This is a genomic window from Streptomyces sp. NPDC008125, from assembly GCF_042957125.1.
Classification (GTDB): domain Bacteria; phylum Actinomycetota; class Actinomycetes; order Streptomycetales; family Streptomycetaceae; genus Streptomyces.
Window position 1 is genome coordinate 23,581 of record NZ_JBIBHR010000007.1, and the last position, 230,686, is coordinate 254,266.

180 protein-coding genes, 1 tRNA gene and 1 riboswitch are annotated in these 230,686 nt (G+C 71.9%); of the genes, 73 read left to right on the plus strand and 108 right to left on the minus strand.

Annotated features, from left to right (window positions below):
* Positions 1 to 106: 106 nt before the first annotated feature.
* The 4 genes from ACFZAX_RS13865 to ACFZAX_RS13880 form a co-directional block, all read right to left on the minus strand.
* Positions 107 to 739 carry an LUD domain-containing protein gene (locus tag ACFZAX_RS13865; RefSeq protein ID WP_390961569.1) on the minus strand — a complete coding sequence of 211 codons (633 nt, stop codon included), beginning with the start codon at positions 737 to 739 and terminating at the stop codon, positions 107 to 109.
* A complete protein-coding gene (locus tag ACFZAX_RS13870) occupies positions 736 to 2,310 on the minus strand; it encodes an LUD domain-containing protein (RefSeq protein ID WP_390961570.1) in 1,575 nt (524 codons plus the stop codon). The genes ACFZAX_RS13865 and ACFZAX_RS13870 overlap by 4 nt, the downstream gene beginning before the upstream one ends.
* On the minus strand, positions 2,307 to 3,077 hold the full coding sequence (locus ACFZAX_RS13875) for a heterodisulfide reductase-related iron-sulfur binding cluster (protein ID WP_390961571.1): 771 nt from the start codon (positions 3,075 to 3,077) through the stop codon (positions 2,307 to 2,309). Before ACFZAX_RS13875 ends, ACFZAX_RS13870 begins: the two co-directional genes overlap by 4 nt.
* 112 nt (positions 3,078 to 3,189) lie before the next feature.
* The gene (locus tag ACFZAX_RS13880; protein WP_390961572.1) at positions 3,190 to 3,927 is read right to left on the minus strand and encodes an FCD domain-containing protein; all 738 of its coding nucleotides are present in this window, start codon (positions 3,925 to 3,927) and stop codon (positions 3,190 to 3,192) included.
* 254 nt (positions 3,928 to 4,181) lie between these two features.
* On the opposite strand from ACFZAX_RS13880, the gene ACFZAX_RS13885 reads away from it, so the two are divergent.
* The 3 genes from ACFZAX_RS13885 to ACFZAX_RS13895 all read left to right on the plus strand — a co-directional run bounded on the left by ACFZAX_RS13885 (position 4,182) and on the right by ACFZAX_RS13895 (position 7,216).
* Entirely contained in the window at positions 4,182 to 5,102 is a 921-nt protein-coding gene (locus ACFZAX_RS13885; RefSeq protein ID WP_390961573.1) for an AEC family transporter, read from the plus strand.
* A gap of 109 nt (positions 5,103 to 5,211) precedes the next feature.
* The gene (locus ACFZAX_RS13890) at positions 5,212 to 6,204 is read left to right on the plus strand and encodes a DUF2510 domain-containing protein (RefSeq protein WP_390961574.1); all 993 of its coding nucleotides are present in this window, start codon (positions 5,212 to 5,214) and stop codon (positions 6,202 to 6,204) included.
* Between the two features lie 175 nt (positions 6,205 to 6,379).
* Entirely contained in the window at positions 6,380 to 7,216 is an 837-nt protein-coding gene (locus ACFZAX_RS13895) for an HAD-IIB family hydrolase (RefSeq protein WP_390961575.1), read from the plus strand.
* Positions 7,217 to 8,122: 906 nt separating this feature from the next.
* On the opposite strand, the gene ACFZAX_RS13900 is transcribed toward ACFZAX_RS13895, so the two are convergent.
* Together ACFZAX_RS13900 and ACFZAX_RS13905 are read right to left on the minus strand one after the other, a co-directional pair.
* Positions 8,123 to 9,673, minus strand: coding sequence for an LLM class flavin-dependent oxidoreductase (locus ACFZAX_RS13900; protein WP_390961577.1), 1,551 nt, complete (start codon positions 9,671 to 9,673; stop codon positions 8,123 to 8,125).
* 21 nt (positions 9,674 to 9,694) lie between these two features.
* Positions 9,695 to 11,227: an MFS transporter gene (locus ACFZAX_RS13905; RefSeq protein ID WP_390961578.1), complete on the minus strand. Its 1,533-nt coding sequence runs from the start codon at positions 11,225 to 11,227 to the stop codon at positions 9,695 to 9,697.
* Positions 11,228 to 11,303: 76 nt separating this feature from the next.
* On the opposite strand from ACFZAX_RS13905, the gene ACFZAX_RS13910 reads away from it, so the two are divergent.
* On the plus strand, positions 11,304 to 11,825 hold the full coding sequence (locus ACFZAX_RS13910) for a MarR family transcriptional regulator (RefSeq protein WP_390961580.1): 522 nt from the start codon (positions 11,304 to 11,306) through the stop codon (positions 11,823 to 11,825).
* Between the two features lie 509 nt (positions 11,826 to 12,334).
* On the opposite strand, the gene ACFZAX_RS13915 is transcribed toward ACFZAX_RS13910, so the two are convergent.
* Together ACFZAX_RS13915 and ACFZAX_RS13920 are read right to left on the minus strand one after the other, a co-directional pair.
* Positions 12,335 to 15,034 (minus strand): right-handed parallel beta-helix repeat-containing protein, encoded by a 2,700-nt coding sequence (locus ACFZAX_RS13915; RefSeq protein ID WP_390961581.1) that lies wholly within the window; start codon positions 15,032 to 15,034, stop codon positions 12,335 to 12,337.
* Positions 15,031 to 23,676: a hypothetical protein gene (locus ACFZAX_RS13920; RefSeq protein ID WP_390961582.1), complete on the minus strand. Its 8,646-nt coding sequence runs from the start codon at positions 23,674 to 23,676 to the stop codon at positions 15,031 to 15,033. The genes ACFZAX_RS13915 and ACFZAX_RS13920 overlap by 4 nt, the downstream gene beginning before the upstream one ends.
* A 162-nt stretch (positions 23,677 to 23,838) precedes the next feature.
* Here ACFZAX_RS13920 and ACFZAX_RS13925 point away from each other — a divergent pair, with 162 nt between their 5' ends.
* The 3 genes from ACFZAX_RS13925 to ACFZAX_RS13935 all read left to right on the plus strand — a co-directional run bounded on the left by ACFZAX_RS13925 (position 23,839) and on the right by ACFZAX_RS13935 (position 25,741).
* Positions 23,839 to 24,801 (plus strand): serine/arginine repetitive matrix protein 2, encoded by a 963-nt coding sequence (locus ACFZAX_RS13925; protein ID WP_390961583.1) that lies wholly within the window; start codon positions 23,839 to 23,841, stop codon positions 24,799 to 24,801.
* A gap of 75 nt (positions 24,802 to 24,876) precedes the next feature.
* Positions 24,877 to 25,188: a hypothetical protein gene (locus ACFZAX_RS13930; protein WP_266712148.1), complete on the plus strand. Its 312-nt coding sequence runs from the start codon at positions 24,877 to 24,879 to the stop codon at positions 25,186 to 25,188.
* Positions 25,189 to 25,405: 217 nt separating this feature from the next.
* Positions 25,406 to 25,741 carry a hypothetical protein gene (locus ACFZAX_RS13935; RefSeq protein ID WP_390961585.1) on the plus strand — a complete coding sequence of 112 codons (336 nt, stop codon included), beginning with the start codon at positions 25,406 to 25,408 and terminating at the stop codon, positions 25,739 to 25,741.
* 71 nt (positions 25,742 to 25,812) lie between these two features.
* On the opposite strand, the gene ACFZAX_RS13940 is transcribed toward ACFZAX_RS13935, so the two are convergent.
* Genes ACFZAX_RS13940 through ACFZAX_RS13950 form a run of 3 tightly spaced genes read right to left on the minus strand, consistent with a single transcriptional unit; the run spans position 25,813 to position 32,551 of the window.
* A complete protein-coding gene (locus tag ACFZAX_RS13940; RefSeq protein WP_390961586.1) occupies positions 25,813 to 30,405 on the minus strand; it encodes an FtsK/SpoIIIE domain-containing protein in 4,593 nt (1,530 codons plus the stop codon).
* A 20-nt stretch (positions 30,406 to 30,425) separates the two neighbouring features.
* Positions 30,426 to 32,024, minus strand: a complete 1,599-nt coding sequence (locus ACFZAX_RS13945) for a hypothetical protein (protein WP_390961587.1) — start codon at positions 32,022 to 32,024, stop codon at positions 30,426 to 30,428.
* The gene (locus tag ACFZAX_RS13950) at positions 32,021 to 32,551 is read right to left on the minus strand and encodes a sigma-70 family RNA polymerase sigma factor (protein WP_390961589.1); all 531 of its coding nucleotides are present in this window, start codon (positions 32,549 to 32,551) and stop codon (positions 32,021 to 32,023) included. The genes ACFZAX_RS13945 and ACFZAX_RS13950 overlap by 4 nt, the downstream gene beginning before the upstream one ends.
* Before the next feature lie 264 nt (positions 32,552 to 32,815).
* Between ACFZAX_RS13950 and ACFZAX_RS13955 the strand changes: the two genes are divergently transcribed.
* The gene (locus tag ACFZAX_RS13955; RefSeq protein WP_390961591.1) at positions 32,816 to 33,796 is read left to right on the plus strand and encodes a hypothetical protein; all 981 of its coding nucleotides are present in this window, start codon (positions 32,816 to 32,818) and stop codon (positions 33,794 to 33,796) included.
* 700 nt (positions 33,797 to 34,496) lie between these two features.
* On the opposite strand, the gene ACFZAX_RS13960 is transcribed toward ACFZAX_RS13955, so the two are convergent.
* Positions 34,497 to 34,883 (minus strand): hypothetical protein, encoded by a 387-nt coding sequence (locus ACFZAX_RS13960; protein WP_390961593.1) that lies wholly within the window; start codon positions 34,881 to 34,883, stop codon positions 34,497 to 34,499.
* 295 nt (positions 34,884 to 35,178) lie between these two features.
* Between ACFZAX_RS13960 and ACFZAX_RS13965 the strand changes: the two genes are divergently transcribed.
* The gene (locus ACFZAX_RS13965) at positions 35,179 to 35,331 is read left to right on the plus strand and encodes a hypothetical protein (RefSeq protein WP_390961595.1); all 153 of its coding nucleotides are present in this window, start codon (positions 35,179 to 35,181) and stop codon (positions 35,329 to 35,331) included.
* A 457-nt stretch (positions 35,332 to 35,788) separates the two neighbouring features.
* Here ACFZAX_RS13965 and ACFZAX_RS13970 read toward each other — a convergent pair.
* Positions 35,789 to 35,862 (minus strand) — tRNA-Pro (locus tag ACFZAX_RS13970).
* Positions 35,863 to 35,986: 124 nt separating this feature from the next.
* Between ACFZAX_RS13970 and ACFZAX_RS13975 the strand changes: the two genes are divergently transcribed.
* Both ACFZAX_RS13975 and ACFZAX_RS13980 read left to right on the plus strand, forming a co-directional pair.
* On the plus strand, positions 35,987 to 36,694 hold the full coding sequence (locus ACFZAX_RS13975; RefSeq protein WP_390961596.1) for a transketolase: 708 nt from the start codon (positions 35,987 to 35,989) through the stop codon (positions 36,692 to 36,694).
* Positions 36,695 to 36,833: 139 nt separating this feature from the next.
* The gene (locus ACFZAX_RS13980; protein WP_390961913.1) at positions 36,834 to 37,724 is read left to right on the plus strand and encodes a transketolase family protein; all 891 of its coding nucleotides are present in this window, start codon (positions 36,834 to 36,836) and stop codon (positions 37,722 to 37,724) included.
* Positions 37,725 to 37,746: 22 nt separating this feature from the next.
* On the opposite strand, the gene ACFZAX_RS13985 is transcribed toward ACFZAX_RS13980, so the two are convergent.
* From ACFZAX_RS13985 to ACFZAX_RS14005, 5 genes are read right to left on the minus strand one after another with little or no spacing between them, the layout of a single operon-like run.
* The gene (locus tag ACFZAX_RS13985) at positions 37,747 to 38,316 is read right to left on the minus strand and encodes a GAF domain-containing protein (RefSeq protein ID WP_390961597.1); all 570 of its coding nucleotides are present in this window, start codon (positions 38,314 to 38,316) and stop codon (positions 37,747 to 37,749) included.
* Positions 38,313 to 38,936 carry an ATP/GTP-binding protein gene (locus ACFZAX_RS13990; protein WP_390961599.1) on the minus strand — a complete coding sequence of 208 codons (624 nt, stop codon included), beginning with the start codon at positions 38,934 to 38,936 and terminating at the stop codon, positions 38,313 to 38,315. The genes ACFZAX_RS13985 and ACFZAX_RS13990 overlap by 4 nt, the downstream gene beginning before the upstream one ends.
* On the minus strand, positions 38,914 to 39,288 hold the full coding sequence (locus tag ACFZAX_RS13995; RefSeq protein ID WP_327179223.1) for a DUF742 domain-containing protein: 375 nt from the start codon (positions 39,286 to 39,288) through the stop codon (positions 38,914 to 38,916). Before ACFZAX_RS13995 ends, ACFZAX_RS13990 begins: the two co-directional genes overlap by 23 nt.
* Positions 39,285 to 39,719, minus strand: coding sequence for a roadblock/LC7 domain-containing protein (locus ACFZAX_RS14000; RefSeq protein ID WP_266712128.1), 435 nt, complete (start codon positions 39,717 to 39,719; stop codon positions 39,285 to 39,287). Before ACFZAX_RS14000 ends, ACFZAX_RS13995 begins: the two co-directional genes overlap by 4 nt.
* 7 nt (positions 39,720 to 39,726) lie before the next feature.
* A complete protein-coding gene (locus tag ACFZAX_RS14005) occupies positions 39,727 to 41,898 on the minus strand; it encodes an ATP-binding protein (RefSeq protein ID WP_390961601.1) in 2,172 nt (723 codons plus the stop codon).
* A 604-nt stretch (positions 41,899 to 42,502) separates the two neighbouring features.
* Between ACFZAX_RS14005 and ACFZAX_RS14010 the strand changes: the two genes are divergently transcribed.
* The 10 genes from ACFZAX_RS14010 to ACFZAX_RS14055 all read left to right on the plus strand — a co-directional run bounded on the left by ACFZAX_RS14010 (position 42,503) and on the right by ACFZAX_RS14055 (position 60,292).
* Positions 42,503 to 43,786 carry a family 16 glycosylhydrolase gene (locus tag ACFZAX_RS14010; RefSeq protein ID WP_390961914.1) on the plus strand — a complete coding sequence of 428 codons (1,284 nt, stop codon included), beginning with the start codon at positions 42,503 to 42,505 and terminating at the stop codon, positions 43,784 to 43,786.
* Between the two features lie 38 nt (positions 43,787 to 43,824).
* The gene (locus ACFZAX_RS14015) at positions 43,825 to 45,180 is read left to right on the plus strand and encodes a ricin-type beta-trefoil lectin domain protein (RefSeq protein WP_390961915.1); all 1,356 of its coding nucleotides are present in this window, start codon (positions 43,825 to 43,827) and stop codon (positions 45,178 to 45,180) included.
* Between the two features lie 175 nt (positions 45,181 to 45,355).
* Positions 45,356 to 46,570, plus strand: a complete 1,215-nt coding sequence (gene manD, locus ACFZAX_RS14020; protein ID WP_390961603.1) for a D-mannonate dehydratase ManD — start codon at positions 45,356 to 45,358, stop codon at positions 46,568 to 46,570.
* A gap of 393 nt (positions 46,571 to 46,963) precedes the next feature.
* Positions 46,964 to 51,250, plus strand: a complete 4,287-nt coding sequence (locus tag ACFZAX_RS14025) for a discoidin domain-containing protein (protein ID WP_390961605.1) — start codon at positions 46,964 to 46,966, stop codon at positions 51,248 to 51,250.
* Positions 51,251 to 51,370: 120 nt separating this feature from the next.
* The gene (locus ACFZAX_RS14030; protein WP_390961607.1) at positions 51,371 to 52,378 is read left to right on the plus strand and encodes a substrate-binding domain-containing protein; all 1,008 of its coding nucleotides are present in this window, start codon (positions 51,371 to 51,373) and stop codon (positions 52,376 to 52,378) included.
* Positions 52,379 to 52,643: 265 nt separating this feature from the next.
* Entirely contained in the window at positions 52,644 to 54,065 is a 1,422-nt protein-coding gene (locus ACFZAX_RS14035; protein ID WP_390961608.1) for an extracellular solute-binding protein, read from the plus strand.
* A gap of 99 nt (positions 54,066 to 54,164) precedes the next feature.
* Entirely contained in the window at positions 54,165 to 55,121 is a 957-nt protein-coding gene (locus ACFZAX_RS14040; RefSeq protein ID WP_390961610.1) for an ABC transporter permease subunit, read from the plus strand.
* A 19-nt stretch (positions 55,122 to 55,140) separates the two neighbouring features.
* Positions 55,141 to 56,016: an ABC transporter permease subunit gene (locus ACFZAX_RS14045; protein ID WP_390961611.1), complete on the plus strand. Its 876-nt coding sequence runs from the start codon at positions 55,141 to 55,143 to the stop codon at positions 56,014 to 56,016.
* 209 nt (positions 56,017 to 56,225) lie between these two features.
* A complete protein-coding gene (locus ACFZAX_RS14050) occupies positions 56,226 to 57,830 on the plus strand; it encodes an alpha-amylase family glycosyl hydrolase (protein ID WP_390961612.1) in 1,605 nt (534 codons plus the stop codon).
* Between the two features lie 50 nt (positions 57,831 to 57,880).
* Positions 57,881 to 60,292, plus strand: a complete 2,412-nt coding sequence (locus ACFZAX_RS14055) for a discoidin domain-containing protein (RefSeq protein WP_390961613.1) — start codon at positions 57,881 to 57,883, stop codon at positions 60,290 to 60,292.
* Between the two features lie 68 nt (positions 60,293 to 60,360).
* On the opposite strand, the gene ACFZAX_RS14060 is transcribed toward ACFZAX_RS14055, so the two are convergent.
* The 7 genes from ACFZAX_RS14060 to ACFZAX_RS14090 form a co-directional block, all read right to left on the minus strand.
* Positions 60,361 to 61,608: a TIGR02679 family protein gene (locus ACFZAX_RS14060; protein ID WP_390961614.1), complete on the minus strand. Its 1,248-nt coding sequence runs from the start codon at positions 61,606 to 61,608 to the stop codon at positions 60,361 to 60,363.
* A gap of 47 nt (positions 61,609 to 61,655) precedes the next feature.
* On the minus strand, positions 61,656 to 65,741 hold the full coding sequence (locus ACFZAX_RS14065; protein WP_390961615.1) for a TIGR02680 family protein: 4,086 nt from the start codon (positions 65,739 to 65,741) through the stop codon (positions 61,656 to 61,658).
* The gene (locus ACFZAX_RS14070; RefSeq protein ID WP_390961616.1) at positions 65,738 to 67,111 is read right to left on the minus strand and encodes a TIGR02678 family protein; all 1,374 of its coding nucleotides are present in this window, start codon (positions 67,109 to 67,111) and stop codon (positions 65,738 to 65,740) included. Before ACFZAX_RS14070 ends, ACFZAX_RS14065 begins: the two co-directional genes overlap by 4 nt.
* Positions 67,108 to 68,643 (minus strand): TIGR02677 family protein, encoded by a 1,536-nt coding sequence (locus tag ACFZAX_RS14075; RefSeq protein WP_390961916.1) that lies wholly within the window; start codon positions 68,641 to 68,643, stop codon positions 67,108 to 67,110. Before ACFZAX_RS14075 ends, ACFZAX_RS14070 begins: the two co-directional genes overlap by 4 nt.
* 213 nt (positions 68,644 to 68,856) lie before the next feature.
* Positions 68,857 to 69,429 carry a YbhB/YbcL family Raf kinase inhibitor-like protein gene (locus ACFZAX_RS14080; protein ID WP_390961617.1) on the minus strand — a complete coding sequence of 191 codons (573 nt, stop codon included), beginning with the start codon at positions 69,427 to 69,429 and terminating at the stop codon, positions 68,857 to 68,859.
* On the minus strand, positions 69,426 to 69,989 hold the full coding sequence (locus ACFZAX_RS14085) for an isochorismatase family protein (RefSeq protein WP_390961618.1): 564 nt from the start codon (positions 69,987 to 69,989) through the stop codon (positions 69,426 to 69,428). The genes ACFZAX_RS14080 and ACFZAX_RS14085 overlap by 4 nt, the downstream gene beginning before the upstream one ends.
* A 147-nt stretch (positions 69,990 to 70,136) precedes the next feature.
* Positions 70,137 to 70,577, minus strand: a complete 441-nt coding sequence (locus ACFZAX_RS14090; RefSeq protein ID WP_390961619.1) for a MarR family transcriptional regulator — start codon at positions 70,575 to 70,577, stop codon at positions 70,137 to 70,139.
* 354 nt (positions 70,578 to 70,931) lie between these two features.
* Between ACFZAX_RS14090 and ACFZAX_RS14095 the strand changes: the two genes are divergently transcribed.
* Complete coding sequence (locus tag ACFZAX_RS14095) at positions 70,932 to 73,715, plus strand: glycosyl hydrolase (RefSeq protein ID WP_390961620.1); 2,784 nt, start codon at positions 70,932 to 70,934, stop codon at positions 73,713 to 73,715.
* A gap of 151 nt (positions 73,716 to 73,866) precedes the next feature.
* Here ACFZAX_RS14095 and ACFZAX_RS14100 read toward each other — a convergent pair whose 3' ends face one another.
* Positions 73,867 to 74,079, minus strand: coding sequence for a hypothetical protein (locus ACFZAX_RS14100; protein ID WP_390961622.1), 213 nt, complete (start codon positions 74,077 to 74,079; stop codon positions 73,867 to 73,869).
* A gap of 109 nt (positions 74,080 to 74,188) precedes the next feature.
* Positions 74,189 to 75,229: a substrate-binding domain-containing protein gene (locus ACFZAX_RS14105; RefSeq protein ID WP_390961624.1), complete on the minus strand. Its 1,041-nt coding sequence runs from the start codon at positions 75,227 to 75,229 to the stop codon at positions 74,189 to 74,191.
* A gap of 251 nt (positions 75,230 to 75,480) precedes the next feature.
* Here ACFZAX_RS14105 and ACFZAX_RS14110 point away from each other — a divergent pair, with 251 nt between their 5' ends.
* Complete coding sequence (locus ACFZAX_RS14110; RefSeq protein ID WP_390961626.1) at positions 75,481 to 77,148, plus strand: beta-1,3-glucanase family protein; 1,668 nt, start codon at positions 75,481 to 75,483, stop codon at positions 77,146 to 77,148.
* A 70-nt stretch (positions 77,149 to 77,218) separates the two neighbouring features.
* Here the strand turns inward: ACFZAX_RS14110 and ACFZAX_RS14115 are convergent, their stop codons facing one another.
* From ACFZAX_RS14115 to ACFZAX_RS14130, 4 genes are all read right to left on the minus strand, one after another.
* Positions 77,219 to 78,409 carry an MBL fold metallo-hydrolase gene (locus ACFZAX_RS14115; protein ID WP_390961627.1) on the minus strand — a complete coding sequence of 397 codons (1,191 nt, stop codon included), beginning with the start codon at positions 78,407 to 78,409 and terminating at the stop codon, positions 77,219 to 77,221.
* A 106-nt stretch (positions 78,410 to 78,515) separates the two neighbouring features.
* Entirely contained in the window at positions 78,516 to 78,956 is a 441-nt protein-coding gene (locus ACFZAX_RS14120) for a TIGR03618 family F420-dependent PPOX class oxidoreductase (RefSeq protein WP_390961628.1), read from the minus strand.
* 88 nt (positions 78,957 to 79,044) lie between these two features.
* Entirely contained in the window at positions 79,045 to 80,064 is a 1,020-nt protein-coding gene (locus tag ACFZAX_RS14125) for a DUF6745 domain-containing protein (protein ID WP_390961630.1), read from the minus strand.
* A 93-nt stretch (positions 80,065 to 80,157) separates the two neighbouring features.
* Positions 80,158 to 80,484, minus strand: coding sequence for a hypothetical protein (locus ACFZAX_RS14130; protein WP_390961631.1), 327 nt, complete (start codon positions 80,482 to 80,484; stop codon positions 80,158 to 80,160).
* A 323-nt stretch (positions 80,485 to 80,807) separates the two neighbouring features.
* Here ACFZAX_RS14130 and ACFZAX_RS14135 point away from each other — a divergent pair, with 323 nt between their 5' ends.
* The 6 genes from ACFZAX_RS14135 (at position 80,808) to ACFZAX_RS14160 (ending at position 87,218) form a co-directional block, all read left to right on the plus strand.
* Entirely contained in the window at positions 80,808 to 81,764 is a 957-nt protein-coding gene (locus ACFZAX_RS14135; RefSeq protein ID WP_390961633.1) for an STM4015 family protein, read from the plus strand.
* A complete protein-coding gene (locus ACFZAX_RS14140; protein WP_390961634.1) occupies positions 81,761 to 82,759 on the plus strand; it encodes an STM4015 family protein in 999 nt (332 codons plus the stop codon). The genes ACFZAX_RS14135 and ACFZAX_RS14140 overlap by 4 nt, the downstream gene beginning before the upstream one ends.
* The gene (locus ACFZAX_RS14145) at positions 82,740 to 83,948 is read left to right on the plus strand and encodes an STM4014 family protein (protein WP_390961918.1); all 1,209 of its coding nucleotides are present in this window, start codon (positions 82,740 to 82,742) and stop codon (positions 83,946 to 83,948) included. Before ACFZAX_RS14140 ends, ACFZAX_RS14145 begins: the two co-directional genes overlap by 20 nt.
* A gap of 151 nt (positions 83,949 to 84,099) precedes the next feature.
* Positions 84,100 to 84,906: an STM4013/SEN3800 family hydrolase gene (locus ACFZAX_RS14150; protein ID WP_390961920.1), complete on the plus strand. Its 807-nt coding sequence runs from the start codon at positions 84,100 to 84,102 to the stop codon at positions 84,904 to 84,906.
* Positions 84,907 to 84,913: 7 nt separating this feature from the next.
* The gene (locus tag ACFZAX_RS14155; protein WP_390961635.1) at positions 84,914 to 86,317 is read left to right on the plus strand and encodes an STM4012 family radical SAM protein; all 1,404 of its coding nucleotides are present in this window, start codon (positions 84,914 to 84,916) and stop codon (positions 86,315 to 86,317) included.
* A gap of 7 nt (positions 86,318 to 86,324) precedes the next feature.
* Entirely contained in the window at positions 86,325 to 87,218 is an 894-nt protein-coding gene (locus ACFZAX_RS14160) for an STM4011 family radical SAM protein (protein ID WP_390961636.1), read from the plus strand.
* A 33-nt stretch (positions 87,219 to 87,251) separates the two neighbouring features.
* On the opposite strand, the gene ACFZAX_RS14165 is transcribed toward ACFZAX_RS14160, so the two are convergent.
* Both ACFZAX_RS14165 and ACFZAX_RS14170 read right to left on the minus strand, forming a co-directional pair.
* Positions 87,252 to 88,076, minus strand: a complete 825-nt coding sequence (locus ACFZAX_RS14165) for a GDSL-type esterase/lipase family protein (RefSeq protein ID WP_390961638.1) — start codon at positions 88,074 to 88,076, stop codon at positions 87,252 to 87,254.
* Between the two features lie 180 nt (positions 88,077 to 88,256).
* Positions 88,257 to 89,141: a peptidoglycan DD-metalloendopeptidase family protein gene (locus ACFZAX_RS14170; RefSeq protein ID WP_390961639.1), complete on the minus strand. Its 885-nt coding sequence runs from the start codon at positions 89,139 to 89,141 to the stop codon at positions 88,257 to 88,259.
* 5 nt (positions 89,142 to 89,146) lie between these two features.
* A riboswitch (cyclic di-AMP (ydaO/yuaA leader) is annotated at positions 89,147 to 89,301 on the minus strand.
* 425 nt (positions 89,302 to 89,726) lie between these two features.
* Between ACFZAX_RS14170 and ACFZAX_RS14175 the strand changes: the two genes are divergently transcribed.
* Complete coding sequence (locus ACFZAX_RS14175) at positions 89,727 to 90,536, plus strand: tyrosine-protein phosphatase (RefSeq protein WP_390961641.1); 810 nt, start codon at positions 89,727 to 89,729, stop codon at positions 90,534 to 90,536.
* A 49-nt stretch (positions 90,537 to 90,585) separates the two neighbouring features.
* Here the strand turns inward: ACFZAX_RS14175 and ACFZAX_RS14180 are convergent, their stop codons facing one another.
* From ACFZAX_RS14180 to ACFZAX_RS14265, 18 genes are all read right to left on the minus strand, one after another.
* A complete protein-coding gene (locus tag ACFZAX_RS14180; RefSeq protein ID WP_390961642.1) occupies positions 90,586 to 90,765 on the minus strand; it encodes a DUF6126 family protein in 180 nt (59 codons plus the stop codon).
* A 73-nt stretch (positions 90,766 to 90,838) separates the two neighbouring features.
* Positions 90,839 to 91,447: a cupin domain-containing protein gene (locus tag ACFZAX_RS14185; RefSeq protein WP_390961643.1), complete on the minus strand. Its 609-nt coding sequence runs from the start codon at positions 91,445 to 91,447 to the stop codon at positions 90,839 to 90,841.
* A 71-nt stretch (positions 91,448 to 91,518) separates the two neighbouring features.
* Positions 91,519 to 92,967, minus strand: a complete 1,449-nt coding sequence (locus ACFZAX_RS14190; RefSeq protein WP_390961644.1) for an aminotransferase class III-fold pyridoxal phosphate-dependent enzyme — start codon at positions 92,965 to 92,967, stop codon at positions 91,519 to 91,521.
* Positions 92,964 to 94,976, minus strand: coding sequence for a 1-deoxy-D-xylulose-5-phosphate synthase (dxs, locus tag ACFZAX_RS14195; RefSeq protein WP_390961645.1), 2,013 nt, complete (start codon positions 94,974 to 94,976; stop codon positions 92,964 to 92,966). Before dxs ends, ACFZAX_RS14190 begins: the two co-directional genes overlap by 4 nt.
* Before the next feature lie 79 nt (positions 94,977 to 95,055).
* Positions 95,056 to 96,075: an adenosyl-hopene transferase HpnH gene (gene hpnH / locus ACFZAX_RS14200; protein WP_390961646.1), complete on the minus strand. Its 1,020-nt coding sequence runs from the start codon at positions 96,073 to 96,075 to the stop codon at positions 95,056 to 95,058.
* Between the two features lie 5 nt (positions 96,076 to 96,080).
* Entirely contained in the window at positions 96,081 to 96,728 is a 648-nt protein-coding gene (locus ACFZAX_RS14205; RefSeq protein ID WP_390961648.1) for a 1-hydroxy-2-methyl-2-butenyl 4-diphosphate reductase, read from the minus strand.
* Positions 96,728 to 98,725 (minus strand): squalene--hopene cyclase, encoded by a 1,998-nt coding sequence (gene shc / locus ACFZAX_RS14210; RefSeq protein WP_390961649.1) that lies wholly within the window; start codon positions 98,723 to 98,725, stop codon positions 96,728 to 96,730. The genes ACFZAX_RS14205 and shc overlap by 1 nt, the downstream gene beginning before the upstream one ends.
* Before the next feature lie 104 nt (positions 98,726 to 98,829).
* The gene (locus tag ACFZAX_RS14215; protein WP_390961650.1) at positions 98,830 to 99,933 is read right to left on the minus strand and encodes a polyprenyl synthetase family protein; all 1,104 of its coding nucleotides are present in this window, start codon (positions 99,931 to 99,933) and stop codon (positions 98,830 to 98,832) included.
* Positions 99,930 to 101,318 carry a hydroxysqualene dehydroxylase HpnE gene (hpnE, locus tag ACFZAX_RS14220; protein ID WP_390961652.1) on the minus strand — a complete coding sequence of 463 codons (1,389 nt, stop codon included), beginning with the start codon at positions 101,316 to 101,318 and terminating at the stop codon, positions 99,930 to 99,932. The genes ACFZAX_RS14215 and hpnE overlap by 4 nt, the downstream gene beginning before the upstream one ends.
* A 100-nt stretch (positions 101,319 to 101,418) precedes the next feature.
* On the minus strand, positions 101,419 to 102,372 hold the full coding sequence (gene hpnD, locus ACFZAX_RS14225) for a presqualene diphosphate synthase HpnD (RefSeq protein ID WP_390961653.1): 954 nt from the start codon (positions 102,370 to 102,372) through the stop codon (positions 101,419 to 101,421).
* Complete coding sequence (gene hpnC, locus ACFZAX_RS14230) at positions 102,369 to 103,277, minus strand: squalene synthase HpnC (RefSeq protein ID WP_390961654.1); 909 nt, start codon at positions 103,275 to 103,277, stop codon at positions 102,369 to 102,371. Before hpnC ends, hpnD begins: the two co-directional genes overlap by 4 nt.
* Before the next feature lie 436 nt (positions 103,278 to 103,713).
* Positions 103,714 to 104,499, minus strand: a complete 786-nt coding sequence (locus tag ACFZAX_RS14235; RefSeq protein ID WP_390961655.1) for an ATP-binding cassette domain-containing protein — start codon at positions 104,497 to 104,499, stop codon at positions 103,714 to 103,716.
* Complete coding sequence (locus ACFZAX_RS14240) at positions 104,492 to 105,421, minus strand: ABC transporter permease (RefSeq protein WP_390961656.1); 930 nt, start codon at positions 105,419 to 105,421, stop codon at positions 104,492 to 104,494. The genes ACFZAX_RS14235 and ACFZAX_RS14240 overlap by 8 nt, the downstream gene beginning before the upstream one ends.
* 111 nt (positions 105,422 to 105,532) lie before the next feature.
* A complete protein-coding gene (locus ACFZAX_RS14245; RefSeq protein WP_390961658.1) occupies positions 105,533 to 106,405 on the minus strand; it encodes a glycosyltransferase in 873 nt (290 codons plus the stop codon).
* Between the two features lie 7 nt (positions 106,406 to 106,412).
* Positions 106,413 to 107,192, minus strand: a complete 780-nt coding sequence (locus ACFZAX_RS14250) for a CDP-alcohol phosphatidyltransferase family protein (RefSeq protein WP_390961659.1) — start codon at positions 107,190 to 107,192, stop codon at positions 106,413 to 106,415.
* Positions 107,170 to 108,231: an iron-containing alcohol dehydrogenase gene (locus tag ACFZAX_RS14255; protein WP_390961660.1), complete on the minus strand. Its 1,062-nt coding sequence runs from the start codon at positions 108,229 to 108,231 to the stop codon at positions 107,170 to 107,172. The genes ACFZAX_RS14250 and ACFZAX_RS14255 overlap by 23 nt, the downstream gene beginning before the upstream one ends.
* Entirely contained in the window at positions 108,219 to 108,953 is a 735-nt protein-coding gene (locus ACFZAX_RS14260) for a sugar phosphate nucleotidyltransferase (RefSeq protein ID WP_390961661.1), read from the minus strand. The genes ACFZAX_RS14255 and ACFZAX_RS14260 overlap by 13 nt, the downstream gene beginning before the upstream one ends.
* A complete protein-coding gene (locus ACFZAX_RS14265; protein WP_390961662.1) occupies positions 108,950 to 110,764 on the minus strand; it encodes a DUF5941 domain-containing protein in 1,815 nt (604 codons plus the stop codon). The genes ACFZAX_RS14260 and ACFZAX_RS14265 overlap by 4 nt, the downstream gene beginning before the upstream one ends.
* Positions 110,765 to 111,117: 353 nt before the next feature.
* On the opposite strand from ACFZAX_RS14265, the gene galE reads away from it, so the two are divergent.
* The 3 genes from galE to idi all read left to right on the plus strand — a co-directional run bounded on the left by galE (position 111,118) and on the right by idi (position 113,916).
* Positions 111,118 to 112,101: a UDP-glucose 4-epimerase GalE gene (galE, locus tag ACFZAX_RS14270; RefSeq protein WP_390961663.1), complete on the plus strand. Its 984-nt coding sequence runs from the start codon at positions 111,118 to 111,120 to the stop codon at positions 112,099 to 112,101.
* Positions 112,102 to 112,241: 140 nt separating this feature from the next.
* Positions 112,242 to 113,174: a cation diffusion facilitator family transporter gene (locus ACFZAX_RS14275; RefSeq protein WP_390961921.1), complete on the plus strand. Its 933-nt coding sequence runs from the start codon at positions 112,242 to 112,244 to the stop codon at positions 113,172 to 113,174.
* 148 nt (positions 113,175 to 113,322) lie between these two features.
* Entirely contained in the window at positions 113,323 to 113,916 is a 594-nt protein-coding gene (gene idi / locus ACFZAX_RS14280) for an isopentenyl-diphosphate Delta-isomerase (protein WP_390961664.1), read from the plus strand.
* A 150-nt stretch (positions 113,917 to 114,066) separates the two neighbouring features.
* Here the strand turns inward: idi and ACFZAX_RS14285 are convergent, their stop codons facing one another.
* A complete protein-coding gene (locus ACFZAX_RS14285) occupies positions 114,067 to 114,522 on the minus strand; it encodes an ATP-binding protein (protein ID WP_390961665.1) in 456 nt (151 codons plus the stop codon).
* Positions 114,523 to 114,675: 153 nt separating this feature from the next.
* Positions 114,676 to 115,302, minus strand: coding sequence for a DUF308 domain-containing protein (locus ACFZAX_RS14290; protein ID WP_390961666.1), 627 nt, complete (start codon positions 115,300 to 115,302; stop codon positions 114,676 to 114,678).
* Between the two features lie 103 nt (positions 115,303 to 115,405).
* Between ACFZAX_RS14290 and ACFZAX_RS14295 the strand changes: the two genes are divergently transcribed.
* The 3 genes from ACFZAX_RS14295 (at position 115,406) to ACFZAX_RS14305 (ending at position 119,717) form a co-directional block, all read left to right on the plus strand.
* Positions 115,406 to 116,158 carry an enoyl-CoA hydratase-related protein gene (locus ACFZAX_RS14295; protein ID WP_390961667.1) on the plus strand — a complete coding sequence of 251 codons (753 nt, stop codon included), beginning with the start codon at positions 115,406 to 115,408 and terminating at the stop codon, positions 116,156 to 116,158.
* 77 nt (positions 116,159 to 116,235) lie between these two features.
* Entirely contained in the window at positions 116,236 to 117,099 is an 864-nt protein-coding gene (locus ACFZAX_RS14300; protein WP_390961668.1) for a hypothetical protein, read from the plus strand.
* 203 nt (positions 117,100 to 117,302) lie between these two features.
* Positions 117,303 to 119,717: a helix-hairpin-helix domain-containing protein gene (locus tag ACFZAX_RS14305; RefSeq protein WP_390961670.1), complete on the plus strand. Its 2,415-nt coding sequence runs from the start codon at positions 117,303 to 117,305 to the stop codon at positions 119,715 to 119,717.
* Positions 119,718 to 119,820: 103 nt separating this feature from the next.
* Here ACFZAX_RS14305 and ACFZAX_RS14310 read toward each other — a convergent pair whose 3' ends face one another.
* Positions 119,821 to 121,458 (minus strand): ATP-binding cassette domain-containing protein, encoded by a 1,638-nt coding sequence (locus ACFZAX_RS14310; RefSeq protein ID WP_390961672.1) that lies wholly within the window; start codon positions 121,456 to 121,458, stop codon positions 119,821 to 119,823.
* 198 nt (positions 121,459 to 121,656) lie between these two features.
* Here ACFZAX_RS14310 and ACFZAX_RS14315 point away from each other — a divergent pair, with 198 nt between their 5' ends.
* Positions 121,657 to 122,217, plus strand: coding sequence for a hypothetical protein (locus tag ACFZAX_RS14315; RefSeq protein WP_390961673.1), 561 nt, complete (start codon positions 121,657 to 121,659; stop codon positions 122,215 to 122,217).
* A 145-nt stretch (positions 122,218 to 122,362) separates the two neighbouring features.
* Positions 122,363 to 123,286 carry an FAD-dependent oxidoreductase gene (locus tag ACFZAX_RS14320; RefSeq protein ID WP_390961674.1) on the plus strand — a complete coding sequence of 308 codons (924 nt, stop codon included), beginning with the start codon at positions 122,363 to 122,365 and terminating at the stop codon, positions 123,284 to 123,286.
* 170 nt (positions 123,287 to 123,456) lie between these two features.
* On the opposite strand, the gene ACFZAX_RS14325 is transcribed toward ACFZAX_RS14320, so the two are convergent.
* Both ACFZAX_RS14325 and ACFZAX_RS14330 read right to left on the minus strand, forming a co-directional pair.
* Entirely contained in the window at positions 123,457 to 125,202 is a 1,746-nt protein-coding gene (locus tag ACFZAX_RS14325) for a BCCT family transporter (protein ID WP_390961922.1), read from the minus strand.
* Positions 125,203 to 125,329: 127 nt separating this feature from the next.
* Positions 125,330 to 126,211, minus strand: a complete 882-nt coding sequence (locus ACFZAX_RS14330; RefSeq protein WP_390961676.1) for an oxygenase MpaB family protein — start codon at positions 126,209 to 126,211, stop codon at positions 125,330 to 125,332.
* A gap of 297 nt (positions 126,212 to 126,508) precedes the next feature.
* Between ACFZAX_RS14330 and ACFZAX_RS14335 the strand changes: the two genes are divergently transcribed.
* Positions 126,509 to 127,447 (plus strand): oxygenase MpaB family protein, encoded by a 939-nt coding sequence (locus tag ACFZAX_RS14335; RefSeq protein WP_390961677.1) that lies wholly within the window; start codon positions 126,509 to 126,511, stop codon positions 127,445 to 127,447.
* On the opposite strand, the gene ACFZAX_RS14340 is transcribed toward ACFZAX_RS14335, so the two are convergent.
* The 3 genes from ACFZAX_RS14340 to ACFZAX_RS14350 all read right to left on the minus strand — a co-directional run bounded on the left by ACFZAX_RS14340 (position 127,434) and on the right by ACFZAX_RS14350 (position 129,627).
* Complete coding sequence (locus ACFZAX_RS14340) at positions 127,434 to 128,066, minus strand: TetR family transcriptional regulator (RefSeq protein WP_390961679.1); 633 nt, start codon at positions 128,064 to 128,066, stop codon at positions 127,434 to 127,436. The two genes, ACFZAX_RS14335 and ACFZAX_RS14340, sit on opposite strands and share 14 nt — an antisense overlap.
* A gap of 146 nt (positions 128,067 to 128,212) precedes the next feature.
* Complete coding sequence (locus ACFZAX_RS14345) at positions 128,213 to 128,689, minus strand: macro domain-containing protein (RefSeq protein ID WP_390961680.1); 477 nt, start codon at positions 128,687 to 128,689, stop codon at positions 128,213 to 128,215.
* A 53-nt stretch (positions 128,690 to 128,742) separates the two neighbouring features.
* On the minus strand, positions 128,743 to 129,627 hold the full coding sequence (locus tag ACFZAX_RS14350; protein ID WP_390961681.1) for a helix-turn-helix domain-containing protein: 885 nt from the start codon (positions 129,625 to 129,627) through the stop codon (positions 128,743 to 128,745).
* Positions 129,628 to 129,728: 101 nt separating this feature from the next.
* Between ACFZAX_RS14350 and ACFZAX_RS14355 the strand changes: the two genes are divergently transcribed.
* Positions 129,729 to 130,496 (plus strand): SDR family NAD(P)-dependent oxidoreductase, encoded by a 768-nt coding sequence (locus ACFZAX_RS14355; protein WP_390961682.1) that lies wholly within the window; start codon positions 129,729 to 129,731, stop codon positions 130,494 to 130,496.
* On the opposite strand, the gene ACFZAX_RS14360 is transcribed toward ACFZAX_RS14355, so the two are convergent.
* Positions 130,465 to 131,076 (minus strand): alpha/beta fold hydrolase, encoded by a 612-nt coding sequence (locus tag ACFZAX_RS14360; RefSeq protein WP_390961683.1) that lies wholly within the window; start codon positions 131,074 to 131,076, stop codon positions 130,465 to 130,467. The genes ACFZAX_RS14355 and ACFZAX_RS14360 overlap by 32 nt on opposite strands.
* Positions 131,077 to 131,483: 407 nt before the next feature.
* On the opposite strand from ACFZAX_RS14360, the gene ACFZAX_RS14365 reads away from it, so the two are divergent.
* The gene (locus ACFZAX_RS14365) at positions 131,484 to 132,230 is read left to right on the plus strand and encodes a MerR family transcriptional regulator (protein ID WP_390961684.1); all 747 of its coding nucleotides are present in this window, start codon (positions 131,484 to 131,486) and stop codon (positions 132,228 to 132,230) included.
* A 105-nt stretch (positions 132,231 to 132,335) separates the two neighbouring features.
* Here the strand turns inward: ACFZAX_RS14365 and ACFZAX_RS14370 are convergent, their stop codons facing one another.
* From ACFZAX_RS14370 to ACFZAX_RS14385, 4 genes are all read right to left on the minus strand, one after another.
* A complete protein-coding gene (locus ACFZAX_RS14370; protein ID WP_390961685.1) occupies positions 132,336 to 134,507 on the minus strand; it encodes a 3-hydroxyacyl-CoA dehydrogenase NAD-binding domain-containing protein in 2,172 nt (723 codons plus the stop codon).
* 46 nt (positions 134,508 to 134,553) lie between these two features.
* Positions 134,554 to 135,768, minus strand: coding sequence for an acetyl-CoA C-acetyltransferase (locus ACFZAX_RS14375; RefSeq protein ID WP_390961686.1), 1,215 nt, complete (start codon positions 135,766 to 135,768; stop codon positions 134,554 to 134,556).
* A 123-nt stretch (positions 135,769 to 135,891) separates the two neighbouring features.
* Positions 135,892 to 137,034 carry an acyl-CoA dehydrogenase family protein gene (locus ACFZAX_RS14380; RefSeq protein ID WP_390961687.1) on the minus strand — a complete coding sequence of 381 codons (1,143 nt, stop codon included), beginning with the start codon at positions 137,032 to 137,034 and terminating at the stop codon, positions 135,892 to 135,894.
* Positions 137,035 to 137,080: 46 nt separating this feature from the next.
* Positions 137,081 to 138,304, minus strand: a complete 1,224-nt coding sequence (locus tag ACFZAX_RS14385; protein WP_390961688.1) for a CoA transferase — start codon at positions 138,302 to 138,304, stop codon at positions 137,081 to 137,083.
* Positions 138,305 to 138,561: 257 nt separating this feature from the next.
* Here ACFZAX_RS14385 and ACFZAX_RS14390 point away from each other — a divergent pair, with 257 nt between their 5' ends.
* Positions 138,562 to 139,743 carry a saccharopine dehydrogenase NADP-binding domain-containing protein gene (locus ACFZAX_RS14390; protein WP_390961690.1) on the plus strand — a complete coding sequence of 394 codons (1,182 nt, stop codon included), beginning with the start codon at positions 138,562 to 138,564 and terminating at the stop codon, positions 139,741 to 139,743.
* Positions 139,744 to 139,784: 41 nt separating this feature from the next.
* On the opposite strand, the gene ACFZAX_RS14395 is transcribed toward ACFZAX_RS14390, so the two are convergent.
* Positions 139,785 to 140,462, minus strand: coding sequence for an endonuclease V (locus ACFZAX_RS14395; RefSeq protein ID WP_390961691.1), 678 nt, complete (start codon positions 140,460 to 140,462; stop codon positions 139,785 to 139,787).
* A gap of 157 nt (positions 140,463 to 140,619) precedes the next feature.
* Between ACFZAX_RS14395 and ACFZAX_RS14400 the strand changes: the two genes are divergently transcribed.
* The 3 genes from ACFZAX_RS14400 (at position 140,620) to ACFZAX_RS14410 (ending at position 144,349) form a co-directional block, all read left to right on the plus strand.
* A complete protein-coding gene (locus ACFZAX_RS14400) occupies positions 140,620 to 142,323 on the plus strand; it encodes a RecQ family ATP-dependent DNA helicase (protein WP_390961692.1) in 1,704 nt (567 codons plus the stop codon).
* Positions 142,324 to 142,770: 447 nt separating this feature from the next.
* Entirely contained in the window at positions 142,771 to 143,187 is a 417-nt protein-coding gene (locus ACFZAX_RS14405; RefSeq protein WP_390961694.1) for an SsgA family sporulation/cell division regulator, read from the plus strand.
* 190 nt (positions 143,188 to 143,377) lie between these two features.
* Positions 143,378 to 144,349 (plus strand): acyl-ACP desaturase, encoded by a 972-nt coding sequence (locus tag ACFZAX_RS14410; RefSeq protein ID WP_390961695.1) that lies wholly within the window; start codon positions 143,378 to 143,380, stop codon positions 144,347 to 144,349.
* 75 nt (positions 144,350 to 144,424) lie between these two features.
* On the opposite strand, the gene ACFZAX_RS14415 is transcribed toward ACFZAX_RS14410, so the two are convergent.
* Positions 144,425 to 147,826: a hypothetical protein gene (locus ACFZAX_RS14415; protein WP_390961696.1), complete on the minus strand. Its 3,402-nt coding sequence runs from the start codon at positions 147,824 to 147,826 to the stop codon at positions 144,425 to 144,427.
* A gap of 356 nt (positions 147,827 to 148,182) precedes the next feature.
* Here ACFZAX_RS14415 and ACFZAX_RS14420 point away from each other — a divergent pair, with 356 nt between their 5' ends.
* From ACFZAX_RS14420 to ACFZAX_RS14440, 5 genes are all read left to right on the plus strand, one after another.
* On the plus strand, positions 148,183 to 149,166 hold the full coding sequence (locus ACFZAX_RS14420; RefSeq protein ID WP_390961697.1) for an ABC transporter permease subunit: 984 nt from the start codon (positions 148,183 to 148,185) through the stop codon (positions 149,164 to 149,166).
* 1 nt (position 149,167) lies between these two features.
* Positions 149,168 to 150,103, plus strand: a complete 936-nt coding sequence (locus ACFZAX_RS14425; RefSeq protein ID WP_390961698.1) for an ABC transporter permease subunit — start codon at positions 149,168 to 149,170, stop codon at positions 150,101 to 150,103.
* On the plus strand, positions 150,100 to 152,190 hold the full coding sequence (locus ACFZAX_RS14430) for a dipeptide ABC transporter ATP-binding protein (protein ID WP_390961699.1): 2,091 nt from the start codon (positions 150,100 to 150,102) through the stop codon (positions 152,188 to 152,190). The genes ACFZAX_RS14425 and ACFZAX_RS14430 overlap by 4 nt, the downstream gene beginning before the upstream one ends.
* Before the next feature lie 104 nt (positions 152,191 to 152,294).
* On the plus strand, positions 152,295 to 153,974 hold the full coding sequence (locus tag ACFZAX_RS14435) for an ABC transporter substrate-binding protein (protein ID WP_390961700.1): 1,680 nt from the start codon (positions 152,295 to 152,297) through the stop codon (positions 153,972 to 153,974).
* 155 nt (positions 153,975 to 154,129) lie between these two features.
* Positions 154,130 to 155,026 carry a chitosanase gene (locus tag ACFZAX_RS14440; RefSeq protein WP_390961701.1) on the plus strand — a complete coding sequence of 299 codons (897 nt, stop codon included), beginning with the start codon at positions 154,130 to 154,132 and terminating at the stop codon, positions 155,024 to 155,026.
* A 53-nt stretch (positions 155,027 to 155,079) separates the two neighbouring features.
* Here ACFZAX_RS14440 and ACFZAX_RS14445 read toward each other — a convergent pair whose 3' ends face one another.
* Positions 155,080 to 155,334, minus strand: a complete 255-nt coding sequence (locus tag ACFZAX_RS14445; RefSeq protein WP_390961702.1) for a WhiB family transcriptional regulator — start codon at positions 155,332 to 155,334, stop codon at positions 155,080 to 155,082.
* Between the two features lie 103 nt (positions 155,335 to 155,437).
* Positions 155,438 to 156,235 carry a VOC family protein gene (locus ACFZAX_RS14450; RefSeq protein WP_390961704.1) on the minus strand — a complete coding sequence of 266 codons (798 nt, stop codon included), beginning with the start codon at positions 156,233 to 156,235 and terminating at the stop codon, positions 155,438 to 155,440.
* Positions 156,236 to 156,532: 297 nt separating this feature from the next.
* On the opposite strand from ACFZAX_RS14450, the gene ACFZAX_RS14455 reads away from it, so the two are divergent.
* Positions 156,533 to 158,725: an SNF2-related protein gene (locus tag ACFZAX_RS14455; protein WP_390961705.1), complete on the plus strand. Its 2,193-nt coding sequence runs from the start codon at positions 156,533 to 156,535 to the stop codon at positions 158,723 to 158,725.
* A 12-nt stretch (positions 158,726 to 158,737) separates the two neighbouring features.
* Here the strand turns inward: ACFZAX_RS14455 and ACFZAX_RS14460 are convergent, their stop codons facing one another.
* The gene (locus ACFZAX_RS14460; RefSeq protein WP_390961706.1) at positions 158,738 to 159,973 is read right to left on the minus strand and encodes an ABC transporter permease; all 1,236 of its coding nucleotides are present in this window, start codon (positions 159,971 to 159,973) and stop codon (positions 158,738 to 158,740) included.
* Positions 159,970 to 161,013 (minus strand): non-homologous end-joining DNA ligase, encoded by a 1,044-nt coding sequence (gene ligD / locus ACFZAX_RS14465; RefSeq protein ID WP_390961924.1) that lies wholly within the window; start codon positions 161,011 to 161,013, stop codon positions 159,970 to 159,972. The genes ACFZAX_RS14460 and ligD overlap by 4 nt, the downstream gene beginning before the upstream one ends.
* 89 nt (positions 161,014 to 161,102) lie before the next feature.
* Between ligD and ACFZAX_RS14470 the strand changes: the two genes are divergently transcribed.
* Complete coding sequence (locus ACFZAX_RS14470) at positions 161,103 to 162,167, plus strand: ATP-dependent DNA ligase (RefSeq protein WP_390961707.1); 1,065 nt, start codon at positions 161,103 to 161,105, stop codon at positions 162,165 to 162,167.
* On the opposite strand, the gene ACFZAX_RS14475 is transcribed toward ACFZAX_RS14470, so the two are convergent.
* The 15 genes from ACFZAX_RS14475 to ACFZAX_RS14545 form a co-directional block, all read right to left on the minus strand.
* Entirely contained in the window at positions 162,064 to 162,375 is a 312-nt protein-coding gene (locus tag ACFZAX_RS14475; RefSeq protein WP_390961708.1) for a DUF1330 domain-containing protein, read from the minus strand. The two genes, ACFZAX_RS14470 and ACFZAX_RS14475, sit on opposite strands and share 104 nt — an antisense overlap.
* Before the next feature lie 81 nt (positions 162,376 to 162,456).
* On the minus strand, positions 162,457 to 163,761 hold the full coding sequence (locus tag ACFZAX_RS14480) for a hypothetical protein (RefSeq protein WP_390961709.1): 1,305 nt from the start codon (positions 163,759 to 163,761) through the stop codon (positions 162,457 to 162,459).
* 19 nt (positions 163,762 to 163,780) lie between these two features.
* Positions 163,781 to 164,551, minus strand: a complete 771-nt coding sequence (locus ACFZAX_RS14485; protein ID WP_390961710.1) for a hypothetical protein — start codon at positions 164,549 to 164,551, stop codon at positions 163,781 to 163,783.
* Between the two features lie 47 nt (positions 164,552 to 164,598).
* Entirely contained in the window at positions 164,599 to 165,129 is a 531-nt protein-coding gene (locus ACFZAX_RS14490; RefSeq protein ID WP_390961711.1) for a hypothetical protein, read from the minus strand.
* Positions 165,130 to 165,185: 56 nt separating this feature from the next.
* On the minus strand, positions 165,186 to 165,830 hold the full coding sequence (locus ACFZAX_RS14495; RefSeq protein ID WP_390961926.1) for a hypothetical protein: 645 nt from the start codon (positions 165,828 to 165,830) through the stop codon (positions 165,186 to 165,188).
* A 143-nt stretch (positions 165,831 to 165,973) separates the two neighbouring features.
* The gene (locus ACFZAX_RS14500; RefSeq protein WP_390961712.1) at positions 165,974 to 166,495 is read right to left on the minus strand and encodes a hypothetical protein; all 522 of its coding nucleotides are present in this window, start codon (positions 166,493 to 166,495) and stop codon (positions 165,974 to 165,976) included.
* Positions 166,492 to 167,760, minus strand: a complete 1,269-nt coding sequence (locus tag ACFZAX_RS14505; protein WP_390961713.1) for an MCE family protein — start codon at positions 167,758 to 167,760, stop codon at positions 166,492 to 166,494. The genes ACFZAX_RS14500 and ACFZAX_RS14505 overlap by 4 nt, the downstream gene beginning before the upstream one ends.
* Positions 167,757 to 168,914 carry an MCE family protein gene (locus ACFZAX_RS14510; protein WP_390961714.1) on the minus strand — a complete coding sequence of 386 codons (1,158 nt, stop codon included), beginning with the start codon at positions 168,912 to 168,914 and terminating at the stop codon, positions 167,757 to 167,759. The genes ACFZAX_RS14505 and ACFZAX_RS14510 overlap by 4 nt, the downstream gene beginning before the upstream one ends.
* A complete protein-coding gene (locus ACFZAX_RS14515; protein WP_390961715.1) occupies positions 168,911 to 170,113 on the minus strand; it encodes an MCE family protein in 1,203 nt (400 codons plus the stop codon). Before ACFZAX_RS14515 ends, ACFZAX_RS14510 begins: the two co-directional genes overlap by 4 nt.
* Before the next feature lie 2 nt (positions 170,114 to 170,115).
* Positions 170,116 to 171,135, minus strand: a complete 1,020-nt coding sequence (locus tag ACFZAX_RS14520) for an MCE family protein (RefSeq protein ID WP_390961716.1) — start codon at positions 171,133 to 171,135, stop codon at positions 170,116 to 170,118.
* Positions 171,132 to 172,163, minus strand: coding sequence for an MCE family protein (locus ACFZAX_RS14525; protein ID WP_390961717.1), 1,032 nt, complete (start codon positions 172,161 to 172,163; stop codon positions 171,132 to 171,134). Before ACFZAX_RS14525 ends, ACFZAX_RS14520 begins: the two co-directional genes overlap by 4 nt.
* Complete coding sequence (locus ACFZAX_RS14530; protein WP_390961719.1) at positions 172,160 to 173,467, minus strand: MCE family protein; 1,308 nt, start codon at positions 173,465 to 173,467, stop codon at positions 172,160 to 172,162. Before ACFZAX_RS14530 ends, ACFZAX_RS14525 begins: the two co-directional genes overlap by 4 nt.
* Complete coding sequence (locus ACFZAX_RS14535) at positions 173,467 to 174,270, minus strand: ABC transporter permease (protein WP_327179132.1); 804 nt, start codon at positions 174,268 to 174,270, stop codon at positions 173,467 to 173,469. Before ACFZAX_RS14535 ends, ACFZAX_RS14530 begins: the two co-directional genes overlap by 1 nt.
* Positions 174,271 to 174,273: 3 nt before the next feature.
* Complete coding sequence (locus ACFZAX_RS14540) at positions 174,274 to 175,134, minus strand: ABC transporter permease (protein WP_390961720.1); 861 nt, start codon at positions 175,132 to 175,134, stop codon at positions 174,274 to 174,276.
* Entirely contained in the window at positions 175,131 to 176,126 is a 996-nt protein-coding gene (locus ACFZAX_RS14545; protein ID WP_390961721.1) for an ATP-binding cassette domain-containing protein, read from the minus strand. Before ACFZAX_RS14545 ends, ACFZAX_RS14540 begins: the two co-directional genes overlap by 4 nt.
* Before the next feature lie 942 nt (positions 176,127 to 177,068).
* On the opposite strand from ACFZAX_RS14545, the gene ACFZAX_RS14550 reads away from it, so the two are divergent.
* Positions 177,069 to 178,001, plus strand: coding sequence for a hypothetical protein (locus ACFZAX_RS14550; protein WP_390961722.1), 933 nt, complete (start codon positions 177,069 to 177,071; stop codon positions 177,999 to 178,001).
* Positions 178,002 to 178,312: 311 nt separating this feature from the next.
* Here ACFZAX_RS14550 and ACFZAX_RS14555 read toward each other — a convergent pair whose 3' ends face one another.
* The gene (locus ACFZAX_RS14555) at positions 178,313 to 179,842 is read right to left on the minus strand and encodes a DUF6801 domain-containing protein (protein ID WP_390961724.1); all 1,530 of its coding nucleotides are present in this window, start codon (positions 179,840 to 179,842) and stop codon (positions 178,313 to 178,315) included.
* Between the two features lie 149 nt (positions 179,843 to 179,991).
* A complete protein-coding gene (locus ACFZAX_RS14560; RefSeq protein ID WP_266711952.1) occupies positions 179,992 to 180,567 on the minus strand; it encodes a hypothetical protein in 576 nt (191 codons plus the stop codon).
* A gap of 813 nt (positions 180,568 to 181,380) precedes the next feature.
* Between ACFZAX_RS14560 and ACFZAX_RS14565 the strand changes: the two genes are divergently transcribed.
* From ACFZAX_RS14565 to ACFZAX_RS14580, 4 genes are all read left to right on the plus strand, one after another.
* Positions 181,381 to 182,601, plus strand: coding sequence for a helix-turn-helix domain-containing protein (locus tag ACFZAX_RS14565; RefSeq protein ID WP_390961725.1), 1,221 nt, complete (start codon positions 181,381 to 181,383; stop codon positions 182,599 to 182,601).
* Between the two features lie 197 nt (positions 182,602 to 182,798).
* Positions 182,799 to 183,062 (plus strand): hypothetical protein, encoded by a 264-nt coding sequence (locus tag ACFZAX_RS14570; RefSeq protein ID WP_327179126.1) that lies wholly within the window; start codon positions 182,799 to 182,801, stop codon positions 183,060 to 183,062.
* A 114-nt stretch (positions 183,063 to 183,176) separates the two neighbouring features.
* Positions 183,177 to 183,650, plus strand: coding sequence for an SCP2 sterol-binding domain-containing protein (locus tag ACFZAX_RS14575; RefSeq protein WP_390961727.1), 474 nt, complete (start codon positions 183,177 to 183,179; stop codon positions 183,648 to 183,650).
* Positions 183,651 to 183,654: 4 nt separating this feature from the next.
* Complete coding sequence (locus ACFZAX_RS14580; protein WP_390961728.1) at positions 183,655 to 184,884, plus strand: acyl-CoA dehydrogenase family protein; 1,230 nt, start codon at positions 183,655 to 183,657, stop codon at positions 184,882 to 184,884.
* 59 nt (positions 184,885 to 184,943) lie between these two features.
* Here ACFZAX_RS14580 and ACFZAX_RS14585 read toward each other — a convergent pair whose 3' ends face one another.
* Positions 184,944 to 186,194 (minus strand): cytochrome P450, encoded by a 1,251-nt coding sequence (locus tag ACFZAX_RS14585; protein WP_390961730.1) that lies wholly within the window; start codon positions 186,192 to 186,194, stop codon positions 184,944 to 184,946.
* A gap of 80 nt (positions 186,195 to 186,274) precedes the next feature.
* On the opposite strand from ACFZAX_RS14585, the gene ACFZAX_RS14590 reads away from it, so the two are divergent.
* Together ACFZAX_RS14590 and ACFZAX_RS14595 are read left to right on the plus strand one after the other, a co-directional pair.
* Positions 186,275 to 187,111, plus strand: a complete 837-nt coding sequence (locus tag ACFZAX_RS14590) for a hypothetical protein (RefSeq protein WP_390961732.1) — start codon at positions 186,275 to 186,277, stop codon at positions 187,109 to 187,111.
* Between the two features lie 55 nt (positions 187,112 to 187,166).
* On the plus strand, positions 187,167 to 189,260 hold the full coding sequence (locus ACFZAX_RS14595) for a DHA2 family efflux MFS transporter permease subunit (protein WP_390961734.1): 2,094 nt from the start codon (positions 187,167 to 187,169) through the stop codon (positions 189,258 to 189,260).
* A 46-nt stretch (positions 189,261 to 189,306) separates the two neighbouring features.
* On the opposite strand, the gene ACFZAX_RS14600 is transcribed toward ACFZAX_RS14595, so the two are convergent.
* Both ACFZAX_RS14600 and ACFZAX_RS14605 read right to left on the minus strand, forming a co-directional pair.
* Positions 189,307 to 189,753 (minus strand): YchJ family metal-binding protein, encoded by a 447-nt coding sequence (locus ACFZAX_RS14600; protein WP_390961735.1) that lies wholly within the window; start codon positions 189,751 to 189,753, stop codon positions 189,307 to 189,309.
* Between the two features lie 49 nt (positions 189,754 to 189,802).
* Positions 189,803 to 190,012, minus strand: a complete 210-nt coding sequence (locus ACFZAX_RS14605; RefSeq protein WP_390961736.1) for a hypothetical protein — start codon at positions 190,010 to 190,012, stop codon at positions 189,803 to 189,805.
* A gap of 256 nt (positions 190,013 to 190,268) precedes the next feature.
* Here ACFZAX_RS14605 and ACFZAX_RS14610 point away from each other — a divergent pair, with 256 nt between their 5' ends.
* Positions 190,269 to 191,198: a Scr1 family TA system antitoxin-like transcriptional regulator gene (locus tag ACFZAX_RS14610; protein ID WP_390961737.1), complete on the plus strand. Its 930-nt coding sequence runs from the start codon at positions 190,269 to 190,271 to the stop codon at positions 191,196 to 191,198.
* On the opposite strand, the gene ACFZAX_RS14615 is transcribed toward ACFZAX_RS14610, so the two are convergent.
* Together ACFZAX_RS14615 and ACFZAX_RS14620 are read right to left on the minus strand one after the other, a co-directional pair.
* Positions 191,192 to 191,572: a ferrous iron transport protein A gene (locus ACFZAX_RS14615; RefSeq protein WP_390961738.1), complete on the minus strand. Its 381-nt coding sequence runs from the start codon at positions 191,570 to 191,572 to the stop codon at positions 191,192 to 191,194. The two genes, ACFZAX_RS14610 and ACFZAX_RS14615, sit on opposite strands and share 7 nt — an antisense overlap.
* Positions 191,573 to 191,630: 58 nt before the next feature.
* Positions 191,631 to 193,976: a helix-turn-helix domain-containing protein gene (locus ACFZAX_RS14620; RefSeq protein ID WP_390961739.1), complete on the minus strand. Its 2,346-nt coding sequence runs from the start codon at positions 193,974 to 193,976 to the stop codon at positions 191,631 to 191,633.
* A 455-nt stretch (positions 193,977 to 194,431) separates the two neighbouring features.
* On the opposite strand from ACFZAX_RS14620, the gene ACFZAX_RS14625 reads away from it, so the two are divergent.
* A complete protein-coding gene (locus ACFZAX_RS14625; RefSeq protein WP_390961740.1) occupies positions 194,432 to 195,580 on the plus strand; it encodes a glycosyltransferase 87 family protein in 1,149 nt (382 codons plus the stop codon).
* Positions 195,581 to 195,870: 290 nt separating this feature from the next.
* Here the strand turns inward: ACFZAX_RS14625 and ACFZAX_RS14630 are convergent, their stop codons facing one another.
* Positions 195,871 to 196,107, minus strand: a complete 237-nt coding sequence (locus ACFZAX_RS14630) for a DUF397 domain-containing protein (RefSeq protein WP_390961741.1) — start codon at positions 196,105 to 196,107, stop codon at positions 195,871 to 195,873.
* On the minus strand, positions 196,107 to 196,967 hold the full coding sequence (locus tag ACFZAX_RS14635; RefSeq protein WP_390961742.1) for a Scr1 family TA system antitoxin-like transcriptional regulator: 861 nt from the start codon (positions 196,965 to 196,967) through the stop codon (positions 196,107 to 196,109). The genes ACFZAX_RS14630 and ACFZAX_RS14635 overlap by 1 nt, the downstream gene beginning before the upstream one ends.
* 210 nt (positions 196,968 to 197,177) lie before the next feature.
* On the opposite strand from ACFZAX_RS14635, the gene ACFZAX_RS14640 reads away from it, so the two are divergent.
* The 3 genes from ACFZAX_RS14640 (at position 197,178) to ACFZAX_RS14650 (ending at position 201,947) form a co-directional block, all read left to right on the plus strand.
* Positions 197,178 to 197,636 carry an ATP-binding protein gene (locus ACFZAX_RS14640; RefSeq protein WP_390961744.1) on the plus strand — a complete coding sequence of 153 codons (459 nt, stop codon included), beginning with the start codon at positions 197,178 to 197,180 and terminating at the stop codon, positions 197,634 to 197,636.
* On the plus strand, positions 197,630 to 198,109 hold the full coding sequence (locus ACFZAX_RS14645) for a hypothetical protein (RefSeq protein WP_390961745.1): 480 nt from the start codon (positions 197,630 to 197,632) through the stop codon (positions 198,107 to 198,109). Before ACFZAX_RS14640 ends, ACFZAX_RS14645 begins: the two co-directional genes overlap by 7 nt.
* 151 nt (positions 198,110 to 198,260) lie before the next feature.
* On the plus strand, positions 198,261 to 201,947 hold the full coding sequence (locus ACFZAX_RS14650) for a DUF4132 domain-containing protein (protein ID WP_390961746.1): 3,687 nt from the start codon (positions 198,261 to 198,263) through the stop codon (positions 201,945 to 201,947).
* Positions 201,948 to 202,013: 66 nt separating this feature from the next.
* Here the strand turns inward: ACFZAX_RS14650 and ACFZAX_RS14655 are convergent, their stop codons facing one another.
* The 6 genes from ACFZAX_RS14655 to ACFZAX_RS14680 form a co-directional block, all read right to left on the minus strand.
* Positions 202,014 to 203,360, minus strand: coding sequence for a 6-phospho-beta-glucosidase (locus tag ACFZAX_RS14655; protein ID WP_390961748.1), 1,347 nt, complete (start codon positions 203,358 to 203,360; stop codon positions 202,014 to 202,016).
* Positions 203,361 to 203,498: 138 nt separating this feature from the next.
* Entirely contained in the window at positions 203,499 to 205,007 is a 1,509-nt protein-coding gene (locus ACFZAX_RS14660; protein ID WP_390961750.1) for a cytochrome P450, read from the minus strand.
* 424 nt (positions 205,008 to 205,431) lie between these two features.
* Complete coding sequence (locus tag ACFZAX_RS14665; protein WP_327179109.1) at positions 205,432 to 206,046, minus strand: ATP/GTP-binding protein; 615 nt, start codon at positions 206,044 to 206,046, stop codon at positions 205,432 to 205,434.
* The gene (locus ACFZAX_RS14670) at positions 206,027 to 206,398 is read right to left on the minus strand and encodes a DUF742 domain-containing protein (protein ID WP_266711909.1); all 372 of its coding nucleotides are present in this window, start codon (positions 206,396 to 206,398) and stop codon (positions 206,027 to 206,029) included. Before ACFZAX_RS14670 ends, ACFZAX_RS14665 begins: the two co-directional genes overlap by 20 nt.
* Positions 206,395 to 206,802 (minus strand): roadblock/LC7 domain-containing protein, encoded by a 408-nt coding sequence (locus ACFZAX_RS14675; protein ID WP_275491019.1) that lies wholly within the window; start codon positions 206,800 to 206,802, stop codon positions 206,395 to 206,397. Before ACFZAX_RS14675 ends, ACFZAX_RS14670 begins: the two co-directional genes overlap by 4 nt.
* Positions 206,799 to 208,430: an ATP-binding protein gene (locus ACFZAX_RS14680; protein WP_390961752.1), complete on the minus strand. Its 1,632-nt coding sequence runs from the start codon at positions 208,428 to 208,430 to the stop codon at positions 206,799 to 206,801. The genes ACFZAX_RS14675 and ACFZAX_RS14680 overlap by 4 nt, the downstream gene beginning before the upstream one ends.
* 577 nt (positions 208,431 to 209,007) lie before the next feature.
* Here ACFZAX_RS14680 and ACFZAX_RS14685 point away from each other — a divergent pair.
* On the plus strand, positions 209,008 to 209,772 hold the full coding sequence (locus tag ACFZAX_RS14685; protein WP_390961753.1) for an IclR family transcriptional regulator C-terminal domain-containing protein: 765 nt from the start codon (positions 209,008 to 209,010) through the stop codon (positions 209,770 to 209,772).
* Positions 209,773 to 209,794: 22 nt separating this feature from the next.
* Here the strand turns inward: ACFZAX_RS14685 and ACFZAX_RS14690 are convergent, their stop codons facing one another.
* The 3 genes from ACFZAX_RS14690 to ACFZAX_RS14700 all read right to left on the minus strand — a co-directional run bounded on the left by ACFZAX_RS14690 (position 209,795) and on the right by ACFZAX_RS14700 (position 213,168).
* The gene (locus ACFZAX_RS14690; protein WP_390961754.1) at positions 209,795 to 210,301 is read right to left on the minus strand and encodes a MarR family transcriptional regulator; all 507 of its coding nucleotides are present in this window, start codon (positions 210,299 to 210,301) and stop codon (positions 209,795 to 209,797) included.
* Entirely contained in the window at positions 210,298 to 211,992 is a 1,695-nt protein-coding gene (locus ACFZAX_RS14695; protein ID WP_390961756.1) for an FUSC family protein, read from the minus strand. The genes ACFZAX_RS14690 and ACFZAX_RS14695 overlap by 4 nt, the downstream gene beginning before the upstream one ends.
* A gap of 333 nt (positions 211,993 to 212,325) precedes the next feature.
* Positions 212,326 to 213,168, minus strand: a complete 843-nt coding sequence (locus ACFZAX_RS14700; protein ID WP_390961757.1) for a phospholipid scramblase-related protein — start codon at positions 213,166 to 213,168, stop codon at positions 212,326 to 212,328.
* Positions 213,169 to 213,572: 404 nt separating this feature from the next.
* Between ACFZAX_RS14700 and ACFZAX_RS14705 the strand changes: the two genes are divergently transcribed.
* From ACFZAX_RS14705 to ACFZAX_RS14715, 3 genes are all read left to right on the plus strand, one after another.
* Positions 213,573 to 214,223: a DUF3105 domain-containing protein gene (locus ACFZAX_RS14705; protein WP_390961759.1), complete on the plus strand. Its 651-nt coding sequence runs from the start codon at positions 213,573 to 213,575 to the stop codon at positions 214,221 to 214,223.
* An 86-nt stretch (positions 214,224 to 214,309) separates the two neighbouring features.
* Positions 214,310 to 214,879: a DUF305 domain-containing protein gene (locus tag ACFZAX_RS14710; protein ID WP_390961928.1), complete on the plus strand. Its 570-nt coding sequence runs from the start codon at positions 214,310 to 214,312 to the stop codon at positions 214,877 to 214,879.
* A 179-nt stretch (positions 214,880 to 215,058) separates the two neighbouring features.
* Positions 215,059 to 216,303, plus strand: a complete 1,245-nt coding sequence (locus ACFZAX_RS14715) for an ROK family protein (protein WP_390961929.1) — start codon at positions 215,059 to 215,061, stop codon at positions 216,301 to 216,303.
* A 139-nt stretch (positions 216,304 to 216,442) separates the two neighbouring features.
* Here ACFZAX_RS14715 and xylA read toward each other — a convergent pair whose 3' ends face one another.
* Positions 216,443 to 217,612 (minus strand): xylose isomerase, encoded by a 1,170-nt coding sequence (gene xylA / locus ACFZAX_RS14720; protein WP_327179100.1) that lies wholly within the window; start codon positions 217,610 to 217,612, stop codon positions 216,443 to 216,445.
* Between the two features lie 201 nt (positions 217,613 to 217,813).
* Between xylA and xylB the strand changes: the two genes are divergently transcribed.
* The 5 genes from xylB (at position 217,814) to ACFZAX_RS14745 (ending at position 223,998) form a co-directional block, all read left to right on the plus strand.
* A complete protein-coding gene (gene xylB, locus ACFZAX_RS14725) occupies positions 217,814 to 219,304 on the plus strand; it encodes a xylulokinase (RefSeq protein WP_390961760.1) in 1,491 nt (496 codons plus the stop codon).
* A 101-nt stretch (positions 219,305 to 219,405) separates the two neighbouring features.
* Positions 219,406 to 220,677 (plus strand): VWA domain-containing protein, encoded by a 1,272-nt coding sequence (locus ACFZAX_RS14730; RefSeq protein WP_390961762.1) that lies wholly within the window; start codon positions 219,406 to 219,408, stop codon positions 220,675 to 220,677.
* Positions 220,677 to 221,570, plus strand: a complete 894-nt coding sequence (locus tag ACFZAX_RS14735; protein WP_390961763.1) for a hypothetical protein — start codon at positions 220,677 to 220,679, stop codon at positions 221,568 to 221,570. Before ACFZAX_RS14730 ends, ACFZAX_RS14735 begins: the two co-directional genes overlap by 1 nt.
* A gap of 285 nt (positions 221,571 to 221,855) precedes the next feature.
* Positions 221,856 to 223,466 (plus strand): TrkA C-terminal domain-containing protein, encoded by a 1,611-nt coding sequence (locus tag ACFZAX_RS14740; protein ID WP_390961764.1) that lies wholly within the window; start codon positions 221,856 to 221,858, stop codon positions 223,464 to 223,466.
* 145 nt (positions 223,467 to 223,611) lie between these two features.
* Positions 223,612 to 223,998, plus strand: a complete 387-nt coding sequence (locus tag ACFZAX_RS14745; RefSeq protein WP_390961765.1) for a hypothetical protein — start codon at positions 223,612 to 223,614, stop codon at positions 223,996 to 223,998.
* Here ACFZAX_RS14745 and ACFZAX_RS14750 read toward each other — a convergent pair.
* The 4 genes from ACFZAX_RS14750 to ACFZAX_RS14765 form a co-directional block, all read right to left on the minus strand.
* On the minus strand, positions 223,956 to 224,531 hold the full coding sequence (locus ACFZAX_RS14750; protein ID WP_390961767.1) for a GNAT family N-acetyltransferase: 576 nt from the start codon (positions 224,529 to 224,531) through the stop codon (positions 223,956 to 223,958). The two genes, ACFZAX_RS14745 and ACFZAX_RS14750, sit on opposite strands and share 43 nt — an antisense overlap.
* 173 nt (positions 224,532 to 224,704) lie before the next feature.
* Positions 224,705 to 224,899: a DUF2795 domain-containing protein gene (locus tag ACFZAX_RS14755; RefSeq protein ID WP_390961769.1), complete on the minus strand. Its 195-nt coding sequence runs from the start codon at positions 224,897 to 224,899 to the stop codon at positions 224,705 to 224,707.
* Positions 224,900 to 225,348: 449 nt separating this feature from the next.
* Positions 225,349 to 227,637 (minus strand): alpha-xylosidase, encoded by a 2,289-nt coding sequence (gene yicI / locus ACFZAX_RS14760; protein ID WP_390961770.1) that lies wholly within the window; start codon positions 227,635 to 227,637, stop codon positions 225,349 to 225,351.
* A 64-nt stretch (positions 227,638 to 227,701) separates the two neighbouring features.
* Positions 227,702 to 230,629 (minus strand): glycoside hydrolase family 3 C-terminal domain-containing protein, encoded by a 2,928-nt coding sequence (locus ACFZAX_RS14765; RefSeq protein WP_390961771.1) that lies wholly within the window; start codon positions 230,627 to 230,629, stop codon positions 227,702 to 227,704.
* Positions 230,630 to 230,686 lie beyond the last annotated feature (57 nt).

Sequence of the window (230,686 nt, forward strand, 5' to 3'; positions counted from 1 at the left end):
GGTGGGTGGGGGTGTGGGTGGCGCCGGCCCCGCCGCGCGCGGTGCGGGGGGGGGGGGCGGGGGCCGCCCCGCCGCCCCCCCCCCCCCGGCCGCCTCCGTGCGGGTGTCAGACGTCGGTGCGGATGACCACGACCAGCGTCCGGGGGCCGTGCACCCCTTCGACCCGCTCCAGTTCGATGTCCGAGGTGGCCGAGGGCCCGCTGATCAGGGTCGTCGGCCGCTCGGGCACCAGTCGCGCGACCGCCTCCGGGACCCCGGCCTCCACCGTGGAGAGGTCGACGACGCACACGTGCAGGTCGGGGACGAGGGAGAGCGCGCGGCGCCCCTGGTCCTCGGAGCCGTCCAGGAAGATCGTGCCGGTCTCCGCGCAGCTGACGGCGGACGCCGTGACGACGCCGTCGAGCTCGCCGAGCGTGGGCGCCGGGATGTCGGCGGAGTCCCGCTGAACCTCCCCGTCCCAGGCCGCCAGCCACCCCGCGTCGAGCCCGGCCGGTACGCCGATCCGGCGGGCGCCGCGCTCCCGCAGCACCTGGGCGATCACCTCGGCGGTCCGGTCCGCGGTGCAGGGGTGGACCTGCGCCTTGTAGTCGACCAGCCGGTGGGTGAGGAGGTCGAGCCGTTCGGCGTCGGGGAGGGTGCGTCCGGTGCGGTAGTCGCGCGGGACGGTGACCGGGCGTGCCGGGGCGAGGGCCAGGGCGTCGCGCACCCGGCCGAGGACGGTGTCGCGTGCGGTCGTCACTTCTCGTCCTTCGTGGAGTGGGTCGGGCGGTCCGCGGCGGCGTCGGTGACACCGCCGGTGGCGACGCCCTCCTCGGCCGCGGCCTTCATCGTGGCGGCGCCCTCCGCCGAGGCCAGCCAGGAGCGGAACGTCTGCTTCGGCGGTGCCGGGGTGTCCCGGCTGTCGCTCCAGCCGCCGAAGGGCGCGGGGGCCCGTCCGATGGTGCCGTCCTTGCCGGCGACCACCCTGCCGAGTCCGGCTGCCTTCTGAGCCGCCGTGAACAGCTTCGGGCTCTTCATCACCGTGGCGGCGGCCTTCATGGCGAGCTTCTCCGCCGTCGTACCGGACTGCTCGGTGTTCTGGTGCCGGAGTTCGACCAGCAGCGACGGGATGTCGATCTTGACCGGACAGGCGTCGAAGCAGGCGCCGCAGAGGCTGGAGGCGTACGGCAGCGAGCTGTTCGGGTCGTCCTTCGCGGCGTGCATCCCGGCGAGCTGCGGGGTGAGGACCGCGCCGATCGGGCCGGGGTAGGTCGAGCCGTAGGCGTGGCCGCCGGCGCGTTCGTAGACCGGGCAGACGTTGAGGCAGGCGGAGCAGCGGATGCAGTTCAGGGCCTCGCGTCCGACCTTGTCGGCGAGCGCGGCGGTCCGGCCGTTGTCGAGCAGCACCAGGTGGAAGACCTGCGGACCGTCTCCGGGGGTCACCCCGGTCCACATCGAGGTGTAGGGGTTCATCCGCTCGCCGGTGGAGGAGCGCGGCAGGAGCTGGAGGAAGACTTCGAGGTCGGCGTAGCGCGGCAGCACCTTCTCGATGCCCATCACCGTGATCAGGGTGTCGGGCAGGGTGAGGCACATCCGGCCGTTGCCCTCGGACTCCACGACGGAGAGGGTGCCGGTCTCGGCGATGCCGAAGTTGGCGCCGGAGACGGCCACCTTGGTCGTCATGAACTTCTCGCGCAGATAGGCGCGCGCGGCGGCGGCGAGGTGCGCGGGCACGTTGTCCAGGCCGGGGTCGACGCCGGGGATCTCCTTGAGGAAGATCTCCCGGATCTCGTCGCGGTTGCGGTGGATCGCGGGGACCAGGATGTGCGAGGGCTTGTCGTGGGCGAGCTGCACGATGAGTTCGGCGAGGTCGGTCTCGTACGGCGTGATGCCGACCGATTCGAGGTGCTCGTTGAGGCCGATCTCCTGCGTGGCCATCGACTTGATCTTGATGACGTCGCTGCTGCCGGTCGCCCTGATCAGCCGGGTGACGATCTCGTTGGCCTCGGCGCCGTCGCGCGCCCAGTGGACGGTGCCGCCGTGTTCGGTGACCTTCGCCTCCAGCTGCTCCAGGAGTTCGGGCAGCCGGTTCATGGTGTCGGTCTTGATCGCCGCTCCGGCGTCGCGCAGCCGCTCCCAGTCGGGGAGTTCGCCGGTGACGTCGAGGCGCTTGGCGCGGATGGTGCGGGTGGCCTTGCCGAGGTTGCGGCGGAGCTGGTCGTTGCGCAGCTCGTCGTGGGCGGCGGCGGAGAACTTCCGTTCGCCGCGCAGGTTGCCCGTTCCGTACGGGGAGCGGGGCGGTGCGGCGGGCATGCCGAGGAAGGTGCTCATACGGCGGCGGCCTCCGTCATGGCGTAGGGCGCGGTACGGGTCGAGGCGAGGATCTGCGCGAGGTGCAGGGTGCGGGTGCCGGACTTGATGCGGTGCAGCCCGCCGCCGATGTGCATCAGGCAGGAGGAGTCGCCGGCGGTGCAGACGTCGGCGCCGGTGGAGCCGATGGTGCGCATCTTGTCCTGGAGCATCGCGGAGGAGGTCTCCGCGTTCTTCACCGCGAAGGTGCCGCCGAAGCCGCAGCAGGAGTCGGCCTCGGGCAGCTCCACGAGGTCGATGGAGTCGACGGCGCGCAGCAGCCGCAGTGGCTTCTCGCCGACGCGGAGCATCCGCAGCGAGTGGCAGGTGGGGTGGTACGTGACGCGGTGCGGGAAGTACGCGCCGACCGCGGTCACGTCGAGGACGTCCACGAGGAACTCGGACAGTTCGTACGTCTTGGCCTTGACCGTGGCGACCCCGGCGCGCAGCGCGGCGTCGCCGTACCGCTCGGCGACGATTTCGTGCTGGTGGCGCACCGAGCCCGCGCAGGAGCCGGACGGCATGACGACCGCCTCGATCGAGGCGTCGCCGAACTGCTCGGCGAAGTTGCGGACCAGCGGTACGGGCTCGCGCTGGTAGCCGGTGTTGACGTGCATCTGTCCGCAGCAGGTCTGTCCCGGCGGAAACACCACCTCGTGGCCCAGGCGGGCGAGCAGCACCGCGGTGGATTTCACCGCCTCGGGAAACAGGGTGTCTCCCAGACAGGTGGCGAAGAGCCCGACGCGCATGGAGCCTCCTCGATCGTTTTCTACGGCCTTTGTATGGTCGGACCATACTCCTCGTGGTTCTCCGCGTGAAGCGGGCGGACCGCGGGCCTGCCCCGCCGCCCCCGGGAGCGCCCTATCCTCTGCCGTCTTCCTTGTCGTCGACGAGCGTGCCGTGCAGGCTGCGGATGTGGCGCTCGGCCAGGTCTGCCGCTTCCGCGCCCCGTCCGGCGCGTACCAGCCGGAGCAGTTCGACGTGTTCGGCGTTGAGCGCGGCGGCGGTGGCCGGCCAGTCCTCGGCCTCCTCCAGCGCCCGCAGGATCAGCGGCCGTACGGATTCGCGTACGGCGGAGGTGAGTGTGGAGGTCAGGGCGTTGCCCGAGCAGCGGGCGATCCGGACGTGGAAGCGGGTGTCCAGGTCGTTGAAGGCGGTGACGCCGACGCCCGGCGCCGCCATCCCGGCGACCAGGGACTCGGCCTCGTCGAGGTCCTCGTCGCGGGCGTGGGTGACGGCGGCCTCGAAGCCGGACCGCTCCAGGACGACCCGCGCCTCCATGACGTCCTCCAGGCTGTAGCTGCCCAGCGCGAAGTGCAGCCGGAGCAGCCGTCCGAGCGCGTCGTCCGGGTTGCGCACGATCCGGGCCCCCGAGTCGGGTCCCCGGCCGGGCTGGGCCACCAGGACACCGATGGTCTCCAGCACCCGCAGCGCCTCGCGCAGGGCGGACCTGCTGACGCCGAGCACCGGGGCGAGCTCGCGCTCCGGCGGCAGGCGGTCGCCCGCCTTGAGCTCCCCGGCGAACACCCGCTCCTCGATGCTCCGCAGGACGAGTTCGTGAGTACGGGACTGCCGTACGGGCTCCCATTCGACGGGCATCCGACACTCCCTGCTCCGGGCCGGTCGCACCGGCGGTCCGCGTCCGCCCCGGGCCGGCCGTCACCGTCCGGGCCCCCGGATCACGTGCCCGACTATGTCACACACGCCCTGTGGTCGGACCAAAGAGCGGGGTGATCGGTCACGCCTTGTGCGGCAGGGCCTACGCTCCATAACGTTGCGTGCGTGCCACACCGAAAAAAGCCGGCCCGTGCCGCTCTCCGCCCCGCTCCCCTCCACTCCGCCGACGGCCGCCGATGACCGGCGTTCTGGAGGGTTTCGGTGTCATCGCGTGCATCATCGCCGTCGGCTATCTGATCGGACGGTCGGGCCTGCTGGGTGAGCACGGGCAGCCCGTACTCACCCGGCTCTCCTTCCACGTGGCCTCGCCCGCTCTGCTGTTCACCACGATGGCCAGGGCCGACCTGTCGGTCATGGTGTCGCTGCCCCTGCTGGTGACCGCGCTCTCCACCCTGCTGGTGGCGGGCGCCTTCGTCGCCGTCGGAGCCGTACGCGGCTGGAGCGTGGGCCGTACGACGATAGGCGCCCTCTGCTCCTGTTACGTCAACGCCGGAAACCTCGGCATCCCCATCGCCGTGTACGTACTGGGTGACGCCACCCTCATCGCGCCGATCCTGCTCTTCCAGCAGCTGGTCGTCTCCCCCGTGGCCCTCACCGTCATCGAGACCTCGCGTCCCGGCGAGCGGGACTCGCCGCTCCGGCTGCTGACCACGCCGTTCCGCAACCCGATCGTCCTGGCCTCGCTCGCCGGGGTCCTGGTGAGCGTCCTGGGATGGCGCGTCCCCGGGCCCGTACTGGAACCGGTGACACTGATCGCCGGCATCGCGGTGCCGGGTGTGCTGCTCGCCTTCGGCATCTCGCTGCGCGGCAGCGAGATGCCCGGTCGCGGCAAGGACCGGGGGCCGGTGCTGCTCTCGGTGGCGCTGAAGAGCTTCGCCCAGCCGCTCACCGCCTGGGCACTCGCCGCCGGGGTGTTCGGACTGGAGGGCGCGCCCCTGTTCGCGGTGGTGGTGACCAGCGGCCTTCCGGCCGCCCAGAACCTCTTCACCTACGCCTCGCACTACGGGACGGGCGTACGGCTGGCCCGGGAGTCGATCCTGCTCTCGACGGTGCTCGCGGCGCCGGTCACGGTCACCACGGCCGCCCTGCTGGGCTGAGCGGGCGGCGGCCGGCCGGGACGCGCCGAATGGCGCCGCCGAATGGCGCCCAGAGAAAGAACACCAGCCATTTCATGTGATTCTCACTCAGTCGGCATACGGTACGCGTGTGAACCAGACGAGCCCGCCCGGCTGGCATCCAGACCCCGGGTATTCAGGAATAGGCCCCGCGCAGGAGCGCTGGTGGGACGGCACCCAGTGGACCGACCAGCTCCGCAAGGCACCCGCCGCCGTCCGTAGCCGCCGTATCCGCATCGGCGTCGGCATCACCGTCGGCGTGGTGGTTCTCGCCGCCGTCGGCGGTGGCGCGTACGCGCTGGGGCACGGCGACGGAAAGCAGTCCGCCTCGTCGGTCGCGCGGTCGGACGGCCCGCCGTCCGGCAGCAACGGCCGCCAGGGCGCGCCGGGCGAATCCGGCGGCAGCGGCGAGAGCGGCGGCTCGGGCGGTGGCTTCGGCGGCGGCCAGAGCGGCGGAAGCGACGGCGGAAGCGGCCAGAGCAGCGGCGGGAGCGACGGCAGCGGCGGCCAGGACCAGGCGCCCGAGTCGCCGCAGATCCCGACCGAGGACGGCTACGCGACCGACGTCGCCAGCGGCATCAGCCTGCCGGTGCCGGACGGCTGGACCGGCGAGTCCGGCACGGTCGGCGCGAACCTGACGACCGGCGAGTACGCCTGCCCCGGCGACACCAGCCAGAGTTGCGTGCGTGGAGGCGTGTTCTCGGCCCCCGCGGCCGCCCTGAAGAACACGGAGAAGACCGCCGAGGCGGCCGCGAAGAAGGACATCTCGGTCAACGCCGAGGAGTCCTACGGAACGGACATCTACGAGGGCATCACCTCCCACCAGCAGCTCAAGTCCGAGGCCGTCACCGTGGCGGGCCAGAAGGGCTATCTGGTGCGCTGGAAGGTGGTCACGAAGAAGGGCGACGACGGGTACGTCGAATCGCTCGCCTTCCCCTCCCCCAACAGCAAGGACCTGATGGTGGTCGTCCGGTCCGGGTTCGACATCAACGCCCAGGCACCGAAGCTCTCCGTGCTGGACACCATCACCAAGGGCATCAAGGCCGCATCGGTGAGCGGCTCGGGGGCCGGGCAGACCGCGTAGGCCAGGTCCGGCGTTTCGCACCGGATGGCGGTGTCCGGCGGACCGGGATCGAGGGCGGTACGCCCGGCCCGGCCCGCCGGACACCCGCCCGGGGCGTACCGCGCCCCCGCCACGGCCGCCGGACGGCGTGCGGGTTACGGTGCGGACGCCCCACCCGTCGAACTCCAGGATCACCATGAGCACCCGCCACGACACGCGTCCGCCCGCCGTCCCCGACATCCGGCTCATCGTCACGGACATGGACGGCACTCTGCTGGACGTGGACGGCAACGTACCGGCGGGCCTGTGGCCACTGCTGGAGGAACTGGGCCGTCGCGGCATCGTCTTCAGCCCGGCCAGTGGCCGCCAGTACGCCACGCTGGCCCACCTGTTCGAGGGCGCGGACGAGGGCATGGTCTACATCGCGGAGAACGGCGCCCTCGTCGTCCGCGACGGTGTCGAGCTGTCGTCCGACCCGGTCGACCCCGCGGTCTCGGCCCGGCTGGTCTCCTGCGTCCGGCAGTTGGCGGCGGAGGGCCGGAACGTCGGCGTGGTGGTCTGCGGGAAGCGCGCGGCGTACACCGAACGCGGCGACGAGGCGTTCCTGGCCGAGGTCGCCAGGTACTACCGGGCGCACCGTGTCGTGGACGACGCGACCGCCGTGGACGACGAGATCATCAAGATCGCCGTCCTCGACTTCGACGGGGCCGAACACGGCTCCGCCCGCGCACTGGAGGCGTTCTCCGACACCCACCAGGTGGTCGTCTCGGGCGAGCTCTGGACCGACGTCATGAACCGCACCGCCGACAAGGGCGCGGCCGTGCGCCGCCTCCAGCAGCACCTGGGCATCGGACCGGAGCAGACCATGGTGTTCGGGGACTACCTCAACGACCTTCAGATGCTCGACACCGCCGACTGGTCGTTCGCCATGGCCAACGCCCACCCGGACATCCTCCGCCGCGCGCGCCACACGGCCCCGGCCCACACCGACGAGGGTGTGCTGCGCACCATCAAGGACGTGCTCGGGATCTGAAACGTCCCGCAGGGGGGCGGACGCCGGTGCCCGACAAGCTCGGGGTCGGGGAGGCGCTGGATGTGTGCCGCTCCCCCTACCGCCGGCCGGCCGGCTTGCGGGAGCCGGCCGAGATCCACCGCCTCACCGGCAATCTCGGCACGCGGTTGCGGCGGCTGTCCGAGGCGTCCTACCGCGTCGGCCCGGGCAACTACACCTTCGCCGCCGGACAACCACTGCGGGGAACGGCGAACGGGCGTGCGTCGAGGGGCTCTCCACCACCGGATGCGCCAACAGCATCACCACCGGTGGGGCCCCTCGGCACGGGCAGGGAACCAGCCCCGCCGACACCGCCCAGGCACGGCGCGGTCCCCGCGCGTCGGACGGGTCGCGTCCGTCGGACGTCCTGGTCCGCTCCCAGGGCGTACGGGTCGAGGCCGTCCGCCCGGATGTCGAGCTCGCGAGTGATCCCGGCCGTCCGCCCTCCTGTGAAGCCGTCCGACCCGACTATCCCGGCCCCGCCGTGGGCCTGCCCGCGGCGTGAGGACGGGTCGAGTCGGACGCCGCCGCGACGCTCGGCGGACTGAGTCTCGCCTCACGGCTGCCCTCCGACCCGCGCGAGCAGCCGTCCGCGATCGGTGCCGCGTGACCGCCGGGGAACGGGACAAGCCCTGGGTGGAGGTGGTGGAGTACACCGCCCCCGTGTGCCCGTGGCTATTCGGAGCCGGTCTTCCGGCGGCTGCGGACGGCGCCGGCAGGCAGGGTCCGCCGACGGCGGGCGTACGCCGTGCTCTTCGACGACGAGGTGGACGACCCGGCGCCGGATCCGTCGGCGGAGGCGGCCTGGTACGCGCGTCACGTCGAGGAGATCAGCGCGCACACCGGTGCACCCCGGGCGGCCGTCGCGCCCGGGCGGACCCGGGCGGATCACCAGCCGGTGCCGAACCGTGCCATCGGCTCGATCAGCTCCGCCTCCTCGTACGCGAGGTGGGACAGCAGCACGTCGGTGAGCAGGTCGACCGCCGCGGCCAGCCCGTCCCGGCCGCCTTCGCCCTCGACGAAGGCGACCAGCTCCCGGTCGATCCGGTCGACCACCCCCTGTATGGCGTGGTGTTCCTCGGTGAGCCGGTCGAGGACCGGGGCGAGGCCCGGTTCGGAGCGACGCAGGTGCGGGAAGAGGTCCTGGTCCTCGCGCGTGTGGTGCAGGGCGGTCACCCGGCAGTACGACGCGCAGTGGGCGCCCAGCGTCCAGTTGCTCTGACGCAGGCTCAGCTTCTGGATCTCCGAGCGGGCCGCGCCGGGCTCCAGGGTCTCCGCCAGCACCTCCCGGGCCATCTCGCGGAGGCGGCCCAGGTCGGCCCGGAGGGTGTCGTGCGCGGCCACGAGGTTGCGCGCGGGCGCCGGGTCGCGCCGCCGCTCCGAGCGGACGGGCGGTGCGGCGGGCCGGGTCGACTCGTCCCACAACCGCTCGGTGGAGAAGCGCTCGGCGGGCGGCGGCGTGGCCCGCACCGCGAGGCGGTCCCCGGCGCCGGAGGGCCCCGCCGGGCGGCCGGCCGGGGGCACGGGGGCGACGGCGCGCACCGGCTCCTGCCCCGGACCACCGCCGCCCTCCCGCGCCCGTTCCACCAGCTCGCGGGTGGCCGGAGCCACTTCCTCGCCGAACACCCGCAGCAGATCCGGGTGGTGGGCCGGCAGCAGCAACGCGCTGGTGCCGTGCTCCAGGGTCAGTGCGGCCAGTTGCTCCGGCCACGCGGCGGGAGGCCCCTCGGGGAAGCCGCCCGGCCCCGGCGAGAGGTTGTACAGCCGCCGTACGTCCGCCGGCGCGCGACCCGCCCGTTCGGCGGCCTCGTCGACGATCCGGTGGCCGTTCCCGAGGCGTGCCGGGGGCACGTGCGGCACGCTGGGCAGCCAGCCGTCGCCCGCCGATCCGGCCAGGTCCAGCATCCGGGGACCGACCGCCCCGACCCACAGGGAGACGGGGTGGGCCGGGGCGGGTCCGGAGGCGGCCCCGTGGAGCCCGTAGTGCTTGCCGTCGAGGCGGACCCGCCGCCCCGGGATCCAGAGCGTCCGGATGACCTCGATGGCCTCCCCGATCGCCCGGACCGCCTCGCCGGGGGTCCTGCGCGGTCCGCCGTCCGCGGCGATCGAGTCCCAGTAGGCCCCCGCGCCGAGGCCCAGCTCGACGCGTCCGCCGGTCAGCAGGTCCAGGCTCGCCACCGTGCGGGCCAGCACGGCGGGTGGACGCAGCGGCAGGTTCGCCACGTTGGGGAAGACCCGCACCCGGGAGGTGGACGCGGCGATGACCGCGAGCACCGCCCAGGCGTCGAGCATGCCCGGCTGATAGGGGTGGTCCGGGACGCTCACCAGGTCCAGTCCGGCCCGGTCGGCCGTGCGGGCGAGGGCGACAGCCAAGTCGCCGTCCCCTGTCGAAGGCACCAGGACGGTGCCGAAGAGGAGATCGTGTCCGTAGTCGGGCATGGCTGTGGACTCCTGGGGTCGTCAGGCGGCGCTGGGGCCGCTGCTCGGGGCGGGTGCGGGGACCGCTGCCTTGCGCCGCAGGGATCCTGGCCCCGCCAGGGCGGCCAGGGCGGCTACGCCGAGGGCGATCGCGGACATCACGAACGCCGTGGTGTAGCCGGACTCGACAGGGATCGGCGTGCCCGGGATCGTCTCCGCCGCGACCAGCGACGCCGCGATCTGCGCGCCCAGCGAGCCCCCGATGGTCCGCATGATGGTGTTGATGCCGGTCGCCTGGCCGGTCTGGCTGCGGTCGACGGCGCTGACCACGAGGTTGGCGAGGGCCGCGAAGGCGAACCCGACACCGATGCCGAGGACGGCGGAACCCGCGTACATGGCCCACTCACTGTCGTGCGCCGCCGCGTAGTCGACGAACCCGACCACGCCGGTCAGGCAGGCCAGCACCAGCGGGAGTTTCCATCCGAAGGCCGCGCCGAGCCGGCCGGCGAGCGGACTCGCGAACAGCATGGTCACCGCCATCGGCACCATGAACAGCCCCGACTCGGTGACCGAGGCGTCGAATCCGTACCCGGCCCGGGAGGGGGTCTGCGCGAGCAGCGGGACGAGGGTGAAGGCCCCGTACATGCCGAAACCGATGATGAGGGCGGCGATGTGGCTGGTCAGTACGGCGGGGCGGCGCAGCAGTCCGATGTCGATGAGCGGCTCGCGCACCCTGGTCTCCACGTACCGGAACACCGCCAGCAGGACGAGCGCGGCGACGAACAGGCCGATGACCTCCACCGAGTCCCAGCCCCACGACTTGCCCTGGCTGATGGCGAGCAGCAGCGCCACGATGCCCGCGCTGAGCAGGAGGACGCCGGGCCAGTCGATGCGGCCGGGAGAACGGACCGAGGACTCCTGGATGAAAGCGGCCACGGCGACGATGCCCAGCACGATCACGATCAGTCCGAGCCAGAAGATCCAGTGCCAGTCCAGCGCGTCCACGATCGGACCCGGGATCACCAGGCCCACCCCGAAGCCGATGCCGAAGGTGGAGGAGATCAGGCCGATGGCCACCGGGACCCGCTCACGCGGGAACTGGTCGCGCACGATGCCGAAGGCCAGCGGGAAGGCGGCCGAGCCGACGCCCTGGACGGTGCGGGCCGCGATCAGCGGACCGAGGGAGTCGGACAGAGCCGCGAGCAGGGTGCCGAGGGCGAAGACGCCGAGGCACGCGATCAGCACCCGCTTCCTGCCGAACATGTCACCGACCCGGCCCAGCAGCGCGGTGGCGACGGAGGCGGACAGGAGGAAGGAGCTGATCACCCAGGAGACGCCGGTCGTCGAAGCGCCGAACTCCTCCCGGAGATGGGGCAGAGCGGGCACGACCATCGTCTGCATCAGCGAGAACGACAGCACCGCGAGCAGCAGGGCGGCGAACGGCCCGGCGATGGAGCGCGCGGCCGGGGCGAGGGCCTGCCCCTCGGCGGGGGTGGGAGGCGTGGTGGGCGTGTCGGTCATCGAGCGGCCCTCCGGGACGTGGGTGCCGCCGTACGCGGAGCGGGGCGGAAGCACCAGATTAATATCATGACGGAATCATTCCACGACGTTTCCATTACGTCCAGGCACTGCGTTCACGTACGATTCCGGTATGAGCGACACCGAGCAGCGCGGACCCGGCGACACTCCCTCGGAGAGCGCCGGCGAGAAGGAGGATTTGCCCCCGCAGGCGCTCCGTCCGCCCAGCCTGCTGGCCCTGCCCTCGTACCTCGCCGGCCATGTGGCCCGTCTCGGACACGAGGCCCTGGTCGACGCGGTGGGCCGGTCGGGGCTCCGGCTGCCGCACTTCGCCACGCTCACCGCGCTCGCCGACTTCGGCCCGCTGCCCCAGCACGTCATGGCGGAACGGCTCGGATTCCAGCGCAGCCACCTGGGCGGGTACCTCGACACCGTCGAGGAGCGGGGTCTGGTGCGGCGCACACGGGACCGGGCGGACCGGCGGCGCCAGTTGGTGGAACTCACGGACGAAGGCACCGCGGAGCAGCGCCGTCTCGGCGAGGCCGTAAGGGCGTCCCAAGACGCCTTCCTGTCCTGCCTGGACCCGGACGAGCGCAGGATGCTCACCCTGCTGCTGCGGCGCGTCCTCGACGCGGACGACCGCGCGGACGGCTGACGGGGCGCCGAACCGGACCACGACGCTCAGCCCGGACCAGCCCGCGTGCTGAGCGACGGGCAGCGGTCGCTGCCGCGTCTCGCCGTGGCGGCGGCAGCCATCGACGTCGAGGCCGCGGTCCACACAGGCCGGCATGACGACGCACACCGACCACAGGTGGAAGCTGCTCCGGCAGGAGTGCGCCTACGCGACCCCGCGGCAGCGCCGACATCGGCTCGGGCCGGCGGGCGGCTGCGGCACGTTGCGCTCGTTCACCTGGAGAGTGCGTGCTTTCTCTCAGCCGACAGACCCTGGGCAAGTCCCACGCCCAGGCTCTCGCCGGGCTCGTACGTCAGGCCGTGAAAACGGGGCGCACCGGGCCGGGCTCGGACCCCTGCGGCCGTGCGCTCCCCTCCGTACAACGTACTGCGCCGCTCCCCACCGGGGGCAGCCACACCCGCCCACCCCTCCGGGCCGCACCCCGGCCCGGACGGCGGTGCGGCATCCCCCACTTCGCCCGCGCCCCGCTCTCAGGAGGCCGGTGGAACCGGCGGGACCAGTTCCGGCATGTCCTGTTCGTCGAGGACCACCAGCTGGGCCTCGACCGGGGAGGTCAGCTCGGTGATCCGCATGGCCTGCCGCTCGGTCATGGCCTGGAAGACCTGGCGGGCGGTGCGGCCGTTGCCGAAGCGGGCGTCGCGCGGCACGGCGTCGAAGTACCGCCCGAGCGCTCCGCGGACACCGTCGCTCAGCTCGTAGCGGTGGCGTTGCGCGTGGTGCTCGACGATGCGGACCAGCTCGGTGGAGCTGTAGTCGGCGAAGACCAGGCTGCGGGTGAAGCGGGAGGCGAGCCCCGGGTTGGAGGAGACGAAGCGCTCCATGTCGCCGGGGTACCCGGCGGCGATGACGACGACCTCGTCGCGGTGGTCCTCCATCAGCTTCACCAGGGTGGCCACCGCCTCCAGGCCGAAGTCGTTGGAGACCCCGGCCGGGACCAGCGCGTACGCCTCGTCGATGAAGAGGACCCCGCCGCGGGCCCGGTTGAAGGACTCGGTGGTCTTCGGGCCGGTGTGACCGACGTACTCGCCGACCAGGGCGCTGCGGTCGACCTCCACCAGGTGCCCGCGCTCCAGCAGGCCGAGGGCCTTCAGCAGCCTGCCGTAGAGGCGGGCCACGGTGGTCTTGCCGGTGCCGGGGTTACCCGCGAAGACCAGGTGGCGGCTGAGCGGCGGCGCGGGGAGTCCGGCCTGCTGGCGCAGCCGTACGGTCTGCATCAGCTTCACCATGCCGCCGACGTTCTGTTTGACCCCGTCGAGCCCGACCAGCTCGTCCAGTTCGGCGAGCAGCTCCTCCAAGGTCTCCGGCTCCGGTTCGGGCTCGCCGAGTTCGGAGAGGTCGGACAGGGAGGCGAAGCCGCCGCCGGCCGTCGCGGTGCCCCCCGGGGCGGTACGGGCGCCGCCGGCGGGGCCCGTACCGTCCGCGGGCCCGTCCGGTGCGGCGGGCTTCCTGGGTGGGGCGCCGCCGGGCGCGGGCCCGGCGGCGGTGACCCCCGGCAGGAACGGGTTCTTGACCCGGATCGAGACGCAGTCCTCGAAGACGGGGGCGGCCTCGTCGGCCAGGGCGACGTCCTGACCGCAGTCGAGGACCCGGCAGCCGGAGAACCGGGGGGCGGCGTTCGCGCCGATGTGCAGAGCGGGGAAGTTTCCGCCGGTCAGGTCGCAGTACGCGAACGTGCCGCCCGCACCGGGACCGAACAGGATGCCGTTCTTCGCGGCCCGGTCGATCCGCAGGCCGCTCACCGCGGGCTCGGCGCCGGTCGAGACGACCATCCCGCTGCCGCCGGGGGCTTCGATGGTGCACCCCTCCATGGCCAGCTGGGCCCCGGTGCCGAGGACCACGCCGGCACTGCCGGTCGATCCGATCCGTACGCCCTCCAGGGTGGTACGGGCACGCGGTCCGAGTTCCACGCCCGCCTTGCTCGGGCCGCTCACGGTTGTGCCTCGTACCGACGCCTCGGCGGTGGAACGCAGCCGCAACCCGGTCTCGCCCCGCTCGATGCGGCCGCCGGTCAGCTCCAGGCGGGCCCGGCCGTCGGTGTGCACCCCGGCCACGACCGCGTCCGAGAGCGTGGTGTCGGCCAGTTCGGCGCGGGCGGCGTCGGTGACGGTCAGCCCGTGCTCCCCGCTGACGCCGATCCGGCAGCCGCTCAGGGAGGCCCGGGCCAGCTCGGAGACGCGTACGGCGGACGCTCCGCTGCGCGCGATCAGGAGGTCCACGGCCAGGGCCACGGCCTCGCCGGTCACCAGGATGCCGTGGCCGGCCGAGTCCAGGAGCCAGCAGCCGTGGACGGTGAGCTGGGCCGCCCCCTCCACGGCCAGCGCGTCGGTCCCGGCCCCGGAGAGACGGCAGTCGGCCAGGCCCACGGTGGCCGAGCCACCGGCCTGGACGGCGGCCCGGGCGGGGCCGATGATCCGGCAGTCCTCCAGGAGGCCCTCGGCCTCGTCCTCGATGAGCAGGCCGTGGCGGCCGGGGCCGCTGAGGCGGGTGTCGCGCAGCAGCACCCGGGAGGAGCCGCGGGCGCGCAGCGAGGAGCCGGCGGTAGCGCTGACGCGCAGCCGCTCGGCGAGCAGCACGGCGCTGCCGCCGAGGGCCACTCCGAGCCCGTCGACGGTGTCGATGGCGGTGTCCACCAGCCGGGCCCGGGCGTCGCCTTCGAGGTGGACGGCAGCGTGCCGGGCGTCGTGCAGCCGGCAGCCGCGCACCAGCAGCACTCCGCCGCCGACCGGGTCGCGCAGCGCCCGGGCCAGGGTGTCGGCGAAGGTGAGGGCGGAGTTCGCGGCGGCCCCGGTGTCGTCCCGGGAGCCGAGCACGTCGATCCGGCCTCTGCCGAGGTCGCACTCGGCGAGGGTCAGCCCGGCGGCGTCGGCGACCCGCACGACGGGTTCGGCGGGATCGCTGCCGCGCAGTTCGAGCCCGTACACCTCGCAACCGGGGGCGGTGACGTCGAGCACGGGCCCGCCGGGGGAGCGCAGGTGGACGGTCCCGGAGCCGTACTCCGGCTCCAGCAGCACCCGCCGCTCCAGGCGCAGGGACTCGGTGTAGACGCCGGGGGCGATGGTGATCACGGCCCCGGCGGGGGCGGCGGCGAGGGCGGAGGCGATGGTGCGGTGACCGCCCCACCCCTTGGCCGCCACGCGCAGCGGTGGGGTGCCGGCGGTGGTGGTCGTCATGGGGTGCCTGCTCCTTGCGGGAGGTTGTCGACGTTGGGGTGACCGCCCTGCGCGCCGCCGTCCGTGTACCAGCTCGGGTGGAACCAGTCGCGGACGGCGCTGCCCATGAAGAAGGCGGAGAAGGACTTGTCGATGAGCTTTCCGAGGGCCGGCGCCACATAGATGTCGACCATGCCGGCGCGGTGGTACCAGCGGCCGGCCAGGTTGAGGTGGATCATGCTGCGGGCCGCGCCGACGGTGAGCCCGCCGAGGGTGCCGCCGACCGAGCTCATCAGACCGGCGATGGCGGCGTCCGCCTTGGACAGGTGGATCAGCTCACCGCTCGCGGTCTTCACCCCGAAGACCGAGGCGGAGGCGGCTCCGGAGGCGAATCCGCCGAGGACGCCGGTGGCGATACCGACGCCGAAGTCGTAGGTGCCACCGCGCCAGCGGGTGACCTTGTCGTGTCCCGCCCATTCGCCGCCCCAGTCGTCATCGCTGGGGTGGCGCTGATAGGCGTAGCCGTAGTCGACGTGGCCCCAGCCGTTCTTCCACGGCGTGCCGCGGCCGGCCGCGTGGTGCAGACCGGAGACGAAGCTCTTGACGACGGAGCTCATCATGGCGCCGAAGGCCGCCTTGGCGAGGTCGGTCGCGGTGAACTTCGCTCCGGTGACCAGGGCGGCGATGCCGAGGACGGTGAGGCTGAGGGCGAAGTCGACGATGAACTCGTGTCCCGCGTCGAGGGCGATCTGCTGCATCGCCTTGGTGAGGTAGGGCCGGTAGACGGACTCGCCGCCGACGCTGGCGCCGAACTCCCAGCGGTTGGCGTCCTTCCACATGCGGTTGTAGCCGCGGTACTGGTTGGCCCAGTCGATGAAGTTGGTCTCCCGGCCGACCAGTTTCAGCTGGCCGAAGGCGTTGGTCTCGTAGATCCATCCGGAGATGGACCGTTCGGCGAGGAGGTTGGTGCCGCCCGGCCCGTAGAGGCGCCAGTGTTTCTGCCAGCTCTCGCTCTCCAGGAAGTTCCCGTCGAGCAGCTCCTTCTTCTGGCGGACGACCGTGCCGCCGTCGAACTCCTTCCACGTGTGGGCGTTGAAGGTGTCGCCCGGGTTCGCGACGTACTCGCGGACGCGGAAGGGGGCGTCGCCGAAGGTGTTCTGGAAGGCACCGGCGCTGGGCCTGGCGGGGATCTCCTGGATCTTCGTGTTGCCGAGGCTGGTGACGTGTTCGGACCAGCGGGCGCCCTCCGCCCAGCCGGGGAGGGCGTTGCCCTGTCCGTCGAACCAGTGGCGGACCTGGTCGCCGGCGCCGGTGCCGAAGACCTGGACGTTGCCGTGTGCGTCGATCTTGTTCCAGTGCCAGACCTCGTTGCCGGCGGCGTCGCGGCTGACGCGCCAGGAGTCGACGGTGGTGCCGTCGGCGAGGAGGCGGTGGTCGCGGATCATGCGTCCGTCGGCGCCGAGGTCCTGGTACGACTCGCGGTCCCAGCCGTAGCGGTTGATGTCCCGGCCGTGGGCGGTGAGGCGGACGCCGCCGATGTGGGGGTTGCCGGCGTCGACCCAGGTCATGGTGGAGGTGGCGGGGCCGTGGGCGGTGATCCGCAGGTCGGGGCTGCCCTGGACGCCGGGCCAGGTGTCGGAGCGGGCCACGACGAAGCCGTGGTGGTCGTAGCGCGTCCAGTCGCCGTGGTTCATGTGGAAGTTCTGCCGGAAGGTGGCGCCGCCGTCGCCCGCCGCAGCGCCGGCGCGGACCGCCGGCATCGGCCGGCACTCGATCACCGTGCCGTCGTTCAGGCCGGTGCGCGCGATCCGCCACTGCTTGGCGGCGTTGGGGCTGAACCAGTCGCCGTCGCCCAGGTCGGTGGTGAACCGGTCGTGCCAGATGACCTGGTTGACGTTCACACCCGTCCCGGGCGGGGCCTGGAAGTCGGCGTTATTGAAGGTGCGGTGCCCCTGCAGCTTGCCCACCCCCTCCGACCAGGGCAGGTACTGGGCGGGGACGTGCACCGCAGCACCCGTGGGGCCGTCGGGCACCTTGACGTTGCCGACGGTCAGGTCGTTGCCGTGGAACAGCTTGCGCGTCTCGCGTACGAGTTGCCCGGTGCTGGAGATGTCGGTGATGGCGGCGTTCTGGGTGAGCAGCCGGATGCCGTGGTCGCCGACGGCCCCGCCGGGCGTGGGCCGGACCCGCCATTCGTTGAGCTGCGGCAGGTTGTCGGCCTTCAGCCAGGGGAACGGGCTCAGGTCCGTCGTGCGGTACTCGCTGCTGATGAGGTAGCGGAACCAGTTCGGCGGGCGCTGCTCGGCCACCCTCCGGACCTCCAGGAGGCCGCCGTTGTTCTCCAGCTGCCTGAGACTGTCGATCTCCTTGCCCGGGGCGGAGAGCGACACCGAGGTGGTCTTGGGCACCCCGTCGGTGCCCATCTCCCGCTGGAACAGCCTGCGTACGTCGTGGGGGTCGGTCTGGAAGCGGCCGAACTTCTCGTGGACGACGAGGCTCTCGCCGGTGAGCGGGTGGTCCATCGTGTCGGTGAAGCCGCGGCCGAGGCCCGGCCCGTAGGCGCGGGTCCCCTGGGCGATCAGCTTGAAGTCGGCGTCGAAGCGGAACCAGGTGCCGCTGCCCGCGCTCTGGGTGAATGCGCTGCGGCTGTCGAGGGTGCCCAGGACGTGGCCGCCGTCGGGGAGTTGCTGGAAGTGCAGGACCCGGTCGACCCCGTTGGTGCCGGTGGAGTCCCACCAGCTGCGGCCGCTCTCGCCCCAGTGCCGGTCGCCGTTGCGCACGAGCGTGCCCTGGGGGTCGATCTCGTGCCATTCGCCGCGCTGGTTGCCCAACGAGAAGGTGGAGACCTCGGCGCTGGCGCTGGACTGGAAGGAGTGGAGGGTGTTGCCGCCGGGCAGCGGCCGCGACTCGAAGACGGTGACTCCGGAGTGGGTGGTGAGGTGGACCCGGCCTTGCGGAATGCCCGTGGCGGTGATCAGGCCGTGTCCGAACCACCTGCCGCCCGCACCGGGGAGCGGAACGCCCGCGCCGTCGGTACGGATCAGCTTCCAGGTGCCGGCCGGGTTCCCGCCGGCGCCGCCGGTGGCGACGTGGTAGAGCTCCAGGTGGTTGTTGGCCTTGATCTGCCCCTTGGTGACGATGTTGATCCGCTGGAGGGTGGGCGTGCCGTCGGCGGCGTACTCCGTGAACTCCCGGAGCCGGAGGTTGCCCGGCGGGTCGACGCGCCAGCCGCCGGCTGCCGTGGGGGCGACCGTGTGGCCCGGCACGACGGTGAGGTGGCCGTCGAGGACCCGCGGACCGCCCGGGGTGATGTCGACGAACCGGGACAGGCTCGCGTCGGTGAGCTTCACGGCGTCGCCGAGCGGGACGACGGTGAAGGCGGTGCCGCCCGTCGGGGTGACGGTGAGGGCGTTCGGGGCGCCGCCCGCGGCCGGGACGGCCCGGAAGTCCAGCCGCCCGCCCGCGTTGTACAGGTCGAACTCGCCGGTCGCTTTCTCGACCCGGAACCCGCCGCCCGGCCGGACGGTGACCATGGACCCGTCGACCACGTTCTCGTGCCGGTCCAGGAAGCGGATGCCGCCCGCTCCGTACACCCGTACGGTCTCCGGCAGGTGGGCGCCTGCCGCGTCGACGAGGCGGAAGAGGCTGAACCGGAAGGCCCCGTCGGTGGCGTCGTGGACGCGGATCGTCCCGGCGCCGGTGACCTGGAGGCCGCCGTCCGGGCGGACGGTGACGGTGTCCGGCAGGTCGGCGCCGGTACCGTCCTTGACCTGTGGGTGCGGGCCCGCGCCGGCGCCCGCCGCGGGGTGGAAGACGTACTGCCCGGTCCCGCCCGCGGCGCCCGGGGCCCGGAGCTCGACGGCGGTGTGGGTGTGGGCGCCCCGGGGGTCGACCACCAGATGCGCGCTGCCCCGGTCGAGGCGGAAGCCGCCGCCCGGCGTGCCCGGCTGCGGGGTGGCCCGCAGGCTGGGGGCGGCGCTGAGGTCGGCGCGTACGACGGTGACGGTCCCGGCCGCGTCGGTCCGGACGAAGTGGCCGTCGAGTGCCGTGCCGCCGCTGACGGGGACGTCGGTGCGGAGGTGGGCGCCGGTCGCGGGGTCGAACACGTTCACGGTGCCGTGGCCGTCGGTGAGGCGGAACTCGCCGCCGGTCCGCTGGACGGTGACGGTGGTGTCGACGGCCCCGTTGCCGGCCCGCGGGTGCGCGACGGGCACGTTCGGGGTGGCGACCGGAGTGAAGACGTACTGGCCGGCCCCCGGGCCCTGGAGGGTGACGGTGTCGTGGGTGTGGGCACCGGTGGGGCTGACGGTGATGTGCTGGTTGTTGTGGGTGATGCGGAAGTCTCCGCCCACCTGTGGGTGGACCTGGGCGCCGGGGACGGGTGTGCCGTCGCCCCGCGTCAGCAGGGAGCCGCCCGGGTTGGCCGGGTCGGCCCGCAGGAAGGTGCCGCCGGGCGGGGAGACCGTCAGCCCGCCCACGGCGAGGGCCTGGTGCGCGTAGACGCCGTTCGGGGTGTGGACGGAGAACTGGTTGCCGCCCAGGGCCACGTGGTAGGTGCCGTCCACCCACGCCACCGGGGCGCCGGGGGCACCGCTCCGGTCGTGCAGCCGCGCGAGGGGCATGTGGGGGGTGCCGGGAGGGCTGAACACGAACTGGCCGGCGGCCGGGACGCCCGGACCCTGGAGGGCGACCACGCTGTGGGTGTGCACACCGGCCGGGCTGACGACGAGGTGCTGTCCGTTCTGGTCGATCCGGAAGCCCAGCGAGCCGTTGACCCCCTGCGGGTGCACGGTGGCCCCGGCGACGCCCGTACCGTCCGGGTGGACGAGCGAGGGCAGCCCACCGGCGCTGTCCGGGAGGCGGACGAAGGCCGGGCCCGCTCCCCCGGCCAGGGTGACGGCCGGGACCGGCAGGGCGTGGTGCGTGAAGGTGCCGTCGGCCCGGTGGACGCTGAGGTGCGGGACGGCAGCGGCGCCGGGGGCCGGTGCGGGCCGTACGTGGAACACGCCGCCCCCGTGGGCGGGGACGGTGACCGTGCCGAGCTGGGTCGCCCCGTCGGCGCCCGTGAGTTGGAGCGGCGGTACGGCCCCGCCGCCGGGCGGGGTGTGCGGGGTGAGCACGTGCAGGGGGGTGGGGGCGCCGTGGGCGTCGACCAGGGTGAGACCGGTGTGGGTCTGCAGGCCGGTGGTGGGGTCGTAGAGGTGGAAGCCGTTGGCGGAGGGGATGTTGAGGGAGGTCGGGCTGATCCGGATGGGCCGCCCGCCGGTGGTCCGCAGGGCGCCGGTGCTGTCCAGGTGGCGGACGGTGGGGATGCCGGCCGCGAGGTCGACGCTGATGACGCCGCCGCCCAGGGCGCCGTCGTTGAGCGGGAAGAGGCGCTCGTCGGCGACGAGCCGGTTACCGGTGTGGTCGGCGGTGAAGTCCCAGCGGCGGATCTCGGCGCCCGCGGTGACGGTCTGCTCGACGCGGACGACGTCGACGCCGCCGGGGCCGCTCCCGGCGAGGTGCTGGACGGTGACCGGCGCGCCCCCGGCCACCGGACGGGCGTGCGTGATCTGGCCGGTGGCATCGGTCCGGATGGTGACGTTGGTGCCCGTCAGGCCCGGTACCGGCACCACGTGCACGACGGGGGTGGGCAGCGGCGCGACGATGCCGCCGCCGCTCCCGGCCCCGGCACTCCCGGCCCCCGAGGAGCCGGCGACGGTGTCCGGCCGGAAGGTCTCCATCTCGATGCCGTCGCCGGTTACGTGGGCGGGGACGATGGTCCGGCTGTCGAGCAGCTGGTGGTCGTTGGCGGCGCTCAACTCGAAGTCGAGGCGCTGGATCGTCCCGTCCAGCTGGGTGCGCTCGACGCGCAGCACGTCCTGCCCGTTCACGGGGACGTGGGTGGCGGTCACCGACCCCGGTGTGCCGGCCGGGGTCGTCACGTGGACGTCCACCAGCTGCCCGGCCGTGCCGGGGGTGACCTGGACCTGGATGCCGGCGGGCATCTGGGGGAGGTGGGTGAAGGTGTGCTGGAAGTCGTAGGTGACGTGCGGGGCCATGAAGACGGTGAGGGGCTCGCGGTTCATCGCCGCGATCAGACCGGCGAAGAACTGGCTGCTCGGCGGGGTCAGTGCCGAGCTGTTGAGCAGGGGGGCGGTGTTCGGCGTGGTGATCAGCGAGCCGTTGCCGGGCAGTACGGTCGGGATGTCCACGAGCCTGCCGTTGATGCCCGGGGCGGAGAGGGCGCCGGGAGCCAGGTGCGCGGTGGGCGGCGGTACGGAGAGCGCCAGGTCGTTCCGGCCGAGCCCCGGCAGCTGTACGGCGCCGGTGTGGCTGGTGGGCAGGTCCGTGTCGATCAGGCCGGTGTGCGCGTCCGGGGTGTCCACGTGTCCCGTGGCCAGGTTCACGTTCGGCAGGTCGGTGTGGCCCAGGACCGTGCCGGTGCCGGGCAGCTCGATCTGGCCGAGGTGGGTGTCGGCGTGCGGGGCGGCGGCGTCGCCGAGGGCGGGGCTCAGGTTCGGGGAGGCGAAGTCGCCGCCCAGCGCGGTGTCGATCTGCGTGGCGGAGAAGTGGGGCGTGCTCAGGCCGAGCGACGCCACGTTCACGCTGCCGAGCTGGACCTGCCCCAGCGGGCCGCCGGTGCTGCCCACCGACGGGAGGTCCACGATCTGCGCGTGGACCGACGGCATGTCGGTGCGGATGAGGCCGAGGTGGCCCGCACCGGCCGTGCCCAGGGAGGGCACGTTGATGTGTCCGAGCGCGGGCAGCGAGGGGGCGTTCACGGTGACCTGGCCGAGCCCGGCGAGGTTGCCGTCGACGGACGGGGTGCCCAGCGTCATCGACGGCAGAGGGGAGGACGAGGAGCCGAGGTGCGGGATGTCGACCTGGCCGAGGGCCGGCATCGTCTGCGGGAGGCTTTCGAGGCTGGGCAGGCCCGCGAGGTTGCCGTTGACGGACGGCGTGTCGAGCGTCATCGACGGCAGGTGGGTCGGCGAGAAGCCGAGGTGCGGGATGTCGACCTGGCCGAGGGCGGGCATGGTCTGCGGGAGGTTCTCGAGGCTGGGGAGGCCCGCGAGTCCGCCGGGCAGGTCGATCCGGGTGACGGCGCCGAGGGTGGGCAGCGCCTGGTCGCCGGTCATTCCGAGGGAGGGCAGATCGGCGAGACGGGCGTCGATGGAGGGCAGGTTGATCTGCCCGAGGTTGGCGAAGCCGCCCTGTTCGCCGAGGTGGACCGAGAGATCGGTCGGCATCGTCAGGGAGATGCCGGGGGGCGGTGCGGCGAACCGGCCGGGCGGTACGAGGCCGCCGGGGGCGGAGAGCCCGCCGGGGCCGCCGATGTTGCCGAAGGTTCCGGGGGCGAAGTGGAAGTCACCCACCTTGACCAGGCCCGTGCCGGCGCCGTTGCCGGCGTCGAAGAAGTTGGAGACGCCGGCTCCGACCCCGGAGGCCTTGCTGCCCGCGCCGATGAAGGAACCGTTGACGAACGCCCCGTACTTGTACATGCCGAAGACGCCGCGGTCGATGAAGCCGATCTTGAAGGCCAGGAAGAGCCCTTGGCCCATCTCGTCGGCGGCCACGGGCAGGAAGAGCCGCAGTCCCTTGACACCGGAGAGGCCGTTGGCGATCGCCCCGGCGCCCATCTTGATGCCGTTCAGGCCGACGATCACGCTGTGCAGCCCGAAGAAGCCCTTGGCGCCGATGGTGTTGATGACCCCGAGCTGCACGCCGAGCGGGAAGAACTGGAAACCCTTGCCGGAGCCGCCGCCCAGGAGGGTGACGCCCTCCAGTCCCTTGATCTTGTTGAACTTGATCGCGTCGCCCAGACCGCCCTTGAGCCAGGAGCTCGTCGCACTGAACGTGTCGTCGATGCCCAGGCCCAGCCGCCCGAAGAGACCGAAGGAGTTCGGGCCGCCCAGGACCAGGTTCTTGGTGCCCTTGAGGCCCTGTGCGCCGAATCCCTTGATGGATTTCCACGCCTGGCCGATGTTCAGGCCCTTGGTGGTCGGCGCGAGCACTCCCACGATCGACAGCAGCAGTTCGGTCAGGCCGGCGTCGCCGCGGGAGAAGTCGATCGCCGTCTTGATCATGATGGCGAGGTTCAGGCCGAACGCCAGCAGGGCGATCGGGCCGCCGACGATGATCGCTGGAATGATCAGGATGATCGCGATCCAGGTCAGGGCCTTCCACAGGTCCTCGCACTCGTCCACCGGCGAGGAGATCGACTCCGCGGCTGTCGCGATCGCGGTGGCCGCGGTGTCGGCCGCGGTCTCCATGGTGTCCCCGGCGGACTTCGCCGTCGCCTTGTGGGCTTCGCGGCCCTCGGTGTCGTCCTCCGGCAGGGCCGCCGCCGCGGTCAGCGCGTCGTCGGCGATCCGCTGTTGGGCGCGCATCACTCCGACGTAGGTGAGCAGGGCGGTGCGAACGTCTTCGTGGGCGGTCTTGAAGGTGGTGACGAAGCCCCGGATCCGGCCGTCGATCTTGCCGCGCAGGGCGTCGGCGGTCTTCCCCTTGAACGCCTCGGACGCCTTGTTGGAGACCTCCGCCAGCCCGCTGTCGATGGTCCGTGCCAGCTCGATCAGCGTGTACTGCGAGACGATGACCCGGTCGAGCTCGTCGGGATCACCCGGAGTCGGGTCTTCGGACAGTCCCAGCGCACTCCAGTCAGCGGGACGGGCCATGCCCGGCCACCCCCTCCGTCGTCAGGCGTCGTGTCCTCATCCCGACCACGCACGGGCCACCCGTCAGGTTCAAGGCTGCCGCCGTCCAATCCGCGGCCCGGTTGAACCGAAGTGGGGTCCGGAGCGTGGTCGAAGCAAGGTACGAGCAGGAAGGAGGTGGCCGTGGCCGACATCACCTCGGACTTCGCCATCGACTACGGGTTGCTCCACGAGGTCCAGTCGAAGCTCCGTGATCTGGCGTCCCAGGCGGGAGCGGGCGCCGGCGAGGGCTCCTACCAGAGCCTGGGCGACGCGAAATCCAGTGAGCGCCGCAGGATCCTCGGGAACGCGAATCTCTCGGCGGAGTTCAACTACTTCTACTCCTTCTCGAAGAGGCGCCAGGGAAAGGCCAAGGACGGCCTGAACGAACTGGCCGAACTCTTCAAGAGCGTCTCCGACGTGTTCTTCGACGCCGACTCCCAGATCAGCGGCAGCGCCGGAGTCATGGGCAAGTCGATCGGGCTGGAGGACTGGAAGAACAAGAAGGAGGCCTACGACGACTGGGTGCAGGACAAAAAGGAGTGGGACGACTTCCTGAAGAGCATCGGTGCCTCCGACTACTTCGAGAAGAACCCGGACGCGAGCATCCGCATGGTCTGCAACGCCGATGACGCACCCGGCTGGTGCCAGGCGTGGCGCGATGCGGACGACCCGCCGCTGAAGCCCGGCGACGCGCCGTCCAAGCCGCCGGACACTCCGCCGACCCATTACCACTCCGAGACGACGACCGGTTCCGTCGACGTCGATCTGGTCCTCGACAAGGACAACAACGTCATCACGGAGACGTCCACCGTCAAGACCAACGGGCAGACGTTCACCACGTCCACCACCTACGAGCAGGGCGCGCCGAAGATGGTCGACCCGCCCGGCGACGGCAAGCCGTACGACACCCGCGACTACACGGTGACCACCACCGGCGGCGACGGCAAGACCAGCACCTCGACGGTGGTGATCAACGACGACGGCTCCGGGACGATGAAGGTCGTCCAGGACGACGAGACCACCCAGTACACGCGCTCGGGCCCCACCGCCGAGTGGGAGGAGGTCGTCGAGGAGGAGGACGACTACTCGTACACCTACGCCTGACGCGCACCGCGGCTCCGCCCGCGGTTTCGCCCGCAGCACCTACCGAAGCTTCGACCGACAGAGGGAGAACCACTCGTGGTGGCCAACATCCGCCTTTCCTACTCCGAGATCGACCGGGTCGCCGGCATGCTCAACACCAGCGTCGACGTCACCCTGGTGCCCCGGATGACGGAGGCCAAGAAGGAGGTGGACAGTCTGCTGTCCACCTTCCTCGTCCTGGAGAAGAGCAGCCCCGCCCTCCAGCAGCAGTACGAGAAGTTCAACACCGCCCTGACGCAGGCGACGGAGTCCATCAAGGGCTACGCCAAGCAGTTCCAGGCGATCAAGGAGTCGGTCCAGGGCATGGACGCCGACCTGGCCGAGAAGGTCAACAGCAGCGGCAACTGATCGGCCCGGGGCCGTGTCCGACCATTCACGTCGGATCAGCGGGCGGTGTCCGGCGCGGTGCATCGCAAGGCGGAGGATTGCCCGTGTACTGGAGTACTCGGGCAATCCGACAACGCCGCGAGATGCCGTGCCGGGCGCCGCCCGCCCGGTGGGAATGGTCGGACACGGCCTGGCGCCTCGTACGACGCAGGGACACTCAACAGAAGGGGCTGCCAGGATGCCTGTCGGCAATGACGACGTCGTATTCGACTACGACGAGATCTCCAACGGCTGTACCACCATGGGCAACAAGCTCACGGACATATCGAACGAGCTGACCTCGCTGGAGGGCACCGTCAGCGGTCTGCTCCAGAACGGCCTGGTCTTCGAGAAGGCGAGCCCCGTCATGCGGGACGCCTACAACGAGTTCAGCAAGCAGATGAAGACCTCCGCGGCCAACATCGCCTCGTACGCGGACAACTTCAAGAAGATCGCCGAGTCGATGGGACAGTCCGACTCGCAGATCGTCGAGGAGATCAAGAAAGCGCAGGCCGAGGCCGCCGCGCAGAAGTGACGCTCCCCGGGTGAGATGTACGGCGAAGGGCCGGGCCAGGCGGCCCGGCCCTTCGTGCGCCGACGCGGTCCTCAGGCGTCCAGGACCGTCAGCGGCACCTGCACGGCGATGGCGCTGCCGTTCTCGCCCGCCGTCCAGCCGCGTCCCGCCCCCAGCTGTGTACGGATCTGGTCGCCGGAGATGCGGGACCCGATGAGGTCGCCCTCGCCGGGGCTCTTGGGGCCGAGGAGCAGCCCGCGCCGGGCCCGGCGGGCCGTGCCCACCCAGCCCAGCGAGTGCATCGACTCCGGCAGGCCGGCCAGCAGCAGGCCCTGCAGGTGGTCCCGCCCGGACGTGGCCACCTGCCGCAGGGTGCGGTCGGCGTCCGCCGCCAGCAGCAGGTCCGCGTCGTCCACGACCACGACCACCGGCTGTCCCGCCACGGCGTTCAGGGCTTCGGTGAGCGCCTCGTTGGAGGGGTCCGGCTCGCGGAACACATGGGCCAGGTCGTGCGCGGCGAGCCGGCGCAGCTGTGACTCGCGTGGGGTGATCACGATCAGCCGGGTGCCGCCGAGCAGCAGGGAGACGGACATCGCGGCGAGCGCGGTGCTGCGGCCGGTCCGGGGCGGTCCCGCGACGACGAAGGAGCCGCCGCCCTCCTGGAAGTCGTAGCCGATCGGGCCGACCGCGTCGCCGCCGACTCCCATCAGAGCCCAGAGCGGGCGCAGTTGGGCCTTGGGGACCTGGTCGACCGCCTCCTGGAAGCCGATCAGGGTGGGCATCTCGCCGATCTTGAACGGCCGCTTCTGTGAGGGCACCTCGCTCTCCCGCGCCCAGGCCTGCTTGCCGATGGCGCGCAGCGCGTCACCCTGGTCGGGCCTCTCCGGCGAGATGGTCGGCAGCAGCGCGATCTGCGCCTCGACCCCGCCCGGGGCGTGCCAGCCCCGGCCCGGTGCCACGTGGGAGGGGACCCGGTCCCGGCCCATGCCGACGACGTTGTAGTCGCTGGGGTCGGTCTGCCGGAGCACGAGGCGCTTGTCGTTGTGTGCGGCCAGACGGCCTCCGAGCAGGACGCGTTCGGAGGTGGCGATGACGTGGACGCCGGCCGCGACGCCCTCGCGGAGCAACCGCACCACGTCGGAGTAGACCCGGCCGCCGTCGTAGTCGTCGAGGAGCTGGCTCAACGCGTCCCAGCCGTCGATGAAGAGGACCAGATGGGCGGGACGCCGGGCCGCGGACAGTTTGGCTCGCAGTTCGTTGATGCCCGCGCAGTCGTGCTGGGACAGCAGGCGCTGACGGATCGTCAATTCCGCGACCAGGCGATTGATCAGCCGCTCCATCCGCTCGGTGTCGTGGCGGGAGACCACGCCCCCGCAGTGCGGCAGGGCCTCCAGTGCCGCGAGGCCGCCGCCGGCCGCGTCGATCGCGTACATGTGCAGGTCGCTGCTGTCGATGCACAGGGCGGTGGATCCGGCGATGGTGCGCAGCACCTGGGTGCGGCCGGAGCGCGGGGCGCCGATGACGTAGAGGTGCCCGAAGGCCGACCACTGGATGGCGCCGAGGCGCCGCTGCTGGAGCGAGGGGATGTCGAGGAGCGCGTACGGGACCGCCGGGAGTTCGCCCTCCGCGGGCTCCGGGGGCGCGGGCAGCTCCTCCAGGGCGATCTGCTCGTCCAGGGGCGGCAGCCAGGGCCTGGGCTGCTGGGTGAAGTCCTCCAACCGCCCGGTGGCCTCGATCAGGGTGTCGACGAGGGCCTTCAGGTCGGTGGGGAGCTCCTCCGGGGCGGGTCCGGGCATCGCCTCGGGATCGTCGTCGGAGTGTTCGGGCAGGGCGGGGGGCCGGCCCAGGCGCTGCCAGGTCAGTTCGGAGCTCCGGACCGGCCGGAGTGGACGGTCGGGGACGGCCGCCGGGTCGGGTGCGGCGGCTCCGCGCTCGGCGCCCACGTAGGCCGTCTGGAAGGGCACCGGGGCGGCCGAACCGCGCCGGACCAGGGCCCGGCCTGGATGGTTCGCCGAGATACCGGCGGCGTCCGGGGCGTCGATGATGTCCTGGCTCTCGGAGCGGTCGGTGACCCGCAAAGAGATCCGCAGGTTGGTGTTGGCACGGATCTCGTTGCTCACCGATCCGCCGGGCCGCTGGGTGGCGAGGACCAGGTGCAGGCCCAGCGAACGGCCACGTTGGGCGAGGCTGATCAAGCCGGGTACGAACTCGGGGAGTTCGCGCACCACGGTGGCGAACTCGTCGATGATGATGAGCAGTCGGGGCAGTGCGGGGAGCCTCGGGTCACGGGACCGCTTGGCCCGGTACTCGGTGTGGTCCTTGGCCTCCACCTCGTTGAGAAGGATCTCCCGGCGCCGCAGCTCGGCGTCGAGCGAGGCCAGGGCGCGGCGGACCAGGTGCCCGTCCAGGTCGGTGATCATGCCGAGGGTGTGCGGCAGCCGGTCGCATTCGCGGAAGGCGCTGCCGCCCTTGTAGTCGACCAGGACGAAGGCGAGTTCGTCGGGCCGGTTGCCTGCGGCCAGCGAGGCGATCATGGTCTGGAGCAGCTCGGACTTGCCGGAGCCGGTGGTGCCCCCGATCAGGCCGTGCGGCCCGTCGCGGACCAGGTCGATGGTGAGCGGGCCGTCGTATCCGGAGCCCATGACGAAGGAGCTGGTGGCGGGCCGGCGGGCCCACTCCCGGACGAAGGCGGCCGGGTCCGGCGGTTCGTGGCCGATCAGCGGCAGCAGCTGGACGTCCTCCGGCAGTCCGGAGTCGCTGTCGACGGTGACGTCGCGCAGCGGGGCGAGGGCCCGCCCGACCTCCTCGCACCACTGAGCGTCGACCTGGTCGGCCCGGACGTCCTCCACGGCCGGCACGCCGGAGGTACGGACGGTCAGCCGGTTGCCGGTGGTGGTGACGACGGCCGTGCACTCCTCGGGCAGCAGCCGCTCGCGCTCGTCGACGCAGAGGCTGAACACCCGGGCGGCGGGCCCGGCGGTGAGCAGGTGGACCACGCCCGGGACGTCGCGGAGCCTGCGTGCACCGTCCAGGACGACCATGATGTCGGGTTCCCGCTGGAGCGAGCGGCTCAGGGCGGAGGTGTTGCTGTCCGAGCGGTTCTGGATCTCGCCGAGCAGCTCGTTCACCCGGTGCGCGGTGCTCTCCGGGTCGTTGCCGAGGCTGACGACGGCCGCGCCGGGGCGGGTGGAGCGCAGGTGCGGCAGCCAGCGCACCCAGTTCCAGGCCTCCGCGTGCTCGCGGTCGGTGAGGACGACGATCCGCAGGTCGCGGGGGCTGTGCAGGACGGCCGCCTGGGCGACGGCCCAGGCGGCCAGGGCGCGCGGGGCGGCGCCGGGACCGCTGATGCCGACGACCCCGTGCTCGGCGAGTTCGATGCCGAAGGGGGCGTCGGCGATCCGCCAGTGCACCTGGCGGTGGTTGGCGTCGCGGGCGCCGTCGTCGATGCGTTTGAGCGAGGGCCGGGTCAGGGTGCCGACGCGCAGGGTGAGGTGGTCGGGGTCGCGGCGCCGCCGCTGCCACAGCCCCTTGCCGGGCCCGGAGGCGGTCAGCAGCACCGAGGCCGGGTCGGGGAAGGTGTCGGCCCGCAGCTTCCTCTCGTCGATGGTCGCCTGACGCATCTCCAGCTCCGTCCAGGAGCGGCGGACCAGGTAGATCCGGAGGTTCTCCTCGTACTGCTTGCGCCCTGTGCGCCGGCCGGAGACCCAGTTGCCGGCGGCCATCAGCGGCGTCAGCAGGATGAAGACGACGAAGTACAGGCTGCGGAAGAGGAACATCATGACCAGGCCCATGATCAGTGGCGAGATCATCATCAGGAACGGGAAGGGCCGCTTGGTGTTGTCGGCGGGCGGGCCCTGCATGGTCATCGACTCGGTGTCCAGGTGCGGGACGATCCGCGGCGGCCGGTTGTACTCGATGCCCACGCCGTCGGCGGCGCGGTTCACGGCCGCGTCCGCCTCGAAGGGCCGGCTCAGGCGCAGCAGGTGGTCGCCGAGGGACAGGTCGGCGTACGCGGGCCACTCGACGGAGCCGTCGTCCGGCACCGGCAGCTTCCCGACGGGCGGCAGCGGCGGCAGGACGGGGTGGCCGTCGGGGCCCGGCGGGGCGGGCTCCGGCGTGTGACCGCCGGGGCCGCCGTCCTGCGGGCCGGCGGGTTCCTCGGCGGTGAGCGGGGTGCCGGTGGTCGGGTCGACCGGCGGGGGCGGGGTGAGACTGCGCAGCCCGCACTCGGCGTCCGCGTCGGGGGCGAGCCGCAGGGTCACCCGCCCGTCGGTGCCCACCGTGATCCAGGTGCCCCGCGCGGGTGCCCCGCCGCCGTCGAGGCACAGGACGCAGCCGCGGTCGGTACCGGCCTCATGGTCACCGGGGCCGAGCCGCCAGACCCGGCCCGCGCCCGGTCCGCCGACGTGCCGGATCTCGACGAGGGCGGGGTCGGAGGCGGGCGGTCGCCACGCCTCGGACGCCCCGGCCGGGGAGGGCACGGGGACGCCCAGGCCCACCACCGAGCCCTCGCGCAGTCCGCTGCCCCGCACGGGGAGGTCGGGGTGGAGCGGACTGCTCCCGAGATACAGCTCGGCGGATCCCAACGCCTCGCCGAGGGCGGCGAGATCGGCGCCCTCGGGGAGGTCCAGCAGGTGGTCCGCGCGGTGGCCCCGGGCGTCGACGGTGGAGAGGGTGAGTCTCACGGCACTCCTTGCGGTGGCTTTCAGCGGTGTCGTGGGGGCGGGGCGGAGGGCACACCGGCATCCGGATCGGGCTCCTCGCCCTGCTCCCCGCCCGGCCCGTGGGGTCCGGGGCCGCCCGGCCCGTGGGGTCCGTGGGGTCTGTGGGGTCCGGGACCGCCCGGCCCGTCGGGCCCGTCGGGTCCGTGGAGTCCGTGGGGTCCGCCGAAGTCGGCGACCAGCCCGGACCAGGCTCCCGGGTCGGGGTCGGAGCCGGCCCAGATGACGGGTGGTTCCGGGCCGTCGGTACCGGGCTCCGGCGGGCGCCCCGGCCCGCCGTGTACGGGCGCCGGCGCGCGAGGGTGCGCGCGATCCGAGTCCTGGCCGGCCGGGGTCCCGGCCGGGTATGTCTCCGGGCCGGCAGCGGCCCGCGCCCTCGGCCGCGGGGTGGGCAGCGGGACGCCGGCCGGAACGGGGGTGGGCCCGGCCGACGCCTCGCTGGTCTTCGGTGCCGTGCGCCGCGTCTCCCGGGCGGCGGGGGCCGCGGCCGGCACGCCCTCGTCCGGGTCGGCCTCGCCCAGCCCTGCGGGGACGGCCTCGTCCTCTTCCTCGAAGAGCGGCCGTGTCCCGTCCACCGAGGGGGCGGGCGGATGCACCGGCGGGATTTGCTTCAAGGTGCGGGACACCGCGCGCGGCAGGGCGTGCGACAGCAGCAGCAGCGGCGTGCCGGGGAGCGCGAGCTGCCCGTACCGGTCGGCGTGCAGCCGCCGTACGTATCCGCGTCCGGAGCCGAGGACCAGCACCCGCAGCGCCGGCACCGCCGCCGGGGGCCCCGCCATCTCGGGCGGGAGCGGGTCCGGCAGCTCGCGCGCCGCCAGGAACGGGGGGGTACCCAGCCGGGCCGGAGTCTCCTTGGCCCTCCGGTACGCCTCCCGCACCGGCTCGCCCGGGTACCCCCGCAGCACGCCCTCGGCCACGACCGTCTGCCCGGGCGGCAGCCGCTGCCCCAACTGCGCGGCGAGGGTGGGCAACAGTGCCGCGCGGGCCCGCTCGTCCCCGTCCAGTGCCAGGGTCGGCGGCCCCGTCGCCAGATCCAGGAAGGCGCACCGGCCGGCGGGCGCGACCTCGGCGCCGATCGCGACCACGACCGGCCGGTTCAGCCCCGCCTCCGGCACCACGGCGGGAAGCTCCGACCGCAGGACCGTCCAGCGCGGCGGATGGTCGAGGTCGGCCTCCGCGACCCAGGGTCCGGGGGCCGGGGGGACGTGCCGACCGGCCAGCAGGACGGTGACCGTGCGGTCGTCGACGAGGACTCCGTACGGCACGGCGGGCGCGGCCGCGAGCCGCGCCGCGGCCAAGGCCCGTTCGGCGTCGCGCCAGCTCTCGGGCGAGCGGAGCCGCCGCACCAGGATCCGCAGCACCCGGCGGTAGCGCAGCCAGGCCCGCGCCGGGGAGGCGAACGCCGCACCGGTCAGGGCGGTCTCCCGCACCGCGCGCCGACCGGCCGCCTTCCAGCCGCCCAGCTTCATGGCGAAGTGCCGGACCAGCAGGAAGAGCAGGAAGGCCACGCACACCACGAGGGTCCACCGGATGATGCCGTCCCGGTGGTCGGAGATCCAGCGGATCGGGTCGACGCCGTTCACGCGGCCAACTCCCTGCGCAGGGCCCGCAGGGCGTAGTGCGTACGGGACTTGACCGTTCCCGGGGATATCCCTATCTCCCGGGCGGTCTCGTCCCTCGGGCGGTCGCAGAGGTGGACCCGTACGACCACCTCCCGGTGCTCCTGCGACAGCCGGGCCAGCGCCTTGCGCACCACGTGCCGGTCGACCACCTGCTCCGCCAGGTCGCTCTCCCCGCTGCGGCTCAGCAGCTGCTGCGGCAACGCGCCCACGGGCACCGCACGGTCGCGGCGGTGCATGTCGATGGCCAGGTTGCGGGCGACCGTGTACAGCCAGGCGAGCAGCCGCTCGTCGTCGTCGACCGGCACGGCGGCCGGCGGCCGCTTCCAGGCGCGCAGGAGGGTCTCCTGGACGATGTCCTCAGCCCGGTACGGGTCCCCGGTGAGCCGGTTCGCGAACCTCATGAGCAACGCCCGGTGGCGCTCGGCCGTGGCGGGTCGAGAGGACGAATCTGATGTGCCGTGAGCATCGATCACTGTTTCGCTCCACATCGCCCGAGGGGGCGGAGAATCAAGGGCACGGGGGAATGCCCTCTCATGTTCTATCTGTTCACGGTGACGTTCAGTCAACGTAGATCACCAGAAGCTTGTTGATGCTCAGTAAAAGCTCAGAACATTGCAGATCTCGAAACCCGCGGCAACAAACCCGCGTTAGGGTGGCGCACCGGGCCGACCCCCGGCCGGCGGACATCCCGACAGCGGGGACCCGATCCGCTCCTGCCCGCTCCGCGACCGTCGACTGGAGCCACGCACCCCATGAACTCGCAGTCCGAGCACCCGAAGCAGCCCCTGGAACCCCGGTCGTTCCCGGACCCGACGACCCCGGACCGGCCGTCCCCGGCCGGGCCGGACTTCGCCGACGCCTTCCGCCGCCGCCGCGTCCGCGGGCCCCGGGGAATGGCCCCCGGACGCCGCGTCTGGACCACGCTGGGCTGGACGGCCGCGGCGGTGGCCGCGCCCCTCGCGCTCACCGCCGCACTGGCGGGCGACGGCGCCGGTGACCTCGGTGACAGCCAGGAAGCGGCGGCCGCCCGTGTCCTCCCGCCGCCCCCGGCCGTCGTCGTCTCCCCCACCCCGGCCGCCTCGGCGTCGCCCACCCCGAAGGCCTCCCCCACCCCGACGGCCTCCCCCACCCCGGTGGCGGCGCCGCTGCCCGCCTCTCCCGCACAGGCCTACCAGCCCCCGCTCCCCGCCGCGCCCGCCCCGCAGAAGACGGTGCCCGCCACCCCGAAGCCGTCGGCGGCCGCTCCCAAGGCCGCCGCCGCAGCCGTACCGGAGACCGCGGCCCTGACCGTGTCGCGCCTCGCGGCCCGGCAGCCGGGGCGGCACATCTGCTACCGCGCCTACGTCGAGGGCAAAGGCTGGCAGAGCGTGGTGTGCGACGGCGGCACGACCGGCATCACGGGCAAGAAGATCAAGGCCCTCAACATCGCGGTGTCCGGCACGAAGGGCACCGCCGGCAATGCTTTCGTACACAATGACGAGTGGAAGACCCCCTGGAGCGGTGTGGCCGACGGGGTCGACAACTACATCGGCAGCACGGCCAAGAGCTATCCCTACATGCTCGGCTTCGTCATCAACGTCGGTGACGGCGCGGTCTGCCAGAGCGCCCGGGTGCGCTCCGGCTGGGGCGGCCTCGCCTGTGACAAGCCGATCGGCCAGGCCTCCGGGAACTACATATTCGGCGGCACCTTGAACAACAGCTCCTGGCTGGAAGCCGTACGTTTCACGGTGTGAGCGCGGGTCCGCCGGTGCGAACACGGCGGCCCGAGTCCCCGTCAGCGCCCCGGGCCGCCCGTACCACCGCTCCCCCAGGCGCGTGTTCTCGGGTGCCTCGCCACCAGGGGAGGCGTACCGGCGGCGGGTGCACCCGTACACGATGCCGAGTTCCGGGGCGGCGAACACCTGTGAGCCGGCCGCGCCGGAGTGGCCGAACGCGCTCCCGCTTAGCACGGGGTGCTGGCCCGACGTCCGCCGGAGAACCAGCCCGAGCGCGTCCTGTACGCCCACCACGGTCCGGCCGCGCAGACGTACGGAGAGCGGGGAGCCCGGCTCGGTGGTGTCCTCGGCGAGGACCGCCCCGATGGTGTCGCGTACCTCTCGAAGCCGGGCGCGACGGTCCCGTGCACGGTGATGCCGTACGTCATGCGGTGCCCCCTGAGGTCGGCCGCCCGGTCGTGGCGGGCCGCGTTCCCCCCTCTCCCAGGTGCCGTGCGAGGTAGCGGACTCTGTCCGGCCCTCCCTGGGCCGTTCCCCACTCCAGCCCTTCCGGGACAACGATCACCGATCGCCTTCGAAAACGCCTCCACCTCACACCGACTACGCCGGCACGAGCCGCATGGCCGGTGTTCAGGATCCGGGGTCAGGGCCCCTCAGCTCCAGGCCGTCATCGCCGACCGCCTCCAGGAGCGCCCCTCCGAGGACGGCGGCGGACCGGTCAACGCTTGATACGTGTGTGCAGGGCAAGCGCGCCGGCAAGCGCGAGTGTGCCCGATCCCAGCAGTGCGAGCGCGCCTCGCGAGCTGATCACGCGGTAGGGGCCGACGGCCATCACAGAGCGCCGCGCCTGGATGGACAGCGCACTTGCGGTGCTCTGAATGGACCCCAGCGAAACGAGGGACATGATGGAGCCGATCGAGCCGGCGGACACGGCGGAGCCGATCGAGCCGGCGGACACGGAAGAGCCGATGGACCCGATGGACAGCGCGCTGCCAACCGAACCGATGGACAGCACGGACCCGACGGAGCCGATGGACAGGAACGAGTCCTTCGACCAGAGGGAGAGCGAGGAACCCCCGACGCCGCGGGAGGAAATATGCGCCATGGGGTCATCATGCCGCGTGAGGGGGCCGGCATGCCCAGCGACGACAACCTCGCCGGTCTCCCGCTGGTGACCGGCAGAGCACTGATCCGAGGACAACACGCTTGCCTCGCCTCCGCGGAACCGCGGGTCAACGTCGTCCTCGGTGACACCTGTCGAGCTTCGGCACGGGTGTGGCTGAGTGGCTGTTGCCTTCCCGCGCTCAGGGGCTGCGTCTGCGCTGGTCAGGCTTGGGGGGCGGCGGCCTCGGGGAGTGAAGAGCGTTCTGTCCTGGCCAGGGCGTTTGACAACGGGCGCGATGTCGGCCGCTGAGGTCATCGACCACGGCGCCTCCCTCACAAGATCGACCTGGGCGGGAGTGATGATGGTCGCGCTCCACCGAGAGCCGTCCGGGGTCGACGAAGACGTCGACGTTGCCCACGGACTCCGGGTCCTCACCGGCATTCGGTAGGAACGCGGCCTCGAAACGTTCTGTACGGACACGACAGAAGGGGCCGTCCCAGGCTCCCGGCCGTCTCCTCTGATGCATCAGGCGAGCTTGCCGGGTCGATCGGCCCCTCTCGACCGGGACTCCTGCCACGCTGCCGGGCGTGAAAGGCGATCTTGTACCCGAAGACCTGGGGACACGCAGGGCTCCGGTGCTGCCGTTCCCCCACGGACGTGGCATCGGTATGCAGGACGACACCGGACACGCCACGGCATCACAAGATCACGGCGGCCGGAGCAGCACCGTCAGCCCACTTCAGCGCGCTGCGCGGACCGCGCTCGCTGCCGAGCTCCCTCGTCATGACCCGCTGACGCGGTCGAGGACGCCCAGACCCCGGCTGGTCCCCGAGTGGTCCCCAAAAACAATCAAGGGCCGGATTCGGATGACTCCGAATCCGACCCTGATCTGCGACTGTCTCCAGTCGGGACGACAGGATTTGAACCTGCGACCCCTTGACCCCCAGTCAAGTGCGCTACCAAGCTGCGCCACGTCCCGGCACCGTCTGACCTGGGCATTCGCCCTGGCCGAACCTGCAAGAGAACAATACCAAACCCGAGCCGGTGGTCACGAACACCTTCCTCTTGACCTCAACCTTGGTTGAGGTCACACCATGATCAGCATGACGAACTCCACCGGAGCCGAGCTCCGCACCCACGCATACGCGGACCTGAACCGCCTGATGGGCCTCATGACCGGCGACGAGAAGCACGGGCCGGCCGCCACCTCCACCCTGGACGTCCTCTGGGTGCTCTACGACCGGGTGCTCCGGGTCGGCCCCGCGACCGTGGACGATCCGGAGCGGGACAGGTTCCTGCTCTCCAAGGGCCACGGGCCCATGGCCTACTACGCGGTACTCGCCGCCCACGGCTTCTTCACGGAGGAGCTGCTCACCGGTTTCGGCACCTTCGACTCGCCGCTGGGCCAGCACCCCGACCGGCTGCTGGTGCCGGGGGCCGAGATCGGCAGCGGTTCGCTGGGGCACGGCCTGCCCCTGGCGGTGGGCACCGTCCTGGGGTTGCGGGCGCAGGGGCGCACCGACCCCCGCGTCTGGGTTCTCGTGGGGGACGCCGAACTGGACGAGGGCAGCAATCACGAGGCGCTCGCCTTCGCCGGGCCCTCGGGGCTGGAGCAGCTGCACACCGTGGTGATCGACAACGCCTCGGCGACCTACGGCCGGCCCGGCGGGATCGCGGCACGCTTCGAGACCGCCGGATGGTCGGTGGCGAGCGTGGACGGCGGGGACCACGAGGCGCTGTACGCGGCCTTCACCGCCCCGCATCCCGGCCGGCCGCACGCCGTGGTCGCCCGGACGGCGCCGAAGCGCTGACCGGCCCCGCCCCCACTCGCGAGCAGCCACGTCACCCGCAACAGCAGCAGCGGCACCAGAAGCAGCAACGGAAGGACAATCCCCCGTGAACAACGTGAACGACGTGAACAACGCCAACGCCGTCAATACCGCGGACACCATGCGCGAACGCTTCATCGCCACCACCACCGAACTCCTGGACCATGATCCGCGTCTCGCCCTCGTGCTGGCGGAGATCAGCCGCGACGGCTTCGAGAAGGCCTCGCGGAGCCATCCCGACCGGGTGGTCAACGTCGGCATCCGCGAGCAGCTGCTGATCGGCGCGGGCGCCGGGATGGCCCTGACCGGGATGCGGCCGATCGTCCACACCTTCGCGAGCTTCCTGGTCGAGCGCCCCTTCGAGCAGGTGAAGCTCGACTTCGGGCACCAGGGGGTGGCCGGGGTGCTGGTGAGCTCCGGGGCATCCTACGACTTTCCCGCCGCCGGCTTCACCCACATGTCGCCCGGTGACGTGGCGCTGATGGACACACTCGACGGCTGGAGCGTGCACGTCCCGGGCCACCCGGACGAGGCGGAGGCCCTGCTGCGTCGGGCCGCCGCCGGGAACGACAGGGTCTACCTGCGGTTGTCGCTGCAGTCGAACCGCCGGGCCGTACCGCTGGAGGGCGACGCCTTCCGCACCGTGCGCGAGGGCTCCCGGGGTGTCGTCGTCGCGGTGGGTCCGACGCTGGACGACGTGCTGGCGGCGACGGAGGGGCTGGACACGACGGTGCTGTACGCCGCCACCGTGCGGCCCTTCGACTCCGCCGGGCTGCGCAGGGCGGCGGCGGGCGCGGGTACCGCCGACGTGGTGCTCGTGGAGCCGTACCTCGCCGGGACCTCCTCGGCGGTGGCCGGCGAAGCCCTGCTCGATCTGCCGCACCGTGTGCTGGGCCTGGGTGTGGGCCGCGCCGAACTCCGCCGCTACGGACAGGTGGACGAGCACGTCGCGGCGCACGGGCTCGACGCCGCGGGCCTCCGGCGCCGCATCACCCGTTTCCTGCACGGCTGACGGAACACACGGCGGAACGGTCTCAGCGGCGGGGCAGCTCCCGGCGGTCGATGTGGCCCATCAGCTCCTGGGCGAGCGCCTTGATGGTGACGAGCCCCGCACGCCCCCACGGCCGGGGGACGGTGTCGACGGCGCAGACGGTGCCGAGGGCGACGCCCGTACCGTCGATGAGCGGGGCTCCGAGATAGGAGCGAATCCCTATGCCGTCGACGACCGGGTTCCCGGCGAAACGCGGGTAGTCGCAGACGTCGTCCAGCACCAGGGCCTTGCGGCGGACCAGGACGTGCGGGCAGTAGCCGTGATCACGGGCGAGGTAGCGGTCACTGCGGTTGTTGTGCGCGGCGGCGGTTCCGAGGTCGCCGCCGCCCTGGATGCCCGCTGGGGTGTGCAGACCGGCGAAGAACTGACGGTTCTCGTCGATGAAGTTGACCATGGAGAAGGGGGCGGCGGTCACGGCGGCGACCCGGTCCGCGAAGTCGTCGAAGCTGTCGAACGTCGTGTCCGGCCGCTCCCCCAGGCCGAGCCGGCGCAACCGGGCGGCCCGGGTGGAGCCGTCGCGGTCGGCCGGAGTGAGCAGCTGCCTGCCGGTCACGGGTGTGCTCCGTACGTCTGGAGCGGGGCCGGGGCCGCGGTGGCGTTGATGAGGTGCTGGAGGAGGGTCACCAGCGCGCCCGTACCGGAACTCGCGATCCGTGCGTCGCACAGGACGACCGGGACGCCAGGCGGGAGGTCCAGCGCGGCCCGCACCTCGTCGGGGGCGTACCGGTAGGCGCCGTCGAACTCGTTGACCGCGACGATGAAGCCGATGCCGCGGCGTTCGAAGAAGTCGACGGCGGCGAAGCACTCTTCGAGGCGCCGGGTGTCGGCCAGCACCACCGCGCCGAGGGCGCCCTGCGACAGCTCGTCCCACATGAACCAGAAACGTTCCTGGCCGGGGGTGCCGAAGAGGTAGAGGACGTGCTCGTCGGAGAGGGTGAGTCGGCCGAAGTCCATGGCCACCGTGGTGGCGCGTTTGGACTCGATCCCCTCCAGGTTGTCCGTACCCACGCCGACCTGGGTCAGCAGCTCCTCCGTGCTCAGCGGGGCGATCTCGCTGACGGCGCCCACGAACGTCGTCTTGCCGACCCCGAACCCGCCCGCGACCAGGACCTTGAGGGCCACGGGGAAGGGCGCGGGGCGGGCGGTGCTGTCAGAGTTGTCGTCGTAGACCATCGAGCACTGCCTCCAGCAGGGTTCGGTCGGTGGGCATGTCCTGGAAGGCGGGGGCGTGCGCGGTGACGGCCCCGCAGTCGACCAGGTCGGAGACGAGGACCTTGGCGACCGTCGCGGGCAGCCGCAGATGCGCGGCCACCTCGGCGACGGACGTGGGGCCCTCGCACAGCCCGAGCGTCACGGTGTGTTCGTGGCCCAGGTGGGCCTGCGGTTGCCTGCCGGTCGCCATGATCAGCGAGAGCAGGTCGAGCTCGGTCGTCGGCCGGGTCCGGCCGCTGCTGACGGTGTACGGACGAACGAGCCGGCCGGCTTCGGCGTCGAGCAGCGGCCCTTCCTGAGCCCGCACCCTCACAGCCCCGGGGTGAACGGTGTCCCCGCCATGTGCCGTGCCGGGGTGGCCAGATACGGTCGCACGCTCTTGACCAGCATGGTCATCTCGTAGCCGAGGACCGCCGCGTCGGCCTCGCGGCCCGCGAGGACCGCGAGGCAGGTGCCGGAGCCGGCGGTGGAGACGAAGAGCAGGGTCGAGTCGAGTTCGACCACGACCTGGCGCACGTCGCCGTTGTCCCCGAACCTGGCCCCGGCGCTGCGACCCAGCGAGTAGAGCCCCGCCGCCAGCGCGGCCATGTGGTCCGCGCTGTCGGAGTCCATGCCGTGGACCGACTTCACCAGTCCGTCCGCGGACAGCAGGACGGCGCTGCGGGTGTACGGAACGCGCTGGACGAGTCCGCTCAGCAGCCAGTCCAGGTCGGCGACCTGACCGGACGTCATTTCGCTCGGCATGGTGCATCTACTCCTTGTACGTGTTCTCGTGGCGGGGTTCGGGGTTCTCGTGGCGGGGGCCGGGTCGGCCCGCGATTCCCTTGTCGGACGGTGCGGCCGGCGGGCGGACGGGCAGCGGGGTGACCCGCCGGGCCGGCTGCGTGGCCGGAGGGGCGTACGGGGCGAACCCCGGCGCGACGGACGCCGTTGTTCCCTGCGGGAGGCCCTGGCCCGGCTCTCGGGGGGACGGGCCTGGACCGGTGGCGGGCGGCTGGGCGTCGCCGGCCGGGGCCAGGGGTTCCGTGTCCTGCGCCGACCGGGCCTCCGCCAGGTCGATGCCGCGCCGGAACGCGGCGACGAGGCCGGGGTCGTGCACCGCGTGCTCGTCCGGGACGCGCCGCGCGGGTGGCTGGCGGAGCTGCGGCACCAGGTTCTCCTGGTTGGTGCGCCGGGGCAGTTCGGGGCGTGCCGGGGCCCCGGGTTCCGGTTCGGGGTACGCGGCGGGCGCGGGGTATCCCGAGGGTGCGGGGTGGGAGCCGGTCGCCGTCGACCGCTCCGAGGTGCGCTGCGGCAGCGGCGGCCCCTGGGCCTCGCGGCGGATCTGGCGCGGGGGCTGCGGGGTGCCCGGGGCGCCGGGCCCGGAACCGGGAGCAGGTGCGCCCGGCATCGGACCGGGTGCGCCGGGCCCTGGGCCGGGTACGCCCGGCAGGGAACTGTGTACGCCGGGTGCCGCGCCGAGGGGTCCGCCCCGTCCCGGTACGGACCGGAGCCGGTCCTGCGCGGGCGGCAGCTGGTCCTGGCCGGGCCGACGGGTACGGTCCTGGCCGCCGGGGAGGACGGGTGCGGGCTGGGGCCCGGCGTACCCCGGTGCGAGGTGGGCCTGGGGTGCGGAGTCCTGGGCCGGTGGCCGGTGCACGGCGCCGGGCGGGGGCACCGGGACGCCTTCCGGTGGGGTGGTGGTGTCGCCCTCGGTCCCGAGCAGTACCTGTGGGAGAACCAGGACCGCCTGCGTGCCGCCGTAGATGTTGCTCTCCAGCCGTACCGCGATGCCGTGCCGGCGGGCCAGTGCGGAGACGACGAACAGCCCGATGCGGCCGTCCTGGAGCAGGTGGGCGACGTTGACCTGGTCGGGGTCTGCGAGCAGGGCGTTCATCCGGCTCTGCTCCTGGCCCGGCATGCCGAGCCCCCGGTCCTCCACCTCCAGCGCGAAGCCCGCCGTGACGGGCTGGACGCGCAGCAGGACCTGGGTGTGCGGGGCGGAGAACACGGTGGCGTTCTCGACGAGTTCGGCCACCAGATGGATCACGTCGGCGACGGCGTGCCCGCGCAGGGTTCCCTCGATCGGCGGGACCAGCTTGACCCGCGGGTACTGCTCCACCTCCGCGATGGCGGAACGCAGCACCTCGGTGAGGGTCACGGGGTTGGACCACTGCCGACGGGAGACCGCCCCGCCGAGCACGGCGAGGTTCTCGGCGTGGCGGCGGATGCGGGTCGCCAGGTGGTCGACGTGGAAAAGACCCTTGAGGAGGTCGGGGTCCTCCACCTCGTGTTCGAGTTCGTCGAGAATCTGGATCTCGCGGTGCACCAGGGATTGCAGACGGCGCGCGAGGTTGACGAAGACCTCCACCTTCTGTTCGTTGCCCGCGTTGCTGAAGAGCTGGGAGGCCTGCGCCACGGCGGCGACGGCGGCCTCCTGGGAGCGCGTGATCTCCTGTCCGAGCAGGTCGAACGCGTCTGCGCCGGGGGCGGTTTGCTGTGGGGGCCGGCGGGCGGGCAGCACCTCCCCGGCGCGGAGCTGCTCCAGCGCCCGCTGGAGGTCGGCCTGGCCGCGGGCGTTGGCCCGGCGGAGGGCCTGGGCCCGGTCGAGCAGCGCGGCCGAGACCCGGTGGGCGCCGATGCACGCCGCCGCGACGGCCGTCACGGCGAGCGCGCCCGAGCCGCCGAGCGCGGCCAGCAGACTGCCGGAGGGGCGTACGCCGGAAGCCCGCACGGTGAAGATGACCGCGGCGGCGCCGCTCAGCAGGGCGGCCACGGTCGGCAGCAGTGCCGCACGCGTCATCTGGCCGCGCATCCGCACCTCCGGGGTCGGCTGCGCCGCACGCGGCTTTGCGGCGGCGGACGGGGAACGGCCCGCCGGGCGGCCGTGCCGCCCGCTCTCCCGGCGATCCGGTCGCGCTTCTGGTGCGCGAAGTTGAGACATCAGCGTCCTCGGTACGTGGGGCACCCGGAATCGTTCATGCGGTGGCACCAAAGGGGGTCGGTCAGGCTCCGGATCAACCGGGCGAGCAAGAACATGAGCTCATCGTTGATCACTGAGCACACACCGTAGTCGCCGACGCGGCGGGCGTGAGCGCCAGTTGTCGAACTTGCCCGCCATCCGTCCCGCTCTGGTATGACGGCCCGCACTCACGACCGAATTTGAGCGCCCCGCTCGAACCCTCTCGCCACCGCGGACCGATGGACGGTCACCACGCCCCACCCGGCTCTCCCCACCCCTCCCCACGGGAACGGCACGATCCGCACGGGACGGCGCGATCGGCGCCCGGGGCCCGGGGCACCGCTCGTTCAAGACGTGAACGGGCCACCCGCCCCTCTCTCCCCCCGGGTCAACAGAAGGTCTGTACCAGTACCTTGACGCCCCCTCTCCCCCTCACTTAAATCAAGTAGTGAATTAACAACCGGCATCGCCCCCTCGGGTGCCGGTTCGCGCTGCAACCTGTCATGCCCATGATCAATGGGACATGACCGAGTCCCCTGTCCGAAAGATTTCCGGCAGGGCAACCCCCACACGAAGTGAAGTGATGATGGTGCGAACCTCCAGAAGGCGCCGACTGGCGCTCTGCGTCGCGTCCCTCCTGTGCTGTTCCGGCGCGCTCACCGCCGTTTCCGCCAACGCGGCACCCGTGACCGCCCAGAGCGCCGCCACCGCGGCGGCCGCGACCACGACCTTCTCCGACGACTTCAACGGCGCGGCCGGCTCCGCACCCGACGCGGGCAAGTGGCAGACGGAGACCGGCGACAACGTCAGCAACCACGAGCGGCAGTACTACACGTCGGGCGCGAACAACGCCCAGCTGGACGGCCAGGGCAACCTGGTCATCACCGCCCGGAAGGAGAACCCGGCCAACTATCAGTGCTGGTACGGCACGTGCCAGTACACGTCGGCCCGGCTGAACACCTCCGGCAAGTTCACCTCGACGTACGGACACGTCGAGACCCGGATGAAGATCCCGCGCGGCCAGGGCATGTGGCCGGCGTTCTGGATGCTCGGCGCGGACCTGGGCAGCGTCGGCTGGCCCAACAGCGGTGAGATCGACATCATGGAGAACGTCGGCTACGAGCCGGGCGCGGTGCACGGCACCATCCACGGCCCCGGGTACTCCGGCTCCGCGGGCATCGGCGCGGGCTACACCCTGCCGAACGGCCAGGCCTTCGCCGACGCGTTCCACACCTTCGCGGTCGACTGGGCCCCCAACTCGATCACCTGGTCGGTCGACGGGAACGTCTACCAGACGCGCACCCCAGCCGACCTGGGCGGCAACAGCTGGGTGTTCAACAAGCCCTTCTTCATCATCCTGAACCTCGCGGTCGGCGGCTACTGGCCCGGCGACCCCGACGGGTCGACGCCCTTCCCCGGCCGGCTCGTCGTCGACTACGTGCACGTCACCACCGGTGACGGCGGCACGACTCCTCCCCCGGCCACCGGTGGTTCGATCACGGGCATCGGCGGCAAGTGCGTCGACGTGGCGAGCGCCGCGACCGCGAACGGCACCGCCGTGCAGCTGTACGACTGCAACGGTTCCGCCGCCCAGAAGTGGTCCGTCAACTCCGACGGCACCATCCGCGCCCTCGGCAAGTGCCTCGACGCCAAGGACGCCGGTACCGCGGACGGCACCTTGCTCCAGCTCTGGGACTGCAACGGAAGCGCCGCGCAGAAATGGGCGACCCCCGCGGCCAAGGACATCGTCGGTATCCAGTCGAACAAGTGCGTGGATGCCACCGGCAACTCCTCGGCGAACGGCACCCGGCTCCAGCTCTGGACCTGCTCCGGCACGGCCAACCAGAAGTGGACGGTGAACGCCGCGTGAGCGCGCTCGCAGGCGCCCGCCGCCGCTGGAGCCGGTCCCTGGCGCTGCCCTCGGCGCTCCTCCTCGCGGCGGGGGCGTCCCTCGTCTCGCTGCCGGCCACCGCGCAGGCGGCGGTGACCGCGACCGGCGCGATCACCGGCATCGGCGGCAAGTGCGTCGACGTCGCCGGTGCCGCGACGGCCAACGGCACCGCCGTCCAGTTGTACGACTGCAACGGCTCCGCCGCCCAGCAGTGGAGCGTCAACAGTGACGGCACCATCCGCGCGCTGGGCAAGTGCCTCGACGTCAAGGACAACGGCACCGCCGACGGTTCCCAGCTCCAGCTCTGGGACTGCGCGGGCAGCACCAACCAGAAGTGGTCCGTCTCCGCGGCACGCGACATCGTGAACCCGCAGGCGGACAAGTGCGTGGACGCCACGGGCAACTCCTCCGCGAACGGCACCCGGCTCCAGCTCTGGACGTGCTCCGGCACGGCCAACCAGAAGTGGACGGCCCCCTCGGGCGGCGGCACGCCGGCACCGGGCGGGACCATGGCGGTGGCCCCGTACCTCTACAACGGGTGGGGCAGTCCGCCGAGTCCGACGACCGTGATGAACGCGACCGGGGTGAAGTGGTTCACCCTGGCGTTCGTCCTGAGCAACGGCTACTGCAACCCGCAGTGGGACGGTTCGCGGGCCCTGACCGGCGGGGTCGACCAGCAGACGGTCAACACCGTGCGCGCGGCGGGCGGCGACGTCGTCCCGTCGTTCGGCGGCTGGAGCGGCAACAAGCTGGAGAGCTCCTGCTCCAGCGCGGGTGAGCTGGCCGCCGCGTACCAGAAGGTCATCAACGCGTACGGCCTCAAGGCGATCGACATCGACATCGAGGCGGACGCCTACAGCAACGCCACCGTGCAGCAGCGCACGGTGGACGCGCTGAAGACCGTCAAGGCCAACAACCCGGGCATCAAGGTGTACGTCACCTTCGGCACCGGCCAGAGCGGTCCGGACAGTTCGCTGATCAACCGGGCCGCCTCCTCGGGGCTGACCGTCGACAGCTGGACTATCATGCCGTTCGACTTCGGCGGCGCCGGCCAGAACATGGGCAACCTCACCAAGCAGGCCGCCGAGGGCCTGAAGAACGCGGTGAAGAGCGCCTACGGCTACACCGACGACCAGACGTACCGGTCGATCGGCATCTCGTCCATGAACGGCCTCACCGACGACAACGAGACCGTGACGGTGGACGACTTCCGCACCATCCTCGCGTACGCCCAGCAGCACCATCTGGCACGGCTGACCTTCTGGTCGGTCAACCGTGACCGGCCGTGCACCGGGGGCGGCGCGGACACCTGCTCGGACGTCAGCCAGCAGGCGTGGGACTACACCCGCGTGTTCGCGCAGTACACGGGCTGAACCACGGCGTGGTGGCCGGTCCGTGACGGGCCCGGCCACCACGCACGCGTACGGGAGGGAGGCCCGGGCGGAGCGCCGGCGACAGGACTGATGGAATACCGGGCAGGGCGGGGCGTCACCGACGGCCCCGGCCCGGTATCGCACAGCCCTGCCCCGCACCGGAAAGAGCACGCGCATGAAGATCGTCGACGCGAAGTTGACCGTCACGAGTCCCGGACGCAACTTCGTCACGCTGAAGCTGACGACCGACGAAGGGCTCACCGGGCTCGGCGACGCCACCCTCAACGGCAGGGAGCTCGCCGTCGTCGGCTACCTCCAGGACCATGTGCTGCCGCTGCTCGTCGGGCTCGACCCGCACCGCGTCGAGGACACCTGGCAGTACCTGTACCGGGGCGCCTACTGGCGGCGCGGGCCGGTCACCATGGCCGCGATAGCCGCCGTGGACGTGGCGCTCTGGGACATCAAGGCCAAGGCCGCCGGGCTCCCGCTCTACCAGCTCCTCGGCGGCGCGAGCCGTGACCGGGTCCGCACCTACGGCCACGCCAACGGCGCCGGCATCCCCGAGCTGCTCGACTCCGTCCGCGCCCGCCTCGCCGAGGGGTACCGGGCCGTCCGCATCCAGACCGGCGTGCCGGGGCTGAAGGCGGTGTACGGCGTGCACACCACGGACGACAGCGGTGCCGCCGTGCTCCACCAGCAGGCCAGGCCGCTGGTGGAGGACTGGGACACCGACGCCTATCTGCGGCACGTCCCGGCGGTCTTCGAGGCGGTACGGGCAGAGTTCGGCGCCGAACTGCCGCTGCTCCACGACGCCCACCACCGCCTCACCCCGATCCAGGCGGCGCGGCTGGGCAAGGACCTGGAGCCGTACCGTCCGTTCTGGCTGGAGGACTGCACGCCCGCGGAGAACCAGGACGCGTTCCGCCTGATCCGCCACCACACCACCACGCCGCTCGCGGTGGGCGAGGTCTTCAACACCGTCCACGACTACCAGGCGCTGATCACCGAGCGGCTGATCGACTACGCGCGGTCGGCGGTCACCCACTTCGGCGGGGTCACCCCGCTGCGGAAGCTCTTCGACTTCGCCGCGCAGTACCAGGTCAAGGCCGCGACGCACGGGCCCGAGGACATCTCCCCGGTGGGCCTGGCCGCGGCGGTCCACCTGGACCTCGCCGTCCACAACTTCGGCATCCAGGAGTACTCCGGGCACTCCGCGCTCACCGAAGAGGTGTTCCGGCACGCCTACACCTTCACCGACGGGCACCTGCACCCGGGCGAGGCCCCCGGCATCGGTGTGGAGCTCGACGAGGAACTGGCCGCCGCCCACCCGTACGAGCCCGCCTACCTGCCGGTCAACCGCCTCCAGGACGGCACCGTCCACGACTGGTGACGCCGGGGGCGCCCGCTCCCTCTCTCCGTACCCGCCCGGCCCGATGCCCCGGGCCACCGCGCTCCCCACGCGCGGTGGTCCGGGGCATCGGCGTGTCCGCCGCCCGCGCCGCCTTGCGCAAAAACGCAACCGGCTTCCATCCCTTGCGGCGAACTTGCATTTCCCGACAGCTCTCACGAAAGCTCCTGCTTGGACCGGGTGCCAGCCCGACTCGCCCTTCCGGTGCGGCAATTGGTACCTACGAGACCGGTAGACGGGCCTCCAGATATCTGCAACCCTCTGACCGCTCCTCGCAAAAGATGTAGTGCATGACGCATAAATCTAATCCTCCCTGCACATCGACTGAGCCGCGCCTCGCCGCCGTCAGGGGCGAGGCCGAAGGATCGGGGATCCATGAGAGCGAAACGCTGGAGAGCGCGCGGACTGTCCGCAGTGGTCGTCACCAGCCTGCTGACCGTCGGATGGCCCGCGCTGACCGCCGCGGCGGCAGCGGGGCCGAACGCGGCCTCGGGCCTGCCGGCCAGGGCGAGCAGCGCACGGGCCGGGAACACCGCGGCCGGCATCACCGACGGCGACCAGGACAGCTACTGGCAGAGCGCCAAGGGCGATCAGTCCCAGTGGGTGCAGACCGACCTGGGATCCACCGTCCGGACCGATGGGGTCGTGCTGAAACTCCCGGCCGGGTGGGCGAGCCGCACGCAGACCCTCGCCGTACAGGGCAGCACCGACGGCACCGCCTTCACCACGCTGAAGAGTTCGGCGACCTACACCTTCAGTCCGGGATCGGCCAACGCCGTCACCGTGAACTACCCGGCCACCAAGGCCCGTTACGTACGGGTCGCCGTCACGGACAACTCCGTGGCCGACGCCGCCCAGCTCTCCGAGCTGGAGGTGAAGGCAGCCGCCGCGTCCTCGGTGAACCTGGCGAGCGGGCGCGTCCTGACGGAGAGCAGCCACACCGACGTCTATCCGGCGTCCAACGCCAACGACGGCAACAAGTCGACGTACTGGGAGAGCGCCAACAACGCCTTCCCGCAGTGGATCCAGGCGGATCTCGCCTCCGCCGTGCGGGTCGACCGGGTGGTCCTGAAGCTGCCGGACAGCTGGGGGCCGCGCAGCCAGACGCTGAAGATCCAGGGCAGCACGAACGGTTCGGCCTTCACCGACCTGACCGCCTCGCAGGCGTACACCTTCGACAGCGCGGGGGGTCAGACGGTCACGATCTCCTTCGACGCCACCACCACTCGTTACGTCAGGGCCCTGTTCACCGCGAACAGTGTGCAATCGGCCGGGCAGGTGTCCGAGTTCGAGGTCTACGGCCCCGAGACCGGTGACACCCAGGCGCCGTCGGCGCCGACCGGTCTCGCCTTCACCGAGCCCGCGAGCGGCCAGATCAGGCTGGCCTGGAACGCCTCCACCGACAACACCGGCGTCACCGGCTACGACGTCTACGCCAACAACACCCTGCTGACCAGTGTCGCGGGCGGGGTGACGACCTTCACCGACAGCCGTCCCGCGAACCAGACGGTCTCGTACTACGTCCGGGCCAAGGACGCGGCCGGGAACCAGTCCGGGAACAGCAACACCGTCACCCGGCAGGCGAGCAGCGGGGACACCACGGCGCCGACGGCCCCCTCCGGGCTGACGCTCACCGAGCCGTCGAGCGGCCAGATCAAGCTGGCCTGGAACGCCTCCACCGACAACACCGGCGTCACCGGCTACGACGTCTACGCCAACAACACTCTGCGGGGCAGTGTCGGCGGTTCGGTGACCACGTACACCGACACGCAGCCCGCCTCGGCCACGGTCACCTACGTGGTCAAGGCGAAGGACGCGGCGGGCAACCAGTCCACCGCGAGCAACTCGGTGACCCGCAACGGGTCCGGCACCACCGGCTCCAACCTCGCGGTGTCCAAGCCGATCAGCGCCTCGTCGTACGTGCACACCTACGTCGCGACGAACGCCAACGACAACAGCGTGACGACCTACTGGGAAGGCGCCGGGGGCAGTTACCCCAACACCCTGACCGTGCAGCTCGGTTCCAACGCCGACCTCGGCTCACTGGTGCTCAAGCTCAACCCGGACAGCGCGTGGTCGTCGCGCACCCAGACCATCGAGGTGCTCGGGCGGGAGCAGAGCGCGAGCTCCTTCACCAGCCTGGTCGCGGCGAAGAGCTACTCCTTCGACCCGGCGAGCGGGAACAGCGTCACCGTCCCCGTCTCCGGCCGCGTCGCCGACGTACAGCTGAAGTTCACGGCCAACTCAGGGTCCTCGGCGGGGCAGGTGGCCGAGTTCCAGGTGATCGGGGTTCCGGCTCCCAACCCCGATCTCGAAGTCACCGGCGTGACGGCCTCGCCCTCCGCGCCGGTCGAGTCGGACACCATCACCCTCGGCGCCACCGTCCGCAACAGCGGCGCGTCCGCGTCGGCCGCCACCAAGGTGGACCTGCTGCTGGGCGGTTCCAAGGTCGCCACCGCCTCGGTGGGCGCGCTGGCGGCGGGGGCCCAGACCACGGTCGGCGCCTCCATCGGGACCCGGGAGGCGGGGAGTTACCCGCTGGGCGCGGTCGTGGACCCGGCGGGCGAGGTGATCGAGCAGAACGAGTCCAACAACACCTACAACCGCGCCGATCCCCTCGTGGTGAAGCCGGTCTCCAGCTCCGACCTGGTCGCCTCGGTGAACACCTCGCCGTCGAGCCCCTCGGCCGGTGACGCGGTGACCTTCGACGTGGCGATCAAGAACCAGGGTTCGATCGCCTCTGCGAGCGGCAGCCACGGAGTGACCGTCGCGGTGGTCGACTCCACCAACGCGACCGTGAAGACCCTGACGGGCGCGTTCACCGGGACCATCGCGGCCGGAGCGACGGCGACTTCGGTGAAGCTCGGACCGTGGACGGCGGCCGACGGCTCGTACACCGTGAAGGTGACGCTCGCCGACGACGCCAACGAGCTGCCGGTGAAGCGGACGAACAACGTCTCCACCCAGTCGCTGTTCGTCGGCCGCGGCGCCGACATGCCGTACGACACCTACGAGGCCGAGGACGCCACCACCGGCGGCGGCGCCCAAGTGGTCGGCCCCAACCGCACGGTGGGCGACATCGCGGGTGAGGCGTCCGGCCGCAAGGCCGTGAACCTGGACGCGACCGGCGAGTACGTCGAGTTCACCACCCGCGCGGCCACCAACACGCTGGTGACCCGGTTCTCCCTCCCGGACGCGCCGGGCGGCGGAGGCATCGACTCCACGATCGACGTCTACGTGAACGGGGTCCTGAAGAAGGCGCTTCCGCTGACCTCCCGGTACGCCTGGCTCTACGGCGCCGAGGCGGGCCCCGGCAACTCCCCCTCGGCGGGCGGGCCCCGGCACATCTACGACGAGGCGCACCTCCTGCTCGGTGAGACGGTGCCAGCGGGAGCCAAGATCCGGCTGCAGAAGGACGCCGCGAACACCTCCACGTACGCGATCGACTTCGTCAGCCTGGAGCAGGCCACGGCCGTCGCCAACCCCGACCCGGCGGCGTACGCGGTGCCGGCCGGGTTCACCCACCAGGACGTCCAGAACGCCCTGGACCGGGTGCGGATGGACACCACCGGCAAGCTGGTGGGCGTCTACCTGCCGACGGGCGACTACCAGACCTCGTCCAAGTTCCAGGTGTACGGGAAGGCCGTGAAGGTGGTCGGCGCGGGGCCCTGGTTCACCAGGTTCCAGGGACCGGCGGGGCAGGAGAACACCGACATCGGGTTCCGCGCGGACGCGACGGCGAACCGCTCGTCGTTCTCGGGCTTCGCCTACTTCGGCAACTACACCTCTCGGATCGACGGTCCGGGGAAGGTGTTCGACTTCGCGGGCGTCTCCGACATCGTGATCGACGACGTCTGGGTCGAGCACATGGTGTGCATGTACTGGGGCGCCAACACGGACCGGATGACCATCAAGAACTCCCGCATCCGGGACACCTTCGCCGACGGCATCAACATGACCAACGGTTCGACGGACAACCTCGTGTCCAACAACGAGTCCCGGGCCACCGGTGACGACAGCTTCGCGCTCTTCTCGGCGATCGACGCCGGCGGGGCGGACATGAAGAACAACGTCTTCGAGAACCTGACGTCGCTCCTCACCTGGCGGGCCGCGGGCATCGCCGTGTACGGCGGTTACGACAACACGTTCCGCAATCTCCGGGTCGCGGACACCCTGGTCTACGCGGGAATCACCATCTCCTCGCTGGACTTCGGGTATCCGATGAACGGCTTCGGCACCGGGCCCACGGCCCTGGAGAACATCTCCCTGGTCCGGACCGGTGGCCACTTCTGGGGGTCTCAGACCTTCCCGGCCATCTGGGTGTTCTCCGCCTCCAAGGTCTTCCAGGGCATCAGGGTCAGCCACGTGGACATCGTGGACCCGACCTACAGCGGGGTGATGTTCCAGACGAACTACGTGGGCGGGCAGCCGCAGTTCCCGATCAAGGACACGGTCTTCACGGACATCTCGATCTCGGGCGCCCGCAAGAGCGGGGACGCCTTCGACGCGAAGTCCGGCTTCGGCCTCTGGGCGAACGAGCAGCCGGAGTCGGGACAGGGGCCCGCGGTCGGTGAGGTCACCTTCAACGGCCTGCGGTTCTCCAACAACGCGGTGGACATCCGGAACACCACCTCGACCTTCAAGATCAACGTCAATCCGTAAGGGAGGTCCGAAGGCATACGGGGCCGTCGTGGCGGGATCGGTCCACCGCCACGACGGCCCGCGCGACGACCCGAAAGACCGACGCAAGCTGCTTGCGCAGCTTGCGTTAGTCTTGCGTCCATGACGCGAAGACTTGCTCAGGTAGCAAAGAAGGTGGGGGTCAGCGAGGCCACGGTCAGCCGGGTCCTCAACGGCAAGCCCGGGGTCTCCCAGGCGACCCGGCAGTCCGTGCTCACCGCGCTGGACGTGCTCGGCTACGAGCGGCCGAGCCAGCTACGGGGCGAACGGGCGCGACTGGTCGGCCTGGTCCTGCCCGAGCTCCAGAACCCGATCTTCCCGGCCTTCGCGGAGGTCATCGGCGGCGCGCTCGCGCAGCAGGGCCTCACGCCGGTGCTCTGCACCCAGACCAAGGGCGGCGTCTCCGAGGCGGACTACGTGGACCTGCTGCTCCAGCAGCAGGTCTCCGGCGTGGTCTTCGCCGGCGGGCTCTTCGCCCAGGCGGACGCGGAGCACGCGCACTACCGGCGGCTCGCGGAGCGGAAGATCCCGGTGGTCCTCATCAACGCCCCCATAGAGCACCTCGACTTCCCCTGCATCTCGTGCGACGACGGGGTCGCCGTCGAGCAGGCGTGGCGCCATCTCGCCTCCCTGGGCCACGAGAGGATCGGCCTGGTGCTGGGCCCGGCCGACCACATCCCCTCACGGCGCAAGCTGGCGGCGGCCCGTACGGCCGCACTGGCCAACGGGGGTGAGCTGACGGCGGAGTTCGTCGAGCGGACCATGTTCTCCCTGGAGGGCGGGCAGGCGGCGGCCTCACGACTGCTGGACCGGGGCGCGACCGGCATCATCTGCGCGAGCGATCCGCTGGCCCTCGGCGCGGTGCGGGCGGCGCGCCGGCGCGGCATCTCCGTGCCGGACGGGGTGTCGGTGGTGGGGTACGACGACTCCGCCTTCATGAACTGCACGGAGCCGCCGCTCACCACCGTGCGCCAGCCCATCGAGGCGATGGGCCGCGCGGTCGTCGAGCTGCTGTGCGCCCAGATCCAGGGCGGCGAAGTGCACCCCGGCGAACTGCTCTTCGAGCCCGAGCTGGTGGTACGCGGCTCGACGGCCCAGGCGCCTCGATAGGACGGCACCCCCGGCTCAGCAGACCCTCACCCCTTCCGGGGCGGGGGTCTGCTGCGTTCTGCGCCGCGGAAGGCGGCAACCACCGGCGGCGGGTCCCGTGCGGGACGACCCATGATCCACCCCGCCCCATTCATTCATCTGTCAAACAATTACGAGATCGGCGCTAGATATTGCGTCCATCTGTTCCCGGTGGTTGAGTGTGCGGCGCCCCACAACGCATCGGCGGTGGGGCGACGTCCACGTACATGCCCGAGGGGGACCACCCATGAGTAGAGCCGCGTTCCGCCGTCGAAGCCGCGCAGGCGCGGTCGCCCTTGTCTCCACGCTGGCACTCACCGCGCTCGCGGCCTGCGGTACGAGCAGCAGCAGCGACAACGACAGCGGTGAGAAGGACGGCGGCAGCGCGTCGGCCGACCCCGCCGCCCCGCTGGACCCGAAGACCAAGGTGACGATCACCATCGACTGCATGCCGCCCACGGCGAAGGCGGCCGAACTCAAGGAGTGGAAGGAGGACGTCGCCGAGTTCAACAAGACGTACCCGAACGTCACCATCGAGGGGCGGTCCACCGCCGGCCAGTGTCTGGAGCCGCCGCGCTTCACCGCCATGCTGAAGGCGAAGTCGCAACCGGACGTGTTCTACACGTACTTCACCGACCTGCCGCAGGTGCTCGACAACGACGGCGCCGAGGACATCACCGCGTACGTCACCGACAAGAGCGTGCCCCGGCTGGCGGACATCGACCCGAACGTCCTCGACTCGCTGAAGCAGGACGGCAAGTTGTACGGGCTGCCCACCAGTAACTACACCATGGGCCTGCTCGTCAACCGCAAGCTCTTCCAGCAGGCCGGCCTGGATCCCGACGCCCCGCCGCGCACCTGGGCCGAGGTCCGTACCGCCGCGAAGAAGATCGCGGGCCTGGGCAAGGGCATCTCCGGCTTCGGCGAGTACAGCGCGGGCAACACGGGCGGCTGGCACTTCACCGCGCAGATGTACAGCGTCGGTGGCGAGGTCGTCGACGCGAGCGGCACCAAGGCCGCGTTCAACAACGACCTGGGCAAGCAGGTCGCCGAGAACATCAAGGCCATGCGGTGGCAGGACGACAGCATGGGCAAGACGCAGCTGCTGAAGTGGGGCGACCTGCAGAAGCAGATCGCCACCGACAAGCTGGGCATGTTCCTCGCCGCGCCCGACGACATCGCGTACATGGTGCAGCAACTCGGCGCCTCGTACGAGAACTTCGGTATGGGGCCGATCCCCGGCGAGAAGAACACCCTGGCCGGCGGAAACAACTACATGATCAAGAAGGGGATTTCGGCCGACAAGATCAAGGCCGCGATCGCCTGGCTGAACTTCAAGAACCTGAGTGTCGGCAAGGGCCAGTTCAACTGGGAGCGCACCAAGGCCGACCAGCTGCCCGTCGGCGTTCCGCAGCCCAACTTCTGGCTGAACGGGTCCAAGACCGAGGACGACGCCGCGCGCACCCAGTTCGCCACCATGCCGGTCGCCAACTTCAAGACCTTCGTGGACAACCCGGTGGCGGGCAAGGCCGAGCCGCCGAAGGCCCAGGAGGTCTACAAGGTCCTGGACAACGTGATGTCCGGCCTCCTGACCAACAAGAACGCGAACGTCGACAAGCTGCTCTCCGACGCGGAGAAGCAGGTCAACCAGGTCCTGGCCACCCAGTAGCCGCCGCGGTGGGGGCCGGGCGCACCGGCCCCCACCCGTCCGCGCACCGTCCGCGCCCGGACCGTGTTCCGGCACCACTGCACCGAGGAGGCGGCGACGATGTCGGCCCCCACCATCCCCAAGACGGCGGCGAAGACGCCCCGCCCGTCCCGGCACCACGGCGACGGCCCGAAGCCCGCCGGCGCCTTCGCCCGGGCCCTGCGCCGCAACCTCACCGCCCACGGCTTCCTGATCGGCGCCGTGATCTGTTTCGGTCTCTTCTCCTGGTACCCCATGGTGCGGGAGTTCCTGCTCGCGTTCCAGAAGACCGAGGACGGCCAGACCACCTGGGCGGGCCTGGACAATCTGAACACCGTCTTCAACGACCCGGCGTTCTGGCAGGCCTGGCGCAACACCCTGCTCTTCACCGTGCTCGCACTGGTCCTGGGCTTCGCCGTCCCGTTCGTGGTCGCGGTGGTGCTCAACGAGTTCCGGCACGCGCAGGGTTATCTGCGGCTCCTCGTGTACCTCCCCGTCATGCTCCCGCCGGTCGCCTCGGTGCTGCTCTTCAAGTACCTCTACGACCCCGGGTACGGCCTGCTCAACCAGCTCCTCGACTTCTTCGGGATACCCGCCCAGCAATGGCTCCAGGACCCGAGCACCTCGATGCTCTCGGTCGTGGTGGCGGCGACCTGGATGAACATGGGCGGCGCGACGCTCATCTACCTCGCCGCGCTCCAGGGCATCCCCGGCGAGCTCTACGAGGCCGCCGAGCTGGACGGGGCCGGTCTGCTGCGCAAGATCTGGCACGTCACCATCCCGCAGACCCGGCTCATCCTGTCGCTGCTGCTGCTCATGCAGGTCATCGCGACCATGCAGGTGTTCGTCGAGCCCTTCCTGCTCACCGGCGGCGCGGGCCCCGAGGGATCGACCACCACCGTCGTGTACCTGATCTACCAATACGCCTTCAACTTCAACAACTACGGCGCCGCGGCGGCGCTCGGCCTGGTCCTCCTCGTACTGCTCGCCGGAGTGTCGGCCGTGTACGTGAGGCTCAGCCGCGCCGAGGACGAGTAGGACCCGGGGGAAACGACAGATGTCCACACGCACACTCATCTCGCCGGCCCAACTGGCGCGGCCCCGTGGCAAAGCCGTCTACTGGGTGGTATTCGCCCTCGTCATGGTCCTGTTCACGCTGGTCTTCCTCGGACCGCTGTACTGGATGGTGTCCGGGGGGCTCAAGTCCACGCAGGAGGCGGTGCAGTCGCCGCCGACGTTCTTCCCGTCGACGCTGACTCCCTCCAACTACTCCCGTGCCTGGGAGGTGATGGACCTCTCCCGCCTCCTCTTCAACACCCTGTACTACGCGTTCGGGGCGCTGGCCTTCCAGCTCGTGCTGGACGTCGCGGCGGCCTACTCGCTCTCCCGGCTGCGGCCCGTCTTCGGCAAGGCGATCCTCGGCATGATGCTCGCCACCCTCATGATCCCGGCGACGGTGCTGGTCGTCCCGCAGTACCTCACGGTGCTGGACGTCCCCCTCGTGCAGCGCAACCTGCTGAACTCGCCGTGGGCGATCTGGCTCCCGTCGGTGACCAATGCCTTCAACATCTTCCTGCTGAAGAGGTTCTTCGACTCCATACCCAAGGAGCTGCTGGACGCCGCATCGATGGACGGGGCCTCCCCGCTGCGCACCCTGCGCTCGATCGTCCTCCCCATCTCCCGGCCGATCCTCGGGGTGGTCTCCATCTTCGCGGTGGTCGGGGTGTGGAAGGACTTCCTCTGGCCGATGCTCACCCTGCCCGATCCGGCCATGCAGACCCTGAACGTCGGCATCTACTCGCTCTCCAACGGCGTACCGGAGAACGTACTGATCGCCGCCCTCACCATCGCGTCCCTGCCGACGCTGCTCATCTTCCTGCTCTTCCAGCGGAACATCATGAGCGGCCTCACCGCCGGCGGCCTCAAAGGCTGACCCGGTCCGGCCGCCCCGCCCGGTCCGGGGTGGCCGGTGCCGCCTGCCCGCACGACGTCCCGCCCGCGTGCGCGGACCCGCACACCCGTACGGCACGTACCCACCGCACATGCATCTCCCGAAGCCACTCCATGAAACCTCCGCCGCCGGCCGTGACCGCACGCCCCGCTGTCCGGCCGGCGGCGGACCCTGCCCGAAAGGACCCTCACGTGGCAGCCCCTCTTCCGGTACCCGCCGACGACTGGTGGCGCAGCGCCGCCATCTACCAGGTGTACCCACGCAGCTTCGCCGACGGTGACGGGGACGGTACCGGGGACCTCGCGGGCGTCCGTTCGAAGCTGCCGTACCTCGCCGAGCTGGGCGTCGAGGCGCTCTGGTTCACGCCGTGGTACGTGTCTCCGCTGGTCGACGGCGGATACGACGTCGCGGACTACCGCACCATCGACCCGGCGTTCGGGACGCTCGCCGAGGCGGAGAAGCTCATCGATGAAGCCCGCGAGTCCGGCATCCGGGTGATCGTGGACATCGTGCCGAACCACGTGTCGGACCAGCACGCCTGGTTCCGGGCGGCGTTGGAGGCCGGTCCGGGCAGTCCCGAGCGCGAACTGTTCCACTTCCGCCCGGGCAGGGGCGAGGACGGCGAACTGCCGCCCAACGACTGGCCCTCGCAGTTCTCCGGGCGCACCTGGACCCGGGTGCCGGACGGGGAGTGGTACCTCCACCTGTTCACGCCCGAGCAGCCCGACCTCAACTGGGCCCATCCGGCGGTCCGTCGGGAGCACGAGGAGATCCTGCGCTTCTGGTTCGAGCGCGGGGTGGCGGGCGTACGGATCGACTCGGCCGCCCTCCTCGCCAAGGACCCGGCGCTCGCCGACTTCGTGGAGGGCGTGGACCCCCATCCGTACATCGACCAGGACGAGTTGCACGACATCTACCGCTCCTGGCGGGCCATCGCCGACGAGTACCAGGGCGTCTTCGTGGGTGAGGTCTGGCTGCCGGACTCCGAGCGCTTCGCCCGGTATCTACGCCCGGACGAGCTGCACACCGCCTTCAACTTCAACTTCCTCTCGTGCCCGTGGCGGGCGGACCGGCTGCGGCGGACCATCGACGACACCCTGGCCGAGCACGCGCCCGTCGGCGCTCCGGCCACCTGGGTGCTGTGCAACCACGACGTGACCCGGACGGTGACGCGGTACGGCCGGGAGGACACCGGGTTCGACTTCGCCACGAAGGCGTTCGGTACGCCCACGGATCTGGTGCTCGGCGAGCGCCGGGCGCGGGCCGCCGCTCTGCTGACGCTCGCACTGCCCGGATCCCTCTATCTGTATCAGGGCGAGGAGTTGGGACTGCCGGAGGCGGACATCCCGCTCGACCGCATCCAGGACCCGATGCACTTCCGTTCCGGCGGGAGCGATCCGGGGCGGGACGGCTGCCGGGTGCCTCTTCCCTGGAGCGCCGACGCCCCGTACAGCGGCTTCGGCTCGCGCACGGAGCCGTGGCTGCCGCAGCCGGAGGGATGGGAGGCGTACGCCGTGGACCGTCAGAGCGGCGACCCCGGCTCGATGCTGTCGCTCTACCGGGAGGCGCTGCGGCTGCGGCGCACCACCGAGGCCTTCCGGAGCGAGCCGCTGACCTGGCTCCCCTCCGGCGAGGGCGTCCTCGCCTTCCGGCGCGGCCCGAGCCTGATCTGCGTCGTCAACCTGGCGACGGAACCGGCGGAGCTCCCCGCCCACACGGATGTCCTGCTCGCCGGCGGCCCCCTGGACGACCGGGGCCGTCTTCCCAAGGACACGGCGGTGTGGCTGCTGGCCTGATCCAGCCGCCGCACCGCCGTCCAGATCCCCCCCACAGGAGGTTGTGCACCATGAGCGTGACAAGAGCCGCACCCGGTGGACGGTCCGTGACCGCTCTGCTGGCCTCACTCGCCTGCACCGTGGCCCTCGGGACGGTGGCCACCCTCACCGGGGGCGGCGCCGGCTCCGCGGCGGCGGCCGAGGCGCCCGTACTCTCCCCGTTCGCGGTGGCGGGGCGCGGTGCCCAGGTCCCGTTCACCGAGCTGGAAGCGGAGAACGCCGCGACCACCGGTTCACCGGTCGGCCCCGACCGTACGTACACCACCCTCCCCTCCGAGGCTTCCGGGCGGCGCGCCGTGCGGCTCGACGCACCGGGCGAGTACGTCGAGTTCACCCTCACCAAGCCGGCCAACGCCATGACCGTGCGCTACTCCGTGCCGGACAACGCGGCGGGTACGGGCATCACCGCGCCGGTCGTGCTGAGTCTGGACGGGACCAGGCTGAAGGACCTCGACTTCACGTCCAGGTACGGCTGGTTCTACGGGTCGTACCCGTTCACCAACACCCCCGGCAGTCAGCCGCACCACTTCTACGACGAGACCCGGGCCCTCTTCGGGAAGACCCTGGCCGCCGGCTCGAAGGTCCGCATCACCCTTCCGTCCACCTCCGTCACCCCGTGGGCGGTGGTGGACCTGGCCGACTTCGAGCAGGTCGCGGCCCCGGTGTCCCGTCCGGCCGGCTCGCTCTCGGTCACCGACTACGGTGCCGACGCGAGCGGCGCGGCGGACTCCACCTCCGCCTTCCAGCAGGCGGTCGACGCCGGGAAGGCACAGGCGAAGGAGGTGTGGATCCCGCAGGGCACCTTCAAGCTGACCGACCACGTGGTGGTCGACCAGGTCACGCTCCGCGGCGCCGGGCCCTGGTACAGCGTGCTGGGCGGCCGTCACCCCACCGACCGGAGCCGCGCGGCGGGGATCTACGGCAAGTACGTCTCCGGCGGCGGGTACGGCGGCGGGGTCCGCCCGTACGAGGCCGGCGGCCCGAGCCGCAACGTCACGCTCAAGGACTTCGCGATCATCGGCGACATCACCGAGCGGGTGGACGAGGACCAGGTCAACGCGATCGGCGGCGCGATGAGCGATTCCGTCGTGGACGACGTGTGGTTGCAGCACACCAAGGTCGGCGCGTGGATGGACGGGCCGATGGACAACTTCCACATCCGCAACAGCCGCATTCTGGACCAGACCGCGGACGGGGTGAACTTCCACTGGGGCGTCACCCACTCGTCCGTGGAGAACACCTTCCTGCGCAATCTCGGCGACGACGGCCTCGCGATGTGGTCCGACACCAAGGCCGACACCGACAACGCCTTCACCGGGAACACCGTGGTGGCGCCGATCCTCGCCAACCACGTCGCGATCTACGGCGGCAAGAACATCTCCGTCACCGACAACGTCCTCGCCGAGAGCCTCACCAACGGCGGCGCCCTGCACGTGGGCAACCGCTTCCCCGGCGTCTCCCCCGGTCAGGGCACCGACGTCCAGGGCACCTTCACCCTCGCCCGCAACACCACCATCCGGGCGGGGAACACGGACTACGGCTGGCCCTTCCCGATCGGCGCGGTCTGGTTCGACGCCCGCAACAGCCCGATCGACAAGGCGACGATCAACGTCACCGACACCGACATCCTGGACAGCTCCTACGCCGCCATCCACTTCGTCTCCGGGACGACGAAGAACGTCAACTTCACCAACGTGAACATCGACGGCACGGGGACCTTCGCCCTCCAGTTCAACGATCCGGCGCAACTGTCGCTGACCGGTGTGCGCGCCACGAACATCGGTTTCACCGACGCCGTCTACAGCTGCCTCGGCTCCTCGCTGGCACTGACCCAGGGCACCGGCAACTCCGGCTGGAACACCAAGCTTCCGGCGACGTACTGCGGCCCGTGGCCCACCGCGAACTACGACCACGGCACCGGCACCTCACCGACGCCCACGCCCACGCCCACCCCGACCCCCACCCCGACACCGACCCCCACGCCCACCGGCCCGACTCCGGACCCCGGCCGGAATCTCGCGCAGGGCAGGCCCGTCACCGCGACCGGGTACGCGGACGTCTACACCCCGGCGAAGGCCGTCGACGGTGACGCCAACTCGTACTGGGAGAGCGTCAACCGGTCCTTCCCGCAGTCACTGACCGTGGACCTGGGAACGGCCACCACGGTGGGCCGGGTCGTCCTCAAGCTGCCGTCGTCCTGGGAGACACGTACCCAGACCCTGACGGTCCTCGGCAGCGCCGACGGCTCCGCCTTCACCACGCTGACCGCGTCGAAGGACTACCGCTTCGACCCGGCCTCAGGCAACACGGCGACCGTGACCCTGCCGACCGGCTCCGCACCCCGGTACCTGCGGGTCACCGGGACCGCGAACACGGCCTGGCCCGCCGTTCAGGCTTCCGAAGTGGAGGCTTACCGCTCCTGACGCACACGCGCCGCCGCCCGCCCGCGGTCGTGGACCGCGGGCGGGCGGCGGGCTGTGGCGGAGGCGGGTCAGACCGGTTCCGCCGACTGACGCACGCCCCTCGCGCCTCGTACGTCTCTCACGCCCTGGCTGCCGGCCAGGTCCGCCAGCAGCGTCTCCGCGACGAGCTCCTCGACGACCGCGACGCCCAGATCGGCCATGCTCGCGGTCAGTCCGGGGTCCCAGGGAGCCTCGGTGAGACGCCCCGGCGCGGGGCCGCCGCCCGAACGTGCGACGGCGTCGCGGTAGTCCGCCGACGACATGCGCCACGGACGGGCGGAGGTCTTGGCGAACACGTGAGCCGCGATGCGGATGCCCTCCCCGTCGAAGTCGCCGTGGTAGCGGAGGGCCGCGCCGTGCTCCGCGAGCAGGCGCAGGAAGTGGACGGCGGCGCTGTTGGGCCAGCCGGACGTGCAGACGAGCGGCGGGCAGGAGAGCCCGAACCGCCGCAGGGCGAGGGCCATCACACTGGGATTCTCCACCACATGGACGAGGGGCGCCGGGGCAGGCAGCGCGAACGCCCCGGGGGCTCGTACGAGCGCCAGGGTCAGGGCGGCGGCCTGCCCGGCCTCGGCGCACACCCGTGCCGTACCGGCGAGAGGCCCCTCGCCGCCCGGGCGCAGTCCGGCCGTGAGCACGGTGGCGGAGAGTTCGTCGTCCGCGACGCCCGCCCTGCCCCACAGGGCGCGCCGGTCGGCCGAGGACTCCGGCGGCCCGGTGTCGTGGAGGGCGGCCAGAGCCCGCAGGACCAGCGAAGAGAGCCGGGTCCCGTCGTCCAGGGCGTGGGAGTCGCCCCGGACCACCCGGGCGGCGAAGACCGGCAGCGGCTCCGCGTGCGCGGGCAGCGCCGCGAGGGCCGTCAGCGCGTCGGTGAGCAGGGACCGCGTGCGTTCCACCGAGCCGCCGGTGAGCCCGGTGGAACGGCAGGCGGCGGCCCAGTCGGCGAGCGCCGGCTGCGCCCGCACCGTGGCGTGGGTGTCCAGCCAGTTCCACAGTCCGTCGCGCTCGTCCTCCAGACGGCGGCGCTCGCCCGCCCGGTCCGCGAGCGGGCCCACCACCTCGGTGACGGCTTCCCTCACCGTACGTCCGCAGAGTTCGCCGACCGCCTCCTCCAGCCGGGCCAGCGCGACGAGGGGCCGCTCCTCCGGCAGCCGGTCCAGCCCGAGGAGGTCGGCGAGAGCTTCGCGCTGGGCTCCGTCGAGCGGTCCGACCCGCACCCGTGCGACGGGCCTCCCGGTGCTGAGGCGGTCGTGCACCGCCTGCCACAGAGGGAGCAACTCCGTTCTGTGGATCGCAGGTTGACCTCCGCTGTGCGGCGGGTTGCTCATTCCGCCTCCAGGCCGGAGCCGTTCCACACGAAGCGGGCGCTGGTGACGGCGTCGTCGTCCGCCCCGGTGAGGAGCTGGTGGACGGCGATGCCGGGCAGCTCCGCGTAGGTGCACCATTCGTGGTCGGAGGTGAGCAGGAGGTCCAGGTCGAGAGCGGTGAGCAGCGCGAAGATCTGTCCTCGGTTGGTGGTGTCGACCCCGACGAACACCTCGTCGAGCAGAATCGGCCGGGGGGCGCCGGGAACCGCTTCGTAGTGCGCAGAGACGGCGACGAAGAGCGGAAGGTGCAGGGCGATGGCCTTCTCTCCGCCGGACAGCGCGCCGTGCAGCTTCTTGGTCAGCGGCTGCCAGCCGGCCCCGTTCGCGCGGTCCAGGCGGACGGTGAACTGGTGCCAGGCCGTGTAGTCGAGCACCTCTCCCAGCTGCTCCTGCCAACTCGATGAGGTGTCACTGGACTTGGCCTCGTCGATCCTGGACCGGAAGAAGGCGTGCAGGGCTTCGCGGTCCGTGTCGGTGACCCGGCCTGGGTCCTTGAGGAGCAGTTCGCGGGCGGTACGGGTGCCTTCGGGGAGGTCCGGGCGGATCTGCCACACCAGCTGGACGGCGACCTTCGACGCGGTGCGGACGCGTTCGAGGTGGCCGTTCATCCTGCCGACGAGTTCGCCCGCCTCACGGATGCGAGTGGCGAGATGCCGTCGGATGTCGCCGGTGAGGATCTGGTCGAAGAGGCGGTGTTCGGCGCCGGTGATGTCGTCCCGGCCCCGCTCGCGTTCCCCGGTGAGCGCGGCGAGCAGCCCGGTCGCCCCGACGCGTACCCCGTCCAGGGTTGCGGAGAAGAGATGGATGTCCTCGTCGGGCTCCAGGTCGAGGTCGGCCCGGGCGCCGAGATACCGGCGGGCTTCGTGGACCGCTTCCAGGAGGCGGGTGGCGGCGTCGGCGAGGTTCCGTGGGGCGTACGGCACCCCCGACCACTGGGACGCCACCGCGCGGGCGGCCTCCAGCGTGGCCTTTGCCCCGTCCTCCGCGCCGAGTTCGAAGGCACTGCCCGCGTCCTCGGCGAGCCCGGTCGCCCAGAGGTGCCGGAGCCGGACAGCCGCCGCGTCGCGTGCGGCTGCCGCCTTCTCGCGCTCCACCGCGTCCTGCTCGCTGACGGCTCGCAGCTCTCCGAGCCGCCCCACGAGACCGAGCAGGAGTTTCGCCGCCCGCTCCCCGCCCTCCCGGCAGCGGACCAGTTCGTCCCGTGCCTGCGTGACGCGCTCCACGACCTGCCGGTAGTCCTCGCCGACGGTGGACTCCACCGCCTGCAGGCGTGCGCGCAGACCTTCGGCCTCGCTCTCGGCGGTTGTCGCGTCTTCCTCCCCGTGCACGGCGTCCTGGTGGGAGCGCTCCGCCCGGCCCGCGAACGTGCGGGCCCGGTCCGTTGCCGCCGCCGCGTCGAGCCGGGAGTCGACCCAGAGGTCGGCCATGTCCCGGAACGTGTCGACGGCGCGGGAGAGCGCGCGGAGTCGGTCGCTGTCGGTGGGCAGGCGGAGCTCGGAAGCCAGGCCGCTGAGCGCGCGCAGGGCGGCCGCCACCTTCTGCTCGGTGCGGTCCAGGTGCTGGGCGGCGTCGCGGACGGCGTCGTCGCGGACGCCCACCTGGTCCTCGGCCCGGTCCCAGGCGCGCCGCAGCCGGTCGAGTTCCTGGTGGCCGGGGCACGCCGCCCGCTCGCCGTTCAGCCGGTCGCGGCGGGTGGCCAGGGTGCGCAGGTCGTCGTCGAGGAGGGCGAGGGAGGCGTTCGAACCGCTGATCCGGTCGGACAGTTCGGTGATCCGACGCTGCCGCGAGCGCTGCCGGGCCGGGGCGCCGATGTGCGCGGGCTCCGGCTTGCTCCAGGTGCCGGTGGCGGGCGCGAGGCGCCATGCGCCGTCCGCGGAGACCGCGGCCGGGTGGCCGGCGGGGAGCCACGGACCGTAGGCGATGCCGGCGAGCAGGCGGGCGACGGTCTCCTCGGGCAGCGGGATGCCGGCCTCGGGCCTCAGTACGTCGAGCAGGCTCGGGCCGGGCGCCGGTACGGCCAGCGCCGCTTCCGCGCGGGTGTCGTGGCCGGGCAGGGCGGGGAGGCCGTCCGGTCCGACCCAGGCGTCCAGCAGACCCGACGCCTCAAGGGCCGCTTCCACACCCGCCTGGACGGTGACCGGAACGCCTTCGCGGAAGGCGACCAGCCGCCACAGTGGTCCGCCCGTCACCGAGGGACGGACCGTGGTGCGGGTATACGGCGGCGCGGGCGGCAGACCGGTCTCGCGGCGGAGCCCCTCCACCTCGCGCAGCAGCGCTTCCCGCTCCTCCAGCAGGCTCCGTCGCGTGGTCCGGACGGTGGCTTCCGCCTCCGTGACCGCGGTCTCCGCCCGGCGTGCGGCGGCGTCCACCAGGTCGGCCACCTCGGTCGCGGACGCCGCGCGTGCGGCGAGCTCCTCGGGTTCGGCGACCCGGAGTTCGGCGCAGCCCCCCGCCCAGACCCGCAGCCGTACGGCCTGCACGGAGACCGCGTCGTGCCAGGCGTCCGCCGCCTCGTCCCGGGCTGCGACGGCCGACGCGAGCCGCCCGCGGGTCTGTTCGAGCGTGTCCTCGGCGGCGCCCCGGTCGCGCACCGCCCGCTCGTGGACCTCCAGCGCCTCCAGGACCCTTTCGACCGCCAGGCGCCGGCTGTCGACGGCGCCCCGCACCAGTCGGCGGGCCTGCCGGGCGTGGCCTCCGTCCACTTTCGGGCGGGCCACGTCCAGGAACGCGATCGTCTCGTGGTGGACCGACTCCAGGCCTGCCGCCCGGGCCGCTCCCCGGGCCTCTTCAGCGGCTTGGCGGGTGTGGTCGGCGAGCGTACGGGCGTGGCCGGCCGCCTCGGCGGAACGCTCCCGGTCCTCCTCCGCGCGGGCCCGGCCGGCCGCGGCGGCGGCGCGCTGCCTGCGCGCCTCGGAGGCGGCCTCGTCCGCACGGCGCCGGAGCCGGCCCAGCTCGGCGCCCTGCTGGTACGCCTCGCTCTCGCGGAGACCCTCGATCGTTTCTTCCAAGGTGTGGGCGCGCCTGGCCTGCTCGTCGCGCAGGGTCTCGGCGGCCTCCCGCTCCTGGCCGGCCCGTTCCAGTGCCTCGGCGCTGAGACGGGCGACCCGGGTCAGGTCGTCCATCTCCGTGGTAGCGCTGATCAGCGCGGCGGCACCGGCGCGGAGCACCCTTCGCGCGTAGCCGCGTTGCCCGGCGGCGACGGTCTCGGCGGCCGCCACCTCCTCGTCCAGCCGCTTGAGGTGCTCGCGCTGGCGGTCCAGCCGCTCGAATCCCTCGGCGAGTTCGCCGATCTCGTTCTCGCCGAGCGGGGGCAGTGCGCGGGAGAGGAGGGTCGAGAGCAGCGAGGGGTCGAGCCGCTCGGAGAGTTTCGGCTGGCGCAGCTGGAGGAGGGCGGTCAGCAGCGACTCGTACCGCTGCTCCCCCATTCCGTCGAAGAGTTCGCGCCGGACCGCCGTGCGGTGGTCGGCGGCCGAGGCGTGCAGTTCGCCCCGGCCCTGCAAGGCTTCCGCGAGGGCGGCCCTGGTCAGTGGCTGTCCGCTCCCGTTGACGAGAGTGAGGCCGCCGGGGTGGGCGATCCGGGCGCCGGTGGTGAAGTAGTCGGTGTGCACCCCGCTGGTGTGCACGCTCGCCTGAAGTCGCGCGCCGCAGCCGAACCAGCGTTCCTCGCCGTCGTCGCCGATGCGGCGGAACTCCATCCAGACGTATCCGACACGTGTCTTGGTGGTGGCGCCCTCGCCGAGCAGGTTCCAGTGCATGGTGCGTTCGGAGCCGCCGAACGTCGACAGCCGGCTGGGCCGCAGGCTGGCGTCGAAGAGGAAGGGCAGCAGGAGTTCCAGGGCCTTGGACTTGCCCGAGCCGTTCTGGCCCCGCAGCAGGAGACGTCCCTCGTGGAAGGTGAAGGTCTCGTCGTAGTAGCGCCAGACGTTGAGGATGCCGGCGCGATGCGGCTGCCAGCGGTGACGGACCGGGCTGTCGGCCGACCGGGCTCCCGGCCCGTCGTGCGCCTCTCCGCGTCGCGGCGGGGGAAGCTCCGTCACGCTCACTGCTCGTCTCCTTCGTACAGTCCTGCGGTCGGCGGGGCACTGGTCCGGGGACCGTGGGCTGCGGGGGGTGCGTCGGCCGTCGCGCTCTTCACGCGGTAGCGGTGGGCTGCCGGCCGGGCGACGACGCGGCCTCCGGACCGCTGGACCAGTCCGTTGTCCTGCAGCACGCGCACGGCGTCCGCGGCCAGCCGGAGCGCGCCGTCGTCGGAGTGGTACGCCTTGGCCCAGCGGGGAAAGCGGCGCAGCAGGTCCGCCCCGGCCTCGCCGAGCTGTTCCGGCAGCAGGCCGACGGGCTCGGCGCAGAGCGGCTCCAGCAGGAGGAGGGCGGCGACCCGGGCGGTGGACGCGTCGTCCGGGAAACGGGCGTCCGTGGCGGTCGCGTCCGTGTCGACGAGCAGGAAACCCTCGGCGCGCTCCTCCAGGACGAACCCGGCCTGCTCGACCGAGCGGCGGAGGATCTGGCGTCCGGTGAGGGAGGTGACGTAGGCCAGTTCCTCGTCGGTGAGGTCCGCCCGGTGCAGGACGGGATCGTCGAAGAGGCGGCGCAGCACCGAGTGGCGCAGCCACAGATTGCGCTGCGGCGCGGTGGCGGCGCCCGGTACCTCCTCGTCCGTGGCATCCGGGTCCGCGGCACCGCCGTCCACGGCTTCACCGGGGGTGCCCCCGGCATGGCCATGCCGGTCCGGGGCCGAGCCGTAGCGTCGTTCGCGCACGATCCCGGAGAGGAGCTCCTCGAAGCGCTCGGGCACCTCGTCCGGCGGCACGGCCAGCCGGGAAGCCCCCACGGGCGCGGCGGGGAGCCGCAGCAGCATCGTGGTGTCGACTCCGTAGAGGACCTTGGCCTCCGCCGACTCGACGTACGTGTCCGTGGCACCGTCCACCGCGCGGAGCGCCCCGTACGACTCCAGCAGCCTGAGGACGTCCACGAAGGCCATTCGCTCCGAGCGCCGCACCGGGTCGAAGGCGGGAAGGGCGTGGTCGGCCACCGTGGCGCGCACCACCCGGTCGGCGAGCAGACCGATGGTCGTCATCGGCATGGTCAGCAGTTCGGCGGCGGCTACGCACAGCAGGACGTAACGCCGACGGTCGAACGGCGCCCGCCCGGCACGGGGTCTGCGCGCGGGGCGCGAGTCGTCGGCATCCGCGCGGACCTTCGCGAGGCGCGCATACCCTCGCCTCGGCTCGACCACCAGATTCCAGCCGCAGGTGTAGTCGAACCATTTGGCCAGCGGCACACGGCGGCGGCGTACGACGCCGAAGCCGGCCGGGTCGGCGGCCTCGGTCAACAGCGGTTTGGCCAGCAGGATACGGATGCCCCGGGATACCTCCTCCCGTTCGGCGGCGGCCTGTTGGTTGGCGAACGAGCTCATCCCGCGACCTCTCGCCGAGCGGATTCCCCGGGGCCCGGAATCATCCGGGCCCCGCCCGGGAGCGTGATGTGGACGAGGCAGTCCGGGCCGGCCAACGCGCCCTGACGGGTGCGCAGTACGGCCGTGCGGCCGTCGGCGGGGAGCACGAGGGCGATCTCCACCTGGCCGTCGCCGGTGATCGCGGTCCGCTTCCCGGTGCTGTCCGGCCGGGCGGACAGGGCACGGCCCAGCAGGTCCAGCAGCCGCTCGAAGACCAGGGGGTCGAGGGTGCCGAACGAGGACAGGCGCACAGGGCCGTGCGTCGCGAGACCCCGCAGGGCGAGGGCGAGTTCCTCCCGCTCGGTGCGGGCCCGCCGAGACCGGGCGGCCTTGACCGCGGCGACGTCGCGGACCCTGGCGGTGCGGGTGAACCGCTCCGTTCTTCCGCTGCTCCGCAGCAGCGCCGAAACCTCGACGGGCGGCGCCTGGGACCACGACACGGTCGAGGAGATCAACTCCGGATCGGGGTGCGCGAGATGGGCGTGTCGCGCCGCCCCCAGGCCGAAGGCCACCGACCACAGCCGGTGCATGTCCTCCTCTCCGGGGGCGGCGGCGAACCAGCGCGCCAGCTCACGGAAGTCCTGCACGGCACTGGAGGAGCGACGGCGCGATTCGTTGATCCGCTCCAGTACTTGGAGGAGGGAGACGATGGCGCGGCGGGCGATGTCGTGCAGTTGCTCGATGCGAGGGCGGGAGCCGTCGTCCGGCAGGAACCAGGCCCGCAGACCGGCCCAGCGGGCGCGCCTGCTCTCCAGCCACCCGGCGGCGGGGTCTCCTCCTGCCGCGGGAGGCAGTTCGGCTCCCCGCAGAGCGCGTTCACGCATCACGAAGACGCCCCGTTCCTCCACTCTGGCCACCGCCTCGGCCACCGCCCCGCCGCGCCGGTCGAGGTTGACGAGGAATTCCTGGAGGTAGGCGACAGTGGCGGCCTTGACCTCGCGGAAGGTCTCCGGGTCGGCGCTGTCGGCCCGCAGCAGGCGCTGCAACTCGCCGTTGAACGCTTTGGTGTTCTCCACCAGCGCTTCCAGGTGTCCCTCCAGCTCACGCAGGGTGGTGAAGATCCGGCGGTCGGCCGAGGCGGGCTCCCCGGACAGGAGGCACAGCTCGTCGAGCCGGTCGGAGATCGCCTCCAGCACCGCCGTCTGCAGAGCCCCCGTCGACGCGAGCACCTCCAACGCGTGCCGGACGCCGGCGAGGGCCGCCTCGCCACGCCGGGTCAGCGAGAACTGCAGGTTGCGCCGCTCGTACTCCTCTGCCGTCCGGTAGTTCTCCGCGTGGTTGTGGACCACGTCCAGCAGTTCCCAGTGCACGAGGCCTTTCAGTGCCTCGTGCAGCTCCTCGTCCTCCAGCGCGCCCAGCCAGCCGGCCGTGCGGAGTCGTTCGCGGACGCCGTCGAGACCGAGCGCCGTCTCCAGGTGTTCACCGGCCGCACCGAAGGCGTCCAGTACCGCGCCGTAGAGGCCGGCCCGCTCGCCCGTGGTGAAGCGGAACATCTCCGGTGGAACCCTGCGCACTCGCTCGCCCTTCACCCGCCGCCCCAGCCACTGCCCCACCGTAGGGGCCGCCATCGATGATCTGATGGTAAGTCCCGGAAGAGGGCTGTTCGTCCGGCCGGAGGCGGTACGGTGTCCCCCTTCGGCTCGCGGGCCCGGAGGCGATGCAACCCGCACCGGCCGGGCCGCGCAACCCGCGGCGGGCCCCGGGGGTCAGCGCTCGTAGACCCCGGTCAGCCGGGCGCGGCCGAGGACCGGTGCGGTGACGCCGGCCAGCAGGGCGCGGGGCCGTGCCCTGTCGGCCGGTGTGGCACCCGGGGCGTCGCCGACGGGCGCGGCGAGGGCGTACAGCTGGAAGACGTAGCGGTGCGGCCCGTGACCCTTGACGGGCCCGGGGCCGTGATAGCCGCGTCCGACGGTGGACCGCAGCGGGCGCACCCCGGAGCCGGGCCGTTTCGCGGCCAGGGCGCCGGGCGGGAGGTGTCCGGTCGCCGGGTCGATCAGCGCGACGCAGTGCACCGCCGGCTTGGCCATGGGCACGTCGACGTCCTCCACGACCAGGAGGAGCTGCGCGGTACCGGCCGGGAGCGCGGTCCATGCCAGGTGCGGGGAGAGGTCCTGGCCGCCGACGTGCTTCGCGCAGTGGGCCCGCGCGAGGGAGCCGCCGGGACCGAACTCCTCGCTGGTGAGCGTGAGCAGCCCGGGGCCCTGGAGGTTCGGCTGGTTCCACGACAGATGGGTCTCGCCCGCTCGGCGGTTGCGCAGGAGCCGGCCCAGCAGCGTCATCGGGTGGCCTCGACCATGGCGACGACCTCGGAGGTGGTGGCGGTCTCACCGAGCTTGGGGAACACCCGCTCCACGCTGTGGCGGTGGTCGGCTTCCTCGCGGTCGGCCATGGCGTCGGTGGCGAGGACGACGTGGTAGCCGTGGTCGGAGGCCGAGCGCGCGGTCGACTCGACGCCCGCGCTCGTCGAGACCCCGGTGAGGACGATCTGGGTGACGCCCAGGTCCCGCAGGAGGGTGTCGAGGCCGGTGTCGTGGAACGCGCTGCGCCGCCGCTTGGTGATCAGGTGGTCGGTCGGCCGGACGTCGAGTTCGTCGATCAGGTCGGCCCAGCGGGGGGACGACGGTACGGCGGAGCCCGGCCGTGCGCCCTCGGTACGCCCCGGGGCCCGCCCGGCGACGTTGACCAGGACCACGGGCAGCCCGTGCCGCCGGAAGGCTGCGACCAGGCGGGTAGCGGGTTCGACGACGGCCGTGAGCGCGGGTTCCGCGCCGGTGAGGAGGCCCTTCTGCAGGTCGATCACGACGAGCGCGGGGGTGGGGTCGATGGTTGTCAGTGTCACGAGGGGGCGTCTCTCCTGTGCGTGTCGGCGAGGGTACGCGGGGTGGGTTCGGGGGCCCCGCGCATGATCCGGTCAGGCGTGCGGAGCCGGCGTGTGCCGGGGCCGTTCGACCGGTATGTGCCGGGCCGTTCGGCCGAGGCCGGGCCGTCAGATGTTCCGGGCCAGCCGCTCCAGCAGCGGCGCCGCCGCCGCGAGCTGGTCAAGCTCGTCCTGGGTGAACGCCCCGCCGGTCAGGGCCTGGGCGATGAGCTCGGTCCGGGCGTTGCGCTTGTCATTCAGCGCCTGCCGTCCCGCGTCGGTCATCGTCAGCACCGCCCGCCTGCCGTCCTCCGGATCGGAGCGGCGTTCGACCAGACCGCGGGCGCGCAGCCCGGCGAGCGTCGCCCCCATCGCCTGTGCGGTGATCTGCGCCTCCCGGGCCAGCGCGGAGGAGGTGGTGGGGCCCGATCGGTCCAGGAGCGACAGGGCGGTCCGTTCGGGCATCGCGAGTCCGCCCTGGATGGGCACGTGGCGGACCCGCCGTACCAGCACGCCGATACTCGCCAGAAGAGCTGCGGCGACTCCTTCCGGAGTCAGGTCGTCGTTCATAAGCTAAGGCTACTTTATCAACCTGCCTTACTGAACTCCTTCCACTCCTGTACCCCGTGAGCCCCTCGGGCACGGGACACAGGAGGCCCGACCACCCCCGCCGACCGTGGCGACCGCAGCGACTGCGGCGACTGCGGCGACCAGCAGCCTGAGAGCGCTTTCACCACTTCACCTCAAGCTGCCCCACACCCTCTCCATCCATCAGAAGTCGAACGCAAAGATGCGCGCACGCTCCCCCAACTACCGTGCGTGTCACTTCTATTGACACAAAGGTTTCAGAAGTTTTACTTTCCTTGACATCTGAGAGCGCTCTCGAAAGCGCTTCGTCCCCCTCCTGACTTCGAGGTGCTTCCCATGCAAGCCTCCCTCGTAAGACCCGCTGCCGCGGTGGCCCTGGCCGTCGCCCTGGCCGCGGTGGGCCTGGGCCCCGCCGCGTCTCCCGCGGCGGCGGCCACGATCACCGCGGGCGCCGGCAGTTACACCGACACCCGCCCGGCCGGCACCTCCGGGCCGACCACCAACACCGGTGCACCGGTCACCCCCAAGCTGACCGGGGCCGCCAAGAACAAGCCGGTCCCCACCAACGACTGGTGGACCTCGCTCGCCTACCAGCGTTACGGCGACAACCCGTACTCCACGCCGATGTACGGCCACCCGCTCACCTACCAGGCCACCTCCGGCGGGCTGGAGGTCGGTTACCCGACCACACCCTCGATCGTCGGGGACGGCCGCCAGTACGAGTACGCGCACAAGGCCGACCTGACCCTCGGCCTCAGCGGCCTCAACTCGCCCGACACGAAGGCCGACGACTGGTCCGACTGGACGGTCACCCCCTACTGGTCGGACGGCACCCGTACGCTGCGCACGACCATCGGGCACGGCCTGCCGTTCGTGTACGCGAAGGGCTCCGGCGGCAGCGCCAGCATCACCACGGCGAGCACCCCCACCGTCTTCGCGGACAGCGGCAACGTCCTCGGCATCACCGTGGCCGGGCACAACTACGCGCTGTTCTCGCCGACCGGCACCGACTGGACGGTCTCCGGGTCCAGCATCACCGCTCCCCTCGGCGGCAAGGACTACTTCTCGCTCGCCGTGCTGCCGTCCACCGACGCGCTCGCGACCTTCCGGAAGTACGCGTTCAGCTTCGTCACCGGCTCCACGGTGTCCTGGTCCTCCTCGGGAGGTACGGTCCGGGCGACGTACAGCCTCACCACGGAGGCGAAGGAGGGCACCGAGCGCGGGACGCTCCAGGCGCTCTACCGCCACCAGTGGCTGCACACCACCGACACGCTCACGGGCTACACATACGTCTCGCCGCGCGGCACCATGAAGGTACGGGAAGGCGCCTCCTTCTCCACGAGCCAGAAGAGCTCCGGCGTGGTGCCGGCCCTTCCGGCGGTCAGCGGCGTCGACACGGCCCAACTGACCTCGTACCTGAACGAGGTGGCGAACGCCTCCGACCCGTTCTCCGGGGCCTCCGACACCTACTGGACCGGCAAGGCGCTCGGTCGCCTGGCCCAACTGGTGCCCGTGGCCGATCAGATCGGCCAGACCGCCACCCGGGACAAGCTGCTGGGGCTGCTCAAGAGCCGGCTCCAGGAGTGGTTCACCGCCGGCGGCGCCGGCGAGTTCAGCTACGACACGGTCTGGAAGACCCTCATCGGTTACCCCGCCTCCTACGGCAGCGACACCGAGCTGAACGACCATCACTTCCACTACAGCTACTACGTGTACGCGGCGGCGATCGTCGCCCAGTACGACCAGGCGTGGGCCGCCGACTCGGCCTGGGGCACCATGGTCAAGAACCTGATCCGCGATGCCGCCAACCCGAGCCGCACGGACAGCGCGTTCCCCTTCCTGCGCGGATTCGACGTGTACGCGGGGCACAGCTGGGCCTCCGGGCACCAGGGATTCGCGGCGGGCAACAACCAGGAGTCGTCCTCCGAGTCGACCAACCTGAGCGCCGCACTCGTCCTGTGGGGATCGGCGACCGGTGACACCTCGCTGCGCGACCTCGGCAGCTACCTGCTGACCACCGAGTCGGAAGCGATCGAGCAGTACTGGTTCGACACCGACCAGCAGGTCTTCCCGGGCTCCTTCGGCCACGACACGGTCGGCATGGTCTGGGGCAGTGGCGCCGCGTACTCCACCTGGTGGACGGCCAACCCCGAGGAGATCCACGGCATCAACACTCTGCCGATCACGGGCGGTTCGCTCTACCTGGGCCGTGACAAGGCCACCGTCAAGCGGAACCTCGCCGAGATGGAACGGGAGAACGGCGGTCCGGCCGTCGAATGGCGCGATCTGCTCTGGGAGTTCGAGGCGCTGGCCGACCCGGCATCCGCGAAGGCCAAGTGGGAGGCGGGCAAAGCCGGTTACACCCCGGAGGCGGGTGAGTCCAAGGCGCACACCTACCAGTGGATCACCACGCTCAACAGCATCGGCGCCCCCGACATGAGCATCAGCGGGGACATCCCGACCTCCGCCGTCTTCGCCAAGAACGGCGTCAACACGTACGTCGCCCGCAACTACGGCACCACCGCCCGCACCGTCACCTTCACCAACGGCGCGACCCTCTCCGTCCCGGCCCGCTCCACGGCCACCGGCACGGGCACGGGCGGCGGCACCACCGACCCGGACCCGGGTACCGGCACCTCCACCGGGAACACCTTCCGGCTGAAGTCCGGCGGTACGCTCACCACCGCCACGGACGGCGCCGCCGGTACCGACACCATCGCCTCGGCGGACGGCGTCAACCGGGACGGAACTCCGTACAAGCCGACGACCTACCAGATCAAGAACGTCGACGGCACCCTCTCCTCCGGCGCCTCCACCTCGTTCAGTCTCCGGGTCGACGCGGGAACGGCGGTCGGGCTCGCCCCGCAGGTCAGGGTCAGCTACGACCTCACCGGCGACGGCACCTTCGACCGGACGGAGACCTACCGTTACTTCGCCACCGACCCGGTCGCCGGGTGGGAGGGGTACACCCAGGCCGTGGGCGCCCAGGCGGCCACCGGCACGCTGGGCAACCTCACCGGCGGAACCGTCCGCCTGGAGATCTGGAACGCACTGGGGAGCAGCACCTCCCAGGTGCAGACCGGCACGGACGCGGCGGTCCTGAAGATCCCGTACGTCTGATCCCGTACACACGATCCGATCCTGTGCGACTGGTCCCAGGGGCCCCGCCCGGAACCAGGAGTCCCCGCAGGCGCCGCATCACGCGCCTGCGGGGACTCCTGCGGGAGGGAAGGGCGCTGACCGGACCGTCCACATCGGACGGTCTCGCGCCTCACCCGGCCATGGCCGGTACTCGATCGGCCCCGATGTCGACGCGCATCGCATCACGAAGTCGAACAAGCGCGGCCTCGTAGTCTGTCCGGCCACCCGAGTACGCCTCGCCTCCGGCGAGAGCACCGGCCGCAGCGAGATCCCGCACGTCACGCAACCGGCGGAAAGCCTCCTCGGAGGCTTCGAACACGTCCAGCGCAGCCGTGATCGACATCTGGTGGCGCAACCCGTAGCAGGGAGCGAAGCTGTCACGGGCGGAGCGCTCCCGCTCGACCGGGTTCAGGGTTCGGTTGCGGGCCAGGCCGCGGCTCAGCCGGGCCCCGTCAGGACGAGGCCCGCCGCACCAGCGTGGTCGGGGTGATCACCGAGTCGGGTGCCTCGGCTCCCTTGCGGTCCCGGCCCAGGCCGCGCAGCAGCAGCCTGGCCATGAGACGCCCCTGGCCCTCGACGTCCTGACGGACTGTGGTCAGCGGCGGTACGGTCGCCTCGGCCACCGACTCCATGTCGTCGAACCCGACCACGGCCACCTGCCCGGGCACCGGTATGCCGCGCTCGCCCAGGACCTGCAGGGCGCCGGAGGCCATCAGGTCGTTGGCGGCGAACACCGCGTCCAGGTCGGGCCGCCGCTCCAGCAGCTCCGCCATCGCCCGCGCTCCGGACTCCACGGTGAACCCTCCCTCCGCGACGAGTGTCGGGTCCACGTCGAGCTGGATGTCCCGGTAGCCGTCGAACCGGTCCAGCGCCGAGGTCTGGTCGGGCGGGCCGCCGATGTACGCGATCCGCTGCCGCCCCAGGTCCCGCAGGTGCTGTACGGCGGCGCGCGCCCCGCCCCGGTTGTCCGCGTCCACGTAACTGGCGGTGCGCTCGCCGGGAGGCGTGGTCCAGCTCGGCCGCCCGCCGTAGACGGTCGGCAGCCCGGCACGCCGCGTGATCGCCGGCAGGGGGTCGTCGGTGTGCAGGGAGAAGGCCAGGGCTCCGTCGACATGGCCGCCGGAGAGGTACCGCTCGATCCGGCCGAAGTCCCCCGGTCCTTCCACGATCAGCAGAACCAGCTGGGCGTCGTTCTCGGCCAGCTCCTTGCTGATGCCCCGGAGCTGACGGGAGAAGAACGGGTCGGAGAAGATGCGTATCTCCGGCTCGGCGATCACCACGGCCACCGCCCCGGTGCGCCGGGTGACGAGGGTACGGGCCGCGTGGTTCGGGATGTACTGGAGCTCTTCGACCGCCTGGCGCACCCGGTCCACGAGAGGTTGGCGCACACCGTCGCCCCCGTTGACGACCCGGGACGCGGTGGCCCGGGAGACGCCCGCACGTGCCGCGACGGCTTCCAGGGTGGGCCGGGAACCTGGGGACTGCTCGGGCAAGGCGGTCGCTCCTCAACGCTGGTCGGCGGCGCGGTGGGCGGGCCACCGGGTCGCTCCCACCCTAACGCCGGGTCGGCCCGGAGGTGGTGTCGCGGGCAGCCCTGGTTGAGAGCGCTCCCAAACTCGTCCCGTTTCCCGCCGCACATCCCTTGACCCCATTGGTCCAGCCCAATAGCGTCACGTTCACCTCAGGGCAACGCCCCCACCCCGTCCTGGTTCTGACGGTCCGTCACCCCCTTTTGGGAGGGTCAGTGGTCTCCAGACGTTCCTTCCTCACCGCGACCGGCGCGACCGCCGCCGCTACCGTCCTCTCCCCGCTGTCGCCGTTCACTCCCACGGCCTCCGCCGCGAGCGCCCCACTCCCGATCTCGCTCCAGAACAATTCCGGCAGCAACACCGTGTACGCGTACATCTCCGGCACGGACAGCAGCGGTTGGCCGGTGTTCGTCTCCGCGAACGGTGCCCTGAACCGGCTGCCTAACCCCTCGGCCGCGGTGACCCCGATCGCCGACTACTCGATCCCCCTCGGTGCCTCCGGCTCGGCGGCGACCAGGGTGAACCTGGCAGGCTTCGTCATCGGCGGCCGGGTCTGGTTCTCGGTCGGCCAGAAGCTCAAGTTCTTCGTCAACCCGGGCACGGTCCCGGGGGTGGTCCAGCCGGCCCTGACCAGCTCCGACCCCAACTGGTCGACGAACTGGACGTTCTGCGAGTTCACCTTCAACAGCGCCAACCTGTACGCCAACATCTCCTACGTCGACATGGTCGGTCTGCCGGTCTCCATGTCCAGCACCGGCAGCTCCGGCACCCAGACGGTCAGTCCGCTGCCCAACGGCGCTCTCGCCTCCATCGCCTCCGGCCTCCAGTCCCAGCACGCCGCCGACGGTGCGCCCTGGGACAAGCTGGTGATCAACGACTCCTCCGGCGGGGTGCTGCGCGTGCTGGCGCCCTCGCACTCCCCGGTGGACTTCGGCAACTACTGGGACGACTACCTGAACCGGGTGTGGAGCCGCTACGCCACCACTCCCCTGACCGTGAACGGCCAAGGCAGCATCGGTTCGTACACCGGCACCGTCTCCGGTGGCGCCATCGTCTTCTCCGGCCTGAACACCAACGGCGTCCCGTTCACCAAGCCCAGCGCCGTCGACATCTTCGGTTGCGCGTCCGGTCCGCTCTACAACTCCGGCGGCGACGCGCGCGGCGCCATCGCGGCACGGCTTTCCGCCGCGCTCAACCGCAGCAGCCTGCTGGTCTCCGGCGGCAACAACAACCCCGACGGCGTGTCCGCGTCCCAGTACTACACGGACCCCATCACCAACCACTACGCCAGGCTCGTCCACAAGTACGCCACCATCGGCTACGCCTTCCCGTACGACGACGTCGGCCCCACCAACTCCGCGCCCGTCGACGGCCACATCCAGGACGGCAACCCCACCTCCTGGACCATCTCGCTGGGCGCGGGATCGGGGTCGGGCTCGACGCCGGGCGGCGGCACCGGCACCGGTACGGGTGGCAGCGCCTACAACACCATCCAGGCGGAGTCCTACTCGGCCCAGAGCGGCACCAGTACGGAGACCACCACCGACACCGGCGGTGGCCAGAACGTCGGCTACATCGCCAACGGGGACTGGCTCAAGTTCTCGTCCGTCGACTTCGGTTCGGCCTCGCCGAGCCAGTTCAAGGCCCGGATCGCCTCCGGCGCCCCCGCGGGGGTGAGCGGCGCGATCAAGGTACGGCTGGACAGCACCACCGGTACGCAGATCGCCGAGATCGACTTCTCCAACAACGGTGGCTGGCAGGCCTGGCAGACCGTGCCCGCGAACGTCGTCGCCTCCGCGACCGGAGTCCACGACGTCTACCTGGTCTTCTCCGGCAGCAGCTCCGACTTCGTCAACCTCAACTGGTTCACCTTCACCCGCTGAACCGGCCGCCGCGCCGGTGGGCCCGGTGCCCCGGACCGTCCTCGACGGCCGGGGCGCCGGGCCACGCGGGTCACTCCTCCGTGACGAGTTCGAGGGCGCCGCGGGCCTCGCCCTCCGGCATGTCGGGCCCGGGCCACTCCTGGTCGGGTACGTGGCCCACGGCCCGCCACCACGGCTCGGTCGGCAGTTCCGCGGACGGCTCGAAGGGCTGCCCCGGAATGGGGAAGGCGCCCGGCTGGCCGACCGCCGCAGCCGCTTCCCTGGTCCACTCGCCCGGCTCGGCCCACGCGTGCGGGGCCAGGTTGAAGGTGCCCCAGTGGATCGGCATCAGGACACCGTGCGGGCGTCCGCCCTGGAGATCCAGGTGGGCACGGAGCCCCTCGGCGGGCGTCATGTGAATGTCGGGCCAGAACTCCGCGTACGCACCGATCTGGATCATCGTGACGTCGAAGGGGCCGTGCTCGGCGCCGATCTCGCGGAACCCGGAGAAGTAGCCGGTGTCGCCGCTGTGGTAGATCCGGTGCTCGGGCCCCTCGACGGCCCAGGAGGCCCAGAGGGTGTGCTGCCCGCTGCGTACGCCGCGTCCGCAGAAGTGGCGCGCCGGGGTCGCCGTGAGCCGGATGCCCGACACCTCGGTGCTCTCGTTCCAGTCCAGCTCACGCAGCCGCGAGGGCGACACGCCCCAGTGCTCCAGATGGGCGCCGACACCGAGCGGCACGGCGAAGACGGTGTCCGTCCGGGCGAGGGCGCGGATCGTGGGCAGGTCCAGATGGTCGTAGTGGTCGTGGGAGATGACGACCACGTCCACCGGCCCGAGCGCTTCGAGCGAGAGCGGTACGGGATGGAGCCGCTTGGGACCCGCGAAGGGGAACGGGGAGCAGCGCTCGCCCCATACGGGGTCGAAGAGCACGCGGCTGCCGTCGATCTCGGCGAGGACGCTGGAGTGGCCCATCCAGGTCACCCGGAGGCCCGAGGCCGGGGGCCGGGCCAGGTCGGCGTAGGTCGTGGCGTACACCGGAATGTTGCCCTGCGGCGCCCTGCGTGCCCGTTGCTCCTTGTTGAAGTAGATCTTCGCGAGCTCCACCGAGGAGCCCGAAGGCAGGGTGCGGGCTTCGACCGGGTTCTGGAACGCTCCGTCGGCGAAATGGGGCGAGCGGCGGATGCGATCCATCCGGGCCCCCGAGGGGTCGGCCCCGAACGCGTCGGCGCGCATCGAGCGCAGTCGGGTGCGGAGGGGGGTCAGAAAGTCGGCGCCGGTCACAGCATCTCCTGGGGGAGTCGGTCTTTTCCTATGATGTGCGGGACGTATGCCCGCGCGGGGTCGAGCACCGCGCGCCGGACCCGCCCGGCTCCCCACTCGTATCGCGTCAGGCACCCGGCTGCCCGTACACGTGCTCGATGTGCAGGGTGAGGACGACCCTGCGGTCCCGCACCATCGCCTGCCGGTAGTCGTCCCAGTCCGGGTGCTCGCCGAGAACGTCCCGGTAGAGGGTGATCAGGGCTTCGACGGTGGTGTCCTGGGGGTCGGCGGCAGGAGGGGTCAGCTCGGCCGTCCCGTCCACGACGGTCCACGCACCCCGGTTCTCGCTCGTCACATGGAAGCTCGCCCGGGGATCGCGGCGCAGATTCCGTGTCTTCGCCCGGTCCTCCGTCACCGAGACCCGGACCGTCCGGGCCTCCGCGTCGTAGGCGTGATTCACGTTGGACAGCTGGGGGCGGCCATTCCTCCTCAGCGTCACGAGCACCCCGTCGTGCGAGGCGCCGACGAGTCGCAGAAGGTCTTCCTGTGTGCGGTCGAGAGACGTCATGCCTCCTCCAACGTGCCCGCCCCCCGCAAGATTCCGCCGCTGGGCCGGCGGCACGATCTTCTGCCGGTGGTGGCGCGCGCCCCCTCCGTCACGTCTGGCGCACCGGTGCGTACTGCTCACCCCCGAGCCCGAAGGTCCAGGCGACCCCGTCCTTCGCCGTGCGGGTCGCGGGCGGCACCCGCAGCCAGTAGGTGCGGCTGGTGCCGTCGGGCTCGGGGGTGGAGTTGACGACCTCGACCATCACGACGTCCTCGTCCCCGGAGAGCGGAATGCGCCAGAGAATGCCCGTCCCGTCCCGGTGGACCGGCTCCGCCCCGGACTCCTCCAGATAGTGGTCGTAGCCGAAGTACTCCAGCATCACGCGCCGCAGTTCGGCGTTGGCCTCCTCGCGTATCCGCTCAGGGGTGAGGGCCGAGAGCTCCTCCAGGAAGGCGGCCGGCACCGGCATGCCGCGCCAGGCGTGGAGGGCGAAGCCGTCCGGGTAGGCGAGCGCCGGACCGTCCCCGCGGTCGAGGCGGCCCGCCTCGTCGCGATGGAGCGCCTCGGGGCGCTCGGCGACGACGACCGCGTCCTCGTAGGGCCACCACCACCCGGCGTTGCGCGCCACCTCGGCCAGGCCCGCCAAGGGCTCGCTGTCCTCGAAGGCGGCGAGCCATGCCGCGTCGTGCTGGCCCAGCACCGCGTCCAGCAGCACCAGCCGCACCGCCGTCTCCTCCTCGGGGTTCGCGGCGAGCTCGGCCACCACGCCCGCACGGATGCGCTCGGCGAGAGCCGAGGTGGTCTCCCACAGCTGCGCACCGGTGGCGGACCAGAGCGCGGCCCAGCCCATCGCCCCCAACTCGTCGTACTTCCTGCGGCGTTCATGGCTCCAGGGCCGGGTACGCACCTCCTCGCGCACCGACTTCCCGGCGTCGGCGAGCTTCTCCACCGCCTCCACCGCGGCCCGGGGCGAGTCCACCCAGACGATCCGGCCCGGCTCCGCCAGGCCCGCCGTGCGGTAGGCCAGGCGAATGCCCTCCTCGGCCGCCATTCGGTCGGCCCTTCCGGTGGCCGAGGCCACCGCCCGCCACGAGGTCACGTCCCGCGTCATCATTCCTGTCCCTGTCATCCCTGGTCACCCGTTCCTGCTCTTGTTCTTGTTCTTGTTCCTGCTCCGGTGCGCCTTCCGGCGCGTCCACCCGTCGGTGCCGGTGATCGCCCGTCAGTCCGCCACGACGCGGAAGGCACCGGGGACGTACTCCCGCTGGCGCACCACACGGAACCAGCCCTTGGGCAGCGCGATCGGGGCGTGTTCCTCGTGCACGACCCGCCCGCCCTCGGGGAGGTGGAGCAGCATCGGTCCGAACGTCCCCGCCTCGCGTATCAGCCGGCCGGGGCCCTGCACGGCATGCGCGTGTCCGGTGACCTCACCCAGAGCCAGCACCAACCGGCCCCGCCCGTCGCGCAGTTCGCCCGGCACCTCCAGGAACGGTGCGGGCACCTCGGACTCCTCGACCGCCATGATCAGCACATCGCCCTGCCGGTACACAGACGTCTCCCCTCCGGCGCGGCGCCCCGTGCGCCGAACCTCGTGGAGAACGCTAGGAGACGGGTCTGACATCGGCGGGTTCCCGCGGTCGGCGAAGGCGCCCCGCGACCGCATCCGCCCCTGGCCCCCGGTCCGTCCGCCGTGCGATCGCCACCCCGGTGGATCGGTCGATCCGGGCGCTCCGGCTCGCGGCACCCCGGCAGTACCGGCACACGTACCGGCCGCCGGACCGCGTCGTTCCCCGTCCCGGATGCGTCGCTGTCAGTGGCACTTGATACACCTTGCGGCAGACAGACGTCCCCAGCACACCGGAGCTTCGGGTCATGACCATTGCGAACCACCTGAGCGAGCTGCACGGCCTTCCCGCCGTCGATTTCGAGATCCCTGCCGAGGGGCGCTCGCTCCCCGACGCCGGCGCCGTGGCATGGCGGCTGAGGGTCGACCCGTACGACGACGATCAGGAGGTCACGTGGGAGGAGCTCTTCGACCTGTTCCTGGCGACGGTGGACCCGGCCGGCGTGCGGGCGCTGATCATCGGTCAGTGGGGCGAGGCGACCGAGCACCGCTCTTCCTACCCGATAGGTCTGGTGACCGCGGCCGCGAGTCGGCTGACCTCCCTCGAAGCCGTGTTCGTCGGCGACCTGGTCCTGGAGGAGGCGGAGATCTCCTGGATCGAGCAGTCGGACGTGACGGCGTTGCTCGACGCCTTCCCCGGGCTGGTGGAGCTGGGTGTGCGGGGCGGCGACGGCCTGGTCTTCCCCCCGGTGCGGCACGACACGCTGCGGTCACTCACGATCGAGTCGGGCGGCCTGCCGGTGCAGGTGGTGCGCGGCGTGCTGGACAGTGAACTCCCCGCGTTGGAGAAGCTCGACCTCTGGCTCGGTGTCTCGGCGTACGGCGGTGACACGGAGCTCACGGACTTGGCGCCTCTGCTCTCCGGCACGCGCTTCCTGGCTCTGCACCACCTCGGCCTGCGCAACAGCGAGATCCAGGAGGAGATCGCCGGAGCGATCGCCTCCGCTCCGGTGGTCGCGCGCCTGCGCACCCTGGACCTGTCGAACGGTGTCCTGGGCGACGACGGCGCCGCGGCGCTGCTCGAAGGCCAGCCGCTGACCCATCTCGACACCCTCGACCTCCACCACCACTTCCTCAGCGAGGCGATGGAGCAGCGGCTCACCGCCGCGCTGGAACCGCACGGCGTCCGGCTCGACCTCTCCGACCGCAACAAACCCTGGAACGACGGCGGTCGGGAGAACCGGTACACGGCGGTCGCGGAATGAGCCGGGCGACGGACATCGAGCACCCGGAGGCCTTCCACGGGCTGCCCGTGCACGTGCTGCCGGCCCCCGGCGAGTCGGCGGGTGCCGGAGCGGCCGGAAGCCTCCCGGCGGCGGACGCGGTCGCCTGGCGGCTCGAAAGCGCCTGGCAGGACGATCTCGACTTCCCCGTTCTGTGGCGGCACTTCCTGGACACCGTGGACGCCTCGAAGGTCCGGGCGCTGCTGATCGGCCCCTGGTGGGAGGACGAGTACACCCCTCTCACACAGGTGGTCGAGCTCCTGGTGGCCGACGCGGCCCGTCTCCCGTCCCTGCGCGGGCTGTTCCTCGCCGACGTGGAGAGCGAGGAGTGCGAGGTGTCGTGGCTGCGACTGTGCGACATCACCCCGGCGCTGGAGGCCTATCCGCTCCTGGAAGAACTCGTTGTCCGGGGCGGCGGCACCCCGGCGGGACCTGAGGACGGCGAGACCCTCCGGCTGCGGCCCGTGCGGCACACCTCCCTGAAGTCCCTCCGTTTCGAGTCGGGCGGGCTGCCCGGACACGTCGTACGGGCGGTCGGCGCTTGCGAACTGCCCTCGTTGCGGAGCCTGGAGCTGTGGCTCGGCTCCGACTGGTACGGCGGGGACGCCACGGTCGAGGACCTGGCTCCGCTGCTGTCCGGCGGGGGGCTGCCGGCCCTGCGCCATCTCGGGCTGCAGAACAGTGTCGTCCAGGACGAGATCGCCGCTGCCCTGGCGTCGGCGCCCGTCGTCGCCCAGCTGGATTCGCTGTCGCTGGCCATGGGCACGCTGGGCGACACCGGCGGCGAGGCACTGCTGGCCGGGCAGCCCCTGTCGCATCTGTCGCGTCTCGACCTGCGCCACCACTACCTGGGCGAGGAGATGCTCCAACGCATCGTGTCGGCCTGCGCGCCCGCCGTGGTGGACGCGGATCCGGGTGACGCGTCCGACTTCGATCCGGAGGAGGACGATGAGCGGTATGTCGCGGTCAGTGAATAGCCCGGGGCGGGGACAGAGCCAGGGACCGCGTTTCGCCGTCGTCGGCAACCCGCTCAACCGCCGGGTCGCCTTCTTCCGGGAGGCGGTTCTCGCCGCCGGTCTGCCGGAGGCACGGGTCGTGCCGTGGCTGGACGTCCTGCACGGCCGGGCGCGCTTCCTGCCCGGCGAGTCGGTGCGTCTGGACTCGCCGGGCGAGGAGCCGGAGGTCGAGCGGCTGCTGCGCGGGGTCGGCGACCCGACCCGCGTGGAGGGCTCGGCCCTCTGGTACACGAACTTCCTCACTGCCGTCCGTGCGGTGGCCGCCGAAGTCGCGTGTGCAGGTGGCGAACTGCTCGGCTCTCCGGACGAGTTGGCCCAGGTGTTCGACAAGCGGCTGTGCCATGCGGTGCTCGACGAGGCGGGCGTGGCCGTGCCCGCCTCGCCGACCTCGGGAGCCTCTGTGGCTCCGGTCCGGGGCTGGGACCACCTACGGGAGCTGATGCGGGACCACCGCATGCCCAGGGTGTTCGTGAAGTTGGCACACGGCTCCTCGGCCTCCGGAGTGCTGGCCGTGGAGACGGCCGGCCCGGGGCGGGTCCAGGCGACCACCTCGGTGGAACGCGACGAGGAGGGGCGGCTGTTCAACTCCCTGCGGGTGCGGCGGTACACCACCGAGCGAGAGGTCGCGGCCCTCGTGGACGCCCTCGCCCCGGACGGGCTGCACGTCGAACGCTGGCTCCCCAAAGCCTCGCAGCGGGGCCGGTCCGCCGATCTGCGGGTCGTGGTGGTCGCGGGCCGTGCGACGCACGCCGTCGTGCGGACCAGTCGCTCTCCGATGACCAATCTCCATCTCGGCGGGGCCCGCGGCGATCTGGGCCGGGTCCGTGAGGCGGTGTCCTCGGCGGGCGGAAGCTGGTCCGAGGCACTGGCCCTCTGCGAACGCGCGGCCGCCTGCTTCCCCCGGAGCCCGTGCGTGGGGGTCGATCTGCTGCCCGCGACCGGCTGGCGGCGGTTCGCCGTGGGCGAGGTCAACGCGTTCGGTGATCTGCTGCCCGGCCTGACCGGTCTGCCGGGCAGCGGCGCAGAGGGCCAGGACACCTACGCCGCGCAGGTCGCCGCCGTCGTGCGGGCCCTCGCCGACGCCCCCACGAGCAACCACGACGCATCCGACGAACGAGCAAGGAACGACCGTGCCACCGCAGCCCCCTGACCCCGCGCCCCTCACACCCGCCCCGGCCTCCACCGATCGCACCGGCGCGGCGCAGCCGGTCGCCACCGCCGCCGCCATCGCGGCGCCCACCGGCTCGGCACCCGGCGGCTCCGTCCCCGTCGACACCGCCAGGGACGGCGGCGTACCCGACATGAACGCCGTCGTCGGCAGTCACGATCTGCTGCTCGTCACCCTCGACACCCTCCGTCACGACGTCGCCGTCGAGCTCGCCGCGGCGGGCCGCCTGCCGAATCTCGCGCGGCATCTTCCCGGCGGCACCTGGGAGGAGCGGCACGCTCCCGGCAGCTTCACCTACGCCTCCCACCAGGCGATCTTCGCCGGATTCCTGCCCACCCCCGCCTCGCCCGGCCCCCACCCGCGGCTCTTCGCGGCCCGCTTCGCCGGCAGCGAGACGACGGCCGGCCGCACCTTCGTGTACGACTCACCCGACCTGCCGCGCGCTCTGGAAGAGGTCGGCTACCGCACCGTGTGCGTCGGTGGCGTCGGCTTCTTCAACCGGCAGCCGCCCTTGGGCTCGGTGCTGCCGGGCCTCTTCGCGGAAAGCCACTGGGAGCCGGAGTTCGGCGTGGCCTCGCCGACCTCCTTCGAGGCGCAGGTCACCCGCGCCGAGGAGGTCGTGGCGGCGCTCCCGGCCGATCAGCGGCTCTTCCTCTTCGTCAACGTCTCGGCGCTCCATCAGCCGAACTGGTTCCATCTGCCCGGCGCGACCGCCGAGGCCGGTGACTCGCGCGCGACCCACGCGGCGGCGCTGGAGTACGTGGACCGGCACATCGGCAGGCTCTTCGCGGCGGCGAGCAGCCGGCGCCGCTGCTTCGCCATCGTCTGTTCCGACCACGGCACCGCCTACGGCGACGACGGATACACCGGTCACCGGCTCGGCCACGAGGCCGTCTGGACGGTTCCGTACGCCCACTTCTTCCTCGAACCGGGGGCCTGACCCGACCATGACCAGCACTGTCCCCACCGCCCCGGCCGCAACACCCGCCGCCACCACCGGCGGCACCGAGCGGCCGTACCAGAGCTATGTCTACGCCTACCCCCACAAGACGGCCTACGAGAGGCTCGGCGACCGCCCCGCGCTGCGCGAGCTGTGGGCCGACGAGCACAAGGACGCTCTCCAGCTCTACGCCCACATACCGTTCTGCGAGGTCCGCTGCGGCTTCTGCAACCTCTTCACCCGGATCGGCGCCCCCGACGAGCTGACCACCCGCTACCTCGACGCGCTCGACCGGCAGGCGACCGCCGTACGGGACGCGCTGGGCGACCGCGGACCGGTACGGTTCGCCGCCGCCGCGTTCGGCGGCGGTACGCCCACCTTCCTGACCGCAGGCGAGCTGGAACGGCTCTGCGACATCGCGGAGAAGAGGATGGGTGCCGATCTGCGCGCGGTGCCGCTGTCCGTGGAGACCTCCCCGTCCACGGCGACCGCCGACCGGCTCGCCGTGCTCGCCGACCGGGGCACCACCCGCGTCAGCATCGGTGTGCAGAGCTTCGTCGACGGCGAGGCCAGGGCGGCGGTCCGCCCGCAGCGCCGGGCCGACGTCGAAGCTGCGCTCGGCCGCATCCGCGGGACCCGGATACCGGTCCTCAACATCGACCTGATCTACGGCATCGACGGGCAGACCGCACAGTCCTGGCTCGCCTCACTGGATGCCGCCCTGGCCTGGCGCCCCGAGGAGCTCTACCTCTACCCGCTGTACGTGCGCCCCCTGACCGGCCTCGGCCGCCTCGCCGGAGGCGGCGGCCCCGAGGCCCGGGCGGCGGCGGACACCGCCTGGGACGCCCAGCGGCTCCACCTCTACCGCACCGGCCGCGACCACCTCCTGGCCCACGGGTACGAACAGGTCTCGATGCGGATGTTCCGCCGCGCCGACGCACCCCAGGAAGGCCCCGACGACTACGCCTGCCAGACGGACGGCATGGTCGGCCTGGGCTGCGGCGCCCGCTCGTACACCTCTTCGCTGCACTACTCCTTCGACTACGCCGTCAACATGGGGCAGATCCGCGACATCGTCGACCGCTTCACCACCACCGAGGACTTCACCCGGGCGGAACACGGCCGCCGCGTCGACGGCGACGAGCCCCGCCGCCGCCATCTCCTGCAGTCGCTGCTCCAGGCCGCCGGACTGCCGCGCGCCGAGTACCGGGAGCGGTTCGGCAACGACCCCGTGGACGACTTCCCCGTGGAGCTGGCCCGCTTCGCGGAGCTCGGCTGGCTGGACGGCGGCAACGGCAGCCATGACCTCCTGCGGCTGTCCCCGGAAGGACTCGCCCACTCCGACGCGCTCGGCCCCGCACTCTTCTCCCCCGCCGTGCGCGCCGCGATGGCCGCGTACGAGGCGAGGTGAGCGGCGCGTGGACCTGACGATCCTCTACCGCGGCCCGCTCGCTTCCTGCGACTACGACTGCCCGTACTGCCCGTTCGCCAAGAGGCGGGACACCCGGGAACAGCTCACGGCGGACCGGGAAGCGCTCGAACGCTTCACGGCGTGGGTCGCCGCGCAGACCGGGGACCGTCTCTCGGTGCTCTTCACCCCGTGGGGCGAGGGGCTGGTGCGGTCCTGGTACCGGCGGGCGCTGGTCGAGCTGTCCCACCTGCCGCAGGTGGCTCGGGTCGCGATCCAGACGAACCTCAGCGGCAGGACGGGCTGGCTGTCCGGGGCGGACCCGGAGCGGCTGGCGCTCTGGTGCACGTACCACCCCGGCCAGACCCCGTACGACCGGTTCCTCGGCTCGTGCCGGGAGCTGACCGCGGCGGGGGTGCGGTACAGCGTGGGCGTCGTCGGTTTCGAGGAGCACCTTTCCGAGGCGCGGAGGCTGCGGGCGGACCTGCCGGAGCGGGTGTACCTGTGGGTGAACGCCGCCGAGGGGCGTACGTACACGGACGCGGAGGCGGAGCGCTGGACGGCTCTCGACCCCCTGTTCCCGTACAGCCGGCATCCGCACCGCTCGGCGGGGCTGCCGTGCCGGACCGGGGAGTCGGTGATCTCGGTGGACGGGGACGGCACCGTGCGCCGGTGCCATTTCGTCAAGGAGGAGCTGGGCAGTCTCTACGACGGGAGCTACCGCCGGGCGCTCGGCCCGCGGGTTTGCCCGCTGGCGGTCTGCGACTGCCACATCGGGTACGTGCACCTGGAGTCGCTGCCGTTGTACGACGTGTTCGCCGGGGGTGTCCTGGAGCGGATTCCGGCGACGCCGGCCGGGCCCGCCGCAGCGGGCCCGTCACGTCTCCGGCTTCCCCTGGTGTAGCGCCCGGCGCGTCGCGGCGGGCATGTGTGCGGCTCAGAGCGGCAGCAGGTCCGGGCGCTTCGCGGCGACCTCGTCGCCGGAGGACTCGCCGCGCAGCCGGCGGCCGATCCACGGCACGAGGTACTCGCGTGCCCAGTGGATGTCGTCGCGCCGCACCTCGAAGGTGTTCCGCTGGATCTGCGGGGGCCACGGCTGGTCGGGGTCGGCCGAGGTCTCCAGGCCGAGGACCTGCGCGGCGCGCAGTGCGACCCGGGTGTGCCCGTCGGAGGACAGGTGGAGCCGGTCGCCGTCCCAGGCGCGGCGGTCCTGGATCGAACGGAGGGACCAGAGGTCGAGCACCGGGCAGTGGTAGCGGTCCGCGATGGCCCGCAGGTGGACGTTGTAGGTGGCGATCTTGCCGCGCATGTGGCGCAGGACCGGCACGCCGCGGGTGTCGAATCCGGTGGTGACCATGACGGTGCCGACGGCGTTGGTGAGGTCGGCGACCGCGCGTTCGAAGCGCTCCGCCAAGTCGTCAGGGTCGGTGCCGGGCCTGATGATGTCGTTGCCCCCGGCGCAGAAGCTCACCAGGTCCGGTGCGAGCTCCTTGGCGCGGGGGACCTGCTCCTCGACGATCTGGTCGAGGAGTCGTCCGCGTACCGCGAGATTGGCGTACCGGAATTCCCCGCGCGGGGAATCGGAGCTCGTCGCCTCGTCGAGGACGGGAAGCTGGTCCGCCAGAAGAGCCGCGAAACGGTCCGCCCAGCCGACATAGGTCCCGTCGGGTCCGGGGTCTCCGACTCCTTCGGTGAAACTGTCGCCGATCGCCGCGTACGACCCGATGATGTCTGTCTTCTGGATTCTCGAATCGTCTGCCACGGTCACATATCTTGCCTCTTTCGATGTGAGCTACGCGACCGTATGAAGGGGTTGACGTGGGGTGAGATAGACCACCCGGTCAGGTTTTGGTAAAGCCGGAATAAGCAGAGGGGCGGCACGCTTGCGCGTACCGCCCCTCGAAGCCCTGACGGATCGTGACGACCGTCATCGGGAGTGGTCTCAGATGGAGACGCCGTGCGACCGCAGGTAGGCGATCGGGTCCACGTCCGAGCCGTAGCTCGGGGTGGTGCGGATCTCGAAGTGGAGGTGCGGGCCGGTGACGTTGCCGGTGGCACCCGAGAGGCCGATCTGCTGGCCGCCGGTGACGGTCTGGCCGGCCGAGACCATCAGCTGCGACTGGTGGGCGTACTGGGAGTACATGCCGTCGGCGTGCTTGATGATGACCTCGTTGCCGTAGGCGCCGTCGTAGCCGGCGGAGACGACCGTGCCGGGGCCGACGGCGCGGACGACGGTGCCGGTGGCGGCGCTGAAGTCGGAGCCGGTGTGGTAACCGCTGGACCACATGGCGCCGGAGGCGTGGTACTGGGTGGTGACGGTCGCGTTGGCGACCGGGGTGGTCCAGCCGGTGCTGTTGCTGTCGGCGGCCTTGGTGGTGGTAGCGGCGGACTCGGCCTTGGCCGCCGGGGCGGCCTTCGTCTCGGTCGTGGCCGCGGTCTTCGTCCCGGTCTTCGCGGTCTCGGCCTTGGCGGAGGACGCGGTGGAGGCCGAGCCGGACGCGTGGGCGCCGAGCGTCAGCTTCATGCCCGGGAGGATGAGGCCGGGGTTTTTGCCGACGACCTCGCGGTTGTCCTGGTAGAGCTTCTCCCAGCCGCCCTTGATCTTGTGCTGGGCGGCGATCTTCGCCAGGTAGTCGCCGGGGACGACCTTGTAGGTCTCGGCGGACTGCTGGGCGGACTGGGCGGCGGGGGCCGACTGCTCGGCGGCGTGGGCACCCGTGGCTCCGAGGAGCGGCAGGGCGACGACGGCGCCGCCCGCTCCGACGGCGAGGATGCCGCGAGCGATCGGGCCGGACTTCTTACGACGGTGCTTACCCGGGATGGGCATGGGGGAATTCCTCTCCGGCGCCTGCGAGGTGAGCTGTCGGGTTCGGGCTGGAGATGCCCGGTCGCGCTGAACGCGACTTCACCCCGAGCCGGCCGGATCAACTCCGGTCGGCGGCTTACCTGGGTCCCCCGCTCCTGCCACGCGTGAGTGAGTGCGAATTCCGGGCGGCGGCAGGATTAGGCGGTCCGTCCGGAGTGATGGTGAACGTAATCGAGCCGGGTCGGACGGAACAAGCCGTCGCAAGCGGAACGGAATCCGCACGCCGATTTCGGCCGTCTTTTCCGGTCACCCTCCGTGGATTACGGATCTTGGCATTCCGCACGGCGTACGGAGAGTTCTCCGGCTCCCCGGCCACGCACGGTCACGGATATGATCCCGCTCACCAGATCACCCACCATCTCCCCCATAAACGGGTGATGTTGCGTGAAATTAACATAATACGGACATGTCGCTCACATCACTGTTGACGGTTCCTCAGTCTTCGGGGAGCCGCCGCCGCGTCGGCGCCGCGGGGCGATGTCGTAGGGTCGCGACGAGCCGACGTCGGCGAGCAGCGCCGGCGCGCAGGAACACCGAGGAGCCGCTGTGACGCAGGTGCCGCAGTTCTCGCCGGCCGAACCCGAGCTGAGCGGGGTCCGTAACTTCAGGGACGTGGGCGGGCTGCCCACCACCGATGGGCGGCGGGTACGGCACGGGAGGCTCTTCCGCAGCGGCCACCTCGCCGCCGCCACCGCCGAGGACGCCGTCTTCCTCGGCCGGCTCGGCCTGCACACGGTCTTCGACTTCCGTAATTCGGCCGACCAGAAGCTGGACGGCTTCGACGTGGAGCTGCCGGGCGTCCGCAACGTCCGCATTCCGCTCTCCGACCCCGCCGACGGGGCCGGTTTCTGGCGTCTGGTGCGCGAGGGGGACATCGCGCAGCTGCGCTCGCTGCTCGCGGACGGGAAGGGCACGGAGCGGATGCTCGTCTCGTACCGCTCGATCATCACCGACCGCACGGAGGAACTCGGCCGGGTGCTGCACGCGCTGGCAAGGGACAGCGTGCCGGCGCTGATGCACTGCGCGGCGGGCAAGGACCGGGCGGGTCTGACGATGGCGATGACCCTGCTCGCGGTGGGGGTGGAACGCGAGGCGATCGCGGCGGACTACCTCAAGTCCAACGACGCGCACCGCCGGTACCGCCTGCGGCGCGGCGACAGCGCGGACCCCGTGGTCTCCACCGAGGTGATGAGCCTGCTCAACCCGCTCTTCGGGGCGCACATCGACTATCTGGACGCCGCCTTCGCCGCCATCGAGGAGAACTGGGGCACGACGGAGCGCTACTTCGCGGACGGGCTGGGTCTCTCCGGGGAGACCCGGGAGCGGCTGCGCGAGCGGTTGCTGGACGAGGCGTAGGGTCCGTCCGCCCCGGACCGGGGCGGACGACTCGGCGGTCCGGGCTCCGCTACTGGTTGCCCCCGGCGACGGCGAACAGGATGTAGAGGAAGGCGGCGACGACGTGCCCGGCGACCAGGTAGGCGACGAGCCGGATGACCATCCCGCGCGGCATCTTCCGCTCCTGGGTGTCCCGGGGGGAGCCGGTCTGCCGGGGGGTCAGCGGGTCGTAGTGCTCCGAATCGGACATGACGGTCCTCTCTGCCGTGCGCCCGGGACCGGGCGGACGAGGAATGGGCGCGGCACCGGGGTGCCGGGCGCGGTCAGCGCCGACGGGTCCCGTCGCCGAGGCACAGCTCGGCTGCGGGGCTCTGCAACAGGGTGTGTACGAAGATCAGCTCGGCGCCCTCCGGTCCGGCGGCGGCGATCCGGTGCGGGGTGAGCGAGTCGAAGTGGGCACTGTCGCCGGGCCCGAGCTCGTGCGCGGATTCGCCGAGGCTGACCCGCAGCCGCCCTTCGAGGACGTACAGCCACTCCTCCCCGGGGTGGACCCGCACCAGGTCGCCCTGGGCGCCGTACGGGACGCGCACCCGCAGGGCCTGCATGGCGCGGCCGGGTCCGCCGGCCCGGCGGTACATCCAGCCGTCGGCCTCGGGCCCGTCGAACCGGCCGCCGCGCACGATCGCGTCGCGTTCCGGGGGGATCTCGCCGAGAAGTTCCGAGACGGTCGTACCGTAGATCCTGGCGAGGCCGAGAAGCACGGGCAGCGAGGGCTGCCGGTTTCCCGTTTCTAGCCGGGAGAGATGGGCCGGGGAGAGACCCGCGCGCTGCGCGGCGGCCTCCAGGGTGAGGCCACGGCTCCGGCGCAGCTCGCGCAGGCGGGGGGCGACACCGGGGAGGTCGTCGGCCACCCCTCCGTCGGGAGGATTCATGCCTCCATTGCGCCACCGACTTTCCTCTGAGGCAAATTTCTTGCCTCAGAGGCAAAGCGTTCCAGGAGTGGTCAGCGGTTGGCGACCGCCTGCTTCACCAGGGTGCGGCCGAAGTCCCACATCAGGCCGCCCCCGCTGTGCGCGTCGTCCATCACCGACTCGAAGGCCGTCACGAACCGGTCGACCTCGGCCTCGCCGATGGTCAGCGGGGGGATCAACTTGATCACTTCGAGGTGGTCGCCGGAGACCTGGGTGAGGATCCGGTGCTTCTGCAACAACGGTACGACAACCATCTGGGCGAAGAGCCCCTTGCGGGCGGCCTGGAGCATCGTCCACCGGCCGCGCAGCTTGATGGAGGACGGCCGTCCGAACTCGATGCCGACCATCAGCCCGCGTCCGCGCACCTGGTGCAGCAGCTCGTACCGGTCGACCAGTGCACCGAGCCGTGTCCGCAGCAGGTCGCCGGTGCGCCGGGCGTTGGCGACGATCTCCTCGTTCTCCATGACCGAGAGGACCGCGAGCCCCGCCGCCATGGCCTGGGCGTTCGAGCCGAAGCTGGCGGAGTGGACGAGCACCCGGTCCATCGAGGAGTAGACCTTCTTGAAGATCCAGTCCTTGCCGAGGGTGGCTCCGACCGGAACGTAGCCGCCGGAGAGCGCCTTGGCCACGCAGACCAGGTCCGGCTCGACGCCCTCCTCGTGCTGGTAGGCGTAGAAGTCGCCGGTCCGGCCGAGGCCGGTCTGCACCTCGTCCGCGATGAGCAGCGCCTTGTGCCGGTGCAGGAGTTCCTGGGCCTCGCGCAGGAAGCCGGGCGGCGCCGCGAGTACGCCCTTGCCCTGGATGGGCTCGACGACCAGCGCGGCCACGTCGCCCCGTTCGAGCTCGCGGCGCAGCGCGTCGAGGTCGCCGAGGGGGATGGCGGTGTCCGGGAGCAGCGGGGCGAAGCCGTCGCGGAAGCCGTCCTCGCCGTTGACCGAGAGCGAGCCGGTGGTGAGGCCGTGGAAGGCGTGGGTGCAGTAGAGGATGCGCGGCTTGCCGGTGGCGTAGCGGGCGAACTTGAGCGCCGTCTCGACGGCCTCGGTGCCGCTGTTGCCGAAGAAGACGCGGTCGAGGTGGGGGCTGTGGGTGAGGAGCTTCTCGGCGAGCAGGCCGGGCAGCGGCTGGCAGTCGAAGCGGGTGAGGTCGGCGAGGGAGGCGTCGAGCACGTCGTGCAGGGCCTTGCGGACGACCGGGTGGTGCCGGCCGAGGCCCATCACACCGAATCCCGCGAGCATGTCGAGGTAGTCGTTGCCGTCGGCGTCCCAGAAGTAGGCGCCCTCGGCCCGTTCGTAGACCTTGTCGAAGCCGATGGTGTGCAGCATGCGCGGCAGCTGGTGGTTGAGATGGCGCGCGTGCAGTTCGTAGCGTTCGGCGCCGCGCTCCGCGAGCAGCGTCGCGAGATCGAATCCCCTGCCCACGCCGCCGGCGCCGCCGGTGCTCCGGGTGGTGCCGCCGAAGCCGCCTGCCCTGTCGTCCTTCATTCCCCGCTCGTCTCCTTCTTCTCTCCGCGCGCCACTCGTGCTCGCTCCCGCCCTCGTTCCGTACCGTTCCCGGCCGTCGCCACACGTCGCGGTACCGCCTCCGGTCCCGTCGTCTCCTCGTCGGTACGGCGCTCCGCGTCCGGCCGTCCCGCCAGTGCCGCGCCGATCCGGCCCGCGATCTCCACCGGGGTCAGTCCGATGTCGGCGAGCACCTCGCCGCGTTTGGCGTGGGCGAGGAACTCCTCGGGAATCCCGTAGGTCCGCAGCGGTACGTCCACTCCCGCGTCCCGCAGCGCCTGTCCGACCGCCCAGCCCACGCCGCCGCTACGGCAGTTGTCCTCGACGACCGCGACCAGCCGGTGGCCTGCGGCAAGGGGGGCGAGCTGCTCGTCGACCGGCCGGACCCAGCGCGGGTCGACGACGGTGCACCCGATGCCCGAGCCCTTCAGCAGGTCGGCGGCGTGCAGGCAGACCGGGGCCATCGCCCCGACCGCCACCAGCAGCACGTCGGGGCGCTCACTTCGGTGCAGGACGTCCATGGAGCCGACGCGTCCGACCGCGGGGACCGGCTCCCCCACGGACTCCTTCGGGAACCTGACGACAGTGGGCGCGTCGGCGATGTCGACGGCCTCCCGGAGCTGCGCCCGGAGCTGGTCGGCGTCGCGCGGGGCGGCGATCCGCAGCCCGGGGACGACCTGGAGGACCGACAGGTCCCACATGCCGTTGTGGGAGGGGCCGTCCGTGCCGGTGATCCCGGCCCGGTCGAGCACGAACGTCACACCGCTGCGGTGCAGGGCCACGTCCATCAGTACCTGGTCGAAGGCACGATTGAGGAAGGTGGCGTAGACGGCGACGACGGGGTGCAGTCCGCCTGCGGCCATGCCGGCGGCACAGACCGCGGCGTGCTGCTCGGCGATGCCCACGTCCACGACCCGGTCGGGGAAGGCCGCGGCGAACGCGGTGAGCCCGACGGGGTGGAGCATGGCCGCGGTGAGGGCGACCACGTCGGGGCGCTCGGCGCCGATCCGCGCGATCTCCTCGCCGAAGACGGAGGTCCAGGAGGGCCCGGCGGGGGCGGTGAGCGGGAGACAGGTCAGCGGGTCCATCGCCCCCACGGCGTGGAAGCGGTCGGCCTCGTCCTTCAGCGCGGGGGTGTAGCCGTGGCCCTTCTCGGTGATGCAGTGGACGAGGACCGGCCCCCGGAAGTTCTTGGCCCGCACGAGGGCGGACTCGACGGCGGCGATGTCGTGGCCGTCGACCGGTCCGACGTACTTGAGGCCGAGGTCCTCGAAGAGCCCCTGCGGGGCGAAGGTGTCCTTGAATCCCTTCTTCGCACCGTGCAGCGAACCGTACAGCGGCTGTCCGACGACCGGGGTGCGTTCCAGGAGCTCCTTGCACCGGGCGAGGAAGCGCTCGTAGCCGTCGGTGGTACGGAGGGTGGCGAGGTGGTCGGCGAGGCCGCCGATGGTCGGGGAGTACGAGCGGGTGTTGTCGTTCACCACGACGATCAGGGGGCGGTCCTTGGCGGCGGCGATGTTGTTCAGCGCCTCCCAGGCCATGCCGCCGGTGAGGGCTCCGTCGCCGACGACGGCGACGGAGTGGTTGTCGTTGCCGAGGAGTTCGTCGGCCTTGGCGAGTCCGTCGGCCCACCCGAGCGCGGTGGACGCGTGCGAGTTCTCGATGACGTCGTGCTCGGATTCGGCGCGGGAGGGATAGCCCGAGAGGCCGCCCTTGCTCCGCAGTTTCGAGAAGTCCTGACGGCCGGTGAGGAGCTTGTGCACGTAGCTCTGGTGGCCGGTGTCCCAGAGGATGCGGTCGCGCGGCGAGTCGAAGACCCGGTGCAGGGCGACGGTGAGTTCCACGACGCCGAGGTTCGGGCCGAGGTGCCCGCCGCTGCGGGACACCGACTGCACGAGGAACGCCCTGATGTCCGCTGCGAGTACGGTCAGTTGCGGTCCGCTGAGCGGCGCGAGGTCCCGAGGTCCCCCGATGGATTCCAGCAAGGTCACGCAGGTGCCCCCTCTCTGGTTCCTGGCGAAAGGAGGGCGGTCACGGCCGGGGGTCCCGGCCGTGACCGCCCTCCTCGGACTACCGGCTGCCGGCGACCGTCTCCCGGGCCGCGCGCAGCGATTCCTTGAGCGAGCCCATGGTGGCGAGCACGGCGGTGGGTTCGTAGCCGCAGTGCGCCATGCAGTTGGCGCAGCGCGGGTCCTTGCCGCGGCCGTACTTGTCCCAGTCGGTCTCCTCGATGAGCTGCCGGTACGAGGGGACGTACCCGTCGCTCATCAGGTAGCAGGGGCGCTGCCAGCCGAAGAGGGAGTAGTTCGGGATGGCCCAGGCTGTGCAGGGGAAGTCCGCCTTGCCCTCGAGGAAGTCGAGGAAGAGCGGCGAGTGGTTGAGGCGCCAGCGCGCCCGGTTGCCTCCCGCGAACGTCTTCTTGAAGAGTTCGCGGGTCTGTTCCACGCCGAGGAAGTGTTCCTGGTCGGGCGCCTTCTCGTAGGCGTACGCCGGGGAGATCATCATCTCGTCGACCTTCAGGTCGTCGTTGAGGTAGTTGAGCACCTCGATGATGGTCTGAGGAGTGTCGGTGTTGAAGAAGGTGGAGTTGGTGGTGACCCGGAAACCCCGTCTCTTGGCTTCCTTGATCGCCTCCACCGCCTCGTCGAACACGCCTTCCTTGGCGACGGATTCGTCGTGGCGCTCGCGCAGCCCGTCGATGTGGACCGCGAAGGCGAAGTACCGGGAGGGGGTGAACTTCTCGATCTTCTTGCGCAGCAGCATGGCATTGGTGCAGAGGAACACGTACTTCTTCTTGTCCACCAACTGCCGCACGATCTCGTCGATCTGAGGGTGCATCAACGGTTCTCCACCGGCGATGGAGACCATCGGGGCACCGGATTCGAGTACGGCTCCGACCGCCTGGGCGACCGGCATGCGCTGCTTGAGCACTCCGGCGGGGTGCTGGATCTTCCCGCACCCTTCGCAGGCCAGATTGCAGGCGAACAGGGGCTCCAGCTCGACGATCAGCGGGAACTTCTCACGCTTGCGGATCTTCTGTTCGGCAAGGTACGTCGCAACCTTGATGGTTTGGCGGAGCGGCATGGCCATCTGGCTCACCTCCGGGGGAGCAACAAAGATCGGTGCCATTCATGAAAAGCCGGTAGGACGGCACGAAGAACGCGGAAAGCCGATATTCCACCGCGCACCGTGGCAACTCGGACGAGCTCATGCTCTGGAGCGTCCACGACCACCCGTACGGCCGCAACCGGGCGTGGCCCATGACGCAGAGCGGTGGAGAGGGTCGCCGCGGACTCCATGTCCACGGCGATGGCCCCGGTCGCCGCGAGGGCCGCCCGCTCGGCGCCCCTCACGACGTGGTCGGAGCCGGTCAGGGGGCCGGTGTGCACGGTACGGCCGGGAAACAGCCGGGACACCGCGCCGACCAGCACGGATACACCGTCGCAGGCGGTGGTCCCGTGGGTGGACCTGGTCTCCTCGGCGACGACCAGGTCGCCCGGGTGCATCCCTGGCGCGAGGCCGGCGCAGAACCCGGAGGCGACGACGGCCGCACCGCGCATCTCCTCCCGGACCAGGGCGCGCCCGAGGGCTGCCTCGGCCGCCTCCGGGCCCATCCCCGTCCGCAGGACGGTGACCGGACCGGCGCCGCGCGGCCCGCTCCGCAGGGCGAACTGCTCGATGCCGAGCGCGCAGGCGACGAGCAGTGCGGTCGTCGGTCCGCCGGGGGGCCGGGGCCCGCCCATCAGATCCCCGCCGGGTTCACGGCCCGGGCGGCGAGAGGGTCGCCGTGCACGTAACGCCCCAGCGCGGTGAGCGGGAAGACCTGGCGGTAGAGGTGGTAGTTGATGGAGAAGTCCCAGGGGAAGCCGGTCCCGGTGAAGTACGGCTCGTCCCAGGACCCGTCCTCCTGCTGGGTGCGGGCCAGGAAGGTGATCGCCCGGGTGACGGCGGGGTGATCGCGCTCTCCTGCGGCCAGCAGGGCAAGCAGGGCCCAGGCGGTCTGCGAGGCCGTCGACTCGCCGCGGCCGATCCACTTGCTGTCCTGGTAGGAGCGCAGGTCCTCGCCCCATCCGCCGTCCTCGTTCTGGACGGACTCGAGCCAGCGCACGGCCCGGCGGACCGCGGGGTGGGTGGTGGGCAGCCCGGCGGCGACCAGCGCCGGCACCACGGACCCGGTGCCGTAGACGTAGTTGACGCCCCAGCGGCCGAACCAGGCACCACTCGCGTCCTGTTCGGCGAGGAGCCAGTCGATTCCGCGGCGGACGCGTGGATCTCCGGCGCGCCCCTCGTAGGCCATCATCTCCACCACGTGACCGGTGACGTCGGCGGACGGCGGGTCGATCACCTCGCCGAAGTCGCAGAACGGCAGGCGGTTGGGGAACGGACTGGTGTTGTCCGCGTCGAAGGCGCCCCACGCTCCTCCGCGCGACTGCATGCCGACCGTCCAGCGCACCCCGCGCTCGATGGCGGCCTCGACCCTGGCGGGCTCGGGGTGGCGGACCCGGCGCAGTGCGAGCACGACCTCGGCGGTGTCGTCGATGTCCGGGTAGTTGTCGTTGTGGAACTCGAACGCCCAGCCGCCCGGCGAGAGTCGAGGCCTGCGCACGGACCAGTCCCCCGGCCGTACGATCTCCTCGCCGAGCATCCAGTCCGCCGCCTTGACCAGCGCCGGGTGGTCCGGAGAGACCCCGGCGTCGGCCAGCGCGATGGTGGCCAGGCACGTGTCCCACACCGGGGACTGGCACGCCTCGACCATGCGCGCGCCGTCCGGGCGTTGTACGGCGAAACGGTCCAGCGACGCGAGCCCGGCGCGCATCACCGGGTGGTCGAGGTCGTAGCCGAGCAGGTGGAGGGCGATCACGGAGTAGACGGCCGGGGGCTGGATCCCGCCCCAGCAGCCGTCGTTCTCCTGGCGTTCGATGATCCACCGGGCGGCCGCGTTCATCGCGGTCCGGCGGAGCCGGCGCGGCGCGATCCGGTGGTAGAGGTGCAGCGCCCTGTCCAGCCGCTGGAAGACGCCGTCCCAGCTCACCGGGGAGGCCTTGCGCACGGGCGGGTTGGGCCGGGACGGATCGGTGTGCAGTTCGTCGAGGGAGAACGGAGCGGGCCGTACGGGCCGCTTCGCCGAGACGATGGTCAGCGGAACAATGGTCTGGCGGGCCCAGCATCCGAAGTCATAGATATTGAGAGGTACCCAGGAAGGAAAGAACATGAGCTCGGGCGGGAGTTCCGGGAGGTCGTCCCACTTCCACCAGCCGAAGAGGGCGAGCCAGATCCGGGTGAACACGCGGGAGGCGGCGATCCCGCCCTCGTCCCGAACCCAGGCGGCGGCGCGGGCCATATGCGGCTCGTCGGGCCGGTCTCCGGCCAGCCGCAGCGCCACGTACGCCTCGATGGTGGCGGAGAGGTCGCTCGGACCTCCGTAAAAGGTGGCCCAGGTACCGTCGCCCAGTTGCTCGCCACGGACGAAGAGGGCGGCTGACCTGAGGATGTCGGGGTCCTGGATACCGAGAAACTGACGGAGCAGCAGGTCTTCCGCGTCCATGGTGACGTTGGTGGCCAGGTCGCCTTTCCACCAGCCCTGCTCGTCCTGTCTGCCGAGGAGGTGCTCGACGGAGCGTTCCGCGGCCCGCCGGGCGGCGTCCAGTACGTCGTCCGCCGTGAAGGTTGTGTCGGTCGGATCGCCCGGGACCGTGCGAGGGTGCACAGCCCCGGTGCTTCCGTCGGTCGTCGCTGTCATGGCTTCCCCTTCGTGCAGTTCGGTCCTCTGCTGTGCTGGGGTCTCCGTCGGCCGGTGCCCCGAAGGACACCGGCCGGCGACTGCGAGTCATATACGAATGGTGATCATCTCTTTCGGACGACGACGAAATCGGCGAGCGCGGTGAGCTGCGCCCGTACTTCACTCGGCATGTCGACACCGTTCAGCGCCTCGATGGCGACGGCGTGCTGACGGCGGGCTTCCTGGGCGGTCCACTCGCGGCCGCCCGCCTCCTCGATGAGCGCCGCGCGGGCGGCGAACTCCTCTTCGGAGAAGCTGTCGAAGTCGCTGCTCTTCGCGTCGGCGGAGAGCAGTGCGCCGAGCCGCTCGGAGGCCGGCCCGCCGGCCGCGAGAGCGGCGACCACGGGCAGCGACTTCTTGCGCTGGCGCAGGTCGCTCCAGGTCTGCTTGCCGGTGGACTCCGGGTCGCCCCAGATACCGAGCAGGTCGTCGACGGCCTGGAAGGCGAGGCCCAGGTGGTAGCCGTAGGACTCCAGGGTGTCGGCCGTCCGGTCGTCGGCTCCGCCGAGCACCGCGCCGATGGAGACGGCGCAGGCGAGGAGGGCGCCGGTCTTGTTGCCCTCCATCTCCAGGCACTCCTCGACGGTGACCCGCTCGCGGTGCTCGTACGAGATGTCCTGCGCCTGGCCGTCGATGAGCTTGCGGGTGGCGGTGGTCAGGCGACGCGCGGCGCGCCCCGCCTCGACGGTGCCGAGCTCCAGAAGGAGCTCGTTGGCCAGCGCGAACAGCGCGTCGCCGACGAGGATCGCCTGGGCGGGACCGTGCACCTTCCAGACCGTGTCGCGGTGGCGGCGCTGCTCGTCGCCGTCCATCAGGTCGTCGTGCAGCAGCGAGAAGTTGTGCACGAGTTCGACCGCCACGGCACCGGGGACACCCGCCTCGGCGGGGGCGCCCGCGGCCTCGGCCGACAGCAGCGCGAGCGCCGGGCGGACCGCCTTGCCGCCGTCTCCGGCGGCGGGCCGTCCGTCGGCGTCGATCCAGCCGAAGTGGTAGGCCGCGACGGTGTCCATGGGCGGCGCGAGCCGGTCCACGGCAGCCCGCAGCACCGGCGCTGACAGGGCCCGTCCGCGCTCCAGAAGCGCGGTGACGTCCGTGGTGTCCGCCACGGTGTCGAAAGCCGGATTCGCCGGGGTCACTGACTCTCCTCTTGTTCCGGTGGTACTGCTCATGCCGCCTCCTGCAGCGGATGTTCGTGCGGGCTCCTGAGCCCCTGGATCGCTGTTGTGGCGGCGGTAGTTCCGCTGCGGACGGCGCCCTCCATGGTGGCGGGCCACCCGGTCGCCGTCCACGCGCCCGCCAGGGCGAGTCCCGGCAGCCGGGTGCGGGCCCCGGGGCGCAGCCGCCCGGTACCGGGCGCCGGCGCGAAGGTCGCGGTGCGCTCGCGGGTGACGAAGAAGTCGCGGACGCCCGCACCCCTCGCCGCCGGGAAGAGGCGCTCCAGTTCGGGCAGGTAGCGGGCGCGCAGTTCGGCGACGGGCAGGTCGATCTCGTCCCCGGCGGCCGACTGCGACAGCGCGAGGTACTGCCCCGGACCGCGGAGCCCGGAGGGTTCGGTGCGGTCGAAGACCCACTGGACCGGGGAGCCGAGCGCGGCGAAGAACGGCCGGCGCAGCACCTTGCGGTCGTAGACGACGTGGACGTTGAGGATGGGGGCGTCCTGGATGGCGAGCAGCCGGTCCTGGTCCTCGACGGCTCCGGCGGGCAGCAGTGCGTGGGTCTCCCGCTGCGGGAGGGCGAGGACCACGGCGTCGGCCTCGATCCGCTCGCTCCCGGTCAGAACCGTCCAGGTGCCGTCCTCGGCCCGGGTGAGCGAGGTGGCCTTGGCGCGCAGTTCGGTACGTACTCCGGCGGCGTCGAGGGCCTTGCGGGCGAGGGTGTCGTGGAGCTCGCCGAGCGGCACGGCCGCCCATCCGATGTCGGCGGCGCCGGGCTCGGAGAGCAGGCCGGTCTTGAAGACCATCGCGGCGAGCGCCATGGAGGCGTTCTCCGCCGTCGCGTTGAGGGTGGCGACCCCGACGAGATCCCAGAGGGCTTCGACCGTCCTCGGGGACTGGCCGTACCGGCGCAGCCAGTCGGCGAAGCTGACGGTGTCCAGCGCGGGGTCGGCCGGGTCGAGCCGGCCGAGGGCCAGCGCGGCCCGGCCCACGGACGCCTTCTCGGCGAGCGAGAGGTGCGGGTAGGCGGCGAGCCCGCCGGCGAGGTGCAGCGGTACGGGCAGGCTGGTGCGCCGGAGCCGTCCGAGCCGGGGTCCGGCGGGCCGCCCCACGTCGAGGACGGGCACGTCGAGGCGGTCCTGCAGCGGGGCGAGGCGGGCCGCGCCGATACGGTCCAGGAACCACCGGTATGCGGTGCAGCAGCGCAGGTAGACGTGCTGTCCGTTGTCGACCGTCAGGTCGCCGCGGCGGAAGGAGAAGGCGAGTCCGCCGAGCCGGGGGCGGCCTTCGAGCAGGGTCACGTCCGCCCCGGCGTCGGCGAGGCGGAGAGCGGACGTGATGCCCGCGAGACCGCCGCCGACGACCACGGCGCGCGTGGGGAGCGGTGCGGTGCCGGTCATGCCTCGCCCTCCCGTCGGGTCATGGACCACAGAATCGTCCCAGGGAAGGACGTCGTCGGCCAGTGGAAGGTTGCCCGGTACACGGGCATGCCGGAGTGAGTCACGCGCGGCCGGTCCTGGTCAGGCGCGAGACATGGCGGGCGTCGAGTCCGGAGAGGCCGCGGACCGCCACGTACGCCTTCTCGTGGCCGGGCAGGGAGACCCGGCCACGCAGGACGGCCCCGGGGTCGCGTTCGATGCGGTCCAGCAGACGGCGGTAGATCCCGGCCATCGCGGCGACGCAGGCGCCGCTGCGGCGGTCCAGCATCGGCAGCAGCCGGTACCCCTCGGCGAAGAGCGCGCGGGCCCGGCGCACCTCGAAGTGGACGAGGCCGGCGAAGTCCGAGCCGGCGGGCGGGGTGGCCCGGTGGAACCCCTCGGAGCAGCCGAACTTGGCGAGGTCGTCGGCGGGGAGGTACGTACGGCCGTTTCCGGCGTCCTCGCGGACGTCGCGCAGGATGTTGGTGAGCTGGAGGGCGAGCCCGAGGGTGTCGGCGTACTCGGCGGCACGGTCGGCCCCGGGCGCGCCGGGCTCCGTACCGAAGACGCCGAGGCTGAGGCGGCCGATGGCTCCGGCGACGCAGCGGCAGTAGGTCCTGAGGTCGTCCCAGGTCTCGTACGTCGCTCCGCGCACGTCCATCAGCACGCCGTCGATCAGCTCGTCGAGGCCGCCGAGGGGCAGCGGGAAGCGCCGGGCGGCGTCGGCGAGCGCGACGGCGACCGGGTCGGTGTCGTCCTCCTCGACCTTGCCGTCGCGGACCCTGCCGAGCAGCTCGCGGGTGCTCTCCAGCCGCGTCTTCTTCGTCCCGGCGTCGAGTTCGCCGTCGCCGATGTCGTCGACCCGGCGGGAGAAGGCGTACAGCGCGGACATCGCCTGCCGCTTCTCGGACGGAAGCAGCCTGATGCCGTAGGCGAAGTTACGTGCCTGCTGACCCGTGACGGCCTCGCAGTAGCTGTATGCCGCCGCTACCGGTGCCGGCATGGACGTCGTCTGTCCCTCCACTTTCGGAGTCATCCCTCTCTTCGCGCACTTCGCAAGACAACTCCCACTTCGCGCAGCAGGCTGGGCGTCGTGGGCTTGGGCGGTCCGGGCAGGACGTCGAAACCGGCCGCCGCGACCGCGTCGAGGGCGGCCCGCCCTCCGGCGACGAATCCGGCGAGCAGCAGTCGGAGCCTGCCCTGGACGCTACCCACGAGGGGGAGTCCCTCGTCCAGCAGTTCCCTGGCGCGTGCCGTTTCCCAGGCGATCAGGGCCCGTACCGACGCCCCGGCGGTCGGAGCGGCCAGGTCGGCCTCGGTCACGTGGAAGCGCGCCATGTCCTCGGCGGGCAGGTAGATCCGGTCGCGGCCGAGGTCCTCGGTGACGTCCTGGAGGTGTTCGGCGATCTGCAGCGCGGTGCAGACGGCGTCCGAGCGGCGTACCCGCTCCGGGCTGGAGGTCCCGGTGAGGGCGAGGACCAGCCTGCCGACCGGGTTGGCGGAGAGTTCGCAGTACGCGAGGAGTTCGTCCCAGGTCGCGTAGCGGCGGACCTTCTGGTCCTGCCGGTTGGCCTCGATCAGCCCGAGGAACGGCTCGGGGGTGAGCGCGCGACGGCGCACGGTGGGGCGCAGGGCACGCAGCAGCGGGTGGTGCGGGTCGTCGCCGTCGGTGGAGAAGACGCGGCTCAGGTCGGCCTCGAAGGCATCGAGCACGGCGAGCCGGTCGTCGCTCCGTCCGGGCTCCACGCCCAGGTGGCGGGCGTCGGCACCGCCGGGGGCGAGGTCGCCGTCGCCGATGTCGTCGACGAGCCGGGCGTATCCGTAGACCGCCATCAGGTCGTCGCGCCAGGCGCGGGGCAGAAAAAAGGGAGCCACGGGGAAGTTCTCGTCCGCGGCCTTGTCGAGCGTGGCGACCGGGGGTGCCTGACGGGTACGGGTCACGTCGTACCGCCCGGCGCGGGGACGGCGAAACCACGTCGGAGCTGGAGATTGTCCGTCATTGCCGTCACATCTCCCGTTCTACACTGCTGACCCAAAACATCCCTTTTCGGACACGCCGCCCGTCCTCCCGAGTGCCCCGGCGCACCCTGGTCACGTGCTGTGGGCGTATCGGCACACTTGCCGCGAATCAGCACCGGTACAGCTTACGTTGTACGGATCACACGGCACCGACCGGGTGTTGCGAGCCGTCGCGCCCGGCTTCCGGAGTCCCAACTTTCCACGGCACCGGGACACTTGGCATCGTCCGCCAGGTGGAGAACGGATCTCCGGCTACCACCACGGGCGGACGGGCCGGACGCCTCGGGCGGCCATCAGGCGAAGCGTTTCGCCAGACATCGTCCGAGGGGTCCGGCCCGTGCCGGTGCCGGCTGACGCCCTACTTGCCGGTCTCCCGCTCGTAGGCCTGGAGGACCTCCTCCGTCGGCCCGTCCATGAGCAGCTCGCCCTTTTCCAGCCACAGGACCCGGTCGCAGGTGTCGCGGATCGTCCCGTTGTTGTGGCTGACCAGGAAGACCGTGCCGGCCTCCTTGCGCAGCTCGCGGATGCGCTCCTCGGAACGGACCCGGAACTTCCGGTCACCGGTCGCCAGCGCCTCGTCGATCATGAGGACGTCGTGGTTCTTGGCCGCCGCGATGGAGAACCGCAGGCGGGCTGCCATGCCGGAGGAGTAGGTCCGCATCGGGAGGGTGATGAAGTCACCCTTCTCGTTGATCCCGGAGAACTCCACGATGCCGTCGTAGCGGGAGCGGATCTCCTCGCGGCTCATCCCCATGGCGAGGCCGCCGAGCACGACGTTGCGCTCACCGGTGAGGTCGTTCATCAGGGCCGCGTTCACGCCGAGGAGCGAGGGCTGGCCGTCCGTGTAGACCCGTCCCTTCTCCGTGGGGAGCAGGCCGGCGATGGCGCGCAGCAGCGTCGACTTGCCGGAGCCGTTGGTGCCGATGAGGCCGATGGCCTCGCCCCGGTAGGCGGTGAAGCTGACCCCGCGCACGGCGTGGACCTTGCGGATGCCGCGGGGCTCACCCTTGCCGCGGCGCATCATGCGGCTGAGGGCCGCGGTCGCACTGCCCCTGCCGCCACCGCCGCCGTTGACGCGGTACACGATGTGGACGCCGTCCGCGATGACGGTGGGGATCCGCCCCTGGGTGTTGTCGTCAGCCACGGCCGTACCGCTCCTCTGCCTTCCAGAAGTACACGAAGCCCAGGGCGCCCACCACGAGCGCCCAGGCGGTGGCGACGGCCCAGACATGGGCCGGGAGGTTCTCCGCGCCGTAGCCGTCGATGAGGGCGAAGCGGACCAGGTCCATGTAGATGGCCGCCGGGTTGTACTGGAGCACGTTGGCGATCCACTGCGGCTTGTCCTGGAGCATCACCGTGATGGAGAACATGACGCCGGACGCGTACATCCAGGTCCGCATGACGAAGGGCATCAGCTGCGCCAGGTCGGGGGTCTTGCTCCCGAGGCGGGCCATGACGAGCGCCAGTCCGGTGTTGAAGCAGAACTGCAGGAGCAGCGCGGGGACGACCAGGAGCCACGACAGGGTGGGGTAGCTGCCGAACGACACCGCGACGATGATCAGCACGATCATCGAGTACAGCAGCTGCTGCAGCTGCTGGAGCGAGAACGAGACCGGCAGCGAGGCCCGGGGGAAGTGCAGGGCCCGCACCAGGCCGAGGTTTCCGGAGATCGCGCGGACACCCGCCATCACCGAGCTCTGGGTGAACGTGAAGACGAAGACACCGGTCACCAGGAACGGGATGAAGACCTCCTGGTCCATCCCCTTCCGCGTGCCGAGGATCAGGCCGAAGATCAGGTAGTAGACCAGCGCGTTCAGCAGCGGGGTGGCCACCTGCCACAGCTGGCCGAGCTTGGCCTGGCTGTACTGGGCGGTCAGCTTCGCCCGGGAGAACGCCAGGATGAAGTGGCGACGGCCCCAGAGCTGGCGGACGTAGGCGAACAGCCCGGGCCGGGCACCGCTCACGGTGAGGCCGTACTTCTCGGCCAGCTGTGCCGGGCTCAGCCCCTCGTCGGCCGACGGCGGGGTGCTCATGGCGACCCGCCCGTCATGCGTTGTGTCACTCACAGATGGAAACTCTCGTCTTCGATCCACGCGGCCGGTGAAGGGGCGCGGCGCAGGCGGACAGGACCCGGAAAGGAATGCATACGGATCCCATGGTCTCAGAGCCTCACAGGCTCAGATCACGGGAGGACGGCCCAGCCTCGTCAGTCGCCAGACCGTACGCCACCGCATGGGGCGCCGGGGGCCGCAGGGTGTGGTCCATCCCTCGCGGAAACCGCCGAACCACGCCCTGAGGGCGGGCGCGGAGGGGCGGCGTACCAGCGTGAGTACCACCCAGGTCCCCAGGTAGACCGGGACCAGCGGGGCGGGGAGGTTGCGGCGGGCGAGCCAGACCCGGTTGCGGGCGACCATCCGGTGGTAGACGGCGTGCCGGGACGGGGCGGTCGCGGGATGGTCGAGGACCATGTCCGCGCGGTAGTCGATCAGCCACCCCGCGTCGAGCGCCCGCCAGGCGAGGTCGGTCTCCTCATGGGCGTAGAAGAACGCGTCGGGCAGCCCGCCGACCTCGGCGAGCACTGCGGTGCGTACCGCGTTGGCACCGCCGAGGAAGGTCGTCACCCGGGAGGAGTGCATCGGGTCCGAGGCGCGGAGACGGGGCACGTGGCGTCGCTGGGTGACGCCGGTCTCGGGGTCGGCGATGCGGAAGCTGACGATGCCCAGCTGCGGGTCCGCTTCGAAGGCCCGGCGGCACAGTTCGGCGGTGTCGGTCCTCGGGAGCCGGCCGTCGTCGTCGAGGAAGAGCAGGACGTCCACGTCGGTGCCGCCGGGGCCGAAGGCCTCGATGCCGACGTTGCGGCCGCCGGGGATGCCGAGGTTCTCGGGCAGCTCGACGGTCCGGACACCCTCGGGGACGTCCGGCACGGGGGCCCCGTTGCCGACGACCACGACCTCGATCCGGTCGCCGTCCTGGGCGGCGACCGAATCGAGGAGGGCGCGCAGCTCCACGGGGCGGTTGCCCATGGTGATGATGACCGCGCCGAGTCTCATGGGGTACTCACTTCAGACGGCTGGACGCCAGGATCGACACCAGGTGCAGGACGGTCTGGAGCAGGGCGATGCCCGCCAGGACCGCGACCGCGAGGCGGGTGAAGAAGAGATCGTCCCTGATCACGTCCGCGATGGCGGCGGCGAGGACGACCAGGGACGCCTCGACGCCGAGGATCAGGCGGTGGAACTTGAGCGCTCCGGCGGCGCGGCGGGCGAACGCCATGCCGGACGAGCGGGGCTCGGAGGCGGCTTCCTTGACCGGCGGCAGCCCGCCCTGGTGGCGTGCGACACCGACGAGGTCGGTCTCCGCCTTGATCAGGATGGCGCCGAGAGCGGCCAGGGTGCCGAGGAACGCCCAGAGCCAGTCGATCCGCCCGGTACCGAACAGGTCGGCGGCGCGCAGGCCCAGCCCGACGAGTACGGCGGCGTCGCAGAGGTAGGCACCGACCCGGTCGAGGTAGACCCCGCCCAGCGAGAACTGCTTCTTCCAGCGCGCGACCTCACCGTCGACGCAGTCGAGCAACAGGTAGAGCTGGACCATGACCACGCCCAGCACCGCTCCCGGTATGCCGGGGACGAGCAGGGCCGGGGCGGCGAGCACGCCCGCGACGGTCATGACGTAGGTCAGCTGGTTGGGGGTGATCCGGGTGTTCACCAGGTGCCGGTCGATGCGCAGGGAGATCTCGCGCATGTAGAGCCGTCCACCCCAGTGCTCACCACTGCGGCGGTCCTTCACGCCCGGGGGGTGCACGACCGGACGGAGTTCAGCTACGGATGGCTTTTGCATAGTCGGCGTACGCGTCCCTGATCTGGTCGGTGGACAGGTTGAGGTGCTCCAGGATCGTGAAACGACCCGGGCGCGTCTGGGGGGCGAAGTCGACCACCTCGACGAACTCGTCGGCGGTGAAGCCGATCTCCTCCGGCAGCACGGGCAGGCCGTGGCGGCGGAAGACGGTGGCCATCTGCTGCGACTGGGCGTGTGCGCCGCGCAGGTGCATGGCGAAGCAGGCGCCGAGGCCGACCTGCTCGCCGTGGCTGGCGGCGCGCGCCGGATGGAGCAGGTCGAAGGCGTGGTTGATCTCGTGGCACGCCCCGGAGGCGGGGCGCGAGTCGCCCGCGACCGCCATCGAGATGCCGGTCAGGACCAGGCCCTCGGCCAGCACCTTGAGGAAGTCGTCGTCGGCGATGCCGCCGGGGTGGCGCAGGACCGCCTCGCCCGCCTGGCGTGCCATGGCGGCGGCGAGCCCGTCGACCTCTTCGCCGTTGATCTGCTGGGCGAGCTCCCAGTCGGCGACGCAGGAGATGTTGGAGACGGCGTCCCCGATGCCGGAGCGGATGTAGCGGGCGGGTGCCCGGCGGACGACGTCGAGGTCGATCACGACGGCGATCGGCGTGGGCACGCCGTAGGAGCCGCGGCCGTTGTCGTTGTCCAGGGTGGCGACCGGTGAGCAGAGGCCGTCGTGCGAGAGGTTGGTGGCCACGGCGACCAGCGGCAGCCCGACGCGCGCGGCGGCGTACTTCGCCACGTCGATGATCTTGCCGCCGCCGAGGCCGACCACGGCGTCGTACCGGTTGCCCTTGATCCCGTTGGCGAGACGCACCGCGGAGTCGATCGTGCCGTCGCTCACGGGGTACCAGTCCGCCCCGGGCAGGAGCGGCGCGAGCCGGTCCTTCAGGGCGCGGCCGGAGCCTTCGCTGATCGCGATGGCCAGCTTGCCCGACGTGGAGATCCGCTGGTCGTGGAGGACCCCCGCCAGGTCGTCCATCGCGCCGCGGCGGATGTCGACGACCAGCGGGGAGGGGATGAGCCGGGTCAGTACTGGCACGCGATCTCACGGCCCTTCGCGAGGTCCGCGTGGTTGTCGATCTCCACCCAGGTCACCTCGCCGATGGGAGCGACGTCGACGGTGAAGCCGCGGTTCACGAGCTCCTGGTAGCCGTCCTCGTAGTAGAGGTCGGGGTCGCGCTCGAACGTCGCCTTCAGGGCGTCGGCGAGCTCCTCGGCGGCCTCGGGCTCGATCAGGGTCACGCCGATGTACTCGCCGGTGGCCGTCGCCGGGTCCATCAGCTTGGTGATCCGGCGGACGCCCTTCTCGTCGGTGATGACCTTCATCTCCTCGTCGGCGAGGCTCTTCACCGTGTCGAGGGCGAGAATGATCCGGCGGCCTTCGCCGCGCGCCGCGAGCAGGGTCTCCTCGACGGAGACGGGGTGCACGGTGTCGCCGTTGGCGAGGATCACGCCGCGCTTGAGGACGTCGCGGGCGCACCACAGGGAGTAGGCGTTGTTCCACTCCTCGGCCTTGTCGTTGTCGACGAGGGTGAGGGAGAGGCCGTAGGTGGCCTCCAGTTCGGCCTTGCGGGCGTACACGGCCTCCTTGCGGTAGCCGACGACGATGGCGACCTCGGTCAGACCGACCGCGGCGAAGTTCGCCAGGGTCAGGTCGAGCACGGTCTTCTCGCCGTCCACCGGCACGAGTGCCTTGGGCAGGGTGTCCGTGTAGGGACGCAGTCGGCGTCCTGCACCTGCTGCCAGTACGAGGCCGATCATGCGAGTTCTCCTTCGTCGTGTACGGCGGGGGCCGAGGAGGACACCCAGAAGCGGATGGATTCCACGGTCACCACCAGAGCCACGGCCGCGGCGAGCGCGGTGAGGGCCGTGGTGAAGCTGGAACGGGTGGTGAGTACGGCGGCGAACAGGGCCACCACGAGGGTGCGGCCCTCGTGCCCGAGGACGGTGCGGACCAGCCACTGCGGCGGGGCTCCCGTGCCGCCCCGGATCCGGTACACCGTGTCGTAGTGATGGTAGGCGACCGCCGCGACCAGGCCGAATGCCGCGGGAACGGCGTGCGGCACGCCACTGCGGGCGGCCAGTGCCAGGACGGTGCAGTACTCGGCCGCCCGGAAGAAGGGGGGGACGAGCCAGTCGAGCGCGCCCTTGAGGGGGCGCGAGACGGCGAGTCCCGCGAAGAGCGTGTACACCCCGGCGGCGACCACCGGCCACCAGCTGCCGAAGGGCGTGACCAGGGCCGTCGCGATCACCAGACCGCTGCCCACCAGGGCCAGCAGCGGGGCGGTGAAGCCACCGCCCGGACGGCGGACGACGGCCACGGCCCGGGCGAGGGGGCCGGAGTCGGCGAGGTCGGCCAGGGCGCGCGCGGCGCGGTCGGTACGCCGTGCCGTGCGGGTCAGCGAACGGAGCAGCCGGCCGGCCGTGGTGTAACAGGCGGCCAGCGAGCAGCCGACGAGCAGGGCGTAGAAGACGATCCGGGGCGTGGTGACCGCGGTGAGCACGGCGATCATGGCCCAGCGTTCGCCGATGGGGAGCACGATCATCCGGCGCAGCCAGACCGTCCAGCCGACACTGTCGAGCCGGTCGGAGAGGGCGGCGGTGGGGCTGGTGTTGGAGACCGCGTCGTGGTTGGCCTCGTTGAAGGAGAAGTCGACGACGTGGCGGCAGGCCTGGAGCACCATGGCACCGAGCGCGAGGGCCCACACGTCGTCACTGCCGCCGCCCATGTGCGAGGCGCCGATCGCGAGGCCCGCGTAGTAGGCGTACTCCTTGGCGCGGTCGAAGGTGGCGTCGAGCCACGCGCCCATCGTCGAGTACTGGAGTGAGTAGCGGGCCAGCTGCCCGTCGGTGCAGTCCAGGACGAAGGAGAAGAGGAGCAGCAGCCCGGCGGCGACGAACCCGGCCCGGGTCCCGGTCGCCGCACAGCCGGCCGCGACGAGCGCGGTGATCAGCGAGGCGGTGGTGACCTGGTTCGGGGTGAGTCCGCGCCGCGCGCACCAGCGGGCGATGTAGCGGGAGTACGGGCTGATGAAGTGCGTGGTGAAGAAGCCGTCGTGCGCCTTCACGGCGCTGCGCAGCCGTACCGCCTCGTCGTCCACGGCCGCGACGGCCGCCCGGGCGGCGGCCAGCTCCTCGTCGGTGGTGGGGACGGTGGCGGTGAGCGAACCGAGTTCGGGGCGCTGTACGGCCGTCCCCTCGGTTTCCAGGGCGAGCGCGATACGGCCGGGGACCGTGCGGTCCTCCGTACGGTCCGGTCCGCCGTCCCCGGCAACCGGCCGTCCGGCGCCGACCGCCGCGGCGGTCCGGTCCATCGCGTGGAGCAGTGCGGCCCGCGACGCGGGCTGCACGGTCAGCGCGCCGGGGAGGGCGGCGGCGGCGAAGCGGGGGTCGGTCAGTCCGAGGCGCAGGGCGTGGACGTGGCCGACGAAGCGGGGGTCCACGAGGGCGACGCGGTGGCTCGCGGGGACGGCTCCGAGGAGTGCGGCGGCTTCACCGGCGTCGGCGGCCGTCCGGACGTCGAAGCCGAGGGCGCGCAGGTCGTCCCCGATCGACGACCCGGGTACCGGCACACCGGTGAGAATGGCGGTCGACAGACGAACTCACTCCTTGGATCCGGGCATGGGCGGGCACGCGGGGTGACCTGTGAACGGGGCTGCGGGCCTACGGGCCCGCGGGCCTGCGGCACATCGGCAGAGGCTATCGGATGAACAGAAGGTTGAGTTCACTGCCCGTTTGTGCTCCGTTCGGGCCGGTCCTGCACCCCGTTCGCTCCTTAGTGATCATCCTCCTGGATCGAGCCCCTGTGCGACAAACCGCGGTGCGGAACGGCTGCCGGGGCTGCGGGGCCGGCCACGCCCCCGGATGGGGCGGCCTGCGGCCCGGACCGGCCGGTGACGACGGGACACCCTTTAGGCTGATCGGCATGACGTGGCTGATCACAGGCGGTGCGGGGTACATCGGGGCACACGTGGCGAAGGCCATGGTCGCCTCCGGCGAGAAGGCCGTCGTGCTCGACGACCTGTCCACGGGGGTGGCCGGGCGGCTCCCGGAGGACATCGAGCTGATCCGCGGGTCGTCCGCGGACCGCGCGCTGGTGGCCCGGCTGCTGGCCGACCACGCGATCACCGGCGTGGTGCACCTCGCGGGGAAGAAGCGGGTGGACGAGTCGGTGGAGCAGCCGCTGCTCTACTACCGGGAGAACGTCGCCGGGCTCGGCGTCCTGCTGGAGGCCTGCGCGGCGGCGGGTGTGCGCTCCTTCGTCTTCTCCTCCTCGGCCGCCGTCTACGGGGTGCCCGAGGCCGAGGTGATCACCGAGGACACCCCCTGCGCGCCGATCAGCCCGTACGGCGAGACGAAGCTCGCCGGCGAATGGCTGGTACGCGCCACCGGCCACGCCCACGGGATGTCCACGGCCTGCCTGCGCTACTTCAACGTGGCGGGCGCCGCCGAACCGGCTCTCGCGGACACCGGGGCCTTCAACGTGATCCCGATGTTCTTCGACCGGCTGACGCGCGGCGAGGCGCCCCGCATCTTCGGCGCCGGGTACCCGACCCCGGACGGCACCTGCATCCGGGACTACATCCATGTCGCCGACCTCGCCGACGCGCACCTGGCGGTCGCACGCCACCTGGCGGACCGGGACACCCCGGGCGATCTGACGGTGAACATCGGACGCGGCGAGGGCGTCTCGGTGCGCGAACTCGCTTCCCTGGTGGCCGAGGTCACCGGGAACGACACGGAGCCGGTCGTCGGCCCCCCTCGTGCGGGTGACGCGGCGAAGTCGGTGGCCTCGGCGGCGCGGATCGCCGAGGAGCTCGGCTGGTCGGCCCGCAGGGGGGCGCGCGAGATGGTGGAATCGGCTTGGGAGGGCTGGCTGACGGTTCATCCGCAGGCCGGCGAGCACTGAGGGCTCTCGCACATTTATGCAGGTCAGAGCAGATGACAACGGTGTTCAACGCCGTGTTGCCCGATACCCCCCGCCCGTAGTTCACTGGGCGTCCTCGGGCGCCGCCGACCCGAGCCGTACCACCGTCTGGAGGCATGCGCATGGGGGCCGGCCACGACCACGGTCACACGCACGGCACACCCGCGACAGCGTCGGCCGCGTACCTGGGGCGGCTCAGGATCGCTCTGGGCATCACCCTCGGCGTGATGGTCATGGAGATCGTCGGCGGCGTGCTCGCCGACTCGCTCGCCCTGATCGCGGACGCCGCCCACATGGCGACCGACGGGCTGGGGCTCGGGATGGCCCTGCTCGCCATCCACTTCGCCAACCGCCCGGCGGGACCGAACCGCACCTTCGGGTTCGCCCGCGCCGAGATCCTGGCGGCGCTGGCCAACTGCCTCCTGCTGCTGGGCGTCGGCGCGTTCCTCGTCTACGAGGCGGTCGACCGCTTCATCACCCCGGCGGACACCCGCGGCGGCCTGGCCATCGCCTTCGCCTCCGTGGGCCTGGTCGCCAATCTGGTCTCGCTCACCCTCCTGATGGGCGGCCAGAAGGACAGCCTCAACGTCCGGGGCGCCTATCTGGAGGTCCTCGCCGACACCCTCGGCTCGGTCACCGTCCTCGTCGCGGCGGGCATCATCCTCGCCACCGGCTGGCAGGCGGCCGACCCGATCGCCTCCCTGGTGATCGGCCTGATGATCGTCCCCCGTACGGTGAAGCTGTTGCGCGAGACGATCAACGTACTGCTGGAGTCCGCGCCCAAGGGAGTGGACATGGCCGAGGTACGGGCCCACATCACGGACCTGCCCGGGGTGCTGGACGTCCACGACCTGCACGCCTGGACGATCACCTCGGGAATGCCGGTCCTCTCGGCCCACGTCGTCGTTCACCAGGAGATGCTGGACTCCATCGGCCACGAGAAGCTCCTCCACGACCTTCAGGGCTGCGTCGGGAACCACTTCGACGTGGAGCACTGCACCTTCCAACTGGAACCGAGCGGCCACGCCGCGCACGAGGCGAGACTCTGCCGGTGACGGCAGCAGGCCCCGCGCGTTCCACCCGGCCCGCGCGGGGAGGACATGCCCGGCCCCGAAGTACGGACAACCGGCATGTGTGGGGCAGACTTGACCGGACTCCAGGGGTCCGGACGCACGAGGCCGGGAACCAAAGCGAAGGATGAGTATGCCGACCACACCAGCCACCGCGACGCACAGCTCGTCGAACGGCTCCGCAGAAGCGATCATGCTCGAACTGGTCGACGAGAGCGGCACCACCATCGGCACCGCGGAGAAGCTCGCCGCCCACCAGGCGCCCGGCCGGCTGCACCGCGCCTTCTCGGTCTTCCTCTTCGACGAGCGGGGACGGCTGCTGCTCCAACGCCGCGCGCTCGGCAAGTACCACTCCCCCGGCGTGTGGTCCAACACCTGCTGCGGCCACCCCTACCCGGGCGAGGCCCCCTTCGCCGCCGCCGCCCGGCGCACGTACGAGGAGCTGGGCATCTCGCCGTCGCTGATGGCGGCGGCCGGGACCGTGCGCTACAACCACCCCGACCCCGCGTCGGGCCTCGTGGAGCAGGAGTTCAACCACCTGTACGTGGGTCTCGCCCAGGACGCACCGGAGCCCGACCCGGAGGAGGTCGGCGAGACGGTGTTCGTGACCGCCGCCGAGCTGGCCGAGCGGCACGCCGAGGGGCCGTTCTCCGCGTGGTTCATGACGGTCCTGGACGCGGCGCGCCCGGCGATCCGTGAGCTGACGGGTTCCTCCGCCGACTGGTGACGACCGGGGCCCTGCCGGACAGGTGGGCGGGCGGGCCCCGGTGGGGAGCCCGGGGCCTTGCCGGTACGGGTACGGCGGCCAGGGCCCCGGCGGTACGGGCCCAGGCGATACGGCGGGGCGGGCCCCGGCGGCGCGGGCGGGGCCGTGCGGTCAGAGTGGCGGTCTCAGGGGGAGTACCGCCCAGATGATCTTCCCGCCGCTCGCGGTGTGCTCCACGTCGCAGGTGCCGCCCGCCTCGGCGGTGATCTCCTTGACGAGCAGCAGCCCCCGGCCTCCCGTCTGGGCGTGGTCGGTCTCCAGCGCCGTGGGGCGGTAGGGGTGATTATCCTCGACCGACACCCTGATCCAGTCGGCGCCGATGGCGACCTCCACCGCCAGCTCGGGCGAGAGGAGGGCCGCGTGCCGGACGGCATTGGTCGCCAGCTCCGAGACGATCAGCAGCAGCCCCTGGAGGATGTCGTCCTCCACCGGTACACCTTGCCTGCCGATCAGGTCCCGCACCGCGTGCCGGGCCTGCGGAACCGATACGTCGACCGCGGGGGCGGTGAAGCGCCACACCCCTTCGTACGACACGGGACGGGCCGGAACACTCCCGCGGCTCTCCATAATCCGGCACCCGCTCTCGGTTCGCGCATCTGGGAACACTGTCTGCTGACTGACGAGTGTCGAGAACCTCGGAGCTCGGGACCGGCCACTGACAAGAAGTGGGCACCTATCGACTTCTCTTGACCGGCTGCGTATGGCGGCGTCGCATGTGGACTACTTCTGGCCACCTTCTGGGGCACTATTCGGCCTTCTCCTGCCGCCGTCCCCGTCCGCCGCCAGCTGCTCGGTGACCAGCCCGACCACCTGCCGGCCACCGACGCCGATCGCGACCAGGCCCAGTCCGTCGAAGAGCAGCGAGAGGGAGAAGAAGAGGCCGAGGACGTACCGGCTGCTGTGCGGCCAGTCGAAGAGCACCAGCAGTCCCAGCAGCAGGCCGAAGGCGCCCTGCAGCAGGGTCCAGCCGAACTGCGGGCCGCGCACCACGACCGAGCCGACCAGCCGGAACAGGCCTCCGGTGAGGAAGAGCAGGGCGGCGAACATGGTGAGCGCCTCGGCGCTGCCGTACGGGTCGTGGATCACGACCACGCCGGCCGCGATGTTGAGTGCCGCGACGACGACGGCGAGCCAGAAGAAGCTGCTGCCCCGGGACTGGACCGCGTGCGCCAGACCCACCACCCCGCCGATCAGCAGGAGCCAGCCGAAGAGCAGCATCGAGGTGAGCGTGGCCACGCCGGTGTGGATGAGACCGACGATGCCCGCGGCCACCAGCAGGATGCCGAGCACGACCAGTACGGCGAAACTACGGTTGAGTTTCCTGCGCTGGACCCGGGAATCGGCCATCGACAGCTCCTCGCGGCGCGTACGTGCTCCACCCCCGAGGGCCTGCCGGACGAAAGGCCCTGGTCGGATCATAGGAGCGAACGGTACGGATAGCATCCGGCGCATGGACCGCACCGAGCCTCAGCTGGAGCACACCGTCGCGAACGGGGTGGCGACCGTCGTCATCGGCAATCCCGCCAAGCGGAACGCCATGACGGCTCCGATGTGGCGGGAGCTGCCCGTCCTGCTGGAGCGGCTGGCGGCCGACGCCTCGGTGCGGGTGCTGGTCCTCACCGGCGCGGGCGACACCTTCTGCGCGGGGGCGGACATCTCCTCCCTCAAGGAGCCCGGACAGCTGACCTCGGAACTCACGGTGGCCGCGGAGGAGGCGCTGGCCGCCTTCCCCAGGCCGACGATCGCCGCCGTACGCGGCTACTGCGTGGGAGGAGGATGCCAGCTGGCGGCTGCCTGCGACCTCCGCTTCGCCGAGGAGGGCGCACGCTTCGGCATCACCCCGGCCAAGCTGGGGATCGTCTACTCGTCCTCCTCGACCCGCCGGCTCGTCGGGCTGGTGGGTCCCGCGACCGCGAAGTACCTCCTCTTCTCCGGGGAGCTGATCGGCACCGAGCGGGCTCTGCGCACCGGGCTGATCGACGAGGTACTGCCGCCCGCGGGGCTGGCCGGCCGGGTCGCGGAGTTCTGCGGCATTCTCGCGTCGCGGTCCCAGCTGACCCAGGCGGCGGCGAAGGAGTTCGCCACCGGCCGCACCGACCGGGACGCCCACTGGACCGCGCAGGCGCGGACGAGCGAGGACACGGCGGAAGGCGTGAGCGCCTTCCTGGAGCGACGGCCGCCGCGCTTCACCTGGACCACCTGAGCCAGGCCCGTACGCCCCGCCCCGGGAGGCGCGTACGGGATTTCCATCCATACTGACCAGTCGGTAATGTGCGGCGCATGAGTACTCTGCCGCCCCGCGCCGGCCGCCGCTGTCACAACGCCGTCAACCCGCTGCACTCGACGCTCTTCTTCTCCCCCGACCTCACCGCCGAACTCGGCGCGCTCGGGATCGACGACGCCCGGGCCGCGTACTTCGCCGCCAGGGCCGCCGCGCTCGGTGCGGTCGGGGCCGGCGCGGTGACGTCGACCTTCTACAACTTCAACCACGAGCTGGTGGCTCAGCATGTGCCGGCCGTCTGGTCGGTGGCCTCCCCCGACGCGGTGCTCGCCGCCAGGCTCCGCGCCGCCGACACCACGCTGCGCCGCCTGCTCGGCGAGGAGGTCATCGGCTCGTCCGACATGGCGGAGGCCGCCGGGCTGGCGCTGCGGGCCGCCGGGGCGTGCACCCGGCACGCCCGGCCGCTGTACGCCGCCCACGCCGATCTGCCGGTTCCCACCGAGCCGCACCTCGCCTTCTGGCACGCCGCGACGCTGCTGCGCGAGCACCGGGGCGACGGCCACCTCGCCGCGCTGCTCGCCGCGGGGCTGGACCCGGTCGAAGCGCTGGTCAGCCACACGGCGACCGGGAAGGGCATGTCCCCGCGCTGGGTCCAGGGCACCCGCGGCTGGCACCGCGAGGACTGGGACGCGGCCTCCGCCCGGCTGCGGGCGCGCGGACTGCTGGACGACGAGGGCTCCCTGACGGAGGCGGGCACCGCGCTGCGGGCGGAACTGGAGGAGACGACGGACCGGCTGGACGCGGCGCCGTACGAACACCTCGGCGCGGACGGGGTGGCGCGGCTGACCGATCTGGCGCGCGGCTTCCTGTTCACCGCCGCCTCGGCAGGCGCCTTCCCCGGCGACCTGATCGGCAAGGGCTGACCGCCGGGGGGTACCCGGCACGGTTCCGGCCCGTGGTTCGCGGAGGTCGCGCGACACGGCACCCGGCCACCCGGCACAATGCAGGCGAAGGGGACCACCCCGAATGACGGCCCGCCCCGGTACGGAGTCCCTCCGCACGGCGGGGCGGGGTCGTCAGCAGAGCCAGCAACACAGCCAGTACGAGAAGGCGAGCCGGTAACACCGTGACGACGTCCATCGAAGGCAGGATCGCCGAGGAACTCGGCGTACGTGAGCGACAGGTGGCGGCAGCCGTCGCCTTGCTCGACGGCGGGTCGACCGTCCCGTTCATCGCGCGCTACCGCAAGGAAGCGACGGAGATGCTCGACGACGCCCAGCTGCGCACGCTGGAGGAGCGGCTGCGCTATCTGCGGGAGCTGGAGGACCGCCGTTCCGCGATCCTCGAATCCGTCCGCGAGCAGGGCAAGCTCGACGAGGCGCTGGAGGCCCGTATCCGGGCGGCGGACACCAAGTCGCGTCTGGAGGACATCTACCTGCCGTTCAAGCCGAAGCGGCGGACCAAGGCGCAGATCGCCCGCGAGGCGGGTCTGGAGCCGCTCGCCGACGGGCTGCTCGGCGACCCGTCCGTCGACCCGCTCGCCGCGGCGGCGGCGTTCGTGGACCCGGAGAAGGGGGTCCCGGACGGCGCGGCCGCGCTGGAGGGCGCCCGTTCGATCCTCACCGAGCGCTTCTCCGAGGACGCCGACCTGACCGGCGAGATGCGCGAGCGGATGTGGACGCGCGGCCGGCTGGTGGCGAAGGTGCGGGCGGGCAAGGAGGAGGACGGATCGAAGTTCGCCGACTACTTCGACTTCACCGAGCCCTTCACCGCACTGCCCTCGCACCGCATTCTCGCCATGCTCCGGGGCGAGAAGGAGGACGTGCTCGACCTGGTGCTGGAGCCGGAGGAGCCTTCGGAGGAGCCGGGGCCGTCCGCGTACGAGAACATGGTCGCGCGCCGCTTCGGCGTCGCGGACCGGGGCCGGCCGGGCGACAAGTGGCTCGGGGACACGGTGCGCTGGGCCTGGCGGACCCGCATCCTGGTGCACCTCGGCATCGACCTGCGGCTCCGGCTGCGTACCTCCGCGGAGGACGAGGCGGTCCGCGTCTTCGCGTCCAACCTCCGCGATCTGCTGCTCGCCGCCCCGGCGGGCACCCGGGCGACGCTGGGGCTCGACCCCGGTTTCCGTACGGGCGTGAAGGTCGCGGTGGTCGACGCGACGGGCAAGGTGGTGGCGACCGACGTCATCCACCCGCACGTCCCGGCCAACCGGTGGGAGGAGTCGCTCACGAAGCTGGAGCGGCTCTGCCGCGCGCACTCCGTGAACCTGATCGCCATCGGCAACGGCACGGCGTCCCGCGAGACCGACAAGCTGGCGGGTGAACTCTGCGACAAGCACCCGGAGTTGAAGCTCACCAAGGTGATGGTCTCGGAGGCGGGCGCCTCGGTGTACTCGGCTTCGGCCTTCGCCTCGCAGGAACTCCCGGACATGGACGTGTCGTTGCGCGGCGCGGTGTCGATCGCTCGCCGCCTCCAGGATCCGCTGGCCGAGCTGGTGAAGATCGACCCGAAGTCGATCGGCGTCGGCCAGTACCAGCACGACCTGTCCGAGGTCAAGCTCTCGCGTTCACTGGACGCGGTGGTCGAGGACTGCGTGAACGGGGTCGGCGTGGACGTCAACACCGCGTCCGCCCCGCTGCTTTCGCGGGTTTCCGGGATCAGTTCGGGGCTGGCCGAGAACATCGTCGCGCACCGGGACACCAACGGTCCCTTCCGTTCCCGCAGGGCCCTCAAGGACGTGGCCCGGCTCGGCCCGAAGGCGTACGAGCAGTGCGCGGGCTTCCTCCGCATCCGGGGCGGGGACGATCCGCTGGACGGGTCGAGCGTGCACCCGGAGGCGTACCCGGTGGTGCGCCGGATGGTGAAGACGGCGGGCACCGAGGTCGCGTCCCTCATCGGCAACACGGAGGTGCTGCGGTCGCTGCGGGCCGACGCGTTCGTGGACGACACCTTCGGTCTGCCGACGGTGACCGACATCCTGAAGGAGCTGGAGAAGCCGGGCCGCGACCCGCGTCCGGCGTTCCGGACCGCGACTTTCAAGGAAGGCGTCGAGAAGATCGGCGACCTGGAGTGCGGGATGGTCCTGGAGGGCGTGGTCACCAACGTCGCCGCGTTCGGCGCCTTCGTCGACGTCGGCGTCCACCAGGACGGTCTGGTCCACGTGTCGGCGATGTCGAGGACCTTCGTGAAGGACCCGCGTGACGTCGTGAAGCCCGGGGACATCGTGAAGGTCAAGGTCATGGACGTCGACGTCCCGCGCAAGCGGATCTCGCTGACGCTGCGGCTGGACGACGGGACGGCGCCCGGTCAGGGCGGCGGCCGGCGCGACCGGGACGCGGCACCGGGCCAGGGCGGCCGGCCGCCGCGCCAGCGCCAGTCGGACGGTGGCGGGCGCCGGCAGAGCGGTGACCGGCGCGGCAACGGCACGGGCGGCGGTGCCCGGCCTTCGCCCGCACCCGCGCCCGCCAACAGCGCCATGGCGGACGCGCTGCGGCGCGCCGGCCTCGCCGACCCGGGCCAGGGCGGCAGGAAGCGCTGACGGCGACCCCGGACGCACGGACGGGCCGGCCCTTCGGGGTCGGCCCGTCCGTGCGCCGAGGGCTGCCCGGACCTCTCGGTCCGACCCGCCCTCGTACGGCCCGTCAGAGCTCCGTGATCCGCCCGTCCGCGACCTCGATGCGCCGGGTCGTACGGACCGCCTCCAGCATCCGCCGGTCGTGCGTGACCAGCAGGAGCGTGCCGTTGTACGAGTCGAGTGCGGACTCCAGCTGCTCGATGGCGGGCAGGTCGAGGTGGTTGGTGGGCTCGTCCAGGACCAGCAGGTTGACGCCCTTGCCCTGGAGCAGGGCGAGGGCGGCGCGGGTCCGCTCGCCGGGCGACAGCGTGGTCGCCGGGCGCATCACGTGGTCCGCGCGCAGCCCGAACTTGGCCAGCAACGTGCGCACTTCGGCGGGCTCGGTGTCCGGGACGGCGGCGCAGAAGGCCGCCAGCAGGGTCTCCTCGCCGAGGAAGAGCTTGCGCGCCTGGTCCACCTCGCCCACCACGACGCCCGAACCCAGCACGGCGGAACCGGAGTCGACTGCCAGCCGCCCCAACAGCGCGGCCAGCAGAGTGGACTTGCCGGCCCCGTTGGCTCCGGTGATGGCGACCCGGTCGGCCCAGTCGATCTGGAGCGAGACGGGCCCGAACGCGAAATCGCCCCGGACGACGCGGGCTTCGCGCAGGGTGGCGACGACTGAGCCGGAACGCGGCGCGGTGGCGATCTCCATCCGCAGCTCCCACTCCTTGCGCGGCTCGTCCACGACATCCAGGCGCTCGATCATGCGCTGGGTCTGCCGGGCTTTCGCAGCCTGCTTCTCGCTGGCCTCGCTGCGGAATTTGCGGCCCAGCTTGTCCGAGTCGGTGGCCTTGCGCCGGGCGTTCTTCACGCCCTTGTCCATCCAGCCCCGCTGCATCTGGGCGCGGCCTTCGAGGGCCGACTTCTTGTCGGCGTACTCCTCGAACTCCTCACGGGCGTGCGTCCGGGCCCTCTCCCGCTCTTCCAGGTAGGAGGCGTAGCCGCCGCCGTAGAGGTTGATCTGCTGCTGCGCGAGGTCGAGTTCGAGGACCTTGGTGACCGTACGGGTGAGGAACTCGCGGTCGTGGCTGATGACGACGGTCCCGGCACGCAGCCCGGAGACGAAGCGTTCCAGGCGCTCGAGACCGCCGAGGTCGAGGTCGTTGGTGGGCTCGTCCAGCAGGAAGATGTCGTACCGGGAAAGCAGCAGGGAGGCGAGCCCGGCACGGGCGGCCTGGCCGCCGGAGAGCGCCGTCATCGGCAGGTCGAGGCCGACGGTGAGTCCGAGGTCGGCGGCCACTTCCTCGGCCCGCTCGTCCAGGTCGGCGCCGCCGAGGTCGAGCCAGCGTTCCAGCGACTCGGAGTACGCGTCGTCGGCGCCGGGCGCGCCGTCCACCAGGGCCTGGGTCGCGGCGTCCATGGTGGCCTGGGCGTCGGCGACACCGGTACGGCGGGCGAGGAACGCGCGGACGGTCTCCCCGGGGCGCCGGTCGGGCTCCTGCGGGAGGTGGCCGACGGTGGCGGAGGGGGGCGAGAGCCGCAGCTCCCCCTCCTCGGGCCGGTCGAGCCCGGCGAGCAGCCGGAGCAGGGAGGATTTTCCGGCCCCGTTGACTCCGACGAGACCGATCACGTCCCCGGGGGCGACGACGAGGTCGAGCCCGGCGAAGAGTGTGCGGTCGCCGTGTCCGGCGGCGAGGTCCTTGGCGACGAGAGTGGCAGTCATCAGGGTGTCGATCCTAAGCGTTCCCGGCGGCCCGCCCGTCAATGGCCAGGACCGTGGGCCGGGGAGGCCGTCCGTGGCGGGAGCGGGTGCGGGGGGCGGAGGAGGCCTGCCGCCCGGCACCGGAACGTGACCGGCCGTCGCGTGGCCCGAGGAGCGGAACTCATGAGCTCCGCCGGGCCGACGGGAGAGAATCGGCCGATGACGACATCGAGAAGACCGGGGTACCGGGCGCTGCCGCTGGTGGCGTCGGTCCTGCTGGCGGCGGGGTGCGGGACGTCGCGGGCCGGGGACACGGCCGGGGCGAGTCCGCACTCGTCCCCGACGCCGAGCGCACAGGCGGACTTCCTCTGCCCCGGCGAAGACCCCGAGCCGACGGCTCCGGCGGCCACCACCCCGTCCGCGACCGCCGCGCCGGCCGACCACTACGCCGAGAACCACGGCTTCAGGGTCCCTCTCCCGCTCCACGGCCAGAACCGCTGCGACGGGCTCGCGGCCACCGGGCGGGTCGAGAGCGCACTCGAACCGCTGCGCGAGCGCGGGGACTTCGACCCGCAGCATGTCCAGAAGGCCCTCGACGGACTCGGCTACCGCGCGGGGAACGCGTATCGGAACGGCCCGACGGAAGTCGGCTTCCTCATCGTCCTCGACGCCTCCCCCTGGTGCGTGGAGGGAACGATGAGCCGCGACTCCGTCACGGCGGACGCCTTCGGCGGCTACCCCGACGGCTCCGACTGCGAGCCCCCGGAGGGCGGTCACTGACAGCGGCGTCGCGGATCGGGGCCGTCACGGATCGGGACCACGTCTGCGGCCATGGTCCGCCGGACACTGTCCTGGACGCCGGGCCCTCGGTTAGCTTCCGGAGTGACAGGTGCGGGTGCGTGACGGGAGCGACAGGGGTGGCGGTATGCCGGACGTGATCGTGGTGGGCGGCGGGGTCAGCGGGCTGACCACGGCGGTGGTGCTCGCGGATCGGGGCCACCGGGTGCGGGTCTGGTCGCGGGACGCGGCAGGGGACACCACCTCGGCGGTGGCGGGTGCCCTGTGGTGGCCGTACCGGATCGAGCCGGCGCGGTCGGTGGGTGACTGGGCCCTGGAGACGCTCGCCGTCCACGAGGAGCTGGCGGAGGATCCGGAGGAGACCGGGGTGAGGATGGTGGCCGGGATTCATCTGGGCGAGCGCCTGGCCGCGCTGGACCCGTGGGCGGCACGGCTGCGGGGCGCGGTGGAGGTGGCGGAGGGGCTGCGGGTGACGCTGCCGCTGATCAGCATGCCCGACCACCTGGCCTGGCTGGAGCGGCGGCTGCTGACGGCCGGCGGCACCGTCGAGCGGCGCACGGTGAGCGGGTTCGCGGAGGCCGCCGCCGAGGCATCCGTGGTGGTCGACTGCGCGGGGCTGGGAGCGGGGGCGCTGGCCTCGGACGGCGGGATGCGTCCGGTGCGGGGCCAGCTCGTCCTGGTGGAGAACCCGGGGATCACCGAGTGGTGCGCGGCCCCCGATCCCGCGACGGGCTGGACGACGTACGTGTTCCCGCAGCCGTACGGGCTGGTGCTGGGCGGCACGGCGCAGGACGACGACTGGTCCACGGAGCCGGACCCCCGCATCGCCGCCGGCATCGTGGCGCGGTGCGCGCGGATCCGGCCCGAGATCGCGGGAGCCCGGGTCCTCGGACACCGGGTGGGGCTGCGCCCGGCGCGGGACGCGGGGGTGCGGATCGAGGCGGAGGACCTGCCCGGCGGCGGCCGGGTGGTCCACAACTACGGGCACGGGGGCGCGGGGGTCACGGTCGCGTGGGGCTGCGCACGGGAGGCGGCACTGCTGGTGGGGTAAAGAGCCGGGCGCGGTGGCGGTACGCGCGGTACAGGGAGCCCGGTGCCGCGCCCCCGTAGTGCCCGCACCGCCGCGCCCCGTACCGCCCGCACCGCCGCGCGACGTGCCCCGCACCGCCGCGCCCCGTACCGCCCGCACCGCCGCGCGACGTGCCCCGCACCGCCCCCGGTTCACTCCCCCGTCGGCGGGCCCGCGGGCCCCGGGTCCTCGTGCCGGTGCCGGTGGTCCTCGGTGATCTCGCTCCCGGGGCCGATCCGGATCTCGAAGTCGCCGTCGTACTTCGCATGCCCCTGGAGGACCGCGCTCTCGACCGCCTCGACGCCGAACTCCTGGCGGACGATGAGCGGGTCCTGGCGCAGGTCCCGCATGAGGGAGACGCACATGCCGACCATCACGATGGTGAAGGGCGCCGCGACCAGGATGGTGAGGTTCTGGAGTCCTGCCAGCGCGTCGCCCTCGCCGTCACCGATGAGCAGCATGACGGCGGCCACCGCACCGGTGACGACGCCCCAGAACACGACGACCCACTTGCCCGGCTCCAGGACGCCCTTCTGCGAGAGCGTGCCCATGACGATCGAGGCGGCGTCCGCGCCGGAGACGAAGAAGATCCCGACGAGGACCATCACCAGGACGCTCATCAGGGTGGCGACGGGAAACTGCTGGAGGACTCCGAAGAGCTGCGCCTCCGGGGTTTCGGCTCCACCGAGCTTGCCCGCCTCCTTGAGCCGGATCGCGGAGCCGCCGAAGATCGCGAACCAGACCAGGCTGACGGTGCTCGGTACGAGGATGACCCCGCCGATGAACTGCCTGATGGTGCGGCCCCGGCTGATTCGGGCGATGAACATGCCGACGAAGGGCGTCCAGGAGATCCACCACGCCCAGTAGAAGACCGTCCAGGAGCGCAGCCAGTCGGCGACCTCGCCCTCGCCGGTGGCCTCGGTGCGTCCGGCGAGCTGGGGCAGTTCGCGGACGTACTCGGCGATGGAGGTGGGCAGCAGGTCGAGCACGATGATCGTGGGGCCGGCGACGAACACGAAGACGGCGAGGATCAGGGCGAGCACCATGTTGATGTTGGAGAGCCACTGGATGCCCTTCTCCACCCCGGAGACGGCCGAGGCGACGAACGCCACGGTCAGCACGGCGATGATGGCGACGAGCAGGCCGGTCCCCGTCTTCTCCCGCCAGTTCAGTTCGTGGAAACCGCTGCCGATCTGGAGCGCGCCGAGACCGAGGGAGGCGGCCGAGCCGAAGAGGGTCGCGAAGATCGCGAGGATGTCGATGATCCTGCCGAAGCCGCCCCGGGAGCGGCGTTCCCCGATGAGCGGCTCGAAGACGGCGCTGATCGTCTGCCGGCGGCGCCTGCGGTAGGTGCTGTACGCGATGGAGAGCCCGACGACGGCGTAGATCGCCCAGGGGTGGAGCGTCCAGTGGAAGAGCGTGGTGGCCATCGCGGTCTGCATCGCCTCCGCCTGGTCGGCTGGGCGGGTTCCCGGGGGCGGGTCGGTGAAGTGGGCCAGCGGCTCGCTCACCCCGTAGAACATCAGGCCGATGCCCATGCCGGCGCTGAACATCATCGCGACCCAGGAGACGGTCCGGAACTCCGGCTCCTCCCCCTCCTGGCCGAGCCGGATCCTTCCGTAGCGGCTGATCGCCAGCCACAGCGCGAAGACCACGAAGCCGGACGCGGCGAGCATGAAGGCCCAGCCGCCGTTGTGGATGAGCCCTTCGAGCAGATCGTCGGAGACGCTCTCCAGCGAGTCGGTGGCGACCGAGCCCCAGAGCACGAAGGCGAGCGTGAGGACGGCGGTGACGCCGAAGACCACCCGGTCGGTGACGGGTCTCTGCCCGTGACGTGGGTCTTCGGGCAGGTCCGCCGTGACGGGCGGGCCGTCCGGCTTCGGGTCGTCCTGCGGCAGGTGGGGCACCTGGGCACCTTTCGGGAGTCCGGAGATCACTCCTTGTAGGCAGTACCACACGGGGCGCGAGCGGTGCGGGACCCACGAGCGCCTGCGGCCCGACCGGTCCGGGGACTCTCCGCCCGGCTCAGATCCGCCGCGACCCGGACCCCGCGCGGGCGGCGCGGCGTGCCTCGCGCGCCAGGGGCAGGTACCGCATCCGCTCGGGAAGGACCGGCACCACGCGGCGCACGACGGCGCCGAAGCGCCGCAGCCGCCTCTCCTGCGCGGGGGTCCATTCCAGGCCGATCGCGGCGCGGGCGTCAGGCGGCATCAGGCCGACCGTGAGGAAGGCGCGGAACCGGGCGAGCGGCGGCAGGACCACCGGCCACAGCACGCGTGCGACCAGCCGCAGGGGCAGCGGCCCCCGGTCGGGAGGCGGTACGGGCCGGTCGGTGGCGACCAGCTCCTCGACGACCGCGTTGCACTCCACCTCCTCGGCGAGCACCTTGCGGTAATAGGGCCAGAACTCCTCGATCGTCCGGGGCATGTCCCGGTCGTGGATGCCGAGGACCCGGCCGACCTGGAGCCACTCCCGGTACAGGGCGCGCTCCTGGGCGTCGGTGAGCGGGCGTACGAGGTAGCGCGAGGCGTGCTGGTAGACCGGAAAGCCGGTGGCGTGCACCCAGGCGTAGTTCGCCGGGGTGAGGGCGTGGTAACTGCGCCCCCGGGAGTCGGTTCCCCGGATGGTGCGGTGCAGGGCGCGCAGCCGGCGCCCTTCCGCCGCACCTTCCTCACCTCCGTACACCCAGAGCTGGAGGGAGCGCAGGGACCGTTCGCCGCGCCCCCACGGGTCGGTGCGGAAGACCGAGTGCTCGTCGACGCCGGCACCCACGGCGGGGTGGGCGACCTGGAGCGTGAGGGCGGCGGGCAGCATCAGCAGGCCCCGGACGTCGCCGGCGAGGCTCCACAGCACACCGCCCGGCGGGGGCGGTACGGGGTCCGTCAGCCCGGTTCCCTGGCTGCTCATACGGATACTCCCGGCGGTCGGCGGACGGGCGGACACCACCTGAAGGCTGTCCCGCGCCTGTACGCCCTCCAGTATGCGAGTGCGCCGGCGGTGCTGCGCCGGCGGCCCCGGCGCTGATTCGTCGCGGCCCGTTGACGCCCCGATGAAACAAGTCAATAGTATTTGTAACATTGACTCCGAGCGCCTATTCCACAGACAACCGCCTTGCACCGAACGCGAGTTGACCGGGCGGTTACGGGAGACACGGGCGCGGGGTCGGCACGATGAGCCGCACACATCCGCAGGAAGGTGCACATCATGGGCCGATACAGCCGCCTGAGGACGATCCGCCGGATGGACCCGGTACGGGACTGCGCCGAGATCCTCCGGCTGATGTCCCAGTACGAGTTCCCGTGGGACTACCGGCAGGGCGTGAGCGTCGCGTTCCTCCGCGACTTCGGTGTCCCGCGCATCTCCGTGCTGCTGGACCGCACCCAGGAGTTCGAGCGGAACGGGCAGAAGCGCTACGACGACACGGTGCTGATCGGCTACGAAATGGCGGCCGACGGCTTCGACTCGGAACGCGGACGGGCCGCCGCCCGCCATCTCAACCGCATCCACGGCCGCTATCGCATCGCCAACGAGGACTACCTCTACGTCCTTGCCACCACGGTCGTCGGCCCCAAACGCTGGATCGACCGGTTCGGCTGGCGCCCGCTGTGCCGGCAGGAGGTGCAGGCACTCGCCGAAGCCGGCCGGTCCATGGGCCGGATGATGGGCATCGAGTCGGTCCCCGCCACCTACGCGGAGTTCGAGGAGCTGCTCGACGCGTACGAGGCGGAGATGTTCGCCCCGGCCCCGGCGAACCGCCGGGTCGCCACCGCCACGTTACGCACGATGGCCGGCTGGTACCCGTCCCCGCTGCGCCCGCTGGTCGCCCGGTTCGCCCTGGCCCTGCTGGACGAACCGCTGCTGCGGGCCCTGGGGTTCACTCCGCAGCCCCGCTGGCTGCGGACCGTGGCGGTACGGGCGGTGCGGGCCCGTTCGTACGGCGTACGGCTGCTGCCCGCCCGGCCCGAATGGCTGCCGTCCAGACCCCGGCCACGCAGCTACCCCTTCGGCTACCGGCTCGACGACCTGGGGCCGCACTGGGCGCAGAACCGCCCGGTCGAGCCGCTGCCCGACGAGGCGCCGGGGGCGGCGGATCGCCCCGCGGCGACACCACTCGGGGGGCCGGAGGCGCTCACGCGGCGGTGAGAAGGGGCACGAGGCAGCGGCGGGCGAAGGCCGCCACCTGCTCGTCGTCGTCGAGCTCGAAGCAGCTCAGCGGGTTGAGGAGGAAGGAGACGGTGATGCGCACCATCACCTCGGCGACCGGCGCCGAGTCCGTCTCCGGCCGGCCCTCCAGCTGCTGCGCCTGATGGAGGCGGTCGGTCAGGAAGTCGCGCATGGCGAGGAACGCGGGACCGCTGTCCACCGTGAGGAAGGGCAGCATGACCTCCGGCTCCAGCTTCAGCAGACCGCCGATGAGCGGGTGTTCGCGGACGTGCCGGAGCACCGCCACGAACCCGGCGACCAACCGCTCCTCCACCGACGGCAGCGCGGCCACCGCTTGGTCCACCTCGCCCACGAACCGGCGGTACTCGCGCAGCAGACAGGCGGAGACCAGCGCTTCCTTGTTGCCGACGCGCCGGTAGACGGTGACCCGGGAGACCTTGGCCCGCCGGGCCACGTCGTCGACGGTGGAGCGGCGCAGCCCGAAGGTCATGAACTGCTCACGGGCCGCGTCGAGGATCTGCTCGCTCACGGCGTCGTAGGGCGGGGCCTCTACGAGCGCCTTCGCCATCAGCGCTTCGTCGTCGGCCGGTACCGTCATGAGCTCTCCCCCGTGTCGCTGCCACCCGCTGCCACCTTAACCGGCGCTGTTACAAGGAGACATGGCCCGTCACTCCGTATCCATTCCCTCCGTGCGAGCCCGGCCGAGCCCCACCGGTGCCACGGCGCACGCGAACCGCCGCTCGCTCACCCGAAGTCGTACACCGTCACCGGAACGTCGCGGCTCACCAGCCGCTGCACTATGAGCGGTTCGATCCGGGACCACGTGCCGCCCGCGAGCCCGCAGCCGATCCTCGGCATGTGGACGGACGCGCCCAGCTCGACGGCGCGCGCGGCCACCGTCTCCAGGCCCGCATCGATCGCTTCGTACCGGACGGGCACGCCGGCGCTCCCCCTGCGTATCCCCCGCTGGCCCACCAGGTTGGCCACCCACACGAACGCGCTCACCTGCACGAACTGGACGGCGCCGAGGCCGAAGTCGTTCCCCGCGCGTTCGCGGTGCCAGCGGCGGTAGGCGGCCTCGGGCTCCGGCCAGCGGCGGGAGAGGGCCAGCACGAAGCCCTTGCCCCAGCCGCCCAGGTCGTTGCAGACGTGCACGATCAGCTTGACGCCCTTGGCCTGCGGTGCGGTGGCGTCGCCCTTGAGGTACGTGATCCCCGACATGTCACCCACCGTAGGGGCGGCCACTGACAAGCGCCCCGGGCCGCGTCCGCGCTTCAGCCCTCGTGCCTCGCCGGTGCCTGTGCGGAGTCCTGGCGTTCCGTCGGCGGGAAGCGGTTCAGGCCCAGTGCGGCGAGCAGCCGGAGTTTCTCGTACCCCTCGGTCCGCGGCGGGGCGGTGAGCACGAGAAGCGTCTGGGACTGGTCTTCGGTGAACAGCGCCTGGCAGTCCAGTTCGATCGCGCCGACTTCGGGGTGGATGAGCGTTTTGTGGTCTTCGAATCTCCGGGCGACCTCGTGGCGCGCCCACACCTCGGCGAACTCCGCGCTTTCCTTCTCCAGGGCCCTGACGAGCCGGCCCGCCTGCGACTGGGGGCCGCGCAGTCCGTGGGCGGCGCGGAGGTTCGCGACCTGGGCGCGGCTCTGCCTCTCCCGGTCGGCCTCCGGGTACACCGAACGCTCCGCGGGATCGGTGAACCAGCGGTAGATCCCGCTGCGGGCAAGGCCCGTGTGGCGGGACGCGTCCCCGAACAGGGCGACGGCCATCGCGTTCTGCACCAGCGTCTCGCCGAGGTCGGTGAGGACGAGTGCCGGAGTGTCGTGCAGCCGGTCGAGCACCCGCAGCAGAGCGGGAGCGACGTGCGGCGAGGCCGACAGCGACAGCGGCGCGTTGTGTCCCGCGATCCGGTGGAGGTAGTCGCGTTCGTCGGTGGTGAGCCGCAGGGCCCGGGCGAGCGAGGCCAGCATGTGCGCGCTGGGCTGGGGTCCGCGCTGCTGTTCGAGACGCGTGTAGTAGTCGGTCGACATCACGGCGAGCGATGCCACCTCCTCACGCCGCAGGCCCTGAGTACGCCGACGGGTGCCTGGGGGAAGCGCGACATCCTCCGGCCGGAGCGCCTCGCGGCGGCGGCGGAGGAAGTCGGCCAGTGCTGCACGGTCCATGGTGCCCAGTGTCGTCCGGTGCCGTCGGCGGAGCCAGGGATCGCTGGTCCCCCGACGAGCGGTCTCTGCACCCGCCGCGGCGGATCGACGACCATCGGTCCATGGACATCTCCGGAAACACCATCTTCGTCCCCGGCTCCACCAGCGGCATCGGGCTCGCGCTCGCCCTGGAGCTGAAGGCCAGGGGGAACACCGTCATCGTCGGCGGCCGGCGTGCCGAGCTGCTGGAGAGGATCGCGGCCGAGCACCCCGGCATCGACACGGTACGGATCGACACCGCGGACGCGGCGAGCATCGCCTCCGCCGCGAAGCAGGTCCTGGCCGATCACCCGGATCTCAACGTCCTCGTGACCATGGCCGGTGTCATGAAGGTCGAGGACTGGCACGATCCTGCGGCGTTCCTCGCCTCCGCCGAGTCCACGGTGACGACGAACCTGCTCGGGCCCATCCGCCTCATCGCCGCCTTCGTCGAGCATCTCCAGGCGCGGCCGGACGCCACGATCATGACGGTCTCCTCCGGCCTGGCGTTCACTCCCCTGAAGGTCACGCCGAGCTACAACGCGACGAAGGCCGCCATCCACATGCTCAGTGAGTCCATCCGGCTGCAGCTCGCCGACACCTCGGTGCGGATCGTGGAGCTCGAACCGCCGGCCGTGCGGACCGCACTGCTGCCCGGGCAGGAGGACGACGAGCACGCCATGCCCCTGGACGAGTACGTCGCGGAGGTCGTCGGCCTGATCGAGGCGCAGCCCGACGCCAAGGAGATCCAGGTCGAGCGTGTGAAGTTCCTGCGTTACGGCGAGGCCCGCGGCGACTACGACCAGGTCGTCGAGGCGCTCAACGGTCCCGCCGCTCCGCCGGAGCAGTAGGCCAGGATTCCCTCTCCCGCCAGGACCGGGTGGTGCGGATCATCTGGAAGAACTCCCGGACGTCCCCGGCGAGTAGCTCCGGCACCTCCATCGCGGCGAAGTGGCCGCCGCGCTCGAACTCCGACCAGTGTCTGATGTCGTACAGCCGCTCGGCCAGCGGTCGCACCGACTGCGTGATGTCGTGCGCGAACACCGCTACCCCCACCGGCACCGGGCACGGCTCGATGCGCCGCGGAGCATCGCGGTGGAGCCGCGCCGAGGAAGCCGCGGTGGCGGTCAGCCAGTACAGCGAGACATCGGTGAGCATCCGCTCGTCACTGATCCGCGAGCGAGGGTCCGTCCACTGCGCGAAGCGCTCGGCGATCCAGGCCAGCTGGCCGACCGGCGAGTCGGTCAGTGCGTAGCCGATGGTCTGCGGGGTGGTGGCCTGCAGGGCCTGGTAAGGCGGACGATTCGCCATCAGGTGCCGGATCTTGTCCAGCCGCGCTTCATCCGTTTCGGACAGTTCGATGCCGGCGTCCGGGACCGGCCGGGTCGGCAGGTAGTTGACGTGCACTCCGACGACCTGCTCGGGTGCCACCGCGCCGAGCGCCGTCGAGATGCCCGAGCCGAAGTCGCCACCCTGCGCGCCATAGCGCTCGGCACGTTCATCCGTGCACGGCCGTGCCCATCCAGCCGTACGCCGACAACCACCGGCGTCCGAGCCCGGACGTGAGCGGTTTCTGGGCCGTTCGTCTCAGGAGCCCCGCGTGCTCGGTACCGACCGCGCCCCCGGTCAGGTCCGAAAGCCCCCCGAGGAGCACGTGCCCGGTGGCCGTGAAGGCCCTGTCCACTGGCGTGCGGGGCGGTCGCGAACAAGGGGCCGGGCCCCGTTTCGCTGCCGGTGAGGGTTTCACCACAGTGGTGAGACAGCAATACTGTTGCACGCGATCGCCGCACCGGGCGATCGGCACCGATCCGGCCGTCTCAGGGCATCGAGGAGCAGACATGGCGACCGCGCCCGAGGAGCCGACGCTCACCGTCGACGAGTTGGCGGCCCGCGCCGGGGTGACCGTGCGCACCGTGCGTTTCTACGGCACGCGGGGGCTGTTGCCGCCTCCGGTGATCGGTCCGCGCCGGGTCGGGCACTACGGTCACGGCCATCTGTCCCGGCTGGCGCTGATCGAGGAACTCCAGCGCCAGGGCATGACGCTGGCCGCGATAGAACGGTATCTGGAGCAGTTGCCGGCGGATCTCAGCGCCCACGGTCTGGCGATCCACCGGGCGCTGGTGGCGTCCTGGGCGCCGGACGTGGTCGAGGAGATGACCCGGGCGGAGCTGGAGCGGCGGGCGGGCCGGCCGCTCACCGGCGAGGATCTCGGCCGGCTGGCGGCGATGGGGGTACTGCTGGACGGGCCCGAAGAGGAGTCCGCGTCGCCCGAGGGGGTCCACCGGGTCGATCCGGGGCTGCTCCGGCTCGGGGTGGAGCTTCTGGACGTGCCGATCGCACACGAGACGATCCTCCGGGCGCGTACGGTCCTGATGGAGCACACCCGGTCGGCCGCCGCCGAGCTGACCCGGCTCTTCCGGGACGAGGTGTGGAGCCCGTACCGGGAGCGGGAGGCGGACCCGGAGCACGTGGCCGCGATGAGGTCGCTCTCGGCGCACATGCAGCCGCTGGTGATGCAGGCTCTGGTGACCGCGTTCCAGCGGTCGCTGACGGCCGAGCTGCGCGCCGCGTTCCAGGAGCCCTGACGGTACGGCAGTCCGCACAGCGGTCCGGCACGGGCGTACGCCGGGCCGTATGCCCCAAGGGCGGGCCGCCGCGGGGCGGCCCGCCCTCCGGGGGGGGCGACGGGCTCAGTCGTGGAAGGTCTCGCCCCGTTCGGCCATCTCCACCAGGCGGGCGGGGGGCAGGAAGCGGTCTCCGTACCGTTCGGCGAGCTCGCGGGCGCGGGCTACGAAGCCGGGCAGGCCGCCTTCGTAGCCGTTGACGTAGCTGAGGACACCGCCGGTCCACGGCGGGAAGCCGATGCCCATGATGGAGCCGATGTTGGCGTCGGCGACGGAGACGAGGACGTTCTCGTCCAGGCACCGGACGCTGTCCAGGGCCTCGGAGAAGAGCATCCGCTCCTTCATGTCCTCGAACGGGATCGCGGCCCCGGGCTTGCCGAAGTGCTCGCGGAGCCCCGGCCAGAGGGCGCCGCGCCGACCGGACTCGTCGTACTCGTAGAACCCGGCGCCGCCGCTGCGTCCGGGGCGTTCGAACTCCTCGACCATCCGGTCCACGACCGCGTCCGAGGGGTGCGGGGTCCAGGTGCCGCCGGACTCCTCGATGGCGCGCCGGGTCTCGTTGCGGATCTTGCGGGGCAGGGTGAGTGTCAGCTCGTCCATCAGGGAGAGCACCTTGGCCGGGTAGCCGGCCTGAGCGGCGGCCTGTTCGACGGAGGCGGGTTCGAGGCCCTCGCCGACCATCGCGACGCCCTCGTTGATGAAGTGGCCGATGACCCGCGAGGTGAAGAATCCGCGCGAGTCGTTGACCACGATCGGGGTCTTCTTGATCTGGCGGACCAGGTCGAAGGCGCGGGCCAGGGCCTCGTCGCCGGTGGCCGCGCCCTTGATGATCTCGACCAGCGGCATCTTGTCGACCGGGGAGAAGAAGTGCAGCCCGATGAAGTCGGCGGGGCGGGTGACGCCTTCGGCGAGGACGGTGATGGGCAGCGTGGAGGTGTTGGAGCAGAGCAGCGCGTCGGGGGCGACGACGTCCTGGATCTCCTGGAACACCTTGTGCTTGAGGGAGGTGTCCTCGAAGACGGCCTCGATGACGGCGTCGCAGCCGGCGAGGTCGGCGGGGTCGCCGGTCGGGGTGATGCGGGCGAGCAGCTCGTCGCGGGCGGCCTCGGTCGTACGTCCCCGGGAGACCGCCTTGGCCAGCAGCTTCTCGCTGTAGGCCTTGCCCTTGGCGGCGGCTTCGGCGGTGACGTCCTTGAGGACGACCTCGATGCCGGCGCGGGCGCAGGAGTACGCGATGCCGGCGCCCATCATGCCTGCGCCGAGCACGGCGACCTTGCGGACGGTGCGGCGCTCGACGCCCTCGGGCCTGCTGGCACCGGAGTTGACGGCTTGGAGGTCGAAGAAGAACGCCTGGATCATGTTCTTGGCGACCTGGCCCGTGACCAGTTCGGTGAAGTAGCGGGCCTCGATGGTCTGCGCGGTCTCGAAGTCGACCTGCGAGCCCTCGACGGCCGCGGCGAGGATGTTGCGGGGCGCGGGCATCGGAGCCCCGGCGATCTGCTTCTTGAGGTTGGCGGGGAAGGCCGGGAGGTTGGCGGCGAACCGTGGGTTCGACGGGGTGCCGCCGGGAATCCGGTATCCCTTCACGTCCCAGGGCTGCTGGGACTCGGGGTGGGCGTCGATGAAGGCGCGGGCCTTGTCCAGCATCTCCTCGCGGGTGGCGGCCACTTCGTGGACGAGGCCGTTCTCCAGGGCGCGGGCCGGGGTGTACTGGGTGCCCTGGAGCAGCACCTTGAGCAGGGCGTCGGCGATGCCCATGAGGCGTACGGTACGGGTGACGCCGCCGCCGGCCGGGAGCAGGCCGAGGGTGACCTCGGGGAGACCGATGCGGGAGCCGGGCGCGTCGAGTGCGATCCGGTGGTGGCAGGCGAGGGCGATCTCGTAACCGCCTCCGAGCGCCGCGCCGTTGATGGCCGCGACCACCGGAATACCGAGGGTCTCGATGCGGCGCAGGGAGCGCTTGATGGCCATCCCGGTGTCGAAGACGGCTTGGGCGTCCTCGGGCCGGGCCCGGATCATCTCCTTGAGGTCTCCCCCGGCGAAGAAGGTCTTCTTCGCGGAGGTGACGACGATGCCGCGGATGGTCTCCTTCTCGGCCTCGGCGCGGTCGGCGATCGCCGCGAGGGACCGGGTGAAGGCCCGGTTCATCGTGTTGGCGGACTGGTCCGGGTCGTCGAGGACGAGGGTGACGACGCCGGCCCCGTCCTCTTCCCAGCGGATGGTGGTGCTCTCGGTCATGGGTTCTTCTCCGTAGGCAGCGGGCGTGGCGGGAGGGCGGGGCCGGTCAGACGCGTTCGACGACGGTGGCGACGCCCATGCCGCCGCCCACGCAGAGGGTGACGAGTCCGTACCGCAGGTCGCGCCGTTCGAGTTCGTCGACGACGGTGCCGAGGATCATCGCGCCGGTGGCGCCGAGGGGGTGGCCGAGCGCGATGGCTCCGCCGTTGACGTTGACCTTGTCGAGGCTGACGCCCATGTCGCGGACGAAGCGCAGCACCACTCCGGCGAAGGCTTCGTTGATCTCGATCAGGTCGATGTCGTCGATGGTCAGTCCGGCCTTGGCGAGCGCCTTGCGGGAGGCGGGGGCGGGGGCGGTCAGCATGATGGTGGGCTCGGAGCCGGAGACGGCGGCGGAGACGATCCGGGCGCGCGGGGTGAGCCCGTAGCGCTCGCCGACCTCCTTCGAGCCGATCGCGACGAGCGCGGCGCCGTCCACGATCCCCGAGGAGTTGCCGGCGTGGTGGACATGGTCGATCTTTTCGACCCAGTGGTACTTCTGCAGGGCCACCGCGTCGAAGCCGCCCATCTCGCCGATGGCGGCGAAGGAGGGCTTGAGGGCGGCGAGCGAGTCGGCGGTGGTCCCGGGGCGCAGGTGCTCGTCGTGGTCGAGGACGACGAGGCCGTTGCGGTCCTTGACGGGAACCACCGAACGGGCGAAGCGGCCCGCCTTCCACGCCTCGGCGGCACGCTCCTGGGAGAGGGCGGCGTACTCGTCGACGTCGCGGCGGGAGAAGCCCTCGACGGTGGCGATGAGGTCGGCTCCGATGCCCTGCGGGGCGAAGCCGGTCTCGAAGCTGGTCATCGGGTCCATCGCCCAGGCCCCGCCGTCCGAGCCCATGGGGACGCGTGACATGGACTCGACGCCACCGGCGAGGACGAGGTCCTCCCAGCCCGAACGGACCTTGGCGGCGGCGAGGTTGACGGCTTCGAGGCCGGAGGCACAGAAGCGGTTCTCCTGGACGCCGGCGACGGAGTCCGGGAGTCCGGCGGCGATGGCCGCGATCCGCGCGATGTCGGAGCCCTGGTCGCCGAGCGGGCTGACGACACCGAGGACGATGTCGTCGATGGCCGCCGGGTCCAGGCCGGGAAAGCGGGCGCGGATCTCGTGGATGAGGCCGACGACCAGGTCGATCGGCTTGGTGCCGTGCAGGGCCCCATTGGCCTTGCCGCGTCCGCGCGGGGTGCGGATCGCGTCGTAGACGAACGCTTCGGTACTCAAGACAACAGCCTTTCGGGGGGGGCGGGCTTCGGGGTGTGCGAGGGTGCGTGCGGCACTCGGGGGGCGGGCGCGCGGCAGCGGCAGCGGCAGCGGCAGCGGCAGCGGCAGCGGTGCGTACGGCAGTCAGGACAGCAGGGAGCGCCCGATGATCTCCTTCATGATCTCGGTCGTCCCGCCGTAGATCGTCTGGATGCGTCCGTCGGTGAAGGCCCTGGCGACCGGGAACTCGGCCATGTAGCCGTACCCGCCGTGCAGTTGCAGGCAGCGGTCGGCCACCCTCTTCTGGAGTTCGGTCGCCCACCACTTGGCCATCGAGGCGTGCACCGCGTCGAGCGCGCCCTCCGCGTGCTCGACGATGCAGCGGTCGAGGAAGGTGCGGGTGACGGCGCATTCGGTGGCCATCTCGGCGATCTCGAAGCGGACGTGCTGGAGTCTGGCGAGCGGCCGGCCGAACGCCTCGCGCTCCTTGACGTACCGGGTGGTGATCTCCAGCAGGTGTTCGGCGGCGGCGATGCCGGCGACCGCGATCCCCATCCGTTCCTGGGCCAGGTTGGTCATCAGGTGGAGGAAGCCGCCGTGGAGTTCGCCGAGGAGGTTCTCCTTGGGGACGCGGACGTCGTGGAAGAAGAGTTCGGCGGTGTCCTGGGACTTCTGGCCGATCTTGTCGAGGTTGCGGCCGCGTTCGAAACCCGTCGCGCCGCGTTCGACCACGAGCAGCGAGAGGCCCTTGGCCCCGCCTTCCGGTGACGTACGGGCGACGACGACCACCAGGTCGGCGAGGATGCCGTTGGAGATGAAGGTCTTGGACCCGTTGAGCAGCCAGTGGTCGCCCCGGTCCTCGGCGGTCGTACGGATGCCCTGAAGATCGGAGCCGGCCCCCGGTTCGGTCATGGCGATGGCGGTGACGGTCTCGCCGGAGCAGAAGCCCGGCAGCCAGCGCCGCTTCTGCTCGGGGGTGGAGAGGCCGGTGAGGTAGGGCCCGACTATGTCGTTGTGCAGGCCGAGCGCGAGGCCGCTGACGCCCGCCCGGGTGAACTCCTCGGCCAGTACGGCGCTGTAACGGAAGTCGTCGTTGCCGCCCCCGCCGAACTCCTCGGGGACGGCGAGGCCGAGCAGCCCCTGCCGGCCCGCCGCGCGCCACGCCTCGCGCGAGACGATGCCGTCCTTCTCCCACTGTGCGTAGTGCGGGAGGACCTCCTTGGCGAGGAAGGTACGGACGGTCTCGCGGAACACGTCGTGTTCGGCGGCGAAGATCTGCCGTTTCACCGGGCCTCCTGGAGTGGGTGTCGGATGGTGCGCGCCGGTCTCGCCCTCATCCCTGAACCTCCTTCGGCGGTGCCCGGAACGGCTCCGGCGCGCCTCGGCCCCCGAGGGCTTGCGGGGCGTCTCGACCGGGCGTTGCCGGCACGTCCCCGTCCCCGGGCAGTTCCGGCACGCCCCACTCCGCGGCCACCGACGCGGCGCCGCTGCCGGGCAGGGCGGGGGCGCTCCGGACGGCGGTGGGGGTGGCGGAGAAGCGCGGGGCGGGGGCGGGCTGGGTGATCCCGGCGTGTTCCACGAAGGTGGCGCGGGCGGCGAGATGCGGGTGCCCGGGCGCTTCGCGGAGGGAGAGGACCGGGGCGACGCAGGCGTCGGTGCCCTCGAACACTTCGGTCCACTCGGCGCGGGTACGGGTGCGGAAACGGTCCGCGACCGCGGTGCGCAGCTCCGCCCAGCGGGAGAGGTCCGCACGGTCGGGCGCCTCTCCGGCGATGCCGAGGAGCGCGGTGAACTCGTCGTAGAACCGCTGTTCCAGCGGCCCGACCGCCATGGCCTCGCCGTCGGAGGTCGCGTACGTGCCGTAGAAGGGGCAGCCACCGTCGAGGAGGTTGGAGCCACGCCTGTCCTGCCAGGCGTCGGCCGCCAGCATGCCGTGGATCATGGTGGCGAGGTGGGCGGCGCCGTCGACGATCGCCGCGTCCACGACCTGCCCGCTCCCGCCGGGGGTACGGGCGTGCTGGAGGGCGGCCAGTACGCCGACCACGAGGTAGAGGGAGCCGCCCGCGTAGTCGCCGAGCAGGTTGGCCGGGACGGCCGGGGGTTCGCCGGGGCGGCCGATCATGGAGAGGGTGCCGGTGGGCGCGAGGTAGGAGACGTCGTGGCCGGCACGCTGGGCGAGCGGGCCTTCCTGACCCCAGCCGGTCATCCTGCCGTAGACGAGCCGGGGGTTGCGGCCGAGGCAGGCGTCGGGGCCCACCCCGAGACGTTCCGCGACCCCGGGGCGGTACCCCTCGACGAGGATGTCGGCGCGTTCGGCGAGGGCGAGGACGGCCGAGGCACCCGCGTCCGTCTTGAGGTCGAGCAGGACGGAGCGCTTGTTGCGGTTGGTCAGATCGAGGGCCGGGTCGATGCCGAGGGCGGCCCCGCCGGGCCGGTCCACCCTGACCACGTCGGCACCGAGGTCGGCCAGGAGCATCGCGGCGAACGGACCGGGGCCGATGCCCGCCAGTTCGACCACGCGCACTCCGGACAGGGGCCCGTTCCCCGACGCGGTCATCAAGCCCCCAGCGGTGTGACACAACCGATGTAACATCGACGATGCTAAGAACGACCGCCGCTCCGCACAAGGCTTTTGGCCGAGCGACCGCTTAGTTTCCACCTCTCCCATGGTGCACCGTCACATGCGGTTCCGCCCCGAGTGCCACGCGTCACCCCGCGACCGGAGTGGTTCACCGGTCGCCGGTCGCGGGACTACCCTCGGCTGCCACCCACCCGGAGCCGGCACTTCGACGACACGCCCCAGCGGAGGCACGCATGAAGAGGCACCACAAACCGGAGCGTCCCTACGACGTCGTCCTGTACGGCGCCACCGGCTTCGTCGGCACACTGACCGCCGCATACCTCGCGGCGCACGCCCCCGACGGGCTGCGCTGGGCGCTGGCCGGGCGCAGCCGCGAGAAGCTGGAGCGGCTGCGCGCGGGGCTCGCCGTGAAGGGCCCGGAGCCCGGACTGCTCGTCGCCGACGCCGACGAACCCACCGCACTGCGGGAACTCGCCTTGTCCGCACGGGTGGTGGCCACCACGGTCGGCCCCTTCCTGCGTTACGGGAACGCGCTCGTCGCGGCCTGCGCCCGGGCCGGTACGGACTACCTGGACCTCACCGGCGAGGCCGAGTTCATCGACCGGACGTGGCTCGAGCACGACGGGACCGCCCGGGAGACCGGAGCGCGCCTGGTGCACGCCTGCGGCTTCGACTCGGTACCTCACGACCTCGGCGCGTACTTCACCGTCCGGCAGCTGCCCGAGGGCGTGCCGCTGACGGTCGACGCCTTCGTCCGCGCCCACGCGGTGTTCTCCGGCGGTACGTTCGCCTCCGCGGTGAACGCGATGGGCCGGGGACCGCAGATGCTGGCCGCCGCCCGGGAACGCCGGGAGCGCGAACCCCGGCTCACCGGCCGCCGCGTCCGGACCCCGCTGGGGGCCCCGCACTTCAGCGGGGAGACCGGAACCTGGGCCCTCCCGCTGCCGACCGTGGACCCGCAGATCGTGGGCCGTTCGGCGCGCGCCCTGGAACGTTACGGCCCCGACTTCCGCTACCGCCACTTCGCCTCGGTGAAGCACCTGCCGGTCGCGCTGGGCGGCACGGCGGGCGTGATTTCCCTCGTCGCCGCGGCTCAACTTCCCTTTGTGCGGGTTTGGATGACGGATCGTTACCAGTCGGGCGACGGGCCCGACGAGGAGCGCCGCAGTCGGAGCAGGTTCACCGTCCGGTTCGTCGGGGAGGGGGGCGGCCGACAGGTCTTCACCGAGGTCTCGGGCGGCGACCCGGGATACGACGAGACGGCGCGGATGCTGGGCGAGGCCGCCCTCTGCCTCGCCCTCGACGATCTGCCGGAGGCCTCGGGCCAGGTGACGACGGCGGTGGCGATGGGCGATGCCCTGCTGGAACGACTGCGGGCCTCGGGGCTGGGTTTCCGGGTGGCGGCCCGCCGCTGAAGACGGGGCCGCAGCTCCCCCGCTCAGCCCGTAGCTCCCGCTCAGCCCGCCGCTTCCCGCAGAGCTCGCCGGCAGAGCGCGTCGGCCCGGCGGGTGGTCTCGGGCTGGCGGAACCCCCGGGTCAGCGCCAGGGTGTGGGCGCAGGCGGTGTCCAGCGAGGTGCGGTGGCCGACGGAGACGAAGACCGGCTTGGTGCCGTCCCGGGTACGCAGGGCCCGGCCGACCTCCTCCGTACCGTCCAGCAGCGGGGAGGAGTCGCCGCGCTTCGGGCCGGGCGGTTCGTACGCGAAGGTGAAGGGGTTCTTGGCGACACCGATGACGGGGAGCCCGGTCAGCACCCCGAGATGGCTGGCGAGTCCGAAGCGCCGGGGGTGGGCCAGCCCGTATCCGTCGCAGACGACGAGGCCTGGGTCGGCCGTGAGCGACTCCAGCGCGGCGAGCACCGTGGGTATCTCCCGGAAGGCCAGCAGCCCGGGGACGTACGGGAAGGTGACCCGGCCCACGGCGGTGGTCTCGGCGACCACATCGAGGGTGGCGGCGTCCAGCACCACGGCCGCCGCGACGACGAGGTCCCGCTCGTCGTCGTAGGCGACGTCCACCCCGGTGGCGTGGCCCCGTCCGGGGGCAGGTCCGGAGTCCTCGGTCACCACCCGGTCGCGCAGGCGGTCCTGGACGGCCCGCGCCTCGGCTGCGTCGGCGGGCACGGCGAACGTCGTCATGACGGCCGAGTTTAGAGCCTCTCGTACGGACCGGGCCCGGCATGATCCGAACGAAAGCCCTGAGGCGCGCCGCTACCGCGCGTCAACGGGGGTACGAGGAGCGCCACGAGGGCTCCCGGTTCGCGGGTTTTGCCCCGGCTCGCTGTCGAGGAGTGTCATGGTGGCTGTTTCTTCGCGGCGTCTTCAGGACGTCGCGCGGGATGTGTTCGGCTGGGACCGGCTTCGGCCGGAGCAGACGATGGCGATGGAAGCCGTGATGGAGCGGCGCGACACGCTGGTCGTCATGCCCACGGGCGCCGGGAAGTCGGCCGTCTACCAGGTGCCGGGGGTGCTCCTTTCGGGTCCGACCGTGGTGGTGTCGCCGCTGATCGCGCTCCAGCGCGACCAGGTCCAGGGGCTGCTGCGTCGCACCGGGACGGATGCGGCGGCGGTGAACTCGACGCAGACCGGAGGCGAGAACGCCGCGGTGTGGGACAGGATCAGCGCGGGGGACGTCGACTTCCTCTTCCTCGCCCCGGAGCAGCTGGCGAAGGACGAGGTGGTCGAGCAGCTCGCGGCCGCGGAGCCGGCACTGTTCGTCGTGGACGAGGCGCAGTGCGTGTCCTCCTGGGGCCACGACTTCCGGCCCGAGTACCTGAGGCTCGGCCAGGTGCTCCAGCGGATCGGGCGTCCTCCGGTGCTCGCTCTGACGGCGAGCGCCGCCGCCCCCGTGCGGGCCGACATCGTCGCGCACTTGGGGATGCGGGACGTGCGGGAGGTCGTCACCGGCTTCGACCGCCCGAACATCCATCTGGAGGTCATTCCGTTCCGGGACGCGGCGGTCAAGGCGCGGGCCGTGGTCGAGCGCGCCGCGGCGGAGCCCAAACCGGGGCTGGTGTACGCGGCGACGCGGCGCGAGGCCGAGGAGTACGCGAACGAGCTGAGCCTGCTCGGGCTGGACGTGGCGGCGTACCACGCGGGACTTCCCGCGCAGGAGCGCGGCGACGTGCACGACCGCTTTCTGGCGGGTGCGCTGGACGTGGTGGTGGCGACGTCCGCGTTCGGGATGGGTATCGACAAGCCGGACGTGCGCTTCGTGCTCCACGCGTCCGTGCCCGGGTCCCTGGACGCCTACTACCAGGAGATAGGCAGGGCCGGACGGGACGGCGAGCAGTCCCGGGCGATCCTCGCGTACCGGCCTCAGGATCTCGGCCTTCAGCGCTTCTTCTCGGCGGGCCGCCCCGATCCGGACACCGTCACCCAGGTGGCGCGCACGCTGGCGGAGCACGACGGCCCCGTGCACCCCAGCGACCTGCGGGCCGAAACGCATCTGACGGCGAGCCGGCTGACGGCGGTCGTCAACCTGCTGGAGCAGGTCGACGCGGTACACACCACCGGGCGGGGCGACGTGGAACCGGCCCCGGGCATCGACCCGGCCCACGCCGCGCAGCAGGCGGTCGAACTGGGCGACGCCCACCAGCAGCTCGAACGCTCCCGGGTGGACATGATGCGTGGCTACGCGGAGACCACCGGCTGCCGGCGCCGCTTCCTCCTCGGCTACTTCGGACAGGTCCGGGACGAGGCCGAGGGGTGCGGCTCCTGCGACGTGTGCGAAGCGGCCGAGCTGTCGCGGGAGGGCGCGGCGCCCGGTCCGGCGGTCCTGGCCGGCACGGGCGGGCGGATACCCGCCCCGGCCGGCGAGGAGACGGCCGGAGGCGGCCACCCCTACCGCCCCGGCACCCGGGTCCGGCACCAGCACTGGGGAGAGGGTTCGGTGATGAGCGAGGAGGACCGGAGTCTGACCGTGCTCTTCCAGACGGTCGGCTACCGCACCCTGTCGCTGGAGGTCGTGCGGGAGCAGGGGCTGCTCGACGTGTGCTGACCCCGGGGCTGCGCGCCTGCGCCGGTCCCCCGATTGCTCGCCTGTGCCGGTCCCGGGGCTGCGCGCCTGTGCCGGTCCCCGGGCTGCTCGCGTGTGCCGGTCCCGGGGCTGCTCGCGTGTGCCGGTCCCCCGACCGGGCGCACCGGCGCCCCTGTCCGGCGGGGGTTCCGCCCGGAGGGTCCCGTGATGTCCCGACTCTCCGTGGATGGGTGGCTCACGGCCCCTGTCCCGTCGGCGGCCGGGCCGTGCGACCGGTGGCCGTGCGTTCCCGTCGTCCGCGTACGGGCGGGACGCACGGGATGGACGGGCACTTCCCGGGCAGATGATCAGTCCCGGGGGTTTCGGCGGTGACACAGCTCACGCCCCGGGTCGGTGCGCGGATCGCGGTGTTCCGTCGTCTACTCCAGTGCCGGAGTCCGTTCGTCCAGCCGTGCGAGGGAGCAGGTCTTGTCCAGCCTTATCGAGCAGCCCGTACAGGCCCGCATGGTCGCGTCCGTTCCACGGATGGCGACGCTGGCCGCCACCCTGCGGTACGACCGCGCCCATCCTTTCGCGGTCCGGATCGCGTTCCCGGCCAGGGCCACGCTGGAGGGCACGGACGTTTCGTGGGAGTTCTCCCGGGAGCTGCTGGCCCGGGGCGTGGACGCGCCCGCCGGCCTCGGAGACGTGCGGGTGCGTCCGTTCGACCCGTTGCGGACCGCGCTCGAGTTCCACGCCGCCGAGGGCATCGCGATGGTGCACGTCCGCACCTCGGAGCTGCGTCGATTCCTGAGGCGGGCGGAGGAGTTGGTGCCTGTGGGCGACGAGCACCGGTTCCTGGACCTCGACCGGGAGCTGGCGGAGTTCCTGGGCGACAATCACTGAGCGGGAACCCGGCCCCGGCTGTCCGCCGCAGCGGTTTCCCGCCTCGCGGGGGCCTCTCCGGAACCCGTCCGGGAGGTCGCCGGGACCGGTTCCGGCACCGGTCAGGCTTGGCTGAGGGCTTACCTGCGCTTAACCTACGGACACGTAACCTACGAAGCCGTAGGTAAATCTCCCGTCCCCAGGAGCACCCGTGACGATCACCTCTCCCCACCTCGGCAGTTCGAAGGCGTGGACCGACGCCCAGCTGCTGTACGCGTTGGAAGAGGTGGTGGAGAAGGAACTCAACCGCCATCTCAAGGTCGCCAAGGACTGGATGCCCCACGAGTACGTCCCGTTCTCCGACGGCCGGAACTTCCCGGGCGTCTTCGACGACGGCGAGGCGTGGGCTCCCGACCAGTCCAAGGTCACCGACATCGGCAAGATCGCCCTCGTGGTGAACCTGCTGACCGAGGACAACCTCCCCAGCTACCACCACGAGATCGCCTCGCTCTTCGGTCGCGACGGCGCCTGGGGCACCTGGGTGCACCGCTGGACGGCCGAGGAGGGCCGCCACGGCATCGTGATGCGGGACTACCTGCTGACCTCGCGCGCGGTCGACCCGGACAAGCTGGAGCAGTTCCGCATGGCGCACATGGCGGAGGGATTCGAGTCCGACAACCGGCACTCGATGCTGCACTCCGTGGCGTACGTCGCCTTCCAGGAGCTGGCCACCCGTGTCTCGCACCGCAACACCGGCCACCAGTCGGGGGACCCGGTCTGCGACCGGATGCTCGCGCGGATCGCCACCGACGAGAACCTGCACATGGTCTTCTACCGGAACCTCCTGGGCGCCGCCTTCGAGCTGGCCCCGGACCTCACCATGCAGGCCGTCCGGGACGTGGTCGTCAACTTCCGGATGCCCGGACACGGCATGCCCGGCTTCGAGCGGGCCGCCGCGCAGATGGCGATCGGCGAGATCTACAACATGCGCATCCACCACGACGACGTGATCCAGCCCGTGCTGCGTTACCTGAAGGTCTTGGAGATCGACGGGCTCGGCCCGGAGGGGCTCCAGGCGCAGGAGGAGCTCGGCCTGTACATGGGCGGCCTGGACAGCGAGGCGTCGAAGTTCGACGAGAAGCTCGCGGCGCGCAAGGCCCGCGTGGCGGCGCGCGGACGCTGAGGCCCGCACGGCGGCCGCCCCTCCGCCACCGGCCACCGGCCGCCACTCCGCCACCCGTCCACCATCCCGGCGCGGTCACTCCGGCGCGGTCCACTCCTCGTACGCGGCGTCCCGGACGTCCGCCGCCGCGTGCTGGCGCAGTATCCGCAGCTGGGTGCGCCAGGGCGCTGCCCACTCCGTGCTCCGGCCACCGGCCACCGTGAGCGCGACGGCGAACAGCCCCTGCGCGGGGCCGCCGCCGGTCGCGGTGAGCCGGCCCGCCACCGTGAGGAGGACGTCGGGGTCCGCGCCCCCGTGCCGCCGCGCCGCCACGAGATGGCCGAGGAGGGTGCGGGCGGTCCTGGCGGCCAGCGCGGGCCGGCCGTCGTGCAGGGCGGCGAGCCGGACGAGGCCCGTGTGGAGGGTGTCGGGGTCGGTGGCGTACGCGTCGACGGCCCGGACGAGGAGAGCGGCGGCCTGCGGCACGGTGTCGCGGTGCGCGGCGAGGCGGTCCGCCGCGCCGGCGAGCACGGCGCGCTGCGTCCCGGTCGGGCTCGTGTGCCCGCCGGACAGCACCCGTACCAGGTGGACGAGGCGCTGGCGGCCCGGCCGGTCGCGGTCCGCGCCGGCGTCGTCAGCCGTGTCGTCGGTGGCCAGCAGGGTCAGCGTGCGGTTCAGGGCGTCGGCCGCCTCGGGGGTGGCCGACGCCGCGTGGACGAGCGCGTCCGCCGCGCCGGTCCAGCCGCCCCGGCGGTCGAGGTCGGTGACGGCGGCGAGCAGCACCTCGCTCGCGCCGTGGGCCCAGGGCAGCCAGTGGGCCAGCACGCGGTGGGCGGCGGCGGCCAGTTCGGGGTCCTCGGTGGTGCTCACCTCCTGGACCAGCCGGGCGAACCGGGCCCGGTGCCGCTCCGGCACCTGGTGGGGGACGGCGCGCAGCACGGCCCCGCGCAGGACCGGGGTGTCGCTCCCGGCCGCGTCGGCCAGCATCTCCCAGATCCGTTCGCTGCCGAGCAGCACGTCGGCGACCGCGACGCACGCGGCCCGTACGTCGGGGTGCTGGCCGGGCTCGCCGTAGGCGCCGGCGACCACCTCGGCCGCGCGCTCCAGCGGCAGCCGGAGGGCCGCGAGCCGCACCATCTCCTTACGGCTGGTGACCTTTCCGGTGCCGGGCGCGGTCCGTGCGGCAAGGAGCGCGACGAGGCGGGAGGGACGGACGTGCCGTGAGGCCCGGCCCGCCGCGAAGACGGCCACGCGCGCCCTGTCCCCGCCGACGTGGCCGAGCAGGCCGTCCAGCGCCTCGGCGGGTCGGTCGGTGCGGCCCAGGGCGGCGAGCGCGGCCTCGGCCACCACGACGTCCGGGGCGCCGGCCCACTTCCGCAGGGCCCCGGCGCCCGTTCCCGGTACCGCCGCCACCTGCGCGACGGCCGCCGCCCGGGTCAGCAGCGGCAGTTCCTTGTCACCCGCCGCCTTCTCCAGTCCGCGCAGGGCGGCCTTCTGCTGCCGGGGCACCCAGCGGACGGTCTCGCGGCCGACCGGCAGCGTACGGTCGGCCTCACGCGTGGCGAACCTGCCGGGCGGCACCGGCGCACCGAGCACATGGTCCAGCAGGTCGGTGCGGCGCGCGGTGACGATCCGCCGGACGGCGGGAAGGACGACGGCGGTGAGGTCCCGTTCCAGGACCTGCGCGACGCGCGCGTCGCGCTGCCGTACCGGTCGCAGCCACAGGGGGATCGCCTGGCGGGCGGTGGCCGTGTTCCCGTAGCGGACGGCCTGGCGGAGCAGCTCCTGGAGTTCGTCCATGCCCTCGGCTCGGCGGCCGACGGCCTGGGCGAGCGCCAGCACGAGTTCGTAGTCCGACTTGTCGGCTCCTGCCTCCAGCCAGGGCCGGAGCGCTTCGAACACGAGGTGTTCCTGCCCCTTGCGCAGGGTGCGGTCGAGCCGTCCCAGGTCGGCGGCGCCCGTGGTGCCGGAGAGCCGGACGAGGGTGCGCAGGGACCAGCTGACGAGCGCGCGGCGGCCGGTGACGGCGTGCTCGCGCAGGACGGCCACCGCGAGGGAGGAGAGGAAGGAGCGGGTGGCGGCGGAGGAGTCGCGGGCCTCGACGGCGTCGGCGGCGATCCGGTCGAGCAGGGGCTCCGAGGCGGCCGTGAAGAGGGTGGGCGGGGTGGCGCGGAGGGCGCACAGCGCGGCGGTGCGCACGGGTTCCTGTTCGTTGCGCAGCCGCCCCATGTCGTCGAGTACGGCGTGGACGGTGGCGGGCTCACCGGAGCGTCCGGCGTTGCGGATCAGCAGGCTCCAGGCCGTCGCGCGGTCCTCGGCGGCCGGCCGCCGGGTCGCGGTGAGAAGGCGTTCGCGGACCTCTTCGGGCGGTAGGTACGACTCGGCGAGCAGGACGGTGTCCCAGGGTTCGCCGTGGTCGCGGGCCCACGCGGCCATGCTCCGGGCGGTCGCGGCGACCCGGTTGCGCGGCAGGGCGCCGAGCACGGCGGCGTCGACCGGTGTTCCGGTGGCGCTGCCGGTGTCGCGGCCGGTGACGGACCCGTGGAACCCGGCCCGGCGGCCGGGCGGCAGGGCGCGCATCAGCCGGGCGAGTGCGGCCGAGTCGTCCCTCAGTGTCCTGCCGAGCGCGACCAGTTCCTCTTCCGGCGCGGACCGGGCCATGCGACGCAGCAGAACGCCGCTGAGGACGCCGTGCCGGGGGAACTCCGTCCGGCCGGGGCCGAGGAACAGGCGTACGAAGCGCACCGGGTCGGCGCCGACGAGCGCACCGAGGTGACGGCGGAGGACGAAGGGGAGCCGGGCGGGCGGGTACGCCTCCAGCAGGTCGAGGACGCGGTGCGGCAGCCGGTCCGCCGCCGTCGCGACGCCCCGCGCACACCCGGACGACCACCAGCGGAGGTCGCGCCGGTCCTCCGGCAGCGCGGCGAGTTCGCGGGTCGCCTGGTCGAGACAGGCACCGGGGTGGTGGCGCCCGAGCGAGGACCAGCAGGCGGCGGCGTGGGAGAGTTCGGGCAGCAGCGCGGCCACGGTCTCCGGCGAGCAGCCGGGCAGTATCCGGGCCGCCTCGGCGTCGCCCCAGGTGCGGCGCAGGGAGACGATCAGCCGGTCGGCGAGCGCCGCGCGGCGGCTCGCGACGACCGCCCGGATGAGCCGGAGCCGTACGGCGGCGGACGCGTCGGCCATCGCCTCCTCGAACACGGAGTCGGGCACGCCGAGCCCGTCCGCCACCCGCAGCGCCTGGCCCCGGACGAAGGGGTCCTCGTCGGCGACGCGCCGGGCCACCCACTCCCGGTCGCCGCCGGCCGCCGCCGCGAGGACGGCCACGCCACGTTCGTACGGTTCACCGTCCTCCAGCTCTTCCAAAACCGGGCGGAGTTCACCGCCATCGGCCAACAGCCTTGCGCGGTGAGCGAGTTCCCGCATGCGGGCGGGGTAGGGAAGCGGGTCGAGGCCGTCGAGCAGGGCGCAGGCCAGTACCACGGGCCGGTTGTCGGTCATGGGGGGATTCTGCCGCGCCCCCACCGATCCATCGCCATGTTCGTACGTCGCGTGACGCACCCGCTCCTTTCGTACGCATCACCGAGGCCGGGCCGCTTGCCACAAGGGTGGGCACACCCCCTCCCAAGACCGCTCACATCGCCCGGAGTTCCGGTGTGATTACTACGGCGGCGTTTCGGGCTCGTGGCAGGACCACCGAAACACTGGCGCCACCGCGAGGCCCGCACCAGAATGACGGCCGCACCCCTCGGCGCACCCCCACGTCCCCCCAGAAGGTCCCCCACGCCCATGCCCACTCCCTCCCTCCCCCGGCGCACTCGCCCCGTCCCGCCCCACGGGCCACGGAGGCGGTGCACATGCTCCGCCATGTGACGCGAAAGATCGCGGGCTGGCTGCTGATGATCGCCGTCGCGACCAATGCGACCTATTTCCTGGCCAGTTGGTTTCTCGACCCGCGGTCGAACTTCAAGGAGCTGCGCCCCGCGCGCAGCGAGGCGCAGATCGACCGGGCCCTCGCTCCCTACAACCTGGATCCGCGGGTGCCGGTGGTGCACCGATGGTGGGACTGGCTCACCTCGGTGGTGCTCCACTTCGACTGGGGGAAGTCCCCCACCGGCGTCCGGGTCAACGGGGAGGTCGGATACCGGTCCCTGGTCAGCGCGGAGTTGGTGCTCATCGCGACGGTGCTGTCCGTGGTGATCGGTGTGGGGCTCGGGGTGTACACCGCCTCCCGGCAGTACGGCTGGGCGGACCGGGTCTCGCAGGCCGTGTCCATCGCGGTGTTCAACGTGCCCACGTCGGTCGCCGCGCTCGCGGTGGTCTTCGTCGCCATCTGGTTCAACCAGCACGCGGGCGTGCACTTCCTCCCCGTGGCGGGTGAGAACTCCCCGGGTGTCGAAGGGGTGTTGCCGACGATCGGCGACCGCCTCCTCCATCTCGTCCTGCCGACGCTCACGCTGACCCTGATGGGCTACGTCGGCTACCACCTGACGCAGCGCTCGCTGCTGCTCGACACCATCGACGCCGACTTCGTGCGGACCGCCCGGGCCACCGGCCTCACCAGGGCCCAGGCCGTCCGACGGCACGCCCTGCGGGCCGCCCTCATTCCCACGGCGACCTCCGTGGCGTTCAGTGTCCCGGCCCTCTTCACCGGCGCCGTCATCACCGAGACGATCTTCGGCTGGAACGGCATGGGGCGCTACTTCGTCCAGACCATCAGCAAGAACGACGTGCACGGCGCCGTCGCCACGGCCGCCTTCGCCGCGGCGCTGACCGCGATCGGGGCGGTCCTCGCGGACATCACCGTCGTCTTCCTCGATCCGAGAGTGCGGGTGAGCTGACGTGGCGGCAGACCTGACGACGGGGACCACCGCACCGGGCGCGCAGGCGGCGCCTCCCGCCAAGGACGGCCGGCACCTCGGCCTGGCCCGGCTCCATCTACGACGGTTCCTGCGCAACCGGCTGGCCGTCCTCGGCGTGGTGATCTTCGTGGCTCTGGTGCTCTTCAGCGCCTTCGGCGGCCTGTTCACCCCGTACGCGTACTCCGACGCCGACTTCGCGGCGCTCACCCAGCCCCCCGGTTCCGCCCACTGGTTCGGCACCAACCAGGGCGGCAACGACATCTACGCGTCGGCCGTGCACGGCCTCCAGCGCTCCCTGGTCATCGCGGTGAGCGTGTCGGTGCTGACCGTCGTGGTCGCGGCGGTCGTCGGTTCCAGCGCCGCCTACTTCGGCGGCCGGACCGAGAAGGCGACGCTCGCCCTCATCCACTTCCTGCTGGTCGTCCCCAGCTTCCTCATCCTCGCCCTGGTCTCCCACCGGCTGGCCGGCGACTGGCGGGTCCTCATCGTCGTGCTGACGGTGTTCGGCTGGATGTCCACGGCCCGGGTGATCTGGTCGGTCTCGACCTCCCTGCGCGAGAGGGACTTCGTCACGGCGGCGGAGTTCATGGGGGTCCGGCCGCTGCGCGTCATCCTGCGCCACATCATCCCCAACCTCGGCTCGCTGCTGATCGTCAACCTGACGCTCGGGGTCGTCGCCACCGTGCTCAGCGAGACCGCGCTGTCCTTCCTCGGGTTCGGCGTCCAGACGCCCGACGTCTCACTCGGCACCATGCTCGCGGACGGCGCCGGGGCCATCACCAGCGCGCCCTGGCTCTTCGCCTTCCCCGCGGGCCTGGTCGTGCTGCTGACCGTGTCGATGACGTTCGTCGGCGACGGGCTGCGGGACGCCCTCGATCCCACGTCCGTGACCGGTGCGGCGGGAGGCCGACGATGACCCTCACGACTCCGCTGCCCGGACGCGTGCCGCCCACGGCCGCCACCCCCGTGCTCTCGGTGCGGGATCTGCGGATCTCCTTCCCCTCCGAGGCCGGCCGGGTGGAGGCGGTGCGCGGGGTCGGTTTCGACCTGCTGCCGGGACGTACGCTCGGGATCGTCGGCGAGTCCGGCTCGGGAAAGTCGGCCACCGCGATGGGCATCATGGGCCTGCTCCCGCCCACCGCCGAACTGCGGGGCCAAGTGCTGCTGGGCGGGCGGGACCTGGTCGGACTCGGGGACAAGGAGCTCTCCGGCGTCCGGGGCAAGTCCATCGGCATGGTCTTCCAGGACCCCCTCTCCGCGCTCACCCCCATCTTCTCCGTGGGCCGGCAGCTCTCCGACGCCCTCCGGGTCCACCAGGACCTGTCGAAGCGGGCCGCCCGGGAGCGGGCCGTGGAGCTGCTCGACCTCGTCGGCATCCCGGACCCCCGTGAGCGGGCCGCGTCCTTCCCGCACGAGTTCTCCGGCGGGATGCGCCAGCGCGTCGTCATCGCGCTGGCGATCGCCAACGAGCCGTCCGTCCTCGTCGCCGACGAGCCCACCACCGCGCTCGACGTCACCGTGCAGGCCCAGATCCTCGACGTCCTGCGGCTCGCCCAGCGCGAGACCGGCGCCGGGCTCGTCCTGATCACCCACGACCTCGGGGTCGTCGCCGGCCACGCGGACGAGGTCGCGGTGATGTACGCGGGCCGCATCGTGGAACGGGCGGGCGTCGACGAGCTGTTCCGGCGGCCGGCCATGCCGTACACCGCACGGCTGCTGGCCGCCGTACCGACCGTGGACAGCGGGGTGCACCGGCCTCTCCTGCCGATCGCCGGAGAGCCGCCGGCCCTGGTGGGTCTCCCCACCGGCTGCCCCTTCGCGCCCCGGTGCGCGGTCGCGCTCGACGCCTGCCGCACCGACGAACCCGCCCTGCGCCACATCGGCGGACACGGCGAGGTGGCCTGCCTGCGCGCCGAGGAGACGTACGGCGGTGCCCTGGACCCGGCCGGGGACGTCACGCCGGTCGCGCCGCCCGCCGGAACGCACTCCGGCACACCGGGCACGGGCGAGGTCGTGCTGCGCGTGGAGGATCTCGTCAAGACCTTCCCCGTCACCAAGGGCACCGTCCTCAAGCGCCGGGTCGCCACCCTGCGCGCCGTCGACGGCGTGGGGTTCGAGCTCCGGGCCGGCGAGACCCTGGGTCTGGTGGGCGAGTCGGGCAGCGGCAAGACCACCACGCTGCTGGAGATCCTCCGGCTGCGGCGGCCCGAGGGCGGCCGGATCGAGGTCGCCGGACGGGACCTCGCCACCCTCGGTTCCGCCGCGGCGGTACGGGAGTTGCGGCGTGACGTGCAGATCGTCATGCAGGACCCGCTCGGGGCACTGGACCCGCGGCTCCCCGTCTCCGAACTGCTCGCCGAGCCGCTGCGCGCGATCGGGCGGGACCGGGAGGCGATCCGTGTCCGGATCGCCGAACTGCTGGGCCTCGTCGGCCTGGACACCGCGGTGGGCGACCGCTTCCCGGCCGCGCTCTCCGGTGGCCAGCGCCAGCGGGTCGGTATCGCCCGGGCCCTGGCGACCGAGCCGAAGCTGCTGGTCCTCGACGAGCCGCTGTCCGCGCTCGACGTCTCCGTACAGGCGGGGGTGATCAACCTGCTGACACGGCTCAAGCGCGAACTCGGGGTCGCCTATCTGGTGGTCGCGCACGATCTGGCCGTGATCCGGTACGTCTCCGACCGCATCGCGGTGATGTATCTCGGCCACGTCGTGGAGACCGGGGACACCGAGAACCTCTTCGCCGACCCCCGGCACCCGTACACCAAGGCCCTGTTGTCGGCGATCCCGGTGCCGGACCCCCGGCGCGAACGCACCCGCGAGCGCGTCGTGCTCCGGGGCGAGCAGCCGAGCGCCACCCGGTTGCCCGCGGGCTGCGTCTTCGTCGACCGGTGTCCGCTGTACCGCCTCGCCGACGAGGGCGTACGGCAGCGCTGTCGTACGGAACGCCCCGCGCCGACGCGGGTGGCCGGGCGGCCCGGCCACAGCTACGCCTGTCACGCCGACTGAGCACTCCACGGTCCCTGCCCGCCGCGGCCCGCCGGTCCCGACCGGCCCCGCGTCGCCCCTCCGTTCCGCCTCCCCACCCCCGACTCCGAAGGAACCGTCCCGCCATGCGCGCACGACTGGCCCTGCCGCTCGCCCTGATCGCCGCCATCTCCGTCACCGCCACCGCGTGCTCCTCCTCCGGGAAGGACACCCCCCGGGCGGACAGGAAGAACGTCCCGGCCGCCGCCTCCGGCGCCGCGGACTACAACCCGCAGCCGTACGACAAGATCAAGGACGGCGGCACCTACACGACGGTCGGGACCTTCGACGACCAGGGCAACCCCTTCAACGTCAACTCCACCTTGACCGCAGCCCGGGTCTGGGCCTGGTACAACGCGGACGCGATCACCTACTCGCCGACCGGCGAGGTGCAGTACAACCCGGACTACTACAGCGATGTGAAGGTCGCCGTCGAGGGCGGCAACCAGAAGGTCACCCTGACGATCAACCCGAAGGCCGTGTTCAACGACGGAACGCCGATCGACTGGACGGCCATCGAGGCGACCTGGAAGGCCAACAACGGCTCGGACAAGGAGTTCGCCGCCTCCTCCACGGACGGCTACGACCGGATCACCTCGGTCGGGAAGGGGGCGGACGCCAAGCAGGCGGTCATCACCTTCAAGGGGGTCAACGCCTCCTGGTCGAGCCTGTTCACCACGTTCCTGCACCCCGAGGCCGCCACGGTCGCCCACTTCAACGACGCCTACGTGAAGAAGGCGCATCCCGAGTGGGGCGCGGGTCCGTACACCGTGGGCTCCTGGGACACCCACTCCGGCAACATCACCTTCGTCCGCAACCCGAAGTGGTGGGGCAGGAAGGGCAAGCTCGACAAGCGTGTCTACGTGAACCTGGAGTCGACCGCCGCGGTCAACGCGTTCAAGAACGGCGAGATCGACCTCGCGTCCGCCGTCGACGCGGAGAGCCTCAACCAGGTGAAGGGGCTGAAGGGGAGCGAGATCCGCAGCGGCGGCAGTCCGTTCGAGTACTCGCTGTACTTCAACACGAAGTCCGCCGTCCTCGCGGACGAGGAGGTCCGCAAGGCGGTCGAGGAGAGCATCGACCGTGCCCAGATCGCGAAGATCCAGTTCCAGGGGCTGGACTACACCGAACCCCTGCCCGGTTCGGCGGTGCTGTACAGCTTCCAGAAGGGCTACCGGGACAATCTCTCCGCCGTGCTGACGTACGCGCCCGAGGAGGCGAAGAAGTCGCTCGACGCGGCGGGGTGGAAGGCGGGGGCGGACGGCGTGCGTGCGAAGGGCGGCAAGAAGCTCGAAATCGGCTACACGCTTCTCGGCGACGACCCGCTCGACAAGGCCCTCGCCGGTGCCTTCACGGCGATGCTGAAGCCGGTCGGTATCAGCCTGGTCGTCAAGAAGGCCGACGAGGCGGACTTCGCCGGCATCCTCAGCGACCGCAAGTTCGACCTCTTCCTGTCGGGCAACCGCTCGATGGACCCGTTCGGCGCGCGGTACCTCTGCGACTTCTACTGCTCGGACCGTGACTCCAACCTCACCGGTGCCGGCTCGCCGGCGCTGGACGCCGAGATCCGTGCCACCACCGAGATCGCCGACCTCGACGAGCAGGTGGCGGCGGTCAACGAGGTCGAGCAGAAGGCCCTGCGGGAGTACGCCTTCCTGCCGCTGTTCAGCGGCCCGTCGACGTACGCGGTGAAGAACGGTCTCGCCAACGCGGGGGCGACCATCTTCCACAACCCGCTCCCGGAGACGGTCGGCTGGCAGAAGTAGGCAGCCCACGCCCGCTGCCACGACGGGCGCTTCCGGAGGAATCACCCCGACGGAAGCGCCCCGGCGGGCCCGGGGCGGACCCGGTTCGGCGCCGCCCCGGACCGGGGGAAGGGCTGACCCGTGGGGTTCCTGTGAACCCCCCTAGACTGTGCGGCGTGAAACCTGCGATACGTCTCGCCGTCATCGGCGTCCCGGTCATCATCGTCCTCTCCCTGGTCTTCGGGGGTTCAGACGGTGACGAACTCCCCTCGGACACCGGGCAGCCGTCGGCAGCCGCCGAGAAGGAATCGGCGGCGGACGTCCGCGCCGAGGAGGACGCGGAGATCGCCGAGCAGCCTCCGGGGCTGGCCGATCCGGCGATGAAGGAGATCGTCTCGGAGCTGGTGTCGAGTGCGGACAGTTCGACGCTGGACTGGCGGAGCCGGTACGGCGCGATCGAGGACACCGGGGACGGCTCGGGCTACACCGCCGGGATCGTCGGCTTCTGCTCGGGCACCAGCGACATGCTGGACCTGGTCCAGCACTACACCGCGCAGCATCCGGACAACCCGCTCGCCCCGTTCCTGCCGGCGTTGCGCAAGGTGAACGGCACCGCCTCGCACGAAGGGCTGGACCCGGGGTTCACCGACGCCTGGCGGCTGGCGGCGAAGGACCAGGCGTTCCGCGCGGCGCAGGAGGAGACCCGGGACCGGCTCTACTACGAGCCCGCCGTGCGGCAGGCGAAGCTGGACGGGCTGGGGCCGCTCGGCCAGTACATCTACTACGACGCCATGGTGCTGCACGGGCCGGACACCGACGCGACCGGCTTCTACGGCATCCGGGACGCCGCTCTGGCGGAGGCCGACACGGTCGCCGAGGGCGGTGACGAGGAGGATTACCTCGACATCTTCCTGGACGCGGGCCGCAAGGCGATCCTCGCGAAGCCGACCGAGCGCAACACGACCCGGATCGACACGATGCAGCGGGTGTTCCTCGATGCCGGCAACTTCGAGCTGGCCACTCCGCTGGAGTGGCAGGTGTACGGAAAGACCTTCCGCATCCCGGCCGCCTGAGCGCTCCCGCCACCGAGCGCTCCCGCAGTTGTGCGGCGCCGTGTCCGCTCCGGTCAGGCGCTCGCGCGGCCGGAGCGGCGCAGCCGGTCCCGCTCGTTCTCCGACATGCCTCCCCAGACGCCGAAGCGCTCGTCGTTGGCGAGGGCGTACTCCAGGCATGCGACCCGCCCCTCGCAGGCGAAGCAGAGCCGCTTCGCCTCGCGCGTCGAGCTTCCGGGTGCGGGGAAGAAGAACTCGGGACCGGTCTGAGCGCACAGGGCCGATTCCTGCCAGGCGAGTGCGTCCTCGGTGGTGGTGTTGATCAGCATGCGCCCAGCATGCCGCCCGTCAATAAACATCCGTTGAACGAATACTTCTGGCCACGCCTTCAGCCGGCGCGGGGAGGGGGGCCGCACCGGGGACGAGGGCGTTTCATTCCATCGGCGCGGGCTTGATGACGGCGAAGCAAGCCCCGTACGGGTCGGTGACGTTGGCCATCACGCCGACCTTCTCGACGTCCATCGGGCCGAGGGTGACGGCCCCGCCGAGCCGGACCGCGTCGCCCAGCAGCACCTCGACGTCGTCCACCGAGAAGTACGGCAGCCAGTGCGGCCCGGACCGTGCCTCGCTCGGCACCTCGTCCAGGCCGACCAGCCCGCCGAAGAACGCGGCCTCGCCGTCGCCCTCGGTACCGGCCGGGCGGATCATCGTGTAGGTGCCGCCGGGGAACTCGGTGGCCTCCGCGTCCCAGCCGAAGACGCGTCCGTAGAACGCCTTCGCCGCCTCCACGTCCGGGGTGTAGAGCTCGGACCAGAGGAGCGTGCCCGGCACCTGGGTCGCACCGAGTCCGGGGTTCTGCTTGGGCTGCCAGGAGCCGAAGTAGGCGCCCGCCGGGTCGGTGAACCCGCCCATCCTGCCGTACTCCAGCACGTCCATCGGCGCGAAGGGAACGTTTCCGCCCCCGGCTTCGACCGCGCGGGCGGTCGCGTCCACGTCGGGCGACTGGAAGTACACCGACCACGTCGGCTTGGCCTGTTCGTCGGTGACGGTCATCGCCCCGGCGACGGTCCGGCCGTCCAGCGTGTACATCCCGTAGCCGCCGGTCTCGGGGCCGCCGGGGACCAGGTCCCATCCGAACAGGCCCCGGTAGAAGGCGGTGGCTCCGTGGAGGTCGGGTGTGCCGAGGTCGATCCAGTTCGGGGCGCCCGGGACGAAGGTCGGGTCGAGCATGGCGCTGCGCTCCTCCGGCGGGGCCCGTTGACGCCCCGCTCAACTCGTCGGTGCAGGTCGTGGACGTGGTGTCGCGCAGGGATTCCCTGGCCATTCGAGTCTGCCACCGGTGGCCGGACGCCGCAGTCCGCGGACGGCCGGCCGGACGAGGAACGCCCTGCCGCCACGATCCGGGCTCCGCCGCCGGGGCGGTGGCGGCACTCCTGCCGGGCGCTCGTGAAACCATGGGGGCCCGCGGGACCGCTGCGTGGTGTCCCGGGACGGGCAGGGCGGCGGGACAGAAGGACGTACGTACACATGCCACAGGACGGCGCTACGGGCACCGGGGCGGGCGCCAGGAGGGCGGTCCGGCCGCTGCTCGCGGACGCGGACGCGCTGCTGGCGGCGGCCCGCGCGGTGCCCGCCGACCACGACCGTGCACTGGACGCCGTACGCTCCGTGCTCGACCCCCTCGTCGGCTCCCTGGTCGGCCGGGAACTGGACGCGATCCCGGTCGCCCGGCTGCGCGACGTGACGGAGGGGCGGCTGCGCATCACCGCCTTCGAACAGGCCGGGTTCCGCACGGTCGGCGCGGTGCGCACGGCCGGCCGGTACGAGCTCCGGCGGCTGCCCGGGGTCGGGGCGCAGACCGCGGACCAGGCGCTGGCCGCCGCCGAGCAGCTCGCGCACGCGGTCCGCGACACGGTCGCGGTGCGACTCGACGCGGACGCCCCGGACCCCGCCGCGGGCGCGCTGGTGGTGGCCCTGCACCGGCTGGTCGAAGCGGGCCCCGACGCGCGGCGGGCCCGCGAGGCGGCGCTGCGCCTGATCGCGCGGCTGGAGGAGCCGGTCGCCTCGGCGGCACCGGCCAGGGGGCGGCTGCGCCCCCTCTTCCTCGGCCGGGAGGCGCGCGGGCGGGTCGCTGCGGCGGTGGAGACCGTGCGCACCGTGCTGGCGGAGGCCGAGGAGCGGCGGCTGCCGCTCCTTTTCGGCCAGGTGTGCGTCGATCTGCTGCGGGGCGACGAGCCGGAGGCGTCGGCCTGGGTCGACTTCGAGCTGCGGTCGGCCGAGTACTACGGGCTGCTCGCCGAGTTGTCGGGCACCGGCCCGGACCGGGAAGCCGCCGAGGGGTTCCTGCCGTCCGCGATCGCGGACCGGGTGCGCGGACTGCGGCTGGACGACACGCGGTTGCGGGTGTCGCTGCGCGGCTACCAGTCGTTCGGGGCCCGGTTCGCGCTCGCCCAGAAACGGGTGGTGCTCGGGGACGAGATGGGTCTGGGCAAGACGGTGCAGGCCATCGCGGCGCTGGCGCACCTGGCGGCGGGCGGCGCAAGCCACTTCCTGGTGGTGTGCCCGGCGAGCGTGCTCGTCAACTGGACGCGCGAGATCCGTGCCCGTTCCACGCTGGGCGTGCTGCCGGTCCACGGCCCCGACCGGAACGACGCGTTCGCCCGGTGGCTCCACTCGGGCGGGGTCGCGCTCACGACCTTCGACGCGCTCCACGCCCTGCCGGACGCGGGGGTGGCGGGCGTGCGGCCGGCGATGCTCGTCGTGGACGAGGCGCATTACGTGAAGAATCCCGGCACCCGCAGGACGCGGGCGGTCTCGGGGTGGGCGGACCGGGCCGGGCACGTCCTCTTCCTCACCGGCACGCCGATGGAGAACCGGGTGGCGGAGTTCCGCAGCCTGATCAGCCTGCTCCGCCCCGAACTGGCTCCCACGGTCGACAGCGCGCAGGGCGCGGCCGGTTCCCTGGCCTTCCGCCGCGCGGTGGCACCCGCCTATCTCCGGCGCAACCAGGAGGACGTACTCCCCGAACTGCCCGCGCTGGTGAGGGCCGACGAGTGGGTGGAGTTCAGCGAGGCCGACCTGCGTGCGTACCGGGCGGCGGTGGACGACGGCCACTTCATGAGGATGCGCCGGGCGGCGTACGCGGTGCCCGAGGCGTCGGCGAAGCTGGCCCGGCTGCGGGAGCTCGTCGCCGAGGCGGCCGGCAACGGGCACAAGGTGGTGGTGTTCTCCTACTTCCGCGAGGTGCTGGCGACCGTCCGCGAGGCCCTCGGCGACGGGGTGTTCGGGCCGGTCGCGGGGAACGTCGCGGCGGGCCGCCGGCAGGAGCTGGTGGACGCGTTCGGCGCGGCGCGCGGTCACGCGGTGCTGCTGAGCCAGATCCAGGCGGGGGGCACCGGGCTGAACATGCAGGCCGCCTCCGTGGTCATCCTCTGCGAGCCGCAGATCAAACCCACCCTGGAGCACCAGGCAGTGGCCCGGGCGCACCGGATGGGTCAGATACGCAGCGTCCAGGTGCACCGGCTGCTCACGGCGGACAGCGTCGACCAGCGGATGATGGCACTGCTGGCCCGCAAGGACCGCGCGTTCGACGCGTACGCCCGGCGCAGCGATCTCGCCGAGGCGGTGCCGGAGGCCGTGGACGTGTCGGAAGGGGCCCTGGCCCGGCTCATCGTGGAGGAGGAGCAGCTGCGTCTCTCGGCGGGGACACCGGTGGACTGAGCCCGAGGAGCTTCAGCCGGACGCCGCCGCGTGCTCGGGCTCCTTCGGCCGGCCGCCCGGGTGGCGGTGGCGCCAGGTCCAGAACACGGCGCAGGAGACCAGGGCCCAGATGCCGAGCACCAGGTAGGGGAAGAGGAACTGGTGCCCGTGGTAGTAGACGGCGGTGTGCTGGGCGTTGACCGAGGCGCCCGGAGGCAGCCAGCGGCCGATGTGCCCGAGCAGCGACGGCAGCAGCGGCCAGGAGACGGCGCCGCCGGACGACGGGTTGCCCAGCAGCACCATGACGCCCCAGGTCGGGAGCATCGCCCACCGTCCGATGAGGGTGTTGAACATGGTGAAGACCATGGCACTGGTGAACATCGTGAACGCCAGGATCAGCCAGGACTGGAGGAACGGCAGGTCGAGGGCGCCGAGTCCCCAGTCCACGACGGCGGCGATGGCGAAGGCGCCGAGCAGCGCGTGGGCGACGGTGAAGAGGATGCGTTCGACCGGGGTCAGGGTGCGGGCGTGGACGCTGAGCTGGATGGCTCCGACGAAGCCGAGGATGACGGCGGCGAGCGAGATGTAGAAGAGCGCGAGTCCGCGCGGGTCGCCCGGCTGGAGCGGTTTGACGTCCCGGACGGTGACCGGCACTCCGATCTCCTTGCCCACCTTCTCCCCCGCCTCGGCGAGGAGTTGGGCCACGGAGGCGCCGGACGCGGCGGCGACGTCGAGGTGCACCCGGTCGTTGTCGGCCCGCAGGATGGTGAAGACGCGTTGTTCCTGGAGCGCCTGGTCGGCCTCGGCCGTCGTGTCGTACTCGTGCAGGACCACGGAGGTGTTCAGGGCCTTCTCCATCCCCGCCACGAACGCGGTGCCGCGCGGCGAGGCCGGCTGGCCGACGACGGCCGCCGGAATCCGGTGCGGCGTGGGGTTGGCCATGGCGTAGGTGTACGAGCCGGCGAAGAGGCCCGCGGCGGCGGCGAGGATGAACAGCAGCACGGTCGCGGGGAAGTACGGCGACTCCTTGAAGGCGTGCCACTTGTCGCGCGCGGTGGAGGGCCGGCCGTGGGCGCCGTGGCGGGTGTGCCCGGGGGTGCGTCCGCCCGTCTCTCCGGCGGCACCCGTCTCCCCGGCGGCACCCGTCTCTCCGGCGGCACCCGTCTCTCCGGCGGCACCCGGCCCAGCGTCGCCCCCGCCGGTGCCGTCGCTCCCGCCGCCCGCCTCCGGCTCCGGCTCCGGCTTCGGCGGAATCCGCTCGCTGCTCACCCGTCGGCCTCCGGTCCGTCGTCCGGCGCCTCGCCTTCCGGCTCGTCCTCCGCCCGGGCGCGGCTGGGCTGCACGCGCTTGGGCTCGCCGGGCATCTTGGGGTACTCCGGCGGATAGGGCAGGTCGCCGTGCCCGTGTTCCCGCTCGTCCCGTTCGGCGAGTTCCAGCAGGAGGTCGAGGCCGAAGGCGTGCTGGTCCATCTCGGCGTGGACGTCGCCCACCTTCGCGTACCGCTGGGGCATGGTCCTGATGTCGAAGTCGCGGGGCTCGGCGTCGTCGATCTCCTCCCAGCGCAGCGGGGCGGAGACCGGAGCGTGCGGGAAGGGGCGTACGGAGTAGGCGGAGGCGATCGTCCGGTCGCGGGCGGTCTGGTTGTAGTCGACGAAGATCCGCTCGCCGCGCTCCTCCTTCCACCAGGCGGTGGTGACCCGGTCGGGCATCCGCCGCTCCAGTTCGCGCCCCACGGCGATGGCGGACCGCCGCACCTCGGTGAAGGTCCACTCGGGCACCAGCGGCACGAAGACGTGGATGCCGCGTCCGCCGGAGGTCTTGGGCCAGCCGCGCAGTCCGTGGTCCTCCAGGACCGAGCGGAGTTCGTGGGCGGCCTCGACGGCGTCGGCGTAGTCCGTGCCGGGCTGCGGGTCGAGGTCGATGCGCAGCTCGTCGGGGTGGTCGGTGTCGGTGTTCCGTACCGGCCACGGATGGAAGGTGAGGGTTCCGAGGTTGGCGGCCCAGAGCACCGCCGCGAGTCCGGCGGGGCAGATCTCGTCGGCGTGCCGGCCGCTGGGAAAGGAGATGCGGGTGGTGGGGATCCAGTCGGGCACGTTCTTCGGCGCCCGCTTCTGGTAGAAGAACTCGCCCTCCACGCCGTCGACGAAGCGCTGGAGGGTGGTGGGGCGGTCGAGCAGCGCGCGGGTGATGCCGCCGCCCACGGAGAGGAAGTACTCCGCCACGTCCCTCTTCGTGTAGCCCTTCTCCGGGAAGTACACCTTGTCGGGGTTGGACAGCCGCACCGGCCGCCCGTCGACGTCGAGTTCCACCGCAGCTCCCATGTCGGCCACCGTAGGCGGGGTACGCAAATGCCGCATATCGAAGGACGGGGGGTGGGGTTTCGCGCAGAATCAGGACCATGGACCTGCCGGTGATGCCTCCTGTGAAGCCGATGCTCGCCAAGTCCGTCGCCACGATCCCGCCGGGCATGCAGTACGAGGCGAAGTGGGACGGCTTCCGAGCGATCGTGCACCGGGACGGCGACGAGGTGGTGATCGGCAGCCGTACCGGCAAGCCGCTGACCCGCTACTTCCCCGAGCTGGTTCCGGCGGTTCTGGAGTCGCTGCCGCCGCGCTGCGTGATCGACGGGGAGATCGTGCTCGCGCATGGCGGGCGCCTCGACTTCGACCGGCTCAGCGAGCGCATCCACCCCGCCGAATCGCGCGTACGCCTCCTCGCCGAGCGGACCCCCGCGTCCCTGGTCGCCTTCGACGTGCTGGCCCTGGACGACCTGTCGCTGCTCGACACCCCGCAGGTGGAGCGGCGTACGGCTCTGGAGGCGGCGCTCGCGGGTGCGGTGCCGCCGGTCCACCTCGCTCCGGCCACCACGGACCGGGAGGTCGCGCAGCGGTGGTTCGAGCAGTACGAGGGCGCGGGCCTGGACGGGATCGTCGCCAAGCCGCTCGGCCTGCCCTACCGGCCGGACACCCGCTCCATGTTCAAGATCAAGCACGAGCGGACCGCCGACTGCGTGGTGGCGGGCTACCGCGAGCACAAGAGCGGGCCGGTCGTCGGCTCCCTGCTGCTGGGGCTGTACGACGACGGGGGCACACTCCAGCACGTGGGTGTCTGCGCGTCCTTCCCGATGAAACGCCGGGCCGAACTCGCCGACGAGCTGTCAGAGTTGAGGACCCCGGCCGCAGAACACCCCTGGGGCGCCCGGGCGAACGCCGAGGCGCACGAGAGTGCCCGGCTGCCGGGGGCACCGAGCCGGTGGTCGGGCAGGAAGGACATGTCGTGGGTGCCACTGCGTCCGGAGCGGGTCTGTGAGGTGAGGTACGACCACATGGAGGGCGACCGGTTCCGTCACACCACCCAGTTCAGCAGGTGGCGCCCCGACCGCACCCCTTCCGGCTGCACCTACGGGCAGTTGGAGGAAGCGGTGCGGTACGACCTCTCCGAGGTGTTGTCGGGAGCGGGGTGAGGCGGGTCGTGGATGTTCCCACTGCTACCGGGGCGCCCTGGGCCGGGAACAGCTGCCGGATCTTGTCGGCGGCGCGATAGTCGCCCCCCGCCCCCTCGACCAGCGCGACCACGGAGGTCGCGTGCTCGGTGCGGAGGGGCGGGATCGCCTGGTAGGCGGGCGACTCGTACCTCTCCTGCGCGGAGGCGGTGTCGGGGAACTCCAGCACGACGAGGTCGCCGACCCACTCCCCCGCGTGTGCGGGGCCGGCATCGCCCGTCCCGGGGTGCGGAGTCCGTCAGCAGATGCCCTACTCCGCAGCCCCCTCGGCCGGATTCACGCACGGGTCATCCGTCGCCTCGGGGTCCGCGGAGGGGTCGGCCGCCGGGTCCGTGCAGGTGGGCTCGGGGTCGGTGGTGGCCGGGGCGGTGGGTTCCGTGGTGGCGGGGTCCGTGGGGTCGGGGGTGCCGGTGTCGGTCGGGTTCGGGTCGGGCGTGGTGCCGGGGTCGGGCGTGGTGCTCGGGTCCGGGCTCGTGCTCGGGTCCGGCGTCGTGCCGGGGTCGGGCGTGGTGCTCGGGTCGGGCGTGGTGCCGGGGTCCGGCGTGGTACTCGGGTCCGGGGTCGTGCTGGGGTCCGGGGTGGTGCCGGGGCCGGGCGGGCCGGACGGCGTGGGAGTGGGTGAGGTGGAGGGGCGGGGGCTGCCGGAGGGCTGCGGGCCGATGATGATGGAGCCGCCCTGGCTGCCGGGGCCGCCGACCGGGGCGGAGGGTTCGGTGGGGCCGCCCGCGCCGGGGCTGGTGGGCAGGGGGCCCTGGCCGTCCGGGACCGGGTGGGCCCCGTCGCCGTAGTACGCCATCCAGGACAGCACCGTACGCAGGTAGGTGTCCGAGTGGTTGTAGCTGAGGATCGCGCGGTCGAGGTCGGCGCCGACGGAGAGGTTGCGGGCGCCTGCGCAGAGGTAACGGCCCGCGGCGAGCGTCGCGTCGTAGACGTTGCTGGGGTTCCGCAGGCCGTCGCCGTTGCCGTCCTGGCCCCAGTGGGCCCAGGTCGACGGGATGAACTGCATCGGCCCGACGGCCCGGTCGAAGGTGCGGTCGCCGTCGTAGGCACCGTTGTCGGTGTCCGGGATGTTGGCGAACCCGGCGCCGTTCAGGACGGGGCCCAGGATCGGCGAGAGGGTCGTACCGGCCTTGTCCACCCTGCCGCCGGCGGCGTGCCCGGACTCCACCTTGCCTATGGCGGCGAGGAGTTGCCACGGCAGCCGGCAGGAGCCGTCGGTCCGGGCGACGGTGGTCCCGGCCCTGCGGTACGCGGCGAGCACGGTCGACGGGATGCCCGCCTCGGCCCAGGCACGGACGACGGCGGGGGTCTGGCGCACGCCCGGCTTCGGGGGCGTCGGCGGAGCCGGCGACTCCAGGGGCGGTAGTTCGGTGTGGTACGAGTCGTCGTTGGGCACGTGCGTCCAGACCACCTCGTCGGTGGCCACGTTCTTCGCCTCGTCCTGGTGCGCGGCGTTCGTGAAGCCCGGTGCCTGGGAGGCCGTGAGTGCGGCCATGGCGGCGACGGCCGTGGCCGTGCCGGTGATTCCGCGCCGCATGGAGCCGTTGAACCTCATCTGTCCGTCTCTCCCCGGGTCACTGGGTGAAGGTGTCGATGGCCGCGATCTGCCAGCGGCCGTCCTTGCGGACGGCGTCCACGGCGAACATGGCCGCCGCATAGGTCGTCTCCTCCTTGGCGCCGGTGCGGGTGTTGCTCTGGTCGGCGAAGACGAGGAGCCTCGCCCGGTCTCCGTCGAGCCGTTCGACCGCGCTCTCGGTGACGGTCGTGGTGAGGACGAGCTTCTGCTTGGGGGCCTGCTCCCGTACCTGGGCGAGCATGTCCTGGTGCTGCTGGACCGCCTTGCCGGTCAGGTAGGTCTTGGCGGCGCGGTCGGACTTCTCGGGGGAGGCGTAGTCGTAACTGAAGACGGCGCCGACCGCCTCGGTGATCTGTCCCTTGACCTCGCTGGTGCGGGCGATGTCGGTGAGCGCCGTGTTCCGGCGGCTCGGGTCGTCGCGCAGGGTGGCGGCGGAGGCGAACGCCCAGGCGGCGAAGACACCGAGGAGCACGGTGAGTACGCAGAGGAGCGCGGGGAGGCTGATACGGAGGCGACGCGTCCGGTTTTCCGGGGCCTCCGTCTCCGTCCCGGCCGGGGGGCGCTCGTCCCCGTCCTCGTCGGCCGGGACGGACGGCTCCGGGGCGTCGGCCGGATCGCCGGCACGCGGGTCACCGGCGTCCGCTTCGGCGACGTCCGTGGCGCCCCCTTCCCCGGCCTCCGGGGAGGCCGGGGAGGGCGCCGCGGCGCGGTCGGCGGCGACGGTGGCCAGTCTGCGCTGCCGGTTGACGAGGTGACGGGTCGTCGACATGTCCGGGGTTCCTCTCGGGGTGGGGCGGGGTGGCGGGAGCGGCGGCGTCAGCCGGCGGTGTTGCCGACGGGTGCCTGGCCGAGGGCGCTGAGCTTCCACCCCTGGGAGGTCCGGGTGAGCTGGCCGAGCATCCGGCTCTCCTTCACCGCCGGGTCGCCCTCCGGCGCGGTGACGGTGACGCGCAGGGCCACCATCAGGCTCGCCCTGCCGGCCCGTTCGTCCAGTTCGGTCACGGCGCCGGAGAGGACCTGGGCGGAGCTCTTCGTCTTCGCCGTCTCGATCTGCTTCACGAACGCAGCGCGTCCGTCGACGAGTTGCTGGTGGAGCTCTCCGGTCGTGGAGTCCTCCCAGCTGTCCAGCCCCTCCTGGAGACGGGAGTGGTCGAGCGTGTTCATGTTCTGCACGGCCTGCTCGCCCGCCGCGAGGGCGTCGTCGCGGGCCTGTGCGTACGAGGCGGAGTCGTCGTGCGCCGCCGTGTACCAGGACCAGCCGCCCCAGCCCGCCGCGACCGCCGCCACGAGTGCCAGCGCACTCGCCGCCCGCACCAGCGGGTTCGTCGCCTTGATCGACCGTGCCATCGCTGCCTCTCCCCTGCCGGCCACCGTGCGGGCCGGCACCGTGTCGCTGTGCCTCGTCACCTGGAGGTGATCTCGACGATCTGCCAGACGCCGTCCTGCTGGTGGGCGGTGATGGAGAGCTGGGCCGCGGCCGTGGTGGCGGCCCTGCCCTCGCGCTCGTACACCTGGTCCAGGAAGACCAGCAGGTGGGCGCTGTCGCCGGTGAGCCGGGTGACCCCGGCGCGCACGACGTTGGTGGTGAGCGTCAGCTTCTGGTCGGCCGCCTGCTTCTCGACCTGGCCGAAGAGCTCCGCGTACTGCTTGAGCGCCGCTCCGGCCAGCAGGTGCTGGGCGGCGGTCTTCGTCGCGGCGGTGGTGCCCGGCGCGTAGGAGAAGACCGTGGCGAGGGCGCTGCTGACGTCACCGGTGACGCGGTCGGTGGCGGCCGTGTCGGTCAGGGCCTGGTTGGCGGTGGCCGGGGTGTCCCGGATCTGCCGGCCGCGCACGAAGAGGCCGGTTCCCGCGGCGATCAGCAGGACGACCAGGACGCCCGCGAGGACACGCCGCCGGCGGGCCCCCGTACCGGGCGAGGCCTGGGGCGCGCCGTCCTCGGGGGGCGTGCCTTCCTCCGTGGCGTCGCCTGCGCTCCGGGAGCCGGGCTCCTGCGTGGACGTGGGCACCGCCTCGGCATGCTTCTCCACGTCCTGGCCGGTAACGCTCACCGCTGCCGCCTCTCCGCCGTCCTGGACGACGCCGTCGTGTTCGGCGCTGCTGCCCTCGGCGCCGCTGTGCTCGGCGCTGTCGTGCTCACCGATGCCGGGCTCGTCCCGGTCGTGCGGGGCCGCCGTGCCCGTCCGCGCCGCGCTCATGTGGCCGCTCCGACCGGGATGGCGGTGAGCGCCTTGACCTTCCAGCTGTCGCCCGTACGCTCCAGGGCGGCCTCGAACCGTTTGCGTTCGGTGCCGGCCGCTCCGGTGCGCGGGGTGACCCTCACCTCGACGGTGGCGATCAGTTGCGCCGTGCCGCCGCGCTCGTCCAGGGCGGTGAGCGCCGCGTCGGTGACCGTGCCCTTGGCGCTGGTGCCCGCCGACCGGAACGCGGCCGCGTCCTTGGTACGGGTGCTCTTCAGCTGGTCGTGGAGCGGTCCGGCGGTGACGCCCAGCCAGCCGTCGAGCCCTGCGGCGATCTTCGCGGTGTCGGTGCCGTCCATGCTGTTCAGCCGGGCCAGTTGGCTCCGCCCGGCGGCGAGGGCGGCGTCCCGGCTCTTGGCGAACGAGACGGAGTCGTCGTCCCGGGCCGCCGCGTACGACCAGCCGCCCAGCGCGCAGACGAGCACGGCGGCGAGGAGGACCGCCCAGCCGGTGAGGTTCTTCGCCCGTGCGCTCACGCCCCTCCCCCCAGTCCGAGCAGCCCGGCCATGGTGGTCGACGAGTCCGTCGAAGTGGTGGCGGAGAGGGGGCCGGCGGACAACGCTCCGGGGAGGATCGTGTCCGACGCGGAGCCGGTCAGGGTCGTCACCGGCTTCACCGGGTCGGGGACAGCGCCGCCCTTCGGGGCGTTGGCCGGGCCCCGCACCTCGACGCCGGTGCCGGGGGACGCGGTGCAGCGCGCCTTGGTGTTGGCAGCGGGTCCCTTGGTGGTGTCGAGGCCGTTGCGGTAGACGGTGTCGCCGTATCCGGCGGTGCAGGGCAGGGGTTCGAAGAAGGTGACGGCCATGCCGAACCGTGCGCCGTCCTCGTCCACCACGCTGGCTCCGGCGGCGGCCACGGCGGGCAGCTTCACCAGGAGTTCCTCGATGCCGCGCTGGCGGGTGACGGCGACCTCGGAGGTGGTGAGGAGGTTGGCGACCACCACGCCGAAGCCCGGGTCGAGGTCGCGCATGAGTGCGCTGAGCTGGGTCGCGGCGCCGGGGGTGGCGGCGATCAGACGGCGCAGGTCGCTGTCGGAGCCCTTGAGTTCGGCGGCCAGGTCCTTCGCCCCGTCGGCGAATCCCTTGAGCGCGTCGCCCTGTTCGGCCTGGGTGCGCAGGACCGTCTCGCCGTCCTGCATCAGCTTGATGTCGGCGGGCAGGGCCTTGTCGGCGGCGTCGACGAACTCGCTGCCGGTGTCCAGCAGGACCTGCAGGTCGTCGCCCCGGCCGGCCAGCGCGGTGCCGAACTCGTCGACCACGGTGCGCAGCGATTCCAGGTCCACCGAGGACGCCAGGTCGTTGACGCCGACGAGTACGTCGGTGGGGGGTGCGGGGATGGTGGTGTCGGCCTGGTCGATCACCGATCCGTCGCCGAGGAACGGGCCGGTGGAGCGGGTGGGGCGCAGGTCGACGTACTCCTCGCCGACCGCCGAGAGGTTGGCGACGACGGCGGTGAGGCTGTCGGGGATGGGCGGGGAGTCGTTGTCGATGCGCAGTTCGGCCTCGACGCCCTCGTCGGTGAGTCCGATGGGGCCGACCCGGCCCACCGACACGCCGCGGTAGGTGACGTTCGAGTGAGTGAAGAGGCCGCCGGTCTGGGGCAGTTGGACGGTGACGGTGTAGTAGTCGCGCAGCCCGACATAGTGGCCGAGGTCGGCGTAGCGGACGCCGAGGAAGCCGAGGACGAGCACCGAGATCACGAGGAAGGCGATGTTCTTGAGGCGGATGGCCGTGGTGATCATCGGTCGCTCCCCGTGCTCGAAGCGGTCACCGGGGGAAGCGGCAGCGGCAGGGAGGCGAGGGACGCCGTCTCCGCCGACGGGGTCTCCGGGGTGGTCGTCGCGTTCGGGTCGTACGGCGGGATGATCCGGGACCCGGGGGCGGCGGTCATGTCCAGGTAGACGTTGAGGTAGTCGCCCTTGACGCCGCGCAGGATCTCGTCGGTGAACGGGTAGGTGGCGAGCACCTGGAGGGAGTCGGGCAGCGCGTCGCCGGAGTCGGCGAGCGCCTTGAGGGTGGGCGCGAGGGCCTTGAGGTCGGCGATCATGTCGGCCTTGCTCTTGTTGATCGTGTCGACGGCGACGGTGGACAGGGTGTCGAGCGAGCTCAGCATGGTCAGCAGCTGGCCGCGCTGCTCCTCCAGGACCTTGAGGCCCGGGCTGAGGCCGGTGAGGACGGTGCCGACGTCCTGCTTGCGGGCGGCGAGGGTGGCGGCGAGCCGGTTGACGCCGTCGAGGGCCTGGGTGATGTCCTCCTTGTGGTCGTCCAGGTCGGTGACGAGGGTGTCGACCCGCTGGAGCATCGACCGGATCTCCGGCTGCTGTCCGGTGAGCGCCTTGTTCAGCTCGGTGGTGATGGTCTTGAGCTGGCTGACACCGCCGCCGTTGAGGAGCAGGGAGAGCGCGCCGAGGACCTCTTCGACCTCCGGGTTGCGGTTGGTGCGGTCGAGCGGGATGCGGTCGCCGTCCGCGAGGGCGCCCTCGGCCTTGCCTTCGGCGGGCGGGGACAGCTGGACGAACTTCTCGCCGAGGAGGCTGGACTGTTCGAGATGGGCGAGGGCGTTGGCGGGGAGGCCGACGCTCCCGTTGATCCGCATGGTGACCTTCGCGGTCCAGCCGTCCTGGCCCAGCGCGATGTCGGTCACCCGGCCCACCGCCACGTCGTTGACCTTGACGGAGGACTGGGGGGCGAGGCTGAGGACGTCGGCGAACTCGGCGGTGATCTCGTACGGGTGGTCGCCGAGGTCGGCGCCGCCCGGCAGCGGAAGCTGCTCGATCCCGTTGAACGACGGTGCGTCGACCTGGGTGACCACGAGGACCAGGGCGACGCCCACTGCGGCCACTCCGGCCGCCCCGGCGATCACCCGGCCCCTGGGTCGGTACGCGGCCCTGCTCATCGGCCGGCCTCCTTCTTTTCGGTACCGGACCGGTCGGTACCGGACCGGTCGGTACCGGTGGCCGTCTTCTCGGGCGTGCCGTAGACGGTGCCGACGGCGGGGAGCGGCAGGACGGGCAGTTCCGCCCGGCGGGAGGCGTCCACCGCGGCGAGTCCGCTCAGGGTCGCCGCGCCGCCGCTGCCGGATGCCGCGGTGCCGGTCGCCGCGGCGCCGGACGAGGGCTGGTCGGGGAAGTAGCCGCCCATGCTCAGCTCGTTGAGGTTGGTCCGTCCGTCCAGGGTGCGGTTGAGGGGGTCGTACGCGTTGACGAGGTTGCCGGCCGTGAGCGGGAGGGTGTCCAAGGACTCGGCGAGGGAAGCCCGTTGGTCGACGAGGACCTGGGTGAGCGGGACGAGCGCGTCGACGTTGGTCTTGAGCGACTCGCGGTTGCCCTCGATGAAGGTCTTCACCTGGCCGAGGGCGGTGGAGAGTTCGGCCAGGGCGGCGCTGAGGTTCTCCTTGTCCTCGGCGAGAAAACCGGTGACGGAGTTCAACTGCTGTTCGGCCGAGCGTACTTCGCCGTCGTTGTCCTTCAGCATGGTGGTAAAGGACTGGAGGTAGGACAGGGTGTCGAAGAGGTCCGTGCTGCTCTTGTCCAGGGTCTTCGTCGCCTTGCCGAACTCCTCGATGGAGTCGCCGATGGCCTTGCCGTTGCCGTCGAGGTTCTTGGCCCCGGTGTCGAGGAGGCGGGCCAGCGCCCCGTTCGCGTTGGCGCCGTCCGGGCCGAGCGCGGTGGAGAGTTCGGTGATGGAGGCGTAGAGCTGGTCGACCTCGACGGGTGCGGCGTTGCCGTCGGCGGGGAGCACCGCGCCGTCGGCGAGGGTGGCGCCGCCGGTGTAGGCGGGCGCGAGCTGGATGTACCGGTCGGCGACGAGGCTGGGGGCGACGAGCACCGCGTGCGCCCCTTCGGGGACCTTGACGTCCTTGTCGACGCGGAGAGTGACCCGCACCTGTTCGCCGCGCGGTTCGACGGAGGTGACGCTGCCCACCTTGACGCCGAGGATGCGCAGGTCGGAGCCTGCGTAGACGCCGGTGGCCCGGTCGAAGTACGCGGTGACGGTGGTGGTGCCCTCCTGGTCGAGGGCCATCACTCCGGAGGTCGCCGCGACGGCCACGACCGCGAGTCCCGCGCCGATGCCGATGACGCGCGTGAGTCTCATCTTCAGCTGCCCCCTTCCTGTTTGGGCGGCATGCATCCGGTGGCCGGGGTCGCGTCGGCCGGCAGGTAGTTCTTGGGCACGACCCCGCAGACGTAGTTGTCGAACCAGCGGCCGTTGCCGAGGGTGTTGCCGACGAGCCGGTTGTAGTCGCCGGCCATCGAGAGGACCTTGTCGAGGCTGTCCTCGTTCTTCACCAGGACGGCGGTGACCCTGCCGAGCGCGTCCAGGGTGGGCTTCAGCTGCTTGTTGTTGTCCTGGACGACGCCGGTGAGCTGGATGCCGAGGTTCTTCGTGCCCGTGAGCAGCTGGTGGATGGAGTCCCGGCGGGCCTGGATCTCGCCCAGCAGGAGGTTGCCGTCCTTCAGCAGCGTCTCGAAGGAGCTCTCCTTGGAGGAGAGCGTCCTGGTGAGCTGCTTGCTGGCCTTGAGCAGGGTGGCGAGTTCGGCGTCGCGCGCGGAGACCGTACGGGAGAGCGCGGAGAGGCCGTCGGCGGCGCTGCGGACGTGGGCCGGGGAGTCCTTGAAGGTGTCGGAGATCGCGTCGAAGCTCGCGGCGAGCTGGTCGGTGTCGATCTCGTCGATGGTCTCGCCGAGCCCGTTGAACGCCTGGGTGACGTCGTACGGGGAGGTGGTGCGGTCGGCCCCGATGCGGTGGGACGGGTCCTGGGAGGTGGTGCCCAGCGGGTCGACGGCGAGGTACTTGTCGCCGAGCAGGGTCTTGACGGCGATGCCGACGGTGCTGGAGTCCCCGATCCAGGCGTCCTTCACCCGGAAGGTGACCTTGACCTTGGCGCCGTCGAGCGCGACGCCGGTGACCTCGCCGACCTTCACGCCGGCGATACGGACCTCGTCGCCGTCGGAGAGCCCGGCGGACTCGGAGAAGTCGGCGGTGTAGGTCGTGCCGCCGCCGACGAGGGGCAGCGCGTCGGCGTGGAAGGCGGCGAACCCGACGAGGCCGAGGACGACGAGACCGGCGACCGAGACGGCGACGGGGTTGCGTTCCCTGATGGGGGTGATGTTCACGCCGTGCACCTCGGTTCGGTGATCGCGATGCCGGTGGGCGGCGTGCTGCCGTCGCTGGTGGTGACCCCGGAGACCTTGGCCTCGCAGAGGTAGAGGTTCATCCACGATCCGTATGAGGTGAGGCGGGTGATGGCCTCCATCTTGGCGGGGGACTTCGCCAGGAAGTTCTCGATCTCCGGTGTGGCGTCGCCGAGTTGGCCGGAGAGCCGGCCGACCTGCTTGATGCTGTCCTTGAGGGGCTTGCGTCCGTCCTCGAAGAGTCCGGCGGTGACGGTGGTGAGGGCTCCCATCGCGGTGACGGCCTCGCCGAGCGGTTTGCGGTCCCCGGCGAATCCGGTGACCAGCTGCTGCAGGGTGTCCACCAGTTCGGTGAATCCGGCCTCGCGGTCGTTGACGGTCTTCAGCACCTCGTTGAGGTTCTTGATCACCTCGCCGATGACCTTGTCCTTGGCGGCGACGGTCGTGGTGAGCGAGCCGACGTGGCTGAGGATGCTGTCGACCGTGCCGCCCTCGCCCTGGAGCACCTGGACGATGGAGCCGGCCAGCTCGTTGACGTCGGGCGGCGAGAGGCCCTCGAAGAGCGGCTGGAAGCCGTTGAAGAGCTGGGTCAGGTCGAGCGCGGGGGTGGTGCGGGCGAGCGGGATGGTGGCCCCGGCCGCGAAGCTCCGGCCGACGGGTCCGGCACCCTGGTCGAGGTCGATGTAGCGCTGGCCCACCATGTTGAGGTACTTGATGGACGCGGTGACCGAGGCGGGGAGCGTACGCCCCTTGCGTACGGCGAAGCGGACTTCGGCGACCCGGCGGTCGGCGAGGCCGATGGACTCGACCTGGCCGACCTTGACCCCGGCGATGCGGACGCTGTCGCCGACGACGAGCCCGGTGGCGTCGGTGAACCGGGCCTTGTACGACGTCGTGTCCCCCACCCCGGTGTTGGCGATGGAGAGGGCGAGCACGGTGGTCGCCAGGGTCGTCACCAGGACGAAGACGATCGATTTCGTGAGGGGTCCCGCGAGGGAGCGGCGCTTCACTTGAGCTTCACCTCCGCACCGCGGAAGGCCGGACCGATGAGCACGCTGCTCCAGTCGGGCAGGTCCTGCGGCTGGGCTTTCAGTGTGGGAGCGACGAGTTCGTTGACGAGCGCGCTCTCCTCGGGGGAGTTGGCGACGCCGAGGGAGCGTTCGCCGGCGGCCGTGTCGGTGGCGCTGTCGACGGCCGCGGGGCCGGCGCCGGTGTCCGTTCCGCCGTCCGCCGCCACCAGGGTCTCGGCGGTGGGGGCGGTGGCGCCCAGGTACGGCACGGTGTAGCAGTGCGGGCCGCCGGTGGCCGTGTAGCGCGGGGCGTCGCGGCCGGCGACGTACTTCCCCTTGGACGGGACGGTCTTGAGGGTGACGTGCAGGCCGGGCTGGTCGGTGCCCTTGCCGAGCGCCTTGTCCATGGCGGGCACCATGCCGGCCATGGTGCGCAGGGTGCAGGGGTACTCGTCGGCGTACTTCGCGAGGAGTTCGAGGGTGGGGCGGCCGGAGGCGGAGAGCCGGATGAGGTTGTCCTTGTTCTTCCGCAGGAAGGCGGTGACGTCTTGGGCGGAGGCGGTCGTCGTCCCGTACAGGCCCGCGAGTCGGGCCTCCTGGTCGGCGATGGTGCCGCTGGTGGTGGTGAAGTCGGTGAGCGCGTCGACGACGTCCGGCGCCGCGTCCGCGTAGACCGAGCTGACCTTCACCAGCTCCTGGATGTCCCGGTTGAGTGTGGGGAGTTGGGGGTTGAGCTTCTTCAGGTGGGCGTCCAGGGTGACGAGGGTGTCGCCGAGCTTCTCGCCGCGTCCTTCGAGCGCCTGGGAGACGGCCGTGAGGGTGGCGGAGAGCTTCTCCGGCTTCACGGCGGTGAGCAGTGGCAGGACGTTGTCGAGCACCTGCTCCAGTTCGATGGCGTTGCTGGAGCGGTCCTGCGGGATGACCGCCCCGGCGCGCAGCGGCTCTCCGGAGGAGACCTGCGGTGGTACGAGGGCCACGAACCGCTCCCCGAAGAGGGTGGTGGGCAGCATCTGGGCGGTGACGTCGGCGGGGACCTGGTGGAGCTTCTCCGGGTCGATGGCGAGGGTGAGCCGTGCCCCGTCGCCGTCCGTCGTGATGGAGCGGACCTGGCCGACGACGACGCCGCGGAGTTTCACGTCGGCGTTGTCGTGCATCTCGTTGCCGACCGAGCCGGTGCGTACGGTCACGGTCGCGTCGTCCTGGAAGTCCTTCTCGTACACCGAGACCGAGACCCACACCAGCACGGCGGGCACCAGCAGGAAGGTGACCCCGGCGGCTCTGCGGCGTACCGTCTGCGCGTTCATCAGCCGGCCACCTTCACGGTCGTCGTGGCGCCCCAGATGGCGAGCGAGAGGAAGAAGTCGGTGACGCTGATCAGCACGATCGCGTTGCGCACCGAGCGGCCCACCGCGATGCCGACCCCGGCGGGGCCGCCTTCGGCGCGGAAGCCGTAGTAGCAGTGGGCGAGGATCACCAGCACGCTGAAGATCAGCACCTTGAGGACGGAGAGCAGCACGTCGTCCGGGGAGAGGAAGAGGTTGAAGTAGTGGTCGTAGGTGCCCTCGGACTGGCCGTTGAAGAGGACGGTGACGTACCGGGAGGCGACGTACGAGGAGAGCAGCCCGATCGCGTAGAGCGGGATGATGGCGACGACGCCCGCGATGATCCGGGTGGTGACGAGGTAGGGCATCGAGCGGACGCCCATCGCCTCCAGCGCGTCGACCTCCTCGTTGATCCGCATCGCGCCGAGCTGGGCGGTGAAGCCGGCGCCGACGGTCGCGGAGAGCGCGAGTCCGGCCACCAGGGGTGCTATTTCACGGGTGTTGAAGTAGGCGGAGATGAATCCGGTGAAAGCGGAGGTGCCGATCTGGTTGAGCGCCGCGTACCCCTGGAGGCCGACGACGGTCCCGGTGAAGAGCGTCATGGCGATCATCACGCCGATGGTGCCGCCGATGACCCCGAGGCCGCCGCTGCCGAAGGCGACCTCGGCGAGGAGGCGCTGCACCTCTTTGGTGTAACGGCGCAGCGTGCGCGGTATCCAGATCAACGCGCGTACGTAGAAGTTGAGTTGGTCGCCCGAGCGGTCGAGCCAGCTGAGCATGGACATCGGTCAGCCCCCCTTCGCGGGGACGATCTGGAGGTAGACCGCCGTGAGGACCATGTTCACGAAGAACAGCAGCATGAAGGTGATGACGACGGACTGGTTCACCGCGTCGCCGACGCCCTTGGGACCACCGCGCGGGTTGAGGCCGCGGTAGGCGGCGACGATGCCGGCGAGGAAGCCGAAGATGAGGGCTTTGAACTCGCTGATCCAGAGGTCGGGAAGCTGGGCGAGCGCGGAGAAGCTGGCGAGGTAGGCGCCGGGGGTGCCGTCCTGCATGATCACGTTGAAGAAGTAGCCGCCGAGGGTGCCGACGACCGAGACCAGGCCGTTGAGCAGCAGGGCGACGAACATGGTGGCGAGGACGCGCGGGACGACGAGGCGCTGTACGGGCGAGACGCCCATGACCTCCATCGCGTCGAGCTCCTCGCGGATCTTGCGGGAGCCGAGGTCGGCGCAGATCGCGGAGCCGCCGGCGCCCGCGATGAGCAGCGCGACGATGAGCGGGCTGGCCTGCTGGATGACCGCGAGGACGCTGGCGCCGCCGGTGAACGACTGGGCGCCGAGCTGCTGGGTGAGCGAGCCGACCTGGAGGGCGATGACGGCGCCGAACGGGATGGAGACCAGCGCAGCGGGCAGGATGGTGACGCTGGCGATGAACCAGAACTGCTCGATGAACTCCCGCGCCTGGAAGGGGCGCCGGAAGACGGCCCGGGTCACCGCGATCCCGAGGGCGAAGAGCTTCCCGGTCTCCCGCAGCGGTGCCAGCAGCCGCGAGGGCTGCCTCTGCACGGGCTGCGGGGACGGTACGGGCGCGGGGGGCGGCTTCCGCGGCGGCTCGGCCGGCCGCACCGGTATCTCGGCGGTCACGGGCGCGCACCGCCGGTGGCCGTGGTCTGGCTGCGCAGGATGGCGTGCTGGGCGGCGACCGGCAGCTGGTGCATCATCTCGGCGACCCGCTCACGACGGCGCAGGGCACCCTGCCGTACGGGCATCCCGGGCGAGGGTTCGAGCTGCGGGACGACGCCGCGCGGCCCCTGGCCGGCGTGGCCGCCCGGGCGGTGGCCGTCGGAGGCCTCGGCGGCGAGCAGGGCGGCGTCCTTCTCCTCGGACATGCCGATGGGCCCCTCGCGGCGGCCCGAGAGGAACTGGGAGACCACCGGCAGGTCGCTGGTGAGCAGCACCTCGCGCGGACCGAAGGTGACGAGGTTGCGGGAGAAGAGCATCCCCATGTTGTCGGGGACGGTGGCCGCGATGTCGAGGTTGTGGGTGACGATCAGCATCGTCGCGTCGATCTGCGCGTTGAGGTCGATCAGGAGCTGCGAGAGGTAGGCGGTGCGCACCGGGTCGAGGCCGGAGTCCGGCTCGTCGCAGAGGATGATCTGCGGGTCCAGGACCAGGGCTCGCGCGAGGCCGGCCCGCTTGCGCATGCCGCCCGAGATCTCCCCGGGCAGCTTCCCCTCCGCCCCGAGGAGCCCGACGATGTCGATGCGCTCCATGACGATGCGGCGGATCTCGGATTCCGTCTTGCGCGTGTGCTCGCGCAGCGGGAAGGCGATGTTGTCGAAAAGGGACATCGAGCCGAAAAGGGCGCCGTCCTGGAACATGAGCCCGAAGAGTTTCCGGGTCTCGTAGATGTCCCGCTCGGGGCTGTTCACCATGTCGACACCGTTGATGAGGACGCGTCCCCGTTCGGGCTTGAGGAGCCCGATGATGGATTTCAGGAACACGGTCTTCCCGGTGCCGGACGGCCCGAGCATGACGCTGACCTCACCGGCGGGAAGCGTGAGTGATACATCCTGCCAGATGTTCTGTCTGCCGAAAGACTTGGTAAGGCCTTCGACGACGACTTCGATTCCCATCCCACCTCCTGCATGCACTCACGAAGTGACAGAAATGCGCCGACGGGCGCACGTTAAGTTCACGGACGCCACCAGGACAAGCCCTCGAACGGTCAAGAGGCCAAAGATCGGCACACTTGTCATCGAGTGACAAAACCCGGCGGCAATCTTGTTCTTTGCTGCGTACGCACCACGGACGGCGCAGGCGGGGGATCCCCGCCCCGGGGAGCCGGGGCCGAGGTGCCCCCGAGGGGCGAGAGTCCGGGCCGCAGGGGGGTGGCGGGACGGTGGGCTCCCGGGAGGGAAGACCGGTGCGGCGGGCCGCTCCGGGTTCCGATCCCGCACGTGACGGCGGAGACCCAGACACTTCGCCGGGTGCTCACGGGGCGAGGCTACGGGCGGGTAACCTGGCAGGCAATACACGTCGTCCAAGTTTTCCCGGCCAAACCTACGGCCCCGTATTTCTGCGCGAAAAGTGAGCAGTACGGCCGTCAGAACTGTTCCCGGGTGATAATTTTCCTGTCGTCCGGCCCGCACTCAGGCCGCATCCCCGCACGTCACGCCCGCCCCGTGCGGTATGCGCCGGCCGCACGACCCTCACAAACGGAAACCAAGGCTCCGCATTTCACGGGACGAGCTCTCCGCTCACCATCTGACAAGAATGGCCGGATAAGCACTCACCCAGGCACGAGAACAAGGCCGCCTTCGAGGATTGTCAAACGCCGCCATTGTGCACCGGTGTGACCCGCCAGTAACGTCACGGCTCGGTGATAAGAGCGGAGCCACTCGGGAGCAGATGCCACCGATTCATCGCTCATTTCACCGTAGCGATTCTCGTCGCCGCCGGAGCCGCTTCCCTCGGCGGACGCACCGCCCGTTCTCGGCGCCTGATTTACCGGGCGCTTTCCGAGCAACTCCGCGCATGCCGCCGCCCGTACGGCGGCTGCCGTCAAAGGGGATGACATGAGAGCCACTTCGAACCGGACGCGCATGGGACTGCTGGCCGGCCTCACCGCCCTCGGCGCCTTCGCGTCCATGGGATCCGCCACGGCCGCCACGACCCTCAACGGCAACTGGGCCTCCTTCACCCGGTGCCCGGTGGACTCGGCCGCCATGCTGGCCGCCGACGGCGCCACCGACACCGCGGTCTGCGTGTCCTCCCACTCCGCGAGCGGCACCATCAAGCTCGGCAACACCGTGGTCCCGTTCGGCGCGAGCGACCTCCAGCTCGGCGTGGTGACCCACCCCAACAACACCTCGACGGCGGTCTCTCCGGCAGGCGGCGCGCTGGTCGCGGCGCCCGCCGACATTCCCGGGGGTCTCCTCGGGCTGATGTGCCCGAGCGACATCTTCGTCATCACCGGCATCTGCAACAGCCTCGCCGACGTCAACCTCAACCGGGTGACGGCCACCATCGAGTCCGTCAACAACCCTTCGGACTTCAAGCTCCTGGCCGGCCTCGGCACCACCACGCCGATCATCACCCTGCCGGTCCGCATCCACCTGACGAACCCGCTGCTGGGTGACAACTGCTACATCGGCAGCTCCTCCAGCCCGATCCTGCTGCACCCGAAGAACTCGACGCTGCCCACGGTCGGCTCCTTCCAGTTCAACGGGGACGGCTCCGACAACCCCGAGGGCGTACTGGGCCGCATCAGCCTCGCGGGCGCCACGCAGTCGGACACCACCTTCGCCGCTCCCGGCGCCAACGGCTGCGGTGCCGGGCTGCTCAACTGGGCCGTCAACCTCAAGACGGGCCTGCCCGCCGCGTCCGGCACCAACAGCCTGACGCTGAACAACGCGCAGACCAACGTCGTCACCATCAACGACCCGGGCGCCGCCGCTCCGAACGCGGGCAAGGACCTCTCCCGGTACTGGCACTCGGCCGTGAAGTAGAGCCTTCCGTCGGGATCGGGCTGGGCTCACCCCGATCCCGACGGCCCTGACTCTCCCCGCACGGCCGTACGGCAGTGGGGCCACCCTCGGTTCGAGGGTGGCCCCACTGCCGTACGCTGCCCTCCGCTATGAGACCCAGGTCGCGGGTGCGCCGTGTCCCGAGAAAGCGCCTCCCGGAGTCACCACGTAGGAGGCGGAAGCCGTCGCCGACGCGGAAGTCGCCGTCAACGCCATCGCCGCGGACAGCGCGGCCACGAGCATGCCTGTGCTTCTCCTGCTTCTTCTCATCTCCATGGATCTCCTCGACCGGGTCAGTCGACAGCGGGGGTAGGGGCGCCGGGCAACGCGGGAAGCCTCGGCGGACAGTTCCAGACCGACGGGTCCGCGTCCGGGACGCACATGTTGGCCTGATTCAGCGCGATGGAGTTTCCCGGTCCGGATATCGACGCGGTGAACAACGCGTCCAGGTCCTGACCGCCGCTACCGCACCCGGAGAAAGCGGGTATGTCCAACGTCCCGTTGAGCGGTCCGCCCTCCAGTACGTTCAGATAGGGGTTCCCGCCGGTGAAGTCCCCGCGGAGCACTACCTTGTAAGGGCGCACGGTCCGGCAGTCGGGACCCACGTCGAGCGGTACACCGTTCACCGTCACATCGTGCAGCCGCATGGACTGCTTGAAGGAGACCACCGCGAAGTTCACGGGATACCCGAAGACCTCCATCACGTTACCGGTCGAGACGGTGAGAGGTCCGGTCTCGAACGAGACCTCGGCAGAGACGGGCTGGAAACCGAACGCGAGGAACGTCGACTCGGCGTCCGGCAGGTCGAGGGTGGCAAGCGAGTTGAACATGTTGTAACCGCCGCCTTCCATCTGCGGAGTGCGAACCGTGACCCGCTGGTTGGCAAGGGCGGAGAGCAACGCGGGCTTCTTGGAAGGGTCGTTGATGATCGTGGACCCGTTCAGTTTCTTGATGGTGGCGAGCCCCACCGCGTATCCACAGACCCTCTGGCCGGGCAGATTCAGCTGAAAGGGCGGTGCACCCGGGGGGATGACCGGGGCGTCGCTGATGTCCATCTCTCCCTGGGGCACGACGTCCGGGCAGGACGTGTCGACGGGGGGTACCACCGGCGGCTCCCCCTCTGGGTCGCCCGGGTCCTCCCCGCCGCCCTCCCCCGGGTCGGTCTCCCCACCCGGATCCGGCGTCTCCGGCGTGCCCGCGTCCGGCACCAGAACCGTCGCCAGCAGGCCCGCTTCCCCTTCGGACCGGTCACAGGTCAGGGTCACCGGATCGGCCGGCGCCTCCTCGCCCTCGACGGCCGGGGCGCTCAGCCCGAGGGTCAACTGTCCTGCCGTCAGGGTGACGTCCCCGGCCGCGCTGACGGTGACCGAGGGGACCTCGCCCGTGTGCGCGAGCCGGACCTTCCCGTTCTCGTCGCCGGCCAGCGGCGTGGCGGGCGCGACGAACTGGGCCCACTGCGCCTGGGCCGTCTGGTCGTTCTGCACGACGTCCACGTCGAGCGTCGCGGTGCTGACGACCTCGCTGGCTCCCTCCGGCAACAACGGGGCGAGATCGGCAGCCTCGAAGTCGGCCGTCATGCTGACGTCCACGGGTGACATCGGCACGTCCACCTCGCCGGTGGCCGGAAATGTCCCCCTTACCTCCAACGGCACCTGGACCGTGCCCGACGGCAGATCGCAGTCGTACGTCACCACGGCACTGGCGTCCACGTCGTCGGCCGCCGACCCCGGACCGCTCAGCAGTCCGGCGAGGGTGGCTACGGCCGCGACGGATGCCAGACGTACGGATCTGCGCGAGGCGGTCGCCGATGTCTTCTCGCTCATCCTGGCCCTGTCTTCCGCTGGGATATTCATGTACTGCCCGTTCCTTCACGCACCGCGTCCGCCGGACGGCCGCAGAACGCACGATCCGGGCCGACGGTGGCAGGGTCGCTGCTCACCGTCGGCCCGGAGGCTCATGTGCCGTGGGAGTACTAGGAGATCACCGGGTGGGTGCTCACCAGGTAGTTGGCGTTGAAGGCGGCCACGTCGTTGACGTTGATGAGGCCGAGGCAGTTCGCGGCCGTGGCCTTGAGCGTGCCCGTGCCGTTCAGGCCCAGAACCCAACTGGTGTTGTTGTAGGTGCCGTTGACCGTACCCGCGAAGGTCGCGGTGCACCCGACGCCGGAGATCTTCGCCGAGACGTTGCTGACGTTGCCGGTCACGATGCTGCCGCTCTTGGACAGCGCGTTGATGTTCCACGGCGTGGTGTTCATCGTCACGGTGAAGCTCAGCCCCGCCAGGTTGCACCCGGTGAAGGTGACCGTGTTGATGGTGCCGACCGTGTTGGTGGTGCTCGACGCCAGGTTGCCGGTCGCGGTGCTGGACGTGCAGTAGAGGGAGGCGAGCGGGACGCTCAGCGTCGGGCCGGAGGCGGTGGCGGTGTAGGCGCCGGGCGGGGTGACCGTCCACGGCGCCTGGACACCGGCCGAAGCGGACGAGACGGTCATGCCGAGGGCGGCGCCACCGGCGGCGAGGACGACGGCGGCTCTACGTGCAAGGGTGTTCACGATGGATTCCCTTCGGGGGAGAGTATCCCGATCCGGACATACTCGTCTCCGGAAAGAGGCGGTAATCCGGGGGGGACAAGGGTGGTGTGAAGTGGCGGCCCGCCCTGACGGACCGCTCGACCGCTTGCGTTCGCCGATGACGCTACGGGCGGGTAACGTGCCTCCGCAACAGCCTTGCTGAAGAAATTCCGGAAGAGTGTTTTTCGGCCGGACTTTTATTGGTCGGCGAGCAAGCGCCGGCCGAGCGTCTCCCGGTTCTTGTCGAGAAGTGAGCAACCGCGCGGTCCGCGAGATCGTGTCACCAACCCCCACCGGGCCGACCCGCGCCCCCATTGCTCACAACTTCCCATGTCAGAGCGGGATGCCGGACAGGAGAGGGTCCGGCCTGATGAGGCCTCGGCACCGGCGCACCCCTGAGCGATGATTGATGATTGATCGGCCGACATCGCTCCTCGGGCGGAATTAGTACGGACCCCCGAGGAATGCGCACCGAACCTTCGGATCTCTCCCGCCCCGGTAAAGCACCGCGGCATTATGGCTCGCGTGCGCTATCACGCGGGCGGCGGCGACATTCCCGCGCGAAGCCGCGTCCAAGCCCTTCGGGGAAGGGGACTGGCGGATTCCGGGTCGCCAGTGGCTCAAAGTCGCCACCGGCATAGTCACTCCGCGTACTTCCCGTCGTCGCACCGGTGTCCACACGCTCGGACGTGCTCTATGTTCAAGATTCCAATGGGTACGCACCTGGCGGCATGTGGGAGCGCTCTCCCCCTGCTCGCCGCCGTCGGGGCACGTGAGAGCTAGGGGTAAAGCAACATGCCGGCAGTCTCGCAGCCCTCGGACCTCGGGGAACCTCTGGGACCACTGCCCCAGGAGTTCGCAGCGATCGTCCGCCCCGAACTTCCGAGCCTCATCCGCGAGATAGGCCTGGAGGTCACCCGCGCCTACCCGGAGTACGCGCGGCTCTTCGACAGCCCGCACGGCGAGGGCATCCGGGTCGGCCTGGAACAGAGCATCTCCGTCTTCGTCGAACAGGTGGCGCGACCGTCCGCGCCCACCCCGTTGCGGGACGAGATGTGCCGGCGGTTCGGCCGGTTCGAGGCGTACGAGGGCAGGGGCCTCGACCAGCTCCAGGGGGCCTACCGCCTCGGTGCCCGTATCGCCTTACGGCGGGCGAAGAAGGTGGGACGGCGTTACAACCTCTCCCCCACCATGATGCTGACCTTCGCTGACGCCCTGTTCACCTATGTCGACGAGCTCGAATCCCTCTCCCGCGAGGGTTACTTGGAGGTACGGGCCGCCACCGACGACCACACCGAGACGCTCCGCCGCCGCCTGCTGCACCTGATCCTCACGGGCCGCCCGGCGCCCCGCAGCGCGATCGCCGAACTCTGCGAGCAGACCGGCTGGACCATGCCGGAGGAGGTGACCCTGGTCGCCCTGCGCCCCTCCCCCGACCTGGGGCGTCTCGCACTGGACCGCGACGTGCTGGCCGACCTGACGGACCCTCAGCCCAACATGCTCATCCCGGGCCCGATCGACGACGCGCGAAGACGCATGCTCGACCACGCACTGCTGGGCGCGCACGCGGCGGTCGGCCTGACGGTCCCGCCGTCCCACGCCCCGGACTCGATCCGCTGGGCCCGCAGGCTCCTTGAGCTGGTGGACACGGGGGTGATCGACGACGCCCCGCTGGTGCTGGCCGAGGACCACCTCATCACCCTGTGGCTGCTCTCCGACACGGCCTTGCTGGACCAGCTCTCGAAGCGGGAGCTGGCCCCGGTCTCCGCCCTCAGCGCCACCCGGCGGGAGCGGCTGATCGAGACGCTGCGCATCTGGCTCGACACCCGGGGAACCGCGGCCCACATGGGCGAACTGCTCGACGTCCACCCGCAAACGGTCCGTTACCGCATGCGGAGCCTGGAGTCCCTGTTCGGCGATCAACTGGTCGACCCCGAGAGCCGTTTCTCCACCGAGGCCGTCCTGCGGGCGCTCCGCCTCCGCTCGCGTGGCGGCGACGGCACCCCACGACGGTGACAACCACCACAATGTGCGCGACGAGTCAACTTACCCCCGAGTAAGGGGAAATAGCCGGTCAGTCCCAAACGGTTGCGGCTACAAGACGGTTCCGGCGAGAAACCCGGACCCGTGTGCCGTACACAGGAGACGCGGGATGCCCTTCGGGGCGACCACGACCGTAGCGCCTCCTGCCGACCGACCGAGAGGGAACCCCCATGCCCGCCTCACACCTCCTCGTGCCCGTTCCGATTCCGGACAGCGTCGCGGCGCTGATCGGCGCCTGCGTCCCGGCGCACGTACTGCAGGCCGAGTTCGACGCCGACTGCGCGGCGCGCGAGGTCCGCAGGTTCCGCGGCCCGCTGCTGGGCGTCGAGGACCAGGCCGACCGCGAACAGGCGCTCTCCGACCTGGCGCGCGCCAACAAGGTGCTCGCCGCCCACCATCCGGGACTGACGGTCCGTCCGGGCCCCTGGCGCTGACGGCCACCCGGGCCCGCACCTCACGCACACACCCACTGGCCGACCGCTTGCGAACCGCACGGCGACGGCCGTACCTTACCCAAAAGTAAGTTTACTCCGGAGTAAGGAAACGGTGTGGCCGACCACAGCAGCGGCGAGCTGACCGAGGAGCTGTCCCGGCTCGACTTCTCGGCCGTCTCGCCCGAGGAGTTCGCACGGATCGTCAAGGGGCTGTCCGTCAAGCAGCTCGGCGAGGTGATGCACGGTGAACTCCGGACACGGATACTCCACGCGGTCTTCGACCGGATGCGGCAGCAGTTCCGGCCGGACGCCGCCGGGGGACTCAAGGCCCTGATCCGCTGGAAGATCACCGGGGAGACCGAGGAGGTCTACGAGACGGCCATCGCCGACGGCAACTGCTCAGTCACCCACGGCCGTTCGGCGGCCGAGCCCCGAACCACGCTGGTGATGGGCGACGCCGAGTTCCTCAAACTGGTGTCCGGCAACGGCAATCCGGTCACCATGTTCATGATGCGCAAGCTGAAGATCGCCGGGGACGTCGGTCTGGCCGCGGGCCTCACGCGCTACTTCGACATCCCGAAGGCGTGATCCGATGAGCTTCTTCTCCCTCGCCCTGACCGAGGAACAGCGGGATCTGCGCGACTGGGTGCACGGCTTCGCCGCCGAGGTGGTGCGGCCCGCGGCGGCCGAGTGGGACGCCCGGGAGGAGACTCCCTGGCCCGTCATCCAGGAGGCCGCACGGATCGGGCTCTACGGATTCGAGTCGCTCGCCGACATGTACGGGGACCCGACCGGCCTCTCCCTCCAGATCGCCAACGAGGAGCTCTTCTGGGGCGACGCGGGCATCGGCATGGCTCTCTTCGGCACCTCGCTCGCGGTCGCCGGGATCTTCGCCTCCGGCACCCCCGACCAGCTCGCCGAGTGGGTCCCGCAGTGCTACGGCGACGAGGACGACCCGAAGGTGGCCGCCTTCGCGGTCTCCGAGCCGCAGGCCGGCTCCGACGTCTCGGCGATGCGCACCCGGGCACGGTACGACGGGGCCAAGGACGAGTGGGTGATCTCCGGCCAGAAGGCGTGGATCACCAACGGCGGCATCGCCGAGATCCACGTCGTCGTCGCCTCCGTCGAACCGGAGCTCGGCGCCCGGGGCCAGGCCGCCTTCATCGTGCCGCCCGGCACCCCCGGTCTGGAGGCGGGCCGCACGGTCAAGAAGCTGGGCCTGCGTGCCTCACACACCGCCGACCTCTTCCTGGACGACGTGCGGGTGCCGGGCCACTGCCTCCTCGGCGGAAAGGAGAGGCTGGACGCCCGCCTCGCCCGCGCCCGCGAGGGCGGCACGGCGACAGGGCGGACGGCCAAGTCCCAGGCGGCGATGGCGACCTTCGAGGTCAGCCGCCCGACCGTCGGCGCCCAGGCGCTCGGCATCGCGCGCGCCGCGTACGAGTACGCCCTGGAGTACGCCGGTCAGCGGGAGGCGTTCGGCCGCCCCATCGTGGAGAACCAGTCGATCGCGTTCGCGCTGGCCGACATCCGTACCGAGATCGAGGCGGTACGCCTGCTGATCTGGCAGGCCGCGTGGATGGCCCGCAACGACCGGGCCTTCGACGCCGGACAGGGCTCCATGTCGAAGCTGCGCGCGGGCGAACTCGCGGTCGCCGCCACGGAGAAGGCCGTACAGATCCTGGGCGGCGCGGGCTACAGCCGGGAACACCCGGTGGAGCGGATGTACCGGGACGCGAAGATCTACACGATCTTCGAGGGCACCAGCGAGATCCAGCGGCTGGTGATCGCCCGCGCGATCACCGGGCGGCACATCCGCTGACCTGACCGGGCTCCGGTGGCACGGCCCCGCCACCGGAGCCCATCTCCCGGACCGGGGGCTCATCCGACCGGCGTGAACCGCACCGGGAGGGATTCCGGTCCCCGGGTGAAGACGCCCCGCTCGACCGGGGTGCAGCCGTCCGCGAGGCGCAGGTCGGGCATGGCGTCCAGGAGTTGGCCGACGCCGGTCTCGACCTCGGCCTTGGCGAGCAGCGCGCCGACACAGAAGTGCCGGCCGAGCGCGAAGGCCAGGTGGTCGGCGGCGGCCGAGAAGGCGGTGGTGCTGGTGAGGTCCGTACGGAAGAGGTCGAAGCGGTCCGGATCGCGGTAGCGGGTGTCGTCCCGGTTCGCGGAGCCGATCAGACAGGTGACCGTAGCCCCGGCCGGAACCGTGCCGCCGCTGAGCTCCACCTCCGTCGCCGTCTGGCGCATGATCATGTGGACGGGCGGGGTGAAGCGCAGCGTCTCGGCGAACGCCCGGTCGATCAGTGAGCGGTCCTCGCGGACGGCGGCGAGTTGGCCGGGGTGGGCGAGGAGGTTGGCGAAGACCGAGGCGATGGCCTTGTCGGTGGTCTCGCCCCCGGCCGCGAGCAGCAGGCTGCAGAAGGCCTTGATGTCCTCGTCGCTCATGCGCACCCCGTCGACCTCGGCGGCGCAGAGCGCGGAGAGCAGGTCGTCGCCGGGCTCCTCCCGGCGCCGCCGGATGACCGGGATCATGTACGCGGCGAATTCCTGGCGGGTCCGCTCGCCCGCCGCGGCGACCTGCGGGTCGCCCGCGAGGTTGCCGAGGAAGGCGATGACGGAGGTGTACCAGTCGTGGAAGCGGTCGTGGTCCGCCCGGTCGAGCCCGAGCATGTCGGCGATGACCAGGACCGGGAAGCGGGTGGCGAAGTCGGTGACGAGGTCGGCCTCTCCGGTGTGCCGGAAGGCGTCGATCAGTTCGCGGGCGTCGCGTTCGATGACCGGCAGGAACTTCTCCTGGAGGTCGGCGCCCCGGAAGGCGGGGGCGACCAGCGCGCGGCGCACGGCGTGGTCCCGGCCGCCGAGCTGGAGGATGGTCCGGCCGTGGACGGGTTCGAGCTGCCAGTCGTAGTTCTCGGTGGTGAACTCCTGGGCCTTGTCGCGGAAGACCCGCTCGACGTCCTCGTACCGGGAGACGAGATAGCTGTTGGTCGCCTCGTGCCGGATCAGCGGGGCCTGCTCGCGCATGATCCGGTAGGCCCCGTAGGGGTCGGCGGCGAAGGCGGGCGAGAGAATGTCCGGCAGTGGCGACGCGGGCGATGCGTGCGACGCGCGCGGGGCGGAAGACATGGGCGCTCCTCGGTCGAGAACGGTCACCGGCGTCCAGGCTATTGATCCACCACCCGCTCCGTCACCCTTGGGGAAGACCGATGACCCGCATCTCCGGCGCCCGCCGCCCGTCCGTCCTCTTCGTCACCGATCTGGCCTACGAGGCGCGCGGCAGGCGTTACTGCGACGAGGACATCTTCCTCACGTCCCGCCTCCGTGCCCGTTTCGACCTGGCGCTCTGCCACCCCCGGGATGCGGCGGCGCTGCTGGACCGCTTCGACGGCGTGGTCGTGCGCAACAGCGGCCCTGTGCTGCACTACCCCCAGGCGTACGAGGCGTTCCGGCGGCGGGCGCTGGAGCTGGCGATACCGGTGTACAACGCGCTGGACGGCAGCGGTGACATGGCGGGCAAGCAGTATCTGGTGGACCTGGACCGGGCCGGGCTGCCGGTGATACCGACCGTGGACCGGGCCGCCGATCTGGGGCGGCTGCCGGCGGCTCAGTCGTACGTGGTGAAGCCGAAGCTGGGCGCGGACTCCGAGGGGCTGCGTTTCGTACCCCGGCCCGAGCTGGACCCGGCGGACGACGGGACCCTGCTGGTGCAGCCCCGGATCGACTTCCGCCACGAGGTCTCCTTCTACTTCGTGGACCACGCCTTCCAGTACGCGCTGTACGCCCCCCACCCGGACCGGCGCTGGGTGCTGGAGCCGTGGGAGGCGAGCCGGGCGGACCTGGAGTTCGCCCGTACGTTCGTGGAGTGGAACACCCTCAGCCACGGCATCCAGCGCGTGGACGCCTGCCGGACGGCGGAGGGCGGGCTCCTCCTGGTCGAACTGGAGGACCTCAACCCGTTCCTGTCGCTCGACCGGGTCTCCGAGGAGGTGCGGGAGGCGTTCGTGAGCCGGATGGCCGAGTCGGTGGCGGCCATCCTCGCCTGACTCGTCCGGCTCCGTCCGGCATGCGGGCGAACGGGGCCGGTGTGAGGGTGCGAAGGTGACCACAGCCAGCAGCGAGACCGCTCCGGTGGCGCCGAGCGCCGCCGCGCCGCCCGTCCTCGACCCTCGCCGCCGCAACATCGTCTTCGCGACGATCGTGCTCGGGATCCTCCTCGCGGCGCTGGACCAGACGATCGTGGGCACGGCGCTGCCCACGATCGTCTCGGACCTCGGCGGGGCGGCCCACATGTCCTGGGTGGTCACCGCCTATCTGCTCGCCGAGACCGTCGCCACGGTGCTGGTCGGCAAGTTCGGTGACCTGTTCGGGCGCAAGCTCGTGTTCCAGGTCTCGGCGATCGTCTTCATCACCGGCTCGTTCCTCTGCGGCCTGGCCTCCAACATGCTGCTGCTGATCATCTGGCGCGGGCTTCAGGGCATCGGCGCGGGCGGTCTGATGGTGACCTCGATGGCGCTGATCGCCGACGTGATCCCGCTGCGCGAACGCGGCAAGTACCAGGGCGCGATCGGGGCCGTGTTCGGTGTGTCGACGGTCGTCGGCCCGCTGCTGGGCGGGGTGTTCACCGACCATCTGACCTGGCGCTGGGCGTTCTACGTCAACGTGCCGATCGCGATCGTGGTGGTCATCGCGGCGGCCCGGAACATTCCGTCCGTGCGAGCCGCCGGCCGGCCGGTCATCGACTACCTGGGCATCGCCCTGGTGGCGGTCGGTGCGAGCGCGCTGATCCTCGGGACGAGCTGGGGCGGGAACGAGTACGCCTGGGGCTCCCCCGTCATCATCGGCCTCTTCGTCGGCGGGCTCGTCGCGCTCGCCCTGTTCGTGCGGGTGGAGAGCCGGGCCAAGGAACCGATGCTGCCGATGCGGCTCTTCCACAACCCGGTCTTCACGGTCTGCGCGATCCTGAGCTTCATCGTCGGCTTCGCGATGCTCGGGGCGATGACCTTCCTCCCCACCTACCTCCAGTACGTGGACGCGAACTCGGCGACGATCTCCGGCGTCCGGACGCTCCCGATGGTCATCGGACTGCTGATCGCCTCGATCTTCAGCGGCAACACCGTCAGCAGGACCGGCCGGTACCGGATCTTCCCCATCGTGGGCTCGCTGGTGATGGCCGCCGGGCTCTTCCTGATGTCCCTGATGGGCCCGGACACCGGGGTGTTCCTGGAGTCGGTCCACATGTTCGTGCTCGGTCTCGGCATCGGGCTGTCGATGCAGGTCCTGACGATCGCCGTGCAGAACACCGTGGACTACGCGGACCTGGGTACGGCCACCTCTGGCGTGACCTTCTTCCGGACCCTCGGCAGCTCCTTCGGCACGGCGGTCTTCGGCACGATCTACGCCAACTCGCTGGGGCCGAACCTCCAGCAGGGAGTGGCCGAGGCCGCGCGGGCGGGCGGTGATCCCGCGACGCTGACCGCGGCCTCGCAGAACCCGCTGAGCCTGCACGCCCTGCCCGACGCCCAGTCCGCGCCGCTCGCCCAGGCGTACGCGGACACCATCCACACCGTCTTCCTCTGGACGGTGCCGGTGGCGCTGATCGGGTTCGTGGTGGCGCTGTTCCTGAAGGAGGTCAAGCTGCGGGACTCGGCGCGCGCCGGATCGACCGACATGGGCGAGGGCTTCGCCCAGCCCATGAGCGGGAACCCGGACCGGGTCCTGGAGTTCTCGGTGGCCAAGATCCTGCACGGCGCCCGCCCGGACACGGCGCGGCGGATCGTCGACGCGTCCGACACCCGGCTGGACATGGCGGGCGCCTGGGCCGTCATGCAGGTCGACCTGTTCACACGGATGGTCGGGCACGCCGGTCTCGGGCTGATCGCGACCCGCCACCGGCTGCCCCCGGAGGTCCTGGTCCCGGTGTTCGACCGGATGATCGACGAAGGCTATCTGACCGGCGACGGGCGCCTCTTCCAGCACACCGCGGCGGGCCGGCGGGAGGCCGCCACGATCACCTCCGCCTGGGCCCGGTGGCTCAACGAACGGCTGGCGGAGGACGGCGCACGGCCCGACGACCGGCAGCTGAGAGCGGCCGTCGACGTCATCGCCAAGCAGCTCCTCGCGGAGGACCTGGCGGCCGAACTCGCCCCGGCCCCCCGGAACCACGCGCCCACGCCGGTGGGCACGGCGGTCTGACGGCGGGCCGGCGCCGGACGGACCCCACTGGGCGCACTGGTGGGACTCACTCGTCGTCCGGGAACTCGCCGTCCTCGTAGACCCAGGCGCCCTCGTGGCGGACGAAGGTGCTCCGTTCGTGCATGCTGCCGGGGCGTCCGCCCTCGGTCCAGTGGGCCCGGAAGGTGACGGTGCCCGTCGTGTGGAAGGCACTGCCTTCTGTGGTGTCCAGGATCTCCAGCCGCTCCCAGCGCGTGCCGGGGTCGAACTCGACGGCCGGCGGCCGGGTCGCCGGATGCCAGGTACGCAGCAGGTAGCCGGCGTCCCGGACGACGAAAGCCGCGTACCGGGACCGCATCAGGGCCTCGCAGGTGGGCGCGGCGGCCGTACCCGCGTGGTACCGGCCGCAGCAGGCACCGTACGGAGCCGGCCGGCCGCAGGGGCAGGGGGCGTCCGGGGTGATGTGCGGGGCGGCGGGGACGGGCGGTTTGCGGCGGGCGGTGCGTCGTGACATGCGCCCATTGTCGCCGGTCGCGGCATGCGCCTCGTGCCGACGGCGGGCCTCACCACCGCTGCGGGGGCTCCGCGCTTCCGGCCGTCAGCCGTCGCCGCCTGCCCGCCCGGGTGGACGGCGCACGCGTGCAGTCGGGCGATCCCGCCGGATGTGCGTACCCGTGCGCGCGGGCGCCGGTCGCGTTGTCGCCGTACACCACGACCACCGCCTCGCCGAGAACCGGGCCGCCGCAGTCGACGCAGTGCGGGGGAATCGTCATCGGTCCCGCCCGGCTGTCCGTCCGCCTGCCCGTGCGTCCTCGGCCATGTCCGCACCTCTCCCGCCCCTGTGGTGGATCACGCACGGTGCGTGATGCCGTTCCTCAGCATGCACCGCCCGAGGCCTGGAACGCAAAGATTGCGTTCTGCATCGTTGCGTTCTGTCCGCCCGCCTCCCCTGCGCGTCTCCTGCCGGTTTGAGGTGAGGCCCCGTCACCGGCCAGACTCTCGTTCCCCCGGGACAGGAAGGCGCGCAACGTGTCGGACAGGCAGCAGACTCCACCCCCGGTCGTCAGACTGCGGCGGCTCGCCGCACTCCTGCGGCGGCTGCGCGCCGAGGCGGAGCTGACGCGCGAGCAGGTCGCCGGGCGCACCGGAATCAACGTCGCGACGCTGTACCGGATCGAGAAGGCGCGCGCCCGTCCGCAGCGGCGGACCCTGGCGGCGTTGATGGAGACGTACGGGGCAGGCGAGGCGCAGCGCGCGGACCTGCTGGCGGCTCAGCGGCTCGCGGACGACCGGAGCCGGCCGCGGCCCTACGGCGCGGAGCCGTCCGGGGCGGCGGGGCCCGGCAGGTACGCCGGGTTCGCAGGGTTTTCGGAGGGTTACCTCGCGTACCTCGGGTTCGAGGCCGAGGCGAGCACGGTGCGCGCCTACGAATCGATGTGCGTGCCGGAGCTGCTGCAGACCGAGCGCTACGCCCGGGCGGTGACCCGGGGCATGCTGCCCGATGCCGGGCGGGCGGAGGTCGACGAGCGCGTCCGGGTACGGATGGAGCGGCGGAGCCTGCTCGCCGGGGCGGACGGCCCGAGGCTTCGCGCGGTCGTGGACGAGGCCGCCGTGCGGCGGGCGGTCGGCGGGCCCGAGGTGATGCGCGAGCAGGCCGAGCACCTCGTTCGGATCGGGCGGGAGCCCGGGGTGGAGGTGCGGGTGATCCCCTTCGGCGCGGGGGCCCACGCCGGAATGGCCGGGAGCTTCGTCCACCTGGACTTCCCCGACGCGCGGGACGCGGAGCTGGTCTGGGCGGACACCCCGGCCGGTGACGTGTTCCTGGATGCGGAGGAGGAGACCCTGCGCTACCGGTCGTTGTTCGAGCGGCTGCGGGCGGTGGCCCTGGACCCCGGTGACAGCGCCACGCTGCTGGAAGAGGTGCCCCGGTCGCGGCATTCGACGGGTTCAGGTCACTGAGGACCGTTGGCTCGGCATGCTTCGGTCCCCTGCTCGGCCCGTAGGTACCGGCCCCAGATCCGGGCCTTGCGATAGGGGCCGGCCCCGTCGCAGTCGTACTGCGGTGCGTCGAAGGTGACCCAGTACAGCAGTTCGCCGTCGAGCGACTGGGCATGTTCATTGGGTTCGGGCGCGGCCATGGCGTCGATCGCCCCGGCGAACTCGGTCTGCCAGGGACCGTCCCAGTCCTCGGCGCGAACGACCGTGACCCGGCTGCCCGGTTCCAGCGCGCCCGCCGGCCACGCCCGGTTCAGCGGACGGCCGAGGAGGTGTTCGATCGCCCGGCGGTCGTCCACGTCTCCCGGATCGGGGCCGTGGCTGGAGCTGTCTGTCATGCCGCCCACTCTGCCCCGCATCGCCCGAAGCGCGCCACAGGTTGAGGAACGAGGCGTCTCAGCCGATCGGCTGGCCGGCGATGTTGAAACCTGCGGTGACGTGGCCCAGTTCGTCGGCGGCTTCGCGGTGGCGGGGATTGTTCAGCCCGACGAGGGTGCGGTGGGCCGTGGTCAACGTCGCGCGTGCCTCGTCGTGGCGGTCGAGATGGCGCAGGGTGATGCCGAGGTCGAGGCGGACGGGTTCGCTCCAGGCAGGCATCCGGCCCGCCTCCCAGTGGGCCAAGGCGGCACGCAGAGGGGATTCGGCCTGACCCCATCGCCCCAGGGCCATGAGGTCGCTGCCGAGGTGATGACGGGTCTGCGCCACATAAGATGCGATGAGGTCGTCCGGCACCCCCGGCACCCCGGCGAGGCAGAGAGCCTCGCTGCGCCGGTGGATGACCAGGGCCTCGTCCGCACGGTCGGCGTAGCGCAGGTGCTGGCCCAGGGTAATGAGAATGGTCAGTTCGGCGAGGCGGACTCGCGCGTCCGTGTGGTCCCTGAGGTGGACGGCTGCTTCGTGCAGCCGGACGATGGACTCGTCGGTCCGGCCGAGCCGGCGGAGTGCCCCTGCTTCGTAGCCCAGGGCCCATCCCGCCTGGAGCTGGTCTGCGGCCTCGTAGGCCGCGGCCAGGGCGGCTCGCGCGGCGGCCAGGGCGGCGGGGTAGTCGTGGAGGCAGAAGTTGTAGGCCCAGGCGAGGTAGTTGAGGTGGACGGCCTCGTCGCGCCTGCTGCCGAGCGCCCGGGCGGAGTCGGCGGCCCGCTGGAACACCTCCGCCCACAGCTCCCAGTGCGCGGTCACGTCGGAGAACCAGTGCATCGCTTCGGCGGCGTCGACGACCTGCTGGTGGCGGCCTGCCGCCTGGGCGTGCCCCAGGGCGGCGAGCCACTGGGACCGCTCGGCCTCCAGCCAGATCCGGGCCTGCTCGCGGTCGGTGGGCGCGGTGGCCGGGTCGGGGTCGCCTTCGGGCGCGTTTTGGTGGCGGTCGGCGTCGAAGCGCAGGGCGGCGGTGGTGGCCCGGCGCAGGATCCAGTGGGCGGCCCGGTCCTGGGCGGCGGCGATCCGGGTGGGATCGTCGTCCTCGGCCAGTTGTTCGGTGGCGAACAGGCGCAGGAGGTCGTGGAAGTGGTAGCGGTCGGCGGTGGAGTGGGGCTGGAGCAGTCCGGCGTCGGTCAGCCGTTCCAGGCAGCGCGCGGCCTGGCGTGGGGGTATGCCTGCCAGGAGGGCTGCGGTGGTGGGGCTGAAGTCGGGGCCGCAGGCGAGTGAGGCGCGGCGGAAGACGGTGCGGACGGCCGGACTGAGCTGACGGTACGACAAGGTGAAGGCGGACCGTATCTGCAGGGAGCCTGCCTGCAGGGTGTCCAGGCGGTCCCCGTGAGCGGTGAGCCGGGCCACGAGTTTCGCCAGGGTCTCGCCGGGCCGGGAGGCCAGGCGCTGGGCGGCGATGCGCACGGCCAGGGGCAAGTACCCACAGAGTTCCGCGAGGTCGCGGGCGGCCTGAGTCTCCCGCTCGACCCGCTCCGGCCCGATGACGCGGGTGAGGAGTTCCACCGCTTCCTCCCGGCGCAGCAGCGCCAGCTCCGTGCGGTGGACGGCTTCCAGGCCGGCCAGCGAGCGGCGGCTGGTGACCAGGGTCAGACAGGCGCCGTGGCCGGGCAGGAGGGGGCGGACCTGGTCCTCGTCGGCGGCGTTGTCCAGAAGGAGCAGCACCCGGCGCTCGCGCAGCACCGAGCGCAGCAGACCGCTGCGCTCGTCGGTGGCGGCCGGGAGAGCGGTCTCGGCCACGCCGAGTGCGTGAAGGAGCCGGGCGAGCACCTCGCGCGGCGGCGTGGGCTTCGGGTCCATGCCGCGCAGGTCGACGGCGTACTGCCCGTCCGGGAAACGAGGTGCCAGAGCGTGGGCGGCGTGCACGGCGAAGGCGGTCTTGCCCAGCCCGGGCTGCCCGCAGATCACGGCGACCGGCGGCCGGGCGGGATCGAGGTGCTCGGCCAGGACCCGCAGCCCGGCCAGGGCGGGACCGCGGGCGGTGAAATCACCGAGATCACGCGGCAAGGACAGCCCGTGCCCGGCCGGCAGCCCCGCGCCCGGTCCCGTCCCGGCCGACGGCCTGGGCCCCGCCCCGCCGACGCTCCGCGGACGGCCCGACCGGGCGGCGTCCTCCAGCTCACGGCCCGCGACGCCGTCCACTCCCAGGGCCGCGGCCAATGCCTCCACCGTGCTCTGCCGCGGCCCCCGCGTCCGCCCGCGCTCCATGTCCGACAGCGCCCGCACACTGATCCCCGCCCGCTGCGCCAGCCGCTCCTGGCTGATGCCCGCTCCCGTGCGCAGTGCGTGCAGCCGCTCGCCGAACGTCTTGTCGCTCACAGCTGTGGTCCCCCTGGTCTGCGTGGCCCGGCCGGAACGCGGCGTACCCACCGGCAGTACTCACCGGCAGAAGTATGCGGGCCGCTCCATCTACCGGTCGAACTTCCTGGTCCCCCGGGCCCGCACTGGTTTGGATGAGGGGTGTCGGGCGCGGCCCGTGCGCTCTTGTGCGGGGAAGACGCCGGGGCACGGATCAGCGTGCGCTGGAACGCTCCTCACGCCACGCGGGGCGCCATGCCGACCGCCCGACAGCGGGCGCCCGTTTCGCCGGCGCATCCAACCTCTTGCCGCGCGTCCGTTCGCTTGTGCGGACGACTTTCTAGCCAAGGCCCCTTTACATGCACATATCACAATTTCCCGATGCTTCCGGTCGACGTCCGGGTCGTCGCTCCAGCACGACCGTCCGCCGGTGGGACCTGTGGGCATTGGCGGCGAGCTCCTTGATGGCCCTGGGCGTGGGACTCGCTTCCGCTTCGAACACGTCGCAGCACCGGTGGGGACTTGCCGCTGCTGTCGCCTATGCCTGTGCCGCGCTGGTGTCGCTGGGTTCCCGTGCCCAGTGGTCCCGTGCGGTGGCCCTGATCGGCGTCGTCGGCGCGCTGGCGGTGCCGCTGGTGTGGCTGACTGCCGTGGGCCTGCAGCAGATGGAGGTCGGCGTCGTCGAACGGTCCGCCCAGCACTTCCTGGAGACCGGCACCCCTTACCTCTCGCATCCGGTCGCGGTGCGTGACTTCAACCCCTACCTGCCCGGCATGGCCCTCTTCGGGCTCCCCCACGCGCTGTTCGGCGAGACGGTGTTCTCCAGTGCCCGCCTGTGGAATCTGGCCGGGTTCGTCGCCGCGCTGGCCGCTGCCGTGGCCGTGCTGGCCAAGGGCCGGCCGCAGGCCCGACGCACGGCGGTGACGGGGGCGGCATGGATCGCGGCCTGCCCCGTGGTGGCGCTGCCGCTGGCCATCGGCGGGGTTGATCCCGTGGTCGTGGCCTTCGTTCTTCTGGCCCTGGCATACGCGCACCGGGGCCGTTCCGTGGGCGCGGGTCTGGCACTGGGAGCGGCAGCCATCCTGAAGTGGACCGCGTGGCCGGCCATACCCGTCGTCGTCGTCCTCCTGGCCGCGACCAGGGGATCACGCGCGGCCAGGACCGCGGCTGCGGTGGCGGTCGCCGCGGCGGCCGTGGTGGTCGCGCCGCCGCTCCTGGCCGATCCGCACGCTTTCCTCGACAACGCGGTGCTCTACCCCTTCGGACTGAGCGATACGGCCTCGACCGCCGCCAGCCCGCTCCTGGGCGCCCTCCTGGCTGCCGCACTGCCCCACGGCAAGACCATCGCCGTGGCTCTGATAGGCGTCGGCGCCCTTGCCACAGCCCTCTCCCTCATCGTTCGGCCGCCGACGACCACCGCGGCCGCCGCCCACCGGCTCGCGCTCGGCCTCACCATCGCCATCCTGCTGTCTCCGGCAACCCGCGTGGGATACGCCGTCTACCCGCTCACTCTTCTGATCTGGGCCCGCTGCACCACCTTGGCCGGGCCACGCCCCGCCCCGGAACCGACGCCGGACCAGGGCGCCAGCAGTCCGGTTCTGCACCCGGCCGTGGAGCGGCTCTGAAACCGTCGAAGCCGCTCGCGCGCCCGCCGACGGATGGCAGCGGGGGCCGGACAGGATCACTCTGCTCGGCCCCGCCGCTCGTTCCCGGCCGCTCACCGGCCGAGGCGGACGCGCGGTCCGGTACGCGGACTCACGGTCGTGCGGGAAGGCGGCCCCATGACGGCCCCACCCCACTCGGAACCATTCCCGTCCAGGGAGGATCAGAGATGACGTTCGGTGGGGATACGGCTCCCCAGGTCAGGGTCAGGTGTGGTCAGGGGTCAGGTCAGGTCAGGTCGGGTCAGGTCAGGTCAGGTCAGCAGGAAGTCTGCCTGGCCGGTCTTGGCGCCCTGGATGAAGGCGGCCATCTCGCCGGTGGAGTAGATGAGCGCCGGGCCGTCGGGGTCCGCGGACTGGCGGATGGCGACTCTGCCGTCCGCCAGCTTCATGGTCTCGACGCAGTTGCCGCCGTTGCCTCCGCTCCAGGGCTTGGACCAGCCCTCGGCACCGAGGGCGCGGGCCGGCATGCCGTTGTAGATGTCGCTCATCACAGCTCCTTGCGGAAATCCCGGAGGATGTCCTTCGTGCGTCGTGCAGTCGCGGCCTGGGCCGCCATGCGGTCCATGACCTCGAGGTAGGAGGCCACCTCGGGGCGCGTGTCGAAGTAGACGGCGCCGGTCAGGTACTCGCTGAAGACCATGTCGGGCAGTTCGGGCACGCCGAAGCGGAAAAGCACGAACGGTCCGTAGGTCCCCGGGTGGTGGCCGGTCGCGAACTCCGCGATCTGCAGTGTGATGTGCGTCTGTTCGGAGGCTTCGAGGAGCTTGTCGATCTGCGCGCGCATGGCCTCGGGGGTGCCGACCGGGCGCCGCAGCACGGTCTCGTCCATGACCACCCAGAGCCTCGGGGCGTCCGCCTTGGCGAGCAGGCTCTGCCGCTCCATGCGCAGGGCGACGTGCCGCTCGATGTCACCGGGCTGGGACTGGCCGACCGCACCGCCCAGCATCACGGAGCGGGCGTAGTCCTCGGTCTGGAGGAGGCCTGGCACGAAGTGCGGTTCGTACATGCGCAGCAGGCTCGCCGCGCCCTCCAGGCTGACGTACATGCTGAACCAGTCGGGCAGCACGTCGTGGTAACGCTGCCACCAGCCGGGCTTGTTGGCCTCTTCGGCGAGATCGACGAAGGCGTCCGACTCTTCCTCGCCGATCCCGTAGGCGCGCAACAGGGCCTGCACGTAAGGAATCTTGAGGGCGACCTCGGCCGTCTCCATCCTGCGGACCGTGGCGGACGCGACGCGGAGCACCTTGGCCGCCTGGTCGCGGGTGAGCCCGGCACGCTCCCGCAGGTCCTGCAGGCGCCTGCCGAGGACGACCTGCCCCACGGTCGGGGCTGACCGAGGCTCGCTCACTTCGGACCTCCGATGGTCTCTTCTGTCAGCAGTGTGCCATGCGGCTGACGACAAAGACACGGGCACTCTGTAATTTTCAGAGTGCCCCTTGCCAAGTGTCCGCGTCAGGGGGAGAGTTGGTGATTGAACCAATTCACTTGGTCACGTCCGCCCCTCCCCCGATGCGTCGAGGTCCGGACCTGACGCGGCAACCACTGTGAGGATTCGGTCGTGGCACCTGGCAGTGCGCTCATCCCCCGTCCCCCGGGCTCCCCTTCCGGGGCCGAGGCGCTCCGTTTCCGCTTCGCCCTGCCGGCCAGACCGGCGTCGGCCGCCGGGGCGCGCAGGCTGACCAGGGACAGGCTCGCGGTCTGGAAGCTCCGGGGCGACCTGCGCGACACTGCTGCACTCATCGTCTCCGAGCTGGTCACCAACGCCGTGGTGCACACCGCGAGCGCGCTGGTCGTCTGCGAACTCAGGCGCCTCGATCACCTGTTGCGGATAGCGGTCCAGGACCAGGGGCGGCTCACCGGCGGCCCGAGGCTGCGCGTCTCCTCCGACGACGAGCACGGGCGGGGCCTGTTCCTGGTGGACGCCCTGAGCCAGGCGTGGGGCTCCCACGACGCGGAGGACGCGTCCGGGCGGGTTGTCTGGTCGGAGCTGGCGCACGGTGCGGGGCAGCCGTGTTGAGGGACGCGCTGGTCCGGCTGCGCGCGGGCCGGCACGCTTCCCGGACCGCCGAGAGCGGGACCGCCGAGGGCGGGACGGCCGGGAACGGCGGCGGCGCCGGTCCCGCGCGGGCGCGGCTGCCCTTGCCGCCGGAGCTGTGCGCGACTCTGGGGTACGACGCGGTGGGCGTCCCGGCCCGGCACGGCTTCCACCTGATGTCGCATCTTCCCCGCACCGGCTGCGTGTTCGCGGCGGCCGACGTGTGGTGGTGGATCGTGCCCGCGGGCTCCGACCAGGACCTGGACTGGCCCGAGCCGGTCGCCTATGCCGCGGGAGGCTTTGTACCGGTGCCACGGCCCCGGCTCATCCACGGGCCGGACAGCCGCACCCCGTACACGCCTCCGATCCCGCTCTTCCTGATGGTGTGCCAGGTGGCCGGGGTCACGCCGAGCTGGGGAGCGCCGGGCCGTCGGCGGGCGGTCACGGCGCCCTGAGGGGCTCCCCCGGTCCGGTCCGCCGGCCCTCGGGTCCCCGGGCGGCGGCCCGCCGCCGCCCGGCACTGTCAGTGGTCGGTTCCAGAATGAAGACAGCGATCGGGAGACCCGCCGCTCGGCGGGCCGTACGGGGGTTGAGGGGGCGGGGCGGATGCGGCGCTGGGAGTTGGTCGAGGGCACTGCGTCGAAGTTCTGGGAGACCGGGGTGGTCGGCGTCGCGGTCACCGTCCGGTACGGCCGCTGCGGGTCGGAGGGACGCACCCGGACGACGGAGTACGCCTCCGAAGAGGCCGCGCACGCCCAGGTGCGCAGGACCATAGTGGCGAAGGAGCGCAAGGGGTACGAGGAGGTGGCGGCGAGCGCGTCCGCGCCGACGGGGCCCCGGCCCCCGGAAGCGTCCGGGACGGCGGGTGCGGACGGGACGGCCGCGCTGCCGGACGAGGACACCTTCGAACTACCGCTGAGCTGGCGCCGGGTGCTCTACCCCCGGAGGGGCGGCTGCGTCCGCCCGCTGAACCGGCCGAGCGAGGATGCCCTGGCGCAGGTCGGGGAGCGGATCGCGGGGGAAGCCGCGTGGATCGAGCTGATCCTCACGGAGCCGGGATCGGACCCGGACCTGGTGGACGCCACCCGGGCCCACCTCGCCGGCAGTCCCTCCCCGGTCGGGGCCGCCGCCCTGGCGGCCGTCGTCTCCCTCGGGGAGACCGCCCCTTCGTGCTGGGTGGACACCTGGGTGGCGGACCACGGGCTGCCGTTCGCCGCCAGGGCGGCCCAGGAGCTTCAGACGATCAAAGCGCACAGCTACCACGCCCTGGGACGGCGGGTGAAGGGCGCGCTCAAGCGTGTCTCCCTCTCCTCGTCCCTGCACTGGCACCACGGCTCGCTGAACGTGGCCGCGCGGGCCCGCGCCCGCATCGCCGCCGCGGACGAGGACACCTACCGCGCGGTCGTGGCAGCGCTCGGCGCGGCCCGCCGGGACAGCCACCAGCGGATCACCGCCGCCTTCCTGGCCCCGAGCGAGCGGGAGTGGGTCGCCGCCCTCCTGTCGGAGCCCGCCGTACTCGCCGAGGACCACTACGTCCTGCAGCGCATGGTGCTCTGCTCGCTGACGTCGGCCGACCAGCTGGCGAGGCTGTCGTACCGTCCGGACCACACGCTCGCCGTGATCGCGACGCTCGCCGACGGCATCGGGACGGCCGTCGCGCCGATGCTCCGGAAGTACCTCGACCACGGCAACCACTACGCCGAGGGTGTCAAGGCGGTCTCCGCCGCACTCGCCGAACTCCCCACGGACGAGGCGTTCAACGTCCTGCTCCACCACAAGGAGCTGAAGCAGGTCCGCGCGGCGCTGCTCGACGCGATGCGCCGCTACCCGGTGCGGGCCCTGCGGCTGCTCTCCGCCGACGTGCGGTACGGCGCCGCCACCCGGTCCCGTGCCTCGCGGCAGTTGCTGCACGCCCACATCAACACCCACCGCCCGCTGGTCTCCTCCCTGCTGCCGGGCCTCCCCGCGGACCTCGCTGAGGTCGTCGGCCCGCTGCTGAACCCGGTGTCCCGCTTCCCGGAGGCCTCCCCCGCGTCCCTGCCGGCGGTGCTCACCCGGCCACCGTGGACCCGACCGCGCACCGGTGCCGCCACCCCGGTGAGCACCGGCGCGGCCTCGCTGCCCGCGCCGGAGCTGCGCTGGCTCCCGGGCGAGGAAGAGACGTGGGCGCGCTGCTCCACCTGGTACACCCGTCCGCAGCACGGCGGCGACTACGAGAAGGTGATCTCCTCCCAGCTCGAAGGGCTGGGCAGTACCGGACTCCGGCCCGCGTGGATCTTCCTGCACGCGCCGGTGGAGCGCGTCGCGCCGGCCCTGGCCACCTGGGCGCCCACGGACCTGTGGGACGGGGCGGACACCCTCAGACCGATCGTCGCCCGCTTCGGGATCGACGCGCTGCCGCTCCTGCTGCGTACCGTCCCCCGGCAGCCGAGCACCATGGCGGCGCTGTTCCTGCCGTTCGCCGACGCTGCCGTCGCCCGGCACATGGCGGACTGGGCGGCCCGGCTGAAGTCCACGGCCGCGACGACCCGCGCGTGGTTCGCACGGCACGGCGGTGCCGCGGCGGTGTTCCTGGTGCCGGACGCGGTCGGCGGGCCCGGCGCTCCCCGGCGGGCGGCCGAGCGGGCGCTGCTCCAGATAGCCGCGGTGCACGGCGGGGCGACGGTGCGTGAGGCCGCCGCCCGGTACGGCGCGGACGCGCTGCGCTCCGTCGAGGTGCTGCTGGTGGCCGATCCGCTGGAGCACGCGCTGCCCGCCAAGTTGCCGGTCCTGCCGAACTGGGCCGAGCCGGGCCTGCTTCCGCAGCTTCTGACACATGAGGGCGAGGCCCTGCCCGCCGAGGTGGTGCGCAATGGCCTGACCATGTTGGCGCTCTGCCGGCCGAGCGAGGTCTACCCGGGTGTCGCGGCGCTGCGCGAGGCCGTCGCGCCCGCTTCGCTCGCCGAGTTCGCCTGGGCGGTCTTCGAACAGTGGCTCGACGCGCGGCTGCCGGCCAGGGAGTCCTGGGCGCTCTACGCGCTCGGCGAGGTCGGGGACGACGAGACCGTCCGGCGGCTCACGCCGGTCATCCGCGCCTGGCCGGGCGAGGGCGCGCACCACCGGGCGGTCGAGGGGCTGGACGTGCTGGCGGCCATCGGCAGCGAGGTGGCCCTGCTCCATCTGCACGGCATCGGGCAGCGCGTGAAGTTCAAGGCGCTGAAGACGCGTGCGCAGGAGAAGATCGCCGAGGTGGCCGCGGTTCTGGGCCTCACCGCCGAGCAGTTGTCCGACCGCCTGGTGCCGGACTTCGGGCTGGACGCGGACGGCTCGACGGTCGTGGACTACGGCCCGCGCCGCTTCACCGTCGGCTTCGACGAACGCCTCGGCGCGTACGTCCTGGACGGGGCGGGGAACCGCCGCAGGGATCTTCCGGCCCCGGCGGCCCGGGACGACGGGGAGCTGGCCTCGGCGGAGCGCAAGCGGTTCCTGGCGCTGAAGAAGGACGTCCGCACGGTCGCCTCCGGGCAGGTGCAACGGCTGGAGGCCGCGATGGTCTCGGGCCGGTCCTGGAGTGCGCGGGAATTCCAGGAGCTGTTCGCCGCACATCCGCTGGTGGGGCATCTGGTGCGGCGGCTGGTGTGGCTGGGCGAGTCGCGGGGGACGACGACCGCCTTCCGGGTCGCGGAGGACCGGACGTTCGCCGATGTGCGCGACGACGTGTACGCGCTGCCCGCCGACGCCTCCGTGCGGCTGGCTCATCCGCTCCGCCTCGGCGACGAGCGGGCCGCCTGGTCGGAGCTCTTCGCCCGCCGGGAGCTGTCCCAGCCGTTTCCCCAGCTGGAGCGCGCCGTCTTCACCCTGACGGACGAGGAGCGGACGGGCAACCGGCTGGCCCGGTTCGAGGGCGTCACCGTGCCCACGGTGGACGTGCTGGGCCTGGAGCGGCGCGGCTGGGAGCGGGGCGCGCCACAGGACGCCGGGGTGGTGGGGTGGATCTCCAAGCGCCTCGGCGAGGAGCTGTACCTGGTCGTCGGGTTCTACGAGGGCATCGTGGCCGGCTCCCCGCAGGCCTTCCCCGATCAGCGGCTGGAGGCGGTCTGGCTCGGTGACCGGCCCGGGGACCACTGGCCCCACGGGACATACACCCACCTCTTCGGCGGCCTGGACCCGGTGGTCGCGTCCGAGGTGCTCGCCGACCTGACGGCGCTCGGCGGTGTCCGGCGCGCCCCGGCCGACGGCGGCCCTGCCCCCGACGGTCCGGCCGGGGAGCCGGGCCGGACCGTCACGGTGGCCGGTCGGGGCCTGTCGAGGTAATCAAGCGGGTCGGGGCCTGCCGAGGCAGAAAAGCCGGTCGGGGCCTGCCGAGGCAGGAAAGGCAGGTCAGGGCCTGTCGAGGTAGGAAAGCTGGGCGTGCACCCGGGTGTAGGCGTCGACCAGTTCGCGGGCGACGTCGACGGAGTCCACGAGCGGGTGCAGCGCGAACGCCCGTACGGCGGCGGAGCGCGATCCGCTGTCGGCCGCTTCGAGCACGGCGCGTTCGACGGCCTTCACGGAGGCGACGAGCCCGGCCGCGTGGAGCGGAAGCGGGCTGACCGCCACCGGGTGGGCGCCGTTCGCGTCGACCAGGCAGGGGACTTCGACCACCGCGTCGGCGTCGAGCGCCGATAGGGTGCTGCCGTTGCGGACGTTGAGGATGAGCGAGGTGCGCTCGTTGCGGGCGACCGCTCGCATGAGGGCGAGGGCCACCTGTTCGTAGCCGCCGGCCTCCAGGTCGCTCGCGGCCCGCTCCCCTGCCCCCGCGACCTCGCGGTTCTCCGACATGTAGGTCGCCTCGCGCTCTGCGCGGGTACGGTCCCAGGTGGCGAGGGGCGAGGTGCCCGGTTCGCGCATCCGCGCGTAGAAACCCTGCTGCTGCTCGCGGAGGAAGGCACCCCGGGTCAGCTCGGCCTGCTGGTAGGCGCGGACCGCTTCCCGGTTGAAGTAGTAGTAGTGCAGGTACTCGTTGGGCACGGCGCCGAGCGAGCGGATCAGCTCGGTGCCGAAGAGCCTGCCCTCCTCGAAGGAGCCGAGCAGGGTGTCGTCGGCGAGCAGCCGGGGCAGTTCGTCCTGCCCGTTCACGTACAGGCCCTGGACCCACCCGAGGTGGTTGAGGCCCGCGTAGTCGATCCACGCGCGGTCCGGATCGGCGCCGAGGACCCGGGCGATGCGCCGGCCGAGGCCCACGGGCGTGTCGCAGATGCCGACGACCCGGTTCCCCAGGTGCCGGGACATCGCCTCGGTCACCAGGCCCGCGGGGTTGGTGAAGTTGATGACCCAGGCGTCCGGGGCGAGCCGGGCGATGCGGCGGGCGAGGTCGACGGCGACCGGAACGGTCCGCAGTCCGTACGCGATGCCGCCCGCCCCGACCGTCTCCTGGCCCAGCACCCCCGCGTCCAGGGCCACCCGCTCGTCGGCGGCGCGGCCGGCGAGGCCGCCGACCCGGATCGCCGAGAAGACGAAGTCGGCGCCCCTCAGGGCCTCGTCGAGGTCGGTGGTGGCCAGCACGGCGGGAGCGTCCGGCACCCCCCTGGCCTGTTCGTCCAGCACCCGGGCGACGGCCGCGAGGCGGTCGTGGTCCGTGTCGTAGAGGGTGACCCGGGAGACGCGGCCCTCGGCGTGATCGCCGAGCAGTGCCCCGTACACCAGGGGGACCCGGAATCCGCCACCGCCAAGAATTGTCAGCTTCACGCTGCTCGATGGTACGGGTCCGGGCCCGGCCCGCCCGGACACGGGGACGGCGGGCGGGGACTCCGGCGCGCCGTCCGCGCCGGGAACCGCTCGGCGCGGGGCGTTCCCCGGGGCACCGGACGCCCCGGGGCCCCTCGGTCAGTACCCCTTCCACCAGCTGGACACGGCCTGCCACAGGCGGCCCGTGGTGCTCTGCGTGCGCTGCTCCGGGATCGCGGGGGCCGGGGCGCCGTCGGCCGGGGCCGCGGCGGCCTCCTGCCCGCCCGCCGGCCGGCCGGGGGCGCCCGGCGACGGCGACGAGATCTCCCAGTCGTTACGGGGGGCGGAGCGGGCGGCCATCGACGTCATGGGTTCGTCGTCGATCTCCTGCTGCGGGCTGGGTGCGAACTGGACCGGGAGTTCGGTCAGATGGCGCGACATGATGTTGCCCATCCAGCGCAGTTCGTTCTCGTCCACCGCGAGTTCGAGGTCGGGCAGCCGCATGAGCAGCGCGTCGACGCCGACGTCCGCGATGGCGCGGCCGATGTCCTGGCCCGGGCACTCGTGCGGACCGCCGCTGAAGGCGAGGTGGGCGCGGTTGCCCTCCATGGAGGCGCTGAGGTCGGGCCGTACGGCGGGGTCGCTGTTGGCGCCCGCGATGCTGACGAGCATGGCGTCGCCGGCCTTGATCTGCTTCCCGCCGAGCTCGGTGTCGCCGACGGCCCAGCGGCCGAAGACCGCGGAGAAGGGGGGCTCGTCCCAGAGGGTCTGCTCGACCGCCTCGGGGACGGTCATGTGGCCGCCGCTGAGCCGCGCCCGGAAGCGGGGATCGGTCAGCACCATCCGGATCACGTTGGCGATCAGGTTGGCGGTGGACTCGTACGCCGCGATGAGCGTCAGCCGGAGGTGCTCGATGACCTCGATGTCGCTCATCCTGGCGGGGTGTTCGAGGAGCCAGCTGGCGAAGTCGGACTCCGGGGCGCCCCGCCTGCGCTCGACGAGCCGGGTGAGCACGCCGACGACGTACGCGTTGCTGGTGACGGCGGTCTCGGTGCCCCGCGTCATGTCGCGGGCGGCCTGCACCAGCCGGTCGTCGTACTCCTCGGGCATACCGAAGATCGCGCACATGACCATCATCGGCAGGTGCTCGGCGAACTGGCTGACGACGTCGGCGGTGCCCTTGAGGCAGAAGTCGTTGACCAGGCGGTTGCTGAAGCGGTTGATGTGGCGCCGCACACCGCGGGTGTCGATCCGGCCCATGCTGTCCGTGATCGCGCCGCGCTGGCGCTCGTGGGTCGCGCCGTCCGCGAAGGCGCAGATGGGCTGGTACGTGAAGATCGGCGCGAGCGGGTGCTCGGGGCCCACGCTGCCGTCCTGCAGGGCGCGCCAGCGCCGGGAGTCGCGGGAGAACTGCGAGGGGGTCCGGGTGACGTAGAGGTTCTCGCTGTGGCCGAGGACGAGCCAGGCGGGTACGTCACCGTGGAGCAGCACCGGGGCGACGCTGCCGTGTTCGGCGCGCAGCTTCTCGTTCAGCCCGACGATGTCGTTCTCCACCTCGGCGCCGTAGTAGCGGCGCAGCCCGCCGGGGCCGAGGCCGTGGGCGGGGCATCCGGGCGGCGGGGCGGCTCCCGTCGGCGCTCCGGGTTCGTGGGAGAAGGGGGTTGTCACAGTGGCTCCAGTGATGAGGCTTTCAGGGGTCGCGCGGGAGGGCTGCGCGGGCGGGGAGGGGACACGGACCGGAGGGGGTGTCCGGCGGATCACGGCCGGGCTCACGCGCCCGGTCCGGTACCTCGCGTCGGGGTGACGCGTCGTACCGGAGCCGCGCTGCGGCCGGCCGGATCCGCCGGACGCCCCGGGCGCCGCGCGGCCAGGTCGTGTGGTGAAAGGAGCGCCGTCCGCCCGGAGGGCGGGTCCGGCGGCGTCCGGTGCGTGCGGTCGCACGGCGGAGGGGCGCCCCGGTACTGGATGTACCGGGGTGATCCCGACGACACGGCGAGCGTGCGTGCCGGGCGTCGCCGGACAGGCGGGACTTTCACGACACGGCCTGCGTCCGGGGCGGCCGTCCGGATCGTCCGGCCGGCCGCCCCGGACGTCATACGAGGGGTACGGCCAGGCTGTGCAGGTAGCGCATGAGCGTCATCAGCACGTCCCGGCTGGACGCCCGAAGCCGCGCGTCGCAGTCGATCATGGGGACTTCGTCGGGCAGGTCCAGCGCCTGCCGCAACGTCTCGACCGGATGGTGCGGGGCGTCGGGAAAGGTGTTGACGGCGACGACGAACGGCACTCCGCGCTCCTCCAGGCGTCCGATGACGTCGAAGCTGGTTTCGAGGCGCCGGGTGTCGATCAGGACGACGGCGCCGAGGGCGCCCTCGAAAAGGCCGTTCCACAGGAACCAGAAGCGTTCCTGGCCGGGCGTGCCGAACAGGTAGAGGATCAGTTCCTCGCTGAGGCTGATCCGGCCGAAGTCCATGGCGACGGTGGTGGCGGTCTTGCTCTCCACCCCGGCGTTGTCGTCGACGCCGACGCCGGCCTGCGTCATGGTCTCTTCGGTCGTCAGAGGCCGGATCTCACTGACCGAACCGACCATGGTGGTCTTGCCGACCCCGAATCCACCGACGATGACGACCTTCACCGCGGCGGTGGCCGTGGTGGGCAGGACGTCCTCGGTGCGGGGGCCGGTGATCGTGTCAGAGCTTCTGAAGTCCATGCATCACCGCTTCGAGAAGGGACCTGTCGGGGAGAGTGGCGCGGACGATGGGTGCGCGCGACTCGATCAGTTCGGTCGCGAGTAATTCGGTCAAAAGTGAGGTGACGACGCTGAACGGGAGACCGAGATAGGCGGAGATCTCGGCGACTGACAGGGGTGCCTGGCAGAGCCGCAGGATCGCGGCCTGCTCGGGCTGGAACGTCGGTGAGGGTTCCGCCTGGGCGACGACCATGGTGACCAGGTCGAGCGCTGCCCGCTCGCTGCCGTCAAGATCGCCGGTGATGACGTACAGGCGCTCGGGATCATTGAGCGCCGGGTCGGCATTGCGGCGTTCCCGTCGGGGAGCGTTCATCCGGCCTGCCCGTCGTGGCGCGGCGGGCTGGTCAGATGGGCCCCGATCCGGACGACCATGTCGCGCATCCGCGCGCCGACGAGCCCGGCGTCGACCGTCTCACCGGCCAGTACCGCGAGGTAGGCGCCGGTGCCGGCCGCCATCAGGTAGAAGAACCCGCCGGTCACCTCGATGACGACGAGCTTCATCAGGCCGTCGCTGTAGGGAATTTCGGAGGCGACCGCGGCGGCCAGGCTCTGCAGACCGGCGCAGGCCGCGGCCAGCCGGTCCCCGACGTCCGGGTCTCCGCCGTGCATGGCGATGCGCAGTCCGTCCGAGGAGAGCACCACGATCTGGTGGATGCTCGGAACGTCGTCGGCCAGCTCCTTGAGCATCCAGTCCATGTTTCCCCGCTGCTGGATCACTTGAGGTCTCCCTTGTCCCACGCGTCGTCAGAGTCTTCGCCGTTCTTCGGGTCGTGCGGCACGCCGTTGACGGCCTTGGTGAATGCCTCCAGCCAGAGGCCGGGGGGCTTCTCCTCGCCGCCCGTCCGGCCGGCGGCGTGCGGGGCGGCGCCGTTGAGCGCCGCCGGGACGCCTTCCGTCGCCGGGGCCGGGGCCTGCTGCGGGAGGTTGTGCGAGCCGAGCGGGGCGCGGCCCCTGCTGCGGCGCTGGGGCAGGCCGTTCTCGGTCCACTCGGTCACCACGGGGACCTCGTCCTCCATGGCCGCCGCGGGCGCGGCGGGGCGCGCGGACGCGGCCGGCGCGGCGGTTGCCGAGGGCACCGGACCGGTGGCCGCGACCCTGGCCTTCCGCTTTCCCGCGGGCGGCACGACGTGCTGGAGCTGCGACATGTCGAGCGAGCTGGTGGGCCGCGAGGTGGCGCCGATGCCGTGGGCGATGCCGGGCGCGGGTCCGGTGGTGATCATGTCCCGGGGCACGATGAGTACGGCCCGGACGCCGCCGTACGCGGACTGGCGCAGCGATACCTGGAGTTGGTACATGCGCGACAGCCGGCCGACCACCGCCATGCCGAGGCGGGGGGACTCCCCGAGGTCGTTCATGTTGATGCCGGCCTGGGCCTGGGCGAGCATGTTCTCGGCCCGGGCGCGGGCCTCCTCGCTGAGGCTGACGCCGCCGTCCTCGATCTCGATCGCGATGCCCGTCTGCACCTCGACCGCGGTGACGTGCACCCGGGTCTGCGGCGGGGAGTAGCGCGTGGCGTTGTCGAGGAGTTCGGCGCAGGCGTGGATGAGCGGCTCGACCGAGGTGCCGACGATGGCGACCTTGGCGATCGAGTGCAGATCGACGCGCTGGTACTCCAGGATGCGGGACATCGCACCGCGCAGCACGCTGAACAGCGGTACGGGCTTGGGCCACTGGCGGCTGGGGCGGGCACCGCCGAGCACGGCGATGGAGTCGGCGAGGCGGCCGATCAGCGCGGTGCCGTGGTCGATGCGGAGCAGGTCGTCGAAGACCTCGGGGTTGCGCCCGTAGTGGTCCTCCATCTCCCGCAGTTCGCTCGCCTGACGGTGGACGATGGCCTGCACGCGCCGGGCGACGCTGACGAAGGCGCGCTGCGCGGAGTCACGCCGGGCCTCCTCGTCGTCGATGATCTGCAGGACGGTGTAGACGAGGCGTCGCAGCGCCTTGGGGAGGTTGCGGTAGGACTCGTCCCCGTCCACCACCTCCCGCATGACTTCTTCGGGCGAGTTGCTCGCGCGCAGCATCCTGATGGCTGAGGGCATCAGTTCCTTGGTGAGCCGCACGGTCTCCTCGTCGTGTGCGGCGATGCGCGATTCGAGCTGGGCGATGCGCTGTTCGTACTGCGCGCGCAGGACGCGTGTCTCGCACCGTCGCCGGTTCAGTGCGACGGCGAACGCACCGACCACGACGGCGGCGAGCGCGCCGCTCACGGCGAGTGGTATCCGCGCGGCGTCCGTGACCAGGGTGACGCCCAGCGCGGAGGCGCCGACGACCAGCGCGACGGGCAGGAGGAGTACACGGACGACGGGGATCCGTCGGTCGGTCGGTGGTGATTCAACACGGACCATCTAAAAACCCTCTGGCGGTTGATTCCGGGATGTATGCCCACAGGTGCTGACACTCATGAACATGTGCGCGAATTGGTGCCAACTCGGCTTCACTGCGCGTGAGCTTAGCCAGATCAGAACAGGGGGTCGGCACATTCACCCAACGCCCTGCGCGCGGACTCCGGTGGTAATACACTCGCCAGTTTTCGCACTCAACGCTTCCGGACGTGCGCGGACAGTGACGAACCGCGCCGGAAGGGCGGGATTCCGGGGCTCCGTCCCGCACAGTGGTACGAAGACGTACGGAGCACCACGGGAACCGACCGTAATCATCCCGGGCGACCCGCCCCCTTCGTGAGCCAACGCGGGCGGGGCTGCGGCAGGATCCGCGGTCGAGGACCTAGGATCGCGCCGGGAGGACCTCACTCCGGCCGTCCCGCAGAGCAGTACGTACGCACACACACTCGAAGTGGGTCGAAAGGGGCGGATTCCCGCCCCGCGGAAGAGTGGCGGGCAAAGTGGCCCGGTTTGACGGCCGGTGAGGACCTGCCCGCGCCTCCGCTCGGCCGCGCGAGAACCGGATGAGAGCGGGCACCCCATGACATCGGCCCCGGGATACACCATCGAGTCGCTGGACACCGGTCTGCGGCTGATGCGGCTGTTCCTGACCCATGACACGCTCACCGTCAGCGAGGCCGCCGGGTTGCTGGAGGTGGGGCGTTCCACCGCCCACCGGGTGCTCGCCACGCTTGAGGGCCGGGGATTCGCCGGGCGTGACGCCACGGGGCGGGGCTACTCGGCGGGGCCGGAACTGATGCGGCTGGGCCGCCCCGCGGGGTTCGGTACGGCAGTCCGGGAGCGGGTGGCCCGTGTCCTGGAGGACGCCGTCCTGCGCACCGGGGAGACCGTGCAGGCGGTGGCGCTGATCGGGGACCGGATCATCGTCACGGACGGGCGGGAGTCCCCGCACCCGGTGCGGGTGCGGCCGGGGACGGGCCTGACCCACCCGGCGCACGCGACGGCGGGGGGCAAGATGCTGCTCGCGCTGATGACCGCCGGTCAGGTCGGCTCCCTCTGTCCGGATGAGGAGCTGGAGCCGGTCACCGCGCGCACGACCGTTTCGCGGACCGCGCTGCTGGCGGAGCTGGACCGGGTCCGCGCCCAGGGGTACGCGCTGAGCAACGGCGAGTCGGCGCCGGGCATGAACGCCGTCGCGGTGCCGCTCGCCGGTTCGGGCCCGCGCGACCGGCTCGCCCTGGTGGCCTCGGTCCCCGCCGACCGCGGCGGCGAGTCAGAGCTGGCCGAACACGCGGTGCGGCTGCGGCAGTCGGCGGCGGCGCTGGAACAGCCGGCCGTCGGCTGACCGCCGAACCTGCGGGGGCGGATCAGCGCCCGGCGCCGCCGATCCGCCCCTCCAACTGCACCAGCAGCTCGCTGAGCTGGGCGCTGAGGCGGTCGCGTGCCGGTTCGTCCAGCCCGGCCAGCACCGAGCGCTCGTAGGCGAGTTGCTGGGGCAGCAGCCGGTCGACCAGGCCGCGCCCCTCCTCGGTGAGGCGGACGTAGGTGACCCTGCGGTCCCGGTCGTCGCCCCGGCGCTCGACGAGGCCGCGCTCCTGGAGGGCACGCAGTCGTTTGGTGACGGCGGCCCCGGAGGAGAAGGTCTCACGGGCCAGCTCGCCGGGTGTGAGCTCACGGCCCGTCCGGCGCACCGCGCCGAGCAGGTCGAACTCCGCGCGGTTGAGTCCGGCGGCGCGCAGCGGGGCGTCTTCTGCCTGCTGGAGGAGGGCAGCACAGCGGTTGATCCGACCGATCAGCTCCATCGGCCCGGTGTCGAGACCGGGGCTCACCGCCTGCCACTGGCGCACCACCGAGGCCACGATGTCGTCCTTCACACCGCTCCGTTCTCCGGGGCGAGGGAGATGAGCCCCTGCCGTTGTGCCGTCGCGGCGAGCGTACGGTGTCCGGCCCGCTCCGCCGCGACGAGGTCCTCCTCCGGGAGGGCGCGCTGCCACCACTCCCCGGCGGCGGTGTCGCCGGCCTCGCGCAGCTCGACCAGGGAGGCGGTGAGCCCGCGGCGGGAGGCGTCGAGGGCGGCGGGGTCCGCGGTGGCGTCGGCGAGGACCCGTACGGCGTGGGCGCGGGCCCGCTCGGTGGCCTCCAGCGCGTGTTCGACCCGACCGGTGGCCCGTCGGTTGGTGACCAGCACGGCGGCGAGGAAGCCGATCACCGCGCCGACCACGGTGTCGATGACCCGGTCGCCGATGAGTTCTCCGGCGGGGTGGGTGCCGCCGAACTCGATGACCAGGAGCGCCATCGGGGTGACCGCGACCGAGCCGAGCCAGTAGTTGCGGGTGATGAGGGCCTCGGCGGCGAAGTTGAAGCAGAGGACGCAGCCGATCAGCAGCAGCGGGCTCACCCGGGTGAGCGGGAGGACCGCGGCGAAGACGAGCACGCCGAGCAGATTGCCCAGCGTCCGCTGGAGGGCCCGGTTCCAGGAGAGGGTGACGTTGGCCTGGTAGAGGGAGGCGGCGGTGACGATGGCCCAGTAGGGGCGGCCGACGCCGAGCGCCTCGCAGGCGTATCCGGCGAGGGCGCAGCCGATGAGGGTTCGGACGGCGATGGGCAGCACGTGGGAGCCGGGACCGAGGCGGCGCAGCAGCTCGCCCCGGTTCGTACGGGCCCGGCGGCCGGCGCGCTCGGCGTCGATGCCGTAGAGCTCCGCGGTGGTGCCGGGGGCGGCGGGCGGCGTCGGGACGGGGCCGCGGGCCCGGGTCAGCGCGGCCCATTCGCGCAGCTGCGCGGGGTCGGCGGCGGCGCGGTGACCGGCCGGGGAGCTTTCGGCGAGCGCGGCCTCGGCGTGCACGACGAGGCGTTCCAGCGCGCGGCGGGCGGGTGTGGCACGACCGGAGGCGAGCAGGGTCTGCCAGGCTCCGTGGACGGCCGCGGCGGCGGCGCCTCGCGTACGCGGACCGGGGTCGGCGACGCAGGCGGCGGCCGCGTCCAGGGCCCGCGCGGTGGCGCGGCGTTCGGGTCCTTCGCGGCGCAGCAGGGCGGGGCCCACCACGGTGACGCACCAGGAGAAGGCACCGGCGGCGAGAGTGAGCGCGAGGTGTCCGGGCACCTGGCCGAGGTGCTGGGGCGCGAAGAGGGCCGCGGAGGTGACGAAGGTGAAGATCACGTGTCCGGGCGGCCCGATGCGCGACGCGTCGCAGAGCGCCTTCTGTACGGCGGCGAGCAGCGCGCCGACGGCTACGAGGATCGCGGTGGAGTCGGTGAGCGAGCCCGCGGTCAGCGCCACGGCCAGCCCGGCGATCATCCCGACGACGACGCGCACGACGGTCCCGGCGCGGCGGGCGTACGGGAGGGCGTGCCCGTACAGGGCGCAGAGCGAGCCGGCCATCGTGTACATCACGAGGTCCAGCCGGTCCGCGGCGAAGAGCAGCAGGTTCGGTACGAGGGAGGCGACGACCACGCTCAGCGCAGGCTTGAACCAGGTGTCCGAGGGGTGGTTGAGGCGGAGTGCCGCCTTCAGGGGGAGTCTGCGGGCGGATGGGCGCCGGGGAAGGTCGGTTGTCTCACTCACCCCTATACATTAACAGGTATTACACCTGTAAAAGATGTCGTTCCGAGAGCCGGCCCGAGACCGTTCCCCCGGCCGCCTCCTCCAGACCCTGCGCGCCGCCCCGGGCCCAGACGCCCGCCGGGGCCGGGACCGTCGGACGGAGGCCGACCGGGGGAGCCGGTGCGCGCCCCGGAGCATGCCGTCGACCCCGACGAGCAGGGCGTACCCCTTCGCGTCGGGGCCGATCCCGATGGGGAGAGGGCGGGAGGCCGCGGCCTCGTCACGACGAGGCCGGAGACGCCGGTGCCCCGTACGCGTCGCGCGTACGGGGCACCGGCCGGGCGGGTCCGCGGCTCAGCCGAGTCCGCGCGAGTCCTGCTTGAGGGCCGTGTCCACGGTGAGCGCCGTCGCGACGACGAGGCTCAGCATCGGCTCGGGCAGCTGGTAGTGGATCTGGAGAACGTAGTTGTCCGCCGTGGTGAAGAGCGTCTTGGCGAGCCCCTCCCAGGTCTTGGTGATCCGGGCGATCTCCGCGTCGTTCTGGTCGACGATCGCGAAGTTCCAGGCGCGCCAGTTCTCGGCCTTGATCGCGCCGACCTTCTGGCCGTCCACCATGATCGCGAAGTTGATCTTGCCGATCGCGTTCTGCTGGACGATCTCGCCGACCGTCTGCCCGTCGGGGCGCTGGACGATCACGCGCGACTTGATGAACTTGGCGGGACGGGTCAGCAGAAGCTGGGGCTGCCCGTAGGCGTCCCGGATCTCCAGGCGGTGCGTGAGGTACTGGTCCCAGCTGGTGGCGAAGCGGATCACCTTGCGGAAGAGGCTCTGCCCGACCTCCACGACCGAGCCCAGGGTCGCGCCCTGCTGGTCGAAGACGCGGTACTCGTTCGTCACCTCGATCAGCTTGGCCTTCTGGTTCACCACCAGGACCTGCTGGTTGAAGAGCGTTCCGGCGCTGATCTGGCCGGGCTGAGCCGTCTGGCCGGGCGCCGCCTGCTGCTGGGGCACGGCAGCCTGAGGGGCCGGGGCCTTCACGGCGGCGGCCTGCGGAGAGCCCGCCGGGGCCGTCGGCTGGGCGCCGGCGGCGGGGTGGGTGTGCTCGGTCCACTGGGAACCGTCCCAGTAGCGGAGCAGCTCCGTGGCACCGTGCGGGTCAGGGAACCAACCCGCAGGTATGTTCGAGGTCGTGGTCACCGAGGCACACTATCCCGCGGCGGGGCCGCGGGCACGTCTCAGAACTTCACACCCCTATAACGGTTGACCGCGGCGGCGGTGACCGGACCGAGGTGCGGGAGAACGCCCCCCAGCGGGTCCTCGGGTGTGCGGGCCGCGCGTCCACGGGATCCGTCCCGTTCGGCCGGGCAAGTTCCCCACCGTCGCGGACCCTTGGGCCCGGTGCCGTACACCTCCCGGCCTCATGGGCCCGGTGCCGTACACCTCCCGGCCTCGTGATCCCGGTGCCGTACGCCTCCCGCGGCCCCGCTCGCGTGTGACGAGAACAAGCGCCTCTGTTCAACGGGGTGTTGCCCCCGGCCGCCCGCACGGGGCACCATCCGCCCGGCGCACTTCCCCGTCGATGCCGAATCCCGAGGACGACCATGACTTCCACCCAGGACCAGAACCCCGCCTCCGCAGCGCGGCGCGCCAAGTTGGAGGAGGCGCGGCGCAAGGAGCGCGGCCGACAGCGCCGCGCACGGATCGTCGCCGTCTCGGCCGCCGTCGTGGTGGTCGCCGCACTCGCCGTCGGCGGCGGCTACCTGATCACGAGGGCGGACGACCAGGACAAGGCCGAGGCGAAGGCCGCGACCGACGCCATCGTGGGCGAGCGCAGCTGGGACAAGCTCACCCAGAACCACGTCGGGACGCCCGTGACCTACCCGATGAACCCGCCGGTCGGCGGCGACCACAATCCGGTCTGGATGAACTGCGACGCCGACGTGTACACCGAGGCGATACCGAACGAGAACGCCGTCCACTCGATGGAACACGGCGCCGTGTGGGTCACGTACACCAGCAAGGCGGCGGACGCCGACGTGAAGGCGCTCGCCGAGCGGGTCGAGGCCACTCCGTACTCCCTGATGAGCCCGCTGGAGGACCAGGCCGACCCGCTCATCCTGAGCGCCTGGGGCAAGCAGGTCACCGTCACGAGCGCGTCCGACCCGCGGGTCGCGCAGTTCTTCACCAAGTACGTGCAGGGCGCGCAGACCCCGGAGCCGGGTGCCGCCTGCACCGGCGGGATCGAGAAGTGACGCGCGCCGGCCGCGCGGCCGGACCACGGCGGCTGGCGGTGGCGGGCGCAGCCGTGCTGCTGCTCGCCCTCGGGCTGGTGGTGCTGATGGTCGTCAGGCCGTCCTCCGCCTCCTCCTCCGGCGCCGCGTCCCAGGCCGGGCGGTCGGCACCCGCGGACGGATCCGTGGACGCCGGCTTCGCCCGTGACATGTCCGTGCACCACCAGCAGGCCGTGGAGATGTCGTTCCTCGTCCGGGACCGCACCGACGACGAGGACGTGCGCCGGCTCGCGTACGACATCATCAACACGCAGGCCAACCAGCGCGGCATGATGCTGGGCTGGCTGGAGGCGTGGGGCCTGCCCAAGAGCTCGGCGGTGCCCCCGATGCGGTGGATGGGACACACGGTCACGCCGCACGACGGGGCGCTGATGCCCGGCATGGCCACCGACACGCAGCTGGACGCGCTGCGCGCGGCGAAGGGCGAGGAAGCCGAGGTGCTCTACCTGCGGCTCATGACGGCGCACCACATCGCGGGGGCGGAGATGGCGCGGGCGGCGGCGGATTCGGCCACGACCGAGGTGATCGGGAACCTGGCCACGGGCATGGTGCGCGGTCAGCGGTCGGAGATCGCGCTCATGGCGGACATGCTCCGCGAGCGCGGCGCGCAACCCTGAGCGGCGCGAAACCCTGAGCGGAGCTTCGGGCGGGGCGGAGCTTCGGGCGGAGGCGGAGCTTCGGGCGGAGGCGGGGAACAGGGTGCGGTAGGCAACAGGGTGCGGTGGGAACGGTGCGGGCGGACCGGTCCCCCGCCCCCGTCCTCTCGTGCCCGCCATCACATAGGGTCGTGGACGATATGAAGAACCACCTCACGCAGCTGGGCCCCAAGGCCGACAAGGACACCGTCCGGCGGCACAACCTGAGCCTCGTCCTGCGCGCCGTCCGCGACGAGGACGAGACCGGCGAGGCGACCAGGGCCGGGGTGGCGGCCCGCGTGGGGCTCACGCGGGCGGCGGTCTCCTCGCTGGTCGAGCAGTTGCTGGAGACCGGCTTCCTCACCGAGTCCGGCAAGACCTTCAGCGGCCAGGCGGGGCGCCCCGGCACCGCGCTCAAGGTCGCCCGCACCGGCCCCGCGGGCATCGGTGTGGAGGTCAACATCGACTACGTCTCGGTGTGCGTCGTCGACCTGGCGGGCACCGGGCGGGTACGGCAGACGGAGCACCTGGACAACCGGGGGGAGCCGCCGGAGGAAGTCCTGGTGCGCGCCGCCCGGATCGCCGCGCGGACCCTGGACTCCGCCCGCGAACAGGAACTCGATCCCGTGGGCGCGGCCCTCGCCCTGCCGGGCCTCGTGTCCGGCGGCGCGGTGCGCCAGGCTCCCAACCTCGGCTGGAACCAGGTACCGGCGGAGCGCCTGTTCGGCGAGGCCCTCGCGGTCCTGAGCCCGGGGCTCCGCCCGCTCCCCGTCAGCTCGGAGAACGAGGCGAACCTGGCCGCCCTGGCCGAGCTGTGGTTCGGCGGTCTCGGCGACGTCCGCAGCTTCCTCTACCTGACGGGCGAGATCGGCGTCGGCGGCGCCCTGGTGATCGGTGGCGAGCTGCTGCGCGGCGCGCACGGTTTCGCCGGGGAGATCGGCCATGTGGTGGTGGACCCGTCCGGCCCCGAGTGCCGGTGCGGATCGCGCGGCTGCCTGGAGCAGTACGCCGGGCAGGCGGCGCTGCTGCGGGCGGCGGGCATAGAGGTGGTCGGGGGCGGTGCGGCGGTGATCGAGCTGGAGCGCCGGGTGCGCGCCGGTGACGCGCGCGCCGAGGCGGCGGTCGGCGAGGCGGGCCGGATGCTGGGGCGCGTCCTGTCGGGCGCGGTGAACCTGATCGACCCGGACGCGGTGGTGCTCGGCGGGATCTACCGGGGCCTGATGCCGTGGCTGGCGCGGCCCGCCGACGAGGAGCTGACCGGTCGGGTGGTCTCCGGTCTCTGGTCGCCGGGCAGCGGCAGGCTCCGGGCGTCGTCGGTGGCCGGGGACGCGGCCCGGGGCGCGGCGGCCCTGGTGATGCAGGACGTGCTGGCCGACCCCGTGGCGTACGCCTCCCGGGGGCGCTGAGGCCCCCGGGGCGTGTCCCCGCGCACGAACGGCAGGGGCCGGGCCGTCCTGGTGGACGGCCCGGCCCCTGCCGGTTGACGCATCACGTGGCGCGGGCCGCCCGACGGAGAGCGGGACGCGAGGCGCGCGACGGGTCGGTTCAGCGGACGCCGAGGAGGTGGTCCAGGGCGAGCTGGTCGAGGGCCTCGAAGGCCATGGAGCGCTCGGCGGCGGCGTCGACGTCGAACTCCTCGTAGGCGGAGGTGTCGGCGAGGAGGCCCTTGAGGCCGTCGGCGGCGGTCGGCTGCGCCAGCTCGTCCAGGCGGGAGGCGACGAGCGCCTCCTGGACGGCCGGGTCGTTGCGGAAGGCGGCCGCGCGCTCCTTGAGGATCAGGTAGTTGCGCATGCAGTTCTTCGCGGACTCCCAGACACCGTCGATGCCGTCGGTGCGCACCGGCTTGAAGTCGAAGTGGCGCGGGCCGGTGTAGTCGGAGTTCTCCAGGAGGTCGACGAGCCAGAACGCCTGGCGCAGGTCGCCGGCGCCGAAGCGGAAGTCCTGGTCGTACTTGATGCCGGACTGGCCGTTGAGGTCGATGTGGTAGAGCTTGCCGGCCCACAGCGCCTGGGCGATGCCGTGCGGGAAGTTGAGCCCGGCCATCTGCTCGTGGCCGACCTCGGGGTTCACGCCGTACAGCTCGGGGCGCTCCAGGCGCTCGATGAAGGCGAGGGCGTGGCCGACGGTGGGCAGGAGGATGTCGCCGCGGGGCTCGTTGGGCTTCGGCTCGATCGCGAAGCGGATGTCGTAGCCCTTGTCGGTGACGTACTCGCCGAGGAGGTCGAAGGCCTCCTTCATGCGGTCGAGGGCGTCGCGGACGTCCTTGGCGCCACCGGACTCGGCGCCCTCGCGGCCGCCCCAGGCGACGTAGGTCTCGGCGCCGAGCTCGGCGGCGAGGTCGATGTTGCGGATGACCTTGCGCAGCGCGTAGCGGCGGACGTCACGGTCGTTGGAGGTGAAGCCGCCGTCCTTGAACACGGGGTGCGTGAACAGGTTGGTGGTGGCCATCGGGACCTTGAGGCCGGTGCGCTCCAGGGCGTCCTTGAACCGGCCGATCACCGCGGCGCGCTCGCTGTCGGAGGAGCCGAAGGGGATCAGGTCGTCGTCGTGGAAGGTCACACCGTGCGCGCCGAGCTCCGCGAGCCGCTCGACGGACTCGACCGGGTCCAGGGCCGGGCGGGTCGGCTCACCGAAGGGGTCGTTGCCCCGCCAGCCCACGGTCCAGAGACCGAAGGTGAACTTGTCAGCGGAAGTGGGAGTGAAGCGGTCCGACATGTCTGCCTCTTGATCGACGGGCGCGGACGGCTGCTCTGCCGACCGACCAATTTGTTCAGTGCCATTACTAATATGACACCGAGAGGGCCGGATGCGAAACCCTTGGGAACCAAAAAGTCTTCACCGCCCTGTTCGCACCCCGTCCGATCACGTAATTTGTTTGTCGCACGAGCAAATCCCGCAGCACGAGAAGAGGTAGCCATGCCGCCGCGCACGGTCGTCATCGGTGTGGACAGTTCCACCCAGTCCACCAAAGCAGCTGTCACCGATGCCGTCACCGGCGAGCTCCTCGCCGTGGGCCGCGCCCCGCACACCGTCCTGGGCGAGGGTGGCGCCCGCGAGACCGACCCCGAGATCTGGTGGCAGGCGCTGCGCGAGGCCGTGGCCGCCGGAATGAAGGAGTCCGGGGTCCCCGCCTCGGCCGTCACGGGCATCGCGGTCGCCGGACAGCAGCACGGCCTCGTGGTGCTGGACCGCGGCGGCCGGCCGCTGCGCCCCGCCCTCCTCTGGAACGACACCCGCTCCGCCCCGCAGGCCGCCGCCCTCACCGCCGCGCTCGGCGGCCCGGAGGCGTGGACGGCACGCACCGGATCGGTACCGGTCGCCTCGATGACCGCCGCCAAGTGGCAGTGGCTGCGGGAGAACGACCCGGCGAGCGCGGACGCCGCCGCGGGCGTGCGCCTCCCGCACGACTTCCTCACCGAGCGCCTCACCGGCGTCGCGGTGACCGACCCCGGCGACGCCTCCGGCACCTGCTGGTACTCCACCGCCACCGGCGCGTACGACCCCGAGCTGCTCGCCCTGATCGGCCTCGACCCGGCCCTGCTGCCCGAGGTCGCCCCGACCGGCGGCGCCCGCGCCGGTTCGCTGACCGCCCGGGCGGCCGAGGAGCTCGGCCTGCCCGCCGGCATCGCCGTCGCGGCCGGTACCGGCGACAACATGAGCGCTGCCGTCGGCCTCGGCCTCGGTGCGGCCGGGCTGCTCGACCACCCCGTGCTCAGCCTCGGCACATCCGGCACCGTCTTCGCGGCCTCGCGCACCCGGCCCGCCTCCCCGGCGCTCGCCGGTTTCGCGGCGGCGGACGGGACGTACCTCCCTCTCGCCTGCACGCTGAACTGCACCCTCGCCGTGGACAAGGTGGCCGCGCTGCTCGGCCTGCACCGTGACGACACGTCACCCGGCGGCGAGGCCGTGCTCCTTCCGTACCTGGACGGCGAGCGCACCCCCGATCTGCCCCACGCCTCCGGGCTCCTCACGGGATTGCGGCACGACACCACCCCGCAGCAACTCCTGGGCGCCGCGTACGAAGGCGCGGCGTTCACCGTGCTGCACGCCATGGACGAACTGCTCCGCGCCTGCGGGCTCGATCCGGCTGACCCGGAGGTCGCCGCCCGCCCGCTGCGCCTGATCGGCGGCGGCGCGCAGGGCACCACCTGGATCGAGACCGTGCGCCGGCTCTCCGGCCGCCCCCTGGTGCTGCCCGCCAACGGCGAGTTGGTCGCGCTCGGCGCCGCCGCCCTCGCGGCCTCGGCGGCCGGCGGTGGCGACCCGGTCGCCCTGGCGACGGAATGGAACGGCAACGGCACGGCCGGGACGGACCGTCAACTCGACGCGGTCGAGCGGGACACGGCGGCCTGGGAGCGGATCGGATCGGTGCTCGACCGGTCCGCGCAGCCCCTTCTCGGCGGCTGACGGCTCCTCCGGGAGCACCGCCGGATCACCTCGGGCATCCCCGAACCCGCTTCCGCGCAGCGGGTTTGGGGATGCGAACCGATGTTCAATAGGATCCGGCGATGATCACAACCAAACGGCTGACGACCGGGGTGGGCCTGCTGCTCGCCACCCTGGCCGCCGGAATCGGCACCGCCGTGCCGGCCGCCGCCGACGAACCCCCCACCGCCTCCTCGCCCAGGGTCGAACTGGTCCTCGACGTCAGCGGGTCCATGCGCACCCGTGACATCGACGGCGAGTCGCGCATGAGCGCGGCCAAGCAGGCGTTCAACGACGTGCTGGACGCCGTACCCGAGGAGGTCCAGCTCGGCATACGCACCCTCGGCGCGAACTACCCGGGCGACGACCGGCAGGTCGGCTGCAAGGACACCAAGCAGCTGTACCCGGTCGGCCCGTTGGACCGTACGGAAGCGAAGACGGCGGTCGCGACCCTCACGCCCACCGGCTGGACCCCGATCGGCCCGGCGCTGCTGGGCGCGGCGGACGACCTGGACGGCGGTGAGTCCACCCGGCGGATCGTCCTGATCACCGACGGCGAGGACACCTGCGGCCCGCTCGACCCGTGCGAGGTGGCGCGCGACATCGCCGCCCGCGGGGTGCACCTCGTGATCGACACCCTGGGCCTGGTGCCCAACACGAAGATCCGGCAGCAGCTGACCTGCATCGCCGAGGCCACCGGTGGCACGTACACGGCCGTCCAGCACAAGGAGGACCTCTCCCACCGGGTCACCCAGCTGGTCGACCGGGCCGCCGAACCCGTCGTCACCCCGGTGGCGACCGAGGGCGCCGCCGGCTGTGCCAAGGCCCCCGAACTCACCCCCGGCCTGTACACGGACCGCGCGAAGCTCGGCGAGCACCGCTGGTACCGGGTGAACGTCCTGCCCGGCCAGGAACTGCGGGCCTCCGTCACCGTGTCGGCCGACCGGGCCGTCAACAACGACTACGGCGTCCTGATGCGCGCGGTCACCACGCACGGGCGGGAGATCGTCCGGGGCTCCGAATCGGGCACCGGCCGCACCGACGCCATCTCCACGGGCCTGCGCTACCCCAAGGCCGAGGCGGACGACGACACCGACGCCGAGACCCCCGAGGCCGTGTGCCTCCAGGTCGGCGACTCCTTCTCCTCCCCCTCCTCGGTGAAGACCGGCCCCGGCATGCCGGTCGAGCTCACCATCGACGTGGTGGACTCCCCCGACGACGCGGCGGACACCGCGGCCTTCGGCCTCGGCCGCGGCTGGTGGTTCCTCGGCCTGATGCTGCTCGCCGGTCTGCTGGCGGGGCTGCTGTTCGGCTGGATCTCGCGCTGGCGCGTCGCCGTATGGAGGACCAACTGATGCGTACGACCTCCCGTACCCGGACCATGCGCACCCACCGGGTGCTGCGCGCGAGCGCCGGCGCCCTGGTCGCCGGTCTCGCCCTGTTCTCCTCCGCCGGCCCGGCCCTGGCCGACGACCCGTCGGCCTCCGCGAGCCCCGGCGAGAACGGCTCGGACGCCGGCCCCACCGAGGCCGGCACCACCTTCCGTACCGCGACCGCCCTCCAGCAGGACCAGGCGGGCACCGCGCAGGCCTCGACCGGCGACTACCTCTACTGGGTCTTCCCGGCGGACGCCGGGCAGCGGGCGACCGTACGGGCCACCGTGACCCTCCCCGAGGCGTCGCTCCGGCACGGGGCGTCCACCTGGCAGATCGACGTCTACGACGGCCTGCGCCGCCGCCAGGCGTGCATGTACGGCCACCAGACCCGCACGGCGGCGGCCGACGCGGCGAAGGTCGAGCTCGACTGCGTGCTGCGCCCGGTGCGCGCCTGGTCCGAGCCGTGGGCCAACGACCCGCTGCCGGGCAGCTACTACGTACGGCTGACCGTGCTGGACCTGCCCGACACCGACCTCGGCCGGCCCATCGGGGCCCGGGTGGAGGCCACCTCGATCGACGTGGGCAGCGCGCACGACGTGGACGGCACCCTCTCCGAGCCGCTGGTGCCCGGCTCCTCCGCCGTACGCGCCGCCGCCGGATCCACCGCGTCCGCCGCCCCCACGGACGGCGCGACGGACGAGCCGGTCGTGGTGGCCGGCAGCGAGCCGGAGGACGGCTGGTCCTCCGGCTGGTGGACGCGGCGCTGGCTGTGGAGCGCGGGCGGGGCGGTGCTCGCCGCCCTGGCCGGCGTCTTCGGCTACTCCGTGACGCGCGGCCGGGGCCGCCCGTCGCACGTACCGCCGGGCGTCTGACCCGAACGCCGCGAACCACCGCGCCGCCGTCCCGCTCCGGGGCGGCGGCGCGGTCGTGTCCGGACCGCGCGGCTCCGAGTGGCGGGGCGTGCGGGCCTGCCGGAAGCTGCCCCCGACAGGGCTGGGCCTTTCGTCCGGATCGGGCCGGGTCAGGGAGCGGGATCGGGTGTCGTGCGTCGCAAGGCGGAAGAGGGAGTCGACGCGGAACGTCGACGACCGACGACAACGCCGCGAGGTGCGACACCCGCCCCCGCGAGCCCGGCCTGATCCGAACGAAGGGCCCCCATGCTGGTCGGAAGGCAGGAGGCGGCGCGCGTGTGGCAGTTCTTCGCGGACAACCCCTGGGTGACCGTGTTCTCGGTGATCACGGTCGGCGCCCTGCTCGGCATGGTGCGCTTCGGTCCCGTCCGGCTCGGCGCGGCGGGCGTACTCTTCGTCGGCCTCCTCGTGGGCGCCCTGGACGAGGACATCGCCGACGCCCTGCCCGCCGGGGTGTCCGCCCTGGGACTGGCCCTCTACGTCTACACGGTCGGGCTGGAGTCGGGCCCCGCGTTCTTCCGTGAACTCCGGGGCCAGCTGGCGGTGATGGCCGGGGCGATCGTGGCGCTCGTGGTCACCGCGGTCGTGGTGGGCGCGCTCGGCCACGGCGCCCTGGGCATCAGCGGCCCGTTCCTCGCCGGCGGGTTCGCGGGCATCGGGACCACCACACCGGGCCTCGCCGCCGCCCAGGCGGCGTCCGAGGATCCGGCGCAGCCCGCCGTCGGGTACGCGATCGGGTATCCGTTCGCCGTGGTGATCACCATCCTGTTCATCGCCGCCATCGCCGCCCGCCGCCGGTGGACCGCCCGCCGTGACCCCGGCTCCGGACTGCCCGCCGCCCTCGTCACCCGGACGGTGCACGTCACCCGCGAGATCGCCTGGGCGGACGTACCCGGCGTCGCCGAGCACCGCGTCCTGGCCAGCGAGTACCGGGCGGTGGGCGCCGCGCCGCGGGTCGCCCTCCGACTGGACCGGCTGCGCCCGGGCGACCTGGTCGAGGTGGTGGGCGGCGAGGAGGACGTGGTGGCGGCCACCGCCTGCCTCGGCGAACTCGCCGCCGCCCACCTGCTCGACGACCGGTCCACCGTGGACTACCGCCGCGTCCTGCTCACCAACCCCGACCTGGCCGGCCACACCGTCGCCGAGCTCGGGCTGGCCGACGGCTACGGGGCGGCCGTCAGCCGGGTGCGGCGCGGCGACTTCGACATGCTCGCCCACGACGGCCTCGTCCTCCAGCTGGACGACCGGCTCCGCGTGGTCATGCCGCGCGAGCGCTCCGCGGAGGTCACCCGGTTCCTCGGCGACACGGAGGCGAAGGTCAGCGAGGTCAGCGCGGTGAGCCTCGGCCTCGGCCTCGCCCTCGGCTTCCTCATCGGCATCCCGTCCCTGACCCTCGGCGACACCACCCTGGCCCTCGGGACCGGCGCGGGCCCGCTGGTGATGGGCATGGTCCTCGGCTGGCTCCGGCGCACCGGCCCCCTGGTCTGGACGCTGCCGACCCGGGCCAACCTCACCCTGCGCCAGATCGGCCTGCTGCTCTTCCTCGCCATCGTCGGCCTCAGCTCGGGCTACTCCTTCCGGCAGAACGCCTTCTCGATGTTCGGCCTGAAGCTGCTGGCGGTCCTGGTCGTCGGCGCGGTCGTCAGCTACGCGCTGATGGTCCTGGTCGCGAAGGCGCTCGGCCAGAGCCGGGAGCGGACCATGGGCCTGCTCTCGGGGTACGTGGGCAACCCGGCGATTCTCGCGTACACCAACAGCCGGGTGAGCGACAGCCGGGTCAACAGCGGCTACTCGACGCTGTTCGCGCTGAGCATCCTGGTGAAGATCGTCTGCGTCCAGCTGCTCGTGGGGCTGTGAACCGGGGCGCCGTACGAGGGGCCGGGGAGGCCGCTCACGCACGACCCCCATGCACCGCCGAGCCGCCGAGCCGCCGCCGTAAGGTGGCCCCGCGCGTCCCGTCCCGGGCCCCCGGGGCGGCCTCGGCAGTCAGGAGACGTACGGCATGACCGAAGTCGGTTACATCAGGTTCCAGGGCCCGGTCCGCAACCACCGGGGCCAGTACCCGGGCGTGTTCGGTCTGGCCAACGGGCTCGCCCGGGAGGGCCGGCTGAGCGAGGAGCAGTTCCGTTTCTGGCGGGCGGCGAACGACTGGTACGACGGCCACTACCCGAACCCGTCCGACACCGATCCGCAGGTCTACGACTCCGCGGTGAACCCCGGAGCGGTGGCGTGGTTCAAGGCGTCCGCCGTCCATCTCGTCGAGCGGGTGGACGGCTACCTCGACCTGCTGGCCGCCCACGGGGTCGCCTGCGTGCGGGTGGAGTCGGCCGACCCGGGCCGGGTCGTCTACGAGGACGAGGTCCAGGTCGTGGCCGTCCCCCGCATCTGACCGGTCCCGGTGCTCCGGGGCCGCCCGAAGGCTCGGGTCAGCTGCTTGTGCATGACGACGCACGGCCGTCCGTACTCCCGGTCGGGGCGACGGTCGATCTCCCGCCAGCCCAGCGCACTCCAGAAGCCGAGGGCGGTCGGGTTGTTCTCCAGAACCGCGAGACGGACGCCTTCCCGGCCCTCGCCTCCGAACCGCTCCTCGACCATTCCGGCCAGGGACCGGCCGATGCCCTTGCGGCGGAAGTCGCCGTGCACCATCAGCAGCCCGATCCAGGGCAGGCCGTCCTGAGGGTGGCGGTCGAGCAGGCACAGCAGCCCGGCGAGCCGTCCCCGCTCGTCGCGGGCCAGCAGCACCTCGCAGCCCTCGGCACCGGCTTCCGCGCGCAGATCCGCTTCCACCCGGTCCGGCCTGATGTCGTCGGGGTCGTACTCTCCGGCGGAGCGGCAGTAGTCCGGGTTGCTCGTGTGGAGGTCGACCAACTCGGCGATCTCCTGCGGGGAGAAGCCGGGGGGTGCGAGGGAGAGGGACGGCATGCAGGCATCGTAATGACCGGCGCCACGGCTGCGGTGGGCGGCGGCATCGGGACGAAGACGAAGAAGACGAAGGCGAAGGCGAAGAAGCAGCCACCTTCACGGGGGCTGCCGCACGGAGAGGCCGGACCCGGTCCGCCTCCGCCTGCACGGACGCGGACCCGGCCCGGACGTGACTAACTGTTGTCGAACACGACCTTCTGTACGTCGTTGGGGCCGTCGAACCGGTCGGCCGGCGCGTCGCGGAGTTTGGAGACGAGTGCCTCGTCCGCGCCGTTGTTCTGGGCCAGCGAGACCAGGTCGTCCCGCTTGGCGGGATACTCCGCACCCTTGAGCGACTTCTGGACGTCGATGGGGCTCATGTCGGCCATGGCGGTCTCCTTCTTCCCATGTTCGCTCGCTGCTGCCTGGGTATGGCGTCCGGCGGCCTCCGCGGCAGCCCGGAGAGCGACCGTCTGCCGGTCGGTCCGGCGCTCGTCCCCGCCGATGCCACGTGTGGCTCAGCCACGTGGACGACGTCGGCGGTCGGCCGATGCCGGCGTACCCGCCGCAGGGCCCTTCCCTGACCGTGTCGTCGTACCCGGAGGTTTCGCACCCGGCAGGTAGCCGGTACCGCTCTCCCGGTGGCCGGGCGTCGCCCGACCGGTGTACCGCGATCCGGTCGCCTCAACGATTTTCCGCAACGGCACGCGAGTCCGCCACTCAAGAGGCGTGCCGGAACCTGCCCGGTCCGCCGGGGATGACGTCGCGACCTGGGATGATTCCCGCCTGCCGGGTGTGCCGGGAAACAGAGGGCCGTTCCCCGGCGATCGACGCCGCCTCAGCCCAGGTGCGGCACCTCCACCGTGCCGGTTCCTTCCAGCGTCGCCCCGGTGGCCTCGACCACGACGCGGAAGGGCCGGCCGCTCCCCTGCGCCGTGGCCCGTACGCCGTCCTCGTCGCGGGTGACGTGGAAGGTCGCGGCGGGTTCGCCGGTCAGGCCGGGGACGGTGACCCCGGTCGTGGTCGTCCCGGAGTCCGGCGCGGGGCCGAAGACCCGCAGGGTGAGGTCGGCGAGCCAGTCGCCGTCCGGGCGCTGGTCGTCGCTGCCCCAGGGGAGCACCGCGCCGGGCCGTACGTACAGCGGGAGGCTGTCGAAGCCGTGGGTCTCCTGGCGCCAGACCGGCCCGGTGACGGTCTCGCCGGTGAGCAGGTGGGTCCAGGTGCCCTCGGGGACGTAGTACTCCACGTCGCCCTCTTCGGAGAAGACCGGGGCGACGAGGAGGTCCGGGCCGAGCATGTACTGCCGGTCCAGGGTGCGGGTCGCCGGGTCGTCCGGGAACTCCATCAGCATCGGGCGCATCACCGGGACGCCGGTGCGGTGGGCTTCGGCGGCGGCGGCGTAGAGGTACGGCATCAGGCGGTGCTTGAGGAGGGTGAACTGCCGTGTCACCTCGACCGCTTCCTCGCCGAACTCCCACGGCACACGGTAGGAGACGTTGCCGTGGAGGCGGCTGTGCGAGGAGAGGAGGCCGAAGGCGAGCCAGCGTTTGAAGACGGCCGGGTCGGGGGTGCCCTCGAAGCCGCCGATGTCGTGGCTCCAGAAGCCGAAGCCGGAGAGGCTCAGGGAGAGCCCGCCGCGCAGGGATTCGGCCATCGCGTTGAAGGAGGCGAAGCAGTCGCCGCCCCAGTGGACGGGGAACTGCTGGCCGCCCGCGGTGGCGGAGCGGGCGAAGAGCACCGCCTCGCCGCTTCCGCGTTCCTTCTCCAGGAGTTCGAAGACCGCCTTGTTGTAGATCTGCGCGTAGTAGTTGTGCATCCGCTCGGGGTCGGAGCCGTCGTGCCAGACGACCTTGGTGGGGATGCGCTCGCCGAAGTCCGTCTTGAAGCAGTCGACTCCCTGGTCGAGAAGGACCTTCAGCTTGCTCTGGAACCAGGCGGTCGCGGCGGGGTTGGTGAAGTCGACCAGGGCCATGCCCGGTTGCCAGAGGTCCCACTGCCAGACCTCGCCGTTGGGCCGCCTGACGAGGTAGCCCTTCTCGGCCCCTTCCGCGAACAGAGCTGACTTCTGCGCGATGTAGGGGTTGATCCACATGCTGATGCGCAGCCCGCGCTCCTTGAGGCGGGCGAGCATCCCCTCCGGGTCCGGGAAGACGTCGGGGTCCCAGAGGAAGTCGGACCACTGGTACTCGCGCATCCAGAAGCAGTCGAAGTGGAAGACGGAGAGGGGGATGTCGCGTTCGGCCATGCCCTCCACGAAGGAGGTCACCGTCTCCTCGTCGTAGGAGGTGCAGAAGGAGGTCGTGAGCCACAGTCCGAAGGACCAGGCCGGGGGAAGCGCGGGACGGCCGGTGAGAGCGGTGTAGCGGGTGAGGACGTCCTTGGGTGTGGGGCCGGCGACGACGTAGTACTCCAGCGTCTGGTCCTCGACGCTGAACTGCACCTGGCCCACGGACTCGGAGCCGAGCTCGAAACCCACCTTGCCGGGGTGGTTGACGAAGACGCCGTAGCCGCGTGACGAGAGGTAGAACGGGATGTTCTTGTACGCCAGTTCACTGCTGGTTCCGCCGTCCGCCTGCCAGACGTCCACGACTTGGCCGTTCTTCACGAAGGGGGTGAACCGCTCGCCGAGGCCGTAGACGTTCTCCCCCACGGCCAGGGCGAGTTGGGCGACCATGTGGTGGGCGCCGTCAGGGGTGGTGGCGAAGGCGGTGCCCTTGCGGTCGACTCCGGTGAGCCGTCGGCCGTCGGCGCCGAGGAAGGTGAGACCCCAGGGACCGTCCTTGTCCAGCCTCAAGGTCAGCGGGCCGCTGGTGAGTTCGGCGACCGAGCCCTCCCGTACGGTGCGCACCGATGCGTGCGGCTCGGCATCGGCCGTCAGCTCGAAGTCCGGGCCGTGGTTGACCTTCCCGGCGTGGTGGGTGGCGCGGACGCCGATGATGCCCTCGGCGGGCGTGAAGCATTCGACCGTGATCAGCGGGGTGTTGAGGGTGTCGCCCCGCCCGGTGACCCGCATGACCGCCGCGTGGGCGGTGATCCGGTCGGCGTCCACGCGCAGATCGCGGATCTCGGTGGCGTAGGAGGCGCGGACTCCCTCCCTCATGAGCCAGAATCCGTCGGTGAACTTCATGAGGACTCCTTGCCGGGGGCGGTGGTGAGCGGAGGCGGGGCGGCTGCTGCGGTGCGGTGCCGGGTCACTCGGACGCTCCCGAGGGGGCGAAGGTGAGGCGGGCCAGGCGCAGGGCTCCGCGCAGGGTGACCCGGAGGTCCGCCACCCCGTCCGCACCGAACGCGGCGGTCACGGACCGGTAGTCGTACGGTCCGCCGGTGGCGGGGACGTCGACGACCGTCGCGGCGGTGTCCGTCTCGATCTCGACCGTGCCCTCACCGGCCGCGTGGACGGTGACGCCGCGCACCCCCGTCCCGAAGTCGCAGGCCTCGAAGACCAGTCGGCCGCCCTCCGCGCCGGTTCCGACGGTGGTGACCGCGTCGCCGTCCGTCTTCGCGCGGTCCACGATCTCGGTGCGGTGCTGCTGGTCGTAGTCGGCGGCCTCGATCCCGGCGGCGAGGACGGTGCGGGGCCCGGAGGGCTCTCCGTCGATCTCCACGGCGGTGGCGAGCCGGATGTCCGTGCTGGACGCCCCGGCCAGCAGCTCGTAGGAGCCCGGCTCCACGGTCCAGCGCCCGTGCGCCACGTCCCAGTGGCCCAGCTCGGAGACCGGCACCAGGAATTCGGCGCGCTCCGAGCCACCGGGGGCGAGGCGGATCCTGCGGTGGCCGACCAGCTTGCGCAGCGGCAGGCGGGCGGCGTCCGGTGCGGTGCGGCGGGCGTAGAGCTGGGCGACCTCGTCGAAGGCGGTCGCCGCGATGCGGGATGCGCCGGAATCGGTCTTCCCGGAAGCGGCCGCGTCGGTGTGACTGACGGTCAGCCCGACCCGGAGCAGGTCGTCCTCGCGGGTGACGGTGAGGTCCTCGTACGCGAAGGAGGCGTAGGAGAGGCCGTGGCCGAACGGGTAGAGGGGGGTGCCGTCGAAGTAGAGGTAGGTCTGGCGGGACCCGATGACGTCGTAGTCGAAGAGGTCGGGCAGATCGTCGTCACCGGCGTACCAGGTCTGCGGGAGGCGCCCGGCCGGGGAGACGTCTCCGGCGAGGACCCGGGCGAGTGCGGTGCCGGCGGCCTGGCCGCCGTGCGCGGTCCACAGCAGGGCGGGGAGGGCGGCGTCGGCCTCCGGTACGGCGTACGGGTAGGCGGAAGTGAGGACGAGCACGGTACGCGGGTTGGCGCCGTGCGCGGCGCGCCAGAGCTTCTCCTGCTGGGCGGGGAGGGCGAGGGTCGTGCGGTCCTCGGTCTCGCGGCCGTTGATGTGCGGGTCGTTGCCCGCGACGACGACGACGGTGTCGGCCTCGGCCGCGATCCGGGCGACCTCGTCCGCGCCGCGCTCGACGATCTCGACGCCGAAGACGGTCGCGCGGTCGGCCGAAATCTTTTCGCCGCTCTCGGCAACCTTTGCACCGTCGGCGGCGACAGACACGTACCCACCCGTACCGATGTGCAGAAGGCGGTGTTCTCCGTCGTGTCCCTCGACCGCTTCCAGGCGGAACGTCTCCTGGACGATCCAGCCGCCCGGTTCCTCGGCGGAGGCGCGGACGAAGCCGTCCTCGGCGACGGAGAGGTAGCGCCCCTCGTCGGTGCGGAAGGTGAGGACACCGTCCCCCCAGTCGACCACGGCGAGGGCGGTGCCCTCCGGGGCGGCGACGAGCGGCGGGAGGTCGGTGCGGCCGGTGAGCAGCGCCGGGTCGAGCGCGCCTTCCTCGCCGCGCACCCCGCCGGTCCCCGACTGGACCGCCGGTACGAAGAGTTGACCTGCCTCGCAGGTCAGCAGGGCCCGGTCGACGCCCTCGGCGTACAGCACGTCGTCGGCGCCGTAGCGGGCGCGCAGCCCGTCGAGGGGGGTGGAGCGGTGCAGCAGGGTGCCGCTGTACCAGTCGAGTTTGCAGGCGTCGGCGAGCAGGCCGACGACCGCGATCTTCCGCCCGGCGCGCGGCGCGAGTGGCAGCAGCCCGTCGTTCTTCAGCAGGACCACGGCCTGTTCGGCGGTTTCCAGGGCGAGTTCGCGGTGGGCGGAGGTGTCGAAGGCGTCGGTGTCCGCGTAGGGGTCGAGCTCCGGGTCGAACTCACCGAGTGCGAAGCGCAGATGGAGCAGCCTGCGCACCGCCCGGTCGATGTCCTCGGGGTCGAGCAGGCCCTTGGCGAGCGCGTCGCGGATGCGGCCGGTCATCACGGAGGAGTCCGTGCCGTGGTCGGTGAAGCTGTCGACGCCCGCCTTGAGCGAGGCCGCGGTGGCCTCCTCGTGGGTGTCGAAGTAGTGCTCGGAGTCGACCAGGTTGGAGGGCGCGCCGGCGTCGGAGCAGACGACGAGCGGCTGGTCGGTCCACTGCCGCAGCTCTCGTCCGAGCAGCGGGGAGACGTGGTTGGGGCGGCCGTTGACGAGGTTGTAGGCCGGCATGACCCCGGCGACCGCTCCGGCGCGGACCGCGTCGCGGAAGGCGCGCAGGTCGTACTCGTGCAGGACGCGCGGGCGCACGGAGGAGGAGGCGGTGTCGCGGTCGGTCTCGTTGTTGTGGGCGAGCCAGTGCTTGAGGACCGGGGCGGTGCGCCAGTAGCGGGGGTGCTCACCGCGCAGGCCGCGGGTGTACGCGACGGCGATGGCGGAGGTGAGCGCGGGGTCCTCGGAGTAGCCCTCCTCGCCGCGTCCCCACAGGGGGTGGCGCAGGAGATTCACTGTCGGGGCCCAGACGTTGAGGCCGACCCGGTCGTCGCTCCGGCGCTTGGCCCGCACCTCGTCGCCCACGGCTTCGCCGACGCGGCGCACCAGGTCGTCGTTCCAGGTGGCGCCGAGGCCGACGGCCTGGGGGAACACGGTCGCTCCGCCCATCCAGGCCACACCGTGCAGCGCCTCCTGGCCGGTGCGGAAGGCGGCCAGTCCCAGCCGCTCCACCGGCGGCGCGAACTGGTGCAGCATCGCGATCCGTTCGTCGGTCGTGAGCCGCTGGAGCAGGTCGTCGACGCGCGCCTCGAAGGGCAGCTGCGGGTCGCGGAAGGGAAGCGGAAGGTCCGTCACGTGCGGGGTCCCCTTGGAAAGGTGGGAGGTCTGGCGGAGCCATGGGCCGCCACGGTC

Excerpts from the sequence above, each read along its gene's own strand:
- hpnD (WP_390961653.1), bottom strand. The coding sequence starts at position 102,372 with ATGACTCCGAAAGTGGAGGGACAGACGACGTCCATGCCGGCACCGGTA.
- ACFZAX_RS14710 (WP_390961928.1), top strand. The coding sequence starts at position 214,310 with ATGGTCGTCAGGCCGTCCTCCGCCTCCTCCTCCGGCGCCGCGTCCCAG.
- ACFZAX_RS14190 (WP_390961644.1), bottom strand. The coding sequence starts at position 92,967 with ATGAAGGACGACAGGGCAGGCGGCTTCGGCGGCACCACCCGGAGCACC.
- ACFZAX_RS13935 (WP_390961585.1), top strand. The coding sequence starts at position 25,406 with ATGCCTGTCGGCAATGACGACGTCGTATTCGACTACGACGAGATCTCC.
- ACFZAX_RS14670 (WP_266711909.1), bottom strand. The coding sequence starts at position 206,398 with ATGAACGCTCCCCGACGGGAACGCCGCAATGCCGACCCGGCGCTCAAT.
- ACFZAX_RS14320 (WP_390961674.1), top strand. The coding sequence starts at position 122,363 with ATGCCGGACGTGATCGTGGTGGGCGGCGGGGTCAGCGGGCTGACCACG.
- ACFZAX_RS14275 (WP_390961921.1), top strand. The coding sequence starts at position 112,242 with ATGGGGGCCGGCCACGACCACGGTCACACGCACGGCACACCCGCGACA.
- xylA (WP_327179100.1), bottom strand. The coding sequence starts at position 217,612 with ATGTCGGACCGCTTCACTCCCACTTCCGCTGACAAGTTCACCTTCGGT.
- ACFZAX_RS14415 (WP_390961696.1), bottom strand. The coding sequence starts at position 147,826 with ATGACCGACAACCGGCCCGTGGTACTGGCCTGCGCCCTGCTCGACGGC.
- ACFZAX_RS14185 (WP_390961643.1), bottom strand. The coding sequence starts at position 91,447 with ATGAATCCTCCCGACGGAGGGGTGGCCGACGACCTCCCCGGTGTCGCC.
- ACFZAX_RS14605 (WP_390961736.1), bottom strand. The coding sequence starts at position 190,012 with ATGACGATTCCCCCGCACTGCGTCGACTGCGGCGGCCCGGTTCTCGGC.
- ACFZAX_RS14555 (WP_390961724.1), bottom strand. The coding sequence starts at position 179,842 with ATGAGCGAGAAGACATCGGCGACCGCCTCGCGCAGATCCGTACGTCTG.
- ACFZAX_RS13990 (WP_390961599.1), bottom strand. The coding sequence starts at position 38,936 with ATGGTCTACGACGACAACTCTGACAGCACCGCCCGCCCCGCGCCCTTC.
- ACFZAX_RS14005 (WP_390961601.1), bottom strand. The coding sequence starts at position 41,898 with ATGTCTCAACTTCGCGCACCAGAAGCGCGACCGGATCGCCGGGAGAGC.
- ACFZAX_RS14025 (WP_390961605.1), top strand. The coding sequence starts at position 46,964 with ATGAGAGCGAAACGCTGGAGAGCGCGCGGACTGTCCGCAGTGGTCGTC.
- ACFZAX_RS13975 (WP_390961596.1), top strand. The coding sequence starts at position 35,987 with ATGACGAACTCCACCGGAGCCGAGCTCCGCACCCACGCATACGCGGAC.
- ACFZAX_RS14730 (WP_390961762.1), top strand. The coding sequence starts at position 219,406 with ATGATCACAACCAAACGGCTGACGACCGGGGTGGGCCTGCTGCTCGCC.
- ACFZAX_RS14100 (WP_390961622.1), bottom strand. The coding sequence starts at position 74,079 with ATGTCGATCACGGCTGCGCTGGACGTGTTCGAAGCCTCCGAGGAGGCT.
- ACFZAX_RS14180 (WP_390961642.1), bottom strand. The coding sequence starts at position 90,765 with ATGTCCGATTCGGAGCACTACGACCCGCTGACCCCCCGGCAGACCGGC.
- ACFZAX_RS13950 (WP_390961589.1), bottom strand. The coding sequence starts at position 32,551 with ATGTGGAGCGAAACAGTGATCGATGCTCACGGCACATCAGATTCGTCC.
- hpnH (WP_390961646.1), bottom strand. The coding sequence starts at position 96,075 with ATGGCCATGCCGCTCCGCCAAACCATCAAGGTTGCGACGTACCTTGCC.
- ACFZAX_RS14390 (WP_390961690.1), top strand. The coding sequence starts at position 138,562 with ATGAAGAGGCACCACAAACCGGAGCGTCCCTACGACGTCGTCCTGTAC.
- ACFZAX_RS14650 (WP_390961746.1), top strand. The coding sequence starts at position 198,261 with ATGCGGCGCTGGGAGTTGGTCGAGGGCACTGCGTCGAAGTTCTGGGAG.
- ACFZAX_RS14545 (WP_390961721.1), bottom strand. The coding sequence starts at position 176,126 with ATGGGAATCGAAGTCGTCGTCGAAGGCCTTACCAAGTCTTTCGGCAGA.
- ACFZAX_RS14750 (WP_390961767.1), bottom strand. The coding sequence starts at position 224,531 with ATGCCGTCCCTCTCCCTCGCACCCCCCGGCTTCTCCCCGCAGGAGATC.
- ACFZAX_RS13965 (WP_390961595.1), top strand. The coding sequence starts at position 35,179 with ATGTCGGCCGCTGAGGTCATCGACCACGGCGCCTCCCTCACAAGATCG.
- ACFZAX_RS14435 (WP_390961700.1), top strand. The coding sequence starts at position 152,295 with ATGCGCGCACGACTGGCCCTGCCGCTCGCCCTGATCGCCGCCATCTCC.
- ACFZAX_RS14000 (WP_266712128.1), bottom strand. The coding sequence starts at position 39,719 with ATGCCGAGCGAAATGACGTCCGGTCAGGTCGCCGACCTGGACTGGCTG.
- ACFZAX_RS14685 (WP_390961753.1), top strand. The coding sequence starts at position 209,008 with ATGACATCGGCCCCGGGATACACCATCGAGTCGCTGGACACCGGTCTG.
- ACFZAX_RS14385 (WP_390961688.1), bottom strand. The coding sequence starts at position 138,304 with ATGACCGCGTCGGGGAACGGGCCCCTGTCCGGAGTGCGCGTGGTCGAA.
- ACFZAX_RS14580 (WP_390961728.1), top strand. The coding sequence starts at position 183,655 with ATGAGCTTCTTCTCCCTCGCCCTGACCGAGGAACAGCGGGATCTGCGC.
- ACFZAX_RS13900 (WP_390961577.1), bottom strand. The coding sequence starts at position 9,673 with ATGCCCGACTACGGACACGATCTCCTCTTCGGCACCGTCCTGGTGCCT.
- ACFZAX_RS14745 (WP_390961765.1), top strand. The coding sequence starts at position 223,612 with ATGACCGAAGTCGGTTACATCAGGTTCCAGGGCCCGGTCCGCAACCAC.
- ACFZAX_RS14455 (WP_390961705.1), top strand. The coding sequence starts at position 156,533 with ATGCCACAGGACGGCGCTACGGGCACCGGGGCGGGCGCCAGGAGGGCG.
- ACFZAX_RS14565 (WP_390961725.1), top strand. The coding sequence starts at position 181,381 with ATGCCGGCAGTCTCGCAGCCCTCGGACCTCGGGGAACCTCTGGGACCA.
- xylB (WP_390961760.1), top strand. The coding sequence starts at position 217,814 with ATGCCGCCGCGCACGGTCGTCATCGGTGTGGACAGTTCCACCCAGTCC.
- ACFZAX_RS14755 (WP_390961769.1), bottom strand. The coding sequence starts at position 224,899 with ATGGCCGACATGAGCCCCATCGACGTCCAGAAGTCGCTCAAGGGTGCG.
- ACFZAX_RS13955 (WP_390961591.1), top strand. The coding sequence starts at position 32,816 with ATGAACTCGCAGTCCGAGCACCCGAAGCAGCCCCTGGAACCCCGGTCG.
- ACFZAX_RS14295 (WP_390961667.1), top strand. The coding sequence starts at position 115,406 with ATGGACCGCACCGAGCCTCAGCTGGAGCACACCGTCGCGAACGGGGTG.
- ACFZAX_RS14715 (WP_390961929.1), top strand. The coding sequence starts at position 215,059 with ATGAAGAACCACCTCACGCAGCTGGGCCCCAAGGCCGACAAGGACACC.
- ACFZAX_RS14335 (WP_390961677.1), top strand. The coding sequence starts at position 126,509 with ATGGGCCGATACAGCCGCCTGAGGACGATCCGCCGGATGGACCCGGTA.
- ACFZAX_RS14215 (WP_390961650.1), bottom strand. The coding sequence starts at position 99,933 with ATGAGCAGTACCACCGGAACAAGAGGAGAGTCAGTGACCCCGGCGAAT.
- ACFZAX_RS14365 (WP_390961684.1), top strand. The coding sequence starts at position 131,484 with ATGGCGACCGCGCCCGAGGAGCCGACGCTCACCGTCGACGAGTTGGCG.
- ACFZAX_RS13880 (WP_390961572.1), bottom strand. The coding sequence starts at position 3,927 with ATGCCCGTCGAATGGGAGCCCGTACGGCAGTCCCGTACTCACGAACTC.
- ACFZAX_RS14155 (WP_390961635.1), top strand. The coding sequence starts at position 84,914 with ATGACCAGCACTGTCCCCACCGCCCCGGCCGCAACACCCGCCGCCACC.
- ACFZAX_RS13875 (WP_390961571.1), bottom strand. The coding sequence starts at position 3,077 with ATGCGCGTCGGGCTCTTCGCCACCTGTCTGGGAGACACCCTGTTTCCC.
- ACFZAX_RS14470 (WP_390961707.1), top strand. The coding sequence starts at position 161,103 with ATGGACCTGCCGGTGATGCCTCCTGTGAAGCCGATGCTCGCCAAGTCC.
- ACFZAX_RS14315 (WP_390961673.1), top strand. The coding sequence starts at position 121,657 with ATGACGACATCGAGAAGACCGGGGTACCGGGCGCTGCCGCTGGTGGCG.
- idi (WP_390961664.1), top strand. The coding sequence starts at position 113,323 with ATGCCGACCACACCAGCCACCGCGACGCACAGCTCGTCGAACGGCTCC.
- ACFZAX_RS14490 (WP_390961711.1), bottom strand. The coding sequence starts at position 165,129 with ATGGCACGGTCGATCAAGGCGACGAACCCGCTGGTGCGGGCGGCGAGT.
- ACFZAX_RS14135 (WP_390961633.1), top strand. The coding sequence starts at position 80,808 with ATGACCATTGCGAACCACCTGAGCGAGCTGCACGGCCTTCCCGCCGTC.
- ACFZAX_RS13980 (WP_390961913.1), top strand. The coding sequence starts at position 36,834 with ATGCGCGAACGCTTCATCGCCACCACCACCGAACTCCTGGACCATGAT.
- ACFZAX_RS14070 (WP_390961616.1), bottom strand. The coding sequence starts at position 67,111 with ATGAGCTCGTTCGCCAACCAACAGGCCGCCGCCGAACGGGAGGAGGTA.
- ACFZAX_RS14260 (WP_390961661.1), bottom strand. The coding sequence starts at position 108,953 with ATGATCGGCCTCGTACTGGCAGCAGGTGCAGGACGCCGACTGCGTCCC.
- ACFZAX_RS14550 (WP_390961722.1), top strand. The coding sequence starts at position 177,069 with ATGAGAGCCACTTCGAACCGGACGCGCATGGGACTGCTGGCCGGCCTC.
- ACFZAX_RS14150 (WP_390961920.1), top strand. The coding sequence starts at position 84,100 with ATGAACGCCGTCGTCGGCAGTCACGATCTGCTGCTCGTCACCCTCGAC.
- ACFZAX_RS14080 (WP_390961617.1), bottom strand. The coding sequence starts at position 69,429 with ATGACGCTGCTGGGCCGGCTCCTGCGCAACCGCCGAGCGGGCGAGACC.
- ACFZAX_RS14040 (WP_390961610.1), top strand. The coding sequence starts at position 54,165 with ATGTCGGCCCCCACCATCCCCAAGACGGCGGCGAAGACGCCCCGCCCG.
- ACFZAX_RS14705 (WP_390961759.1), top strand. The coding sequence starts at position 213,573 with ATGACTTCCACCCAGGACCAGAACCCCGCCTCCGCAGCGCGGCGCGCC.
- ACFZAX_RS14125 (WP_390961630.1), bottom strand. The coding sequence starts at position 80,064 with ATGACAGGGACAGGAATGATGACGCGGGACGTGACCTCGTGGCGGGCG.
- ACFZAX_RS14350 (WP_390961681.1), bottom strand. The coding sequence starts at position 129,627 with ATGGACCGTGCAGCACTGGCCGACTTCCTCCGCCGCCGCCGCGAGGCG.
- ACFZAX_RS13885 (WP_390961573.1), top strand. The coding sequence starts at position 4,182 with ATGACCGGCGTTCTGGAGGGTTTCGGTGTCATCGCGTGCATCATCGCC.
- shc (WP_390961649.1), bottom strand. The coding sequence starts at position 98,725 with ATGACAGCGACGACCGACGGAAGCACCGGGGCTGTGCACCCTCGCACG.
- ACFZAX_RS14035 (WP_390961608.1), top strand. The coding sequence starts at position 52,644 with ATGAGTAGAGCCGCGTTCCGCCGTCGAAGCCGCGCAGGCGCGGTCGCC.
- ACFZAX_RS14515 (WP_390961715.1), bottom strand. The coding sequence starts at position 170,113 with ATGAGACTCACGCGCGTCATCGGCATCGGCGCGGGACTCGCGGTCGTG.
- ACFZAX_RS14010 (WP_390961914.1), top strand. The coding sequence starts at position 42,503 with ATGGTGCGAACCTCCAGAAGGCGCCGACTGGCGCTCTGCGTCGCGTCC.
- ACFZAX_RS14120 (WP_390961628.1), bottom strand. The coding sequence starts at position 78,956 with ATGACGTCTCTCGACCGCACACAGGAAGACCTTCTGCGACTCGTCGGC.
- ACFZAX_RS14245 (WP_390961658.1), bottom strand. The coding sequence starts at position 106,405 with ATGAGACTCGGCGCGGTCATCATCACCATGGGCAACCGCCCCGTGGAG.
- ACFZAX_RS14340 (WP_390961679.1), bottom strand. The coding sequence starts at position 128,066 with ATGACGGTACCGGCCGACGACGAAGCGCTGATGGCGAAGGCGCTCGTA.
- ACFZAX_RS14530 (WP_390961719.1), bottom strand. The coding sequence starts at position 173,467 with ATGAACGCGCAGACGGTACGCCGCAGAGCCGCCGGGGTCACCTTCCTG.
- ACFZAX_RS14740 (WP_390961764.1), top strand. The coding sequence starts at position 221,856 with ATGCTGGTCGGAAGGCAGGAGGCGGCGCGCGTGTGGCAGTTCTTCGCG.
- ACFZAX_RS14735 (WP_390961763.1), top strand. The coding sequence starts at position 220,677 with ATGCGTACGACCTCCCGTACCCGGACCATGCGCACCCACCGGGTGCTG.
- ACFZAX_RS14590 (WP_390961732.1), top strand. The coding sequence starts at position 186,275 with ATGACCCGCATCTCCGGCGCCCGCCGCCCGTCCGTCCTCTTCGTCACC.
- ACFZAX_RS14345 (WP_390961680.1), bottom strand. The coding sequence starts at position 128,689 with ATGTCGGGGATCACGTACCTCAAGGGCGACGCCACCGCACCGCAGGCC.
- ACFZAX_RS14430 (WP_390961699.1), top strand. The coding sequence starts at position 150,100 with ATGACCCTCACGACTCCGCTGCCCGGACGCGTGCCGCCCACGGCCGCC.
- ACFZAX_RS14535 (WP_327179132.1), bottom strand. The coding sequence starts at position 174,270 with ATGTCCATGCTCAGCTGGCTCGACCGCTCGGGCGACCAACTCAACTTC.
- ACFZAX_RS14615 (WP_390961738.1), bottom strand. The coding sequence starts at position 191,572 with ATGACAGACAGCTCCAGCCACGGCCCCGATCCGGGAGACGTGGACGAC.
- ACFZAX_RS14485 (WP_390961710.1), bottom strand. The coding sequence starts at position 164,551 with ATGTCGACGACCCGTCACCTCGTCAACCGGCAGCGCAGACTGGCCACC.
- ACFZAX_RS14250 (WP_390961659.1), bottom strand. The coding sequence starts at position 107,192 with ATGCAAAAGCCATCCGTAGCTGAACTCCGTCCGGTCGTGCACCCCCCG.
- ACFZAX_RS14600 (WP_390961735.1), bottom strand. The coding sequence starts at position 189,753 with ATGTCACGACGCACCGCCCGCCGCAAACCGCCCGTCCCCGCCGCCCCG.
- ACFZAX_RS14480 (WP_390961709.1), bottom strand. The coding sequence starts at position 163,761 with ATGAGGTTCAACGGCTCCATGCGGCGCGGAATCACCGGCACGGCCACG.
- ACFZAX_RS14505 (WP_390961713.1), bottom strand. The coding sequence starts at position 167,760 with ATGATCACCACGGCCATCCGCCTCAAGAACATCGCCTTCCTCGTGATC.
- ACFZAX_RS14205 (WP_390961648.1), bottom strand. The coding sequence starts at position 96,728 with ATGGGCGGGCCCCGGCCCCCCGGCGGACCGACGACCGCACTGCTCGTC.
- ACFZAX_RS14395 (WP_390961691.1), bottom strand. The coding sequence starts at position 140,462 with ATGACGACGTTCGCCGTGCCCGCCGACGCAGCCGAGGCGCGGGCCGTC.
- ACFZAX_RS14570 (WP_327179126.1), top strand. The coding sequence starts at position 182,799 with ATGCCCGCCTCACACCTCCTCGTGCCCGTTCCGATTCCGGACAGCGTC.
- ACFZAX_RS13870 (WP_390961570.1), bottom strand. The coding sequence starts at position 2,310 with ATGAGCACCTTCCTCGGCATGCCCGCCGCACCGCCCCGCTCCCCGTAC.
- ACFZAX_RS14585 (WP_390961730.1), bottom strand. The coding sequence starts at position 186,194 with ATGTCTTCCGCCCCGCGCGCGTCGCACGCATCGCCCGCGTCGCCACTG.
- ACFZAX_RS14370 (WP_390961685.1), bottom strand. The coding sequence starts at position 134,507 with ATGACCGAGAGCACCACCATCCGCTGGGAAGAGGACGGGGCCGGCGTC.
- ACFZAX_RS14290 (WP_390961666.1), bottom strand. The coding sequence starts at position 115,302 with ATGGCCGATTCCCGGGTCCAGCGCAGGAAACTCAACCGTAGTTTCGCC.
- ACFZAX_RS14300 (WP_390961668.1), top strand. The coding sequence starts at position 116,236 with ATGAGTACTCTGCCGCCCCGCGCCGGCCGCCGCTGTCACAACGCCGTC.
- ACFZAX_RS14095 (WP_390961620.1), top strand. The coding sequence starts at position 70,932 with ATGCAAGCCTCCCTCGTAAGACCCGCTGCCGCGGTGGCCCTGGCCGTC.
- ACFZAX_RS14170 (WP_390961639.1), bottom strand. The coding sequence starts at position 89,141 with ATGCCCATCCCGGGTAAGCACCGTCGTAAGAAGTCCGGCCCGATCGCT.
- ACFZAX_RS13915 (WP_390961581.1), bottom strand. The coding sequence starts at position 15,034 with ATGACGACCACCACCGCCGGCACCCCACCGCTGCGCGTGGCGGCCAAG.
- hpnE (WP_390961652.1), bottom strand. The coding sequence starts at position 101,318 with ATGACCGGCACCGCACCGCTCCCCACGCGCGCCGTGGTCGTCGGCGGC.
- ACFZAX_RS14140 (WP_390961634.1), top strand. The coding sequence starts at position 81,761 with ATGAGCCGGGCGACGGACATCGAGCACCCGGAGGCCTTCCACGGGCTG.
- ACFZAX_RS14310 (WP_390961672.1), bottom strand. The coding sequence starts at position 121,458 with ATGACTGCCACTCTCGTCGCCAAGGACCTCGCCGCCGGACACGGCGAC.
- ACFZAX_RS14285 (WP_390961665.1), bottom strand. The coding sequence starts at position 114,522 with ATGGAGAGCCGCGGGAGTGTTCCGGCCCGTCCCGTGTCGTACGAAGGG.
- ACFZAX_RS13910 (WP_390961580.1), top strand. The coding sequence starts at position 11,304 with ATGAGCGACACCGAGCAGCGCGGACCCGGCGACACTCCCTCGGAGAGC.
- ACFZAX_RS13960 (WP_390961593.1), bottom strand. The coding sequence starts at position 34,883 with ATGGCGCATATTTCCTCCCGCGGCGTCGGGGGTTCCTCGCTCTCCCTC.
- ACFZAX_RS14030 (WP_390961607.1), top strand. The coding sequence starts at position 51,371 with ATGACGCGAAGACTTGCTCAGGTAGCAAAGAAGGTGGGGGTCAGCGAG.
- ACFZAX_RS13895 (WP_390961575.1), top strand. The coding sequence starts at position 6,380 with ATGAGCACCCGCCACGACACGCGTCCGCCCGCCGTCCCCGACATCCGG.
- ACFZAX_RS14450 (WP_390961704.1), bottom strand. The coding sequence starts at position 156,235 with ATGCTCGACCCGACCTTCGTCCCGGGCGCCCCGAACTGGATCGACCTC.
- ACFZAX_RS14680 (WP_390961752.1), bottom strand. The coding sequence starts at position 208,430 with ATGGTCCGTGTTGAATCACCACCGACCGACCGACGGATCCCCGTCGTC.
- ACFZAX_RS14330 (WP_390961676.1), bottom strand. The coding sequence starts at position 126,211 with ATGAGCAGCCAGGGAACCGGGCTGACGGACCCCGTACCGCCCCCGCCG.
- ACFZAX_RS14445 (WP_390961702.1), bottom strand. The coding sequence starts at position 155,334 with ATGCTGATCAACACCACCACCGAGGACGCACTCGCCTGGCAGGAATCG.
- ACFZAX_RS13920 (WP_390961582.1), bottom strand. The coding sequence starts at position 23,676 with ATGGCCCGTCCCGCTGACTGGAGTGCGCTGGGACTGTCCGAAGACCCG.
- ACFZAX_RS14045 (WP_390961611.1), top strand. The coding sequence starts at position 55,141 with ATGTCCACACGCACACTCATCTCGCCGGCCCAACTGGCGCGGCCCCGT.
- manD (WP_390961603.1), top strand. The coding sequence starts at position 45,356 with ATGAAGATCGTCGACGCGAAGTTGACCGTCACGAGTCCCGGACGCAAC.
- ACFZAX_RS14400 (WP_390961692.1), top strand. The coding sequence starts at position 140,620 with ATGGTGGCTGTTTCTTCGCGGCGTCTTCAGGACGTCGCGCGGGATGTG.
- ACFZAX_RS14090 (WP_390961619.1), bottom strand. The coding sequence starts at position 70,577 with ATGAACGACGACCTGACTCCGGAAGGAGTCGCCGCAGCTCTTCTGGCG.
- ACFZAX_RS14630 (WP_390961741.1), bottom strand. The coding sequence starts at position 196,107 with ATGAGCGACATCTACAACGGCATGCCGGCCCGCGCCCTCGGTGCCGAG.
- ACFZAX_RS14420 (WP_390961697.1), top strand. The coding sequence starts at position 148,183 with ATGCTCCGCCATGTGACGCGAAAGATCGCGGGCTGGCTGCTGATGATC.
- ACFZAX_RS14055 (WP_390961613.1), top strand. The coding sequence starts at position 57,881 with ATGAGCGTGACAAGAGCCGCACCCGGTGGACGGTCCGTGACCGCTCTG.
- galE (WP_390961663.1), top strand. The coding sequence starts at position 111,118 with ATGACGTGGCTGATCACAGGCGGTGCGGGGTACATCGGGGCACACGTG.
- ACFZAX_RS14145 (WP_390961918.1), top strand. The coding sequence starts at position 82,740 with ATGTCGCGGTCAGTGAATAGCCCGGGGCGGGGACAGAGCCAGGGACCG.
- ACFZAX_RS14075 (WP_390961916.1), bottom strand. The coding sequence starts at position 68,643 with ATGTTCCGCTTCACCACGGGCGAGCGGGCCGGCCTCTACGGCGCGGTA.
- ACFZAX_RS14355 (WP_390961682.1), top strand. The coding sequence starts at position 129,729 with ATGGACATCTCCGGAAACACCATCTTCGTCCCCGGCTCCACCAGCGGC.
- yicI (WP_390961770.1), bottom strand. The coding sequence starts at position 227,637 with ATGAAGTTCACCGACGGATTCTGGCTCATGAGGGAGGGAGTCCGCGCC.
- ACFZAX_RS14510 (WP_390961714.1), bottom strand. The coding sequence starts at position 168,914 with ATGAGCAGGGCCGCGTACCGACCCAGGGGCCGGGTGATCGCCGGGGCG.
- ACFZAX_RS14665 (WP_327179109.1), bottom strand. The coding sequence starts at position 206,046 with ATGGACTTCAGAAGCTCTGACACGATCACCGGCCCCCGCACCGAGGAC.